The sequence below is a fragment of the Fulvivirga sediminis genome (assembly GCF_016757215.1).
In the GTDB taxonomy this organism is placed as follows: Bacteria; Bacteroidota; Bacteroidia; order Cytophagales; family Cyclobacteriaceae; genus Fulvivirga; species Fulvivirga sediminis.
The window spans coordinates 173,015-364,869 of sequence record NZ_JAESIY010000008.1 but is presented as its reverse complement, the minus strand read 5'-3'; the positions used below and the strand labels follow the sequence as shown (position 1 = coordinate 364,869).

The window sequence follows — 191,855 nt, the reverse complement described above, 5'->3', positions numbered from 1 at the left end:
TTATTGCTCAGGTATTTATACCTTAAACAAATCATCCAAGCTACCAGTGAAATAAGAGGCTATCAGAAAAAAAGCGATGTTATTCCTGGCTTAATATGAAATCTTTATCGGAAGGAATTAATTCTGGACCAAATAAAAGTGAATTACTTTAAAAACCAGCGCTAGAAATCACTTTTATGACAGCCCCTTAAAATCACAACATCCAATCGCGCTACGCAACAATAGATAACGATTAACCTACTCATCACTACTGTTATACTTAACCGATTGGTTAGTACTGTAATCATTCCAGCTTTCTAAAAACATAATTATGGAACTCAAATCATTAAAAGACATACCTGTTACCTTCTCCATAGTAAAGAAGGCTCTGTATATCTGCCTCGGGGTCTCCCTACTGGTTTCTATAGGCAGTATGGTATGGGCATATTCCTTATGCACCAGATATTTAAATACTACTTACATTGTAACTAATGAGGGAAAAGCCATTATGCTTAATAGCCAAAATAAATATAAAGTAGACCAGTTCAGAAAACCAGAAATAGTGAACCATATTAAAGAATTTCACAAATTGTTTTTTGAAATAGATCAATTTAATTATGAACAGCGTGTCAACAGATCATTATACCTCATAGGTAATTCAGGCAGAGACCTTTATCTTACGCTTAAAGCCAAACGCTACTATTCTAACATAGTAGCCAACAACTTAGAACATGAACTTCAGATTGATAACATCTACATAGATTCTGATACCTACCCCTACAGAGGAGAGTTTTACGGAAAAGTAATCATTAAAAGAACGGATCAGAAACTGGAAAGCTCGCAAAAACTACACTCGTCATTTGAGCTTACCAATGTTGCCCGAACAGAAGAAAACCCCCATGGACTATTAATTGAAAACTATACGGTAAGTGGAATGTAATTTCCTCTAAAACCTGGCCTAGGGTAGTCCAAAGCCAATTACGGCATCATCCGCTGTGGTGGACTACCAGAATATAATACATTTTGGATCCAAAAAAATCAACATGCAGGTCTCTCAAACAATAAACCCTTATCTGGAAAAAATTTTAAGTCAACTACTAGATGACTCCATAAATAATAGCCTTAACTTATGCTCAACTACCTCTAAAGTGCTGACAGGTTTTGATAATAAGGAGGCTTACCACTTACTAGAAATGATACAGTATGGGTATCCTACAGTAAACGCTTACATCATTGCTGAAAATACGTCTGGTGAAAGTGCTTACATAACAGCTCGTGAGATAGCCAGCTTAGAAACAAAACAATCAGGTTCGCTCTACATACTTCCAGCAGATGACAACATGAACCTTGACTGCCTGGAAAGCTTAGAGCTCATGCAAATTACACATGAAAAACTTCAAACATCATTAATTGAGACTTTAAAGGCTACAATTTCAAATGAAATACAGCAAACTATCGAGGAAGATGTTATAGCCTGTATTGACTATCTCAGAGGAGAACCTCTGCCTTACAAATGCATCATAGATTACTTCTCAACTTTAGAGGAAACGGGCTATACAGAAACTAACATCGGTAACTATTTGTATTTGCTTGAGGCTATTCCGGATGCTCACCTACTATCTGATAAAGAGCAAACAAGGGCACGGCTAAGAACCAATTTAAAGTGTGTTAAGGTTTTAATCCAACACGAAAGAACCCTTTATGACAGAATACTGGAGCTGCCCATCAAAAAGCATTCTATACAAAGGTATCTGGTAGATTTCTTTAGAAATGAGGCAGATATTAAAAGCGCCAATAAACTGGTGAATACTATTGCCTCCTACTATGAATCCCTTAATTTCATGCATTGGGACATACTTGAAGATGACCTGACGCGTATAGCATTACCTACAGAGCACGTTACCCCTGAATATGACCTTTTAATAGGTAATAATTCGCCCACCTCTCAGTTTGGCCTCATTGGTGAGAGTATTAGTGGGAGAAAAGTGGCTATAGACCTCAGTGGCACTAATACCATAAGCCTATTTGGTGTGCAAGGAGGCGGTAAAAGTTATACTATAGGTTCCATAGCAGAAATGGTTATCAAGCAATTTAGTCATGTCAGTGAGCTTCCTTCACCTTTGGCAGGCGTTATATTCCATTACAGTGAAAGTATGGATTATGAACCCGAATTCACTTCTATGATCCATCCGAATGACAAGGAAAAAGAACTTGAAAAGCTAAAACGCAGGTACGGAGCAGACCCTAATAAGCTAGATGATGTTGTTATTTTATGTCCTAAAGATAAAATGGTTGAAAAGCAACTGGAATATCCCTCGGTACAAGTTAAGCCCATTTCGTTTAACCCAACTGAGCTCAACGTAAAAGACTGGATGTTTATGTTGGGTGCACTAGGCAGCAATGCTAACTACGTGAGACAGCTCAAGGCTATAGCGAAGCAACACAGAAAGAATATTACTACTGAGGCCATCAAAAAGGATGTACTGGCCTCCCCTCTTTTTACAGAATTCGAAAGAGGTCTGGCCTTACAAAAACTCGATTTTGCTGATGAATACATTGATGATAATTCACTGCTCAGAAATCTGTTAATCCCAGGCAGACTTATCATTGTGGATCTTAGAGATGAGTTTATTGATAAAGATGAAGCCCTGGGGCTTTTCGTTATAATACTCAATATCTTTTCTGGAGTTCAAAAAATAGACGGTAAGCATTTCAATAAATTCATTGTTTTTGATGAAGCACATAAATATATGGACAATAAGGATCTTACCTCCAATATTGTGACGGCCATCCGGGAGATGAGGCACAAAGGGGTTAACATTATGATTGCCAGTCAGGATCCTCCCAGTTTACCTACAGAGATCATCGAGCTCAGCTCTATTGTGATGCTGCATAAATTTAACAGCCCCCATTGGTTAACTCATATTAAAAATGCATTAACTCAATTAGAAATATTGTCACCCCAAGACCTGAATGTACTCAACCCTGGGGAAGGCTACTTATGGGCCACTAAAGCTACCGAAAAAGGTATAACACATAAACCGCTTAAAATCACTGCCAGGCCGCGGGTTACGAAACATGGTGGTGCTACTTTACAGGCCAGTGGAGAAAAATAATAATTCAATTATATATAAAACTCCGTTAGCCATAAGGACGAGGCCGAAAGATTACACCAATAAATCTATAACGTTAACAATATAGTAATGAATAAAGAAAATAATAACTCATCAGAATCGGGCACCATCTATCACGATGCTTTGGATAGACAACCTTCCGTAAAAGTGAACAAATAGAATCCTTAAAAATGTTAGGAAACAGCAACCTTCTTTTGATGAAAAAGCTCCCAAAGCAGAACGGGTAAAAAGATGGTTACTGAGTGATAGCTTAGATGCTAGTTACAGTACTTGGCATACAACAGCACAAAGAGAAGAACTTGTACCAGCTCCCGTTAATACCACAAAAAAACTCACCGACAAACTTAAGCAGTGGGCTTATAAGGCGGAAAAAACATTAAACAGCCCCTCTGGTAAAGTGGATTTTAAATCCTTTATGGAAGCGAAAGTTAAACCTAAAACTAAACAGGTTAAAACAAAAATTGAAAGCTCTATAAAGAATGTGCTACTAAAAAAATCCAGGGGCAAAGGCAGATGAGGTTTGACGGTTAGCGATATTTACCATATATAAGCACTGGAAATAAGAAAAATTCATTTTCCAGAATAATGGGAAATTACTGCTGGCTGAGCCAGGTACCTATTAAGTGATTCTTAATCTTTCCAAGGCTCTAACATAACTGTAGTACTGACTTCTTTAAACAAAACTTCGATATGTGCCGAGGTTACATCTACGTTACCTGAAGATAATAATCAGATTTATAAACCTAAGTTCGACTATAATCATAGCGAAATTTATACACCAACACCACCTTTCCACTCAGTCGGGCCACCAACACAATTGAAAGGCAGATACTATCTCAAGTCCTTGGTGGTACATAAGAAGTAAAGGACTGCATCACCTTTTTGGAAGACCTTGTGGAAAGGAAGATTTTTTGGTTCGTTTTTCATCGACTGGAAAAATGAACATAATCATGCTATAGAATGAGGAAAAAACAAGACTGCATTCGATTATAGAACCACTAGCCCTGTACGCAATGTTGCTTTACTAAAATGATAAAAGAATTTTTAAATCAGTCCTCAGGTTTCTAATAATGAGGTGGACCTTCTTTCCAGCTATTTACGAAAGCTTCTGCAAGGAGACACGGAGCACAGCACTTATGAACTTACGAAGGCAAGTTTTCGATAAGCATGGTTCAGGATTATCAATAGTCATCAGAAGGGATCAGCTGTATTCACACCCGGCTCATAGTCGCATAAGAGAGAGCAATTAGCCCTTTCTTATGCGTTTCTAAAATACCTTCATGTATATTTTAAGTGGTCACATGAAATCTTTGATTGCAACTTCATCCGCGGTTGGTGTAAAATCGCGAATGAATATTAATTTGGATTTCATTTATACTTCTGCCAGCTTGGGAAGTTAATAGCCATTAGCGACGCAGTCGTGCAGCCTTAACTATTTTAGTTGTATTATTGATAGCCCTTGCTGCAGATTGTGCTGTTGATATTTTTGACGATAGCCCGTTCCTGAGCTTCCCGTTCCTGGATCTTTTGTCGGGTTTAAGTCCATTAGAAATCTTCGTCATTGCCTTTAGGTCAAATTCCACAGGGGTGGAACGCCCAGTCGTAGCCAGTCCCTCCGTTTTACGGGTCGCTTTTCTGGGCCTGTCTTTATGCAATTTATTAACTTTGTCTTTAGACAGCTTTTTTTCTTTGCGTTTCTCTTTACGTTTTCTGATTCTCTTTGAAGACTCCTTCACGATGGCCTTCCCTGCCATTTTTGCCGATTTTTCGGTAAGGTTAGTCAGCTTTTGAACTATAGGCACCGCCACTACCCCTACCCCCAAACCTATGAGCATTCCAAACGGACCTCCGAAAAGCAACCCCAAAAATACACCGGCACTACCGGCTAATCCTTTGCCTACAAGACTATTTCCTGGCTGCTTAGGGGGCACTCCTGCGAAATCCTGACCAGGGTTTTTATATTGAAATTCTTTATTTTCCTTCGCACCTACCTCCTGTCCTTCTTTACCACGATCTTCAGGCAAGACCGTAGCCTTTTTTTCACTGGATAGGCCTGCGGTGTTTTCTGTTTCCGGTGTTTTATCCGTCATAATATTAGTGTTTTAAATGAATGACTCAATGTTTTAGGTATACATAGTGTGAGCATTATATTCGCTGGCGTTAAGAAGTAAATCACCTGAGGATAACAAACTCACTGCGCCTGTTAAGCTGATTTTCTATTTCCGTACAGTTGCCACCACAGTGTGTAATGGCCCTGGACTGTCCCAGTCCCTCTGTAGAAATTCTATCAGCAGCAATATGTCCTTTATTCACAAGATAGTTTTTAGTAGCAATGGCCCTTCTGTTACTAAGTTTCTTATTATATACCTCACTACCCCTGCTATCTGTGTAAGATCTGATCTTAATATTAAACCCTGGATTTTGCTTTAGTACGGATATCACCTTATCAATTTCCTTTGCTTCCTTATGGCGGATTTTTGAAGCATCCAGATCGAAATAAATATCTGAAAGCTCTATTAGGTTATCGAAGCCCTCCCCTGCATAAACATTGGCCGTTAGGAGCCCCTTACCTTTTGTTAACTTAATAGGTAGTGAAACATCCCTCTTAGCTATTCCATTGTTATGAATAATTTTCTCGGTAAGGTAATAGTTAGGTTTACCCACCTGAATGAGCTGCGTATCTGAACATAGCAAACTAAGCTTATAATAGCCGTTATCATCAGTGAAGGTACTGTCTACTTCATTAAACTCCTCATCAAATAGCCTTACCTCGCATGAAGGAATACCCTTTTTGGTGACAGGATCAGTAACCCTGCCCCGTACCAATAAGTCACAATCAAATATGAAATTTTGTTTCTGCTTACATTCGTAAATATTATAATCACTCTTACGATCATCATCAACTTTACGGTCGCTGGAGAAGTAAGCCACCTTAGTGGTATCATTAATAATAAACGAAACATCATTTTGCATTGAATTAACAGGTTTTCCCAGATTAACGGGTTCCTGATACTCTCCATTCTCATACCTACTCACAAAAACATCAAACCCTCCGAGTCCGAAGTGGGTATCGCTAGAGAAATACAAATCACCGTTTCCTGCTACAAAAGGAGATGTTTCGTTACCTAAAGTATTAATGGCATTACCCAGATTTACAGGCTCACCCAAAGAACCATCATGCTTTATAGCTACAGAAAAAATATCCCATTTCCCTTTGCTGCCTGGCATATTACTGGCAAAAAACAGAGTATTTCCGTCCGAACTCAATGCTGGGTGCGAAACTGAATACTTTTTACTATTAAAAGGCAGTTTCTTAATATTAGTCCATTGTCCGCCCTCTAGGTTGGCCTTGTATAGAGCCATGTTAGGCATACCTAAAATGGCTTGAGCATTTTGATCTTCACCTTTATAACTCCTTGTGAAATAAACAGTATTTTGATCTTTTGAATAAACGAGTGAAGATTCGTGCAGCTTGGTGTTGATTACCTCAGTAATTTTATTATGCTCACCAGCCGTCGCATCATAGATATCGAAAGAGGTTTGCGAAGATGGATTTACTCTATAAAGAGGAGCAGAATACCTGTCAGAAGAAAACATAAGCCCTCCATAGGGTGAAAAATTAGACACCAAATCAGTATACGCTGAATTATTTCCGTAAGGCTCAATGCTAAACCTGTCCGACTGTTTGCCTATTAGCTTCAAATACCCCTCTTTATCTCTTTTCAGCACAAGTCCAGGGTCAGCACCTTTTCGTAGGTAAAACTCTCGTATGGCCTCCATGGATCTATTATATAATTCCAGGCTTTTAAGACTCTGTGCATACCTAAACAGATAATCATTATGATAATCACTATATTTCGTAATTAACTCTGCGTACCATTCCAATGCATTTCCCATATCCCCCTCATAATAATACGAGTCCCCTATTTTACCCAGCACATCGGGTGAGCGATACCCTTGGTTGGCCAGATCCATAAACATAACCCTAGCCTCTTCAAAAGCAGATTTTTCAAATCTTTTCTCCGCTTTTCTTATTTCTCTTTTAGGTTGGCAATTCGCTATATAAGAGCTTATAAGCATCATTGCTCCAAGCAAAAGTTGAATAGTTCTCATTATTGTTTTGTTTTATCGTTATACCTTTTAAAGAACCAATCTTGTGTTAATCAATATTACCAGCACTACGATCTGGTTATTGTGGTTCTTATGGTAAAAACAAGTGAGTAGGAAAATACCCTATGCGTTGATATTGACTTTTTAATGACTGTTCCTGCTTATCGGAGCTTAATAAGCATATGCTAGATCTAAGATATTGCTGTGCACTGCTAATATCACTTACTTCAATTAGATATAGTTAAAAGTGAATAGAGAAATAAAAAATTATTAAAAACTCATATCACCTTATAATCAACCACTTACACTATTAAAAGCATCATTTTCCCTTTTAATTCTTCATTTTTTCATGAACATGTATAGGGTCAGAAAAACATTAACTGTTTTCATATCAGATTGCGGAAGGGTACGAAATAAATGATCCAATCTGCCTCTGAAGCCAAGTCAACTTTTAAACTTTAAACTATGTAAAAGCATAAGGTTTTATCTGACTTCTAATTTTTTGTCAGTTAAAATCACCCTATAACATTAGCATTAACTTAACTAAACCATAAAAATTATGATCACTGCAACTCAAATCACTAGTGCATTAAATGCCGCCAAGACTGCTGAAAAACAAACACAAATTTTAATGCCTACCGCTTACTTTGACCTCGAAGGTATGGACAGCAACTACATATACTTCAAGGTGCTGGCCAAGCTATATGAAATAAGTGAGGTACAGATTAAAAGTATGAAACTGAGGTTCAGCATTGTCGAAGAAAACGATCAAGGTGTTTATCGTGGCATATTCAAGATGGCCATTGAAGATGAATGTTTATCCGAACTTAGCCTCTCTGCCTAGCAATATCCTAATAAAACAAAATTGATAGTTGCCTTGAAACTGCTTACTATAATAACATGCTGTTTGTTGGCAACTATCTATGATTCCTTAACTCTAATAGTTGCTTATTTCATCATTTCGACTCTGTTGCACAACATTGACATCCTAACACAAAATAATTATGAACGAACAAAATATTTGGGAAGGAGCACCTTCTCAGTGGGTAAACTTTGGATTTTACCTCCTATGCATTCCCCTTTCCTTGGTCTTTGGCCTAGGCTTACTACTGGCCTTATGGAAATATTATGATACCCATCTGCATCGGTTCGAAATAACCAGTCAGCGTATTATAGAGCAAAAGGGTATATTTTCTAAAACCATAGACGAAACAGAGCTATACAGGGTAAAAGACCTCAGGCTGGAAAAACCATTTTTGTTAAGAATAGTGGGGCTATCCAATATTGTATTAGATACCACGGATAGGTCTAACCCCATTCTTACAATGAAAGGTCTCAAAGAAGGACAGCAACTGAAAGAAGCCATAAGAAATGCGGTAGATACAAGAAGGGATGTAAAGGGTGTAAGAGAGCTGGATTTAGAATAAAAACTTGCAGTACCCCACCACTCTATTATAAATACGTCATACTATTATACTTTCATTAACACGAACCCCTCCAGGTTTACCTCATCCTAATACTGAAAATTAATTACATTTACTAGGTAAGGATGTGGTAAACCTTTTCCGTCTGAAATAATTAAGAGTATCAATTGCATTGCTCTAACTCATAAATACCCGACGAAACCTCAGTTTCATCACTGCCAACCTACTCTATTTCATTTAGTTATTACTCCTAAGAAATTTTTCTATATCTAAGTCATCCACTTATCATTCCTCTTTTGAAATGGGTAGAGACAAAAGGCTACATTTTTTTAATGTGAAGAATCTTTCTTTTTAAATCAAAATAGAAGGAAAACCCTATATTTACGGTTTAGAAAATCCTATTTATTTGACTATGAGTAAAGAATTAAGTGTTTGTGACGAAGAAGTATTTGGATCAATTTTTAAAGATCATTTCAAATACTTACAAAACCTTTTCTATTATAAATTTGGCGATTTGGAAAAAGCCAAAGACTTAATGCAAGATAGTTTTATAAAGCTATGGAAGAACTGTAAGGATGTACCTTACGATAAAGCCAAAGGCTATCTTTTTATGTTAGCAAGAAACTCTTTTCTCAATGATGTCAATAAGCAAAAAACCATTCAAAAGCACCAAGACAGTGTAGATAAAAATCTGCTATACATCGAATCTCCTGATTTTGTATTAGAAGAAAAGGAATTCCTCAATAAAATTAACCGCGAGATTTCGTTGCTGCCTGATAAGCAAAGACAAGTATTTCTACTGAACAGAATAGACGAAAAAACCTATAAGGAAATTGCTGAAATGCTTGATATCTCTGTAAAAACAGTAGAAAAATGGATGCATGATGCACTGGTTACACTAAGAAAAAAAATAGGTAAAGTTTAACAGACAAAAGTACAATCAATTATTCGCCCCCGTTATTTCTTCCTAACTGTAAAAATTAAAAACATTCGTTTTTCACGCTAGGCTTAGTGAAAGCTTGCAGCCAATAAGATCATCTCATCTTTATCAGATCAAAACAATCCATTTTTTCATAGGGTCTATTATTAGTTTTCTGTTTTATATATGAGGATATACCTCAGCTAATTTAAAAAACTAGAAAAATGGAAGCTATACACGAATTTATAGGTCTTACTGCTGCACTTTTAACAACTATTTCATTTATGCCTCAGGTATTTCGAACCTGGAAAACAAGGTCCTCAAATGGTTTATCCTGGGCTATGTTAATCATTTCTTTAATAGCGGCAACGCTATGGTTTTCATACGGTATACACCTGAAAAGCAATATAATTGTTTTATCTAATGCTATCATGGGCGCACTTCAATTAGTACTAATATATTTTAAAATTCGGTATCATGTATCTTCCAAAAGCAACTTGAGTTTTTCTCATAAATGACAAACCAATAAATACAAGGTTAAAGGAAGAGACAAGCATTATTGGGCTGAAGATTATTTACAGCAATTATTCTCAGAACAGAAATGATCATCATTCTCCCTTCTGAAAATCCAACTTATAACAACTAAAAGTTTTATAAGCTGTGAATATAAAGCTTTAGCAAGATGTATTGTACTCTATTTAGAATTAAGAGTATAATTATTAACTACATGGTAATGAATAAAGATTCAAGAGAAAATTCCGAGCCCAATACCCCTGAATATGTTAAGCCCAAGCATTTCAGACGCTTTTTTGATGATCTAGAGACGGAACATGCCTTCAATCAGCTTCAGAGAAATAAGCTACAAAAAGAAATTGATGAGATTAAAAATGATGTAAAAAATATCAAAGCCAATATATCCAACTTTAGGCACGAGATAAAAAGTTTAACTTACTCTGAAGGAAAAACCACAAAAGAGATGACCAAATGCACATGTTCAAATATGACAGCACCAAAAACAGGAAATTTTAAAGGCTTTTGGAAAATCATCAAAAATATTTTCAGTAAAAAATGACAATTATATCACTCAAATCAACTTCTTCAATTATTTACATTATTGCTGGTTTTTCAATATAATGTGAGAATTATCATTCTTGTCTTTAGAATAAGTGATCCCCATAGGCAAAAATACATTTTCTAAGGCTTCATCAATATCATCATGAGGAAATAAACCAGTATATGACCTAGCTAACTTATTTTCTACTGCTTTAGAGTCTATAGTAATAGGATACTGCGCCTCTAATTGATTGATAACATGCTGAAGTGGAGCACTCTTGAATGTACTTCTGCCGCTAGCCCATGTAGGTTTAGAAGAATCAATGATATCAAAGTCCTCTATCTTCTTATTACCCTCCATGAAACTCAATTTCTGTCCCTGTGTAAGTGTTTCATTGTCACCTCCGGCAGAAACTTTAACTTTGCCTTCAAAACAAGCCGTTTCAAAAAAGCTCGCCTTAGAAGCGACATTAAATTTCGTGCCTAGTACACTTACGCTTCCATTAGCTGTAGAGACAGTAAAATCACTCCCTTTCTGTACTTCAAAAAATGCTTCTCCTTCTAAATCAATCTTTCTTGTAAAATTGAAAAGGTATTTATTATAGGTCAACTCAGAGGCTGCGTTAACCATAACCAATGAATTATCAGGAAGGGTAATATTTTGATGATCAGCCACAGCTGTCTCTACCGTAGTTTGACCCATAAAATAGGTGCCTATGGCCAGTGCAAATATGATGCTGGCAGCATAACCCATGTATCGCCATATAGGAAACTTCACTACCTTAGCCTCCTTTGTAGAAGAACTGCTCTTAAGTTTACGTTGAAAATCAGCATAAGCCTCATCTGCTGTCTGTTGTTCTGGCACCTTCAACTTTGACACCCCCTCGATAATAGAGCGATAACTTTGATAATGCTCAGATTTCTCAAAAGATTCTTTTTCCTCAGACGTCAAATCTCCATCAATCCATTTGACCAAAAGTTTATCGTAATTTTCTTCCATTACATTAATATGTGTACTTTACTCTGAATGCATGTCCCTTTACAAAGGTAACACATTTGAGCTATTATAAGAATCTATTATATAGTATAAAAGGCACCTTCTTCTAATTAGATGAGGCAAAATCAAACGACATTAATCAATATATAAAGGTTTTAAGAATTGGATTGAGAAATAATAAAGTGATGAAAAAAATATCCTCATCTATCACTCTATACTCCTGACCATCGATACTTGAAGGGTCACTCTATGTGCATTGATATAACTTTAATATGGTATATTGACCACATTAAATATTGGTTCTTAAATAAGGCCGCATGGCCGCATCCAAGTCAATGATATAACTCAAGCCAGCGCTTTCAGCTCTACGAGTTCAGTAAATCATTTACCCTTCTAATCTTGTTCTCATAAGTGACTTTTTTACTTCTGATGTACAAGGTAGTGCCCAGCATGGTAAAGAAAAAGATTGCAATACAAGCACTAGCAATTTTAATAATAGTAGAGCGCTCCTTATCAATTTCTGATTGCTTCACATCTTTGTAATGATTTTGGATCTCAGTATCGAGTAATACCTGCAGTTTTTTGTAATCCAATTGATCAATCACTTCAGCCTTGAGTTTTTCTTGCTGCCTACGTATATCCTCTATTCTGAAAATATCATTAATCGACAGCTTGGCACTTTCCTTAGCCATTGCTCGTTGAGATTTAGATATTAAATCCAAAGTATTAATCAAGTATTCATTAAAAACATCTTTATCCGCTATAGTAATAGCTTTTTCAAAAATTTCAAGCGCTTTCTCATGGTTGCCTTTCAATTGATAATGTTCACCTTGGATATTTAGGCTATTAATATGCTGAGCGTTTATAATTCTTATTTCACTTTCTAATTGCGCTGCTTTATCTATCCATTTTTCAGAGTTAGCAAAATCAAAACTATAATTTAATGTATTCGCTATATTCAAATATATCGAATATTTAAACTCATTTGTAAGATCAGTAAAGGACAAAGCTTTTCTATAATGACTCAAAGCCTTCTCGTAATTATTCTGTTCAAAATATACATTACCCAATTTTTGATAATAATTGCTCTGTTTATAGTCAGTTTCATTTGAGGATTCTTCTTGAATAACAATAGCCTTTTGGTAAAACATTTCAGCATTATCAAAATCAGCCTTTCCGTAATAACAACTAGCTATATTCGCCAGCGCTAATGACAAATAATCGTAATCATTTTCCATTTCATATAACTTAGCGGCTTTTTGGAAATACTTCATCGCTAAATCATAGCCTTGGATTAGGTAAAATATCTGTCCTACGTTATTTATTGCATCTGCCTGCCATAAATTCTCTTGAGTTATTTCAAAAAGCTCTGCCGCCTTAATATAATTATTCACTGCTTCTTTATAATTACCTGAGTTAGTAGCTAATAACCCAGTCATATATGTGCCTCGAGCCTGAAAATAAATACTTTCCTTTTCGATAGACAAAGACGTTAACTTTTCGGCATAGTTTAAAGCCAAATCCGGACTTTCTATTTCAAAGATCTTACTCAGTTTATAATAAGCAGACAATCTACTATCAATAGTAAGATTATCATCTCTCAATAACGCCTCTAAAGATTTAACATCATCAGGAAGTTCTACAGTGGAATAACGCTTCTCAGCATCTGTACATGCGATCATCATAATACAGTAGAAAATACTGAAAACCAGTATATGATAGTTATTAAAGCATTTCATTTGGTTTAGGTTGGTTATGATTTAATCTCTAATAATAATAACTTATTTAGGTAGAATCAACGCCTCATAATATTAATCCCTAGGACCGGCCCTATCTGGAGGAACTCCATTTGGTTGAGTTTGACTAGTAATTTCATCATAAGGATCATGGCAAGATGTAGCACTAAAAAATACCCCTAGAATAAATAAGAGCGATATTAATTTTACAATTTTCATAGTCGTTCATTTATGTTCAGGCTGTTAATATAGCTTTTATTATTCACTTTCTAAGTCAACAGAAACGTATCCCCTTAGAGCTCTATACATTATAAGCGTATAACTTACATATGTATATATTGAATTTTCAACATACACTTTTCTTCACCTCCAACGCTACACTTGCTTCCATTAGAACTCTTTTAGTATTGCTATTCAACGCTGCTCCATCCGAAGTCTGACACAATCTATGAGTAATAAAATACAATTAGAGCTCTCTAACTATAACATTTAAACAATTTTTCAATTCAAAAAATCACTATCTGATTTTCTATGCTTTAATATAAGCATAATTATCAATTAACCATGATTAAATGATATTCCGAACATATAATATATGTTTATAATGCCATTCAGTAGGAACAATCTTTACGCACAAATAGCCTAAAGAGTTGAATATCTTACATGGGGTAAAAAATGAATTTTTATTGTAGCTGTCATAGGTCATTCAATCTATTATAAGAAAAGCTGAAATAAGGAATCGCATTAGCCAACGCTTTAAATGTTAAATTTGCAGCTTCAAACATTCCACTCAAAAAAACAACTCACCGCCTATTTACAGCTATGCTTAACGCTGTACTTAATTGTAAGCACAAAAAAAATAGCGGTCAAAAGACCGCTATCATTTTCCTTTCTATTCCAGATTCTATTTAGCCTAGCTGGAAAGATTTAGCCATAAAGGGCTGGCTGTAGGTACGCTTACCACTCGCCTTATATAAAGCATTAGCTAATGCTCCTATCACCGGAGGAAATGGTGGTTCTCCCAACCCGGTAGGATCAATGTCGCTTTTCACAAAATGTACTTCAACATCTTTAGGCGCTTCAGAATGACGGATAAGACGGTAGGTATCAAAATTTTTCTGATCAGGCTTACCATCCTTAAAAGTCATAGCACTATACATAGCATGGCCTATACCATCTACTGTACCACCTTCTACCAGGTTAGTAGCAGCAATAGGATTAACCACTATGCCACAATCTACTGCACAGTAAACTTTTTTAATTACAGGCTCATTATTCTTCATCTCTAGATCTACCACGTTAGCCACATAACTATCATGACAGAAATAAGCAGAAACCCCTCTATGAACACCTTTTTCTTCACTCCCCCATTTTGACTTCTCTCGTACTAGCCTCAGTACTCCGGCATAGCGCTCGGCGTCATAGTCATTATCTTTACCTACTGGAGCATTTTTAGCCTTCTCCATCAGCTCCAAACGAAAGTCTATAGGATCTTTTCCTGCTGCTTCGGCCACCTCATCAATAAAAGCTTGCTCTACACCTGCTATAAAGTTAGAGCGAGGCGCTCTAAATGCTCCTACTGATATATTAGACTCCAATGTCCAAGACTCTGCCAGGTAATTATCTACTGCTCCTGCAGGAAAACGATTAGCAAACAAAGGACTTTCTGGTATACCTCCTGCTTTTACATGAAAGGCAATCAAGTTATTATTTTCATCTAATGCCGCTTTGTAATCTGCTCTGTAGGCAGGACGATAAGTACCAAAAGTCATATCATCTTCACGCGTATATACTAGCTTTACTGGCGCCTTCATCTTTTGAGAAATTACACCTGCTTCTATCAAGAAGTGTCCATAGAGCCTACGGCCAAAACCACCCCCCATACGGGTCATCTGAATATCAATCTTTTCCAAAGGCAGCCCTAAGCGTGCAGAAGCACTTTTCTCCATAAATTCAGGAGTCTGAATAGGCCCAATAAACTCAGCTTTATCTGCTGTAACATCAGCAAAGAAGTTCATCGGCTCCAACGTATTATGAGACAAGAAAGGCGCCGTGTATGTCCTCTCAATTACTTTTGCTGCATTTTGAAATACCTTTTCAGGGTCTCCGTCTTTACGGGCCACATTCACCACACTATCAGGTATATTATCTAATTTAGCCAAATGATCAGCAGTACTTTCTAGTTCGCTACCTTTCTCCCATTCTACTTTAAGCTTTTTCTTTGCGCTCAGCACCTCCCAGGTAGAGTTACCCACCACTACTACAAACTCTGAAAAAGCAGCTACATCAGACCATTGACGCTCATAATCATCAGGGTATGATTTCATAGAAAACACATCTTTAATACCAGGCATAGCCTTAGCTTCAGCAGCATCAAAAGACTTTAGTTTCATTCCAAATGCAGGCGCATGCTCCATCATAGCGTACAGCATCCCCTCTTTCTGAATATCTAATCCATATAAAGGCTTGCCCGTTACTATTTTCTTACCATCTACATTTACTCTAGGTGTACCTACTATAGAAAAGTCTCCTTTACTCTTGAGCTCTATTTCTTCAGGCACCGTCATAGAAGCTGCCTCTGCGGCTACTTCTCCATACCCTAACTTCTTACCCTTATGCTCTAATACACTTTTAGAGGTTGTAATTTCTTCTTTGGGAACATTCCACTTTTTAGCTGCCGCCTGTCTCAGCACATCTCTGGCGGTAGCTCCGGCCATACGCAAGCTGTTCCATCCTTGGCGGATAGACTGACTACCACCGGCCAGCTGCCTGGTAAATAGCTTTGTATCTAAAGGAGCCTGCTCCACTATTACCGTTTCCCAGTCTACATCGAGCTCCTCTGCCACTATCATAGGCATAGAAGTCTTCACATTCTGACCAATCTCCGGATTGGGTGACATGATAGTTACAACGCCATTATTACCTATTTTCAAATACCCATTAAGCTCAAACCACTCATCAGGCATTTCTGATACTTTTTTCTCATCCTTTCCTGACTTACATGAGGCCAACCAGCTAAAGCTGATCATCAAACCGCCACCTGCAAGCGCAGAAGTCTTTAAAAAGGATCTTCTTCCTACTTTTGTCTTTAAAATAGCCATAAATTAAGCGTTTTGATTTTGTGCTGCAGATTTGATTGCTCTCTTTATACGAGTATAAGTACCGCACCGGCAAATATTACCACTCATAGCAGTCTCTATTTCCTCATCGGTAGGGTTAGGATTCTCCTTTAGCAAGGCTGTAGCAGACATAATCTGCCCTGCCTGACAATAGCCACATTGTGGTACATCTTGCTCTAGCCAGGCTTTCTGCACAGGATGATCACCCTCTTCACTCAAACCTTCTATAGTGGTTACTTCCCCCTCTCCTATCAGCTGCACTGGCATCTGGCAAGAGCGCACCGCCTTACCATCCACATGCACGGTACATGCTCCGCATTGAGCTATTCCGCATCCAAATTTGGTTCCTACTAACCCCACATGATCACGAAGCACCCATAGCAAAGGGGTAAAAGGATCGACATCAACCTCTCGGCTTTTGCCATTAATTTTTAATTTAAATACTGCCATGATTCTTTTTTAAACTAGTATATTATTTCACAATATGAATCTCGGCGAGATACACCGAAATCTATTTCAGAAAGCAAACGGCTTAATCTATATACTTATGTATACCCAGATGATTAAAACCCACCTACGCTCTCTGCTTAGAAATATTCAAATTTCATCTATTTACTCAATATACAAGAATATAAAAAAAATCAGCAACTTTATTAAGTCATGCAAACAATCAATTAATAAAAGTGTCCCAAAAAGCACATCATGTATACATTCTAATATGATTTGGTGCTTTTTCAGGAAAAACAGTTCAATGACTCAAAACTTGATTCGCATCTCGCATTTACTCAACTTAGCGACCTACCAATATTATCATATGAAAGAAATACGATTTCGCTGCTGGATCAATGTTGACGAAGAAAAGTTTTTTGGCCCCGGACCATTGCAACTTCTTCAACTCATAGAGGAGTTAGGTTCTCTTTCTAAAGCCGCAAAAACTATGGGCATGTCATATAAAAAAGCTTGGGACATAGTGAACACACTCAACAGTAAAGCGAGCGAGCCAATAGTATTATCTCAAAAAGGTGGAGCAAAAGGTGGAGGAGCAGAAATCACAGAAAAAGGACGACAAATTATGAAAAGCTATTCCGAACTGAATAAAAAAATAGAAACACTTCTTTCCGAGGAAAAGCATATACTCGATCTTCTATAGTTCAAGGCATGAACATTTCTCTCCCTCTAACCGTTATATATTTAAAAATATATCGTATTCTTGTCAAATGTCATATGATTCTTTGAGGTTGAATTTCATCTATCTACTCTATTCATGTCATTCAATATTAAGTACATGTGCATATCAGCAGCTTGGCTAACAGCCATAGTATAATCCATTAACCATACCTGGAATGATCAATATAAAACCGCTCCAAAAAGAATAATAGTTAGACATAAAGAATGATCATAACTCTCTTTTTAAGCACCTTATTCCAGCTAAAAAAGAGTAGAGCGTAAAAGTACACCTTAACCATGAAGACACTGAAAACAGTAAATGATGAGAGAGCTTGAATCAATCATATCAGCTTTTGAAAAAGCACAGGCCGAAGACCTTCAGTGCACATTAGCTACGGTGGTTCATGTAGAAGGTTCATCATACAGAAAAGCCGGTGCTCGTATGCTGGTAGACGAAAATGGCCTGATGACTGGTGCTATAAGTGGCGGATGCCTGGAGGGAGATGCACTACGAAAAGCCCTGCACGCGATGCATCAAAACAAAAACAAGTTAATCTCTTATGACACCAGCGATGAAGATGATGCTGTTATAGGTGCTCAACTAGGCTGTAATGGCATTATTCAAGTACTTTTCGAGCCCATTAACACAGAAGAAGAAAATAATCCGATCGCCCTTTTAAAAGAAGTCATAAGCTCTAAAGAGAGAAAAGTAATTGTAAGCCTCTTTAACCTGAATAAACACAAAGAGCAAAAAGGAACCTTATTGGTATTTGATTCACAATTAAGCACTAGTAACACCCTTTCGGACGATATACTTTTTGAACAGATAAAAAATGATGCATCAAAAGTATTAGAGCATGAATTTCCTCATTTTGGTGAATACCATAAAGATGATGAAGTTCAGCATGCATTTTTAGAACATTACACCCCACCTCCTACCCTAGTGCTGGTTGGAGCAGGTAATGACGCACAAGTACTTTCAAATATGGCTGATATATTGGGCTGGGATATAGTAGTAACCGACGGACGCCCCACTCATGCTAATCCCGAACGCTTTATTAGTTCCTGTCAGGTAATCGTGACTAAACCAGAGCAGTTTCTCGATAGCGTAACCATAGATAACCGTGCCGCCTTTGTTTTGATTAGCCATAATTATAATTATGATTTAGCAGTACTCAAACTACTCCTAAACTACCCTGAAATACCCTACATAGGTATTTTAGGTCCAAAAAAGAAGTTTAATCGCATGTTAGATGATCTTCAACTGATGGGAACAGAAATTTCTAATGAACAGATGAGTAAAATATACGCCCCCATAGGCTTGAATATAGGTGCTGAAACGCCAGCAGAAATAGCTCTTTCCGTGCTGTCGGAAATAAAGGCCGCACTCACCAACAGTAACGGAAAACCACTAAGAGAGAAGCAAGGAACGATCCATGACAAAAAACATCATCAATTTAAAGTAACAAACTTATGAGCAACAGTGTTACCGTCAAGTATTTTGGAGCTATCGCAGAACAGACCGGGATATCAGGTGAAACCCTGGAACTTACACATGACCTACAAAATGCAAGTCAAATTAAGGCCTATTGTATTCATAAATATAATCTTAATGACCAAGAAACCATTCAGGTGGCTATCAATCAGGAGCTTAATGACCAAGGAACTGTAAAAGAAGGTGATGAAATAGCCCTATTACCTCCTTTCGCAGGAGGATAAATTATGAATGAGAACATATCACGATATAGCCGACAGATCAAGCTGCCAGAAATAGGACTGGAAGGACAGCAAAAGCTTAAGAATGCCAAAGTACTTATAGTAGGCATGGGCGGTTTGGGTTGCCCGGCAGCACAATACCTTACTGCCGCAGGAGTAGGCACATTAGGCTTATTAGATCATGATAAAGTGGACATCACCAATCTTCATCGTCAAATTTTATACACTGAAGATAACATAGGTCAGCCCAAAGCCGAAGCAGCACAGCAGTACCTTAAAAAATTAAATTCAGACATTAACTTTCACACTTACGTAGAAAATCTGAATACTGAAAATGCCATAAGTATCATTGAAAAATATGATATCATTATTGATGGCACTGATAATTTTCAGACCAAATATTTAATCAATGATACTTGCCTGCTAACCAACAAACCCTGGATCTATGCTTCTATTTATAAATATGAAGGGCAGATCTCGGTATTTAACTATAAAAATGGCCCTACCTACCGCTGCTTGTTTCCTAAAGCTCCTAAAAATGACATTAGTTGTGAAGAGACAGGAGTAATTGGTATACTCCCCGGCATTCTGGGAACTTATCAGGCCACTGAAGCGATAAAACTGATCCTTGAGTTAGGCGATCCTTTAAGCTGCAAGCTTAAGATTATTCATACGCTAACTATGCAAGAGCAGATCATAAAATTTAAGCGGAACGAGGCTGCGGCTAATACAATTCTTCAAAAACCGTTGAAATTAGAAACTGTTGATTGTCAACTAAAAGATAATAATACCATTTACCTGGATGTGCGAGAACCACATGAACAACCACAACCAGAACATAAAAATATATTGAGGATTCCGCTGAGCCAACTTAGAGATAGGTACAGAGAGATCCCCACACACAAGCCTGTTAATGTATATTGCCAATCGGGCATTAGAAGCAAAAAAGCCATTGAATTATTAAATGAAACTTTTGACTTCACCAACCTGATTAATGTAGAAGGAGGCATTCAAAAAATATTAAAATGAGCAATAAGAAACCAAAAAAGGTCTTTGTAGATGGGCCTATCAGTCCAGATAAAATAGCTACCTCTATAGCTAACCACCAAAGCAAAACTAATATAGGCGCTCACAGTATTTTCCTAGGCCAAGTTAGAGCTGATGAAATAGAAGGAAAAACGGTAACAGCCATAGAGTATTCGGCATATGAAGAAATGGCCGATAAAGCCTTTCATGAGATCAGAGAGTCAGCTTTTGAGAAATTTGACCTTACCTGCTCTCACATCTATCATAGTTTAGGCACGGTGAAAGCCGGAGAAATATGCCTTTTTGTTTTCACCTCATCAGCTCACAGAAAGGCAGCCATAGAAGCGTGCAACTATCTGGTAGAGGAAATAAAAGCCAATGTTCCTGTGTTTGGAAAAGAGCTGTTTGAAGACGAAACACACCAATGGAAGGTGAACCATTAGTAAATAGCCTTCATTCAATATTCATGAACTTTAAATACCAATATGGTAGATATAACACATAAAAATAACACCCTCAGAGTAGCCACAGCACAAGCTATTGTTAAAACCAGTAGCGAGAACACCATTGCTATGATCAAAAACAATGAGATCCCGAAAGGAAATGTTTTTGAAATGGCCAAAGCAGCTGGCTTACTGGGAGTTAAAAAAACACCTGATCTTTTACCTGACTGCCACCCCCTACCCATAGAATACACGGGTATAGATTATGAAATTGATGGGTTAAACATCATCATTTCTATGACTGTAAAAACCATTTACAAAACCGGTGTAGAGGTAGAAGCCATGCATGGCGCCAGCATAGTTGCACTTACCATGTATGACATGCTCAAGCCTGTAGATAAAGGTGTAGAGATCAGCACCATTAAGTTATTACAGAAAACAGGAGGTAAATCTTCTTTTAAAGCCCCCAAAGAACAACTTTCTGCAGAAGTAGTAGTTTGCTCTGACACTATTTCTAAAGGAGAGAAAGAAGATAAGGCAGGAAAAATCATCATTTCTAAGCTGGAAGCCTTGGGCTTAAGCACTGATTATGTAATCATTCCTGATGAAGCAAAAGATATTGCCGAGTTAGTGAATACTCAAACTGCCGATTTACTGATTTTTACAGGCGGCACCGGAGCAGGCCCCAGAGACGTAACTCCGGACACCATCAGACCATTGCTTGATACCACTTTACAAGGCGTAGAAGAGCAAATAAGAAGCTACGGACAGCAGCGCACACCATTTGCTATGCTTTCAAGATCAGTAGCAGGCATTAAAAATGGCAAAGTGATTCTGGCATTTCCAGGATCATCTAACGCAGCTAAAGAATGCATGGACGCTGTTTTCCCCCATTTACTACATGTATTTGAAGTATTAAAAGGATCTAGACACGACTAATATGAGCTCACAGATAGTAGACCGATTCGGACGACCACACTCCTACCTGCGCATATCGCTGACTGACCGATGCAACCTGCGTTGCTTCTACTGCATGCCAGAAGATGGCATTCAGCTAATGGATAAGCCCAGCATTATGACTTTGGAAGAGATCATCAGTATATCCTCCACCTTCAGAAAATTGGGTGTAGACACCATTCGTCTTACTGGCGGTGAGCCTTTGATTCGCAAAAACTTTGATTTTTTAATACGTGAACTTGCCAAGCTGGGAGTCACTTTAAAAATCACTACTAACGGCATTTTATTAGACAGGTATTTTGACCTTTTTCAGGAAGTGGGTTTAAAAAAGATCAACTTCAGCCTGGACACATTAGATAAAGCCAAATCCATCTTCATCACTAAGCGCGACTATTACGAGCGCATTATGAACAACCTGAAAACCGGTCTGGAAAAAGGTTTTGAAATAAAACTCAATGTAGTATTAATTAAGGATGTCAATGATCATGAAATCAATGATTTTATTGAATTAACCAAACACCAAAACCTGGCTATCAAATTCATTGAGTTTATGCCCTTTAAAGGTAATAAATGGGATTGGAGCAAAGGCGTGAGTAAAGACAGTATTTTAAAAAACATCAGTGATAAGTTTGGTAAAATAGAAGCATTAAAGAACCCTAAACACAGCACCTCTGTCAATTATAAGGTGAAAGGCCATGCAGGATCTTTTGGTATTGTAAGCACCATTACTGAACCCTTCTGTTCTGAATGCAACCGCATACGCCTTACTGCTGACGGAAAGATGAAAAACTGTCTTTTCGCTAATTCAGAAACAGACCTTCTTACTCCTTTCAGACAGGGCGAAGAGCTGGAACCTCTCATATTAAGTAGCATACAAGAAAAGAAATACTCTCGAGATGGCATGGATGTAAAAATGGACTCGGAGCATTATGAAAAAAATCGTTCAATGATCTCAATAGGCGGATAATGATTTCCATAAAAGAAGCACTCAAACTAGTACAATCGCAAAACATAAAAACTACACCTGTAGAAAAAGAGCTTTCATCTGCCCTGGGTTATCACCTGGCAGAAACTATTACTGCTCCCTTTTCTATGCCTGACTTTAATAATTCTGCTATGGATGGCTATGCGGTGTGCGGCATTTACGAAAACTACCATATAGTGGGCGAAGTGGCTGCCGGCAGCACAGTGGATCATGCACTTGAGGACGGCCAGGCGATCCGTATTTTCACCGGAGGCAAGGTGCCCGAGAACACTACAGCGGTAGTTATGCAGGAAAAAACCTCTGCAGAAGATAAGCAGTTAACCATTATTGGCGAAATAAAGGCTGGCCAAAATATACGAGCCATAGGCGATGAACTAAAGAAAGGACAAGAAGTATTTACTACCGGCCATTACATCAATGCTGCTTCACTAGGCATGTTAGCCTCTTTAGGCAAAACAATGGTAAAAGTGTATGAAAAGCCTACCATAAAGCTAATCACCACAGGCAACGAGCTCATAATGCCAGGCCAAGAGCGCAAAAAAGGACAGATTTATGAATCTAACAGCCATGCTCTCTGCGGTGCCTTGTTAGAACAAGGGTTTAACTGCTGCGAAAAACAACAAATTGAAGATAATTTTGAACTGATAAAATCAGGAATATCCAGCTATCTAGAGCAAACCGATGTGCTTTTACTATCCGGTGGCATCTCTGTGGGTGATTATGACTATGTAAAAGAAGCACTAGAAGAAAATGGCGTTAAAGAGATTTACTACAAAGTCTTTCAAAAGCCTGGGAAACCACTCTATTTCGGCCGGAAAGGTGATAAATTTGTATTTGCCCTACCGGGAAACCCAGCCTCTTCCCTCTCTTGCTTTTACATTCATGTATTACCTCTATTACAACGGCTGAGTGGTGGAAAAAGCGACGGACTACCAAAAGTGAACCTGCCTTTAACTCACCATTATGAGCTCAAGGGAGATAGGCCCGCATTCTTGAAGGCAAGTGTAAAAAATAGCGAAGTAACTATTTTGGACGGCCAAATGTCATCCATGATTAGATCGATGGCAATAGGCAATGCACTCGTATACATCCCTGAACCTAAAAAAATTGAACGTGGGGAGAAAGTACAGTGCTTACTTATCTCCTAAAGTCCGGCTTTTCATCAATGACCATAGAGTATTTACCCTTTATTTTCTTTTTTATAGCTCTTTTTTATAGCTCCGTTGGCTTTGGAGGCGGATCAAGCTATCTGGCTATTTTAAGCTTATTTCTTACTGAGTTTTACGAAATAAGATCTACCGCCCTACTGCTCAACATCTGCGTGGTATCAATAGGCACCATCCTTTTCATCAAAAACAAAGTATTTAATATAAAGCTTTTTTGGCCTTTTTTGGTAGTCAGCATACCGCTGGCCTACTTTGGAGCCCAGGTGCGCCTCTCCCAATCTAGCTTTTTCTTGATTCTGGGAACCGCTCTTATGTTATCAGGATGCTTTTTAATACTAAGATTTGTTAAGACCAAATTAGATTCTAAAGAATTTGGTTCAGCTAAAAAACTAGGCCTTGGAGGAGCCATAGGTTTACTGTCTGGTGTCTCTGGCATTGGCGGCGGCATCTTTCTATCCCCTGTTCTCAATCTGCTCAACTGGGCTAACCCTCGTACAGTAGCAGCATTAGCCTCCTTCTTTATTTTTGTTAACTCAGTAGCCGGCCTCATTGGGCTTGGTGCATCTGGCACTTTCCAACTTCATGATGGCCTTACACTCAAACTGATAATAGCAGTAGCACTGGGAGGTGGCATAGGCTCTTACCTTACCAACAAAAAATTTAACATGCAGATTTTAGGCGTACTCACCGCTATTTTAGTGATGTATGTTGGTTTAAGACTAGTGCTACTCAATGGCTTTGGTATAAAAATATAATACCATCTAAATCATAGTCTCTACCATTCCATTTTGTCGGAATTTTATTATTTTGAGTAAATAAGACAGAATACCTCAACTTACTTTCGACAAACGAATCAGCTACATGAATCCAAAAATAGATAATTACCTAGCTGAAGGCTGCGGCAGATGTGCTTTGGTAGGCACCCCTGATTGTAAAGTACATTCATGGCACCAGGAATTAATAACCTTAAGATCCATCGTGCTAAGCTGTGGACTTACAGAAGAGTTAAAATGGAGTATGCCTTGCTACACCTACAACAATAAAAATGTGGCGATGGTGGTAGCATTTAAAAATAACTGCACCATTAGCTTTTTCAAAGGAGCACTAATTCCTGATCCTGCTGGAATTTTAGAAAAAGCTGGAGAAAATACTCAATCTACGAGATTGATTAAAATAACACAATTAAAACAAGTGATAGAGCTTGAAGAGACCATTAAATCATATATCTACGCAGCTATAGAAGTAGAAAAGAAAGGTTTAAAAATCAACAGGGGAGAAAGCACTGAAATTCCTATTCCCGATGAATTTATAGTGCATCTTAAAGCTAATGCCCTTCTCAAAAAAGCCTTTGAATCTCTTACACCAGGCCGCCAAAGAGGTTATTTGCTGCATTTTTCTTCTGCTAAACAACCAAAAACCAGATATTCAAGAATTCAAAAGTGCATTCCAACCATTATGGCAGGCCGGGGTCTACAAGACTAGTAAATCAATAAAAAAGCGATTAAACAATACGTGACTCAGAATATAAGTCATAGGCAGCTATTAAAGATTCTCTATTAGCAGTATCCTGATACCTTTCATATTTAGAGATTTCCTCACGATCCTCCACATACACCGCCTGATAGTCGGCTTCAAAATCATCCCACACTACCAGCAGGTAGTTATAACTTATTTTACTATCTCTCCCTTCTTCCAGCCATTTTGTGAAACGGTCCTCATCCAGTCCTTTAGGATATTCCGAGCTATCAAACATATAATGTGTATAAAATCTAAAATATAATTTTAAGCAAAGATATAATTTATGACTCTACGCAACATACACTAGACCTAGTATTTAGAATAAAATATAGAATGAGAATAATACAAAAATACAGTCATTATGTCATTTTAATTAAACAGAAAAAGCAAAAGTAAGACAAATTGACATTTATTTATTAACATTCTATGAGTGGAATGTGGTTTGTAAAATTGAATATGAAATCAATATTAACATTAAAACTTTACAGAAATGACACTTTTAAGAACAACCCATCCTACATTCAGTAACTTATTTAATGAATTCCTTTTGCCTGATGTAGCACCTCAAACAAAGCGTACTTCGCAAGTAAAACACTCTTTACCAAAAGTAAACATAAGAGAATTGGAGAACGGATTTACAGTAGAACTGGCGGCACCAGGGTACAAGAAAGAAGACTTTAAAATTGAGCTCGACAATAACCTTCTCACCATTTCTGCAGCTGTCAAAGAAAACCCCGAGGAAACACATAAGTACACTTCTAAGGAATTTTCTTATCAGTCCTTTACGAGATCTTTCACCTTACCTAAGTCTATAGAAGGAGAAAAAATAAAAGCGAGCTATGAAAATGGTATTCTAAATGTAGAGATACCAAAAAAAGAAATAGTTAAAGCCACTAAAACCATCACGATAGCTTAATGCGATAAACCAATTAGAATATTTAAGGAAGGAAATGATTTATAAACTTTAATCAGGAGGTTATCATGAACTTGTTTAAATGGACAAAAAATCTAAAACCAGTATATCAAAATGTCATTGGTAAGCTTATTGGTAAGCAAAACAACAAGAATTCATCTGAAGAAGCAGGCCTTGTTCCGTCAGTGAATATCGACGATAAAGATAAAGCTTTCGAAGCTTCTGTAGCTGTTCCAGGTGTAGATAAAAAAGATATAAAGCTAAAAGTAGAGAACAACTGCCTAATTATTTCTTCGGAAAAAGAGTATCATCAAGAAGAAAATGAAGGCCATTGGATGAGAAAACAATATGGTTATGCATCATTTCAAAGGATATTTATGCTACCCGCAAATGCTGATCCTGAAAAAATTGACGCTTCCATAAAAAATGGCTTGTTAACCATAAGAGTGGGCAAAAACAAGAATCTGGAAAGTACCAGAAAAATAATAGCCGTCTGTTAGGCAATCCTTTTGGAGCATTAACAACAGGCCTTATGGAAATGATAAGGCCTAATGCCTTTCAACAACAATAAAAGGGGTAAAACTCAAGCACTTCTGTCACTAAAAAAATGGAACATGGAATACAAGGATTACTATAAAATACTTGGAGTAAGCAAATCTGCCACTAAGGAGGAGATCAGAAAAGCTTATAGAAAGTTGGCCGTTAAATATCACCCAGACAAAAACCCTGATGATAAAGCTGCTGAGGATAAATTCAAGGAAATTAGTGAAGCCAATGAAGTATTGGGTGACCCTGAAAAGAGGAAGCTTTACGACCAGCTAGGCGCTAACTGGAAACAGTATCAGCAAACTGGTTATGATCCTAATACCAGAGGAAGGAGCCACTCAGAGCAAAGGCGTGGTGGCCGCAAGTATAGCTATAATTCCCATGGTGACGCTTCGGATATTTTCGGAAGCAGCGGCTTTTCAGATTTCTTCGAATCGTTCTTTGGAGGCAGCTCACACGGTTTTGATAATAGCAGAGGTTTTAATGGTTTTAATACCAATAGCAGCAGACCTGGCAGTGACCTGAGTGGAGACATCCACATATCACTTCAGGAAGCCTACACTGGAACCGAGCGTATAGTAGACCTGGGAGATCAAAAAATAAAAGTTAAAATCAAGCCGGGAGCCTATGATGGCCTGAGGCTAAGAGTTAAAGGTAAGGGAGAAAAAGGAATCGGTGGCCAGGCAGGCAATTTATTCCTAAACATCAAGATACTGCCTAACCCAGACTATAATCGCCAAGGAGATGACTTATATATAAACGTTTCCATTGACTTATTTACAGCTTTACTGGGTGGAAAGCAAGAAATATCGACCCTCACAGGCAAAGTAAACATTAATATTCCTGAAGGCACCCAAAACGACAAGCAGCTACGACTAAAAGGAAAAGGGATGCCTAAATATGGAAAAAATGGCAATGGAGATCTTTATGTAAAATTACAGGTAAAACTTCCGGAAAAATTAAACGACCATCAAAGATCTCTGTTAAAAGAATTGAAAGACAGTTTTAATAAAGCTTATGCTTAAAGGCGCATAGGAAAAACCATATAGATTATGAAAGGCAATTTCAAAAATATCATTAACAGCGAGCAACCCGTATTGGTAGATTTCTATGCCGATTGGTGCGGCCCTTGTCAAATGCAAGCCCCTATATTAAAGGAAGTGGCTGAAGAAGTGCAGAGTAAGGCCAGAATTATCAAAATAGATGTAGACAAAAATCAGCCTATTGCTCAGCAGTATCAGGTACGCGGAGTACCTACGCTCATTATCTTTAAAAATGGACAACCCGTATGGAGACAATCAGGAGTAGCCAATAAGCAGCAACTGATAGATCTGCTAAAGCAAAATGCGTAGATGAAATAGAGAGTCAATTATTTTGACTAAAAGGACCATAAAGTAAAAAAGCCCGCTATTCACGGGCTTTTTTAATGCTAAAAGGAACTATATCAATGTCTTCATTTACTTAATTTCCAGCGTAGTAGTGGCTTTCTTAAGGCCCTTTCCACTAACAGTAAGCTTAGCTGCACCGGCTTTTTCACCTGACTGTACCAATATTACTAATTTTCCATTAAAAGCCTTCATGGTTGGCTTATGAAATACTTCTAAAGAAGTAGCGTCTCCATTGCAAACAGCCCTGAAGGCTCCTTCTCCTGATACTTTAAAATTCAATCGATTATCAGCGGTTGGGCACGGATTTCCTTTTTCATCTACAATAGTGGCTGTAACAAAACTAATGTCATTTCCACTCGCGTCTAGTACGGTTCTATCTGCTTTTAACTCAATGTGATGAGGAGCACCAGCTGTATGTATCTCTTTTTCGGCTACAGCCTTGCCATTATCATCATAGGCCACCACTTTCAATGTGCCTGGCTCATATTTTACATCCATCCACCTTAACCTATACCTATCCTGCTTTGTAGAATCATTCTTAGTGACTTTACCCTGGCTCTTTCCATTTACAAACAGCTCAGCAGTATTATAGTTAGTATACACAAATACCGGAGTAACCTCGCCTTCACGGCCTTTCCAATTCCAGTGAGGCAATATATGTAACGTTTCATCTTCAGTATTCCATCTGCTTCGGTATAGATAATACCTATCTTTAGGTATACCGGCTAAATCTACCATCCCAAAATATGAACTTCTAGATGGCCAGAACTCATCATAAGGCGTAGGTTCACCCAAGTAATCAAATCCTGTCCACACGAACTCCCCTATTACCCAAGGCTTATCATCTTGCAACACAAAATCATCTTCTGGCAAATTAGACCAACTACAATATTCTAAATCATAAGAAGAACTTTGCAGATCTTCATACTGTTTCATCACGCCTTTTTCTACAGGGAATTTGTAAACCCCTCTGGAACTCACCGTAGAAGCTGTTTCTGATCCAAGAATGAACCCTTGCGGGAATTTATCATAAGCCTCTTCATACAAATGTACTCTGTAGTTAAGTCCTGGTATATCTAAAAGTGCGCCGAAGCCAGATTCCATCACCGCCTTCACCTGATCCATACCTACTGTAACTGGTCTGGTAGGATCTTCTCTATGAAATAACTCTTGCAGCCACTTGGCCCTTTTCACTCCTTCATTACCCCACTGATCAGGCACTTCATTACCTGCGCTCCACATCACAATAGAAGGATGATTTTTAGTAGCCTGAACTAGGTTCACTACATCTTTTTCAGCCCACTCATCAAAGTACAGATTATATCCATTTTCTACTTTTGGCTTTTTCCACTCATCAAAACTCTCAGCTACAAACAAAAAGCCCATCTCATCACAAAGCTCAAGCTGCTCCAAAGAAGGCATATTATGAGCCGAACGAATGGCATTACAACCTAAATCTTTCAAAATAGTCAGTTGCCTTTTTAAGGCCGCCTTATTTATAGCTACACCCAATGGCCCCAGGTCATGATGCAAACAAACGCCTCTAAATTTGGTAGGGGTCCCGTTAAGAACAAAACCTCTATCTCTTGTATATTCTATGCTTCTAATTCCAAACTTTATGGTTTGAACATCTTTAAGCTCATCACCTTCATACAACTTAAGTTTAGCCTGATACAAATACGGATCTTCAGGACTCCACAAGTGAGGATTTGAAACAGATATGTTTTGAACAAACTCATCATCAAACTGAGTAGCTTCTTCATGAGATGCCACCACCTTATTGTTAGCATCCATTATTTCAGTTTCTATGCGCAAGTCATTGCCTTGCACCTTCGATTTTATATTTACACGGGCCACTTTTTCTTCTACCAAAGGAGTAGTAATATAATGCCCCCAGTGCTTAAAACTGGTTTTACTCTTTTCTATCAGCTGTACTTTTCTATATAAGCCTGCACCAGGATACCACCTGGATGAGAATGGATGATTTTCTAAACGAACAGCCAGCACATTTTCACCCTCTTTTTTCACCTTATTAGTGATATCAAAATAAAAATAGCTGTAACCATAAGCCCTGGTACCTACTAACTCTCCGTTGAGATACACTTTAGCGTTGCTCATGGCACCGTCAAAAGTAAGTAGCAGCTGCTTATCTGATTGGCCAGCATACTTAAAAGTAGTTCTATACCAGCCCACCCCTGTAAAAGGCAAGGCTCCTGTTCTACCTGTTTTCTCAGTAGCTTTCTCCTCCATGTTCTGCTCAATCTTCACCACCTGCTTATCTACTTCCTTATCAAAAGGACCATAGATAGCCCAGTCATGAGGCACAGACACCGACTCCCACTTAGAATCATTGAAGTCACTTTGATACGCCTTCTCATCTTCCCCTCGATGAAATTTCCACCCACTTGTAAGGTTGGTTATAGTCCTTTCCTGCGAATAGAGACTATGAATAGCACCCACCTGAAGCAAGAGAGCGAAAAACATTAAAAATCCTTTATTCATAGATACCTTTATAAATTGGTTAAAAATTTAAGTAAAAGTACTACAACCACTGAAGGTATGCAATTTCAAACACCTGATAACCAGGTAACATCAAGCGGAAAAATTAAACAGAAGCCTACTACAGTCGTTTAAATAATTTAAAACTTTGATTTTCCTTTGATTAGAATCGATTTAGGTTACACTTCTATGCTAGATTTGCAAGAAGCGCCAAGAAGCTAAAGCATGGACACGAAAAACAAAAAACTTTACCTTGACTATAGTGCCACCACCCCTGTAGACCCACAGGTACTTCAAGCCATGCTCCCTTATTTTACAGAAAGTTTTGGCAATGCCTCTAGTGCATCACATGTTTATGGATGGGATGCTGAAGAGGCTGTAGAAACCGCTCGTGAACAGGTGGCTGAATTAATTGGGGCAAAGTCTAAGCAAATCATCTTTACTTCTGGATCTACAGAAAGCATCAACATTGCTCTTCAGGGCGTGGCATCAAACAAAGGCCATATCATCACCTGCGCCACCGAGCACAACGCTGTTTTGCGCACCTGCAAAACCTTGGAAAATTCGGGTACAGAAATAACCCTATTAGGCGTAAACGAAAAAGGCAACATAGACCTCAATGAACTAGAAGCTGCAATTCAGCCAAATACTGAGCTTATTTGCATTATGGCAGTCAATAATGAAACTGGAGTAATTCATCCCATAAAATCCATCGGTGAAATAGCAAAAAAACACCACCTTCCCCTAGTGGTAGATGCCACTCAGGCTGTAGGTAAGATCGGATTCAACATTGAAGAATCTGGAGCTGATTTAGTTGCCCTTTCCTCTCATAAAATATACGGGCCCAAAGGAATAGGAGCACTTTATATAGCAAAAAGAATGACCAAGAGGTTAAAGCCTTTTCTGAGTGGTGGAACTCAGGAAAAAGGTTTACGCCCCGGCACCCTCAATGTACCAGGAATAGTAGGCATGGGTAAAGCTTGTGAATTAGCCTTAAATAGTCTGAATGAAGAATACTCAAGAGTGAAGAAGCTTCAAAAAAAGCTAGAAAAAGGCATTTTAGCTATTACAGGAAGTAAAATTAATGGCTACCAGACAGATAGATCTCCCTACATAACTAATATTGTATTTGAAGGAGTATTGGGAGAAAAAGTGATCAGAAAATTAAAGCACATAGCCATATCACAAGGTTCGGCCTGTACTTCTAATACAGTAGAACCTTCTCATGTACTCTCAGCAATGCATATACCGGAAAAACTAGCCTTATCAGCTATACGAATTAGCATTGGTAAGTTCACGTCTGCAAAAGATATTGACATAGCTATACAAGACATTACTGACGCTGTGAACGCCTTGAGAAAAGTAAATATATGAACAAGATGGAAGGCTCTGCTCACAATATAGGAATAATAATATTGGCAGCTGGTGCTTCGAGCAGACTGGGAGAACCAAAACAATTACTACCTTACCACGAAGCACCACTTCTTCAGCATACTATCAATGAAGCTAATGCCATCTCTTCCTTCTCCTCCATACTGGTATTAGGAGCAAATGCAGCTGAAATAAAAAAGGCAATAGATCCCAAAAACTTTAAAATAATCTTCAATAATGAATGGCAGAAAGGTATGGGTTCAAGCCTGAGCATAGCCATGAAAGAAGCGGCAAGCAACCACTCTCTAGAGCATATCCTGATACTTCTATCTGATCAGCCATTAGTAAACACTGACTATTTTAATAAGCTCATCAAAGCCCACATCACTAGCCATAAATCTATAACCGCCAGCTTTTATAATAATATTGCTGGCGTTCCTGCCATTTTCAGCAAAGATCATTTCAACGACTTAAAAAAACTGCAAGGAGATAAAGGAGCTCGACAAATCATCAAAAACACACCTCCCCAGCTCGTGGAATTTGATCAAGGGCAAATAGATATAGACACCCCTGAGGATTGGGTAAATTTCAATTCTCTTAAAAAGAAAAACCCATCCCCTTAATATGAATTTGGAGATGGGCTCTGTTCAAATTAATGAACACCTGAAATAAGTTATATTACAGCTTCTGCTTAGTAGGTCTGTATAGAATTTCATTAATATCAACATCTTCCGGCTGACTGATTGCATAGATCAATGCCCTGGCGAAAGAATCGGCCGATATAGCGGTATCTTTATAGAAATCTTTGACATTTCCTGATACGGAATCATCAGTGACACTACCTGGCAAGCCGGTATCAACAGCTCCTGGAGATATAATACTAGTTCTAATATTATAAGGCTTCACCTCTTGTCTTAAACCTTCTGAAATGACCCTTACAGCATGCTTGGTAGCCGAATAAACTGCGCTTCCCGGGCTGATCGTATGACCTGCCACTGAGGATACATTTATGATTTGGCCTGATTTCTTCTCTTTCATATGAGGTAGTGCTGCGGCAATACCATATAGCACTCCTTTGATATTAATATCAATGCAACTATCCCAATCTTCTATTTTAAGATTCTCAAGAGGAGAAAGTGGCATAATTCCAGCATTGTTCAGCATTACATCAATTTTCCCAAATTCTTTAACTGCCTCATCCACTAGCTTTTTCACTTGATCCTTGTCCTTTACATCAGTGGTAACAGCTATAGCTTTGCCTCCTTTATCGTTGATCTCCTTGGCTAATTTCTCTATTTTATCAGTACTTCTAGCTCCTAAAGCCACAAGAGCACCTCTCTCAGATAAATATTCAGCACTTATCTTCCCAAAACCACTGCTAGCACCAGTAATCACAACTACTTTTCCTTCTATATTTTCCATTTTCAGTATGATTTCTAAGTTAATTTAAAATTTTAAAAAACAGATTATAAAATGTATGATTCCATTCCGTCACTGTCTATATATTAGACAAATTGACACCATCCTTTGTTTAAAGAATAAGGCTTTTTCAGCTAATACCATTAATTTTGATACACTAAACGATAGAAAGCGGATAAGCATGAGTAAATCAACCTTATATATAAAAAACATGGTTTGCCCTCGTTGCATAAGCGCGGTAGAAAGAGTATTCAATCAACTTAACCTTCATACTGAAAACATACAGCTCGGACAGGTAGATTTAGATAAAGAATTGACTGATTCTATCAGAGAAGAACTAAAAACCAACCTCAGTCAAATGGGATTTGAATTACTTGAATCAGGAAAATCAAGCCTTATTTCTCAAATCAAAAGCCTAATCATAGATCAGATACACCATAAAGAAGAAGCCTTACATGAGAACTTCTCCACCTACCTTTCAGAACAGTTACATCATGAATATTCCCATCTCAGCAGGCTTTTTTCATCAGTAGAAGGCATTACCATCGAAAAATTTATTGCCAAGCAAAAGATTGAAAAGGTGAAAGAATACCTTTTTTATGATGAGCTATCCTTATCAGAAATAGCCTATAAAATGAACTACAGCAGCGTTGCTTACCTCTCTACACAATTCAAAAAAGAAACCGGCATGACTCCTACCGCCTTCCGACAAATGCATAAACCAGGACATAAAAGTTTGGATGGAATTTAGAGACTCACCTTACCGAAACCCCTCCTTCCGCAGAGGAGACATTTAGGGTTATGAAGACAGTGCTAAAACCGAACGTTAAGATTCCGGCTCTCCGCTACGCTGCGGCCGGAATGACGGTTTTATGTGAGCAATAAGCCCCATCAATACCTCAAGCCGATGTCTGTGTCTCCTCAGACATCACCCCCCCAACAAAATATCATAACACTAACACAAAATACTATAATATATTCTCTTCTTGATCTGTTGATATTTGTACCATAAGTTTAAAAATAGACGTCATGGAAACATTGACATTAGATCATAAAATAAAAAAAGAGACCTTTCCTGTGGAAGGCATGAGTTGCGCTTCATGTGCTTCCAGCGTAGAGTCAATTTTGTCTCATACTGAAGGCGTAAATAAGGCCAGCGTAAATCTAGCTACTAATTCTGTTTTGGTAGAGTATAATGAAGCCACACCTAGCTCCAACCTAAAAGCGGCCCTTCAAAGTGTAGGGTTTGACCTAATAATTGATGCCGAAAACCGTGAAGAGGCTCAAGAAGAAGTAAAGCAAAAGCATTATCAACAAGTAAAATTCAGACTCATATGGTCTGCTATATTTACTATTCCTATTGTTGTAATTGGCATGTTCTTTATGGATTGGGAGCCAGGAAAATATGTTTCCTTGGCACTTGCTATTCCAGTGCTATTCTATTTTGGCAGAAGCTTTTTTATCAACTCCTGGAAGCAGGCTAAGCACGCAAAAGCCAACATGGATACTTTGGTGGCGCTAAGTACAGGTATTGCCTTTCTTTTTAGCGTTTTTAATACTTTTTTTCCTGAATTTTGGCTTAGCCATGGCATACCACCTCATGTTTATTATGAAGCGGCAGTAGTGATTATCACCTTCATTTCTTTAGGGAAGTTATTAGAAGAAAGAGCCAAATCAAGCACCTCAACGGCCATTAAAAAGTTGATGGGGTTACAACCAAAAACTGTAAGAGTCATAATTGACGGATCTGAGCAGGAAATTGCTATATCTGAGGTAAAAACTGGCTACACACTTATCGTTAAACCCGGAGAAAAAATAGCAGTAGATGGCACCGTGAGCAAAGGAAGCTCTTACGTAGATGAGAGCATGATCACTGGTGAACCTGTGCCGGTAGTTAAGGAAAAAGACCAGAAAGTCTTTGCTGGTACAGTGAATCAAAAAGGAAGTTTCCAGTTTACAGCAGAAAAAGTAGGTAAAGAAACCTTACTTTCTCAGATTATAAAATTGGTACAAGAGGCTCAGGGAAGCAAAGCTCCTGTTCAAAAGCTTACAGATAAGATTGCCAGCATATTTGTGCCTACTATTATCGCCATTTCACTCATCACCTTCATCACTTGGATGATCTTAGGACAGCAAGATGCGTTCACCCATGCCTTGCTTACTTCCATAGCGGTTTTAGTGATTGCCTGTCCTTGTGCCTTAGGCCTTGCCACTCCTACGGCCATTATGGTTGGTGTGGGTAAGGGTGCTCAGAATAACATATTGATTAAAGATGCTGAAAGTCTGGAAATGGCACATAAAGTCAATGCTGTGATACTGGACAAGACAGGTACCATTACCCAAGGAAAACCTACAGTAGCAGATATCAGGTGGGAGAATGAAGTTGAAGCCTCTATTTTGTTGGCCATTGAATCACAGTCGGAACATCCTTTGGCCAGTGCAGTGGTTAATCATTTGAAAGAAGACCAAGTGACTTCTGCTATGATTACTGATTTTGAAAGCATAACAGGAAAAGGAGTGAAAGCCAAGGCTGAAAATGGACAAACTTATTATGTGGGTAGCCAAAGGTTGATCAATGAATTGGGCATAGCTTTAGAGTCATCACTAGAAACTTCTATTGATCAATGGCAAAATGGAGCCAAAACCGTCATTTTCTTTGCTGATGAGCAACAGATACTCGCCGTTATCACCATCACCGACCAGATTAAAGTCAGTTCTGCCTCAGCCATTGAAAGGTTAAAAGATATGGGCCTAGAAGTATTTATGCTTACTGGAGATAACCAGCAAACAGCACAAACCGTAGCCCGGCAGGTAGGAGTTACAGATTTTAAAGCAGAAGTGTTACCGTCTGAAAAAGCCGATTTTGTAAAAGAACTTCAGCAGAAAGGAAAAATAGTAGCTATGGTGGGCGATGGAATAAACGACTCCCATGCCCTAGCTCAGGCAGATGTGAGCATAGCCATGGGTCATGGTTCAGATATAGCCATGGACGTAGCTAAGATGACCTTAATTACGTCTGACCTAGAGTACATTCCAAAGGCGCTCAAGCTGTCGGACAAAACGGTAAAAGGCATTAGACAAAACCTATTCTGGGCATTTATCTATAACCTGATTGGTATACCTATTGCAGCAGGACTGCTCTACCCTATCAATGGTTTTTTATTAGACCCAATGATTGCCGGAGCAGCCATGGCCTTTAGCTCAGTATCTGTAGTGCTGAACAGTTTAAGATTAAATAGTATTAAATTATAAAATGAACAGATATGGAAACCATGAAATTCAAAACTAATATAAATTGTGGTGCTTGTTTAAAAAGAGTAACTCCAAGCCTCGATGGTACTAATGGCATCAAACATTGGGAAGTTGATCTGGATAATCCAGATAAGATTCTGACCGTTGACTCCGAAGGAGCATCAGCGGATGATATAACTAATGCTATAAAAAAAGTTGGGTTTGAAATAGAGCCCGCTTAACGGAGAGATTGCTATAAACGAAAATGGGAGATTTGTCCTTACTGACGCATCTCCTATTAACTATTTTATACTAATACATATTCCAACTTTTAGAAAAAAGCCCGCTTTATTCTAAAAAGAAAGCAAAAGCAATAGATTCAAAATCAATTTCCCCTATGAGCAACTTCGCTTCTTTTTTTAGCAGAATCATCTTCTGCCTGCCCATATTTCCAGTAGGAATAAGATTGCCATTCACTCCTCTGAAGATTATCTGCTGTCCTCAGGATTTCTTGAATTTCTTTAACTACATTATATTCAGCCGCAGCGAAAATAAACCTACTACCATCTTGTGGTATTTCCAGCTCATTGAAATAAGGAACTAATGTAGTGTGCTCACCAGGAGCCTCATTATAAGTCCACACCACTTCCATATTATCTGGCTTTTTAAGGTCTAATTTATCTGCTTCACTATGTACTTCTATTACTGCTTTTCCCTGAGCATCGGCTGGCAATGATTCCAGCATAACACTAATAACAGGCAGAGCAGTATGATCACCGGTAATACAATACCAGTCGGCCAATGGAAACAGCTTTTTGTTTTTCTGCTTCATTAATACCCCCAACTCATCGCCAGGTTGTGCTTCTGCAGCCCATTTAGAAGCAGGACCGCTATCTCCATGTGCTACAAAATCAACGGCCATCTCCCCTTTTTCTAAGTCTAAACTTCTTAGCGTATAGGTTCTGATGAGCCCTTTTGAACTATCCCCTTTACCTCCGAGTTCCGGGAGCGTTACCTTTCCATCTTTAGGTAAAATAATCTTGTTATTATCACCTACCTGAGCTAATTCATATTTTTGAATATCTTCTCCGCTGAGAATAATCCTTATATAATGAGGTGTAAGGTATATTTTCTCTTTAACAGCAAGAATTCCCTTCATCACTGCTGCTTGTTCTTTTCCATTGTTATCTTTCGTCATAAAATTTATTTTCTTTCAAATGAAGAGTGTACCAGAAGCACAAAACCAACTTTTAAATAACCCGTGATTAAGGCACCCTCTATATATGAAACCTTAACTACATCCTAAGCTATTACCACAGTTTAGGCACTTAACAAGTACCCGATTGTACCGTATATCCAAAATCATCACATATCGGTGCAACTGCCATCATACTGTCCAGCGCATGCTGCGACTCATCAAACACCTCACCTACATACGTGTCTTTTATGGACTGTGATACTCTTAATGCACTCATCTCGCACCCTTCTATTCCGCAAGATGATTCGGCTATGCTATGGTCTTTACTATAGCTATTTTTCTTCTGTACGTTTACCAGGCCTGTTTGGTTGAGATATTTATAATCTAATAAACAGAATAAATAATCTAGCAATGAAGTAGCAGGCTAAATATTAAGGTGCTGCAAGCTATCCGCAGGTTCTAACCTGGTGAAGGTAAAGCGATCTACATACTTCTGTAAAGACAATCCATACTGCAAGCCTTATGGCACAGCTATGGTAAAACAGTTTAATATAAAGCAGAAAGATGCTCCTTTTTTATCCATATCTATAAATAATTCCCCTAAAGAGCCATCGTCATATTCACCTTTACGGATGTGACCTACAGGAATATACCTATTGCCTCTATCTCCACACAGATTAGCGCAATCAAACACAGGATAATGCTCCTGTTTAAGGAATGGTGCCCCCTTGATAGTAAAAGCCTTCAGAGAAATGAAGAAAAAGATTTTCAGACTCAATAATTAAAGCCCCTTTCCACTCTCTACAATGGCAACAAAAAAGCAGTACCGACCGCTCAGTACTGCTTTTCCATTGAATCTTGCCTAATAAAATTGAATGGATTAAACGGCTGCTATTGCTTCCTTAATCTCATTTTCTCCATTATTGAATTCAATCACTTTGCCTATTGTGTTATGTTGCTGTAGAGCAGCTAAAATTACTTCAGCCACATCTTCTCTCTTCACGCTTTCTGCAGACATAGGATCTTGCAAGGTAATCTTACCTGTTCCGTCACCATCTTTAAGCATACCAGGTCTTACAATAGTATAATCAAGGCCGATATTTTTTAAAGTTCTATCTGCAAAGTATTTTGCCACATAATAAGGCTTTATACCGCTTTTATCCCAGAAAGAACGATCATCTGCACCCAAGGCACTTACCATAACAAATCTTTTCACGCCTTTAGCTTTAGCCGCTTCCATGGCTTTTACGGCACCATCCAAGTCTACCGTTAAAGTCTTATCCTGTCCTGTACTTCCTCCAGAACCTGCGGCGAAAACAACTCCATCAAGCCCTTCCACGGCTTTTTCTATATCTTCAACCTCACCTTCCAGGCTCACCAACTTAGTGTCTACTCCTAAGTCTTCAAAATAGCTCTTCTGCTCATCCTTTCTGATCATGGCTACGGGGGTGAAATCTCCAGTATCCTTCATTTTATTCGTCAAAATCTTCCCTATCTGTCCGTTCGCACCTATTATCAGTATCTTCTTCATTTCAATCTATATTTATTTTATATCTATTTAGTCTATACACTTAATTAACACGTGAAAAAGACTTATGTTCCTAAGAACATTACTCTTTTAACTAAAAAAGGCTAAAACATAAATGCCTTAGCCTTAATTAAATATGTTCAATAAATGTCTCTTAACTCAATAGTGGAGCCTTCTCAGCGATGAGACCTTCCTTTTTCATTTCAGCCCAAAAATCTAGCGGTATCTTCACCTTCATAGACTCCACATTTTCCTTCGGCTGATTTGCCTTTCTCGCTCCTGGTATTACACTAGAAACCTGCTTAGGGGCCGCACAAAACTGTAGCGCAGCTGTGCGAAGATCTATTCCATGAGCTTTGGCTATCTTTTCCATCTTGGCTCTTTTTTCTTTGAACCCTTCAGGTATTTTTGGCCCATAATTATACCGATCTGCCCCTGCTAAAAAGCCATTATTGAGCGGTGAGCCTACTACTATAGAGTTGCCACTTTTCTCAATAGCGGGAAACAATTTCTCTAAAGACTCTTCATGATCCATTAAGGTATATTGACAAGCAGCCAAATGCACATCCGGATCACTTACTTCCAGCGCTTTCAAAATAGGAGGCAGCGTGTTCACACCCATACCCCAACCTTTTATAATGCCCTCTTCACGCATTTTCACTAGTTCTGGCATTGCTCCCTTAGCCGCCTGATCAAAGTACTGCGTCCAGTTATCTTTCATATCTCCATTATCAGGAGAAAGATCATGAATAAAAACAATGTCTATTGATGATATTCCTAACCTCTGCAAACTATCTTCCACTGATCGACGAGTGGCTGAAGCAGAATAGTCGTACTTGTAATCAAAAGAATCTGGCTGAGCCCACTGAGTCTTAGCTGGTTTAGGTGCAGCAGTAAGTATCCTGCCAATTTTTGTAGAAATTACATACTCTTCCCTAGGCTTTCGGTGCAATAAATGGCCGAAACGTCTTTCGCTGAGCCCCAAACCATACCATGGTGAAGTATCATAATAGCGCAGGCCTGACTCCCAGGCATTCTCCAAAGTGAGTCGTGCCTCCTCATCTGTTACCAAAAGGCCACTGGTGCCGCCAAGTGGTGCACCACCCAATCCAAAACTAAAAGGAGGACGGTACTTCCCACCTGCTGTTCTATCAGAAGGGTTAGACATAAAACCTAAACTCTCTAAATTTACCTTACCATTGGCCATTATATAAGGAGATACTGCCATTGCTGCTGCTCCGGCAGTTGCTCTATTTACAAATTTTCTTCTCGTTATCATATCCTTTGATTTAGTCAAATAATATCAATCTGTATTAATCCTGTAACAAGAAGATAGAGGTTTTGTCCTTGAAAAAGTTGAGATTCTTAGATGATTTAATGAGAATGGGTAAATGTTTCCTGCCCTTTTGCCTTTATAGATGTACATTCTTTCAGAATGCTATATTTAGATTAAAATAAAAATAATGCCTATTTATGATGATTATAAGCTTGTTTAACACAGCTCATCATGTAGTCTAAATCACTTTCGGGAGTGATAACAGCTTCATAATCTCCAATACCCCAGTGTCCTATTTCCGAAACATCTCTGAACATGTGCTTAGGGTCATCAAGTAGTCCTTTTTTCAGATTAATCCTCAACCTTAACTTCGTTTTTTGAATCTCAAAGTCAGTAATTAAACGTTTCTCCAATTTAAAGCCTATGTACTGCTTAACTGGGTTAATTTCCACATTATCAAATTCAAGAATACGATCTTTAATACTAAGTGCCAACTCTCTAATCTCGGAATTGGCTTTTTGATAGTGATCTTCTTCTGTAAATACTATTATCTCTCTGCTCACATCTTGCATTCGCTCATCAGAAGATGCAGCTGTAATAGCTTTCACACTTTCCTGACTGCTAGGTTTGTGCTGATTTAAAGCTATCGTAGCATTTGAATATTGTTTGATTTCCCACAACTCAAAAGGCAAGTCTTTAAACTCTATACTTTGCTTCTGATAAGGAGTGAACTGAGGGGAAATAAAGATCACTCTGGATTGACTCCAATCCACATCATTACGTTTTAAAGGCTTACCGGTCTGCTCCTGGTATTCAAGAATAAAATCAGCTTTATTATTCAGCATTAAGGATAGATAAGAATAACCCTGATCTATTACAGAGTAGTTTTTAACTTTTTTATATTCAATAATCACAAAGGAATTGGTTTGATTATCAAATGAAAGAGTATCTATCCTTAGCTTATTAAGCTTAAACTCACTCTTAACAAACTCCAAATTAAAAAGTAATTGCAAATTTTGCTCTACCAGCTCCTGAATATCCTTTTCGAGCTTGAAGGGTATATGCTTAACTTCTTCTAAAGAATTATTATTGATTTTATAAAGATCCATTTACTAATTATTCAACATGTAATTCGTGACAATAATACCAGAAGTATTAGACTATTTCACATAAAAACATTCTTCAAACACCTATTACTAACATCCCTATATATAAAAATCGGCATCACTGCTAGCTATTTCGTTATAGCTATTTACATAAAAGAAAAGCCTGACAACTCCGTAGAATTATCAGGCTTTTCTTTGACTACAATAAGATTAATATCTCTCATAAGGTAAATCTTATATCAAATTCTATACCCTAGCCAGACATATTGCCGATGTTTGCAGTTTCAAAAGTCCTCCATTCTCAGTTATATCGCTATTCCTTAATCAATTGAAGCTATATTTGGTCATCCTTAAATACATTTATCAATAAACCTTATAGCAATTGCTTTAACTCGGTATGATGCTACAACAACAGGAGTAGTATACCAATAAAAATGGCAAGTTGCGGAAATTTAGAAATAGTCATTGCTTTTATTAATCGGACCATATTGGGCTAGACTTTCCCGCAACCAAAGACTAAAGCCGAGAATCTTGTACGATGCAACTGATTAGAATGTTTTATAATTATAGATCTTCAGCCATTAATCACATTCTATTCTCTGCCATCAAACTTGTAGCCATGACTATCATTTTATTATCGACAGCATAGCATTAATTAGTTCATCCTGCTCCCAACATTGTAACTCTTGATATATAAACGATTCGTTCAATATTTCCTATTTTCGAAATATGGTGTATGCGATGGTCTGATCCAAAAAACTTTAGAAATTCGATTCGTGTAAAGCTATGTTGTAAATAATTGTATTATACAACCAATGAAATTCTCTTATACAACCTGCGATCAGAGTAATTATCACTCTAAATATTACTATCTGTTTTGAAACTCTCAGCAATGATTATTCTAATCATTTGGTTTAACATTAAAATATATTCACAATACCAAAAGGTGATTTTGTGAAAATTTTAAATATTTTGTTTGAATTGAGTTATAAAAACAGCAGAAATGGTATGCCCTTGCACAAAACTTGTCTCTAATCTAATAAATTTTTGAATTTAGACTCATTAAAATTTAAAACCTAATGTCCTAAGCATGAGGTTGCTGTTTTAAGACATCCTCTTGTATGTATGAAAAGCAATTTAGAACTACTTCAAAAATATATTTTATCATTTTATTTTTAAATAAAAAAACTAATTTTAAGCCTAAAAACAATAATTATTCTATAATGAAAAATATTTACACAATCTTATTTTGCTTTTTAATTTTATGTGCATGTAGAGAAGATAATGAATTGGCAAATTTTGATTCTTCAAATGCGAATAGTTTCAATTATAAGTTCGAATCAATCTCTGGAGTACTAGCGGATTTAATGAAAGATTCAAATGTCAGAAAATACATGAAAAAGCGATCTTTAGAAAAATTTGATGGAGATTATAATGTTTTATTTCAAGATTTGTTATCAGTATCAACATTAACAGGGGAGACGGTAAAGCAAAAACTTAATAAAGAAAATCCTCAAATTTTAAGTGCTATTATGACTCAACCCTTATTAACATTACTTGTGCCAAGTTTACATAAATTTTCTGCCGATAATTGGGATACTGAAAATGACCCTCTGCCACTTATTGCTTTTTCAAAAGAAAATAATGAGATCTATTATACCGCTGCAGATGGGTTTTCCTTTACACAATCTATAGAATTTCGACCAACCTTTCCAGTTATTATTTTAAAACAAAATGAGAATTTAGTTTTATCTCATAACGCACAGAATAATATGATGTCGTATAATTCAAACGATTTCAATTATTCATATATTACAAATCCTTTAGTTGATATAAGAGATAATTACAACAGCAATAAAAGGGAAATGCTTCAACCTGATCCCAAAGTATTAGCTGCGTATACTAAAGCACTGAATAATCCAACCTGCAACACATGCTACCAAAAAGATTACATTTATTATGATATATCTCCATCTGATGAGATTAATAGAGGGGAATTTAATAAAAATTACACAGAAGCTATTACCTCTTTGAAGGTTGAGAGTTATAATGTTTTAGAAACAATAACTGACGACTGGACTGAAGGTAATTTAGAACTGCATTTTAATATTTTTTTTATAGGTGCTTCTGATCAGCTATCAGTTACGACAAAGACTTTTATCTTAGATCCTGAAAATTTATATAATACAGAATATGAAACTATTTGCAAGGAATTTCCTTTTCCAATTCCAGGAAAAGAATATTGCTTTGAAAAAGAGGTAGAGAAAGTAGCTATTGAATATATTTTTAATCCAGCGATTCAAATTGTACCATGGGATATGCAATTATATGGAGATAGATGGCACATACAAGTTGAAGAATATGATCCTTCAACTCAAATTACCAGAACTGTTTCTGCAGAAACAACTAAAGGAAGTAATTTTGAAGCAGAAGTAGGGGCCGATATTTTTAAAATTGTTAAGATTGGTGCGGGTCTTGGCTCAAACTCAACGTCAACTAAAAGTTCTAATATGCAGGTAACTTATACTACAGAGTCTGATCAATTAGGAAGCATTATTCATACTTGGTACAACCCCGTAATTACTGCATATGACCCTTTAATGATTGATGTACCTCCCTTAGGTCAACTTCCAATACCAAAATGGGAAGGCTTTGTACAATCAACTGGTACTGTAGTAGTAGGTATTGAAACTCTACGTACTAGCAAATAAATAATTTCATTTACTATCCTACGGATATAAATAATAATGGACTATCACCATATCCCTGTCTAAACTTTAAACATTATTAAATAATGTTCAAAGTTTAGGCTAATAGTAATGAGTAAACACGAGATAGAGGAATTAAAGTAAAAAGAACTTAATCTATTATTAAACCATAATCCTTACATTGAACGCACCTCCAAGACCAGGAAAGCACATTCGCTTCATTCAAGATTCTTATCTTCCAATTATTTCAGTAGATTTGCGCTCCTAATTTTTATAACATGTCTGAAACAAACACTTGCCCTGAATGTAAGTCACCGTTTGGTTACTCTACCGGTGTATTAATGATGTGTCCCGAATGTGGCCACGAGTGGAACCCAGAAGAAGCTGCAGCTGAGACTGCTGGCCCGGTAGTGAAAGATGCCAACGGCAATCTTCTACAAGATGGTGATGATGTAGTTATCGCTAAAGACCTGCCAGTTAAAGGGGCACCAAAGCCTATTAAAGCTGGTACTAAAGTAAAAAACATCCGATTAGTGGATGGTGATCATAACATTGATTGCAAAGTGGATGGTTTCGGAGCTATGGCTCTTAAGTCTGAATTTGTAAAGAAAGCTTAGGCTTTTCTTTTTTGAGATATACTCTAAGGCATTGAACTCTTAAGATTTCAATGCCTTTTTTACTTCTGGCACCACCACCGTCCCCAACAGTTCTATCGCTCTCATCATTTTGTCATGAGGCATAGTACCAACGCTAAGATGCATAAGAAAACGAGTGATACCGAGTAATTCACGCTCCATGAGTATTTTATCTATCACTTGCTGCGGGTCTCCCACTAATAAAGACCCCCTTGCAGACCTGGAAACTTCATACTGCTGTCTGGTAATGGGCGGCCAGCCTCTTTCACTCCCTATTTGGTTCATCATTACAGCATAAGGCCCAAAGAAATCATCAGCGGCTTTCTTGCTATCATCACCTATAAAACCATGAGAATGAACAGCCATCTGTAATTGATTGAGATCATGCCCTGCTTCTTGGTACGCTTGACGATAAAGCTCTGCCAATGGAGCAAAATGCTCTGGCATACCTCCGATTATAGCCAATGCCAGTGGCAACCCCATATTAGCAGCTCTAATAACTGACTCTGGCGTACCTCCTACTGCCACCCAAATTGGCAACTTCTTCTGATAAGGCCTGGGATATACACCTCTATTGTGAATTGGAGGCCGATGCTTGCCCGACCATGTTATCATTTCATTTTCATTGAGCTGATTTAACAGGTCTAGTTTTTCTGAAAAGAGAGAATCATACTCATGCAAATTATTTCCAAATAAAGGAAAGGACTCGGTAAAAGAACCTCTTCCTGCCATCAGCTCAGCCCTACCTTTACTCAATAAATCTACATGAGCAAACTGCTGAAATACCCTCACAGGATCATCTGAACTAATCACTGATACTGCACTAGATAGTTTAATTTGCTTGGTCTTAACCGCGGCTGCCGCTAATACTGTGGCGGGTGATGAAACTATAAAATCTGGCCTATGATGCTCTCCTATTGCGTATACATCTAACCCTACCTGATCAGCCAGCTCAATTTCCTCCATCAAATTTGAGAGCCTTACTTCCGGACTCAGCATTTTACCACTTTCAGGATCTTTCGTATTCTCAGCAAAGGTGCTTATCCCTATTTCCATCTTCATATAAAACTTAACTCTTAAAACTTATATAAATAGCCACAATATTTCTCAAAAGCTTAATTCAATAAAATATTCATTCATATATAACTTAAACTAAACTCAAATGAGTTATCCAAAAATACTTTTAAATTTTGATTTCGTGCTTTATTTATATAGAATTGTACACTACAACCACTGCCGGGGTAATATGATTAACAATTCAGAAAAGGAAATTAAAAGGGTTGAAGCTCTTGAAAAATTTAAAATTCTGGATACATCCAAGGAAACTGACTATGACAACATTACATACCTTGCTTCCATTATCTGTCAAGCTCCAATAGCTCTCATTTCTTTTGTAGATAAAGAAAGACAATGGTTTAAATCCACTTATGGTCTCTCTATCAAAGAGACACCTCGGAATTATTCCTTTTGCACGCATACTATAAGTAGTGCACAAGAACTTTTTATTATCGAAGATTCACGGAATGATGTTCGTTTTAAGAACAATCCTATTACTACCCACTACCCTGAAGCTATTTTTTATGCTGGTGTGCCTCTTGTAACTCATGATGGGCACATTTTAGGAACCATTTGCATTATAGATAATAAAAAGCGAACACTTACTGAAGAGCAAAAAACAGCCCTTAAAATGCTCTCAAGAAATGTAATGAAACTCTTAGAGCTGAGACAGAAAAATCTAGAGTTAGAAGCTGTAAAAACTCATCTAGAAAACCGAAATGAAGATTTGGAGAGCTTTGCTATGGTCGTTACTCATGATATAAAATCTCCACTTACCAATATACTACTCAGTCATGATTTACTTCTGAATTCTGACAAATCTAGTTTGCCAGAAGAAATCAGAGAGCTAATTAAGTTCAGTAATAATGCTGCAAAAAAGCTTAAACTATTAGTTGATGGTATTTTGGGGTATTATAAAAATGAAAATGATGCCTCTTCTTATAAATCTATTTTACTAACCGAATATTTCGACAGCTTAAACTCCTCCATACAGCCAGAAATTGGTCTTGAAATAAATTTTCATATCAATCACCCTGACAAAAGAATCTATTTTAACCGTACTAAGCTGGACCAAATATTCCTCAACCTAATTAACAATAGCATTAGGTATAATGATAAAGATGAAATTAAAATTGAAATAGGCCACCATGAAGATGATAATTTTTATCATTTTTATGTAAAAGATAACGGCCCTGGAATACCGGAAAAGGACTATGAATCTATATTCAACCTGTTTAAAACGGCATCGCATAAAGATCGCTTTGGAGTGAAAGGTTCTGGTATAGGCTTACCCACAGTAAAAAAGATTATTGAAAATACAGGTGGTTCTATCACTGTAGACTCTAAACTAGGTGAAGGAACTTCCTTTTCTTTCTCTATAAAGAAAATTGCTATTTAATTAACTAGTTGGTATATGAATCAGCTACCTTCCTGAAAGAAGATACTTTCATTATGCAAAGACCTCTACAGAGCAAATGATACCTTGAGACTCTTCCTAGAAGTCATCATAGCTCATTTATCAAACTGTCAGAAGCCTTTCTTCTAACATATATGTTTAATCTAGATCTGTCCATAGGTGATTAAAAACTCAACTCAAACGGACGCTAAAAGATGCCATTCCAAGATTAGGATCTCTAAAGTATAATACTTAGTGACCGTCCTTAATTCCAGAAAGTTTATAAGAAATTCCAATATTTATCAAAAATCCTACATGCCGTAATTTATCACTATTCAAGTCAATTCTCTTTAAACTTTTCTGATAACCTATATTAAGATCACTTGAAATTTTATCAGAAAAATGCTTACCCACTCCTATTCGAATTTTTCCAGATACATCAAATTTGTCAACCTGATCATATAGATTGGTATTCCATTGTTGAAGATCAGATTTTACTTCTGATTGAATAAGTACAGCAGGGAGAACACCGATATCAGTGAAAAAATAGAAGTTTTTTCCATACTTAATGCCAAAATAAATCGGGAGATTAACATAGTTAAATTCCTGTTTTACCTTCTCAACTCCGACTGCTTCTCCATTTTCATTGGTCATGAAAAAATCATACTTATCTCCATTTTGGATAAATCCAAGACCTGTACCTATGTAGAAATATGGAGATATTTTTCGAATATAATTGAAATCAATCTTTACCCCCTTTTTCTTCTCATTGTTAATTTCAGACTCATAAGTAATATCTGTTTTAGCAATCCCAAAATTCATTTTTATTTCATGATCTTGCGAGTGAGAAATATAAGGGAGCATGAAACACGCGATTATTGCTAAGTATTTAATAGGCATAAAAAAATAGCATAATTTTTATCATTAATTAAATTTTACAACTGTTATATTAATATGCTGATGGCCCAAATTCAACATCAGATTAAACTCATTATTGTATCAAAAAAATTTACTTTTAATTAACCAGAAGTCCATCAGTTATTCAATACTCAAGCTTTTACCTTATTTTCACCAATTAGAGAGAGTATGAACCCATTTTTTCTCAATGTATAAAAGCACCATTAAAGGTGCTATTCTTATATTGATTATAGAATTTCTAGAGCTTGACTTTATTCAGTGAGAAGGTCATTTTATCAACCTCTCCGTTCACTTCGTGCAGCCTGCTATTAGTATAAAAAAGGTATCCATTATAAATACTGAAGGTGTCAGCCCACCTTACCTTGTCTCCCTCATACAGGGTTTTCATTTCTTTTTCAGGTGTTACGTAGTTGATTTTATGATGCTCCAAATCGGCCAGGTAAAGATTTCCATCAGCTCCTAGAATCATGCCATCTGGCGCAGAAGTATCCATCACTTCCACTACCGCCGCCTCTATTTCCTCTTCAGAACCATTTATCAGTACATCAGTAGGCACTTGATATAAACTGTAACCTGAAAGTGCATGATAATACAGCAACCCTTTGGCTTCATCTAAAGCAATACCATCAGAGCTTACCGCTCTTTCCCATTGTTTGCCATCTATAGTGAGATGATCTACCTCTGCAGATGTAGACTCGTGATTATCTAGCACTCGCTTACTTTCACCAGTAGCCATATTATAAAGAATAAGACCTGCGTGACCTGAGTCGGTCATATAAATCATTTGATTTTTCTCATCAATTCTTAAATCATTGGTATATGAATCAGAATGATAGGCCTCTTCAGAAAGCAGAAATATATCCGCTAACTGATTAGTATTTAAATCAAATACAAAAATTCTGGGAGTACTTAAAACCCCTTTAAACTGTACATTTCTGGTATCTAACACATACAGTTTATCGCCTTTAGCCACTACAGACTGTACCGCTATAAAAACTGAATCTGATTGCTCCCCGCCAATTTCCCACTGGTTCCATTCTTCATTAGGATATGGTGTAGAACTGCCATCATCAGACACCTCTCTCACGGCATATTTAACATTTTCTCTCCATCTGGGAAAGTTTACAAATATTCTGCCGTGGTCAGTAACCGTAACACCTGTAACTTGCTGCCCTTCAAATTCAGCCACTTGTACAAATGATTCTTCATGCTTAACGCTATCTTCGGTAATTGTATCTTCAGCCGGCTCTTCAGAGGCTTCTTTCTTTTCAGGAGAGCAGCCACCAAAAAAAGTGGCCAAGCCTAATGCCAGTCCCAATCCGTAATTTAAATAGGTTGATTTCTTATTATCCATATGCTTTCTTTGAGTTGGTTAAATTGGTTTAACAAGCACAAGATTACAGTTTTCTAGGAGCACGTAAAATTCAGAGGCTATTAATTATACTGCAACAAGTTGATTTATCTGAATTCCAAACAAATACTTTTATGAGGCAGTAAAATCATTATGTTTAGAACATAAATTTTACGCAGATGAATATTCATTTTGATATCACAAAACTTTTATCGTAATATTGCGATATACAATTATACTATGGGGATTACAAAGGCAGATTTATTTTCAGAAGTACAAAACGAGATGGCCGCTGTAGCTAAAGCCTTTTCTCACCCAGCCAGGGTAGCTATTATAGAGCATTTGATTAAGGCTAACGCCTGCATTAATAGCGACTTGGTACAAGAACTGGGCTTAGCACAAGCAACCATTAGCCAGCATTTGAGGGAATTAAAAGAAATAGGCATTATTCAAGGCACCATAGAAGGTTCCCGAATGAACTATTGCATTAATCCTGGACGCTGGAAGCAAGTACAAGCACAATTCAACACCTTATTTGATCAATTTAAGGGTTCGTGCTGTTAAAAAAATTTCAAAACACTAATCGTAATATTGCAATAACATTTTATTATGAAAACTGAAGAACAACTAAAAAGCGAAGTGAGAGAAAAATACTCTCAAATAGCAGAGCAAAACATTGCTGTAAACGCCTCTTCTTGCTGTGGAGCTACTCCATCATCAAAAGAAGTATATAACATTATGACTGATGATTACTCAGAAACTGATGGTTATATTGCCGATGCCGATCTTGGGCTTGGCTGCGGACTCCCCACCCAATTTGCCCAGATTCAAAAAGGAGACACTGTGATTGATCTCGGCTCAGGAGCTGGAAATGACTGCTTTGTAGCCAGACATGAAACAGGAGCGGAAGGTAAGGTAATAGGCATAGACTTTACCCCGGCCATGATTAAAAAAGCTAGAATTAACGCGGACAAGCTGGGCTATAACAATGTTGAATTTAGAGAAGGAGACATTGATGACATGCCGGTTAATGATGACATAGCTGATGTAATAGTGAGCAACTGCGTACTTAACCTGGTACCTAACAAACCAAAAGTCATTAAAGAAATATTCAGAGCTTTAAAACCTGGTGGCCACTTCAGCATTTCTGATATAGTACTTGTGGGTGAGCTGCCGCCCGCACTACAAAACGACGCCGAAATGTATGCTGGTTGTGTTTCTGGAGCCATTCAGAAAGAAATGTATTTGAAACATATTGAAGACGCCGGCTTCTCAAACATCACTATACAAAAAGAAAAAGCCATTTCTATTCCTACTGATATTTTAGCCAAATATTTGAATGAAACAGAAATTGAGGAATTTAATAATGGAGGTACAGGCATTTACAGTATTACCGTATTTGCACAGAAACCAGGGAATAAAAAAATCGATAAAATAAAAGTAAGCTTGGCCGAACTTCAGCAAAATAGCTGCACCCCAGGTTCTGGCTGTTGTTAAATAATAGCGATGAATAAAGATTTAATATATGCTGATCTAAGAGCAACTGTGGAGGACATTTTAAAACTTTCCATAGCTGCTCCTAGATTGAAAGTACTCAGAGAGGTCAGCGATTATATACAAAAGAAAATTGATGAGAAAGAAAAAGTACAGCTCAATTTTATATGTACTCATAACTCGCGAAGAAGTCAATTTTCTCAAATTTGGGCACAGACTGCAGCATTTTATTACAACCTGCCTATTAGCTGTTTCTCTGGCGGCATTGAAGTTACCGCCTTTAACCCAAGAGCGGTAAAAGCCATTGAGAAAGCAGGATTCAAAATCAACTCAGGGCACGGCAATAATCCTTTTTACGAGGTGAGCTACTCTTCCGAATCACAACCTATAATAGCCTACTCCAAGCTATACAACACACCTGAAGAGGGAAAAAGTAATTTCGCTGCCATTTTAACCTGCTCTCACGCCGAAGAAAACTGCCCTTTCATTCCTCTCGCAGATCAAAGAATATCATTAAAATATACTGACCCAAAAGCTTTTGATGACACCTCTGAAGAAGAAAAAGAATATATAGAAACCAGTACAAAAATTGCGTCTGAAATTTTTTTCATATTTTCGCAAATTAATCAGTAAGCCAATCAACCTATACCAGGTATAACAGACAGGATTTATACCAATTATTCAACTTCTGTCGTGTAAATGCTAGTAGATAACATGAAGAAATATCTGGTACTTTTTATGATGCTTTATTGCATCACTTTTCTCTATGGACAGGATGTAAATGTGGATAGTCTAAAAGAGGCTTTAAACTCAAATCTTCCTGACAGCACGAGGTTTGCCACACTAAACGAATTGGCCTGGGAGGGCTACCTATTCACCATACCTGATAGCTCTTGCTACTATGCAAAACTTCACTTTTCATTTGCCAAACAAATAGGCAACAAGCAACAAATGGCTACCGCTCTCAATACATTGGGAACCGCTTATTACATGATGGGTGATTACGCTCGAGCGTCTCAGGAATTTTATAAAAGCCTGAAGATTAAAGAAGACATTCATGACATAAAAGGAATGGCTGCCACTCTGAATAATCTGGGCATGATCAACGATAGCCAAGATGATTTTGAAAGTGCCACTAAAAATTATCAATCTGCCATTGATCTAATCAATAGCTTACCAGACTTTCAAAATAATAAGGTGCTAAAAAAAGTATTAGTCGCCTCATATCAGAACTTAGCAGCAGTGTATGCCAATATGGAAAAACATGACCTGGCATTTTCCTATTTCAACAAGACACTTGAACTAACAGAAGCGCATGAGCTACCTAGAGAAAGAGCTTATGCATTGAGTAATATTGGTCAGATATACCTCACAAAAGACCAGCCCAATAAAGCTTTAGAGTACTATAGCAAAAGTTATCAAATCATCAGTCAGCTTCATGATCAAGTAGGTGTAACCCATGCTTTAAATGACTTTGCATACGCTTACTACGAACTCAAAAATTATGACAGTGCCATTTCTTTTGGACAAAGAGCACTAAAACAGGCTCAAAACATCAACTCAGCCATTGAAATAGAAGATGCAGCCGAAATACTTTATAAAAGCTACAAGCAACAATCAAAATATGACGATGCCTTAACTATGCTAGAGCTATATTCCAGCACAAAAGACTCACTGGAAAGCGCAAGAAACACTGAAGTAGTAGTAAACCAGCGATATAAATATCAGTATGAAAAACAAGCTGCAGCTGATAGCGCCGCCTTTGCAGCCCAAAAAGAAATGCATGAGTTGCTTATTTTCAAACAGGAAGAAAAGTTGAAGTCAGCAAAAATTCAACAATTTTTACTTCTCAGTTTATTAATATTATTAATCATTCTTATTGCCGTTAGCTACAAAGCTTACACTCGCATAAAAAATAGAAACAACATAATCGCACTCCAGAAGAAGAAATCAGATCAACAAAGAGATAAAATCGCTTATCAAAACCAACTCCTAGAAGAAAAGAATCAGGAAATCACAAAGTTTAACACTAACCTAGAATTATTGATTCATCAAAGAACTCAAGAGCTGAAGGCTTCATTAAAACAAATATCTCAATACCAGCACAATCTCGCGCATGATATCAGAGCACCATACACTACTTTGGTGGGCTTGCTGAATCTTTTTAATGATGAAAGAACTACTCACAAGCAAAAAGAAGAAATTATTGAACATCTAGAAAAAACCACAAAGAGTTTCTCTGTGGTTTTAAAGGATATCTCCCTACAGCTTAATGAGTTTGATAAGAAGATTGATGATAATTAATATCTTTAAAAGGTATACCCTAACCTGATTTGAGCTTCTGTAAATGCTCCCGCAGCAAATGAAAACCCATCCTTAGCAGGTTCTGGCTCTTCAAAATCTTCATAATTGCTTTTAAGCTTTACAGAAAGGTCTTTTCTGAAGCTAACACCATAACCAACCTCAGCCCCCAAGTATAATTTTTTTGCTACATAAAAATCAAATCCGGCAATGGCATTAAGTCCTACTCTAAAAAAGCCTCCTTCATTTATTATTTCATTGTAGTACACTGATTCCCCCTCTTGGAACTCGCCTTTCATCTTGGTCCTTCTATACATCAAGTCGACCTCTCCCCCAAAATAAGGAGACAATTTCTCAGTTCCTTTCAAGTGCTTTTCAAATCCTGGCTTCAGACTAATATCTAAATTAGAATTTCTACTTGCCAATTCCTTTAACCCCAAGTCATCATCCTCTTGCTGAGTAATGTCTTTACTAGTAACAAAACCTAGATTAGCTGTTAATCTAAAAGCTTTCCTTTCTGATTTAAACCACCTCATTTTTATTCCATTTATACTTATTGGATCATCTCCGAATGGAGCAAATTGAAGTTCAAGCGTTTTTTCACCTGCTATAGGCCTGAATTGAATCGTATCTTTTCCCTCTTCCGTACTGGCATCTTGCGCCCAAACACTAACTGATAGAAGCATTAAAAAAATCGGTATTATTTTTTTCATTTTGAATTAATCTATTGGGTTTATTAAAAGTTATAAATATTGTTTTTCATCAAGGTTTAACAGCAGTAGCCTTAACTCTGAAAATTTGTTGTGGCTCACAATTCCAATTCTCATCACAGTTTAGCTCATCAGTTATAGTTAGGTATTGAACTTCGTCTCTAGTGCCTAGTCTCCAAAAGATGCTTACACTATCTATAAGTATATCAGACGGACACAGCTCAATATACCCTGTAGTATCATCCAAATAAAATGAATATTGTCTGCTTGTAAGATCACCCCTATATCGCCTAACACTTAGCTGAATACCCTTATCTAAAAATTCTCCAGGTCTCCCCTTCTGATTATCTCCTAAAACAGTGTAAATCAAATGATTGATATGCTTCACTTTATATCCTGTTTCATTATTAGCTTGAGGGTCATCATCTTCTCCGCATGAAGAGAACAGTACGATCAGTAACAGAAGAATTAAAGCCTTATACCTTTTCATTTTTTAATTTTATTTAATTTTAAAAATAGCACCTACTATATATAAATAGTATAATATAGATAAGCTTAAATGTAATATTGAAATCAAATCAACAACCATGCATTAAACACGATTCCACTATTTAACTTCAAAAAATAAATAGGTTACAAAACTAAAAATCTGACAATTAAACAATTAAAAAAAAGACAATTAGTGCCAATTTTATTTCAAACCATTAAAGGTACTTCCTTAAGTATTTTAAAAAGGACTTAGAATAGAGAAGAAAATATAGATACAAAAAACTCTGGCAAAGACATATGAAATGATCAACATCTCCCTACAGCTTAATGAGTTTGATAAGAAGATTAATATTTAAATCAAAAAAAGGCTATTGGTTAAACTTTCTTAGCCACTGCCTTTTCCAACCTGCATTCCTTCATTTATTACGAATAATACCTTTCTCAGCACATTGCTGTACTTCTTCTTTGGTATATTCCCAAATAAAGTCAGAGCCATTTTCTATAACCCCGATTTTTTGAAAAATCCTTGATAGCTCTACATCATACTCTGCCCAGGTACCGCCTTGGTTGGATAAATTTTGTAAAACTGGCTCAAAGCGATCCAGAGTCTTGGCAAACTTAGCTTCTTTGGTTTCAGCTGCCTCAAATTCTCTCCAAATAGCTATAAACTCCTCAGCTTGATCCTCCGGCAACAATCCGAAAATTCTATTAGCTGCCACCAGTTCTTCTTCTGTATTCACATGATCTTTGCTGGTATCGTATAAAAAAGTGTCTCCAGCATCTATCTCTACAATATCATGAATGAGTACCATCTTTATTACTTTTAACAAATCCACCTCTTCATTGGCATGCTCTAGCAAAACCATAGCCATCATAGCGAGGTGCCAGCTGTGTTCCGCATCATTTTCATGACGATCACTATTAAATAGCTTAGTTTTTCTGGCGATATATTTCAGCTGATCAATCTGCTTTATAAACTCTATTTGCTTTAACAATCTTTCCATATTCATAAATTTCAATCGATTAAATGTGCTACAAAGAGACATTAATTTATTTTTACTAAAAAGGACATTTGTCCCAAGGCTCAAAAATGATTAGAGAAAACAAAAATATTTTAAAATACATATCTCAAAACCTGAGTGAAGTATTTATTACGAAGGAATTTAATAAGGGAGAGATTATACTTTCTCAGAATAAAAATGTGAATCACATATCTATTATTCAGTCAGGCTTAGTGAAATGTTATCGCTCAGAAGCCAATGGAAAGGATTTTATTCAGGAATTTTTCGGGGCTGGGGAAATATTTGGTGAAATAGAGTTCTTCACACATACTGTGAGCTTTTGTTCTATAGAGGCACTCCAAGAACTTCACATATACCAGCTTCCCCATAAGGATTTTGCCAATTTACTTAACAGTGATCCTCAATTCAATCAGCTGATCATGAACTCTTTAGCCCAAAAAATAAGCTACAAAGCGCAAAGACATGCTTTTCAGGGTTCGCATGCGACAGAAAATAGTTTAATGAAAATATTGAATGAAACACCTGACTTATTTAACATCATCTCTAAGCAAGATATGGCCAATTACTTAGGCATTACTTTACGAAGTCTTAACAGAATTTTGCTTCAATTATCAGGTAAAGAAGGGCTTACAAATGAGGAAGGATAGATTTTTATTATAAAAAAGGTTGCATAAAGAAGACTGTCCTCTCTATGCAACCAAACATTTTATTCTTGCATTATATTAATTGCCTTGGCATTAACGAATTCCTTCATACCAAAACCTCCATGCTCACGACCGTACCCTGAATTTTTCACACCTCCGAAAGGCATGTTCGGCTGGGCTAAGCCAAAACCATTGATAAATATCATACCTGTATCAAAATGATGCTTAGCTAATTCAGTGGCTTTTTTCACATCTTTCGTGAATATACCTCCTCCTAAACCAAATCGGCTATCATTAGCTATTCTCATAGCATCTTCATCATCTTTCGCTCTAATTAATGAGGCTACTGGCCCAAAAAGCTCATCATCATAAGCAGGCTGACCAGGCTGCACATTGTCAAGCACTGTAGCAGGATAATAAAAACCTTCATCATCAGGAATTTCACCTCCACATAACACATTAGCACCTTTCTCTACACTCTCCTTCACCTGATCATGTAGATCATCTCTAAGATCTTTTCGTGACATCGGACCTATTTGCACATCATCGCTGGTAGGATCACCAATTTTCAATGCTTTCATTTTTTCAACAAAGGCCTTTTTAAAATCTTCGTAGATTTCATCTACCACAACAAACCTTTTAGCCGCTACACAAACCTCTCCATTGTTATAAGTTCTACCCATAACACACATTTTCACTGCATTATCTAGGTCTGCATCTGCTAAAACGATGTAGGCATCGTTAGAGCCTAACTCCATTACGGTTTTCTTGAGCTGATTGGCTGCCTGCTCTGCCACTATTCTACCGGCATTAGAGCTACCTGTAAGCGTAATACCTCTTACCTTATCATTTTTAATAACCTCATCTGATTGATCATGATCAATTATTAAAACTGTAAAAAGATCTTCCGGCAAACCTGCTTCTTCAAATATCTCTGAGAGCAATAGAGCTGAACCAGTAACTGATTCCGCATGCTTCAGTAACACACCATTACCAGCCATTAGGTTAGCAATAGCATATCTCACCACCTGGTAAGCTGGAAAGTTCCAAGGCTGAATACCGTAAATAACACCAATTGGAGAGTAAGTTACTACGCCTCTACCTCCGTTGGGCAACTCCCTTTCCTCATCTTTCAATTGCTCAGGGCCATTTTCTGAAGTCCATTTACAAATGGCAGCACAAAGATCTACTTCCTGCTCTCCATGTTTTACAAGCTTACCCATCTCGCTAGTCATGAGCTTGGCTAGCTCCTGTTTGCGTTCTGTAAGCTTTTCACCGATTGCGGCAATTATTTTAGCTCTTTCTTCTACTGACTCCAGCTTCCATGACAAAAATGCTTCATGGCATCTATTCACAGCCTCTTCAGCTTCTCTGTCAGACATTTTTGGATAGTTATTTATTTCTTTTCCTGTGGCAGGATTAATCGTCTTAAATACCTCCTGCTCTATAGTTACTTCTGCCATAATTATATCTATTTTAATTTTACATAGCTATTATTAATAACAGACCGACCTCGGAAAAGTTAAATAAAAGAAAAAATAAACAAAAGTTTATTCAGCTTGCCATAGGCAGTTTATCAGCAGTAACTTCATGAATGAAGAAGGTATTTACAGACCCCATTTCATGTTTAAAAAATTTTCCCTGAGAATACATAAAGTAATCATAGCCCAGTTCTGTCATAAACTGCACCACTGCATCATCAGGAGATTCAACTAAAAGCACAGGCTTATTTGTCTCAAGTGTTTTTCTCGCTCCTTTAAGCACTTCAATTTCGTGGCCTTGAACATCTATTTTTACAAAATATGGGTTGAGTTTAAAATCATCCAAACACTTCAATTGCACCTTACATTCTTTCACTGATAAGTGCTTAGGATTATAATACCACATTCTATTTTCCAACCAATCACTTGCATTTTCAAAATGCAAACTTGCCAAACCATCATACATGAACTTCTTATAATAAGGAACATATAAGGTGAAATCTCCACTTTTACTGGAAAGACCATAATTGTAAGCCATAAAATGTCTTCTCTTATCCTTTCTTACTCCAACTAGCAGCTTATCATAAATAAATTTATTAGGCTCAAAAGCGACTATTTTAGCAGAAGGGCAACAGGTAAATATAGAATTTACCGCCTCTCCTCTGTTCGCTCCAATATCCACAAATGTTTTTCCCGGCTCATTAAAAAACAGCCGTATGGCTTCAAAATCTTGATCATGTACCTTATTCATTAATCTGTTTAGAAAAAGGCGTGTCTTGAACTTCAAATCTTGCAAGAAGGGGAATTCAGACTGAATTCTGTGTAGGTAATATGTTTTGTCCATGAGAGAAGGCAATTATTACAAGACATAATTTAAGCAATATTTATTTTAATTATAGACCTTGTTATTAAATTATTTATAACTAAAAACACTTGCTGATGTTAAGAATTTGTTAAGAGATTATTAAATTCATACAATCGTCTTATTATTGGTTAAACTTTAATCTATTTCGCATGAAAGTAACACTACACCCTCTAAAAGTATTGCGCACTCTCATCACCTGTGTAATATTGCTGTTAATTCTAAGTATTGTGGGTAATATTGTAAAGTATACTACAGAATACCCCGATTTGGAGGAGCACGTAATTAGATTAATTGATTTTGATACTGAACAAAACATTCCTAGTTACTTTTCATCTCTATTACTGCTAAGTGTTTCGGTGCTACTCATTTACATTGCCAGAAGCAAGAAGGCAAGTTCATATTATAAACAATGGTTTGGGTTGGGTCTTATTTTCGCATTTCTCGCTATAGATGAAGCGGTTTCTATTCACGAAATTCTTATTGGTCCTATGCGCTATTTTTTCAACCTGGATGGAATGTTTTATTATGCTTGGGTCATACCCTACGGCATCATATTCTTACTGATAGGTATCTACTACATAAAATTCCTTTTTTCTTTACCTAAGAGCTACACAAAAAAATTCATTGTCTCAGCGGCTATTTTTCTTCTTGGAGCGCTAGGCATGGAAATGGTAGGTAGCAGCTATGTTTCTAGCAATGGAGGTAAAGATCTAACCTACGGCTTACTATGTACGGTAGAAGAAACGTTAGAAATGGTAGGCATGTCTTATTTCATATATACATTATTATCCTATATGTCTGTAGGGCTTTCTCAGAGTACCTTTAAACTAGTGGTAAATAAAAGACACACCCAACACCATATACTTACTGATAATTAAGCCAACTACAGCGACCTTGTAATTGCACTATAATCTGATAGGACGAAAGTATAAATATTACAGGCAATACGGGCATTAAAAATCTACCATCCCAATCTACGGTTGTCATTCCAACCGTGAGGGTATGGATGACTATGTATGTAATTGAAAACAACCTGACCTCTACTGGCAACAGTTTATTAAACAAAGCTTTAATACAAAACAAATAAAGAGGAAGAAGTAATATTAGACTATATAAATTGTGCCATAAAGACCAATAAGGCCTTATATGAAGTATAAAATAAAATACCTTTATCGAGCTTATTTTTATCCAATAATTAAAGTTACTCGCTATAAAATGCACTAAACGAACTAAAGGAGGATAGTGATCCGATAATATATTCAAATGCTGTGGTACTTCTACTATCAAATATTTAAATGAAGGCTGATAAGGAACTGTATTAATAGCAAAAATGATCTCTCCCGACTGATAATCTCTCATAAGAGTAAAAGTTGACAGCATCAGATTTACCAAAAGCAATAAAGAAATCAGCGAAGCTGCAAGACATATGGCCTTAATCCACCGATTATTCAGCCTCCGCCAAAACTCTCTGACTAACAGCGCTCCTATGCCTACAAGCAAGGCTATGCCTGTAGGTTTGCTTATAAAAGTGAACAGAAAAAGAAAAAGCATCAACAATAACATCCTCCAACTTCTCTTTCCCTGAAACCAGCTAATACCCGCCCATAAAGAAAAACATATCATACTTATGTATAGTGACTCACATAATAAGTAAGAACTCCAGCTTATTATTTCTATTTGCGCAATAAAAAGAAAACCTGCTAGAAGACCTGAAAGTCTATTTTTAAACAATAGCACAACTGATTTATACAATAGTATGAGCGCGAAATAACACAGTAGGTATTGCGCCATGACTATGATAAGATACTGCGATTTGCCTGCAAAAATATTGATGAGATAAATGAAGATCACATAACCAAAATACCAGATGTTGTGAGCTTCTATATAGAAGCCATTCTTAAGACTTTCTGCATATTCGATATACCTATGAGAATCATTTACATACTTTACACCATTATAGTGAAAAAGCACTGCAAAGACCATCAAAAATGTAAAGGAAAGGAGTGTAATGTGAAACCTACCCCCCATTAAAAACGACCTGCCTAACTTCATAAAGCATGAAGATACTATTTCTAAATAAATAATGAGAGGAGCAGATATTAAAAGGGCCTTTATCTAGCCCTTTTTAATCTATTGTTATTTAGCTGAAGGAGGTGTTGTAGGCCTTACTTCAATTTTACTTGGAAGTGTCCTTGGATTCATTTTCACCAAATCAGTTACTATTTCTCCAATATCTTCTATTTGAATCTTCCAGCTATCTTCTTCGCTAGGCGTATGATCATTAAAGTGAGTAGCCACGGACCCCGGCATAATAGTAGATACCTTAATGCCATATTTCCTTAAATCTAACATAATAGCCTGGCTAAAACCAGTAAGACCAAACTTACTAGCATTATAAGCCGAGCCTCCGGCAAAGAAATTAGTTCCTGCTAAGCTGGAAATGGTAATAATATAACCATTGCTTTCTTTCAAGGCTTCTAATGAAGCTTTTACGCTATAAAAAACCCCGGTTAAGTTAGTATCAATTGTGTCTTGCCACTGATCAGCGGTAAGCTCCTCTATGGATGCAAAATGACCTAAACCTGCATTAGCCACCAGCACATCTATCTTACCCCACTTATCAACTGTCTTTTGAATCGCTTGCTTTTGAGAATCAAAACTACGTACATCTGCCTCAAGTGCCAGTACGTCATCAGATCCAAGATTAGCAGCTGCATCATCTGCTGCCTTCTGAGAACGGCTGGTTATAGCTACCTTCACGCCTTCTTTTAAAAGCGAGGCCGCTACCCCATACCCTATTCCTTTACTTCCACCTGTTATAAATGCTACTTTTCCTTTTAAATCGCTCATTTGAAAATTTAATTAAAGTTTAAACTTGCACCCTTATAACGCACCTGAAGCTTTCAGGTTTTATTGAATTTAAATTCCTTTCTACTTAATGCTTCATAGTCATAAGTACCTCAAAAGCTCCTCCTTATTTATAAACCTTCACTCTACTTCTCAACACCTCTCTCAAAATATAAAATCACTTTTATAAATCTATTTTAAATAGAGTAAACTTCTTAAATAAATTATTTTTATAAAATAATTTATGTTTTAATCAAGATTCATTAACTTAAGATATATTTTATAAAGCGTTATCCTAAACCAAGGAATAGTATTAAATACGGTTATCAACAACCGTAAATACTTTAAATATTTCGATATTATACTGTATTAAAAAAACTGCCATAACTCACTGAATACATTTCCGTTACGCATAGCTGATGTATTTTTGTAAGGTTAGCTTTTAGCCTTAGATGTGTTTTTGTAGTAACACATTATGCCCCTCCTAAGTATTTTTATGACATCTTTAAAGCGTTCAACCAAAACCTTTATTTATATGTCACAATATTACTATCTATCAATTCAACAATCTGGTACACCAATCTTAGTACATCACCTGCAACCCTAAGTACCAGCTTACCCAAGATAATACATAGTACTCTCACGCTATTAACCTAGTTGCTACCCAATCTTATATTGGGGAAAGTAACGCTTGTTCCATTTTTTCATTTAAACCTAATTAAATCATGCAAGTAAAGCATTACCGATTAGCGAACTGCCATAAAATATTGGCGGTTATTTTATTTCTTTTATGTTCAGCCCAAGCTTGGGCACAAACACTACCCTATCAAGTCGTCAACAACTCACCTTATCCTGATAGCGAAGTATACGTTGGGATAGTAGGGATTACTGACGGCCACGTATGGGTAGACCCAGTGACAGGACAGGTAAATCCCATGAATTCTTCGTACAATACCGTACAGGGTCCTGTTTACGGAGGCAATAAAGGTCCTGGTAATAATGGTCTCTATGCCAACTGTTTCAGAAAGCTTAGTGATATTAGCAACAACACCATTAACATCCCTAAAATAGCGGGATGTAGGATTATGATTGCCTTCGAAAGCCAATTATACCTATACTTTTTCGGGCATTCGGGCGCTACTAGCGGGTATGCAGCCCCAAACCTGGAAAACCCAACAGATCCTAATCAGGGTATAAAGTATGAGCTAATTGAGCTCACATATAATAATAATGGACTATGGTGTAATACTACCAGGGTAGACAGTTATCAGTTTCCTATGGGCTTAGAAGTGTGGGGAAACAACTTTTATAAAAAAGTTGGAGAACAAAAAGCTCATGCCGAAATCCTATCTGAATGGCAAAACAATGCACCTACAGAATTTCAAGGGCTACTGGATAACTCAGAAGGTATCATTCAGTTTCCTACTAAAAACAGTTCCTTTCCAAATAATTTCTTTCAGGGGTATATAGATGCTATCTGGAGCAAATATTCAAGTCAGCAATTAGTCTTCAACTCAGGACAAGCCGGTGTATGGAGAGGGAGTGTACAAGGAGGAAATCAGTTTGTGTTTACCAGAGACAGTGACGGGCAAGTAGCTACCATTCCTGGTAAACCAACTACAGAAGAGGCCATGGAAGGCAGTGGTGTAATGGCTTCTGGCGGACAATGGGATTTAGTAGTGCAAGCTCAGTTTGTAGCTGCAATCACTCGTCATGCTATTGATCTAAACGTGCCATCTGGGGTGCTTCAAGATTTCGGCAACGCTTCTAAGTATTACCAAACATGGCCTTACAACTGGTACGCGAAGTTCTTCCACAGAGAAGATATCAGTTTCGAAGGTCAGACGTATGCTTTTGCCTACGACGATGTTTTTGATCAATCAGCTACCGTACATACCCCCAGCCCTTCCAGCATAAAAATAACCCTTGGTGGTTTTGATGGAAATGACGGCGGAGGTAACCCTGGTTTTTCTAAGTTTATAGAAGCAGAAAATTATGGTTCAATGCAAGGTGTTGAGCTAGAAAATTGCTCTGAAGGAGGTCAAAATGTAGGTTATATAGAAGCTACCGACTGGATGGCCTATAATGGTATAAATATTCCTGAATCTGGCACTTATCTTATAGAATACCGCGTGGCTAGCGAAAGTGGTGGAGGTAAACTTTCACTGGATGTAAACTCAGGCACCACTGTACTAGGTATGCTTTCTTTACCTTCTACCGGAGGATGGCAAAACTGGACTACAGTATCTCATACAGTATATATAGAGGCTGGTACTTATAACTTCGGCATTTATGCTCAGTCCGGAGGTTGGAATATCAACTGGTGGCAAATCACTAAACAGTCATCTGCCTCAGCAGCACGCAATTCATCAGATAAAGCCATTGAAAACAAAATGGCCCTTGAAGAAACTGTACTATATCCAAACCCAGCAGAAAGTAAGATCGAGCTAAGACTTAATCAAGATTATCAAGATGCTACTTACAGTATCATAGATAAAACAGGTAAAATAATCGTAAATAACAGACCTTACCTGGGCGAAGAGATCAACATCTCTGACCTACCCTCAGACCTTTATCTGATAAAGGTGCAACAGGGAGAAAGACAAATCATCAAAAAATTCATTAAAAAGTAAATATTTATGAAGGCTGCTTGCATGCAGCCTTCATATCTTGTTTAAAGTTGGCTAAATCGATTTAATAACTTTAAATAACTATTTTATGAAAAGTATACCAATACTAAGTTTATTATTGTCAGGCTTTCTGTGTCTCGGCCTAAGCACGCATTCGCGATCTCAGGGCTGGCAGCTTGTATGGCAAGATGAGTTTACTAATGGCATAAGCAATGATTGGGTTTTTGAAACTGGCAGTGGTGGCTGGGGCAATGAAGAATTGCAACATTATCGATCTCAAAATGCATCAGTACAAAATGGCAAACTTGTAATCACCGCCCGCCAGGAAAACTTTGGAGGTGACCCCTACACTTCCGCCAGAATGATAACAAAGGGCCGAAAGAGTTTCAAGTATGGTAAAATAGAAGCCCGAATAGCTTTACCTTCCGTTCAGGGGCTTTGGCCTGCCTTTTGGATGCTCGGTAGCAACATTGATCAGGTACGGTGGCCTTACTGTGGTGAAATTGATATTATGGAGCATGTAAACACTGGCTCTAGTGTACATGGCACTATCCACTGGTCTGATAATAACAACAATAAGGTTTCTTATGGTGGACATACCAATACCAATGTAACTGATTACCATGTTTACGCAATTGAATGGGATTCAAATTCAATCAAATGGTTTTTAGATGGAAACCAGTACCATGAAGCCAACATTGCTAATGGTATAAATGGCACTCATGAATTTCATAATGAATTTTTCATTTTATTAAACATGGCTGTTGGCGGCAATTGGCCAAAATGGGAAATAGACAACGGAGCCCTTCCCGCCAATATGTACGTAGATTATGTAAGAGTTTATCAAAAATCTAATGGTAACAACTTCTCACTATTTACAGAGGCCGAAAATTACTCTTCTATGAGTGGGGTACAAAAAGAAAGCACTACTGATGCTGGCGGCGGACTCAATGTGGGCTACATAGATACAGGTGACTGGATGGCCTATAGTAGCATTAATATTCCTTCTTCAGGTTATTATCAAATAGAGTACCGAATAGCCAGTGAAAATGGAGGGACTTTATCTGCAGATCTGAATGCCGGATCTACCGTATTAGGAAATGTGAGTATTCCTGCCACTGGCGGATGGCAAAACTGGAGCAGCGTTTACCATACAGTATATATAAATGCTGGCACCTATGATTTTGGTATTTACGCGCAAAGCGGCGGCTGGAATATCAACTGGTTTAGAATCACTAAATCAAGCAATGCCGCTGCCAGAATGAATGAAAACCAAGTCAATGAAGCACTAGAAAGACACTCCTTCCAACCTTACCCTAACCCTGCACAAAACAAGCTATATCTCAAAAATGCAGGTGTATTGACTAATCTCAAAATTTACAACAGTCAGGGGAAAATTATCCTGCAAAAACAAAATCCTAGCGAAGAACTAGACATTTCAGGCTTAAAACCAGGCTTGTACACTATTCAAGTGAATGATACAGATCAGTTAATTACTAAAAAGTTTATCAAAAAATAATTTACAACCTAAAATTAGATTTGATATGAAACATCTAAAAACCATTATTCTGGTAATTATGAGTGGAGTTATATCCATTTGTAAAGGACAGGAAAGACTACCTCTAGGTAGTCTTTCCAGCTTCCAAAGTCAATTAGAGACTAAAATTGACAAAAATTCTACCAGTACGAGATTGGCTAGTTCTAACCTGGAAGTAGCTCTGCCTGACCGTTCATCACTTGCATTAGAAGTAAACTACAAGCATGCCACTAATGGTGATTTAACTATAGTTGGAAAAGTAAAAAACCACAAAAACAGCAGTTTCATTATTGAGATCCATAACAATGAACTTAAAGGCAATATTGTATTAAAAGATCAGTCAATGGCCTATGTGTATTTTTCTAATGAAGCTAGAGAGACTTTTATTGAAACAAAAGATATCAATAACGTGATATGTGTAGGATATAAACAGGGTGAATATCAGACAAAAGCCCCACTATCTTCAAAAGCAAAGGGGCAAATAGCCGCCGTTAATGATCTACAAAGCCTCCCAGGTGCGCCCACCTGCGTATTACTTGATTTTGATGGGTACTACCTCCCTCCTGGTACAGGCTGGCTAAAAGGTGAAAGCTGGACAGCCCCTGCCTCGAACCTCAACAGCAGTGAGATACAAAAGGCATGGGAAATAGTAAGTGAAGATTTTCGTCCGTTTAATGTCAATATCACTACCAGTGAGGCAGTATACAATACATACGCGCAAAGAAAAAGACAAAGATGCGTATTCACTCCAGATGATACGCCCTATCCTAACAGTGGCGGCGTAGCCTTTGTAGATAGATTCGGATACCGTGAATGGCCCTGTTGGGTTTTTAACACTACTGGAGAAACTGCCGGAGAAGCCGCATCTCACGAAGTTGGTCATACCTTAGGTCTAAGCCACGATGGCCGCACCAACCCTAAAGAAGGTTATTTTAGAGGACATGGAGATTGGGCTCCTATCATGGGTGTAGGATACTATAAAGATATCACACAATGGAGTAAAGGTGAGTACAACTATGCCAACAACACCGAAAATGATCTTGCCATTATGACAAGATATATTAACTACCGCAATGATGACCATGGCAATAATTTTTCATCTGCTACAAGCATAAACACCAATGATAATATAAATCAACCCGGAGTTATTGAAAAAGATAGTGATGTAGATATGTTCGCCTTTACCTGTGGTTCTGGTAATATTTCTCTGGATATTAATACTGTAAGCAGGTATGGAAATTTAAATATACTAGCAAAACTATACGAGGCTTCCAGTGGCAATCTCATTGGCACTTATAATAACAGCGGACTTAATACGAGCATCAACACTTCTCTCGCTGCCGGCACTTATTACTTAGGAGTAGAAGGTACGGGGTCTGGAAATCCAGCTACTAATGGCTATTCCGGCTACGGGTCTTTAGGTAGTTTTACCATTACTGGCAATGTAAGCCCCGCTGCTGGAGTAGTTACAGTATATGAAGATTGTAATTATAACGGATACGCCATACCTCTGCCAGCAGGTAGGTATAACCTAAGTGCTCTCCAAAGTCTGGGCATCAGTAACGATGATATTTCATCCATTAGAGTACAAAACGGATATCAAGCAATTTTGTATTGGGATAATAACTTTAGAGGAAAAGCTTTATTGAAAACCGGAGACGATAATTGCCTTAGAGATGACGAGTGGAATGACAAGATATCATCATTGGTAATTAGCACTATCAGCACCAATAATTTTCTGGAAGCAGAAAAATTTAACGATATGAGCGGTGTAAAGATAGAATCATGCTCTGAGGGTGGCCAAAATGTAGGTTACATAGAAACTGGAGACTGGATGGCGTACTTCTCTATCCCCTTCCCTAGTACAGGAAACTACCTAATAGAATATAGAGTAGCTAGCAAAAATGGCGGAGGTGTTATTTCTGCAGATCTAGATGCAGGCTCTAATGTCTTAGGAACTATTGATGTGCCCTCTACAGGCGGGTGGCAAAAATGGCAGACCGTTTCTCATTCTGTCTCTGTAAATGCTGGTACCTACAATTTTGGTATTTATGCTCAAAGCGGGGGCTGGAATATTAATTGGATAAAAATTACGCCACAATCCTCTGCCTCTGCGAGATCTGATATAAGCGCTAGAAGAGATACTCAAGAAAAGCTATCGACGCAGCAAGTAGTACTTTTCCCTAATCCTACTAAGCATTTCATCAATATTAATAATGTAGAGCAATACAGAGGGGGAACCTATACTGTAATGGATAAAACAGGAAAAGAGGTGTTATCTAAACACTACTCTGGAGGCGACATAGATGTTTCAAACCTTCCGGCAGATCTCTATTTCATTAAATTAGAGAACGACAAAAATCAAACGATTCAAAAATTCATAAAACAATAACAACACAAAAGGCCGCTCAGTAACTGAGACGGCCTTTTACTTTACACTATAAATAAATAACCTACTTTTTAGTCTGGATAAATAATTTGAACAGCAGTAATATCTCCCTTAGTAAAGCCATTCCATGGCAATATGTAAGAGTTCATTACTGAGTTAGGGTCATTAGAAGGTGTTCCTTCAATGAAAGATCCCTGAGTTTGATCTGTATGATAAAGTCCAAAAATATGGCCCATTTCGTGAACAATAGTAAACAATTTATAATCGTCATTTAAAGAGTTATAATTAGTGTTTATTTCCATATTATAACCAGGACGACCATTATAACTAGGCAAATATGCTCTCGCCACCCAGTTTTCTTTAGAAAAACCAGTAGTAATAGTGGTAGTAGCATTACTTTTATTAGATGCAATAGACAGATACAACGAAGTACCGTTAACAGAATTCCACTGATTCACGGCTCCCTGAATAGCAGTAACCCAAGAGGAAGGCACAGAAGAATCAATGTAAAAGCTTATGTTTGAAACATAACGACTTTTTACGAGATATGACCCACGATAATGTTCTGTAGTAGGTAAGTGTTCTAATGATGTACCGTTATCCACATGCTTCTCTACCTCTGACTTATCTATCAAGATATCACCACCTATGATGTAGGTCTCATCCTTCAGCTCAATATCCTCTTTATTAAAACCTGATTTAACTAGAAAACTAACTAGCTCATCTGTTGATTCCACAGCTTTTGGAGACACCTTTTCTGACTCGTCTTGGCACGATGAAAAGCTAAATAAAACCACCATAAAAACAGACATCACAGCCGCTAGTGACTGTAATCCTTTACGATTTTGCATCTTTAATTGATTTAGGTTTAAAAAATTAAATAGGCTGCGAAAGTATGGTTTATTATTCTCTTCGATTAAATCAGAATTTTAAACCTCATCACCCTCGTAATAATTACAGCATTTATTTATGCTCATAAAGAATAAAACAGGCATACAAACTCACCAATAAACCATTTTATTATAACTTTTTCGGAATAATTAATATTCTACAATGTGACATTTTCACATTTTAAAATCTATGAATAAAATAGCCCTTCTTAGAAGGGAAAACGGTTTCCCGTATAAACTTCTTTCATTAGACATAAGCCCTTTGCTCCAATCTTATAGTATTCACCATGTATTATTAATAACTGTTTTACACGCTACTAAGCAGAAAAGTACCATTCATACATCTTTATTCTTCAAGTTCATCAGACCTCAATATCAGGTAGGTTAGATCTAATAATCTACTTGGACATACTTATCAACTTTACTTCATTTATCGAATGGATTTAGAATAAACAAGGGGCCTGCACTACCCTCACTAATCTTTATTGATACGCGTTCTCTTATGAAAATATATACGCTAAAAGAAAAGAGTTTAAATCACATAGACTCACTTCACCTGATACAAGAAGTGAAATTTCTTACATTATACTTGTATTTACATCAAGCCACAAATAAAGAGTAGATGCTAAAAAAGTAGTTAGACGATCTTGTAAATGGAAAATGTATATATAAGTGGTACTACTAAAGACAAATTTGAAATAGGCCAATTATATATAACACTGTAGTATACAACCGGTGCTTATATTAATAATAATTAAAAGTTGGGTTTGAATGGAACTAGCCTTTAATAAATAAAAAAAGGGCGCTGAGGAGAAAACAGCGTACCCTTTTCTTGATCGCAGAATGTAGGTGTGCTAAATTAAAGTGCCAACTATTAATTTCTTTTAAAAACTGCCAGCAGGAAAATCCTGCTTAGCAGTTTTCTGAACCTGAACGTGAAAAGTTTTACTTCTACAACTAATCATGACACTAAGTTAGACTACTGCAGCTGCTTATGACAGAGGAAATAGCCCCTTTAAGGAGGGGAAATATCCCCTTGCTTTTAATAATGGGAAGTTAAGCATCATTGGACGGGCCAAAACAAGATTTTTAAGCAATCTTAGAAGGAAGGAACCTAGTATATGGACACAAAAAATCCCCTTCGAACCTGGTTCTAAAGGGGACTTCTGTTGTCTATAGTTGGCTTTAATTGATACGAAGGTAATATCTCTCCCTCATTTCCGAAAGTTCATATCTTTTTAAGTCATTTTTAAAAGGTGAGTCACTGATTTTAGCGATGAATTGATTGGCTCCTGAAATAAGCAAGGCGAGCAGTACAATATTCGAGGCTTTCAGGGAAGGCTGGCCGAAAGCTTCACCAATTGAGCAGTACATTTTAAAATATGCACATACAAAAAATCCCCTTTGAACCTGGTTCTAAAGGGGACTTCTGTTGTCTATAGTTGGCTTTAATTGATACTAAGGTAATACCTCAACCCCATTCCCGAAAGTTCATATCTTTTTACGTCATTTTTAAAAGGTGAGTCACGGATTTTGACGATGAACAGTTCTACTCATGAAATAAGCAAAGCGAGCAGTACTATACTCAAGGGTTTTAGGAAAGGCTGGCCATAAACTTCACCAATTGACCTGTGATTTCTAAAATATGCACATACAAAAAATCCCCTTCGAACCTGGTTCTAAAGGGGACTTCTGTTGTCTATAGTTGGCTTTAATTGATACTAAGGTAATATCTCTCCCTCATTTCCGAAAGTTTATATCTTTTTACGTCATTTTTAAAAGGTGAATCACGGATTTTAGCGATGAATTGATTGGCTCCTGAAATAAGCAAGGCGAGTAGTGATATATTCAGGCTGTTAGGGAAGTGGGCTGGCCGAAAGATTCACCTTTTGACCAGTACATTCTAAGACATGCACATACAAAAAATCCCCTTTGAACCTGGTTCTAAAGGGGACTTCTGTTGTCTATAGTTGGCTTTAATTGATACTAAGGTAGTACCTCAAGCCTATTTCAGAAAGTCCATATCTTTTTGTGCAATTTTCCAGGGTTAAATAGCTGATTTAAGCGACAAGCCGTATTAATCATAAAACATATTGTTCCATTCATAAAAACTTGCTCAGCTAACAGCCTCCTCTACTAATACACTTCATAGCAACTAATCTCCACTAAGGATACTGTGAAAGAAATAATAATTGAAAAGCTAATCGTACCAATAAACAAAAAATTGCTCCGCATTTCTGGAGCAACTCAGAATCCAATAAATGTCAGCTGCCTGGTTCTTATCTCTTCTGCCACAAAATTCATAGCTAGTACTAGCATCGTCATCATCGCTTATTCTGGCGTTAATAGTGTGTATTGGAAACAATTTAGCAATTTCTATAAAAGATGTGGAACTATCGATCTTAAAGCCATTGTAAAGTAAAAAATTATTGTTTTTAGTGAAATCTATATTCGAAAAACTAACTTCTCCCTCTAACTCTTCATACTCTATTCCCGCTTTATAATAAAAATGAACTCTCAAATCATCATAAATCCAGCCCCCATCTCCATATTCAAGTATTTGATCTACATTCTCAATAACATATAAAACACCATCTTTCTGCTGTCTGGTGATATCACCTACCTCATTGTATCCTTCTATAATATTATAATATCGAATACTATCAGGTTTACCTAATACATCAATAAATTGATCTAAACTAGTTACAGCTTTCAGCTTCCCATTAATTAGTAGCTCATCCGTCTCTATACCTTTAGGTAATAATTTATCTGGCAGTTGGGTAAATGATCTAATAAATCCATCAAAAACATAGCCTTGCGTTCCATTTAATATTTTCACCTTACACCAGTTGCCTTGCACTGACTCACTCTTTTCAACTTCAACAACCACCTCCTCTTTTCCTTCTAATTTTTCCATCACTTCTACCGGTGCCAAGTATTTCAAATCGACTACCTTCTCTGATGTGAAAGATGGCTCCTCATAAAGTGTCACCATATTAAAAATGGTATAATGGTAATCGGTAGAAGGCCTATTATCTAAACCTTGAATTAATCTCAAAGTACCTTCTTTAGCAGATAATCGCCTTCCTCCTTCAATACTTTTTTCATCAAGCCCTTCCATATTAAAACGATCTGACAGCTCACTGTAAGATTTAAAATCCTCACTTGAAAGATAGCCTATATTACCATCTAAGGTTTCAACCTTACATACATAAGCATCACCATTTCTGTTTAGCTTATAATCAATTACCTTTATGGGCTCTAAAAAATGAAGAGTATCTGATGGTTCAGAATCAGTATCCTCGTATAGGTGAGCCATATTATTTATCACATAGTAATACTTAGGGGGTTGAACTGCACCCTTTTTTTCATTTTTCCCCTTATCCTTTTCTATATCTACTGTTTCATTTAATTGACGACTTTTCTTACAAGAAAAAAGCAACAATACGACTATCAATAATTTATACCTTAAAATATCAATCATTAACATGGAAAAGTTTAAAATCAAATGAATGATAAAAATGATTATTAATTAAATCTATTCCTAATAAAAGAGTCGCCAACTAAATAGATAAGGAACATGAGAAAATATGCGAGGGGCACATACAAAAAATCCCCTTCGAACCTGGTTCTAAAGGGGACTTCTGTTGTCTATAGTTGGCTTTAATTGATACGAAGGTAGTACCTCAACCCCATTTCCGAAAGTCCATATCTTTTTGTGTCATTTTTAAAAGGTGAGTCACTGATTTTGACGATGAACAGTTGTACTCATGAAATAAGCAAAGCGAGCAATACAATATTCGAGGCTTTCAGAGAAGTCTGACCACCCTATAAGTTTCCCCAGTTGAACAGTGCTTTCTAAAATACGCACATACAAAAAAATCCCCTTCGAACCTGGTTCTAAAGGGGACTTCTGTTGTCTATAGTTGGCTTTAATTGATACGAAGGTAGTGCCTCAACCCCATTCCCGAAAATTCATATCTTTTTGTGTCATTTTAACAAGGTGAGCCACTGATTTTGACGATGAACAGTTGTACTCATGAAACAAGCAAGGTGAGTAGTGATATCTTCAAGGTTTTAGGAAAGGCTGGCCGAAAGCTTCACCAATTGAGCAGTACATTTTAAAATATGCACATACAAAAAATCCCCTTCGAACCTGGTTCTAAAGGGGACTTCTGTTGTCTATAGTTGGCTTTAATTGATACTAAGGTAGTGCCTCACCCCAATTTCCGAAAGTTCATATCTTTTTGTGTCATTTTAACAAGGTGAGTCACGGATTTTGACGATGAACAGTTCTTCTCATGAAATAAGCAAAGTGAGCAGTACAATATTCGAGGCTCTCAGAGAAGTCTGACTATATAAGTTTCCCCAGTTGAACAGTGCTTTCTAAAATACGCACATACAAAAAATCCCCTTTGAACCTGGTTCTAAAGGGGACTTCTGTTGTCTATAGTTGGCTTTAATTGATACTAATGTAATACCTCAACCCCATTTCAGAAAGCTCATATCTTTTTGTGTCATTTTAACAAGGTGAATCACTGATTTTAGCGATAAACTGTTTTACTCATAGAACGAGTCAGGCGAGCAGTGCAATATTCGAGGCTTTCAGGGAAGGCTGGCTGAAAGATTCACCAATTGAGCAGTACATTCTAAAATAAGCACATACAAAAAATCCCCTTCGAACCTGGTTCTAAAGGGGACTTCTGTTGTCTATAGTTGGCTTTAATTGACACTAAGGTAGTACCTCAACCCCATTTCCGAAAGTCCATATCTTTTTACGTCATTTTTAAAAGGTGAGCCACTGATTTTAGCGATGAATTGCTATGCTTAAATCATGATTCTATATCAAAACTCACCGAGTAATATCAACTACCTTAAGCATAATTAAATCTTAAGAACAACTGCTATTGCTACTTACTTCCTATTCGGCTTATTACTCATATGAAAAGTAAGTGTTCCTCCTTTTTCTATATCTTCGTGAGTGATATAGGTTTTATCTACTTCTTTACCGTTGAGCTCCACTTTCTTCACAAATACATTTTTATCACTTTGCTTCTTAGCCTCGATCTTGAACTCTTTTCCATTCTGTAAACGGATAGTGGCCGAGTTTACGGCGGGGCTACCTAACATATACTGATTAGAACCTGGTGCTACAGGGTAAAAACCTAAAGAGCTGAATAAATACCAGGCACTCATTTGGCCAAAATCATCATTTCCTCCAAGTCCATTAGCTCCTGTTTTGTACATGGCCTTCAGGATCATCCTGATTTTGTCCTGTGCTTTCCATGGCTGATCCGTCCAGTCATAGAGGTAAACCACATGGTGAGATGGCTCGTTACCATGTACATAATTGCCAATAATGCCATCTCTGGAGATATCTTCAGTGTGCTCAAAGTACTTATCTGGAAGCTCCATGGAAAACAAAGAATCTAGATGAGGAACGAACTTTTGATCTCCACCCATCATCTCTATCATACTTTCAGGATCATGGGGAACGTATAAGCTATAATTCCAAGCGTTTCCTTCAATAAAGCCTTTCCAATGAGTGTCTAAAGGATCAAATTCTTTTATCCATTCTCCATTGGCCAGCTTAGGTCTCATGAAGCCCGTTTTAGGATCATAAACATTCTTATAACTTTCAGAACGTTTCATAAATTCTTTATAGACCTCCTCCTTACCTAACTTTTTCGCTATCTGAGCAATACACCAGTCATCATAAGCATATTCCAACGTTTTGGACACCGAGGCTCTACTGACATCCTCGGGTACAAAGCCTCTATCAATATATTCACCTATACCATCAAAATATCTGGTATTGGCAGTATTGATACAAGCCTCTAGTGCGCGCTCCACATCAAAATCTGCATTGCCTTTAATGACAGCATCTGCGATAACTGGCACACTATGGTAGCCGATCATACACCAGTTTTCATTAGCATAGTGAGACCAAACAGGTAGCATATTATGAACACTCTGATCATAATGAGCCAGCATAGATTTTATCATATCCTGATTTCTGGCTGGTTGCAAAATATTGAATAGAGGGTGTAGGGCCCGGTAAGTATCCCACAGTGAGAAGCTGGTGTAGTTAGTAAACCCCTCCGCTTGATGTACATTTTGATCTAGCCCTTTGTATTCGCCATTTACATCCTGATAAACTGTTGGCCCTAAAAAGGCATGGTACATGGCTGTGTAGAAGTTTTTATAATCATCCTCTGTGCCTGCATCTACTGTTACTTTACCCAATTGCTTATTCCACTCTGCCTGTGTTTGAGCTTTCACTGCTTCAAAATCCCAACCAGGAACTTCTGCTTTCATATTTTCAATGGCGTTAGCTGTGCTTACTGGTGACAGGGCAAATTTTATCTTGATCTTGTCCCCTGCCGCTACATCAAAGTCAAAGTGTGCTCTGATTTTTTCGTTGGCCGCTTCTGGAAAATTATTTTCCTGATCAAAGCGTCCCCAAAAGCCTCTGTAAGGATGTTTTTCATACATTTTAAAGCCATATGTCTTCACTGGCTTGCTGAAAGACATCGCGAAATATTCGGTACGGGTTCTGGCCCAGCCATTGGTAGATTTATAACCGGTGATAAGTGTATCATTTTCTAATCTAATAAAAGCCCACGTGGTCTTCTCATCATAATTATAAATGCCATACATCATATCCAATATGATATGCGCCGCTGCAGCTTCAGGAAAAGTATACTGATGCATGCCTACTCTGGTGGTAGCGGTAAGTTCAGCAGTAATGTTGTGATCATCCAGTTTCACTTTGTAATAGCCTGCCTCTGCTGTTTCATTATCATGGCTAAACTTAGATCTGTAGCCGCTCTCCGGATTTTCTGCTGTACCTGGATTGAGTTGTAATTCGCCAGTGGTAGGCATGATAAGAAAATCACCTAAATCTGAATGCCCTGTACCGCTAAAGTGGGTATGACTAAATCCTACAATAGTTTTATCTTCATACTGATAACCAGCGCAATACTTATATACGTCTCCGGTGTACTTACCATCAACTGCATATGGTATGGTATCGGTATCAGGACTTAACTGCACCATTCCGAAAGGAGCTGTAGCTCCAGGATAGGTATGGCCCATTCGGGCTGTACCAATCATGGGATCTACATATTTTACCAAACCTTTGTCTTGCTTATCTTGTGCATGGCCAACAAGTGCCTGAGCACCCATTAGCAGCCCCACTAGCCAGTTTTTTTTTATCATAATCTTAATATCTTAAATGTGAATGAAGTGTAGTAAAGCGAAGTATAAATAATCTATATAAGACTACTTCATACTTCGCAATAACCAAAACACAAAAAGGAATTACTCTTCAGTAGAAAGAGAATAAGGAAAATCCTCTTCTTTTATGCCTCTTTTCTTATTAGGCTCCGCTCCCATTTCAAAGTTCAGGGTGGCTCCTTTCATGAGTTCATTATGATCTAGATAGTTCTTAGTAGAAGACTCTCCATTTACGGTTAGCTGCTGAACGTATCTGTTCTCATCACTATTTTTCGGGGCATTGATCACTAATTCTTTACCATTTTCTAAGCTTACTGTTATTTTCTTAAATAGCGGTGCTCCCAATACGTACTCATTTACTGCAGGGCATACAGGATAAAAGCCCATAGCAGAAAACACATACCAGGCAGAGGTTTGTCCGTTATCTTCATCGCCACAATAGCCATCAGGAGTAGGTTGATACATTCTATTCATGGTTTCTCTGGCCCAATATTGCGCTTTCCATGGTGCTCCAGCATAATTATATAGATAAATCATGTGCTGAATAGGCTGATTTCCGTGAGCATATTGTCCCATATCAGCTATTTGCATTTCTCTGATTTCATGAATAACACCACCATAGTAGCTGTCATCAAAAATTGGAGGCAGATCGAATACTGAATCCAACTTGGCCACAAAGTTTTGTTTGCCTCCCATAAGGTCTATAAGGCCTTGAGGGTCATGGAATACTGACCAGCTATAATGCCAGCTGTTTCCTTCGGTAAAAGCATCTCCCCATTTGAATGGATTAAAAGGCGATTGAAATGAACCATCTTTGTTTTTACCTCTCATCAGTCCGCTCGAAGGATCAAATAAGTTTTTATAGTTCATGGCCCTTTTCTTATAGAGCTTAATGTCTTTTTTAGATTTTCCAAGAGCTTTCGCTAACTGATAGATGGCAAAATCGTCATAAGCATACTCTAATGATCTGGCGGCACTTTCGTTGATCCCAATATCATAGGGCACATAGCCAAGATCAATGTATTGCTCTGCACCTGCTCTACCTACTGCGGTCATTGGGCCGGCATTGTTAGCGCCATGAATAAGCGCTTCATAAAGTGTTTCAATGTCATACCCTCTAAGTCCTTTAATGTAAGCATCAGATACCACTGAGGCAGAATTGTTACCCACCATGATATTGGCATATCCGGGACTGGACCACTCGGGCAGCCATCCTCCTTCTTTAAAGTCGTTAGCCAAACCAGCTTGCATTTCTTTATTGATGGAAGGGTAAACTAAATTCAAGAATGGATAAAGTGCTCTGAAAGTATCCCAGAAGCCTGTACCTGCGAACATGTATCCTGGAAGGATTTCGCCATTATAAGGACTCCAGTGGATGATTTCGTTGTTCTCGTTGATTTCGTAGAGCTTATTAGGAAAGAAAAGCGTTCTATATAAACAAGAATAGAAAGTTCTCACCTGATCAATGGTACCGCCTTCCACTTTCAACCTACCTAATTTATCATTCCACTCCTCACGAGCCTTTTTCTTAGTAGTTTCAAAATCATCATTAGCCAGCTCTCTGCTTAAGTTAAGCTCAGCCTGCTCAAAGCTTATAAATGAAGAAGCCACTTGCACGTTAATTTTCTCTTCGTTTGAAGTTTTGAAGCCTACCAAAGCACCCGCATGATCCGCTTCCATTTCTGTTTTTCCTTCAGTCAACTTATCTCCATCCCAGGTACTTACATCACTAAACTCTTTATCGAACTTAATCACGAAGTAGTTTTTGAAATTTGTGAGTTTCCCTCTGGAATATTTGGTGGTATAGCCAATGATCTTATTCTCTTCGGGGATGACTTTCACATAAGAACCTTTGTCAAACGGGTCCACTACAATGTAAGCACTGTCTGATTCAGGAAAAGTGATTTGAAACTGTGCTGCTCTTTCTGTAGGTGTTAGTTCTACAGTAATATCATGATCTGCCAGATAAACGCTGTAGTAATAAGGCTTTGATACTTCAGCTTTATGTGAAAACCAGCTCGCTCGTTCATCTTGTTTGAATTTCTTGCCAATTACCGGCATGATAGAAAATTGTCCGTAATCATTCATCCAGGGAGAAGGCTGGTGAGTTTGCTTAAATCCTCTGATTTTATGGCTATTATATTGGTACGCCCAGCCATGCCCCATAGGGCCGGTTTGCGGAGTCCAGAAGTTCATGCCCCACGGCACAGCAATAGCCGGGTACGTATTTCCATTAGATAGCCCCGGGTCTGAATCGGTACCCATGAGTGGGTTTACATAGTCCACAGGGTCAGTAACCTGATCGACCATTTGTGCATAGCCCGAAAGACTATATAGCAAAATAATAGTTAGGATATAGGTGATTTTCATTTTATTAAATTATTCAAGTGATTTGAAGCCAAAAACGAACTATAGACCTTAAAAATAATTTAGTAAACCGATTTACCTAGTTTAATTATTCTTATAGAGTATAAAGCCTTACCTAAGGTTAAATTAAAGGACTACCGGTAAGGCTTACTATCGTAAACCTCTGCTTTAATTTTGATCTAAAGCTGTTATCCATTGATCTGCATATGGCTTTTTGACTGGTTCATCAGTAGCCTCTATTTGCAGTAATCCTCCGTTCATAATTTCTTCATGAGTGAGCCAATTTCTTTTGAGTAGCTTCCCGTTGAAGGTTAAAGATTTGATATAAATATTTTCTTCACCAAAATTCTCCACCTCTATAGTAAATGATCTTCTGGTATTTTTATTTAAGATCACCTTTTCAAACAAAGGCACATGAACATAATAAACAGGCCAACCTACGCAAGCTGGGGTAATACCTGCTCCTGCCAACACAAACCAACCTGACAGAGCTCCTGCATCGTCATCCATAGTTCTAAGAAAGGCCTTGGGTTTATTAATATATATTTTGCCTACAAAAGGATCAATACCTTTGCTATTGTTATTGAAGTAAAACTGATTTACAGTATCTACTGCTATCTTATGAATAAGCTCCTGACTCTTCCAGGGCTGAGAAGTACCATGATACATCCAAGGTACTTGTATATCTGGCTCATTAGCGTGGTTATAATAATCGCCTTCAAAAAACTCATCGAGCTGAGCCAAGTAGGCTTCTTCCCCTCCACAAAGTTCTATCAGCCCTTGCACATCATAAGGCACCAGCCAGCGATATTGCCAAACCGTACCCTGATACATTTCTCGGGCTCCCATTCGGTCAATATCATTTTTGGTGAGGTCTTCAAAATCATTTTTCCAATAGTCTTTATACTTTAAGGCTTTGGCTTCATATTTTTTAGCCTGCTCTTCATTTTTAAGTATCTCAAAGATTTCCGACAGCGCCCAATCATCGTAAGCACCTTCTAAGGCTTTATCTGGTGTGGAATAATCAAAACGGTTATTTTCGCTGATGAGTGAATCGGCAATAGCATCAAAATCAATTTTATAGCCTTTTCTGTAAGCATCTAAAAGCACTACCACGGCATGCTCGGTGCGCACGGTTTGGGAAGGTTCATGGTCTGTAGAAAAGTCCTTTTTCCCATGCTTATACATTTCCTGAACAGACCACATCATGTCTCCATACTGATCAGTATAAGCCAGTGAAAGCAAGGGAAGCTGGGTTTTATAATTATCCCAAATGGCCCACCCGTTATAAAAAGTATTTTTTGATTTTTGCAATGAACCGTCAATAGCCGTATAGCTATGATCTGACTCGGATATTACAAAAGGAGATTGTAAAGCCCTGTATAACAGAGAGTAAAAAAGATCTTCTCTTTCTTTACTTCCCCTTACTTCTATCTGACCAAGTTGTTCATTCCAGGCTTCAGTAGTAGCAGCCTTCAGCTGATCAAATGTTTTGGTGTTAATGCTCTTTTGTGCATGCTCTACATCTACAGAAGAAAAGGCGATTCTCATTTCAAGATCCTTTACCTCTGGATCCAACTTTGCCAGCAACTGGTGGTTAGCCACTTTTTGGAACTCTACTGCTTTATTAAAATATATGGAGTAATAAATCTTATAAAAACCTCTGCTGCATGTGGTTCCCGACACTATATAGCCATGAAGTGTGTTTCCTACTATTTTGTGCTGTTCCTCTTTAAATCTGCCTACAAACGCATGACCAAGATCTATAAATACACCATTATTACTATTGGTGAAAGCATAATGGTGTAGCCCTTGCTTTTCATTTACTGTGAACTCTGCCTGTATTCCATTTTTAAACCTTACACCATAATACCCTGCACTCCCGTCCTCACTTTTCTTTATAAGCTTCTCTTTATAATTACCACTAGTAAACGGCTTCACCAGAATGTTACCCCCATCTCCCTGGCAGCCAACACCTTCCATTCGGTTATGGGTAAAGCCAAGATACTCTTTAGCATAATATTCATAACCCGGATGAGTAGCCGGATAGGTCTGAGGACCAATGCTCAGCATACTAAAAGGGTAACTGGCAGCGGGTGACATCTGGCCATGATCTCCGGAAGTACCTAAAAAAACATTTACCTGATCAGACTGCGAAAAAGTGACCTGATAAATAACACTAAATATAAATATAGATAAGGCTTTGAAAGGTTGATTAACCGAAGGCATGCGAACTTAAAATTTAAATGAGGCAGCAAAATTTCTTTTGCTGCACTTCAATAAATAGTAAATGAGGTTAAGTTTTTGTTATGAAAGTAGCTCTGGATTTTCTTCAAAAGTCTTATATAAAAACTCTCCAAAAAGCGTATTGGCCCAGGCAAACCACGACCTTGTAAAGTTTTTAGGGTCATTTTTATGGAAAGTTTCATGCATAAAACCTGTGTCTCCATGAGTTTCTTGCAAGGTTTTAATGCACCATTTTATCTCTTCTTTATCCGTGCTGGTAAGGCCTTTCATAATAATGCTCATAGGCCATATCATGTCTCTATCTACATGTGGGCCTCCTATACCTTCGGCTGCAGTACCTTTAATGAAGAAAGGATTATCTTCTGACCAAGCATACTTTCTGGTGTTTTGATAGATAGGATCATTAATATCTACCGCATCGAGATAAGGTAAAGATAACAAACTAGGGATATTGGCATCATCCATCAGGTTATAGCTACCGAAACCATCTACCTCAAAGGCATAGATCTTACCATATTTAGGATGATCAATAATTGCATATTTTTTAAGTGCACCTTCTACCTCATCCGCTAAGGCTTTTAACTCTGAAGCAGTTGCGTTATCATTGAATAAGGCTGTCATCATTTCGGCGGCCTGTCTCAAGCTTACTACTGCAAAAAAGTTAGAAGGAACCAAAAAAGCATATACCGTAGCATCATCACTGGGTCTGAACATAGAGCAAATGAGCCCTACAGGCTTAATTGGGTAACCATAACCTTTCATCGGTAGTGTATCAGTGCCCTTATGCGTGGTTCGCTGAAATGAATAAGGCCCCAAGTCTTCTTTTCTTTGCTGATCTTTAAAGGTTTTTAAAATTAATTTAATAGCCTTTTTCCAGTTTTCATCAAACGGACTGGTATCTCCTGATGACTTCCAGTAGTTATATGCTAAGCGGATAGGATAACACAGTGAATCTATCTCATACTTTCTCTCATGCACGCCCGGTTGCATATCTGTATGATCACTAAACCACTCCCCTTTTTTATCAGGATCATCATAAAAAGCATTAGCATAAGGATCTTTAAGGATATAACTGGTCTGCCTGTTAATAACCCCGGCTATAAGATGCTGAAGGTCCTTATCTTCCTCAATAAACTTCATGTAAGGCCAAACCTGAGCCACACTATCACGAAGCCACATGGCATCGATATCACCTGTGATAACGTACGTATCCGGTCTGCCATTTTTGGTAGCATAAGTAACGGTGGTGTCTAAGGTATTAGGAAAGCAGTTATTAAAAAGCCAGGCCAGCTCTTCATTCTTCACTCCCTTTTTAAATTTCTTAATTGCCTTTTCAATGGCCTTACTCTTAAAGTTTCTCTTATCTTCAGCCACACGCACTACAGGAAAATCGGCCGCAGCATACAGCGAAAATGGATTAACAAGAGCCGCAGCGGCGCCTACTGCGGCAGAACTTTGCATAAAGTTTCTTCTATTCATGAGATATTGGGTAAGTATTGGTAGTCAATACTAATTTATTAAAAATTATAAAACCTGATATTAGGCTTATTATTTCAATATTAAAGAAATATTTATTTTAAGCTAAATCGGTTTATCTAAAAAACGGAATATTTATTTTATTACCAAAGATTGGATCAGTTATCATGTAATAAAGGAATTACTTCTTTCTCTTTCTGGTGATTATGAGGAAGGCAATAATTTAAGGTTTGCTTTAAATGGACTGACAGGAGAAGTAAGTTCGAGATTGCTTCATTACGTTTCGTTCGCAATTACCAGTTGGGCGAGAGGTATCTGTTCTCACCCTTATTCTTGTGCAACGTCAGCTTATGCCCTATTCTAAGAAACACAGATTTATCAAAGCCCAAGGCTTTCTAATAAAACCTCATTTTATTAAGGTATTACAAAATGATCTATCCAGTAAACACCACTCACGAAGGAAAGCCTTTCCTAATCTGTGAATTTGTATTTCCTGCTCATTTAGCATAAGATAGCAGTATATTCAATTGAGTACAATTCAATCCTTTAATTTGGCGGCAGAAACGGACACTTGCGCCAGGTTTTATAAACTTGTATCAGTTAGGAGATCATTAAGCAGACTATATCAGTCTTATTCATTTAGTAAATCATTAACTCTTCTAATCTTGCATGCATAAGCTGCATTCTTACTTTTTATATACACAGTAATTCCTAATAAGGTGAAGAAAAAGATAGCAATGCAAGAACTAGCTATTTTAATAATGGTTGAGCGTTCTCTTTCAATTTCGGATTGCTTCACCTCTTTGTGATAGTTTTGTATTTCAGTATCCAGTAGTACTTGCAAGCTTTTATAATTCAGTTGATCTATTATTTGCGATTTAAGTTTCTCTTGTTGTCTTCTTAAATCTTCTAATCTAAAAATGTCATTAATCTCAATTTTTCCATTTTTGTTTACCACTGCCCTTTGGGAGGTAGACATTAAGTCTAAGGTATTAATAAAATAATCGTTATACACCTCTTTATTAGCTACATTAATAGCTTGATTCAGAAGCTCAATAGCTTTGCTATATTGATTTTGCAGTAAGTAATGTTCACCCTCTATATTTAATCGGATTAAGAGGTGATCATTGTCCACGTCTGCTATTTTTTCTAACTCTTTTGCCTTTTTCAACCATTCCACTGATTCATCAAAATCACCTTTTAAATTAAGAACATTTGCCATATTGATATAAAGCGCATATTTCTGATCATCAGAAACCTTCTCAAGGGACAAAGCTTTGCGGTAATTAAAAATAGCCTTAGAATAGTTCTTTTGATCAAATGCCATGTTAGCTAACCCTCCATATATTTTACATAAAACCTCATCGGTAGGTTGGTCCATTTTGTTCTGTGCATTGATAGCATCATTGAAATATGCGTTTGTCTCTTCCTGTTTATTTAATTTAGAGTTACAAGTAGCTAGGTCTAACAAGGAAAGACTCAAGCTCCTCCAATCTTTTTCCTTCTAATAAATTGTACTCGCCTTTTGCAAGTATGGAAGGGCTAAATCATATCCCTGTATATTATAAAAAATATCGCCTATGTTATTTAATGCGTCAGCATTCCATAATTCATCATTTAATTTATCGAATAAATCAGAAGATATAATGTAATGATTTACGGCCTGCTGGTAATTACCTTTCTCCTTGCCTATCATTCCTTTCATGTAATGCCCTCTCGCTAGAAAATATTTAGACTTAACTTGCTCAGATAAGGAGATGAGTTTATCAGTGTAACTATCGGCTAATTCCAAGTGGTCAGTTCTATGCTTCTTAGATAGTTCATAGTATACCGCCATTTTTTGATCGACTTCTAATGGATCATTTTCGAGTAAGTTCTCTAAGGAATGAATATCGTCTGGGAGTTCTTTGGAATTGATGATTTCCTTATCAGCGCAGGAACACATTAATACACAATAGACAAAACAGTGTAAAAGATAAGGTCTAGAATATTTGAATAAGTGCTTCATTAGGTATAAGGTTGGTTGAGAGGTTGCTTAAATCAGAATCTAGTCTCTAGGGGGTCTTTCATGTGTACCTCCAGCAGGTTCAGTTTGTTGGGTAATTTCATCATATGGATCTTGACAAGATGTAGCTGTAAAAAACGTGCCTATAATGAATAATAGAGATAGTATTTTTACAATTTTCATATTAGTTGATTTATGTTTATAATACAATATAGCATTATATATTTTCTTATTACACTACCAACTGAGAGTGTAAATTCTACATCCCAGTATCTCCTTTAACTATAAAAATTAACGTACATACATTTTAAAAAAAAATATACTTATGACATGGCTTAGCTCTGCCAGAAGGAACTCCATTGCTTAAAACCTCAGTCTCAATTCCCCGATATGGATCTTCACAGGCAATCAATAAAAAAGCCTGATAATTAAGCATTAAGGGTTAAAACTTTCAAAGTTTTTATATTAGATCAATTACACCTAATTGTCTTTCCACATTAATATATGAATTTATTGTTAATTATGGAAGTTATTAATATTTACCGTGATTAAGGCCAAACAAAAAGTCTTTTAATCGAAAAATATATCTATTTAAATAGCATAAAATTCTCATTATCTTACATTCACAGAGACCTATAAGGTATCTCATTCTAGCACATACCTCTTCTTGTGCCCTATTCTAAGAAACACCTATTCATAAAAGCCGAAGGCTTTCTAATAGAAACTCATTGTATTAAGGTCTTACAAAATGATCTATCCAATAAACAGTGTCAAACCTCTCAAAATATATCCTTTCCTGATCTTTGAATTTGTATTTCCTGATCATTTAGCATAAGATAGCAGTATATTCAATTGAGTACCAGTTGAATTTTTAATTTGGCGGCAGAAGCGGACACTTGCGCCAGGTTTTTATAACCTTGGATTAGTTTAGGACAACGTTCCTCGACTAATTTTCCATTTAGCAAGAATAAGGAGCATAATCATTTAACCTACTTTCTCTCCTAACTTACTTTCGTAAACCATACAAAATCTACTATTGCAAGAAACATTATAGCTGGTGACAACACCATAAAATCATAAGGACCTAAATGAAGAAAATTTAATATCCCCTCAACAAAAGTTGCGAAAACCCAAAGCAATTTAAGATAGTCAGACCTTTTTCTGAAAGGTTTATTAATAAAGCTACATATGTATATAACCACAAATCCAAGATAGCTACATGCAGCCAGATAAGTGGCATCTGGTAGATGCAAAACTCTTACCAATGCCCCTAATAATAATATTCCTATAGAGACCTTTACATAACGAAAATATTTGGATTTAATAAGTGTGCCGTTCATTAACAGAATAAAAAATCCTATAGTTTCAAATACCATTAAGCCTAAAAATGTCAGTTTTTGCCAGTGAATATTGTTCTGCGTCACGGCAAGTAGCTGTCCACACAGTGACAAGAGCAGCCCTACGCCTATTACTGTTATAAATGGTTTGTTATGCAACATATTTGATTGTTTTTATCAAACAGTAGGTAGTAATGGCACAATTCGTAATAGAATAAAATTAATAAGTATACTATTTCGCTATTTATCTGCTTTCAAGCCCCACGTGACCATAGTTACCCCTACCTAAAACAAAATTAGATAGACTAATGCCTTATCAAAAGCACTTAGCAGTCTTTCATCAGCAAAAAACACCTAACACATTAATCAAAAGCCTTAAATTAACTTCAAACACTAATCACATTCTCGAATCATCAATTATGTGTATAGTTAAAATATAGCCTTTAATTTGTTACTATAGCTCTTTCAATTAATCAATATTCAAGAATCACTACTTCTGTTCTTCTGTTCTTTCTCCTACCTTCTTCATTATCAGATCCATCCGGATTTTCATTAGGAGCAACAGGTTTGGTTTCTCCATACCCTACTGGAACTAACCGATCTGAGGAAATACCTTTTCCTATGAGGTAGTCTCTAATGCTATTGGACCTGGCTTGAGATAACTTGAGGTTAAGCTCATCATCTCCCTTACTATCTGTATGGCCACTGATTTCTATTTTCACTTGTGGATTGTTGACAAGAAAACGCTCCAGTACATCCAAGTCCTCTAATGCTTCTGGCTGAATTTTAGCATCAGCAAAGTCAAAATAAATATTCTCTAAGACTAAAACTGAACCCTTCTTGATATTGATTTTATTAAGCATCTTCTCAGAGAATACCATGGGCTGATCTGGCTCAATTGTGTTTATATTATCTATTTTTTCTTTTTCTGCAGCTTTATTCAATACTATAATCAGTGTATCTGGCAGATCATCAGGTCTCAAGTCTTTGTAACTCTTATCATAACCAGTTTTTGAAGCCGCCACTTCTATACTGTAACCCAGCTTATATCTTAATTTAAAGTCACCTTTCTTATCTGTTAAGAAGCTGGCTTCTATACTATCCTGGCTATCATAACTGTACAGCCCCAAGACAATATCCACCTCTGGCAGTTTGACAGAATCCTCATTAATAACCATTGCTGGCAATTCATTCACCTGTTGCTTTTCCAGGAAATAGATGTCATCACAGCAGTTTTTACCAAAAACAGATTTATTCTCCTCTCTATTAGACACGAATGTACCATTAGCATTGCTCACCCGCCATGAAAAATAGGTTTCATCAAAACCAGTATTGATTGATGCTCCCAAATTCTCTGGTCTGCGCCAGCTTTTTAGAGCTCCTTCAGCCTTAAACACATCATAGCCGCCCATACCATAATGATAGTCAGAGCTAAAAAATAGCTGTCCGGATTCTTTATCATAAAAAGGCGTTATTTCATTTCCTGTGCTATTGATACTACTCCCACAATTGATAGGCTCGGCCCACTCTCCTGTGCGGCTAATGGCTGAATACCATATATCTAAACCTCCCTTTCCGCCCGGCCTATCTGACACAAAATATAGCACTTCTGAAGTCATACGACGTCTGGTATACTCTCCAAATGAAGGTTGTGTGTTGGTATAAGCAGATTGATTCACCCCTCCCTTGATTTTCTCAGGCTTACTCCATTGGCCATGTTTTTTGTTAGACACATAGATAGCACACCTTACTTCATGATTATCATTTTCCTGACAAATGCTAAAGGCAAAAGACTTCCCGTCCATAGAAAGGCTGCCATTGGCTGTGTGAAAGAATTCATGATTAAAATCATAGGCTTCCTCTGGCTTCTGCCAATCACCATTTTGTCTTTTAGAGATATACAGCTTATTTACCGGTGCAAAGTCTTCATCATCTTTCACCATTACTAGGGTATCTGATGGTAGTGAAGTAAACAATAAAGAAAATTGATCTAGCCATACAGGTCCAAAATCAGAATAAGGGCTGTTTATTACCTCGGGCAACATCTCTATTTGATAATCTCTTACATAAGCATCCTGAAGCATTTCCTGTGCCTCTGAACAAGATCTTATTTTTGCATTGGCAATTCTTTTGAGTTCTCTATAATCAGGACTTGTCGGCCTTAACCTTAAAAAATCGAGATACTGTTTCTTGGCTTCTTCATATTGCTGCACAGCCATAAGACTATTTCCATAATGTAAATACGCCAGGTAATAATTATTTTTCAGCTCCTTATCGCTCTGCACTAGTTTTAGTAAACTACTATAAGCATTGATGGCCTCAGAATGATTCCTTGAAGCGTAAAGTGCTTCCGCTAATTCATACGAGCTTTGTATATCTTTTCGATTAGTCTGAAGGTACTTTTCATATAAAGGAATAGCATCATAGTAGTTGCCCTTTTTGAAACTTCTTTGTGCCATTTTTAACACATCACCGCTACTTTGCCCATTAGACGTAACCACAGTACAAGCAATAATTAGAGATAAAACAAGTAACTTCTTCATACTAAAAAATCCTACAAGGTACCGCATAACTTCCTTTATCACTTTTCTTTCGGCCTCTATAAATAAATGATATTTCAAAAACACCAGGGTTAGAAAAATCTACCTCTTCCACCTCTGCAATTTCTTTTAGGCCTGAGATTGAAAAATCATAGCTCACATGCAGCTCTATGCCTTGATATGTGCCGCCGGCATACAGAACAAGATATTCAGCCCACTGGGTAAAAGTACCTAAATCTACCCTAAATCGTTTGTGTTGATCTACTGTATATTCACCTACTATACCACTGCTCACTTCTGTTTCATTTTGCTGCAGGCTAACCAGCCATCTCGGCACAAGCGCTACTTTCTCGTTTACAGTATATTTCACTTTACCAGAAATAAGCTTTCTATTCATATGAGCATATGAAAGGGAATCGCTAAAAAAACTCTCTTGCGGCTGAACCATATTGAGCCATGACGCATAGATACTGGTTTGCCATTTTTTGTTGATTAAAAAGCTGTAAGCCAAACCTGCTCCCGCATCATAGTTAGCCATATTATCGCTAGAGAATGGCTCCCCATTAGGCGCATTAAGATCAGGCACAAAGCCTACATACTGGCTTTCAAAAGTAAGTTTATTAATATCAAAAGATGAAATGGTGTAGCTTAAATTAATACCTAAAGAAAGCCGATGTCTCCCTTGAAAATCTAGTGGATGATGATACGCGGCTGATACCCCAAGTTCCTGACTCTGCATGAGTCCTTGCCCCAAGTGGTCATCTAAAATATAAAAGCCTACCCCCCAGCTATCGCCAGAGTAAAAACCTCGGTTGAACTTCATATCTCCGGCCACACCAAAGGTCTGAAACTCAGAATCTATACTATTCCATTGCTTTCGATAAATACCAGCCACCCGATAAGCCTCCTGAAAATTACCAGTAGCTGCGGGCTGCATAGATAGCGGAAAATTAAAAAATTGGGTAAATTTCACCTCTTGTATCTGAGCTTGACAAACAGAAATAAACAGGCAAAAGATGACTACCAGTAAGCCAACTAATCTCATCTTAAAAGCGTTATATTCTTCTTAAAATTAAAATAGGTATCATAAGCTCCAGAAGCTTGAACATGAGCAATATACACCCCTGCAGGCTGTGCTCTATCATTATAAGTACCATCCCAAACGGCATTTACATCACCCCCAGCATCAAAAACCACCTGTCCGTGGCGGTTATAAATTTTAAACGTGTGTAGTTTCTTAATGCCTTGCTGAATCAACCTGAACTCATCATTTTTACCATCATCATTTGGTGAAAAAGCCGTAGGAATATCTAAGTAAACATTCAGGTCTAGTAGTACTATAAGCGTATCCTGACATTCATAAGTATTGGTAACTATATGAGTTAAAGGGTACTTGGTTATGGCATCGTAAGTATGTATCGGATCTCGCTCCTCTGACGTACCTCCATCACCAAAATCCCAGTAATAAGAAATGATATCTCCTTCAGAATCATCATAAAACTGAAAAGGAATAAAGGCTTCTACAAAACCTCCCTGCACTTCTACCCCTGCTCTAGGTGATGGTTTTATGTAAATCCTCTGGGTTAGTGTATCAAAACAGCCTATAGTGGAAGATGAAACCAGGCTTACAGGATAAGTGCCTGAATTTTCAAAAATATGGCTTGGATTTTCTTCGTTGCTGGTAGTGCCATCAGGGAAAATCCATTGGTAAGTGGCTATTTCACCATCTCCTGGAGTAGTAGTGTTAGTGAAAGGAACAGGGCTTCTTTCACAGCCTTCATCAAACTCAAAATCTATATGAGGAGGAAACTTGATGTTAACAGGTATTGCTGAGGTTGTTTTTTCACAACCCGAAAAACGATTAATCACAGTAAGTGTAACCCAATATTGGCCACCTCTCTGATAGGAATGAGTAATCATCGGAAACGGCACCTGACCTTCCAGAATTTCACCATCTCCAAAATCCCATCTGTAATCTGTAATATTTTCAAACTCATCCCTGAAATTCTCTTTAAATAAAACCGGCACCTTTGCGCATAGGTCGCCATCTTCAACTAGGAAACTTGGCTCGGATAGCTCATCTGCAAACCCGCTCATTCTATCTGTATCAGTACAGCCATTGATATCAGTGGCTGTAAGGGTTACTGAAAACTGTGCTCGCTCTTTAAATGTATATATAAGCTCATTGTCAGTACTAATAAAATGCACTCCCGATTTTTGGTTATAAACATCCCATTCTACTGATTGAATCTTCTTTGTAGATTCATAATTAAATATAATTTCATCGCCTTTACAAAAACGGTCTTGCGATGCCTTTATCTCTACCTCAGGATTTTCATGCACTATCATTTTTTTAGAAAAATCAGTTTCACATGAACCGGTAGCATCATTGTTAAAATTATATCGAACCTTAAGGTCAATATCATACTCACCTGGAGCATCATACATATAGTTTAACACTCTCAATGTATCAAATGCCAGCGTATCCTTAAAATCATAAGTATACTTATCAATGTGTGGTCCCTGCGGCCCTTCTAACCCTATGAAATCACCCAAGCAGATCTCTCCTGAAGCGGGTGTAACTTGATAGTTATTGTCAATAGAGGTATTGTAAACATATTTTCTGGTAAATGATTCACAGCCGTCATCATCTTTCACTACCAGTGTTACTGCATAATCTCTTTCATTAGTAAAATCATGCTTTGGAGAAGGTACTGAAGACGTATTGTTAGCGCCTGAAGCAGGATCGTCAAAATCCCAACTGTAGCTGGTAATAGTATTTACATACTCTACTGTTTTATCATGAAATTGAATTACATCTCCAGCCTCGCAATATGGATCATATGAAAAATTAGCACGCAACGGATAGGTAACGCGAAGACCATCAGAAGAAGTACACCCCACCTCATCCGTAACAGTAACAGAATAATCTCCTGAGCTACTAATCCATATATCCGGAGTAGAAAGACCATTGTTCCATTCATATTGAAGAGCACCTGTACCCTCCTGTATGATAAAGGATTGCAACAAAGAGTCTGGGGAGCTACATTTCAAATAAAAGCTATTTTGACGTAATCTAACAACAGGACTCGGATCTATATGAAAGGTTACTGTTTTCACATTTTCACATCCACTAGAACTAATACCTGTTACTGTGAACGGGTAGTCTCCTTCCTTATTAAATGAACAGCTCACCTGATAAAATAGAGAATCTGTTTTTACCTTTCTAATCACCGTATCTCCCAAATCATAAATAAGAGTATCTAGAAAACTACACGTATCACTGACCGGCAGTACGAATAACTTAAGTGCTTCATAAGTGCAGTGTCCACTAAGGTTAATACTAAATTCTGGCGGATCACATATTATTATTTGTTTTGTAAAACTATTAGTACAAGCAGCAGGACTATCATCAGTAACTGTGAGCGTTACATCGTAGATATCTGCCTTGGCAAAGGTATGCTCTGGATTCTGCAGATTGGATGTACCTCCATCTCCAAAATCCCATGACCAGCCTACTATCTTTTTAGCTGAATTTCTATGAACAGAACTATCTGAAAAATTAACCGGAATACCTGCGCAACGTGGTATGGCTCCGAAATTAACCAAAATTTCATTTTCAAAGTTAATACTGTCTTTATAAGAACAGCCTATCTCGTCAGTAACAATAAGTCCATAGCCACCAATCTGTGCTTCCAAAGTGGCTTCGGTTGAGCCATTACTCCATTTATAGTCATAATTACCCTGCCCTCCATTTATAGCAGGGTCTAGCAAAACTCTATCATCACAAGCTATTAACTCATCTTTTCCCAAATCAAAAACGGGCGCTGAATTAACTGTTACTGTAAAGGTCTTGGTGGTAATACCCGGAATAGGACAATAGTTATCACTAGCCTGAACCACAAACTGATACTCACCAGCATCAGTTACTGATGTATTCCATATAATTCTGCCTTGAGGATTGGGCGTGTCATTATTTGCCACCATAAAGGCCCGAAGAGGACCACTCAACAATGAAACTTTAATTCCTGCAGGCATATCCTCATCTGAAACATCAAAGCTAAGATTGATACTTTCTCCTGCGCAAACGCTGTAAGAATCTGAACTTACCTCTTTAAAATCAGATATCTCAGGTAGTTTGTTTTCACAGTCAATACTTGTTACCTGAATACCTCTACGCACCCAGCCTATTAATTCGCCATTTCTATATTCTTCTACCTTATAATCTGTTATGCCTACCTGATATGCTGCTGAAGGTAAGATGTTAAAAGTTAAGTCTCCACTGTTAGGGTTAAATACAGGATCATCTTGAAAAATCATGAAGTTAGTGGCATTGTAACCATGAGCACTTGAATACACCACCTCAGTATTGTAGTTTACCTTAGGAGTAGCCAAGGCATACCTTAACTCATCTCCATCTGGATCCACAGCACCATTATTAAAGGTGTATTCCTGATTGCTACAAGCATTAACCAATGCTGGCCCTGAAAAAGTAACTGAGTTATTACAAGCGGCTTTCTGTGTATTAATAGAAGCTTCTATAAAAAAATCTTGGTACTGCGGAGTGATAAGGTTGGTAATCATCTCACTTCTGGCCGCACGCTGCCAGAAAAATCGCCAATCTTCACTTGGCTCATAAGCTTGTAGGTTAACCACTCCTCTATAAACCACTTTTTGAACTCCCAGTGCTGTACCTCCATTACAGGTGGTGACCGCCGAACTACAAGCCAACGGCACCTCTTCTACTGAAGATTTGTACACGTTAAACGAAAGTGGATTTGAGGCTTCTATTCCTAAATCTGTAGCGTAATAATTGATAGGGTAATATCTCTCCAAGATGGCTTGAGATCCGCAATCACTATAAATAGTTAAGAAAATCTCATAACGGCTATTACCAGTGCATCGGTAAGTTAATTCTCCTCCTATAATATGAGACGCCTTGGTAATATTATAGCATAGTATTAATCCAATTACTACAAGTAATTGAAATAGGTATCTTAGGTTCACTAATAAAAAATTTAGTCAACCGATACTAATCATTTTGTGTGACCAGATCGATTCTTAAAAAATAAAACCAACAATAATGTTATTATTCAGCAATAAACTATTAAGCAACAAATATAGAAATAATATTACTCAGAAACAGATTTATTTTATCATAATCCTCTTTACCACCGACTTACCTCCTACCTCTAATACCAATAGGTAGATACCAGGCTTGTTGTCTTCTAAAGCTATTTCACTGCTCGAAATGGTATTTGACTCCTCAGCAAAAGCTACCTCGAACTCAGGAAACTGGCGCAGCTCCACAAAAGAATTTGCTTCTACAACCACAGCTTTATACAATACTTGAAATTAAACACCCCCTTAAAGAACATTCAACTATCAATTCTAGAACCCAAAGATTAGCTCACCTGTATTAGCTTCTTCGTATGATTTTAAGACATCTCAGAAGATCACGCTATAATACAATCAAACAGCTCTTTGTTTTTAAAATCAAACACTATTCATAAACAACTAATTAACAGCACCTTAAAAAATGATGACGTAATAAATTCATTACAAATAAAATTCAGGCGTAATTAAAGCGTAGCGATATATTTATAATTTGTGTGATGTTTTACTATGATTGCAAACGTTACCGGTAATTGTTTTAAGTTATATGTTCAACTAAATCTATTATAATATGAAATGTCTTTATTTCATTAAAAGAATGTTTGCATTCTTTTTTATCATAGCCTGTTCGAGTATAGTCACTCAGGGGCAGTACCTGCACACACAGGGCAATCAGATTGTAGACGATAACGGCAATACTGTTTTTATGAAAGGTATTAATCTGGGGAACTGGCTATTGTGGGAAGGTTATCTTATGATGGGTGATTTTGAGTACCGAACTCATACACAATTCTTTAATGGTGTAAAATCTGCCTTTGGAGGCAATTTAAGCCAGGCGATTGAATTTGAGCATCAGTGGCGATTGAATTATGTAAACGAACAGACTATCATTGACCTGAAAAACATGGGATTTAATTCTGTAAGAATTCCTTTTCATTTCAATTTGTTCTGGGACTGGAATAGCGCTAGTGTATCGAATCGTGGCTTCCAGTATATTGATAGGGTTGTGAATTTTTGTCGAACCCATGGTATGTACGTGCTTCTTGACATGCATGCTGCTCCTGGTTATCAAAACCCAGGAGACCATAGTGATAATAATGATTCCAACTCCAGCCAACCGAGAGAGTCAGTCCATTTTTGGGATGGTAACAACATCAGTATCGCTTCTCAGGTCTGGCGTCATATTGCCAATCACTACAAAAACGAGCCCGTAATTTGGGGATATGATCTTCTTAATGAACCGGTACCTCAACCAGGCAGAGAGTATGAGTTGATGCCTTCAATGATTACTATGCGTAATGCCATTCGTGAAGTAGACAACAACCACATTATAGTGGCCGAAGGAAGCTGGTGGGGGTCGGACATGTCCAAGCTAGACTGGCAAGATGGCTATACACAAAGCCAAACAGGTGTGTATGCTAAGTGGGACAATAATTTAGTATATCAAACACACCATTATGCCAATGATGTTTCCGCACTTAATGATAGGTTAGCCACTACCAACCGGTTGAATGTTCCATTAATTTTAGGAGAGTACGGTGAGAATGACATGTCTGTGCTCAGAGAAATGACTGATTGGTGTATTAATAACAACGTTGGCTACTTTCCTTGGTCTTTTAAGAAAATGTATCATGATCGATGTCTATGGACCATCCATCCTGGCAGTGAATATAATCAAGTAAGGGATTATATTAAGAATGGAGGAACCCCACCCGCTAATGCCTATAATAATATGATCAGTTTCTGCCAAAACAACATAGGTAATGGCACTCCTGGGTTTACTTTTCATCAGGGGTTTTATGAGGCAGTAAAGTTTACAGGTAGCACGAATGATAATAATGGAGCACCTATTGGCCAAACCATTTGGTTGAGAGGAAGTAATAACAGGTATGTATCTTCAGAAAATGGTCAGTCAGGAATAATGTGTAACCGTGCTTCGGTTAGCAACTGGGAACAATTTACAGTAATAAGCACTACTGACGGAAAAGTTGGTTTAAAAGGATCTAATGGCAAGTTTATATCTTCAGAAAACGGCGAATCAGCGATGATGTGCGATCGGAATTCCATTAGTGGGTGGGAAGCTTTCGATTGGATTGATATGGGGAGTGGCTCAGTAGCGCTTCGCGGTTTCAATGGAAAGTATGTGTCTTCTGAAAATGGTGAATCTGCCATGTACTGTGACAGAGGCTCTATTGGAGGATGGGAAGTTTTCGACTGGGGAACTTCAGGAAGTTCAGCTAGAATAGCCAAAACTGCTCATGAAGAAGTATTCAGATCGAATTCATTAGCATACCCTAATCCGGTAATTAATAATACTTTCACTCTTGATTTGAGATATCTCAACCTGGCCGAAGATGAAAAGCAGCTCATCATCACAGACCTGGCTGGAAAGATAGTCTTTGAGCTCAATATTGTCTCTGAAATGAGTGAAATACACCTTCCTTCAAGATTAGATAAGGGAATATATCACTTAACAATTAAATCTGGGGAAATGAAAAAAACCACTAAACTGATCCTGCAATAAAACAAAAGGCCATCTCCCTAACGTAATAATGGAGATGGCCTTTATATATTTTTTATTAAAGAGCTATTTCTTTTGCTCTATCGCTTCTAGGTTTTGCTTTGCCAAGATAAAATCAGGAGACACCTTCAAAGCTGCTTCAAACTGCTTTTTAGCTTCTGACTTTTTTCCCTGCCCCTGAGCGTTTAACCCCTTAAGGTTCAGAATGGCCACTTTGATAGGGTACTCCTTCTGCTTCTTATCTGCGGTTTCATACACCACTGTTAAAGAATCAGCCTGAGGTTTACTCAACAGGATATCTGCATTGGCAATACTCTCATTATATCTTTTTAAATCATACTGTAAAAAGGCAATTTTATATAGCGTTTCAAAATCGTCTGACTCTAAATGCAGTGATTCGTAGGTATCTAAGGCTTTATCTTTCACCCCTAAATTTTCATAGCTTACCGCCAAAATTTCCATGGCTCCCGTATGCTTAGGTTTCATTTGTAGAATATCTTGAGAGCTTATAGCTGCAGAAGCATACTGCCCCGTTTGTAGGTATAATGCTGACAATGAATATAATATAGAATCGTTTTGAGGATTTTCTACGTATAGATTATAAAGTGCGTTTTTGGCCATACCATAATCATTGTATCTCATAGCCATACCGTACACCCTGGCATAATGACCAGAAAGAACCTGTCCTGCTGAAGGAGCTTTCCTTTCGTCTGGTTGCTGCTCGTCTTGACCAAAGGCAGTGAGCGTTACAAATAAAGAAAAAGCAAGTATAGTAGTTCTTCTAAGAGCTTTCATTTTTGTTAGGTTTTGTAGTTAAGACCGACAAATGTAATGAATTTATTCAGTTGAAAGCCCTTTCTGGGATGCAATATCCAGCATAAACTTCCAGGCGTCTTCTTTATTATTAGCTATTTGTCCTTCAAGAATAGCCTCTTTAATCTCTTCCTTAATCTCTCCAATTACTCTTCCAGGCTTAATTTTAAAATGACTCATAATCTCCTCTCCACTGATAGGAGGTTGAAAATTCCTGATACGGTCCTTCTCTTCCACTTCTAGCATTTTCTCCTCTACCTTTTTGAAGTTAGCCAGGTATCGCTTCACCTTACTATCATTCTTAGAAGTTACATCAGCCTTGCACAGTGCCATTAGGTCTTCGATGTCATCTCCAGCCTCGAATAACAGCCTGCGCACTGCTGTATCAGTAATATTATCTTTCACCAAAGCTATAGGTCTTAAATGAAGCCTAACAAGCTTCTGCACATAATGCATTTTATCGTTTAAAGGTAATTTAAGCTGCCTGAAAATCTTAGGTACCATTCGCGCTCCTTTATCTTCATGACCGTGAAAGGTCCACCCTGCTTTTTTATGAAAACGTTTAGTAGCAGGCTTAGCTATATCATGCAAAATAGCAGCCCAACGTAGCCATAAATCATTTGAGTGCTTTGCCGTATTGTCTAGTACCTGAAGTGTATGGTAGAAATTATCCTTATGTGATTTACCATCTATGACATCTACTCCGTGCAGATCCATCATTTGAGGAAAGACATGAGTTAACAGACCGGCATGAAATAACAGCTTAAAACCATAGGAAGGTGTCTTGGCTAGAATTATTTTATTCAGCTCATCACTAACTCTCTCCTTAGACACTATGGCTATTCTTTCTGCATTCCTTGCTATACCATCAAAAGTATCAGGGTCTATATCAAAGGTTAGTTGTGTAGCAAAACGAATGGCTCTTAGCATGCGCAAAGGATCATCTGAAAAAGTAATATCAGGATCAAGCGGCGTTTTTATCATCTTCCTTTTCAGGTCCTTCTGCCCTCCAAAAGGATCAAGCATTTTACCATAAATATCAGTAGACAGGCCTATCGCCAGAGCGTTAATGGTAAAATCTCTACGGTTCTGATCATCTTCCAGCGTACCATCTTCTACAATAGGCTTACGGCTGTCCCTTCTATAAGATTCCTTTCTAGCACCTACAAACTCATATTCCCAATCTCCTGCTTTTACCTGTGCCGTTCCAAAGTTTTTAAATACAGAAAGATGAGAATTGTCTAATTTTTCAGCTACTTTCTTCGCCAACTCTATGCCGCTACCTACACAAACGAAATCTATATCTTTAGAAGGACGCTTGAGTAACAAATCTCTTACATACCCTCCTATTACGTACGCCTCCACACCTAGCTCATCTGCGGCTTGTCTTACTACCTGAAAAATAGGTTTTTTCTCCAGCTGATCTGTATAATCCATATCACATGAGTCACATAATCGAGATATGACTTTTTATTCCTTAATTTGGTTAAGCGACAAAGTTAGTATTTAAATTAAAAAGTCGCCTCTGTGATATTACAAACTGTTTTAAATCTCTAATTCCAAAATCCAGATTTACTATTAAATGAAGGGCACGGAATCAATTTCATGGCTTTCTTTTTCTTTCGCTTATCATTAGAAAACTCATAAACAAGTGAGATCTCATGCGATCCTCCCGTGGTAGTTCCTAAGCCAGAAACTGTAAAGTCATAACTGTATCCTATTTGCAGGTTCTTAAGCATAAAGCTCATTACCAAAACCAAAGCATCTCTCTGAACTATTTGCAAAACTTCACCCTCATTATCTATATCATCTTTAATGGGAATACCTCTGTACCACACCCCTACTGCCACAGGATCGATATGATATTGTAAACCAACATCTAATTGTTGAAATTGAGAGCCTTGAAACTTGTACACAAAAGAAGGAGTAATGTATGATACTCGGGCCAATTTTCGAGGGCCTGAATACAATGGCAGCTTCATGCCTCCATGCACGTTTACCTTAATAGGCAGCCTACTCTCATCACCTAAAATGGATATATTAGGCTTATTCATATGATAAGAGGCTACACCAAGCCACAAGCTGCGATTATAAAGTACCATTCCGGCAGAAAAGTCGAAGAAATTCTGATTTCCTAATCGATTTACTTCCGGGTCAATTGACTGCCCGTCATACTCAAGTCCATCTCTTAGCATAAGTTTTGAACGATCAAGACCATTACTTCCGTAGGCAAAATAAAGGCCTGGAGAAAACACCCAGTTTTCACTCAGCCTTACTTTATATGAATATAAAAATCCCACATAAGAGGTTCTCCACCCCGCTGACCCCATTTTATCAGTGGAAGCCATAATTCCAAAACCACTTCTTAGCTCATCAACAAACACATCATATGATGCTGAATAAGTAGAAAATGCCTGCGGTAAGTTAGGCCACTGCAACCTATGGTTAAAAGTGACTCTATGCTCTTGAGTAATTCCGGTAAACCCTGGATTTAAGTATAATGGTGCTGAATAATATTGTGAAAACTGAGGATCTTGAGCCCTCACCTGACCTGTAGCACTCACTAACACCACTACAGCTATTATTAAAAATCGATACATACGCTAGCTCTTAAAAAAATTACCTGATTAGTGTTACGTCTCCTATCCTAGTGGTGCGCTCGCCATTTGATAAGCGCAATGTTAATTTAAATACATATACACCCGCTGGCATAAGTTGATCATTACTGTCATAACCATCCCAGCCTATAGTCTGATCTCGGCTCTCAAATATCAAATTACCCCATCGATCGAAAATGAGCATTTCGAACTCCTCTACTCCCTTGGTAATAGGTAGGAAGATATCATTATCTACTTCATTAATTATCCTACCATCTCCTGAAGGCCCTGATGTATTAGGTGTAAAGGCATTAGGTACTTTTGTGAATCCTCCATCAGTAGCTTTCACCGACCTTGTTACCTGATCTTCACAGATAGTTCCATTCCCATAGTCAGCATACGCTTTTAAAGTAATATCAAATTCGCCTTCATACTGATATCTATGTTGTGGTTCAAATTCTTGAGAAATAGTACCATCACCAAAATCCCAAGTGTAACGGTTAGCCCCTTCTGTATAGTTAAAAGTAATTACTGGCTGATCTGGTATAAAAACTTCATCTGGCCTATAGTCAAAATTAGCATTTGGCGCTGCGAATATTTCGAGAACACCAGATTTAACCAGCTTTTCTGATTTATTATTATAGGTATTGCTGGCTATCAGCTGTACATTATATACTCCTTCCCTACTAATTTTGAAATTGAAGTTAGCCGAAGGATCTACATCTCCAGGTGTTACTTCATCTGTTTTACTGTAAACCTCTCGATTATTATCATCAAAAATAGACCATTCAAAGCGATTAACCTCACCTGTAGTTCTGTTGGTTACATTAATTTCTGAACCAGCACAAGTCATCGTGGTAGATAAATCGAAATCAGGAATTATAGGCTGAGTAGTAAATATAACATCTCCAGTATATATTGAATCACACACACTGCTAGAGGCTCGATTCTCAACCCTCAAAAACACCTTATAATCTCTTGGTTGATAATAAGTTACTGTTTGAATTTCATTAGGATCGACATCGCCCCGGGTCTCACCATTACCGAAATCCCAGCTATAAGAAAACTCGGTTTGATCTATTGGTGATGTAATCTGAAAAGATACGTCTGCAGATCCGGCAATAAAATCATCTTGATTAATAACTGAAAATTCAGCTCCCACTTGTTTATATACCTGAATGTTAAAAGATGCAGCAGGAGAAGAACACCCATTAGCACTAACACCAGAATACTCCACCGTATATGTCTTGGGGTTAGGCCCTGTAATATTATCTATCTTCCAATTAGAAGGGAACACCTCTGTAGAAGTCAAGAGTTCAGTTCCTGTAACAGGATCAGTTAACTTCCAATCATGAGAAACAGCTCCTTGCGATGAATTACTAATGCGAATTAGATCTCCACTACAAACTATAGGATTTTGAGCAAACACAGATGGAATTACTCCAGGATTAACTGCTACAGATTTTTCTACTGAAGGGCTGCAGACAACTCCATTTTTTTCTGCATTTAATATAACATTATAATAAACTAACGAGCCTGTAGATGCATTTTGAAACACGTGAGTTACTGTTTTTCCAGGTTCATCTGTAGTGGCGACAATCACTTCATTAGGAGTACCGTCCTGCCAGTTAAAAGTATACGTCACCCCACTAACTTGATCATATGTGAAGGTATAGAGCGCAGGACTACAATTGTCTGACACGCTAAATTCAAAATCAGCGTCTAAATCCTCTATGTCAACAGCGGCCACTACATTGGGAGCACTGGTACAACCATTTCTATCTGTTACTGTAAGCAAGGTCCAGTCTCCTTCGTGTAAATCGGCATCTGCACTATTTACAAATACAGAAGCATTATCTCCTGCCAAACGTTGACTAATATTGCCATGAGGGTCCATATACTCGAATGTATAAGGAGCCTGCGATAAGCCCAGGCTTACATCGCCATTAAAGAAATTAAAGTCGATTTGAATAGGATCTCCCTGACAAACCACATCACTCGGACCAACAATAACCCCATCTGGAATGGTATTTACCACCACTTCCAAAGGATCTCCCCCATTAGAATAAACAGGCCCGCATCCATTAGGTGTAGTTGCTTCTCTTCTAAAATAATACGTACCAGGGTCGGTAATTACACCATGCTGATAAGATGCATCATTAGCCCCAGCAATATCAGTAAAGGTCACACCGTCTTCAGAATACTGCCATTGATATAAATATCCGCTACCTCCGGTAGTACCACCATAAGGAGGAGACATTTCTGAGAAAACCCCAGGAACTTCTCCCGCACAAATACCTGTTGGAGGTGCCGCCACTACTCCTCCACTCATTGGAGGTGGAGCTGGTAAGTTAATAGGCGATAAGGTCATCCCATTACAGCTGGGGTCCCCTTCATTGTAAACCGCTATATAGTATTGTCCTGCGGCTACCCCTGTAAAACGACCATCTTGGTTAGACTCTAAGCGATTGAACAAATCACTAGCTTTATACAATTCAAAAGTAGGAACACCTATAACATTTGAAGAGGTGGCTAAAATTTCACCATCTTCTGCTCCTACACAACTCACTCCATAAATGCCATCGTAATAGCTAACTACAGCCGTTACTTCTGGCTGCGGATTGATTTGAAAAGTTACAGTTCCTACATTATAACACCCTGTAGCATCATTTTCAACTCTGGCATAAAGTACAAAGCCATCTAAAACGGTATAAGCTGTTTCATCGGGCACTGGTGAGTTCATGAAAATATCTCTAAACCATGAGATTGTCACACCACTGCCAGCATTTACTCGCCTATTATAGTCTGTGAGATTAACTGTTTTCAGTGGATTAACCGGCACATCTGAGCATTCTACTATGGTAGGTGAATTAGCTATTGGCCTACCTTCAATCCTTACAATAATTCTCTCTCTAGCAGCCGTACACCTATGTAGTTTAGGGTATAGATCAAAATATACATCAAGAGGCATATTAGTGTTATTAATTAAATCACCATAAATCCTACTCGGATAAGGCAGATCTTCCAGATCAGTAAATGCGGAACCAGAAATATCACCTACGCCACCAGAGCTACTTACTTTTACATCGAAAGTCATATTTGCTCTGTTCGCAGGGCTTATTTCATTAAATACCTCAAAGTCTATAAATTCACCTGAGCAAATATGATTTCCAGGCAATGGATGAACCATGTTATAAGAAAGTTGAGGTGTAGGTTCTACCTGCACCCGAGCTTCAACAGGGTCTCCTACTGTACATCCATTCACTCTAGGAATAAAGGTATAAGTAACCGTTATATATGTCGAACTGCTATTAGATAGTCTACCATCAAGCACATAATCATTGGTAGGGTTAATACTTAAACCAGTCCTTCCAAGACCTCCGTTCCAAGCTGAACCTCCTGTAGCAGAAGGATCAGAGCTAATCACCGTATAATCAAAAGACAAATCACTTAGATTCCTGGTTTGTGTTGGCGTACTGATGGTTAGCGATATTAAGTCCTTATTACAAATTATAGGCTCTGCAATTATTACCGGATTCAAAACGGGATCGGGCTGCACATCGATACTGATGACATCCGTAGCTACTTCACACCCTGCCAATGTGGCTGTAATATCATAGGTTACAGTTACTACTTCATTACTCTTATTAATCAAAGACCCTCCAATAGAATATGGAAAGCCCCGCCCGCCTGCTCCTGACCAGGCAGAGCCACTCATAGCGGCATCATTGGTGCTTCTTACCGTATACGATAGTGTGAAATTACCTGGAATATTAGGTTTTGTAGGTGAGTCAATTGTAATATTTACATTTCCTCCACTACACACCCAGTCATCTCCATTATTTACTGCCTGCACACTTGGGGTGGGCTCTACCACTACCGTGGCCGTTTGTGCTTTTCCTACAGAACAACCATCTAGCTTAGGTGTAATGGTATAGGTAACTGTAACTACTTCATTACTATTATTTGTAAGCGCTCCCCCTATTACTGTACCTGAAGGAAGGTCAGTACCAGGGAAATTGTAGCCAGCACCTGAAATGGCACCGTTAGGTGAAGAGCTCGTAGCTACATCAAAAGTCAAACCTCCACCACTAGAAATCGTAGGGATAGTTACCTCTATTTCCACCTCTTCATTATTACATACTATGGGTGTTCGATTATCGATTTCCACTTTAGGAACAGGCTCAACCACTACCTCAACAGGTACAGGAGTACCATTATTACAACCACTTAACTGTGGAGTAATTAAATAAGTGACTGTTACTGGAGCATTTCCTGGATTGGTTAAATTACCATTAATATTAAAAGGCTGACTTCTTCCGGAAGCTCCTGAAGCACCCGAACCTTCAATTGGCCCATCAGCACTAAAACTATAACTAAAAGTCAAACCATTAACATCTGTCGGCAAGGTATTGCTCCATACATCAATATTTACTGCTTCACCAGAACATATTTGTGGTGATTTATTATCAAATTCTAAGGAAGGCGTAGGCTCTACTATCACGCTGAGATATTGAGGAGCTCCATCCGCGCAACCTGCATAATGAGGTATGAACTCATAATCGACTTTGGCAGCTTCATCTGAAGTGTTTATTAGGTCACCAGCAATATCACTGGTAGGGAAAGTACCATTACCCGCTGTCATTCCTGCACCAGAGACTCCTGGATTAGTACTACTCGCACTATATGAATATGAATATTTTGTATTATCAGTGCCTGTGCTTTGTAAATCTACTGATATATTTATTTGTCCTCCATTACAAATGGCGGGTCTATTGTTGGTTAATCTTAATTTAGGACTAGGTTCCACAATCACTTCAACTCCTCTAGTCGGTCCTGCCGCACAACCGTTTAACATAGGAGTTACAGTGTAAGTAACAGTAACTACATTATCACTGCTATTATGCAGTTCCCCTTCAATTTTATCAACTCCGAATATCAATCCATTTCTATCAGCATAGGCAGATCCGCTAATGAAAGCTGCATTAGAACTGCTGACAACATAGTTATAAGTAAGATTATTAATATCTGTAGGCTGAGTAGGACTAAGTACATCCACTTCAAAATATTCATTATCACAAACCGTTAACGACACTTGCTGAGGAATTGCTTTTGGAACAGGCTCTACTGTAACTGTTTCCGTTACATCAAACCCCGGAGTGCAGCCATCTATTTGTGGTGTAACTACATAAGTCACATCTAGGGCTTCATCAGTACTATTAGTTAATGTACCTGAAATATTTCCTGGGAAGTTACCATTACCTGAGGCTAGTGCCGTACCTCCAATTCCTACAGGAGCATTCACAATATAGCTATACCTTAACTTGGAAGGGTCATTAATATTAGTAGTTGAAGACACATTAATATTCACAGAACCTCCACTACAAATTATCTTGTTGTTATTAGCCAACAAAGCCACTGGGGCTGGCTCTACCACCACAGTAGTGGTAACGTCAGAGCCTTTTACACATCCATTTACATAAGGAGTAATTGTAAAAGTCACCGTAATGCTACTATTTCCATTGTTTATTATATCTCCAGTTAAACTAGTACCAAAAGGTGAATTGGTACCTCCTACCATGGCACTGCCATGGGTAACAGTTCCATTTGAACTAACCGCAGTATAATCATAGGTTAAAACGCTACCAGGACTAACAGTGGTAGGTGAAGTAACGTCAATATTGATATTTTCTCCACTACAAATATTTGGAGCTCTGTTATTTAACGTAGCTTTTGGTGTCGGCTCTACTATTACTGATTCTGTAGACACTATTGAAGTTCCACAACCATCTAAATGAGCCTGTGCCTCAAACTCAACAGTAATATAACGATCTCCACTGTTAGTGAGCGTACCGTTTAAAGTAGTAGGAAAATTCCTCACTGTCGGCGATCCTACAAATGCAGAACCTCCTGTTGCTCCTAGATCGGAAGAAAGTGTTGTGTAATTAAAATATAAATCACCTGGTACACTTGGAACGGTAGGACTTATTATATCTATATCTATGGTTTCTCCATTACAAATTCTAGGACTATTGTTAACCATCTCAATTTTAGGAGAAGGCTCCACTATTACCATCTTCTCAACTTCATCACCGGAAGCACATCCGTCAAATTTAGGAGTAAAGAAAAAGGTTACCGTAATGTCCTCATCACTGTTATTGATCAAAGTGCCATTAAGTGTAGTATTATAAGGTCTGTCCGTTGCAGATATATACGCTGTTCCTCCGGTGTTAGCATCATCAGAGCTTTCTGCTCTGTAATCATAAGAAAGATCAGCTGCATTGGTAGGAGATATAGGAGTTGTAATTTGTAAACTAATGTTATTACCATTACATACTACACCAGGCCCTGCTACATTTAAAACTGGCTCAGGCTCTACCGAAACAAATATAAACTGACTTGGTCCAGGGCATGTGCCGGGAGCAGGACCGATAGGCGTCACCTCATACGTCACCTGCACTACTGATGTAGAACCATTGGTTAAGACATCAGTAATATTTCCAGTCCCCGTATTTCCTACTGCCGTACCACCTACAGGTCCTGGTTTAGAAATTACTTGCCATTCAAAACCTGCTGTGGGTATATCTGAAGTGAAAATTAATTCACTATCAACCGAAGTGCCACTACAAAGGATTGCACTATTGCCCGAAGTCATATTCGGTTGACCATAAACCGCTACATCAAATGGGTCTGCCGCTGGGCTCTCGCAGGCATTAGAGCTTATTTCCCTAACAGTGACCTGATAATTTCCAGGCTGACTACCTATATTAACTATGATTTCATCAGAGTTTTGACCACTAACAATCGACCCTAATGCTCCTGGCACACTCCATATGTATTGAGAACCAACATTAGGGCTACTAATTCTATAAGTTACATTTTCTTGACCTTCACAAACTTCATCTTCTCCAAGAATCACTGGCTTATCTGGTATACTCACTACAGTAACCATAATTGTGTTTGGCTCTCCTTCACAACCGTTAGCAGTGGTTTCTACTATACTAATAGGCAACCCTGGTGCAGGCACAGTATTAGGAAAAGTTAGAGGAAGAAAGAAGTTATTAAGAGTAGTTCCACTTTCTACTACAAATTCACCAGATGCAGGTAAAGTCCATTGGTAAGTGGAGTTAGGGTTTAAAGAACCACTGACCTGAAAAAACACAGGCTCTGTATCATTAACACATAAAGTAATTTTATCAGGAGTACTTCCTGACACCTGTATAGGATTCACTTTAGGCTGCGGATGTACTATAATAGAAAGCTCTGCAATATCAGAACAACCTGCCGCGCTATTATCTACAAGTGCATAAAACGTATCTCCATCCTGAATACCATCTACACTTGAAGGGTTAGAAACGGCATATACAGGATCCATGCTAGGGTCTGTGAACCATGACACTACTCTATCTGCTGCTGCAGCGGGAGCAATAATATCGCCTTCATATAAAGTAAGGTCTACTCCATCTACTATACCATCATCAAGCACATCTTCACAAAGTTCTGCCGTAAAATCATTGGCTGCAGGTAAACCTACCACAGAAAAAGTTACAGTGCCTTTATTAGTACAGCCTGTGGTTGTATTTTCAACATTTACATATAATACCTGACCATTACTCACTTCATAAGCAGTAGGGTCTCCAATAGAAATAGTTAAAGCATTATTTTCATAAAAATTCACTTGCCTTTCAGATGAAACAGCAGCACCTACTATATCATCTATATAAGCTGTAAGATCTACTTCTGATATACCGGAACCTGAAATTCCTTCACAAACCTCAGGGGTAGGATCTGTAACAGATGGTGGAGGCAACCTTTCCAAGTCAATAGTCGCAATACTTGCGGCACAAACACCATAATCGCTACTTACTGTCCAGGTTACAGTGGTAGTACCTACTGGTAATCCTGAAATTCTAGTGGTAGGATCATATACGTCATCAATTACCACCGAGCTATTTTTTGATTTCAGCACTATATCATCAAAGCTGATAATCTCATCATCAGAGTTATTTCTTAATCGTACTATGATCACCAATGAAGAACCGCCACCAGGAATAGTTTCAGAAATATTTACACTCCCGAAATTTCCCGATTGCTCACCTCCAATAAGAACCTCAGCTCCTCCATCTATTTGGTAATACACACCTACATAATCTCTTCCTGATCCAGTTGATTCCATAGTACCTGACTGAGCCAGTGAAATTTCAAAATCCATATCGCTAACCCCTGATATGTCTATTGAACTAGATGTCCAGACGCCTTCACTGTCTATATCTCTGGCTTCAAACCTTCCTCCACGAACTTCAAAGTAATCATTAGCATCCACTAACTGACTCTGATCAGCTTGTGATGTCCATCCGAAAATACCTGTACCTGAAGTAGTTCCATCAGGCACACCAGCAAAACTCTGAGAATAAAGCATGCCCGGGTAAGTCCAAACACCACTACCTGAAGTAGGTGCGGTAGCGGAAAGATCATAAAAATCTTCACAGAATGGCGCAGGGGTAGCTCCTGCATCAGCAGTAGATGGCACTCTATCCATTATCAATTTTACAGGCACCCTATCTGCACTTACACAGCCAGTGGTTGTATTCCTTACTTCTGCATAATAGGTTCCTGCTGCTCCAGGTGTGAATACGTGATTTCCACTAAGCAAGATACTTGTACTAGGAGTATCTCCTGCATACCAATCTACAGTAAGCCCTGCTCCAGGAGCATCTACTTGTATAGCGGCACTAAAAATATCCGTCTGGCAAGCGATGACATCATCGCCACCTGTGCCTGCATCAGGGCGAGGATTGATAACTATTGTTTCTGTTTCATTAACATCTGTAATACAACCTGAAGCAGATTCCTTTATTGAAAGTATTTCATAAACATAACTACCAGTTGCACTTCCTAATTCATTGATAAAATCAGGCACTAACCTCATTATACCACTAGCATTTGAATTAAGCGTAGCTCTTATAATAGAGCCCCCATCAATTCTATACCGAATCTCATAACTTTTAACAGAATGGTCGATAACTTCAATTTCAATATAGGCCGTTGAAGTACTAGCACCATCATCACAAACTGGGCCACCTATTAATCTAACTTCACTTACTGTAGGGGGTGTACCTCCTATAGTTATGGTGTTAGATATATTTAAAGACTCATCACAACCTGCCGCATCAGATAACATTACCAACCTGTACTCTGTCTCTACGCTAGGCGCTGGGTCAGGGATGACATAAGTATTACTTGTATAATTACTTTCGGTTATATAAGCAGACGGAGTTGAAGCACCATTTTCATACACTTCAATTATAAAATCGAAATCAGCAGGGAAATCACTATTAAAAGTAAAAACGATATCATCTGCAGGAAGACCGGCACAAACTGCACCTCCTCCTGATACTCCAGCAGTGGGACCTCCTGAAATCGGGATAGTTAAAGTTCTTACATCAGATTCACAAGCAGGATTCATTACATATTGTCTAACTACCGATATTTCTCGAGTAGTAGAGGTAAAATTCCCAGGAACGTTAAAGTCTACCACTACAGAGCTGCCTTCATTAGATCCATCTATGGTAATACCTGTGCCGCTAACAAACCATACGTACTTCACGCCCACTCCTGCAGGGTCTGAAACACTGAAAACCACATCCTGATCATCTCTACAAACAGGATCATCAGGGGTAATAACACCTGGTTGATCTAAATCTTCCTTGATTTCTATAAATACCTGAACAGGATCACTTTCACACTGCAAGCCCGCAGCAGCATTATAAGTTACCCATACACTGTAAATGCCAGGCACATTGGTGTTTATTCCTCCTGGATATAAGTTAGGAGGCAATGTATTTGAATTGTTCCAGTAGTTAGTAATATAATTACCTCCTGCTCTGGGGTCAGCATCAAACCAGTTAATATATAAACTTGGTTGAGGTACCGATACTTCGAAGTTAGGCACTGTCTCTCCTTCACAAATGACTTTATCAATAGGAGTAAGTGGTAAAGGCTTATCTACTACCCTGATAATTTTGTTAGTAGTTACAGGATCTTCACTTCCATTAGGGAAACTTCCGAAATTAGGATTAACAGAGGGATCAAAACTTCCTGCTACTGGATTTAAATAGTCTCCATCAGACGTATTATTATCATAAGGATTACAAACATTCCAGCTTCTTAGCTCCACTTCAAATATTTCACCTGTTAGAGCAGTTTCTGGTAGTTGAATATCCAACGTAAGCTCATTATCTGGGTTAGGTGTATTATCTCCTATAAACACTACAGGGCCATAATAAGGTAAGGACGTCACTTCTACACCGCCAATAGTTACATTACCTGTAATACTGGAGCTGGTTCCATAAACATATTGCACCCAGCGCTCTTCTCTATTACGCGCATCTGTACCTGTTGAAGCATCAACTAAATCAGGTTGGGTACAGTTAAATTCACTTTCATCTCTTGCTCTAATAGGACTAGTTTCTCCCTCACAAATATGAATCTCGTCTCCCTGCTCATTTCCAGCTGAAGATGGATCATGACGCATAACCTGCTCTCCAACATTGGGATTGTCCAGCTCATCATATACTATAACAAGAAAATCCTGATTCAAATCCGCACCGGTACAAGAAGCTCCGTTGATCATTAGCTGAGCAGATGCCTCATAGCTACATGTGGGGCCGTTATCAAGATAAGTATGCCTCATCTGAACTCTCCACTCTCCTACTGCCCCTATGTAGGTCAGATCTAAAACTTCCGTAGTACCGTCTGCCCAGTTCACATTTACCTGAATTAAATCAGCATTTGACCAGCTAGAGCTGGAGGCTACAACCGTTCTGATCACTTCATCTCCCCCACAGTTAAGACTGGTTGAGGTGAGCACTCCAAAACTAGCGCTTTGTGAACAGTTAGCACTCTGCCCAAAAGCAGATACGCATCCAATAAATAAAAAAAATAACAGAAAAATATTAGAGCTAAAAAATAATCTGCGTTTCAAAGAAATAAACATCAAGGTATTACGTTAAAGTAAGTTATACTCTATTGAAATAAACATTATTCAATTTTTATGCGTTTCTCGAGATCAGATATTTCGAGAATAATTTCAATCCAACCTTAAAATATTTTTATAAAAAACATCAATAAGAAGGACTAAATGCATTTACTTATACATACGTCTCAGAGGCCTTGGGTAAGTTTTACATGAAATTTTATTTTTGTATTAGTATCTAATTCACCTGATTACTATACCTTTGTATCCCATAAGTTTTATTGAAACATTTAACCCAACTTATGGCCACAGCAAAGTACATTTTCGTTACCGGCGGGGTAACATCTTCTTTAGGAAAAGGAATCATTTCAGCTTCACTAGGAAAGTTATTACAAGCCAGAGGCTTCAAAGTAACTATTCAAAAATTTGACCCATATATTAATATTGATCCAGGAACGTTAAATCCATATGAACATGGAGAGTGCTACGTTACTGATGATGGTGCCGAAACTGATCTTGACCTTGGCCATTATGAAAGATTTTTAAATACTCCTACGTCTCAAGCTAACAACATTACTACGGGACGTATTTATAACAACGTAATCACTAAGGAGAGAAAAGGTGAATATCTGGGAAAAACAGTACAGGTAGTACCTCATATTACTGATGAGATCAAAAGAAACATATACCTTTTAGGTGAAAGTGGTGATTATGATTTTGTAATAACGGAAATAGGCGGTTGTGTAGGAGATATTGAGTCACTACCATTTATTGAAGCCGTTCGCCAGGTAAAATGGGATGTAGGCACCAATAACTTCTTAGTAATACACTTAACCCTTATTCCTTATTTGAGTGCGGCCAAAGAATTAAAAACCAAGCCTACTCAGCATTCTGTAAAGCAGCTTCTTGAAGCCGGTATTCAGCCAGATATACTTGTTTGCCGCTCTGAGAGAAGAATACCAGTAGAAATAAGGAAAAAACTGGCTCTATTTTGCAACGTTCATATCAATTCTGTTATCGAATCTCAAGATGCAGAAACCATTTATGATGTGCCTTTGCATATGCGTAAAGAAAAACTAGCAGAACGTGTACTTGCAAAATTAAAAATGCCTAATAAAACAGAACCCAACCTGGATATGTGGAAGGAGTTTTTAGGCAAGCTAAAAAACCCAACTGATGAGGTTAAAATAGGTTTGGTTGGAAAATATGTGGAGTTACCTGATGCTTACAAATCAATTGTAGAGGCCTTCGTTCATGCTGGTGCTCAAAACGAATGCCGTATAGACTTACAATATATTTCGTCAGAAACCATTACAGCAGAAAATGGTGATGAGGTCCTTTCAAAATTAGATGGTGTACTGGTAGCTCCCGGTTTTGGAGAAAGAGGTATGGAAGGGAAAATAGAAACTGTCAAATATCTTAGAGAAAATAATGTTCCTTTCTTTGGCATCTGCTTAGGTATGCAATGTGCAGTAATTGAATTCGCCAGAAATGTACTTAAACTAGAAGATGCATCGTCTACTGAGCTCAATGAAAAGACCAAGCACCCTGTTATTGACTTAATGGAGGAACAAAAGAAAGTAGTTGACATGGGTGGTACTATGAGATTAGGTGCTTATCCTTGCGACCTTAAAAAAGGCAGCAAAGCAAATAGCGTATATGGAAAAACAAAAATCTCTGAGCGTCATCGTCATAGATACGAGTTTAACAACAAATACCTAGAGCAGATTGAGAAAGCCGGATTACAAGCTACAGGCATTAACCCAGACACTGGACTGGTAGAGGTTGTAGAGCTAAAGGACCATCAATGGTTTGTTGGAGTTCAGTATCACCCTGAATTAAAGAGTACAGTACTTAATCCTCACCCATTATTTGTTAAGTTTGTAGCTGCTGCATTAGAGCATAAAAAAGCAAAAAATTCGAAAAATTAATTCTAAAGTAAAAAATGGATAGAAATCAAGCAACAGGTTTGATATTAATTGCCTTATTGCTAATGGGCTATTTTTATTTTTTCGCCCCGGAGCCAAAACCTAGCAATGAGCAATTTCCGAGTGACTCGTTAGTAGTAAAAGGACCTGCTGAAAATGAAGAAGTAGAAAGTGATACCGTTTCAACTATAGAAGAAAGTGATTCTTTAACTAACCTCAAATACCAGCAGCAATACGGAGTATTTGCTGCCGGAGCTACGGGATCTGATAAGACATTCACTCTTGAAAATGAAAACATCAAGGTAGACTTATCAAGCCAAGGGGGTAAAATATCTCAAGTAGAGCTCAAAAACTTTGAGACCTACTACCATAAGCCTCTTATACTGTTAGATGAAGAAAGTAATAACTTTTCTCTATTATATAATGATAACGGAAGAAATATTAATTTAAATAAATTATATTACACTCCTTCCACTAGCTCTAACGGAGATACCACTGTAATTACTTACAGTTTAAATCTAGCTGGCGGAAAATCAATGAAGCATATATACTCGTTGGGGCCGGACTCGTACCAGGTTAAATATCAATTGGAGTTAAAAGGCCTTTCACAGCAAAATGGTCAGCTTACTTATATTTGGAATGACGACCTAAAAACGCAAGAGAAAGACTTAAAACTGAGTAGAACCAACACTACCATCAACTACTACTTGGGTAGTGAAGATTTTGATGGCTTAAGCGCAACCAGCAGTGGCACTCAGACTGAAGAATTGCAAGAACCAGTAAAATGGATCGCTATTAAGCAACGATTCTTTGTCTCAGGACTAATTGCTGAAAACAACTTTAGTACGGCCAAATTACAAACTTCATATACTGAGCAAGATACTTCAAAAGTCAAAAATGCTACGGTAACTACTACCATTCCGATAGCTGATTTGGAAAGTGGAAAAGGTAATTTTTCTTATTACTTTGGGCCTAATGACTTCCATATTTTAAAGGATATAACTCCTGACTTTGAGAGCAACCTATATTTAGGCTGGCCTCCTATGAAGTGGATCAATAGGTTTGTAATTATCCCTCTATTCGATCTATTAAGTAGTTTCATCAGCAATTATGGTATCATCATTATCATAATGGTATTACTCATTAAGCTGGTATTATCTCCTCTTTCTTATAAGTCATACCTTTCTATGGCTAAAATGAAAGTACTAAAGCCTGAGCTTGATGAGATAAAAGAGAAGCATGGAGATGATATGACCAAAGCTCAGCAAGAGCAAATGAAGCTTTATTCTAAAGTAGGTGTAAGCCCTCTAAGTGGCTGTATCCCTATGCTGCTTCAAATGCCTATCTTGTTCGCCATGTTCACCTTCTTCCCTCAGTCTATTGAGTTAAGAGGAAAAAGCTTCTTATGGGCAGAAGATTTGTCGACTTATGACAGCATCTTTCACCTACCATTCGAAATACCTTTTTATGGTGATCATGTAAGTTTATTTGTATTATTAATGACTATGTCTACTATACTTTACACATGGTCTAATCAGCAAGTAAGCTCAGTACAAGGGCCTATGAAATCAGTTTCTTATTTCATGCCTATTATTTTCTTATTTGTGCTTAACTCTTATCCTGCAGCATTAAGTTTTTATTACTTTGTATCTAACCTGGTAACATTCGCCCAACAGGCCATTATCAGAAAATTTGTGGACGAAGATAAGATCAGAGTCATTATGGATGAGAACAAAAAACGTAATTCCAATAAGAAAAAATCTAAGTTTAAGCTAAGACTGGAAGAAGCCATGAAAGCCAGCCAACAGCAGCAACAGAAACCAAAAAAGAAAAAATAAAAATTTTCAAAAATACATTAAGGCTCTTATAATCAAGAGCCTTTTTTTATTTCTTTTTCAGACGAATGAACTTGGACTTACATAATTCAATTAAACTTATATCTTTGTACTCCTGATTACGTCTAAGTCAGAAGCTGAATGTACAAGTTAATTACTATATAGTTTACATCATTATATATAGCAATTAACCTCATTCCGTTTAGGATTCGTCAGTAGCATATTTAGCAAGCTGACCTGGCTAAACGATCATAGATTGGTTAAATTTTTTAATTTAGAAGCTATTAATGAGTAAAGTAATTGCCATTGCAAACCAAAAAGGTGGAGTAGGAAAAACCACTTCTGCTATAAATCTTGCTGCTAGTTTAGCTGCATTAGAGTACAAAACCCTTGTAATTGATGCAGATCCGCAGGCCAACTCTACCTCAGGGGTAGGCTTAAATCCTAAAGATGTAGAAGTAAGTATTTACGAGTGCATGGTTGACAATATCGATGTAAAAGAAGCCATCTGCGAGACTGAGCTTAAATATCTTGACATCTTACCGTCACACATCGACCTGGTAGGTGCAGAAGTGGAAATGGTAAGCATAGACAGACGAGAAGAGCGTATGAAAGATGCTCTTAAAGAGGTGAAAGAAGAATACGATTTCATTATCATAGATTGCTCTCCTTCTTTGGGGCTCATCACTATTAACGCCCTCACGGCTTCCAACTCTGTTATTATACCTGTACAGTGTGAATATTTCGCTCTTGAAGGACTCGGTAAACTTCTCAATACCATCAAAATCATTCAAACCAGGCTTAACCCTGATTTAGAAATTGAAGGCATCCTTCTTACTATGTATGATGTGAGATTAAGATTATCTAACCAGGTAGTGGAAGAAGTGAAAACTCATTTCAAAAAAATTGTGTTTGATACCATAATACCAAGAAACATCAAACTTAGTGAATCCCCTAGCTTCGGTGTGCCTGCCATAGCGCACGATGCAGAAAGTAAAGGAGCTATCAGCTACCTCAATCTTGCTAAGGAGATCCTGAGTAAAAATGGCGTGATCTAAAAATAAGGAACCGGGTATGGCAAAAAAACCAATGAAAAAAAGAAACGGATTAGGTAGAGGGCTAGGAGCATTATTAGAAGATTCTCCGGCCAGAGAGGGTAAAGAAACATCTTTTGATAGCCCCTCAAGTGTAGGGTCGATCAATGAGATCAATATTGATTTTATAGAAACCAACCCATTTCAGCCAAGAACACATTTTGATCAGACAGCCCTTGAAGAGCTTTCTGAATCAATAAAAGTTCAAGGTATTATTCAACCCATTACGGTAAGAAAACTATCCACTGATAAGTATCAGCTTATCAGTGGAGAAAGAAGATTTCAGGCCTCCAAACTAGCTGGCCTGGGAAAAATACCAGCTTATGTAAGAACGGCCGATGATCAGCAGATGCTGGAAATGGCTCTGATAGAAAACATTCAGAGAGAAAACCTCAATGCCATAGAAATTGCTTTGAGTTACCAGAGGCTACTTACAGAATGCGAATTAAAACAGGAGCAACTAGGAGACAGAGTAGGTAAAAACAGAACCACTGTAAATAACTATTTGCGTCTTCTTAAGCTGCCGCCAGATATTCAGGCTGCTCTTAGAGATAAAAGAATATCTATGGGCCACGCCAGAGCGCTTATCACTATCGAAAACGTAGACTTACAGTTAGATATCTTCAAAAAAATAATCAATGAAGACCTTTCGGTAAGAAAAGTTGAAGAACTGGTAAGGCAGTCGCTATCAGGCAAAACAAAAACTAAGGAAGCTAAGGAAGAGCCTGAAAATGGCAGGGAAATTGTTCAACTTCAATCAAAATTAACTTCACATTTTGGCACCAGAGTAAAGGTTAAATCAGACGGTAATAAGGGAGAAATAAAAATACCTTTCGTATCCGTAGATGATCTGAACCGTATTCTGGATATTTTAGAAGTATAAATGAAGAATTTCTTTCTAAGCACAGCTCTACTTGTTTTTTTGGGTGTAACCTGTAAGGCACAAATAACACCTCCTTCTGCCTCACAAGATACTACTAGAAATGATAAACAGCAGGATATCATAGTAGGTAATAACAACACTCAAATTGAGGAAATAGACACCTACGCAGATAAGTTTGTGCCCAGAAAAGCATCTTTATATGCTGCTGTGCTTCCCGGAGCCGGGCAAATTTACAATAAGAAGTACTGGAAGCTTCCCTTTGTATATGGGGGCTTCATAGCGCTTGGCTATGCTGCACATTATTACAATGGTTTATATCAGGATCAAAAAGTAGAGCTTTTTAAAGTATTAAATGATACTAATTACATCTCTACCTATGGTAGTGAAACCAACATCAGAAGCAATATCGATAAAACCAGAAGAGAGCGTGATTTCTATATTATCATGACTGGTGTATTATATTTACTACAGATTGCAGATGCACATATTGATGCTCACCTCAAAGAATTTGATTTAAACCCTCAACTAAAAGTATCTTTGGAGCCCTCATTTGAAAATTCACAATATTTTGGTTACAATGCAGGGCTATCATTAAAACTAAAATTTTGACATGAAAATCCTTTTATTAGGTTATGGTAAAATGGGCAAAGCTATTGAAGCAATAGCTGTTAAAAAAGGCCACGAAATTGTAGGTAAAATTAACAATGACAATATAGCTGACCTTGAAGACTACAATGGCTCTAACACTGATGTGGCCATAGAATTTAGCCAACCAGGCGCAGCCTATGATAACCTCGAATATTGTCTTGAAAATGACATACCCGTCATCTGTGGTACCACCGGCTGGCTAGATAATAAACCTGAGATAGAAAGACTTTGTGAAAGCAATAAAGGAACTTTCTTTTATGCCTCTAATTACAGCATTGGGGTAAATATATTCTTTAAGGTAAATGAATACCTGGCAGAGCTTATGGAAGAATATAGTGAATACAATGTAGGCATTGAAGAAATTCACCATACAGAAAAGAAAGATATCCCTAGTGGTACAGCTATTTCTATTGCCGAAGGGATAATTGCTAACAACGACAAGGTAAAAGCCTGGACATTAGATGAATCAGAAAATGAGAGTGAAGTAAAAATAAACTCTATCAGAAAAGACAAAGTTCCGGGTACTCATACGGTAACCTACAAATCTGCCATAGACAATATCGAAATAAAACATACCGCACACTCTAGAGAGGGCTTTGCCCTGGGAGCTGTTCTGGTAGCAGAATGGATCAAAGACAAAAAAGGAGTCCTTTCTATGGATGACTTCCTCGATATCTAAAAAAACTTTAAACCATACTGTAAGCTTTTAGCCTCAAACTATACTATTACACAAATAGTAATAAAAGACCCTAATAGAATGAACTGGAAATTCTGGCAAAAAAAAGAAGAAAAAAAGAAAAAGACCAAAGCCAGGGAATGGCTTGATGCCATCGTATTTGCCGTAATAGCAGCTACTTTGATCAGGTGGATATTTATGGAAGCCTTTACTATACCTACTCCTTCAATGGAAAAATCCCTGTTAGTGGGTGACTTCCTTTTTGTGAGTAAGTTTCATTATGGCACCCGTACCCCAGCCACTCCCCTACAAATGCCTTTAACTCATCAAAAAATTTGGGGTACAGACATCCCTTCTTATGTAGATTGGATCCAACTGCCTCAATACAGGTTACCAGGAATTTCTCATGTAAAAAGAGGAGATGTAGTGGTATTTAATGTCCCTCCTATCTCTCTTAATGATGGCATTGACTATCCTGTAGATCTCAAAACCAATTATATTAAAAGATGTGTTGGAGTACCAGGAGATGTGTTAAAAGTAGAAGATAAACAGGTAATAGTAAACGGCACCCCTATGGATAACCCTGAGGAGATGCAGTATGACTACCTGGTTTACTCTAAAAATGGCATCAGTAACCGAATCATAGATCAATACAATCTAGATGTGGTAGGTTATGAAAATAACGAGGGTACTTTATACAAAATGTTTCTTACCTCTGACCAGGTAGAAGAATTAAAGAAACTCAGTTTTATCATTGATGTAAAGGAATACCCTCACTACGGTGAAGGAGATTGGGACCCTCAAATTTTTCCAAAAAACAAAGAACTTTTCCCTTGGAATGGTGATTGGTATGGCCCCTTAACTATACCTGCTGAAGGTGCTACGATCGACATCAATGAGAAAAACCTTTTTATTTATGGAGATGTAATCACTCTGTATGATCACACTGAAAATGCTGAAATAAAAGACGGCAAGCTATTCATTGATGGCAAAGAAGTAAATCAATACACTTTTAATCAAGACTATTATTTTATGATGGGAGATAACCGTCATAACTCGTTAGATTCCAGGTATTGGGGCTTTGTACCCGCAGATCATATCGTAGGTAAAGGCTTCTTTATATGGCTATCTCTCAATGCTAACAAAAGTGGATTTAGTAAAGTACGCTGGGAAAGATTCTTTAACCTGATAAGGTAAAATATATAGAAGAGTAAAAAAATGCCTGATGTATTAAAAACGTCAGGCATTTTTTTATTTATAAGCTACCAGTTGATAGTCGGTTTTCCGTTTTTCTGTAAGTATTCATTTGTTTTTATAAAATGATCATTTCCAAAAAAGCCTCTATCAGCTGCAAATGGTGAAGGGTGAGCAGATTTTAGCACATAATGCTTCTCTGCATCTATTATACTTCCTTTTTTTTGCGCGTAAGCTCCCCAAAGGAGAAATACAACTCCATCTTTTTCATCTGAAATTGTTTTAATAACTGCATCGGTAAATTCTTCCCATCCTTTTTTCTGATGCGAACCAGCAGTGTTAGCTCTAACAGTAAGCGTGGCATTGAGTAATAATACTCCTTGCTCTGCCCATCGTTCTAGGTTGCCTGATTCCGGTATTTCTTCACCTAATTCAGATTTTATTTCTTTGAATATATTGAGTAATGAAGGAGGTTTTCTTATCCCATCTCTTACAGAAAAGCATAAACCATTGGCCTGACCTGGACCATGGTAAGGATCTTGACCTATTATTACTACCCGTGTTTCATCAAAGCTACAGTGATCAAAAGCATTAAATATTTCGTTTCCTGGAGGGTATATGGTATGTTGCTGATACTCTGATTTGACAAATTTCACTAACTTTTGAAAATAAGTCTTATCAAACTCATTAGACAACTTATTTTTCCATGAATCTGCAATTTTTACTTCCATTCGCTTCCTTTAATTTTAATTCAGTTTTAAATTTAAAACTTCTTATATTTCATTTTCGTTTATTTAAGAAAATTTAGTGCTATATGGTAACAGAAATAACTCGCGGAATAAAAGTAAGTGTAGAGACGGAGTACCAGCCTGGCTACTCAAGCCCTAGTCAATATCACTATGTTTTCACTTATAGAGTAACTATCGAAAATCAGAATGAAAATACTATACAGCTGCTCAGCAGGCTGTGGCACATTAGTGATGCAGGCTATGCTAACCGAGAAGTACAGGGAGAAGGAGTGGTAGGCCAGCAGCCTATTATGGAGCCGGGTCAGCTACACCAATATGTTTCAGGATGCAACTTAAAATCAGGAATAGGCAAGATGTATGGCCTCTTTATGATGGAAAGAATTGTAGATGGTCATAGATTTGAAGTAGCCATTCCGCAGTTTCATATGATAGCTCCATTTAAACTCAATTAATGGAGTGCAGCAAAAAATTCAGCAGTTAAAAAGTTTTATATGGTATTGGCTAAAAGCCGAAAACAAACATTCATTACACCCTCCATTTGTTTTCGCTTTATATACCAGCGTTTTTCAAAACCAATCTCAGCCCTATTGCTTTAAAGAAATAAAAAAAGCAAAAAGAAAATTTCAGAAAAGCCAACAGGAAGTCCAAATAACTGACTTGGGAGCAGGATCTTCTGTAGCCAACTCAGCCACCAGAAAAGTATCACAAATAGCCTCCAGCGGCATTACCAGAGCCAAATATTCACAGTTACTATACAAGCTCTGTCGTTTTATCAATGCTCAGCACGTAGTAGAACTCGGCACTTCCATAGGTATCAATACGCTTTATCTAAGTTATGCCTGTGAAAATGGATCAATCACCACGTATGAAGGGGCTCCCGAATTAGCTAAAATAGCAGAAAAGCTATTTGAAGAACACCAAATCAAGAACGTTAGAACTGTAATAGGGAATATTGATGAGACGCTAAAATCTAATCTACCAAAGTCTGTAGATCTAGCCTTTTTTGATGCCAATCATAAAGCCACCCCCACCCTTACCTATTTCCATACCTTGCTTGCTCATGCTCATGAAGACTCTTGCTTTATCTTTGATGATATTCATTGGTCTGCGGAAATGGAACGGGCATGGGAAGAGATTAAGAATCATCCTTCAGTAAGCCTTTCTATTGATATTTTTCAATTTGGAATTATACTCTTTAAAAAAGGTATAAAAAAACAGCACTATATTTTACAATACTGAAAAGTAGTGCCTAAAAAAATAACATAACCGTACAACACCTGTTATTCTTTTACTCACCATTTAAATGTACGAATTTAAATATGAAAAAAATGTCAGGCAGAATTAGCCTAATATTCATTGTTTTATTAATTCTATTTTTTGTAGTACCCAACATATTTAATACTCGGGAAAAAGCAGCTTTTTCAAATGAAGAAAGGCTTGAGAAAGCTAAAGAATATTATGACATTAATCAGCTGGAGGACTCTATAACCTTAGTTATTTCGGACTATTATGACCGAGGCAGCCTCACCAGCTTCTTCTTAGGGGAGCACTATCGTGAGATATGGCACACTAAATTCAACTTACCAGTAGTGGACGTGGATACCATGAATGGAGGGCTTCAATTTAAAAAAATAGGAGGCGGACAGCAAACCATTAGTGCAGATGTGATAAGCAAATCAGGTCTTGTTTATACATTCAGATCTGTTGACAAAGACCAATCCAAGGCTTTACCTTCCATTTTACAATACTCTCTAGCTCGGCCACTATTTAGAGATCAAGCAGCCGCTCTAAATCCATTTGGAGCCATTATAACGGCCTCTCTTGAAAAAACAGCCTCCATACTACACACAACACCAGTAATGTATTTCATTCCTTATAATAGCTCCTGGAACCAAGAGTTCTTACTTAACATGGCTGGCAGGGTGGTAATTATGGAGGAAGAACCAGGTAATGAATGGGTCAACAGTAAGAACTTTAATAATGCTATTAAGATAATTGATACTGAAGAACTAATGCCCGAATGGCAGAGTAAGAAAATAATCATAGACAGTCGCAATTATTTAAAATGCCGACTTTTTGATATGCTGATTAATGACTGGGACAGGCACGAAGGACAGTGGGACTGGGCTATTTATGAAGAAAACGATAAAATGGTTGCGAAACCGATAGCCACCGACCGTGATATGGCCTTTTATCAATTTAATGATGGTCTATTAAATAAATTCACTTTAAATATCAACAACAAGTTCCAATCATACACTTCGGAATATGAAGATATTTCCGGGCTAATAAGGAATTCTAAGGAACTTGATTTAAAGCTATTATCAACATTAAGCAAGGCCGATTTTGTAGAAAAAGCTAAAGAATTGCAATCTACATTTACTGAAGAAAGCATACACGAAGCATTTTCTAAATACCCCCCTTCGATTTATAAGTTATATGGAAAATCACATGAAAAGATCTTCAAGCAACGGCTCTCTAAACTAGATGAAGCGGCTACTGAATTTTATAATTTATTAAACGCTAACGGCTAAACAGGTATAAAAAATAATGAATACAAAATAAAGGAAATGTTAGAAGGCTCTTGCTCAATCAACTGGAATTATGAAATTAATCGATTATGAGCAACTAACATTAAAATCCCTTATTTCTTTACAGATTCGCGGATTTTGGCTGTTATTTTTGTAGTAGAATAGCTACCTTTCAAACATTTTTGAAAACTAAATTGACTAAGGCTAGAATATGATCTAGCAATATATTAAATTGTAAATACTATTACAACATTAATAATAATTTTTAATTATTATTTAATTAATATTCTATGAGAGATAGCAAATTGAGACCTCAAAGGGTGACCATGCTTAGAGAACTTCTTCAGATGTCTCAGGTGAAGTTTGCTGAAAAGATTAACATTTCACAAGGGGCCTTATCTCAAATTGAGAATGGCAAATCTCAGATATCTTTGGATACGCTTCGGAGTATCAGTAATGAGCTACATGTGAATTGCAACTGGTTAGTAAATGGAACTGGAGATATTTTTCAGCAGGAAGATGAAGACGAATACGAAGAAGTAAGCAAGAATGAAAAAGTATCCATTCAATTAGTATATGAAGGTCAAAGCATAGTGCCTCTGGTGAAAGAGGAGGCTCACGCCGGATATATTAATGGGTACAATGATCCCTCCTACCTGCAAACACTGGATGTTTACAAAATACCAGGGTACCAGAACGGTAACTATAGACTGTTCGAAATAGAAGGCGAAAGTATGATGCCCACTATTTATCCCAGGGAGATAGTGATATGCTCACACATCGAAAATAGGGAGAAAATAGAAAACGGCACATTGTGTGTTATAGTTACTAAAGAAGGTATTGTAGCTAAAAGGGTTTACTTTTATGAAAATGACAATAAACTTTTTATACTAAAAAGTGATAATAGTAAATTCAAAACATACAGTATCCAAGAAAAAAAAGTACTGGAAATATGGAAAATAGAAGCTAAAATCACCTCCGTTTTTGTAGAATCTGGGCTGGTAGATGCTAAAAGAATAGAAAAGCTTGAGAATAATTTAGAAACACTTAGAAGGGAAGTTAAAAAACTCACCGATACTCCATTGGACTAACCTTCTATTCCGCAGTTTTATTTTATTTCTCGTCATTTTTACCGAAAGCCACAGCTATTTCTGGCACAATTTTTAAAATAATAAGCCATAACCAACTAATTACAATATTATGGCTAAAGATCATGGAGCGTCTATCAAAAATGACGAACAATACGAAGAACTAAGGAAAAAAGGCATGAGCAAAGAAAAAGCTGCCAGAATTGCTAACACCCCTGATTCAGGTAAGAAGGGAGGTGAAGCTGAGCCTTATGAAGAAAGAACTAAGGACGAACTGATGCAACAAGCTCAAAAAATAGGCATAGAAGGTAGAAGTAAAATGAATAAAAGTGAGTTAATCACTGCCTTAAGAAACCACTGAATATAAAAAGACAAAGCCAACGTAAAACGTTGGCTTTGTCTTTTTTCAAAGAACTGGTTCAATCTTAAATGAAAATATCTAACTAAGAAAACAGCTTAAATCTACTTAACATACACAGCCTTAATATTTACAAATTCTTTTATTCCATAAGGACCTAGCTCTCGCCCATAGCCACTCTCATTAATACCTCCAAATGGCAATCTCGGATCAGACTTCACTAATGAATTCACAAAGCAAGCACCTGCTTGTAATTGCTGTTCTGCTATTCTTTCACCCTTAGCCACATCCTGCGTAAATACAGCCGCACCTAAGCCAAAAACAGTATCATTGGCAATTCGTATAGCATCATCGTCATCTTTAGCTTCTATAATAGATGCCACAGGCCCAAACATTTCTTCACTATAAGCTGGCGTACCTTCTTTTACTTCAGTTAGCACAGTAGCAGGATAGTAAGCACCCTCTAGCTGAGGCACAGAGCCCCCTGTAAGGCATTTAGCACCTGCATCTATACTTCTGATAACTTGATCATGAAGCTCATCTCTAAGGTCCTCTCTGGCCATTGGCCCTAAGGTAGAATGCTCATCATTAGGATCTCCCATTACACGGGCTTCCATTTTATCTACAACTAAAGCTTCAAACTCTGCCTTGATTTTACTATTCACAATAAACCTTTTGGCAGCAATACAACTCTGCCCTCCATTAATCAATCGGCTGTTGACACAAGTTTCAGCCGCTAGCTCCAGGTCAGCATCTTCGAGTATTACATAAGGATCACTTCCACCCAGCTCCAGAACTGTTTTCTTAAGCTCTTCTCCTGCTTTAGATGCTACAGCCTTACCAGCTGGCGTACTTCCTGTGAGCGTAACTGCTTTTACCTTCTTATTCTCTATTATTTTGTTAACGCCTGATGAGCCAATAAGCAGCGTTCTAAACAGGTTTTTTGGGAAACCAGCTCTTAGAATAATTTCTTCGATAGCCATTGCACAACCAGGTACATTAGAGGCATGTTTAAGAACGCCGGCATTACCTGCCATAAGTGCGGGGGCCGCAAAACGCCATACCTGCCAAAATGGGAAATTCCACGGCATTACGGCCAATACTATTCCTATAGGTTGAAAAGAGACGAAGCTATTTGAGGCATCAGTGGAGACAGGCTCTCTTTGTAGAAATTTTTCAGCATTTTCCGCATAATATTCACAAACCCAAGCGCATTTTTCCGCCTCTGCTACACCGTCATTTTTGAGTTTACCCATCTCATCGGTCATGAGTTGTCCCCACTTCTCTTTTTCATCTCTCAAAATACGGGCAGCCTCTTTCATTAGACTTGCTCTGTACTCAAATGATGTTTCCTTCCATGATAACCATGCATCATTCACATCATCTATAATACCTTCAGCTTTTTCTGGAGAGATTTCATCATAAGATTTCAATTTTTCTCCATTGGCCGGATTTATAACTTGCATACTCATAACTATTCATTTTTAATTCATACGTCACAACTTATGCAAAGCTTATGCCCACTATTATCTAAGCGTATTAAGAGGAAAGATAATCTTAAAAATAGTACCCTGACCGACCTCACTATCAACCGTGATTTTGGCACTATGACTATTTATAATGTTTTGAGTGGAAGTAAGGCCCAATCCCATACCGCCTTTTTTTCCTGTAAAGAAAGGGTCAAAAAGCTTTTTTATCTGATCAGGAGGAATTCCTTTACCATTATCAGCAATAGAAAGCACTATAGATCCTTCTTCTCTATGGCTATCAATTTTCAGTATACCACTATCCACTTCCATGGCCTCAATAGCATTGATGATTATATTAAGAAAGGCCGTTTTCAGCTGCTCCTGATCAAATGAGATTTTTGGCAATTCAGGCTCCAATTTTCTCACCAGTCTTATTCCTCGGAGCTTGATCCTGTCAGAGGTAATATTTAACGTTTCATTAATTACATCATTAAGATTTCCTAATTCAGGGTTAAGCTGCTTAGGTTTAGATGATTTGAGCATCTCTGTAATCAATTGTTCTATTCTATCAGCATTTCTTCTGATGATGTCAAAATATAACCCTGTATCTTCCTGATCTTCCACTTCATCTCTGAGCTGCTCCAGCGCTAAATTAAGGTTAGTTAGCGGGTTTCTCACTTCATGAGCCATGCTTCTGGCTATCTGCCCTGTCATGGCTAACTTTTCTGCTATGAGCAGATCTTCTTCTGCACGCTTACGCAAGGTAAGGTCATGGATGATACCCTGATAGCCATAAATAATACCATCATCATCAGCTAGAGCAATACCGTTTACTAAGCACTCTACTTTATCTCCATCTTTTTTAACCAGGGTAATTTCAAAGTCTTTTACCTGACCGCTTTTAGTAAGCATGTGGTAGAAGTATTGGTAAGATTCCTCACTGGCAAAGAGCTCCTTCATGGTCATTTGAAGGATTTTCCCTTTACTATAGCCTAAGAGCTTTTCCATGCTTTGGTTCACATCTATAAAAAGATGTTCCTTATTAATCATGTAAATCGAGTCTACCGATCTCTCAAAAAGAGATCGATACTTGGCCTCATTAGCATTAAGGTCTTTTATAGATTGAGCATGGTTAATAGCATACCTTATGCTTCTTCCAAGAGTGTTAGCATTGATTTCGCTTTTAATAAGGTAATCTGAAGCTCCCAGCTTCATAGCCTCATAATCTATTTCTTTATCTCCCTGACCTGTTAAAAGAATAAGTGGAATTTCACAGCCCCTGGCTCTAACTGTCTTGATGAAATCGAGTCCATTTTTTTCACCTAGCCTATAATCTACTAAGCAAATATTAAAGTTATTAGAACATACTTCTTCTAATGCAACATCAAAGTCTGGCTGCCAACTGATTTGAAATGAGTTATTACTATTGAGCTCATCCAGGTAATCTTTTACTAGGATGAAATCATCTTCATCATCATCAATCAGAAAAACATCGATGATATTACTTTTACTTTGCACCATACTTTTAGTTAAATACTATTTGGCAGAGTTTTTAGGAAGCTCCACAATTCCAAACCAATAATCCCCTATTTTTCTTGTTACATCTACTAATTCATCAAAAGTGACAGGCTTAGATATGAAAGAGTTAACCCCTAGGTCATAACTTCTCACTATATCTTCTTCAGCCTTACTGGTGGTGAGCACTATTACGGGAATTCTTTTCAGATCAGCATCACCTTTAATATGCCTAAGAGCTTCTCTCCCATCCATACGAGGCATATTTAAATCCAGCAGTATTAATCCTGGCCTTGGAGCTTCTACATATTTTCCTCTTTGGTACAAAAAGTCTAATAGTTGCTCCCCATCTTCTACAAAATGTAAATCATTAGCCAGTCTGTTTTCGGAAAGGGCTTCCTGAGCAAGCATACGATCATCCGGATCATCGTCTGCCATCAAAATGGTGATAGTCTTAGCTATTTCTGACATCTCTATTAATTATTTAAGGGTAATACAATTGTAAATGTTGCACCTTCTCCTTCTACACTATCAGCGGAAATGAGGCCGTTGTGGTTTTGAACCACTTTTAAGCATATAGCAAGGCCTATGCCTGTTCCCTGAAATTCATTCCTTCCGTGCAATCGCTCAAAGATATTGAAAATTCTTTCCGAATACTTTTTATCAAAGCCAATTCCATTATCACTAATTTGTATTTCCACAAATTGTTTAGAAGAATTGACATTAAAATTATATTTCTTCTGAACTTGCGCTCCGGCCAGGAGAGAAGAACTCACTTTAATGACCGGTATTCTTTCTGAGGGTATAAATTTGAGGGCATTACTCATTAGGTTCTGAAAAAGCTGACGCAGCTGCAAACTATCACCGTCGATTTTAGGTAATTGTCCTACCTCAACAGTCGCATTTGTTTCCAGAATACGCGTTTCCAAATCACCTTTTACCTCCTCTATCAGTTCATTAAGCTCAATCGGTTTAAATGGATCCTGATTTCTGGCTACCCTCGAATATTTCAGCAAATCGTCTATTAAGGACTGCATACGGGCAGCTGCATTTTGCATTCTGCTGATATAATCCGCTCCTTTTTCTCCCAGTTCTTGTTCGTACTTAGAAACTAGTCTATCGCCAAAAGCACGTATTTTCCTCAGAGGCTCCTGCAAGTCATGCGAAGCTACATAAGCAAACTGCTCAAGGTTTTCATTCGACTTCTGTAGCTCCTCATTTTTTATGAGTAGGTTCTGTTCGAAGTTCTTTTGCTGAGTGATATCTTGTATAGCTCCATATAGTGTTTCTAAACGGCCGAGTTCATCAAGCTCATAGGTGGCGAGTGCCCTGATATGTTTTATCATTCCTTCATTAACAATGAGCCTGAAGACTATGTCATAACCGGTCACCTCTGCTCTAGCCCTATCTATCTCATTAGTTACTCTTTCTAAATCATCTGGATGAATATGATTAACAAAGAAGCTTTCATAGGTAGGTGTGAAAGTATTTGGCTTATCATAAATTTTATATACACCTGAAGACCATTTGACCAAGTTTTTAGGCAAATACCACTCCCAGCTTCCCATATTGGCAATATCTTCAGCAGAAGCCAAGATTTTATTATTCTTCTCAAGGTCATCATGCATTTTCTTCTTAATCAATAAAGCCCCTATAGATGAAGACACCTGCATAATAGTTCTTCTTAATGGTTCAATATCTGAAAAGGTACCTTTAGAAAAAAAAGTGGCAGTAAGTATCAGTTCATTATTAAAAATAATAGGTACTGCAAAAACAGTTTTCAGCCCAAACTCAATAGCCTTATGCTTACTTATAAAATCTTCTTTAGTGGCTTGGGTTAGATCATCTATAAACTCCATTTCCAGAGAAGTCATTACCCTACCGATCATACCTTCCCCTCTGTTAATATCTAACCTCAAGTTATTCGAGTGTAATTCTTCAAAAGAATCATCAACAGCATAATGCAAATCAGATAAGTACATTTGTCCTTCAAATGGCAACCACACTTCAGCATAGTCCATATCAAATCGCTGACTTATCTTCTCAAATACACTAATAACAGCCTCATCAAAAGTACTAGAATCAGCAATAATCAAGTTCAGCTGAGACACAAAAGAACGCTCCTCCTCAGCTAGTTTCAGCTCGGTGATATCTCTACCCTCAAAAACTATAAAAGATACTTTTCCTTCGGTGAATATAGGCTTTAAAGAAAAGTCTACGGTACGTAAAACACCATCACCATCAAGCAAACTAACTTCCTCACGTACGAAATTTCCATTCTGCGCTTTACTAAAAATTTCCTTGATATCTTCTGTTACCCTTGATGATTTGTCCCATAGACTAATATCCCAAAGATTGAGCCCCACCAAGTCATCCACTTCAAAATTTCCAAAATCCAGGAAGGCCTCATTAGCCTCCTTTATTACCCCACGGTAATCTAGCAAACTGATGTATTGAAAGGTATTATTGAAAATTGCTTCAAACTTTTTACGTCCCTCTTCAATAATTCTATTTGCTTTTTTATGCACGGTGGTGTCCACAAGCGTTATTACACAGCCATCATCTAACTTAACAATACTCTCTTCGATCCATATCTCATGGTTTTCATGAGGTTTATATAAAGTCTCAAGACTATTAGCTACGCCTCTTTCTGCTGTATTTACATAGTTCTTAAAAGCTCCAGATTGCAAAGCAGAAGGAAACTCCTGAAGTAGAGTATTACCTAAAATACTCTCTAAAGGCTTTTGCAGTAAGCGTTCCACGGCTCTATTACCCAGCTGATATCGAAAATCTACGATTTCTCCATTTTCACGTACCGACTCCATAAAAAGAATGCCATTAGGAGAGCTATCCATCACTTTTTGCAAAGACTCTCTGGCTCTCATTTTTTCATTTACCTCCTGACTTATTTGCTTGAGGTTAGTCTCTAGCTCTTGCTCTGCCAGCACTTTTATTCTTAAAGTCTTATATAGCTGTGTGAATAGATAGGCAATGGCTATTATAGCCAGAATAAAACTCATGAAAATAAGCAATGGGGTCACTATATTGCTATAATCCTGACGATGAGTTCGAGCGATCAATAGTTTCCATTCAGTATCGGTCATTTTATCTACCAGCTTACGAATGGCCTCCATATTCTGGTCTCCTTTTTTCAAAAGAGAATTATCAATGTCTTCAAAGTCACTTTCTGCTGATCTCTCTGCAATAATATTTTCTATAATGCCGTATTGGTTTATTACCAAACTCCTCAGAGTATCTGTCCTGCTTTTCTGTTCTTCATTATCGCTTACTAGGCTGTCTACCATATCTACTTTAGATAAGGCGATCCATTTACTATTAAAATAAGGGGTTAAAAAAGCTGAATCAGAAGTAAGTTGATAGCCTCTATGAGCGGATTCAGCATCTTTAACTTCAGATATAACCTTCTCCAGCTCGCGCATCACTACATTGGTATGCTCTACATCCTTAGCATCACCAATCATGTTATTCAAACTTCTATAAGTAAGGTAGGATATGGCCAGCATAATGGCCACCACTAAACCAAAAATGACCCTAAAAGACTTAACTGATTTCATATATAATATTAAGTGTGAGTAATTTCCTCATGTGTGCATATTTTTACACGCTAACAATTTCATTAAGGCTTTAACCAATTGTAATAACGTCCAGTTGAAAGGTTAATTCTTTCATTCAAAATTTGCCATAAACAGAGCATTAAACAGGAGATAATTGTACCATAAGCAGAACGACGCAATGCTAAAATATTTAATTAAATCTACCATTGTGTTGAAGCAGCGCGATTCATAAATCATTTTATATAGAAAATACTTCAACATGCTTCTAAGCAATAATTATTAGCGAATATGTCTTAAGCTTTTTGGACAGACACTAAAAAATATTACCATTAATAAAATATTGATAATAGATTTATAAATATACACCACATGCACAAGGTAATAGCATTAATATTACCCCATGCAGATGCATATTTAAATGTTTATGTCATAAGCTTTAAGCTTATTATAGAGCGTTTTTCTATCGATATTTAGGACTTCTGCGGCTTTAGTTTTGTTATAACCAGTTTTTTCCAGCACGCTAATTATGGCATTTCTTTCTGCATTTTCTGAGACAGATTTAAGATTGGTAACATCAGTACTAGCCGGCTCTCCATTACTTAAAGAAGCGGTAAGATAATCAGGAGAAATAATTTCTGATGGCAAGCATTCCAAGCTCACCTTATCTGACTGACATAGTAATACAGCCCTTTTCACTACATTTTGAAGTTCTCTGAGGTTTCCGTGCCAGTAGTAATTTTTAAGCTTATCTTCTACCTCTGGTTCAAATGCCTCAATATTCTTATCCAACTGAGCATTGGCTAATTCTAAGAAGTGGCGTGCAAAAATAAGTATATCTGGTTTTCTTTCTCTTAGAGGAGATAGTTCTATTCTAAACTCATTAAGCCTGTGGTATAAATCTTCTCTAAACTTACCATTTCTAACCGCTTCTTTGAGATCTTCATTGGTAGCAGCTATTACCCGCACATCAATATCCAAGTCTTTCACCCCTCCTACTCGCTTAATTTTGCGCTCTTGTAGCACCCGTAATAGCTTAATCTGATTTTCATAAGACAGGTTGCCTATTTCATCTAAGAAGAGTGTACCTCCATTGGCGATTTCAAAACTACCTGGCTTATCCGCCAAAGCACCAGTAAAAGCTCCTTTCATGTGACCAAACAGTTCACTGCCAGCCAGCTCTTTAGGGAGTGCTCCACAATCTATAGCTACAAAAGGCTTATCTACCCTCTTACTTTTATTATGTATTTCATTAGCCACAAACTCTTTTCCTGTACCTGTCTCTCCTGTAATAATTACAGACATATCAGTAGGTGCAATCAAGGTAATATGCTTATGTACAATTTCTGACTGGCTACTTTTTCCGGCTACAAAATTTTTCTTTTTGTTTGGAGATACCTTTTTAGATCCAGAGCCACCTTTTGAAGGCTCAGGGTCATTCTGCTCTTTCTTTTGCCTGATTGCTTCCTTCACCGTCACCAATATTTCATCAGGATATAAAGGCTTGGTCACATAATCATAGGCTCCGTGCTTTAGGGTTTGCACGGCTATTCGCACATCAGAATAACCAGTAATGATGATTACTGCTGTTTCAGGGCTAATTATTTTGATTTTTCTTAAAATGCTTATTCCATCTTCATCTGGTAATCTGTAGTCACTTATTACCAAATCAAAAGTTTTTTTCTTAAGTATTCTTATCCCCTCCTCACCAGTGGTAGCATAGTCTACTTCGTAATTCTTTTTAGTTAAAAATTTATTAAGAAGCAGGCAAATGTCATTATCGTCATCTATTATAAGTATTTTCTCCATTGGGTTTTTCTATAGTATTTCAATCAATTTGTATTGGTTATGACGAAAAAGTCATGTGTAACTCTTCAAGAGCATCCATAATCATTTTTTTATTAAATGGTTTAGGAATAAAGAAATGAGCTCCTTCGGCAGTTGCTCTCTGCCTTTCTATATTACCATCATAAGCACTAATTATAATTACTTTTGAATCTTTATTTTCCTCTAACACCTTGGGGATAAGATGAAAGCCTAGTCCATCTGGCAGGTTGAGATCTAAGAAAACAAGATCATATTTATTTGCTTTAATTTTTTTCGCACCGTCTTCTACGCTATGCGCATAGGTCGTTTTAAAACCCAGTTTTTTTAACATCCCTGATAGCAGCAAGCATATTTCTACCTCGTCATCAACTACTAATATCCGCTCTTTCTTCAAAACGTTATCATCTTTAAAAGTTAAGAAATATATACTCTTTCACTTCTTTGTAAATGTCCCTTCACATTAACCTTTTTGAAAATGACCTTCGAGAGAAACCATATTGCAACTATGAAAACCGCAAAGCCAAGGAACAGTGATAATATAATGTTTAGAATCATCATTTTGTTTACATTATTTACTATTCCCGCAAGTGAAAATTTTATACCAAACAAACATTAATCATTTAAACCTCAGAATTACACTTTTGTTCGAGCGAAGATAATTATTAAAGAAGAAAAACGTGTATTTAATTCTACACTTCGGAGGTGCACGATTCTCATCCTTCAAAGTAGTAATGAGCTTATAAGGCTTATCCTTTAAATAAAAGGGCTATGGCATAAGATTTTCATATCACTTCCAAAACTAATTCTTAAAACAACTATGAGTGATTTACTTTATATTATCGCAGTGCTCCTGATTATAGGATGGCTTCTTGGCTTTTTCGTTTTTAGTATAGGGGCTTTGATCCACGTACTACTTGTATTTGCTGTAATAGCTATCCTATTCCGACTAATTTCGGGGAGGCGCTTATAAATCTATAGCATGAAAAATTTCGAACTTTCTTTTGAAGATTATGCTCAGGACATACTACCCAGAAGAATGGAAATGCTTAATTCTTTATTAAAACATCCCTTTCCTGTGAAAAGCCTATTTGGTAAAGGGCAAGGAGAAAAAAATGTTATTAAAAAGATAGGCAGGGTTAGCGACTTTAAGGGCTTATATGCTTTTATACAGAATGATGAAGTGATCTATGTAGGCACTTCAGAAAAGGTAGTGAATAGACTCAGCTATCAGGTGAAAGGGTACACGAAGTATCAGGCTCATCTGGCCTGGGAGATAGCTAAAGAGTATGATTTATACACCAACAAAAAGCAGGGTACCCCTAACCTAAAAAAGGCAAAGAACATTATCATGAATATGCATGTGATATTTCTTGAGATCACATCACCTCTGGAGCGACACCTTATGGAAGTGTACTCCTGTATGAAGTTCGACTGCAAATTCAATATATTTGAAGGGCACCGCTAATTACAGCGCTGCCCTTATTTTTTCTACTGCTTCTTCTCTTTCCTCATCTTCAGCTGGCTCTTCCAGCGGCTCATCATTAAGGTTATCTGGCGAATACGCAAGCTTTATATACATAGGAAAATGATCTGACCCAATAGCTGGCAATCTTTGAATATCTAACAAGCGAAAATGTCTGCTATGAAATACATGGTCCAAAGGCCACCTTAAAATAGGAATCTTGGCATTAAATGTATTAAAAAAGCCTCTTCCTTTTCTGGGATCAAGCAGCCTGCTTAAACGCTGAAAAATACGGGTACTATGAGACCACGCCACGTCATTAAGATCTCCAGCCACTATTACTGGTCCTTCTACCTGTTCCACCTCCCGGGCTACCAGGTAAAGTTCAGCATCTCTTTCCGTAGAACGCTCATTTTCAGTAGGGCTAGGCGGCTCTGGGTGTATCGCATATAACTTCAACAAATCTCCACTCCTCAACTTTACATAAGTATGAATAGAAGGTATATCTTCCTCCACCATAAACTTGACCTCTGAACACCTAAGCTCCAACTTGGAGTACATTAAAATACCATAAGTATTATCTATAGGGTATTTAATTGTATATGGATAGTATTGCTCTATTTCTTTTACTCCGTGCTCCCACTTCATATCGGTTTCCACCAAGATCAAAACATCTGGAGAGGTATCTTTCACTACTTTTACCAATCTTTGATACTCGCGGTTATACATGTAAACGTTGCTAATCATTAAACTCAAGGTATAGGCATCATCCACACCCGTAATTCGCTTAGACTCTTTATTTGCCAACCAGGTATAAGGAAAAACTATGATACTTTCGTAAACGGTAGCGCCGGTAAGTATAAGAGTAAGGACAAAATGCCACCACTCATTAAAGCTAAATTCCACAATAACTCCAATCAAACAGAGCATACCTAAAACAGCGAGCTGCGCCTGAGGAAAATCAAAAAAACGGATCCACCATGCATCCTTCTTCAGTAGCTTAATAAAGGTGCCTAAGATGGTTATAACCGATAATACTATAATAATTGTTTCTAACATTGAATATAATTTTGCGAGGAATTATCTCTACATTAAACAGTCGCAATCAATTTTGGTTATCTTTTTTTAAGGTTTTCTAAATGGCATGAAATTTCCCTTGTAATAATAAAAAACTGATCAACTTGCAAAAAAAGAAAAGTAGTAAAATCATAATCATCACCGCAGTGGTGTTGATAGCGCTGACAGGTATTAGCATTTTTTTAGTAAAGCAATATGCAAACCCTTATGTCAGAGATAAAATTACAGAGAAGCTAGACTCGCTAAGCCATAGCCCATGGAACCTTAAGTACGATTCCTTTTCTATAGACCTAAGTTCAGGAAATTTCTCCATTTCAAACCTTTCTATAAACCATGCTAAAGACAGTAGTAGTCAATATAAAATATCTACTGATCAATTAGAGATTAAAGGAATAGGCTTAGTTACTTACCTCTTAAATAAAAAGATATCTATCAACAACATTCACTTATATAATCCTAATATTCAACTGGTTAGTAAAAAACAGAAACAAAATGCCCAAGACAGTAGCCAAACCTCTGGCAGCACCCCTAAACTGCCTAAAATAAAAATCGGAAAAATAGCGTTTTCTGACGGTAAAATAGAAATACTTCATGCCGATAGCACTCTGGCCAATCCCATGCTACGGGCTGATTTTAATTTTGAACTTACCGAGTTAGCAACAGATTCTACCGAGGCTCATGAATACAACTTTTTTGATGTGGAAGAACTGACGTTCGACATGGAAAATATAGCCTTTAAACCAGATAGCCTTTATCTATTTGAGTTCAAAAAACTAAAACTAAGCCTGCAAGACAGCAGCTTGACACTAGACAGTGCCAGTATTACTTCTCAATACAGTAAGTTTGATATGGGTTTGGAAGTAGGTCATGAGATAGATTGGATGGACATTCAGAATCAGTCAATAGCCATTAAACACATTAATTTTAAAGAGCTTTTCAATGACTCTACTTATCATGCAGGCTCCGTTACGGTAAATGGATTAAATGCGCTTTTATTTAGAGATAAAAGACTCCCATTTCCAGAGAAACCCAACACCGAACTCTTCAAAGATATTATGACTCAGCTGCCGATTAAAGTTAATATTGATACCATAATGGTTAAAGATGCACGGATTGAATATCAGGAGTACATCAAAAAGGCTGTAGGCCCCGGCAGAGTTCATTTTGATCACCTGTATGCTTCTTTCTATCATTTCACTAACACAGACAGTGCTTTGCTTGAAAAAATTAATCACACCGCCCAAATGGATGCTCAATGCAATATCATGGGAGAAGGTTTACTTAAGGCCTCTTTCAAATTTCCTATTGATGATAAAGGTGACCCTTACTCAGTATCAGGTAGCCTTGAACCAATGGAGTTAGCTCATATTAACCCTATGATTGAGTATGTAGGTTTTACTCAAATTAAAGAAGGGAAGTTATTGAGCCTGAATTTTGATTTTACCTATAATAACAATAGCTCCGATGGTAAAATGTATTTTGAATATGAAGGCCTGAAAATTAATACATTAGATAAAGATGACCATACCAGCGAAGGGTTAGGTCAAAACATAAAATCATTTATAGCCAACACCTTCGTAGTAAAAACTAATAATTCTAAAGACGATGGTAAATTCAGGGTTGGGGAAATATCTTTTGAAAGAGATAAGAAAAAGTCAATTTTCAACTACTGGTGGAAATCACTACTGACAGGTTTTAGATCCAGCACTGGTATAGAGGCCCCAGAAGAAAAGATTAATATCAATTAAATATACCCCACCAGAAGACCATAAGAAAAGCCTTATGAATTTAATAGTCATAAGGCTTTTTGTTGTAATCTAATGTTATTTATCGTCTGCTCCTTCTTCCGCTTTCAAATCGTGCACCTTGTGAGAGGTGCTTCGCCCAGAATCCTTTTCTCTTTTGCGGCGAATAAAAAACATCACTCCAAATAGTATTGCTATAGAGATGATTACATATAGTATAATTACCATTATTTCCATAATTGTTCTGTTTTAGTCGTCTAAAAATATACTTTTAATTGTTTCGCTAGGCGTAAAGAATATCATTGCCTCAAAATAAGGGCTTGGTGTAACTGTATTTTCTAATATCTCTTCTCTATTAAAAGAGTTATCTTCCGCTATATCAAACCTAAGGTTGAATCTATAACCAGCAGATAAACCCAGCCAAATAAAATCACTAATTATTGCCCTTTCATAACTTAATGAAGCCAGCACATCTGACCTTCTCAGTTGTAAATCATTAAACTTGGCCAGCTGTTCATAATCCAAGGCTATATTATAACTATCACCGCTCACTTCATAGCCGAAAAAGAACCGTTGCTTTTCATTTACATTATACCTTATGTTAAAATCAGCAGGTATTTTGGATTCAAAGCCCCAGTTTTCATTCCAGGTTTTATTCCATAAAAACACAGGGTATATACTTCTTCTACCTAAATTATAAGAAAGGTAAAGGCCTATTCCATATGCATCATCAGGGTTTTTCTGCCATCCATATATAGTGGCTAAGGAGTAGTTAGCAAAGTTGTAAAAAGGTATGTCATCATTACTTAAATCACCATTGAAGGCAGCCGAAGCACGCACATAAATAAAATGTTTTTTATCAAATGCATGATTATAATACGCTTTCACTACCCTAGACTTGAGGTCTTTATCATTCAGAGCACGATACAAGGCATAATCCTTATATCCTTCTCCTTTAAAATTGTATTCGCTCTGTGCATAATCAAAACCTATTATAAAGTTACTCCTATCTCTTATCACAATAGGAATTTTAATTTTAAAACGTAACTTATTCAAGTGACTCACCTCGCCCTTGGCGTCAGGCAAACCCGACATATTACTTTTAGTATCTATATCATAACCAACCACAGGAGTATATCTTGCCACGATACCTCTTGGCATCATATTGGTCACATTTGGAGAAGGCCAGTCATCCTCTTCTTCTTTATCGGTATCGACATCTACTTGACCCAAAGCCTGAAACCCCATGAGTCCCATTATGGCAATAATTGCTATTTTTCTCATATATCTTAAAATAAAAATCCTGCTTTAAACGTGAATAATTGATCTTCCTCAGAAATACCATATGATCCTGAAAGTAAAAACACTTCAAAAAAATGTAAATAAACACCGGGCCCGTAAGACCTATGCATTTTATTAGAGTTCCCTTGCTTACTCCACACCCGTCCTTGATCAAAGAAACCAAATAAGCCTACGCTTCCATTAACGAGATTATTTCTTAACCTTAAGAGCTTAAAACGCACTTCGTTATTGTTATAAAAGCTGGTTTTCCCTGCAAAGCGCGTTCTTCTAAAACCTCTTAAATTTTCTAGATTACCCACAAAATTAGAGTGATAGAAGTAATAATCTCCCACATTAGTAGCCGCTCCTACTCTGGAGGCAAAAGTAACCTTGATAGGTAGGTTAGGTGTGAAATAAAATGAGAGGTCAGTACGATACTGAGTAAATTCAGCATTTCCTGTATTGATTTCATTACAGTAATTAACCTCATTTCTCCATTTCATTCCTTTTTCTGGGTTCACCGTCTGATCTGCCAGAGCCACTTCGGTAAAAAAACGAAGCCCCGTAAAGGACCTGCCATCTCTTGTTACCTCCTTATTATTGACAATATCAGTGGCCAAAATGTTGTCATTATTTTCTTCTACATCTATATATTCATAATTTGGACCTACTCCAGCCTTAAAAACACTAGAAAATCTTTTAACTATAGCAGGGTTTAGCTTGATGCTGTTCATATGCACTCTGTAGTAATCAATCCCTCTGGCGTTTTCCGTTTCGTTGCCTTGTCCGAAGTAATTAAATACATAATTGGGGCCATTAGCCTTAGCATCTAGAGTTATATCCCAATGATGCCCCAGAACAGAATTAAAAACTCCTTGATATTGAAAATTAAAAGCTGTGGTATTCACAGCATAATTAGCTATTAGATTATGACTTGCTTTGAAAGGATCTTTTCTAAAACCATAACTTATCCATTTCGCGCCTACTCCCAAATAAATACCATCATCTACATTATACTGCGTTAAAAACTTCGGGCCAGCATAATTATAATGATAGCTATCTCGCTCATAAGCAGTTACCCATTCGTGCTTTGATGTAATTACTCTGGTTTCTTTACCTGGCTTCAGGTTAGGCTCATTATCTATATGATCATAGAAAATAGTTTTTTTAACAGGGCCTGCCACTGATGACTCATCAATAAATTCACTTTTTTGCTTCCCTCCTCCTACTACTCTTATCTTAATACCTTTGTTAACCTGTCCACTGATCTCTACTTTATCATACCCATCTCTCACAAAAATTCTTATCTCATCCGTTTCCTGGGTATAAAAAGTTCTATTATAAATTTGCTTATCTACTTTACCGTCTTTAAATGTTTTGAAAACTTGTACTCTTGTTTCATCATCATTTAACCGCTCTACCTTAATATATTCATGCTTATTACTACCTACTACATTCACCTCTTTAGAAAGGTACTGATAGTAATCGGTGGCATATTGTTGCAAATGATCTCTTCTTGATTTGAGCTTGGCAACGATCTCTCGGCCCGACAAGGGGTAAACCTCTTTTGGCAGCTGCTTTACTGCCTTTTCTATTACTTCATCGGTAAGCTCATTTTGAATATTCCCAGCTATATCAATCCACTTTTCTTTATCTAACTCACTTAAAAGTGCATGATCTATATTTATAGCAGATTGATTAAGCCCTTTTACATCAGTAATAAGATAATCAAAATTGCTAAAATTTCTAAAAGCCCATTTTCTACTGAGTAACCAAGGGACTACTCCATCATAAAGTACAAATACCTGATCTCTATCTCGCGGCACAGGGCGAAAAACAGAACCTTTTCCCTCCTTTTCATATTCAGCCCACCTCCACTGATCATCGTGTCTGTCCCAGTCACCAATCAACATATCAAACAGCCTTGATTTCAGATACATGTCCGCGTCCACTTCATTGTCATTATCCTTTTTTAGGTGTTCAAACAAAGTGGTGGTACTGACTATATTTTTAGAGAACCCAAAGCGCTTATAGGCACTTAAATCTTCATCAGGCCTAATTTCCATAAGCCCCATTCTTCCTCCAAAATCATTGATATAAGCCCCCAAATAAGGTGTATAAGGCGTATAATAAAGCTCTGGCTCTGTATGATAAATGCCTATGGCATCTGCCATATGAGGTACCGCCAGTGCTCCATAAGGATGCGCTGTGCTTATCTGATCTTTTACCAAATCATTTACCCAAGTATCTCTAAATACCTCTGGAATAGCTCCTGCAGGAAACTTATCTACAGAACGAAGGTTATACTGCACACTATCGTCATCAATAAATCGGATAGAAATAGTCTGCTTCCCTCCACCCTTCTTCACTGGCGTGAGGCCTCCCTGATAGCTCTTCAAGTCAATATATGGTACCTCCACAGGGGTAGTCCATTCATCTCTATAATGCTTACCAAAAAAGAACTGGCCCGTTTTACTCATACTATAATTCTTATTGGCTGCCATTACCTTTACACTATCGGTATAGTCTGGCACTTTAGTTTTATCAGCCGCTGGTGTTTTCTCAGGGTTGAGCGAGTAAAGAGAACTTCTAAAAGTAAGTAAGCCTTCGGGGTGCTTTTTATCGGCAGTATAAAACTCTACCCACACCTGCCCATTTTTATAATATACTAGCTTGGCAAAACCTGCTGTCTGCTGTACGTAAGCAGCACCAAATCCTCTGGCTGCAAAGTTAGATTTAGAAGCCGCACCACTAATTATTTCATGCATGAGGCCTTCCTTATGCATTTGCAAATTATGATCATGCCCCGCTACATAAGTAACATTACTCCTTTGCTCAATGATAGACATCATGGCCTTTTTAAAATCTTGAAAATCGCTACTGGGAATATCTTGGCTGCTAGCTCCTGATTTCCTCAAAATAGGATATAAAGAACCTATAACCGGCAGTGGGACATATAGATGATCTCTCACCAGGCGGAGCGGAAAAATATTATCCATAAAGTTATAATGCCCACCATGGTTTCCATTACTCACTACGGGGTGGTGAGTAGCCAGCAACACATGCTTACCATCATTTCGCCTGATCATATCCTCCAGCTGAATAAAGAAGTCTACCCGATCCTCTACGCTGCACCCATTCTCTGGGGCTCGAGGTTTATCATAGGTACGGAGCCACCATTCTACATCAAAAACTATGATGGTCATATGCTCATTTACAGCAATCTCTACAGGGCCCGGGCAGCCGTTGTCAGGCAAAAACACATTCTGATGATGCGCTTTCATGTACTCCTCAACCAGCTCTTCCTGCCTATTCACAGCCTGCAGTCCATCTGGGCCGCTTTTATCCCAATCATGGTTTCCTGGTATAATAATCACGCGCCCGCTGTAACCTTGCGTTACATCCATCTGCATTTTTATGATATCTTCTTTCTCCTTTCTATTAAAAGCAGAAGCCTCAGGCAAACCTCTCTCATAGATATTATCTCCCAAAAATATTACTGTGCTGGCAGAATCCGGCTCCTGCCTCAGGTTTTTCCTGAGCAACTTTAATAAGGGGGGCATTTCACCGGTAGGCAAATCCCCACCATCTCCTATGAGATATACAGTATGGTCTACCTGCGCATCAGGCATGCTATCATTTCGCCATCCTTTATAAGACTTACCATAGTAGGGCTTTACAGTGCTACAAGAAGCTATAAAAAGTAAAAAAAGAAAGTGTAGTGAGTACTTACCTAAGTAGTCGTTATCCATCCGGTATTTTAAAATTTATGGTAGCTAAATGCAAATACCATGTCGGACTATGGTAAGTATTATGAAATCAATGATTTGATTACCTTTGAGCCAAAACAACAATATTCATTGATTATTACGCTGCTATCTACATCACTTTTAAAGGGATCTTAAGTAAACGAATGTGTGTAAATTATTCCCCAAAATAGAGTAATATTCTATTTCTCCCCTACTACATCTTCAAAAGAAACGGAGTCATCCGTCTTTTTCTGAATAGCTTGTATAAAGGCATTTTTAAATATATTCCCTATAGTGGGCCATATCTTAGTCTTGGGGTTATTTAAATCACCTTTCATAGGCACCTTAGTAGCAAACTGATCATGCGGGTGGTTCTCAAATATTTCTTTCACTAATTCGGCAAAACCTTCCCAGATTAACTTCAAAGGCTTTTTCTTGTCTTCAGAAAAATTCACTATCTGCAAATCATTCATTATCGGTTTTACATACCCCTCTAGCTGGCCATCTGCTACCGCCATTTCTGAATACAGGTTAAAAGTGCCTTTTTCGAAATCCAGCTTTGCATATGCCTGAGCAAAATCGTTTAATGCAGGCATATCAACACCTTCAAACTTAGCGTTCATGTCAAAATCTGGTATTTCTTTCAGTAAATTTGCCTTGGCCTTTAAGCTGAGTACCCCACCGCCCACTGATGTTGCAGTAGCACTAATATCACTAGGCAAGGTTCCTTTTTTACGCTCTGCATTACCTAAGTTAGTAGCTTGCAACTGTAAACTATCTATAGAAATATCAACTTTAGGATCACTACTAAAATCACGGTAAGCAATAACTCCATTATTTACAGCAAAATGGTTGATTTGCAATGGCATAAGATCCTTTATCGGCTCTGTCCAATCGGTGCCTTCCCCGGTTTGCTCTGCCTGAGTACTATCTGCCAAAGACACTACAAAATTGATTTTTGGTTTGAGTAGCTCTACCTCTCCCACTACCTTACCCTTAAACAAGGCTCCCCACTGTATAGATAAATCAATGTTTTCAATATCTAAAAAAGGTACGGGTATGTCTTCTCCGGTTTTCACCATTTTAAGACCCTCAATCTGGTAAGCGCCACGATATAAGCTTAAGGTTACTCCTTCAATGGAGCCACTATATCCTGTTACTTCGTCTAATACTTTATTTACATAATCGGTGATCCAAAAGGGCAAATAGATTCGACCTCCAATCAGCAACACCAAAACAACTAAAAGTACCTTTAAAGATTTTTTCATTATTCATTTACATTTCCTTCTTCAGATTCTACCTGCCGCACAATAACTGCTCCTTTGTCTGGCCTTATTTTATGGCCTATTTCTTTAGAATAAACAAAGGTAAACTCAGCTCCAAATAGCACGATAACTGAAGAATAATAAACCCATACTAATAATAACACCAGCGATCCTGCTGCTCCGTAAGCATTACTCAATGAACTATTTCCGAGGTAAAAGCCAATAAGATACTTACCCAAAGTAAATAAAACGGTGGTAACAAAAGCCCCTACCCACACATCTCTCCACTCCACCTTAGCATCTGGAAGGATTTTGAATATCATGGCAAAAACCAATGTAATAATGGCTAAGGAAAAGCCAAGGTTCACTGCCGAAACAATATAATAAGTACCTCCACTAAAAAGCTCAGAAAGGATATTGTTAAAAACCACGATAAGAGTATCGACCACTAATGAAACCAGAAGCAAAAAGCCTATGCTAATGATCATAGCTAAAGAAAGAAGCCTGTTGACGATAAACTTAATGAAACCTTTTTCAGGCTTAGGCTTAATTCTCCAAATACGGTTTAGGCCATTTTGCAACGAAACAAATACCGTAGTAGCACTAAAGATAAGAGTACCTATTCCGATTATCTTTGCTATCACTGAATCTCCCAGTCCATCAGCGTTGGCTAATATTTTGTCAATTTCTTCGGCACTAGTAGCTCCAAACAAACTCTGAATCTGTTCCATGAGGTTGTTACGCACCACCTCATCTTCATAAGCTGAGCTGGCTATAGATACTGTTATTATTAAAATGGCAGGAAGCGAAAATATAGTATAGAAGGCGATCGACGAGCTATAGCTCATGGGATCATCGGCAATAAACTCCTTTACCGTGTTTTTTATTACTTTCCAATAATTCATAGCCCATTCTGAAACCTTCACTTTTTAAGTATTTTTTGCATTTTTTTCTTGAGACTCCCTTCATTTTCCTCTTTCTTATAAAGGTCATTTCTTAATAGATAGCTAATAGGTTTTAGCTGCTTATAGTGTTCGCATGCCACCTTAAACACTGCGGTAAAAGGTAAAAACAAGATCATGCCAGGGATACCCCATACAGAACCACCTATAATCAGGGCTATGATAGCCACCAAGGCATTTAAATTCAGGTTACCCCCTACTATTTTAGGGCTCAGGAAATTTCCTTCTAACATTTGAACAAACCAGAAAATAAGGACTACTCCAAGAGGATACCATATAGAATCATAATTCATAAAAGCATAGAGCGTAGGTATGGCTCCTCCTATTAATGTGCCTACGTAAGGTATAATAGCCAAAAAAGCGGCCAGATAACCAAAGAAGATGGCGTAATCTATACCTAAAAGTAATAGGCCTATACTATTTAAGGCACCAAGAATTACGATAAGCGTAAACATGCCTGTGAGATATTTTTGCCCTACACGCTGCATGTTATCTATCATATGGGCATAATCTTCTTGCTTATCAGAAGCTGCAAAATTCACAAAAGCACGCTTTAACCCATTCCTATATAGTAGTAATAAAAAAGCATAAATAACAGTTAGCACAAAACCTGTTATAAACTCAGAAGTATTGTTGAGCATCGCTCCTACCAGTTTATTACCTTTACTGGAGAACCAATCTTTGCTCATATCCATTATATCATTCTCACTTACATTAGGTAGTATGGAGACTTTTTCATTAATGAATGAGGTTAATGAAGCCAAAATTTCATGCAGGCGGTTACTAAAATCAGTAAAATCCTGCATGATTTTAACTATCTGAGAGCCAAATAAGGTTATAAGTCCTACTAAAAACAGAGCTACTCCCAACATAGTCCAAAGAATAGACCACAAGCGGCCTACTCCTTTGGCTTCTATAAACCGACAAACGGGATAAAGTATAAAAGAAATAAGAAGAGCAAAGGCCATCGGTACTATTACAGGTCTGCCGAAAAACAACAATGCTGATATGCCAAAAAGAACAGCAAGAACGTAAAATACTTTCTTAATAGAGAAGCTCATATTGGCTTCTACTTCTTCTATACTACCCACTTATAATATTTGATTTAAATTGTGTGAAGATTGATTGTTAATACTGGCACATCAGACTCCATGCTTAAATCTTCGGCCAGGCTGTGAGAAAACATCCTGAAGAAGCTATCTTCTACATGAGTAAGAACTGCCAATAAAGAAGCTGATTTTTGATGAGCAAAATTGATCAGCCCTTCTTCAATGTCATCAGCTTCCACTACCGTAATAGAATTGCTTAGAATGTTATGCTTAGTAGTAAAGGCTGATATTTTCTTCTCAGTATCCACCTTATCTTCCACTGATTTAGACACATTTACAATATGTAATTCTGCTCCTAACCCTTCTACCAGATCTTTTAGCAAAGCTGCGGCTTGGGTAAAGTTATCATGACGATCTTTTTCTGCATCTACTCCTAGTACAATGCTTTTAAAAGAAGATTTAACATACTTCTCCTTAACCGTGATTACCGGACAACTAGCCCTTTCTATCACCTGCTCTGCATGGTTACCTGAAAAAATCTCATCAATAGATTCTTCTCCGCTGGTTCCCATCACTACCAGATCAATGCTATTAGCTTTTATGTATTCGTCTATGCCGTTTTGAAGCTCTTCTCCATACACCTCAAAGTTTATCACCCTTACATCACTACCATATCCATATTTAGTAGCTAGTACTTCCAGGTCTTTATGTCTCTTCCGGATTAATTGTACGGTAAATAAACTTTCCTCATCGCTAAACTTTTTATCCAGCTCACCAGTAGCGGTAAATGTCTGTCCGAACGGATGATCTGTAAAGTTTACCAAAAAAATTTCTGCTTTCGTGATATCAGCAATATCTGCTGCCATTTGCAAAGCATTCTCTGAAATGTCACTTAAATCAGAAGGCACAAGAATTCGTTTCATAGTGATGTTGTCTTTTAATTATTAATTAATTCTTAGAAAAAATCGCACCAACAAGTAATGTGGAGCCCAAGCAATAAATAAAGGGATTTTACTGATCAAATAGAAGTGAATTGCCATATATCGTGCAATAAATTCTACACTGAAGTAAAATCAATGACCAGAAGATGAAGTAATTGAGAAACTCAGGGTTTTGATCTGAGCTTATTTATTAGGAAGATGCTTTACGAATAACACCACAGCGTTATTAAATATCACCAGATTGTCAGTGATCTTTTGTTTTTCGGATTCTGAAATATTTATTTCAGGCCTTTTATTAGCCCATGCAGAAGTTTCACCCCACAATATTTTTCCCCAACACACACAGGAAACCACCACAAAAGAAGCAAACAAAGAAAGAGAGAAAATCCTCTCTAGAGGTAATTGCTTAAGATTTAGCATGGTAAGTTATGGTTGTTATGTTCTTAGACTGAAGTCATTATCTGTTTGTTACAACCAATGTAACTTTTTTTAACTAAAAAACCATTTTATATCTACTTATAATTCCATGTTTAAACATTAAAATTCCTGAAATCATGGAATTAAACAAATAAAATTCTCCCTTAAAATCACATTACAGAAGAATATTGTTCGTCTAGTAATTTCATATCCTTTATTGAAAGCACGAAAAGAGTACCAGGTTAGCTTAATAGACAAGTAATCCTAACTAGTTGTACCTTATTATAATTTCTGTCCTTTTTTGTTAATAAAGAACCATTCATCACTTTCAACTCTTTTATGGCCATCCGGATCAATATGCTCTTCAGCACGGTAAGTTACTTCTGCTTTTCCATTTTCAAACCACTTGGCAAAATCATATTCGCAAGGAATGACTACTTGTCCAAACTTATTAGCATATCCCATTTTTCCGTTTCGAAGAACCCTTGTTAATCCTTCATTAAATGGCTCTGGCCCATTATCAAACATTACAATGTCAAACAAAACATTTTGATTTCTGTCTATTGCCATTTGTCTTCCGTAAGTACTATCAGTTGTATGCTCAATTACATTAGCATAAAATTCCAATGTATCTGTGCCATAGTATGCGTACTTACCGAAAGAAATAATGGTATCATTACTCTGATTTACAAAGGCAACGTTTGCTCCGAATTGTAAATATTCTTCGTCCGTCACAGCTATCAGTTTTTCAGCCGAAACGGTGTCAGATGTTAGTCGGTCAAAATATTGATAGCTTGTAGTTTCCTTGTCCTTGTTATTTTCACAAGAAAAGCCAACTGAAACACTAAAAATCAGTACTGCTATTTGTCTTATTTTCATTTTTCTTCAATTCAACTCAACATCTGCATAAGACACAGACATTCTTTTATTTTTTTAGTGGGGTCGAATCTAAACCATTTCCGATAAATTTCATAGTAAAAGGACTCATCGCTTTTGTGAAGCTTTTAAGTAAAGCGGGGCCTCTAAGTGTTAGCGAAGGGAAACCAAAGGTAATTGATGGTCACAAGTACCGGTGATGGCCGGATTAATGGCTATTCCGATTCTAATAATGTGACCCGTTATGGAAAAGGGGTGCTTGCTAATTGTTTTGTTGTAACCTTGGAGTGTTCGTAGTCAAGGACTACGAACAACAAAAGTTTATTGCTTAATTAATGTATCTGGATCATCAGTGTAGAAGTATAGCACTAACGTTTTGTCATTCAAAAATTTATAATCATACTTCCCTTCAGGAAAGCCGGTGGTAAAATCTATTTCATCAGCAGTAAAGGTATAAGTAAAGTCGTCATATTCTTTGTCTGAATCAGTCCTATTGCCAGTCAAATCTTCGTTAAAAACAAATTGATACCAGTAATCAGCACTCTCACCTCTCCATGTACCAATAAAATTATTTTCCAGATTCTCATCTACAGAATCATCATCGCTATCACAAGCCACTAACATCAGCACTACAAAAATGGCCATTACATTTCTTAAATTTTTCATTAATCTTCAGATTTAGTTATTAAAAAATCACAAACAAGAGAAGGAAAATACTCTTATTTTTTATGAGTTCAATCTAAATCATTTCCCATGAATTTCATAGTAAAATAATTTATGGTGATTATTTAAGGTCATGACCTTTTGTCTTATCGAAAGGTGGCTTAGGGTTTATCAAAATTACCTGAAACATAAACGATTTCACTTTTAATACCTTGTCACAAGCACTTGTGGACATTATAAAGTTCGTAGACTGAGACTATGAATAGCAAGGGCACCAACATTCACATGAAGAGCTCAACAACTTAAATATAGAGCTAAGTCAGCTTTTTGAACTTAAAAAGACCCTGATGGTACTCAATAGATCTAAATTAAAGCAATTTCACCGAATTTTGGCCAAAAAAATTCATACCTCGTTGTTGATAATAAGTTGCTTTTACTTCATAAGTATACACCTTTTCATTATCAAAGAAGCTTAAAACAAGATGTGTTAGTGTTTCTTTCTCATCACCAGGAATGAAAGTTGCTCGAATAGATTGACCTGTATCCATGAATGTATTGCTTTCAACACTCCATTGATTGTCATGATCATCTTTGTTTTCTAATTCCAATAAAGTAACAGGCTTACCTATATTTTTGATGGTTAAACCTCTAACATGAAAATTAAAATTTATTAAAGGCTTATTGTACTGTTCTCCTGCTATTAACCTTTCTAGTTCTAATGGCTTTCTTATCCGACTGTCAATATCTGCCACTGAAAATATGTATGAAGCAACTGAATCTTTAGAGTATTGATTATGCTGCAGTTCATATTTATTGAATGCTTTTATAACCGCGTATTCTTGGTCTCCTAATGCCAAATCATTGACATGACTGGGAAGCTGACTTATATAATATACATTATTCTTAATGGAGTCAACTCGCTGGTAATTTTTCTTATATTGAAGCGTCTTTAAAACCATGAAATAGGGAGTAGGTAAGCTATCTAACTGATGAAGAAGCTGAGCTTGTTTATTCTCTACTGACTCGATATAACTTAGATGCTTTATATAGGAAGAAGTATATTCATGTATTAGAAAAATAGCACCAATAGTAATCGCAAGCAGAGGTAGCAGGAATGTATACCAAGGGGCTCTAGTTTTTCCTAAGTTCTTTTCTATCTCATACTTAGCACCTCCCAGATCATAAATATTACCATCCTCTTTCCTCAGTGTCCAGGCAGAACCAACAGGAAATACTGGAATATATGATAAATGAAAGTACGATACCCGTTTCTCTATCTTATTTCGCTTTTCACCCTTCCGATTATAAAAATCAAGCCCATTATATGGTCTATTAAAAGCATCTATATTATCCTTGATAAAAGGAACATCATCAATTGAATAAGAGCTAGCTCTTACGTTTCTTATTCCCAATACTATTCGTGCCATAAAATATTAATAAATCTTTATATATATCCTGATGGCAGTTCAATTGTAACTTTTATACGGTTAAAACTAAATACACTTTGCCCACTTATTCTTACCGAAGGGTCTAATGATTTATCAATGGCTATGAGTGTCTGTGACACGGTAAATGAAAGACTCTAAAAATTCCTGCACCTTTATATTTGTTAATCATTTACTTTTGAATTCCTGTCCTTTTCAAAGGCCATCAGAAATAAAAATCCACCACGTTGTAATAAAGTCAACCACTAAAAGACTATTATAAGCGAATAATCATTTGCCTTGAAATCTATAGAACAAGACTTTTTACAGATAATAGATCTGCATCAGAGAATTATCCATAAGGTATGTCATATTTATGCTGACAATCAGGATGATTATAATGACCTTTTTCAGGAAATAATGCTACAGCTATGGAAAGGGTATCCCAATTTTAAGGGTAAGGCCAAAATTACAACCTGGATGTATAGGGTGAGTCTATACACAGCTATTTCACGGTTAAAGAAGAAAAAGAATCGAAGAGAGGTACATGAACTACCTGTCGACGAAGCCGGCGAAAACGTTGATCAGTATGAATTTGAGCCTTTAAATATGGCCATAAGTAAGCTTTCTGATGTAGAAAAGGCCTTAATAGTGCTCTACATGGAAGAAAAATCATATCAGGAGATTGCTGACATTATGGAACTCAGTATCACCAATGTGGGCGTAAAACTGAACAGGACTAAAAAGAAGTTAAAAGACATTTTGAATACATTGTGATGGAACTAGACGAACTAAGAAAATCATGGAAAGCTCAAACTGATGAGGCAAAATATAGCAAAAGAGAGATTAACGAAATTTTTGAAGTAAAAACCAAAAGATCGTTAAAAGTACTCAATAGAAGCATGCTGTTTGATGCTCTGCTCATGATTGTTACTATTGTGGCTTTCATTTCATATTCTTTTCTGATGGGCCTTAAAGATCGTCTATGGATAAGTGCTGAACTCATCACTATGGCCTTGGTGCTTACTTTGCATTATAAAATAAAGTATAACCTCATTAATCAGCTTGATTTCGAAGCCAATGGTGTGAAATCAGCTATGACCAAAACTATCCGCAAGCTGAAAAAGTATATAAAAATATATGAAACGGCCATTCCTTGTATTTCTACTCTACTATTTATCACTTATCTGGCAAGGGTGAATTTCTATGAACACGGAACCTACTTCAGTTCAGCACTTATTACTTATAAGCTTGCCTTTGCTCCACTCTGCTACTTAGCTACCTGGCTTATAGTAAAGTTTCTTGCTAAATGGATGTATGGCAAAAGCATACTGAAAATGGAAAGTGATCTTAAAAAACTGGATAATTTATAAATGAAATGTTAGTTATCAAGCCATTTTTTAAAGTCCCCTACTCTATCACGACTTACGATGACTTCATCATCACAATCTTTCAAGTTGATTTTCAACCTACTGTTAGAGTAGCTAATAATATCATCAAACGCTTCCATAGAAATAATATATCCTCGGTTAACTCTGTAAAATTTTTCAGGGTTAACCATCTCTACTATCTTCTCTAGCGGATGATCCAGCAAATAGTTTCTGCCATCAGTAGCATGGCAAAAAGTGGCCTTTTCCTTACTATAAAAGTATTGAATATCAGCAATAGCTATAGATTTGACGTGCTCTCCAATTTTTACAATAAACCTATTTTTATAGTTAGTCTGCAGCATGGTCATGGCCTCTGCTATTTGTTTAACCATGGCACTCTCATCAAAACTTTTCTTAGTAATACGTTCCCATTTTTCTATGGCCGTTGTAAGTTCTTCTATATCTATGGGCTTCAATAAATAATCAATGCTATTGACTTTAAAAGCTTTCAAAGCATATTCATCATAGGCAGTAGTAAATATAACAGGAGCTGGCATCTCTATATGCTCAAATATCTCGAAGCTCAGTCCATCAGCCAGCTGAATATCCATAAACACCAGATCTAAAGGCTTATTATTATTATTAAACCAGCTTACGGCATTCTTCACCGAGGGTATTTTATCCACCACCTCAATACTATCATTATAAATCTCGAGCAACTTCTCCAGCCTCCTGGCCGCCGGGCGCTCATCTTCTATAATTAAAACCTTCATTTTTTTAATTTGATAAGTGGCAGTCTTACTTTAAATTCATGGTTATGGTCTGTTATCTGTACTTCAGCATCACTAACAAAGGCAAACCGTGCTTTTATATTATCTAGTCCCGTGTGTGATGATTCTTCTTTAATTATATTCTTCCTCTGCAAATTATTAACCACTTCCAAAAAACCATCATTTTCTCGTATACTTATATGCAAAGGCTCTTCAGCAGAAATGGTGTTATGCTTTATGGCATTTTCTACCAGCATCTGTACAGATAATGGTATAATCATATGCTGAGTTCCATTGATTAGCACTTCGAAATCAAGGTCATTTTCATACCTGATCTTTTGAAGAAAAATATAGGCTTCTACAAATTTGATCTCCGTAGCCAATGGCACCAGTTCCATATCCTTAGATTCCAGCACATATCTATATACTTCAGACAGCTTTTTGATAAACTTAGCCGCCACGTCCTGATCTTCATACACCAACGTGGTGAGGGCATTGAGGCTATTAAAAAGAAAGTGCGGATTCACCTGATTTTTTAATGACTCATATTTTGAAACAGCCGCTTCTTTTTTCACTCTCTCTGCTTCTATGGCCACTTGTCTCCAAGAAATTAAAAACTTATAGCTGTGTAGCACCAAACTTACTAGTATGGCTATACCTGTAGAATACATAACAGTAGTGCTGATATTCCTCCACTGCAGGTTAAAGATTTTGCCCGTAAGGTCAATAATAAGTAATGCCGCTAAAGATGTAAAAGCAGCATGACCTGCTACTCCTATAATGAGACGTTTAACGGGCTGATCCAGCCATGAAATTTTCTTATCTATAAGGTGTGAGATGTAAATATTGCCTTTATACATCAGCACCCAAAAAAGCATACATATGGCCACCGATGCCATCAGCTTATCTGGCGAAGTCATACAGTCATTACATAACAAAAAGCCATTGGCAATCCCTAAAAGGGTAAGAATAAGAATTTCTTTTAACTCCTTTTTAAATCTTTGCGCTGTAAAAAAACTAGCCATAGCTGCGTAAATTATTAAATATTTCTCAGTAAATAAAAGATTATCACCTACTGTATAGTAATAGTAATGGTTAAATCTTGCGTCAGATCCAATTTGGCTTTAGCATACTCCGCGGGGCCATACATACTAGGTGGGTTATTAGAAAAGCCATACGCTTCTGTAGGCCCCATATTACCAAAATCCAGCTTTCCATTTTTATTTGCATCGTGGATCACAGATATGGCATACTCTCCGGCCGGTAAATCCTCAAACACCACACTGTGGTTTTCTTCTGTTTCCAGGTTGATGGCTATAGCCTTATATGGATTTTTGAGGTAATCAGCTGAATTATTGAAAAGGGCCGCTTTCAATTCTCCTTTATTAGAAAAAGTGCCTTTTACCTCTACCGTAAGTGAAAATGTGTCTTGAGCCTTAGCTGCTACAGCTACTGCAAGAGCCAAAATAAATAATATTGTTTTCATCGTATTTTGTTTATTATGCCACCAATTAGGCGATGAATTTTCATATTTAAAATAAAGACTTCCCTAATCGTATCATTGACCTACCGAACCGTCAAGTTTAGGAGATGAATAAAACTGCCTAAACTTCCGCAAACCCTTTCCGAACCCCTTTACATTCTTTAACATTGCTACATGATACACTTCAACCGTCCTACCATAGACCTCATTAGAAATACTTTTTTACAGCAGCACTATCAGGATCATTTTCCAGCAGAAATTCTCGATCTTATTTATGAGCACAAGCTGTTTAAAATATTTGTTCCTGAGCAGTTGGGAGGCTTAGAGTGTAGCTTTCCTGAAGGACTGAAGATCATGGAAATGAGTGCCTATATAGATGGTGATTTCGGCTGGGCCGTACAAATAGGCTCTGGAGGCGGGTATTTTACAGGTTATCTATCCAAAGAGGTGGTAGATAAGTATATAAGTCAGCCAGAATTTGTAATAGCAGGCAGCGGCATGGCTAACGGCAATGCTGTAACCAGTGAAAGAAGTTACGAAGTTACGGGCCAGTGGAAATATTGTAGTGGCAGCCACTACGCCACCCTCTTCACCGCTAACTGCACCATAGACAGTTCTTCAGCTATTAGTGCCTTTGCCTTTGACCCTGATCAGGTATCAATTATTAATGACTGGAAGGCCTATGGCATGGAAAACACCCTTTCTCATAGCATACAGGTGAAAAATGCACAAGTACCTAAACACATGAGCTTTAACTTTGATAGGGTTATAAATGATTACAACTACCTTATTTATCACTTTCCTTTCAATGAATTTGCTCGTGGGTGCATCACCGCAGTTTTAATAGGCATGTTCAAGCACCTACTCAATGAAGCTAATGTATATTACCAATACGAAAATTTACCTTCTCAAAAAGAATCTTCTTTACAGCAAATCTTAAAAACCGCCGAACAAGAAAGTGAAAAGCTCACTGAGCATTTTTATGAAGAAGCTCAAAACTGTTGGTCGCATTTGCAAAATGGCCTTTCTGAAGATTTACTCCAAAAGTTTAACAACGCCATTGATAATTATATCAGTTTCGCCAATGAAAGCAGCCACAATCTATTTCATCACCTCGGCATGTACGCCACCTTTCGCGATAATGCTTTTAACAAAATATGGAGAGATCTTACTACCGCCGCACAGCACTTTTTAACTAAAAAGTATCAATAAGACCCAATAGAGTAATTAAATTTTCGAATAACCCTTAAAACATTACATCGATAAGAATATAGAATAATTAAAAGATAATTTAGCAGCTTATATTTATTATTATCATTATTACTATGGGCATTATAGCTAAGTTGCACTATGAGGAAAACTCATACAACGTTATTGAAGCTGAGTACGGTATAAGGCAAAAGATAGATGAATCTGGCAAGCCGTCATCAGCACCTACTTTTACTGGTTTAGAAGTCGTATTAGAAGCATCCAGAGACAATACCTTTTTCGAATTTGCCACGCAGGCACAAAATAAAATTCAAAAGTTAGTACTTGAATACGTCCCCAGTATTCAGGGAGGAAAGAGCCGAAGGATCACTTTTTATGATTGTCACGTGGTTTATAACCATCAAGGTTTTAAACATCAAAGTGAGCAGCCTATGCAAGAGACTATTATAATCACGGCAGGCGGTGTTCAGGATTCAGCTTCATCTGCTGAGTATTCTACCTATTGGCGCAAGACCTTTGGCCAAACAGAGGCGTCATCTTCAGAGGAAAAGGGTAATAGTGAACAACCCAAAGAACTTAAAGTAAAAGCTAAACTATCATAACATGCCCTATTTTGTACCGCTTGGTATTCCTGACTATTCTGGAAACCAAGAACGTGATTTTTTTCAATTTACTTATGATATTGAAGACAATGACGCCGTTGAAATGCTTATGCAAATCAGAAATGGCAGTACCGTATGGTATGAAGAAAAAATCACTGATAAAGATAAGCTCACCCAAGGAGAACACACCTGGAAATGGGATGGGTTTGATTGTGATGGCATTTTCGATTCGGCCAAATTAACAAAGGCAAAAAGCTTAAATTTTTATGCCATAGGCAAAGATAAAGAAGGCTGCACCGACAGGCATTCCATAGATTTCGAAGCCAATTACGAGGAAGTAGAATGGGTTGATGTGAAAATCAATAAAAACACTAAACGGATCGATGTTACGTTAAGAGTGAATCTGAAGGATGGTGGGGCTGAAGGCATTGAATGCACGGAGCAGATAGTAGCTCCTGACCCTATAATTATTAAGGAATGTCCCTGGGATAAAATTCCTGAAAAGGATTTGATTCCTAACCGCCCCCCAATAAAGAAAAGAAATGAAAAAAATGATTTTGAAGCTTTAAAACAATTAGCTTTAGACGGTATTGAAAAATACTGGCAAAGGAATAGTACAAATATAGGCAAAGGGGTTTATGTAAATAAGGAACTCTATGAAGTGTTCATCAATTGCAAATACGATGCGGAGGGGATGGTAGCACCAGAAATTATCTACTTTACTAATTCAGAAAACACGACATTTAACCGTTCTCATAACTGGTTTGCATCAAGAAAATTATACTATAAAGAAGGTTATATAAAAAGAAGGAAATGGGATTATCAAAAGTCATCTGATGCTATTCTAGATTTTCAAGAAACTTCCGCTCATGAAATAGGCCATCAATTATTAGTGGAATTAGACGGTAAATACCACTCATATACCCATAAAGGCACTTCTCATCCCAGTGTAATTCTTCAAGATCCTGTTAAAGGCACAAAATACCCGTCTCATGGTGAGGAAATTGACCTAATGAAATATGCAGATGATTACCTTCCATCCGACTATTTTCAAAGAGTAGTACTCTCTGAAAAAGATCTATTAGGTCTAGTGTGGCTTACTAAATTAGAATTAGAATGAAACCAATAACCAAGCTAATAATCATTGTTTTAATTACAGCCACAAGCTGTGAACAAAAGTTAAGTGATCACTATAGAGGCTATGTATTTAATTATAATAACGAACCTTTGTCAGGGGTTAAAGTTTCTGTTGATGGATTCCCTTCGAAATATACACATACCAACAAAAAAGGATATTTTTCACTAAAAAGAAGGAGTTCTACTTTTGTCGATGATTTAATTTTTGAAAAAAATGGATATAATACGGATACGGTTTATTCTTTTTTTGCAAATAGACGTCGGGATAAGACGCATTTTTTAGAGCAGCGGTCTGATACTCTTTTTATGAAGAAATTAAATGAGGAATACTATTAATGATTTGGGATGATGTGGATATTCTATTTAACATCTATAATTTTAAGCATATGAAGACGGTTGGTGGTGATAATGGCTATTCCTATCAACTCAAAAGCAGTTCTGACTTTGGCAGAATTTGCGCTAGCCAAGAGGACGTTCTAGAATTATTATGGTAAACAAAATTGGAGTTAAAACGAAATACATATCTATTTTAATACTTTTATTAAACACTCATTGTAATTCAGAAATCTCAAATTATCAAGGAGTTATTGTAGGAAATAAAAATGTACCTATAGAAGGAGCTATAATTGTTGGTAGAGATCACCCTGATAGGAAAACTAAAACTGATGCCAATGGTTTTTTCACACTCGAAGCAAGAAAAGACTTTATGGAATCTTTTTTATATGTAAAAAAAGACCTAAAAAAAATTGATTCGATTCAGATTATCAGAACTCATCCTGAATACGGCATTAAATACTATTTTGTTAATAATAGAAATGACACATTATTCCTCAAAGAATAAAGCAGTACAGGTTCACACTACCTTCTGACTATCGCTGAGGGAAGTAAAACTTACCCTTTAACAGGGTTCATGGTTAACTAAATTAGTATTAAATGAAAAGATATTTACTATTATGCTTACCACTAGCGGCTTGTTCTTCTGTAAAAATAGAAAGGCCTGAAATAAAAGGAACAATTTATGATTCTGTAAGCAAAGCACCTATAGAGGAAGTCCTGTTCTCATAGATGATGAGGTTAAAAGCACTAATAGCAAAGGAGAGTTTTTCATCAAATCCGTTAAAGCAAATAACTTGTTCAATGTGGAAAGTGGTCACGATCCTATGTTCTTCATAATCAAACTAGAACATCCCTTTTACAAAAATATGGAAATAAAAAAAGGAACAAGAGGAAGCTTTTCGAAAGAAAGAATAGTATACGACTCCATATTTTTACAACCGATTAATTAGTATTAAAATGAAAGTATGGACCAAACTAATAATCGTTGCTTTAATTACAGCCACAAGCTGTGAACAAAAGCTAAGTGATCACTATAGAGGATATGTATTTAATTATAATAACGAACCTTTGTCAGGTGTTAAAGTTTATGCTATTGGATTCCCTTCGAAATACACACATACTAACAAAAAAGGATATTTTTCACTACAAAGAAGGAGTTCTACTTTTGTTGATGATTTAATTTTTGAAAAAATTAGATATAATACCGATACGGTTTATTCTTTTTTTGCAAATAGACGTCGGGATAAGACGCATTTTTTAGAGCAGCGGTCTGATACCCTTTTTATGAAAGAAATTAAATGAGGAATACTATTAAGGATTGGGGATGATGTGGATATTCTTCTATTTAAAATCAATACTTTTAAGCATATGAAGAAGGTGGTGGTGACAATGACTATTCCTATCAACTCAAAAGCAGTTCTGACTTTGGCAGAATTTGCGCTAGCCAATAGGACGTTCTAGGGTTATTATGGTTAAAAAGATTAGAGTTAATATGAAAAACATAACACTTTTTCTAGTCTTATTAATGACTTCATGTTCTCAGGAATTTATTCTCCGCCCTAAAGTTGAAGGACAAATATTAGATCCTGCTAATAAAGCCCCTTTAAAAGGTGTCAAGATTGAATTTATTGACTGCTTCTAAAGCGACTGCAATGGAGAAAAGCCATTCTTTACTGATAAAAATGGAGCCTTCAGTATAAAAGAAGAAAACAAAGACTATTTTGTATTCAAGCCTCATCGATATACAAGACCTTATTACTCCTTTATGCTACTGATAAGCCATAAAGGCTATGTTTCTGATACGATTGACATAAGAGAATATCAAGAATACTCAGAGGTGATCAGATTAGGTTCAATAAATTTAGCTAGACAAGATGGTTCAATTTAATTAAGCTTGAATGAAAGCATTGCCAAAATCAATAATCACAAGGCTAATTAGAGCATCAAACTATGGGAAAACGCTAAGTGATACTTATAGAGGGTATGTGCTTAACTGAAATAATGACCGCTGCCAGAACTTAAAGTGTCTATTTACAGGCACCATAATAAAACGCTGTAGAATATTATATCTTTGCTCACACTACTATGAAACCACATCGTGCAAAATTTAAGTTGGCCTTTTTATTTTTATTACTGTGCCTGTGCTCTTGTAAAGTAAATCGAGATTTTTATTGGGGCTATGTATACTATGATCAAAAGCCATTAACAGACGTCACAGTAAAGACAAACAGTGATAATGTTGTCGATTCTGTACAGACTGACGCTATTGGATTTTTTAAATTGGCAAAACAACCACACTCTGCTCAGCCATTAATATTTAAAAAGGAAGGTTTTATTACCGATACTATACCTTCAATATGGTACCAACATGGAGAAAAAGTGATGTATACCTTTTTGAACCAACAACCAGATACTGTGCTTTTAAGAAAATAAGCCATTACCACCTCTCATCCGGAGAATTCACAAAGCGTAGCAACGATAACGCCTACTACAAAGCGAGTCAAATTGATTCTACATGTGGCCCTATTTATATTTTCAATAACCAAGGTATTTCTTCATTAACTTCATTCAAAACTCTTGTTAGAGCGTTGAATTCTAGCTATTAGACCTGAATTGGCTAGACCGAACTCAATTATATTTATATTTTAAATATATACACATCATTAATCAATTTGATAAATAATTGATATACCTCAAAATTTGTGCTTCAATAAAATAATATCATCACATGCGAAGACTACTATTACTTGTATCAGCCCTCACCATATCTATGGTGTCTTTTGGGCAAAAAAGAATGACTACCAACACGGGTGCTCCTATTGGGGATAATCAAAATTCTAAAACAGCAGGAGAATATGGCCCTGTATTATTAGAAGACATACACCTTATTGAAAAACTGGCCGCCTTTGATAGAGAGCGCATTCCAGAAAGAGTGGTTCACGCCAGAGGCACGGGAGCTTTTGGCTATTTTGAAGCCTCTGCTGATATGTCTGCCTACACTATGGCAGCACCTTTTCAAAAACCAGGAAAGAAAACAGATTTAGCGGTAAGGTTTTCTACGGTTATCCATGGTAAAGGATCTCCTGAAACCGCCCGTGATCCTCGCGGATTTGCGGTGAAGTTTTATACTGAAGATGGTAATTACGATATTGTGGGTAACAACCTGCCGGTGTTCTTCATTTGGGATGCTATCAAATTCCCTGATGTTATCCATTCTTTAAAACCGTCTCCTGAAACCAATGTCCAAGACCCTAATCGTTATTGGGATTTTATATCAAAAACGCCTGAGGCTACTCATATGGTAGTGAGGCTATGGTCTGACTTCGGCATTCCTCAAGGTTATCAATACATGAATGGCAGCAGTGTACATGGCTTCAAATGGGTGAATAAAAAAGGAGAAGTAACTTATGTGAAATATAGCTGGGTATCTCATCAAGGTGAGAAGAATTTCACAAGAGCAGAAGCTAACGAGCAGCAAGGCAAAAACTGGCAACATGCTACCATTTCATTGAGAGAAGATATAGCTACAAAGAAATACCCTAAATGGGACCTATACGTGCAAATGATTAAGCCTGAAGATATGCAAAGCTTTGACTTTTGGCCTTTAGATGCCACCAAAGACTGGCCTGCAGATAAAATACCGAAAGTAAAAGTAGGGACCATGACGCTTAACCATAATCCGGTTAACTACTTCCAGGAAATAGAATCTTTAGCCTTTTCTCCCGGATCATTGATTCCTGGTGTAGAACCTTCTGAAGACAAATTACTACAAGGCCGTTTATTCTCATATTTTGATACTCAGAGACATAGGCTAGGGCCGAATTTTCAGCAAATAGAAGTTAACAAACCTAAAGCAGAAGTAACCAACTATAACTCGGACAGCTACTTAAGCAGCAGAAATAACACTTTTCAAAACCCTGATGTAAACTATCAGCCAAGCCACTATACGTCTGTAGCTGAAGACACTACCTATAGGGCTTCTACATCAGTACTGAACAATGCCATAATAGCTCAATCTGAAATTAGCAAGAAAAACTATTTCTCTCAAGCTGGCGACTTTTTCAATTCTTTAGACAAGCAAAATCAGGGAAATTTAATTGGAAACCTGGTAGCCGACTTGGAGCAAGTAAAAAGCGATGAAATAAAAAAGACCATGATTACTTACTTCTACAAAGCAGATAGGCAATTAGGAATGTCTGTAGCCCAAGGACTAGGGTATAGTATGAAAGACTTCATGAATAATCATTAATCAATAAGTGCAAGAAGGCAACCTAAGGTTTTTTATAACTCAGGTATGCCTTCTTTATCTCCGCCTACTATGATCCGATCTCTACGAAATATTAGTATATCTCACACCTCTACGTCATTAGAACAGAGAGAAAACTACCATGTGTCAGCTGAAGCTATTAGACCTCTAAGCCAGTCTATTCTTTGTCATTTCTCTGATATCGTAGGCCTCATGATTCTTTCTACCTGTAATCGTACAGAGGTATATTTTGAAAGCACCTCAACCAGTGCCCTTGACATGTGTGAGTATTTTATCACTATCATGTGTCCGAAAGCTGAATTATCTTCAGAAAAAAAGTTATTTCATTTTAATAACCGCACTATAGATACCGCCTTTCACCTGCTAGAGGTAGCCAACGGACTCAGGTCTGCAGTAGTGGGCGATCAGCAAATTTTAAATCAGATAAAAGGAGCTTACAAAGTATCCTTAGAGCATCATACTCAGGGCTCTCTTCTTGAAAGGACCTTACAAGCTGTGTTCAAAAGTCATAAGCGAATTTCTAACGAATCGGCTTTTAGAAATGGAAGCAGATCTACCGCTTATCGTGCTTTAAAGATTATTCAAGACAGTTTTGGCAAAGACAGTATGCCAAGCAAAAGATTACTCATCATTGGTGCCGGAGAGATTACCACAGAAATTCTAAAATACTTACCCAAATTCGCTTTTGAAGAAATTGCTATCAGTAATAGAACTGAAATGAAGGCCATGCACCTGGCCCAGGCATATCACCTTAAAACGGAAAAATGGAGCAACATAGAAAACAACCACTTTCATAGTTTCGACGCCATAATTACTGCAGTAAGCAATAGAAAACACCTTATAAAAAGTTTACCTCAAGTAGAAAAGAAAATCATCATAGACCTAAGCCTACCCTGCAATGCGCATCCGGCACTAGCCTTTCAGCACAATATAGAGCTTTATAACCTTGATAATGTTACGGAGCAAATAGCACAAACCGATTACTCCCGACAACAAGCGGTGCATCAGGCTGAATCTATCATAGCGGAGGAAATCAACAAACTAGCCAATTGGGTGCAAAAAGCAAAGATCAGAAGCTTCCTTAAAGATTATAAAGCAAGTACCCAACATACCCTACGGGAAGTGATAGAGCAGCTTCAAGACAAAAACCTATCAACTAAAGACCTTGAAAATATCATTCATATAATATCAGAAAAAATGGTAAAAAAGCCTGCAGTAATCATGAATCATAGCTGTGAAGGTGAATTATCTGAAAACAGTATGGAATTTATTCAAAAAGCATTTGCCCCTAATAATTTTTTCTCATGAAAACAGGAGTATTAGTAGTGAACCTGGGCACACCAGATGCCCCTACAGTGAAAGATGTAAGAAAGTATCTCACCGAATTTTTAACGGATGGAAGGGTGCTAGACCTACCAACACTAAAAAGGAATGCCTTAGTGAGAGGGTTAATAGTACCATTGAGAGCAAAAAAAGTAACTAAGGAGTACAAAAAGCTATGGCTTAATAATGGCTCTCCCCTATTGGTGTATGGAAAGTCATTAGTAAAAAAATTAAGACTCTTGTTTGATGAGGAAGTGGAGATTGAACTAGCTATGCGCTATCAGAGCCCTTCTATTGAAGATGCATTGACAGCACTAAGAAACAAGAATACTGAAAGAATTATAGTATTCCCTCTCTTTCCTCAATATGCCTCTGCCACCACTGGCTCAGTAGCCCAGAAGGTAATGGAAATAATTAGTAAATGGAATGTTATTCCTTCCATAGAATTTATCAATTCTTATCACACAGACCCTAGATATATCAATCTATTCGCTGAAAAAGTGGCTCAGGATATTGACTATTATAAACCTGAACATGTTTTATTCAGCTACCATGGTATACCTGAAAGGCATTTAAAAAACATTCAGAAAAATGATACTAACAAGTGTTCATGGCCTCACTGCGGGTGCGGACAACAATCTATGAGCAATCCTTATTGCTACCGTTCTGCCTGTTTCAAAACATCTGAATTAATTGCCAAAAAGATAGGAAAGGGATTCACCAAATATACCACCTCCTTTCAAAGCCGACTTGGCAAGGATCCCTGGATACAGCCCTATACCGATCAAACCATCCAGCATTTAAGTAAAATTGGCATTAAAAAGCTACTAGTAGTTTCTCCTTCCTTCGTAGCAGACTGCCTTGAAACAACTTTAGAAATAGGTGAAGAGTACCGTGAGTTATTTATATCTAACGGAGGAAATGACTTTAACTATACCAGAAGTTTAAACGACGATGATAAATGGGCTGACGCCATTCACGACATCATCAATGAAAAAATGTAAATCATGAAACATCTATTATTAATCACAATAACAATGATCTCCTTGGGGAGCACATCGGCCCAACACAGTAGTAATGTATTTGATGCAGCTAGAATTGGAGATATCGCAACACTGAGAGCTTTGGCTGCAGCAGATCCAGACACCCTCAATAGCCATGACCACAAAGGATTCACGCCTTTGATCCTTGCTATTTACAATGACCAACAAGAGGCCAGTGAATATTTACTTTCACAGCAAGTAAAAACCAATGCCCAGGATAATGCCGGCAACACGGCGTTAATGGGAGCTACTTTCAAAGGGTATGCTTCTCTAGCAAAATTATTAATTCAATCAGGCGCTTCTGTCAATATCAGAAATTATAACGGTGCCACGGCACTTACCTTTGCCGCTACTTTTGGCAGAGAAGAAATAGCTCAAATACTTCTAAATAATGGCGCTGAACTCAACGTGAAAGATGCTTATGGAAATACTCCTTTAGCTTATGCCAAATCTCAGGGAAATGAATCTATGGTAGCCTTACTGCAAAACCAACCTTAAAGGTATTTCTCAGGATGAATAAGGAGATAATTATTCATGGACTTACTTCTTCTATGCAATATCAAAATAATATTGAAGCAGCTCACTTATTTAATTAATAGGGTTAATTATATATTCTGAGCTGCTATTATATATTTTTGCAACTATGGAATTCAGTCATGAAATTTTTCTCAAGAACATAGCACAAACTACCGGCTCCCCTATTTTATTGGAAGTAGAAAAGGCAGCCGGCAGCTACTTATATTCACCTGATGGTAAGGCATACCTGGATCTTATATCCGGCGTAGGCGTAAACCATTTAGGTCATCAGCACCCACATATCATCAATCGCATTAAGGAGCAAGTAGATAAGCACTTGCATGTAATGGTATATGGTGAATTTGTACAGTCTACACCAAACCTGCTGGCCAAAAAGCTCACCGAACTTTTACCTCCAAGCCTTAACTGCTGCTACTTTACTAACAGCGGTACTGAAGCTAATGAAGGAGCCTTAAAATTAGTCAAACGATACACCGGAAGAACTGAAATTATCTCTTGCCGAGGTTCTTATCATGGTAGTACACATGGCTCATTAAGTGTGTCTGGTAATGAAACTAAAAAGCAGGCCTTCCGCCCTCTCTTGCCAGATGTGAAGTTTGTAAGGTTTAACAACATGGATGATCTGAAAATGATCACCACCAAAACGGCCTGCATCATTATGGAGACCGTGCAAGGTGATGCCGGAGTTCGTGTACCTAGCCAAGAATACATGACCGCTCTTAGAGCAAAATGTGATGATACCGGCACACTCATTATATTTGACGAGATACAGGCAGGCATGGGACGTACTGGTAAAATGTTTGCTTTTGAGCATTTTAACATTGTGCCAGACATACTCACAACCGCCAAAGCACTGGGAGGAGGCTTACCCATCGGCGCTTTTATCTCTTCCTATGAAAAAATGACTTCTTTAACTCATGATCCCATGCTGGGGCATATCACCACTTTTGGGGGCAACCCTGCTAGTTGTGCAGCGGCTTTAGGTGTATTGGAGGTTTTTGAAAATGAAAATATTGTAGCTCAGGTAGAGGCTAAAGGACAGCTGATAGAATCTCTATTACAGCACCATAAAATCATAGAGATAAGAAGAAAAGGCATGATGTTCGCGATAGACTTTGCCTCTAGTGATGATGTATTTAAAATAGCAAAATACTGCCTTGATCACGGCGTAATCACTTTCTGGTTTTTATCATGTCCTAATAGCTTTAGAATTTCTCCTCCTCTTAATATTTCTGAAGAAGATATCAGAAAGGGCTGTGCAGTTATTCAAGAGGCCTTTAATTTATTATAAAAAAGGCCATTGAAGATCTTGAGCTTCTGCCTAATCGCAAAAGATAGCAGGTCTAAAATAATCAAGCCCACTTAAGAAGGACTCAGAAATACCGCTGAAAGCAGTTAAGCATTAAAAACAAAAAGAGGTTGTATCATCATTGAATTATGATACAACCTCTTAAAATATTATGTATTGCTTAGTAAGCCCTTACCAGCTTACCTTCCATAAAGTTCACATAAGACTGATTCGCTACTCGAGTTCCGCCCGGAGTAGGGAAATTACCCGTAAAATACCAATCCCCTGAATGGTTAGGACAAGCCTTGTGCAGGTTGCCTACTGTCTGATATATCACTTCCAGATCTGCCAACATCTCAGGTGGCTTCACTATTTCCGCTACCTTAGCAGATATCTGCTCATAAGTAAACTCATCATAGAGCTTATTTACGTGGTTAACATTCTCCTTATTAGCTAATGCCTGAACGCATAAATCATACACCTCTCCCATCAAATGCTCTTTGTTCTCATCTTTCAACAACTGAACCATAGCCCTAAAAGCCACAAATTCATTCATTTTAGACATATCAATACCATAGCAATCCGGGAATCTAATTTGTGGTGCAGAAGACACTATTACTACTTTCTTAGGTCTAAGACGAGTGATCATGGTTAAGATACTCTTCTCGAGAGTAGTTCCTCTTACTATGGAATCATCCATAATAACCAACGTATCTTTTCCTTTGTTGACCACTTCATAGGTAGTGTCATACACATGAGCTACCATTTCATCTCTGTGATTATCATCAGCGATGAAGGTTCTTAGCTTAGCGTCTTTCAATACTATTTTTTCTACTCTAGGGCGGAAAGACAAAAACTCTTCCAAATCACCCATATGAGGTTTCTTATCTATCACTACTTCCTTACGCTTGGCACTAAGATAATCTTCCATGCCTTGCATCATTCCTAAAAAGGCCGTTTCTGCGGTATTAGGAATATAAGAAAATACTGTGTTTTTTAAATCGAAATTGATAGACTTCAGAATCTGAGGAACCAGTAAAGCCCCCAATTTTTTCCTTTCATTATAAATATCAGGATCTGTACCTCTAGAGAAATAAATTCTTTCGAAACTACATGAAGTCTTTTTCTCCTTAGGCTGAATAAACTGATACTCACCGTACTCACCATCTTTCTTGATGATAAGCGCATGACCAGGCTTTATTTCTTTAATCTCTCCATAATCAACATTGAAAGCTGTTTTAATGGCAGGCTTTTCAGATGCCACTACTATCACCTCATCATCAGCGTAGTAATATGCAGGTCTTATTCCTCCTGGATCTCTGGCTACGAAGGCATCTCCATGACCTACCATCCCTGCCATTGCATATCCTCCATCAAAATCTTTACAAGCGCGACTTAACACCTTTTGCAGGTCAAGCTCGCTCTCTATAACCTCTGTTATCTCCTGGTTAGTATATTGTTCCTTATACTTTCTGAAGATATCATTGTTTTCTTCATCTAAAAAGTGACCTATTTTTTCCATTACGGTCACGGTATCCACTTTTTCTTTAGGGTGCTGACCTAAGCGCACTAAAATATCGAAAAGTTGATCCACATTAGTCATATTGAAGTTACCAGCCACCACCAGGTTTCTACTTCGCCAGTTATTTTGACGTAAGAACGGGTGGCAGTTTTCAATACTATTTTTCCCGTGTGTACCATATCTCAGGTGGCCTAACCAAACCTCTCCAGTGAAAGCACAGTTATCTTTCATCCAGTGCTCATCATAATACAGTTCCTTTCCCTCCTTCGCTGCCTTTTTATACTTCTTAGCAATCTTCTCAAAGATGCTTTTGATAGGTTCCTGATCTATAGATCTATAGCGACTGATATATCGCAAACCCGGCTTTTGATTAATTTTAATGTTAGCAATCCCTACACCGTCCTGACCGCGGTTTCTTTGCTTTTCCATTAAAATATACATTTTGTTAACTGCGTAGGTAGGAGAACCATACTTTTCAATGAAATAGGAAAGTGGTTTTCTTAGCCTGACCATGGCTATTCCACATTCGTGTTTTATGCTGTCGCTCATATCAGTATTTAAAATGCAAAACTAACACTATTAATGATCCTCATCAAACTATCTGGTTTAAAGAATGATAACAAAATCATTACAACCAAAAAGAATCCTATAAAATTCTGCAATGAGAATATTAATTGCTTTTGAGGTTTTTGTTCAGCGTTTTTAAAGATAATGTAGTAAGGTAATTTGAGGTAATAAAACAGTGCAATCACGGTATTCATCAAACCAAAAATTAACAGGTACAAGCTCCAGTCATTGCCAGACTCTACGTAACTATCCCATAAAGCACTAAATATCAAAAACTTACCTGTAAAACCACCTGTAGGAGGCAATCCGGTAAGTGCAATCATTACAATTACTAAGGCCACCCCCAATAGTGGCTGCACATTAATCAGACCTTTATAATCTTCCACTTTGGTATAGCCCCACTCCTTCTCTGCATGGTTAACGAAAAGAAAAGCAGCCATATTCATTAGCAGATATATAGCAGAATAAAAAAGAATGGCCTTGTAAGCTGTTTCGCTATAAGCAACCAACCCTGCTACTAAAAAGCCAGAATGAGCTATAGAAGAATATGCTAATAGGCGCTTGACATTATTTTGCCATAAGGCACTAAAATTTCCAATACCTATAGAGATCATGGCTATGGTAGCAAGCACAATAGTCCAGTTTACAGGGCTGCTACCAAATAGATTAATAACCATCATCCATTTCATTAAAATACCTATTCCTGCCAGCTTCGGCACAATTGAAAAATAAGCTGCCACCGGAGTAGGAGCTGCGGTATATACATCGGGTGCCCATATATGCATTGGCGCCGCTGATATTTTGTATAGCAACCCAGCTAAGGTCATAATAGCTGCCAGCGTAAAGGGCAATGCATTGGCTTTAATAAGGCCATCTAAAAACTGTACATCATCAATGGTTAAGGTGCCGGTAAGCGCATATAGCCATGACATACCAAACAGCATCACCCCTGAAGCTGCAGCTCCGAAAAGTAAGTATTTAACAGCAGCTTCTTTTGAAGCAGCATTAAATGAGAAAGAGGTGAGTATATATGCCGTAATAGAAAGTAGCTCTATAGATAGGTAGATAGTAAGTAGGTTATTAGCCATTACCAGCAGATGCGCTCCCAGCAAAACACCAAATGCTAGTAGGTAGTATTCACTACTCTTATCTTTAAAATCCTGATTACCAAAGCCCATTGCTACGGTGATAAAAGCACCCAAAACACATATCATCTTCCAGAAAACACTCACACTCGTCAGCTGAACCATGTTATTAAACAAGGGTAGCGGTCTCACCAGATCCCCCACCTCTTGCCACTGGCCCACTACCAGCACCATAGTGACAGCCAGAAAAGCCAATGCTAAAACCTGATATAGTTTATTTAATCTTCCGGCATTAAACAGACCTGCTATAAGCAATAGCACAAGTGATATTACAATAGCTATTTCTGGTAGAAAATAGCCCATACTTCCGGTTATGGCTGTAAGCTTTTCTTGCAAGGTATCTTTAGTTTTGCTGAATAATATCTCCGTACTGGCCGATTACATCCGTAAATACAGCTATGGAATTATTAATCATATCCAATAAAAATGAAGGGAATACTCCCATCAATAAAGCTAATATTACTAAAGGCACCAACATCACATATTCTCTGGTATTAAGATCAGTAAGCTCATCATTGCTCACTTCAATTTTTGTGAAAAACTTACCAAAAAACATTCGCTGTATAGTCCATAGATAATACGCTGCACTAAAAATTAAACCTAAAGCGGCGATTATAGTCATCCACTTAGGTAAAAATCCATTTACCACTGATGAGTTAAATGATCCCAACAGCACAAATATCTCTGCTATAAATCCTGAAAAACCAGGCAAACCCAGAGAGGCAAAAAAGAATATAACTGTAAAAATGGTATACCTGGGCATTTTATTAATCAACCCGGAATAGTTCTGTATTATTCTGTCGTGACCGCGCTCATAAATAACCCCTACTATGAGGAAAAGGGCTGCAGAAATAACCCCATGACTCACCATCTGATAAACAGCACCACTCACCCCTTCTGTAGTACCTGAAGCTAAGCCCAAGAGCACAAAGCCCATGTGAGACACAGAAGAGTAGGCGATCATCTTCTTAAGATCTTTACTTCCCAATGCGTTTAAAGCACCGTAAATGATAGATATTACACCTAACAGTCCCATCATCCAGCCATAATAACCTACTCCATCAGGAATAATCATAAAAGCCGTACGCATAAGACCATAACCTCCTATTTTTAGAAGTACCCCAGCCAAAATCACCGAAATAGGTGTGGGTGCTTCTACGTGAGCATCTGGCAACCACGTATGTAAAGGCACCACAGGTATTTTAATGGCAAAACCTATAAAGAGCAGTAAGAACATGAGCAGCCTTCCTTCTTGGCCAAGAATGACTTTCATCACTTTATAATCCATTATTGATCCTGGTATGTAATTAGCAGGATCTGTCATATACACCATGTTAAAGGTATGCACCAGGTTTTCTCTAGATAGCTGACCTGCTGCCAAACTCTGCTGCACCTGCTCCACTATTTCATTACTTACCACTTGCCCCTCTTGCACTAAACCTGCTTCTACAGCTGTAGCAGCAGGATCAACCACTGAAAGGTTCAGAGCTATCATGGCAATAAGTATAAAAATGGATCCGAATAAAGTGTATAAGAAGAATTTTATAGATGCATATTCTCTCCTTACGCCTCCCCATAACCCTATCAGGAAGTACATAGGAAGTAGCATAAACTCAAAGAATAAATAGAAAAGCAGGAAGTCTAAAGAAAGGAAACATCCTAAAATGGCTCCATTCAGCAATAAAAGAAGACTAAAATACCCCTTCTCTCTTGTTTTGATATTCCAGGAAGCAATAGTGCCTATGAGCATCACTACTACTGATAGTAATACCATACTCATATTTAGGCCATCTACTCCAACGATATAGTCTGCCGAAATATGACCGAAAGAAGATAGGTGAATATCAAACCAAGGCACATTTTCTAAAAACTGAAATTCATTCAGGTGGTTTACCCCTGCATATGAAGCATCATAACCAGACAATAGCACAATGGCAATTAGCACCTGCAAAGAGGCTATACCCAGCGCTATATATTTGAAAGCACCTTTGAACTTACCTGGTATAAAGGCCACTACTAAGGCAGCTATAAGAGGTAAAAATATGATTATAGAAAGCAAATAATTGTTTAGCATTAATCTACCAGATTATCCAAAAAATGAATATTAAAATTCCCACAAAAGCCAGTGCAATATAGCTCTGTACTTTACCTCCTTGCATCGATTTGGTCATAAGACCTACTCTTCCGACAAAGTAAACAGAAAAATTCACTAATCCGTCTACAATATTTCTATCTACCCAGGCTGTTAAATGGCCTAATATGATATTGAAAATGGCGAATTTATCAATAAAGTTATCTATCACTTTAGTATCCAATAATTGCAACTTCTGTGATAGTACTTCTATGGGTTGTATTATAAAGTCATTATAAATCTCATCTAGGTACCAGTTATTAAAAGACAGCCACTGCCACACATTACTTGCTCCCTGCCTACTAAAATAATTGATTGCATATTTACCTTTTGGCCTGTAAATGAACCAGGCCACTAGCCCACCGATTACTATCATAAACACAGAGATGACAGTTACCTGCATATGATTGTGTTCTGCCAACTCTACTAGGTTATTTTGCCAGTTTCCATTCATGCCAGGCACTAAGATTGTCGGTGTTTTCAATGCCGAAAGAAACCAACTCAAACTATGGTTCAATGGGTTTAAAGACCATATAAAACCAAAAGACATTAGCGCTAAAATGCTAAGTGCTGTTTTCATCACCCAAGGCACATCCTTTACTTTGATATTAGCTTCTATTGATCGTTCATCGGCTATTCTAAAATCTCCGAAAAACACTAAAAGCAACTGACGAACCATATAAAGCGCCGTAAGCACTACGGTGATGAACCCCAAATCAGGCACTAAATAATGCCATGATAGTGTGCGCTCAGACATTAAATCTGCCCAGGCATAAGCTCCTGAAAGCAAGGCATCTTTAGACAAATACCCTGAGAAGAAAGGTATGCCTATCAGCGCAAGGGTAGACACCAAATAAGCGATAAAAGTAAAAGGCAAATATTTTCTTAGCCCTCCCATATTTCTCATATCCTGAGCATCGAAATGTATATCAGCTCTATGAGCATAATCATGCAGTGCATGTATGATAGCTCCTGCTGATAAGAACAAGCAGGCTTTAAAAAAGGCATGCGTAAACAAGTGGAATAGAGCGGCATCATATGCTCCTACCCCCATCCCCATGAGCATATATCCCAGCTGAGAAATGGTAGAAAAAGCCAGCACTTTCTTAATATCATGCTGAGCTAAAGCTGCAATAGCACCCATAAAAGCCGTAACAGATCCTATTATCGCTACAAAGGTCAGTGCATCAATACTCATCAGAGGGAAGACTCTGGCCATAAGATACACCCCTGCCGCCACCATGGTAGCTGCGTGTATCAATGCAGAAACCGGAGTGGGCCCTTCCATAGCATCGGGCAGCCATACCTGAAGCGGAAACTGAGCCGACTTACCCATAGCGCCTAAAAACAAGCAAATACCTGCTGCGGTAAGCCAGGGAAGGCTCACACTGTGGGCTCCGGCTATCCATTGACCATTCTCTATGGTAGAAGCCTGCATTAGTACCTTTAAAGCTTCAAGATCAAGCGTGTTAAACTGAGACCAGAGAATAGCTAACCCAATGATAAAACCTACATCTCCCACTCTATTTACAATAAATGCCTTCTTAGCGGCCTTTATGGCACTCTCTTTATGATTCCAATGGCTGATCAGTAGATAAGAAGATAAGCCCACTAACTCCCAGAAAATAAAAATTACCAACACATTATCTGCCAGTATTATACCCAACATAGAGAAAGTGAAAAGCCCCAGAAAGCCAAAGTATTTTTTATACCCTGCATCACCAGCCATGTAGGCTGTGGAGAACAGATGAACTAAGAATGATATTACGGTAACTACAACCAGCATCAACAATGCGGGATCGTTCAGTAATACACCAACAGTAAACGGAGGTAAATGACCAAAAGAAAACCACTCTACACGGCTATGAATACCCGCTCCTTGCCAACCTGCAATGAGCAAGTGCACGGAAATAATACTAGCTATAAGCGTCATGAACATACCTACCCAAGCTGAGGCTTTGGCTTGAGTATTTGGCAAAATGGCAATAACAATGAAGCTGAATAAAGGTAATAATAAGACCAATAGACAAAGTATGGTAGATTGGCTCCACGCCAAGGGCTCTAGTAAGTCTGCTGGGTTGATCACTTTATCCTTTCAATTGATTAATTTTATCTAATTCTGTGGTTTTATAATATTTAAAGAGCTTCAATATAATGGCTAGTCCCACAGCGGCCTCAGCAGCTGCCATTACAATTACAAAAAGGGCAAAAAACTGCCCGTCAAGAGAAACTAAATTATTCTTATTAACCGCCACAAAGTTAATATTCGCTGCGTTCAAAACCAGTTCTACCCCCATCAAAACCATAACGGCATTCTTCTTGGTAATGATTACGGCCAAGCCTATGCAAAAAAGAGCGGCAGCTAGTATAAAATAATATTCACTACTCATCAGTCTCTTTAGTTTTATACCCTGAAATAACGGAAGACCCAATAAGTGCTATTAGCAAAACTACCGCTGCAATCTCAAACGGCAGCAGATACTCCGTTAATAATTCCACCCCTATTTGATTCACATTATTCATATCAGCACTTTGACCTTTAACGGCACCAAAGTTAATCTTAAGAATACCATAGAAAAGCACCACAAAAAGTGAAATAGCTATTATAGCACCTAAAAAACGGTTATATGATGATGTGATAATTCCTTTATCAGTAATCTTATTGGTAAGCATTACTCCAAATATGAGAAGGACCACAATGCCCCCTACATAAACCATGAGCTGTGTTACGGCTACAAATTCGGCCTGAGCCAAAACGTAGATAGCGGCTACACACAAAAATGTTCCTACTAAAGAAAAAGCGCCATAAAGCAGGTTTTTGGTGAATAAAATCACTCCCGCAAATAGAATCGCCAGCCCTGAAAAAATGTAAAAAGGTATCTCAATCAGCACTACCATCCCCTTTCTCATCATTATCCGATGACTTCTTCTTAGGTCTCATCACAGGCTTAGGCCTTTTCATAACAGGCTTAGCCTTAGGCGTATCTTCTGCTTGATTCTTTTTATTTTCATTACCTTCTTTCTCAGCCTTTTCACCACTGGTTTTTATCTTGGGCTTCATTTTAGGCTTAAATTTAGGCTTTGGCTTATTTTCTACTTCTTCATTTTTACCTGCCTGGGGTTCTTTGTTCTCACTTGTATTCAGTTTAGGCTTACTTACTGGCCTAGGCTTAGCTACAGGCCTGGCCGCTTTAGACACGCCAGAAGAAGCTGTTTTAGCTGCTGCTTTATTCTTTTCATGCTCTTCCAGCTCTTGCTTCTTAGTGAGTATTTCCAGAGGAGTCATGGTAGCAAAAGAATAAGTATGATCTGCTACATCATACTCGCTAAAATCATAGGCTTTAGTCATGGTTAAGCATTCTGTGGGGCACACAGTGGTACACAAACCACAAAAACAGCATTGAGCCATGTTAATATCAAATTTGGCAGCATAAATACGCTTAGGGGTGCCATCAGAGGTTTTTCCGAAAGTATTTACCGCTTTTATTGGCTCTATATCAATACAATCAACAGGACATATTTTAGCACATTTATCACACACTATACAGTCATCTATTTCATTATGCAGCCTGTATCGGCCATTGTCTGGCACAGGGATACTTTCATGCGGGTAAGCCACCGTCATGATACCATCCTGATCATCGAAATAATTATCACTGGTAATATCCTTGTTCTGTACGGTATGAGTAGCCTTAGCAATATGGCCTAAAGTAAGCTTGAGCCCCGTCCATAAGGTAGAAATAGAATTTCCGATATTTTTAAAATAGGCTGTCATAGGCTTCCTTTTATTTGGAATTAAGGCCAAGAATAAAATGTTATTTCCTGACTACTTTAATTATTGACAAGGACGACAAAGAAATGAAAGATTAAATAAAAAAGCTCACTATTGTAGCGACTTTTTGACCGTAAACAAGAAAGTTGTTCCTTTACCTTCCTCACTCTTCACCCAAATATCTCCTCCCATCCGTTCTATGAATTCTTTACAAAGCTTCAATCCTAAGCCCGTACCTTCCTCATTGGCAGTACCTCTGGTTGAGTGCAAGCCTGACGTATTAGTAAACAAGTTATTCTGTTGCTCCATACTCATACCTATACCATTGTCAATCACTTTAATGATCAACCACTTCTGGTCTTTATCTTCACAGGCAAGCTCAACCATACCTTCCTCTTCAGTAAACTTAATAGCATTGGAAGTCAGATTCCTTATGATCAGGTCTAGCATATTGTGATCAGTACGTACTATAATACCTTCTGGCATACTATTGATAAATTGTATATTTTTATCATTGGTATCCCTGAAGAAATTAATGTTCTCCTGAACCAGTCCATGTAGATGAATATCTTCGTCTTTTATAGTAATCTCATTCATTTGTACAAGTGCCCAATCCATAAGATTAGCTAACAGCTTTTTAGTACTTTCTAGTCGAAGCTTCAGAGACTTAGTGAGCTGCTGTAGCTCCTCCTTTGTTAAATAGCCACTATCTATCATGCCTAAAATACCTATAATGGCATTAATAGGCGATCTGAGATCATGAGAAAGAATGGAAAAGAATTTATCTTTCATAGCCAGCAAACCAGACATTTCCCTACTTTGCTCCTCCAACTCTTGCTGATGCTGCACCAGTAGTTTATTGATCTTCTTCCTTTTTATACTGCTTCTATACAAAGTAATGAGCAGCACTCCTGTAAAGGCCAATATTAACACCAGAATATTCCTGAAAAAAGCTTCATTTTCAAGCTGCCGTTTCTGTTGCTCTTCTTGCTGACTAAGAAAATTAATTTCCATATCCTTATTAGCAGTTTCATATTTCAGCTGAATTTGAGCAAATTGCTCCCAATGTTTCTCTCCAAACAAACTATCTTGCAGCGACTTATATTTCTTATAATAATTTAAAGATTGCCTAAAAAATTCTTTCTGCTCGTACAATAAGGACAGCTCATAGTAGCAAGCTATGATTAGATCCCTATCCTTAATATTAGTTGAAATTTCCAAAGATTTTTCTATAAAACTATTTGCTTCTTTATAAGCTGACATTTTACGATATACAGCACCCATGCCCAGATAAGCCTCTGCTACACCACTTTTGCTGTTGATATTCTGGTAGATTAGCAAAGAACTATCATGATAGTTTAAAGCCTGATCAAATTGCTCCTGGTTTTCATAAGCCACCGCTATTTTATGCAATATCTTAGGGGTCAGCACTTTGATAGAAAGCTGCCTACTCATTTTTAAAGCATACTGTAGTTTTTCTAAGGCTTGGTCATATTCGCCTTCTAAAATCAATATTTCTCCAATATCATGATATGAATAAGCCGTTCCTTCTTTGTCATCTATTGCTCGGCTAAGTTCAAGGGAACGCTGGATATATTCCATAGCTTTCTCTAACTGGCCCATAGACTTCAGTACCCTGCCTATATTATAAGTAGAAATCACTACATAAAGCTCATCTTCGATTTCCTTGGCTTTCCTCAGGCTTTTTTGATAATAGTCATAAGCATCACTAAAAAGATCCAACTCGAAGTAATCTTCCCCTATGTTATTGAAAGACTTGGTCACTCCTCTGCCATTTCCCAATTTTTTATAGAGCCGAAGGCTTTCCAGGTCTAGCTTAAGCGCCTTTTGATAATTACTCTGCACATTATAATAAAAGGCCAATTTAACCGCTGCCTCTGCCTGATATTTGGGATTATTAGATACTATGGCCAGTTCACGAACTTTATTAGCCAAATAAATGGAGGTGTCTATATTATCAAGATCATACTCATGAACGAGCTTTAGCAGTGAGTCAATTACTGCAGAATTAGGATTATTGTTCTCTCCTATCGGATCGAGAAATTTATTCTCAATCAGTTTACTAGACTGCCCTTGGGAGTGATCAAAAAAGCAAAAGAAAATGATTAAAATTAAAAGCCTTCTATTCAATTATCATACTTTAAATCATAAATAATCTCCACACAGCTGCTATAAGTAAAACAAAGAGTGCTATTGGAGTAAGGTACTTCCATCCTACGCTCATTAATTGATCAATTCTAATTCTAGGATAGGTCCAACGGACCCATATTTGAATTAATACCATCAATAAAGCTTTAGCTATTAACCAAAAAGCACTCCAAAGGTGTCCTGAAAGAGTTCCTATTTCACCTGTAGTCCAATCGGCCAGCCTCACGCTTCCTATGTTAGGTAGTGGGGAGTTCCAGCTACCTAGAAATAATATTACACCGAGAAAACTTACTAATAGCATCATGCCATATTCAGCTAACATGAGCAGCGACCACCTAAAGCCTGAGTATTCAGTCTGAAAACCAGCTACTAGCTCAGACTCAGCCTCGGGCAAGTCAAAAGGAGCACGATTACTCTCTGCCAACGAGGTAATAAAAAAGATAATCCAGGTAATAAATAAAATAGGTACTCTAAAAACATTCCAAGTAAGAAAACCACCTATTTCTGTTACATCTATGCCTAATGCTTTTATTCCAAATAGATAATTTGTTTCCTGCCCTACAGCGTGTACCCCTTGCTGTATAGAAATTTGCTGTAAATCTAATGTCTGACTAATCATCACTACAGAAAGCACACTCAAAGTAAGAGGCACTTCATAGGATATAATTTGTGCGGCTGATCTCATAGCTCCAAATAGAGAGTACTTGTTATTAGAAGCCCAGCCTGCCATAATAATACCTATAGTATCTAAAGAAACTATAGCCAAAAGAAAGAATACTCCTGTTTGAATGGGAGCGCCCTCCCAACCTGAAGTGACAGGCACCACAGCAAAACCAGCAAAAACAAAGGTAAAAACTAATATTGGGGCTATTAAAAAAAGCTTTCTATCGGCCTTAGTAGGCACAATATCCTCTTTTTGCAATAGCTTCACCAAGTCAGCCACCGTTTGAAGTATACCATAATACCCGACTTCCATAGGGCCGTACCTATCTTGTATAAATGCCGAAACCTTTCGTTCTGCATAAATGGCTAAAACAGCAAACAATAACAGAAAAGGAAGAAAAAAAAGAATAGTTGACATAATTATCTCTTTAGCTGACTCGCAAATTAAGAAATCACTCTAAATAATGTTATTGTGAGCAGCTGATCAATGACCTTTAAAAACCCGAATAACCAAAATTATATTTTGATTTTCAAATAAAACACGTGGAATTAATCCCATAAAGGATATTTCTCCAAATTCACCCTTTGCCTAAAGAAAATCTTGGTAGAAGCCTCAAAAGATTCCGTATAATCAGAAACTAAAAAATGGTCATCCACTAAGTTGGGATGCTCATTTAGCATATCTAATTCTTGTAGGAAGCTTTTTAAATACCGGGCTGTAATCTCCGAAGAATCAAGCACCTGTACCTTACCCTGATAGTAGTTTTCTATCTGCTTTTTTACTAGCGGATAGTGAGTACAACCGAGTATTAATGCCTTTATACCCTCAAACATCGCATCACTAAGATATTCATCAATGATTTCACTGCTTATCTTATTATTAAAAAAGCCTTCCTCAATCATAGGCACTAGTAAGGGAGTGGCCTGAGAAACCAAATCAATATGCTGCCCCAGCTGATCTATTTTAGACGCATAAATATTTGACTGAATAGTACGTTTTGTTCCTATAAGTCCAATTTTAGTGGCCTTGAAATTCTCTCTTATGTAATTAATCATAGGATCAATTACATTCACCACTTTGGCTCTGCTACCCACATATTCTTTCAGTAACTCATAAGCCGCCGAGCTGGCCGAATTACAGGCAATAACAATGACCTTGCAACCTCTATTTAGCAACACATCCGCTATCTTCACCGAATAAGCCTGAACCGCCGCTTCTGATTTATCTCCATAGGGCAAGTGAGCCGTATCTCCAAAATAGATCATAGACTCCTCAGGAAGAACGTTTCTAATTGCATGTGCTACGGTAAGCCCTCCTATCCCACTATCAAAAATTCCAACCGGCTTTGCTTTTTTACTTTTCATTTAAATTTATTATTACTTATTATAGGCAAATCTATTATTAAAGAATCAAAGCATGTAAGATTTAATATCAAAAAATAGCTTTAGAAATGGGCATCATTAAAGAACCTTCCGCATTTAGCTAAATATTTTTGTATAATTGCAGCTAATATTAACTAATCAAGATAATACTGACCATGGGTAATAACATACTTAAAGGTAAAAAGGGAATTATTTTTGGAGCACTTGATGAGAACTCAATTGCCTGGAAAACCGCACTTAAAGCTAAAGAAGAAGGCGCTGAGTTTGTATTAACCAATGCTCCCATAGCATTAAGAATGGGAGTGATAAACAAACTTGCTGAAGAATGTGGCTCTGAAGTGATCCCTGCTGATGCTACATCCATAGAAGATCTTACCAACCTTTTTGAGAAATCAATGGAGGTATTAGGTGGAAAATTAGACTTTGTCCTGCATTCTATTGGTATGAGCCCCAACGTTAGAAAAGGCAAGTCATACGGAGACCTTAATTATGACTGGTTTCTAAAAACATTAGACATATCTGGCATGTCGTTTCACAAGGTATTACAAACTGCTGAAAAAACAGAAGCCATGAATGAGTGGGGGTCAATTTTAGCCTTATCATATATCGCTTCTCAGCGTACTTTCCCTGACTATTCTGATATGGCTCAGGCTAAGGCTGTACTAGAATCTATCGCCAGAAGCTATGGCTACAGATTTGCTAAAAATGGAAACGTAAGAGTAAATACTATTTCTCAGTCTCCTACTATGACTACCGCTGGTAGTGGAGTTACAGGCTTTGATGTATTTTTCGACTATGCTGATAAGATGTCACCACTTGGTAATGCAAGTGCCGATGACTGTGCTAACTACATACTCATGATGTTCTCAGACTATACTCGTATGGTTACTATGCAGAACCTGATGCATGATGGTGGGTTCTCTAACTCAGGCATTACTGAAGATATTGTAGCTGCACTTACCAAATAGTATAAAATATCACAAGCTGCCTTCTTAAGTGTGTTCATCACTCATAAGGCAGCTTTTTTATTTCACCTTCACTGTAAATGGTCGTATTTCCAAATATCAAAATCAATCTGGGGCTTAATATTCTATCGCGTAGAGAAGATGGTTATCACAATATCTCCTCAGTTTTTTATCCTTTGCCTTTTACTGATATTTTAGAAATTCTTCCAGACAATGACTTCAGCTTCGTATCTACGGGCCTACCAATACCTGGAAATACCGAGGACAACCTGATCATTAAGGCTTATAATCTCCTCAAAGAAGCGTATAAACTGCCACCGGTAAGTATTCACCTACATAAAATTATACCGATGGGCGCTGGCCTCGGCGGAGGCTCCGCTGATGGTGCCTTTACCATTAAGTGCCTTAATCAACTCTTTGGACTCAACCTATCTACCAAAACCATGGAAGATTACGCGTCCAGGCTAGGAAGTGATTGCCCGTTTTTTATAGAAAACAAACCTGTTTTAGTGGAGGGTACAGGAAATGTTTTTTCTGAAATAGAACTTTCGCTAGAAGGCAAATACCTGATACTTATTTACCCTGAAGTGCATGTGAGTACCGCTCAAGCCTATAGCAAGGTCACCCCAAAGCAGCCTGAGATATCAATAACTGATATTATTAAAAATAAGCCTTTAAGCGAATGGAAAAATGTTCTAAACAATGATTTTGAAAACTCCGTTTTCCAACAGTTTCCCTCCATTTCTAAAGTAAAAAATGAGCTATACGAAGCCGGAGCAACCTACTCTAGCATGACAGGTTCTGGCGCTTCTGTGTTTGGTATTTTTGATAAGAAGCCCTCTATGAAGCTCCCCAATATTATTTGGGAAGCTCAGCTATAAGCTATCTAAGGTTATCTACCTCCAAAGGCTTTCTTTTAAAGATTTTATTGAGTAGAGGATATAACAGCACTGCCAATAATATAATACCTGTACCATAATAAAAACCAGGCTCCATTTTCTCTTTCTCTCCAAAGATGATCACGGCCAGCAAAATTCCGTAAACAGGCTCCAGGTTAATAGTGAGGTTTACCATAAAGGCCGATATCCTCTTCATGAGCTCCACTGAAGCTGAAAATGCATATACAGTACACACTAATGATAAAATAACCAGATAGAACCAATCTATTCCTTGAGGGATTAATTTTAATTCTTCTCCTTGAAGAAAGAAGTATTTATAAATAGGGAAAAATAACAGACAGCCAACACAAGCTCCTATCATTTCATAGTAAGTAATCACAAATTGATTATACTCTTTAGAAAACTTACCATTAATAACAGAAAATATAGCTGCCAGCATAGCTGCTACTATGCCCATAAAAAGGCCTAGTGCATGGTTAAACTCAAATTGAAAAATAACGTACAGGCCCAAGATCACTATCAACCCAAGCCCCACTTCAAAACCTTTTACTTTTCTCTTATTAAAAAGGGGTTCGATAAAGCTGGTCCATAAAGAGCAAGTAGCTGCTCCTGCCAGGCATACAGAAGCTGTAGAAACACGCGCTGCGGCAAAGAATAGTATCCAGTGGGCGGCAATGATCAATCCCGTACCAGCTACTTTCAATATAGCCGATTTACCAATTTTCAAATTCCTCTTCCTTAATTTAAGCATCACCCAAAGGGTAACACTGGCCATAAGCGTACGGTAAAAAACTATTTCTACTGAATTGATAGAAATCAGCAATCCTAAAATAGCAGTGAAGCCCCAGATTAAGACAATAAAATGGAGCTTTAAAAAATCTTTGGTATTAGACATTATTTATCTCGGCACGTATTTATACATGAGCAAAGAAATCCCTCCAAACAAGATGTTCGGAAACCATACAGATAAGGCAGGAGGCAATCCACCTGCTTCAGCTATGGTTTTACTCATGATAAAGAATAGAATATAAACAAAAGAAAGTGTAAAACCGAGTGCTATTTGGAAACCAGCACCTCCACGAGTTTTCTTTGATGAAACTATTACTCCCATAAAAGTAAGTATGAGTACAGCAAAAGGCGAAGTAAATCTGGTATACTTTTCCACTTCAAAAACCTCTACATTACTGGCTCCTCGCATTCTTAATTTGGCTATATGCTCATCCAGCTCATTAATAGTCATAGCATCATAACTCCTATAATCATTCTCAAACTCACTGGGGTGTATGGCAAGTGTAGTATCCATGGTTCTGCCTTCTGATAGCGATTCCTTAGCCCCATCAAGCTCCAATAGCTCCCAATTGCTCAGTGTCCATTTATTTTTCTTATCATCCCATTTAATACGAGAGGCGGATAACTTTTCTGTCAGCTCAGTACCTTTGATCTTCTCAAGCGTAAAATTATAACCCGTGTTAGATTGGTTATTATAATTTCTCATGTAAAGATATGTGTTAGGCGCTACCTGGATATGATAGTTTGTTTTATCAAAGAAAAATTTACTCTTAAGGTATTCTATTTCAAAAGCTACTCTGGACTTATTAGAGTTAGGAATAATCCATCCCGTGAGCACAAAGCTTACCAAAGCAATGAGTATAGAACCTATAAGATAAGGAACCATCATCCTTTTAAAGGAAACCCCACTACTTAGGATAGCAATTATCTCTGTATGCCCTGCCAAACGCGCTGTAACAAAAACAGTAGCAATAAACACCGTTAGAGGCGTAATGAAATTAGCTATCCAGGGAATAAAATCCATATAATAGCCTACAACCTGCAGTGTGGATAGTTGTGCCTCAGTATACTTATCCGTTTTCTCTGTTACATCTATCACCACTATAATGGCTACTATTATAAAAACAGTAAATAGAAATGAACCTAAAAACTTCTTAAGAATGTAACGGTCGATTAATTTCACTAATCTTTGGTTTAAACTTGATTTATAATATTACCTACAGCCTTTGACTCACCTTAGTCACCATTCTGTTTTTCCAATCAGCGAAGGTGCCGTTTTTTATTTGCTCCCTCGCCTCTCCTACCAGCCAAAGGTAAAAGCTGAGATTATGTATGCTAGCAATTTGCGCGCCTAAAATTTCTTTACTCATAATCAGATGACGAAGATACGCTTTTGAATAAAAGGTATCTACATACCCTCCTAAATTTGAATCTATCGGAGAAAAATCATCTTCCCACTTCTTATTCTTGATATTAATGATACCTTCTGAGGTGAAAAGCATGCCATTTCTGGCATTTCGGGTGGGCATAACACAATCAAACATATCTACTCCCAATGCTATGCATTCCAGAATATTAGCTGGCGTACCTACCCCCATAAGATACCTGGGCTTGTCTTTAGGCAATATATCACAAACCAAATCGGTCATTTCATACATCATTTCAGCTGGCTCTCCTACAGAAAGGCCTCCTATGGCATTTCCTTCTCTACCAAATGAGGCTATCATCTCAGCCGATTGTACCCTTAAATCTTTATAAACACTACCCTGAACTATAGGAAAAAGCGTTTGATCATAGCCATACTTGCCCTCTGTTTTATCAAAATGATCACAGCAGCGCTTTAGCCAGCGGTGAGTCATGTGCATAGAGTTTTTAGCATAGTCATACTCACAAGGGTATGGTGTGCATTCATCAAAAGCCATCATAATATCAGCGCCGATAGTTCTTTGAATATCCATCACATATTCTGGTGTAAAATTATGCCTGGATCCATCTATATGCGATTGAAAAGTAACTCCTTCCTCTTTTATCTTTCTGGTATCAGCCAATGAATATACTTGATAACCTCCACTGTCAGTAAGTATAGGCCTGTCCCATCCATTAAATTTATGCAGCCCACCAGCCCTCTCTATAATATCCAGCCCGGGCCTGAGATACAGGTGATAGGTATTACCTAGTATAATCTGGGCTTTTATGTCCTCTTTGAGCTCTCTCTGGTGAACCGCCTTAACGGAACCAGCCGTACCCACGGGCATAAATATGGGAGTTTGTATATCTCCATGATCAGTAGTTACTACTCCTGCTCTGGCCTTGCTGCCTGTATCGTTTGCTTCTAACTTAAACTTCATCGAACTTTCTTAAAAAGTCACAAAAATAGAACATTAAAATGAAGAGACCGAAAACTTTAAGAAGATTACTAATCATCATGGAAAGACCTAACTTTGCTCAAAAGAAAATTTATATTTGCTATTCACATTTTATTAATCATGCATCTTAGCATTTTAACCTACCTGCTCATTACCTGTCTGCTTATTCAGAGCATATATTATATATTATATATGGCTGCTTTTAGCAGATATAAAAATAAATCTGGCACTCCTTTACCAGCCTCGCTTATAGTATGCGCTCATAACGAGGAAGAAAATTTAAGAAGATTACTCCCCTTACTTTATGAGCAGAACCACCCTGACTATGAGATCATTATAGTAGATGATCGATCTTATGATGGAACTTATGATTTTTTACTTGAAGAAGCCGCTAAGAACAGCAAGGTCAAAATAGTAAAAGTAAATGAAAAGCCTGAAAATTTTAATGGCAAAAAATATGCACTCACTTTGGGTATAAAAGCAGCCAAAAAAGAAAATATTATCCTTACTGATGCTGATTGTACTCCTGCCAGCAATAACTGGCTGACACAGATGTCCTCACAATTAGCATCTCCTAAAACTATCAATTTGGGTTTTTCATATTATGAGCAACAAAAAGGCTTTTTAAATACGTTTATTCGTTTTGACACCTTATGGACTGCCATTCAGTACTTGGGCATGGCCCTAGTAGGCAAACCTTACATGGGAGTGGGACGTAACCTAGCTTATACCAGAAGCCTATTTATTGAAAACAAAGGCTTTACCGCACATATGAAAGTAATGGGAGGTGACGATGACCTCTTTGTTAATCAGCATACAAATAAAGGGAATACAGCTATTACGCTAGGAGAAGACACCATAGTATACTCAAAGCCAAAAACATCTTGGAAGTTATTTTTCAGACAGAAAATACGCCATTTAGCTGTAGGGAAACACTATAAATCAGGAAATAAGGTTATTTTAGGACTATTTTCATTAAGTCATATCTTTTTTTGGCTAATTTTAGGAGTTCAAACGGGCATGCAGGTTGAACTTTACTTTGTAATAGGTAGTTTTTTTATAAAAACCCTGTTGCTTTATCTCACGTTTATCATTGCATGCAAAAAATTAGGAGTCAGGTTTAACCTATGGAGCCTAATCTTCCTTGATATAATTTTTGTGTTTTACTATAGTATTATTGGCTTAAAGGCATTATTTACAAAGCGGGTGAGATGGATTTAAAAAAGCAGTTTTCAGATAAAGCATTAGAAGATTTCAAACTGATAGATCAGGCAGTGAAGGATGGTGATGAGCAAGCTTATGCTAAACTCATGGAAAGATATAAACGACCTGTATATCACATGATTCTAAAAATGGTGAGAAATGTAGATGACGCAGAAGATCTTACCATTGAAGCTTTCGCGAAAGCCTTTAAAAACCTGCATCGTTTTAAAAAAGATTATACCTTTAGTACATGGCTTTTTAGAATAGCTACTAATAATGCCATAGACTTTATACGCAAGAAAAGGCTCGAAACCATGAGCCTTGATTCTTCTTTTACTGATGACAATGGTGAAGCCGTACATATAGATGTAGAAGACCACAATCTCAACCCACAAGAAGTGGCCATAAAAAGTCAGAAGATAGAACTAATTCAAATGTTTGTAACTAAACTACCTGCTAAATACCAAAAACTGGTACGGTTACGATATTTCAAAGAATTCTCTTATGAGGAGATTGCCCAAGAACTAAATGCGCCTCTAGGTACGGTTAAAGCACAGCTGCACCGTGCACGGGAGCTTATGTATGACTTAGTTAAAAACAAAAAAGAACACATCTGATTTTGGACATACAGATAGAGCAAGCCTCTTTGGAGGAGATTATTGCTATTTCAAAAAATATCCCAGAATTCGAAAATCCTTATCAGCTCACTGACTATCACAAACGATTAGACAGAGTAAAGTATTTAGCTTTGAAAGCCTTGGTCAATGGGCAGGCTGTTGGCTTTAAATTAGGTTATGACCTTGGCCATCAAATTTTCTACTCATGGTTTGGAGGTGTATTGCCAAATTACCGTCGGTATGGAGTAGCCAAAAAGCTGGCGGATACGCAGGAAGAATGGGTAAAAAAGCATAATTTCCATTTTATTAGGGTCAAAACCAGGAATCATTTCAAACCAATGCTCATCTTTGCTCTGAAAAGCGGCTTTTCTATCATAAATATTGAGAAAAAGGAAAAAACAGAAGAGCACCGCATATTATTGGAAAAAGCACTTATATGAATTCAGACATTATCTTTAAATACTTCCCTGATCTCACGGCAGAACAAAAATCTCAGTATGAAGCATTATATGATCTCTATCAGGATTGGAACAGCCAGATCAATGTCATATCAAGAAAAGATATAGATGAGCTTTATATAAGGCATATTTTACACTCTTTGGGTATAGCCAAAGTAATAAGCTTTAAACCTGGCACTACCGTACTAGATGTTGGTACGGGAGGTGGTTTTCCTGGTATACCTCTGGCTATTATGTTTCCTGAAACACAATTTACTTTAGTAGATAGCATTGGCAAAAAGATAAAAGTAGTAAATGGCGTAAGTGAATCTATTGGTTTGCAAAATGTAGAAGCCTTTCATAACCGAGCAGAACAACTCTCTGATAACTATGACTTTGTAGTAAGCCGTGCTGTAACCAGACTAAAGCCTTTTTACCAATGGGTTAAAAATAAGTTCAAAGCAGACTCTTTCAATGACCTCAAAAACGGAATTCTCTACCTTAAAGGAGGTGATCTCAGTGAAGAACTTAAAGAAGCCAAGAAGAAATATGAGATCTATGACCTGCCTAGCTATTTTGAAGAAGAATTCTTCGAAACAAAAAAAGTAGTATATGTGCCGATAAGCTAAGGTTTAGATAATAACTTTAAGCAGAAAGTCTATCGTTCCTGCGGCGCATAACGATGACTTTCCTTTAGTTTATAGCTTCCAATGTTTAGTGTAATATACTTGAAGCTTCAGCCGATATTACTACCTCTGCTTGAGTAAGTTAATTGAGACTATCAATTATCATTCCTCTAAAGCAGCCTTACTATGGCCACGGCAAAGCAAATCCTTCAGCTGAGTGATCTCCTAAAACTATCCTAACTGAGCTAACCATAAAGGCTCTAATAACACCTTCTACTCATTCAGTACGTTTTTGATTTTTTGAACTATGAAGTGATCTTGCTTATATTTTTTCTTCTTTTGATAGGTGAAAATAAGTAAGCAGCACAAGATAAGTAATATAGCAGCGATTGCTAGGCCAGATATCTTTAAGTAGACTGCTATCTGACTATTAATCCTGGATTGCTTTACCTCTTTGTAGTGATTTTTTATTTCCATATCTAGCAATACCTGTAGCTTATTATAGTCAAGCTGCTCCACCACTTCGGATTTTAGTTGCTCTTGCTGCTTTCGTAGATCTTCAATTCTAAAAATATCTTTGACCTCGACGCTACTATTAGACAAGGCTAAAGCTCGCTGCGACTGAGAAATTAAATCTAAAGAAGTTAAAAGTACATCATTATAAGTGTCTTTGCTGGCAATACGAATAGCTTCATTTAAGATTACTAAGGCTTCGGAGTGTTTATTTTGCAATTGATAAAGTTCAGCCTGAATGTTGGATCTCATTACTAGAATCTGTGGATCACTGGGAGATGCATTCTCTAATTGAAGTGACTTTTCTATCCAATTTTGAGCCAATTTCAAATTCCCTGAATGCATTAAAGACTCTCCAATGTTATTGTACAGGTTAGACTTGATATCGTTCGTGATATCAAGACTTAGAGCTTCTTCATATTGGTTAACGGCTTTTTCGTAATTACCCTTTTTAAAATGAACTTCACCTATTTTATTATGAAGGTAAGCCAGTCTTTTCGAATTACTTGGGTCGATATCTTTTTGGATAGTAAGGGCTTCTTGAAAAGAGGAACTTGCAATATCTAACTCTTTCAATTTCAAATAGCAAATACCTAAGTTTGACTTAGCTACGGATAAATATTTCTGACTTTCACATCGCCTAAAGAATTCCACCGACTTATTGAAGTAGGGAATTGCCTGTTCATAACCTTTAATATGGAGAAACACAATGCCTATGTTATTAAAGCTATGAGCTATCCCTTTGGTATTTTGCACCTCTTGGTTTAGGTCTGCCGAATTTAAGTATGAGTTGATAGCCTTTGAATATAGGCCCTTCTTTTCATACATAATTCCTAAACCTAGGTACGCCTTAGCTTGATATTCTTGGTTTTCAATATCCTGAGCCAGCTTGAGCTGCTTCTCAAGTACATTAATGGTTTTATCAAGATCAACTGCCTCATAGTCGTAAGAAAGCTTATCATAGGCTTCCAGTCGGGTAACAGGATCAATGTCTTTCTCTAATAAAGTTTCTAAAGATTCGGTATCCTGTGGTAGTTCTGCAGGGGTAATATCATTTTCTGAGCAGGACGCAAAAAACAAAAAGCCTGCAAATATTATGAAATATTTGGCTAGGTTCATAGTAGAATAGGTTTAGGTTGTTACAGGGGATAAAGTAATCTTAAAATATTAATAATAAAAAGTTAATATATTGTTATATCTTACATAGAATTACAAACCTAAATTATATTATCATTTTGGATTATCCCTAACTGCCGCCTCTAATATCTTCACCGTTCTCACCAACTGTCTCTGTACTTGAGTTCTTTTGACTTTTTTTAATTTCATCATAAGCATCAGCACAAGAAATAAGTGTTAAAAATGAAGAAAAAGCCATTATTGTTAAAAGTAGTCTAAATATTTTCATGTTGATTATTATTAAAAGTTAGTCTATTCGCAGAGAAATTATCCATGCTATTTTTAGTGGTTTATAAATTCATGTAATAAAATATAAACCACTGTATGAATGTTATAGATTTATCTTTAATCACCTCTGGTAGATTCACCATTTTCACCTACTGTCTCATTCGTAGATTCTTCATTAGTATGATTTATTTCATCATAAGGGTCATTACATGAAATAAGAGATGAAAATGAAGAAAATACTACAGCTATTAAAAGAAGTCGAATAATTTTCATAAGTAATATAATTTTAGATTAGGGTTTAATAATTATAGAAAAAAGAAGCCAACTCTTTTATTCCTGTCCACAAAATGAATAGAGAAAATTAACATGAGTATATCTTATTAAAATCGTATTAATTGTGATTCTAATCACCTCTGGTAGATTCACCTTCACCCCCTGGAGGATCTGTAAGTACATCTTCCTGATTATTAGCTACTTCTTCATAAGGGTCATCACATGAAATAAGCGATGGAAATGAAGAAAATGCCATTATTATTAAAAGTAGTCTAACTATTTTCATATGTCTATTTTTTTTGATTTAGAAAAATGAATTAAAGCGAACTGAATAGACAAATTGTTACTTATAAATCGATGTTAACTAACTAAAAAATCATTAAAGTAAAAAATATAAAGTAGCACAATACTTACATGAGAGTTAGCCCCCTTTTAGTCTGCCTTGGATGAGGCTGACATAAGTGTTAAATAATAAAGGCCGTCTACAGACAGCCTTTATATTAAAAATCACATTAGTGCTATTAAAGCAATTATTTTTTAATCAATAGTCGTGATCGTGTTGCGCCCTTTTCACTAGATAATTTCAGTAAATAAGTTCCTTCCTTAAGTTGGCTAATTTCAATCGCCTTCTCTGTATTAACATAGCTTGTACTCACCAAAGTACCCTCTATGCTGTAAATGTCGGCTTGCACATAGTTAGTATCTAATCCTGAAACCTTAAAGTAGTCGTGAGCCGGATTAGGATACAATGTGAACTCATTATTGATATATATCTCATTCTGGATAGCCTGCCTCCCTGCACTGGCTCCGCTAGCAGCTGTAGCCCAGTAAAAGGTTTCCCAGTCATTAATTTCAGGTCGGTCGCACATCACCCCTGATAGTCCATTTTCAGAGCTAACGTATTTTCCATTATTTCCTAAGATGGCAAAGGCATTACCTTCAAGAGACACCCATGTAAATTTTTCCCAATCGCCTATAGTTTCACGATCGCACATCATTGGAGAGTCTCCATTTTCAGAACTGACATACTTTCCGTTGCTTCCTCTGAGTGAAAACCTTCCATCGGGGTGATCAATAACATCAAATTCTTCCCAGCCTTCCGCACTTTCACGATCACACATCATGGCTGATTGCCCATCTTCAGAACTTAAGTATTTTTGATTGCTTCCTTTAATGGTAATGCTCCAGTAACTAGGAGGGTTAGAATCTCCAAGATTGAGTTGTGCCCATATAGGAAAGTGATCTGATCCTACCGGAGTATATATAACCTCACTGGCCACCGTCTGAGTATTGGATGAGGCCGGCACATATATATAATCAAATTTTATAGTTCCAAAAGTGCTACCCCCACCTGAAGGGTGTACATCGCGGTACGTATCTCGTAATTTAACAGGATTGTCACTTCCTGATTTGAAGAAAGAAGTTACAAAATCACCCTCTGTAGAGTTAAAATCACCTGTTAAGATAACAGGGTCTTTTATATTTCTATCATTCACCTTTTGGCTAAGTAACTTCGCACTTTTAGAGCGGGCCGATGACAATTCAGGAGTAGGAAAGTGGCTGTTAAATATATAAAAAGCCTTACCTGATGAGTTCTCTATTAATCGAACATAGGTGCAAATACGGTTGTAGTTGGGGTCCCAGCCAGATCCACATGCACCCGAATTATCCTTGAACCAAAAACTTCCAGAATTGCTTTCGTCTACACTATATTTCCCTGACTTATAAAATATGAAAGAGCCCTCACCACTGCCATTGCATTCGCGCCCGCGACCATATGAAGCATAACCCGGGCACTGAGACTTAATATAATCGACCATGTATGCGTGTGCTTCCTGCGATCCTATTACATCAGGCTGATTGGAATTAATAATATTTGCCACATTGCCTTTTCTGCCGTCCCAGTTGGTATTATATGGTTGTTGAATATTGAAAGACAGTACTTTTACATTTTGTGCATGCAGAGCCACGCTGCATAAAGAAAGTAAAATAATTAGATGAATTTTTGTTTTCATTTGTGTTTTAAATTTTTCTTAAAAAATCAATAAGGTTTAGTAGTCAATTGATCGGGGTAAAACATGGCTATTGATTTTTACCGCAAACTATGGATTCGAAAGTAAATTACCTAAGATCATTAAGTCCGAATGTCAGCCTTGTAATATTAGTTTCATAACAACACTGATTTCAACAAGCGCGAGTTCGGAAGACTGAAAAAACGTCCAAAATACACCCTAAGCAGTGAATCCATCCTTTTTCCCATCATTTAGGACAACATTATATGGAATAAAAAATATATTATGAGTTTCAGAATTGAAGGTTTGAATTGAACCAACCTAGTTAAAAATCAGTGACTTGAAGGCTCGGCATCACTGAAGACAGTGGCATGAAAAAATTAGGCTTAGATATAAAACTTAATTTATATAAATAATAATTTTAATTCTAAAAACAAAGTGTAGGGCTACCTCTCCTTAGTGCCTTCTTTCAATATTTCTCCATGCGCTTACCCTGATAGCTTAAAATTGCTCTATAGCATTATTCAGAGTAATACAATAAACTGTTTATGCCCATACCATGGTGATTAAAGATAAAATATCTGGAATCTCCAATTGGCAGCTGTAGCGTAAATTGCGCATCCAGATATAACAATCCTTATTATTAGGAGAAAGGCAAATATGATTCGCACCCTATCCTTAATAGTGTAAACTAAATAGATCAGCAAAATAGTGAACTGCAGACAAGAAAACTATTGTGTTAGTTTTGCTTCCGTACGTAATAGAATAATATATTAACCAGTACTTATGATAATTTTATTCCAAAGAAATCCTAATATCTGTGTTTGCACATTTCGCCTCCCTTGAACATTGGCTACTAGTAAATAAAAGTGTATGCATCTTCCTCATATAGTCTGTAGCCGACCATCTTGCAATACGGTTTGGCGATTTTCTAGCAGTTCTTTCAGTTTTTGCAGGTTATCTGCCACCGCCTTTTTTATCTTCCTTTTAAAGAAAAACTCCATCAGGCTAGGGTATTCGGTATCTACCTGAAATACATCCTTTATGGCAGTAGAATGATCTACCATTCTACTCAATATAAAAACTCTATGAAAATGTATAGGGCTGTCGGCTGATTTCACTGACTGTAACACCACCTTTTGGTATGGCACCAGCTCTGATATTTTAAAATACTGCTGATCATTCTTGCGTCGTTGAAAATACACACTTCCTTCCCCCTCTCCTTCTACCTTAGTTACTGAAGTAACATAATAATTCCATTTAGGTAAATTTTCACATTCTAAAATAAAGTCATAAACCTCTTCTAGCCTTGAGTTTATAACAAGGTTATTAGTAAAAGTAATCATGAGTATTTGGTTTAGGTTGAATAAATACTGTAGATAAATATGTTTGGCACTATCCCATCACACCGAGCATCTCCCTCTTCTGAAATACCTGATCTCTAAGTATTGAGAAATACAGGTGCCTCTGCTTTCTGTTAGAGTTATTGATCAACACTGAATTATTAATAATTAAGTCAATCCACATTTTTATATCGTCATATAAAGTAGGGTCAAAAGCCTTCATTGAATTCTTAATAAATGTTTATGCCCCACCAATTAACTGCAAGGGATGTGACACTGATATTTCATAAATAAAATTTAAGCATAAATTAATACAATAAAATCAAAATAAATAAATAATTATGAAAGATTATGTATTCGTTATTATCAAAAAATTCCATTCTCATTACCTCCTATCAACCTATAAATATTCATGATATCTTGAAGCTTCAATTAAGGACTTACTTGGCAGGCAATCTTCAATAAAAGATGCAGCAGCCCACGTTAACACTCAAGACAAACTATTTTAAGAAGATGCAAAAGCTAAATATGCAGCTATAATATTAATAGAATCTCTGGCCAAATCTCATTTGAATTAGACCATTTACAAAGCAGAAATACCCCACTACTAAAGCTTTATACTCTAGTAATGGGGTATTAACAAGGTGCTTTCCTCTATTTCAATTATGAAGAAAAACAACCATCATCAATGTTTTAAATAGAACAGTTATTTGTATAAGCATGTAGCAAGGAAGCTCTTAAGGCTAAACTCTCCTCTATATCAACTTACAGCTATTTTATATTTCTTCATGAAGTAAAAAGTCTAAAAATATCTTTCTTTTAGGCTATAAAGCTAAAATAAGGTTTGTAATACGGAAATATAAATCGGGATGGTATATTCAAGTATAAACCAGA

163 protein-coding genes (1 of these 163 cut by a window edge) are annotated in these 191,855 nt (G+C 37.4%); 75 read left to right on the top strand and 88 right to left on the bottom strand.

Going from position 1 to position 191,855, the window contains the following annotated elements:
- The first annotated feature begins 310 nt into the window (after positions 1–310).
- Positions 311–919, top strand: a complete 609-nt coding sequence (locus JL102_RS16150) for a hypothetical protein (RefSeq protein ID WP_202245462.1) — start codon at positions 311–313, stop codon at positions 917–919.
- Positions 920–1,022: 103 nt separating this feature from the next.
- Entirely contained in the window at positions 1,023–3,095 is a 2,073-nt protein-coding gene (locus JL102_RS16145; RefSeq protein WP_202245461.1) for an ATP-binding protein, read from the top strand.
- A gap of 1,424 nt (positions 3,096–4,519) precedes the next feature.
- On the opposite strand, the gene JL102_RS16140 is transcribed toward JL102_RS16145, so the two are convergent.
- Both JL102_RS16140 and JL102_RS16135 read right to left on the bottom strand, forming a co-directional pair.
- Positions 4,520–5,203 carry a hypothetical protein gene (locus JL102_RS16140; protein WP_202245460.1) on the bottom strand — a complete coding sequence of 228 codons (684 nt, stop codon included), beginning with the start codon at positions 5,201–5,203 and terminating at the stop codon, positions 4,520–4,522.
- A gap of 82 nt (positions 5,204–5,285) precedes the next feature.
- Positions 5,286–7,226 (bottom strand): OmpA family protein, encoded by a 1,941-nt coding sequence (locus JL102_RS16135; RefSeq protein WP_202245459.1) that lies wholly within the window; start codon positions 7,224–7,226, stop codon positions 5,286–5,288.
- Positions 7,227–7,782: 556 nt separating this feature from the next.
- On the opposite strand from JL102_RS16135, the gene JL102_RS16130 reads away from it, so the two are divergent.
- The 5 genes from JL102_RS16130 to JL102_RS16110 all read left to right on the top strand — a co-directional run bounded on the left by JL102_RS16130 (position 7,783) and on the right by JL102_RS16110 (position 10,638).
- Positions 7,783–8,067, top strand: a complete 285-nt coding sequence (locus tag JL102_RS16130) for a hypothetical protein (protein WP_202245458.1) — start codon at positions 7,783–7,785, stop codon at positions 8,065–8,067.
- Between the two features lie 160 nt (positions 8,068–8,227).
- A complete protein-coding gene (locus JL102_RS16125) occupies positions 8,228–8,650 on the top strand; it encodes a PH domain-containing protein (RefSeq protein WP_202245457.1) in 423 nt (140 codons plus the stop codon).
- Positions 8,651–9,059: 409 nt separating this feature from the next.
- Complete coding sequence (locus tag JL102_RS16120; protein ID WP_202245456.1) at positions 9,060–9,572, top strand: RNA polymerase sigma factor; 513 nt, start codon at positions 9,060–9,062, stop codon at positions 9,570–9,572.
- A 218-nt stretch (positions 9,573–9,790) separates the two neighbouring features.
- The gene (locus JL102_RS16115; RefSeq protein ID WP_202245455.1) at positions 9,791–10,084 is read left to right on the top strand and encodes a SemiSWEET family sugar transporter; all 294 of its coding nucleotides are present in this window, start codon (positions 9,791–9,793) and stop codon (positions 10,082–10,084) included.
- 215 nt (positions 10,085–10,299) lie between these two features.
- Entirely contained in the window at positions 10,300–10,638 is a 339-nt protein-coding gene (locus tag JL102_RS16110) for a hypothetical protein (RefSeq protein WP_202245454.1), read from the top strand.
- 39 nt (positions 10,639–10,677) lie between these two features.
- On the opposite strand, the gene JL102_RS16105 is transcribed toward JL102_RS16110, so the two are convergent.
- The 5 genes from JL102_RS16105 to JL102_RS16085 form a co-directional block, all read right to left on the bottom strand.
- On the bottom strand, positions 10,678–11,619 hold the full coding sequence (locus JL102_RS16105) for a FecR family protein (protein WP_202245453.1): 942 nt from the start codon (positions 11,617–11,619) through the stop codon (positions 10,678–10,680).
- Positions 11,620–11,981: 362 nt separating this feature from the next.
- Entirely contained in the window at positions 11,982–13,355 is a 1,374-nt protein-coding gene (locus JL102_RS16100; RefSeq protein WP_202245452.1) for a tetratricopeptide repeat protein, read from the bottom strand.
- Positions 13,356–13,427: 72 nt separating this feature from the next.
- Entirely contained in the window at positions 13,428–13,571 is a 144-nt protein-coding gene (locus JL102_RS16095) for a hypothetical protein (RefSeq protein ID WP_202245451.1), read from the bottom strand.
- 689 nt (positions 13,572–14,260) lie between these two features.
- Positions 14,261–16,453, bottom strand: coding sequence for a xanthine dehydrogenase family protein molybdopterin-binding subunit (locus JL102_RS16090; RefSeq protein WP_202245450.1), 2,193 nt, complete (start codon positions 16,451–16,453; stop codon positions 14,261–14,263).
- Positions 16,454–16,456: 3 nt separating this feature from the next.
- Positions 16,457–16,921 (bottom strand): (2Fe-2S)-binding protein, encoded by a 465-nt coding sequence (locus JL102_RS16085; RefSeq protein ID WP_202245449.1) that lies wholly within the window; start codon positions 16,919–16,921, stop codon positions 16,457–16,459.
- A gap of 364 nt (positions 16,922–17,285) precedes the next feature.
- On the opposite strand from JL102_RS16085, the gene JL102_RS16080 reads away from it, so the two are divergent.
- The 10 genes from JL102_RS16080 to JL102_RS16035 all read left to right on the top strand — a co-directional run bounded on the left by JL102_RS16080 (position 17,286) and on the right by JL102_RS16035 (position 25,413).
- A complete protein-coding gene (locus tag JL102_RS16080; protein ID WP_202245448.1) occupies positions 17,286–17,621 on the top strand; it encodes a winged helix-turn-helix domain-containing protein in 336 nt (111 codons plus the stop codon).
- A gap of 336 nt (positions 17,622–17,957) precedes the next feature.
- On the top strand, positions 17,958–19,115 hold the full coding sequence (locus JL102_RS16075; protein WP_237390619.1) for an XdhC family protein: 1,158 nt from the start codon (positions 17,958–17,960) through the stop codon (positions 19,113–19,115).
- A complete protein-coding gene (locus JL102_RS16070) occupies positions 19,112–19,357 on the top strand; it encodes a MoaD/ThiS family protein (RefSeq protein ID WP_202245447.1) in 246 nt (81 codons plus the stop codon). The genes JL102_RS16075 and JL102_RS16070 overlap by 4 nt, the downstream gene beginning before the upstream one ends.
- Positions 19,358–19,360: 3 nt before the next feature.
- Positions 19,361–20,383, top strand: a complete 1,023-nt coding sequence (gene moeB / locus JL102_RS16065) for a HesA/MoeB/ThiF family protein (protein ID WP_202245446.1) — start codon at positions 19,361–19,363, stop codon at positions 20,381–20,383.
- A complete protein-coding gene (locus JL102_RS16060) occupies positions 20,380–20,823 on the top strand; it encodes a molybdenum cofactor biosynthesis protein MoaE (RefSeq protein ID WP_202245445.1) in 444 nt (147 codons plus the stop codon). Before moeB ends, JL102_RS16060 begins: the two co-directional genes overlap by 4 nt.
- 42 nt (positions 20,824–20,865) lie before the next feature.
- Positions 20,866–21,762: a bifunctional molybdenum cofactor biosynthesis protein MoaC/MoaB gene (gene moaCB / locus JL102_RS16055; protein ID WP_202245444.1), complete on the top strand. Its 897-nt coding sequence runs from the start codon at positions 20,866–20,868 to the stop codon at positions 21,760–21,762.
- Position 21,763: 1 nt separating this feature from the next.
- On the top strand, positions 21,764–22,747 hold the full coding sequence (gene moaA, locus JL102_RS16050) for a GTP 3',8-cyclase MoaA (RefSeq protein WP_202245443.1): 984 nt from the start codon (positions 21,764–21,766) through the stop codon (positions 22,745–22,747).
- Entirely contained in the window at positions 22,747–23,913 is a 1,167-nt protein-coding gene (locus JL102_RS16045) for a molybdopterin molybdotransferase MoeA (RefSeq protein WP_202245442.1), read from the top strand. The genes moaA and JL102_RS16045 overlap by 1 nt, the downstream gene beginning before the upstream one ends.
- 17 nt (positions 23,914–23,930) lie before the next feature.
- Complete coding sequence (locus JL102_RS16040) at positions 23,931–24,686, top strand: sulfite exporter TauE/SafE family protein (RefSeq protein WP_202245441.1); 756 nt, start codon at positions 23,931–23,933, stop codon at positions 24,684–24,686.
- A 106-nt stretch (positions 24,687–24,792) separates the two neighbouring features.
- Complete coding sequence (locus JL102_RS16035) at positions 24,793–25,413, top strand: YdeI/OmpD-associated family protein (RefSeq protein ID WP_202245440.1); 621 nt, start codon at positions 24,793–24,795, stop codon at positions 25,411–25,413.
- Between the two features lie 19 nt (positions 25,414–25,432).
- Here the strand turns inward: JL102_RS16035 and JL102_RS16030 are convergent, their stop codons facing one another.
- Positions 25,433–25,684: a hypothetical protein gene (locus tag JL102_RS16030; RefSeq protein ID WP_202245439.1), complete on the bottom strand. Its 252-nt coding sequence runs from the start codon at positions 25,682–25,684 to the stop codon at positions 25,433–25,435.
- Between the two features lie 255 nt (positions 25,685–25,939).
- Between JL102_RS16030 and JL102_RS16025 the strand changes: the two genes are divergently transcribed.
- The 4 genes from JL102_RS16025 to trxA all read left to right on the top strand — a co-directional run bounded on the left by JL102_RS16025 (position 25,940) and on the right by trxA (position 28,260).
- Positions 25,940–26,365 carry an Hsp20/alpha crystallin family protein gene (locus JL102_RS16025; protein ID WP_202245438.1) on the top strand — a complete coding sequence of 142 codons (426 nt, stop codon included), beginning with the start codon at positions 25,940–25,942 and terminating at the stop codon, positions 26,363–26,365.
- A 65-nt stretch (positions 26,366–26,430) separates the two neighbouring features.
- Complete coding sequence (locus JL102_RS16020; RefSeq protein ID WP_202245437.1) at positions 26,431–26,862, top strand: Hsp20/alpha crystallin family protein; 432 nt, start codon at positions 26,431–26,433, stop codon at positions 26,860–26,862.
- Between the two features lie 114 nt (positions 26,863–26,976).
- Entirely contained in the window at positions 26,977–27,933 is a 957-nt protein-coding gene (locus JL102_RS16015; RefSeq protein ID WP_202245436.1) for a DnaJ C-terminal domain-containing protein, read from the top strand.
- Between the two features lie 27 nt (positions 27,934–27,960).
- On the top strand, positions 27,961–28,260 hold the full coding sequence (gene trxA / locus JL102_RS16010) for a thioredoxin (RefSeq protein ID WP_202245435.1): 300 nt from the start codon (positions 27,961–27,963) through the stop codon (positions 28,258–28,260).
- Positions 28,261–28,365: 105 nt separating this feature from the next.
- Here trxA and JL102_RS16005 read toward each other — a convergent pair whose 3' ends face one another.
- Complete coding sequence (locus tag JL102_RS16005) at positions 28,366–30,798, bottom strand: DUF4982 domain-containing protein (RefSeq protein WP_237390618.1); 2,433 nt, start codon at positions 30,796–30,798, stop codon at positions 28,366–28,368.
- Positions 30,799–31,020: 222 nt separating this feature from the next.
- Here JL102_RS16005 and JL102_RS16000 point away from each other — a divergent pair, with 222 nt between their 5' ends.
- Complete coding sequence (locus JL102_RS16000; RefSeq protein WP_202245434.1) at positions 31,021–32,169, top strand: cysteine desulfurase family protein; 1,149 nt, start codon at positions 31,021–31,023, stop codon at positions 32,167–32,169.
- Positions 32,166–32,789: a nucleotidyltransferase family protein gene (locus tag JL102_RS15995; protein WP_202245433.1), complete on the top strand. Its 624-nt coding sequence runs from the start codon at positions 32,166–32,168 to the stop codon at positions 32,787–32,789. The genes JL102_RS16000 and JL102_RS15995 overlap by 4 nt, the downstream gene beginning before the upstream one ends.
- A gap of 55 nt (positions 32,790–32,844) precedes the next feature.
- On the opposite strand, the gene JL102_RS15990 is transcribed toward JL102_RS15995, so the two are convergent.
- Positions 32,845–33,588 carry an SDR family oxidoreductase gene (locus tag JL102_RS15990; RefSeq protein WP_202245432.1) on the bottom strand — a complete coding sequence of 248 codons (744 nt, stop codon included), beginning with the start codon at positions 33,586–33,588 and terminating at the stop codon, positions 32,845–32,847.
- 178 nt (positions 33,589–33,766) lie between these two features.
- Here JL102_RS15990 and JL102_RS15985 point away from each other — a divergent pair, with 178 nt between their 5' ends.
- The 3 genes from JL102_RS15985 (at position 33,767) to JL102_RS15975 (ending at position 37,058) form a co-directional block, all read left to right on the top strand.
- Positions 33,767–34,336 (top strand): AraC family transcriptional regulator, encoded by a 570-nt coding sequence (locus JL102_RS15985; RefSeq protein ID WP_202245431.1) that lies wholly within the window; start codon positions 33,767–33,769, stop codon positions 34,334–34,336.
- Between the two features lie 278 nt (positions 34,337–34,614).
- Complete coding sequence (locus JL102_RS15980) at positions 34,615–36,837, top strand: heavy metal translocating P-type ATPase (RefSeq protein WP_202245430.1); 2,223 nt, start codon at positions 34,615–34,617, stop codon at positions 36,835–36,837.
- Positions 36,838–36,848: 11 nt separating this feature from the next.
- On the top strand, positions 36,849–37,058 hold the full coding sequence (locus tag JL102_RS15975; protein ID WP_202245429.1) for a heavy-metal-associated domain-containing protein: 210 nt from the start codon (positions 36,849–36,851) through the stop codon (positions 37,056–37,058).
- A 143-nt stretch (positions 37,059–37,201) separates the two neighbouring features.
- On the opposite strand, the gene JL102_RS15970 is transcribed toward JL102_RS15975, so the two are convergent.
- From JL102_RS15970 to JL102_RS15945, 6 genes are all read right to left on the bottom strand, one after another.
- Complete coding sequence (locus tag JL102_RS15970; RefSeq protein WP_202245428.1) at positions 37,202–38,014, bottom strand: siderophore-interacting protein; 813 nt, start codon at positions 38,012–38,014, stop codon at positions 37,202–37,204.
- A 130-nt stretch (positions 38,015–38,144) separates the two neighbouring features.
- Positions 38,145–38,426 (bottom strand): hypothetical protein, encoded by a 282-nt coding sequence (locus JL102_RS15965; RefSeq protein ID WP_202245427.1) that lies wholly within the window; start codon positions 38,424–38,426, stop codon positions 38,145–38,147.
- Between the two features lie 108 nt (positions 38,427–38,534).
- Positions 38,535–38,792: a hypothetical protein gene (locus JL102_RS15960; RefSeq protein WP_202245426.1), complete on the bottom strand. Its 258-nt coding sequence runs from the start codon at positions 38,790–38,792 to the stop codon at positions 38,535–38,537.
- Positions 38,793–38,894: 102 nt separating this feature from the next.
- On the bottom strand, positions 38,895–39,545 hold the full coding sequence (locus tag JL102_RS15955; RefSeq protein WP_202245425.1) for an SDR family oxidoreductase: 651 nt from the start codon (positions 39,543–39,545) through the stop codon (positions 38,895–38,897).
- A gap of 151 nt (positions 39,546–39,696) precedes the next feature.
- A complete protein-coding gene (locus JL102_RS15950) occupies positions 39,697–40,821 on the bottom strand; it encodes an aldo/keto reductase (RefSeq protein ID WP_202245424.1) in 1,125 nt (374 codons plus the stop codon).
- A 188-nt stretch (positions 40,822–41,009) separates the two neighbouring features.
- Positions 41,010–41,927, bottom strand: a complete 918-nt coding sequence (locus JL102_RS15945; RefSeq protein ID WP_202245423.1) for a DUF5655 domain-containing protein — start codon at positions 41,925–41,927, stop codon at positions 41,010–41,012.
- 1,118 nt (positions 41,928–43,045) lie between these two features.
- On the opposite strand from JL102_RS15945, the gene JL102_RS15940 reads away from it, so the two are divergent.
- Both JL102_RS15940 and JL102_RS15935 read left to right on the top strand, forming a co-directional pair.
- Positions 43,046–44,635 (top strand): hypothetical protein, encoded by a 1,590-nt coding sequence (locus JL102_RS15940; protein WP_202245422.1) that lies wholly within the window; start codon positions 43,046–43,048, stop codon positions 44,633–44,635.
- A 275-nt stretch (positions 44,636–44,910) separates the two neighbouring features.
- Positions 44,911–45,249: a zinc ribbon domain-containing protein YjdM gene (locus tag JL102_RS15935; RefSeq protein ID WP_202245421.1), complete on the top strand. Its 339-nt coding sequence runs from the start codon at positions 44,911–44,913 to the stop codon at positions 45,247–45,249.
- A gap of 39 nt (positions 45,250–45,288) precedes the next feature.
- Here the strand turns inward: JL102_RS15935 and JL102_RS15930 are convergent, their stop codons facing one another.
- Complete coding sequence (locus JL102_RS15930; RefSeq protein WP_202245478.1) at positions 45,289–46,323, bottom strand: LLM class flavin-dependent oxidoreductase; 1,035 nt, start codon at positions 46,321–46,323, stop codon at positions 45,289–45,291.
- A 190-nt stretch (positions 46,324–46,513) separates the two neighbouring features.
- Here JL102_RS15930 and JL102_RS15925 point away from each other — a divergent pair, with 190 nt between their 5' ends.
- On the top strand, positions 46,514–47,722 hold the full coding sequence (locus tag JL102_RS15925) for a GAF domain-containing sensor histidine kinase (protein WP_202245420.1): 1,209 nt from the start codon (positions 46,514–46,516) through the stop codon (positions 47,720–47,722).
- A 249-nt stretch (positions 47,723–47,971) separates the two neighbouring features.
- On the opposite strand, the gene JL102_RS15920 is transcribed toward JL102_RS15925, so the two are convergent.
- Both JL102_RS15920 and JL102_RS15915 read right to left on the bottom strand, forming a co-directional pair.
- The gene (locus JL102_RS15920) at positions 47,972–48,541 is read right to left on the bottom strand and encodes an outer membrane beta-barrel protein (protein ID WP_202245419.1); all 570 of its coding nucleotides are present in this window, start codon (positions 48,539–48,541) and stop codon (positions 47,972–47,974) included.
- A 334-nt stretch (positions 48,542–48,875) separates the two neighbouring features.
- Complete coding sequence (locus JL102_RS15915; protein WP_202245418.1) at positions 48,876–49,991, bottom strand: L-dopachrome tautomerase-related protein; 1,116 nt, start codon at positions 49,989–49,991, stop codon at positions 48,876–48,878.
- 237 nt (positions 49,992–50,228) lie between these two features.
- Between JL102_RS15915 and JL102_RS15910 the strand changes: the two genes are divergently transcribed.
- The 4 genes from JL102_RS15910 to JL102_RS15895 all read left to right on the top strand — a co-directional run bounded on the left by JL102_RS15910 (position 50,229) and on the right by JL102_RS15895 (position 53,786).
- On the top strand, positions 50,229–50,552 hold the full coding sequence (locus tag JL102_RS15910) for an ArsR/SmtB family transcription factor (protein ID WP_202245417.1): 324 nt from the start codon (positions 50,229–50,231) through the stop codon (positions 50,550–50,552).
- Between the two features lie 45 nt (positions 50,553–50,597).
- Complete coding sequence (locus tag JL102_RS15905) at positions 50,598–51,485, top strand: arsenite methyltransferase (RefSeq protein ID WP_202245416.1); 888 nt, start codon at positions 50,598–50,600, stop codon at positions 51,483–51,485.
- 9 nt (positions 51,486–51,494) lie between these two features.
- Entirely contained in the window at positions 51,495–52,115 is a 621-nt protein-coding gene (locus tag JL102_RS15900; protein ID WP_202245415.1) for a low molecular weight phosphatase family protein, read from the top strand.
- Positions 52,116–52,181: 66 nt separating this feature from the next.
- Complete coding sequence (locus JL102_RS15895) at positions 52,182–53,786, top strand: tetratricopeptide repeat protein (protein WP_202245414.1); 1,605 nt, start codon at positions 52,182–52,184, stop codon at positions 53,784–53,786.
- A gap of 5 nt (positions 53,787–53,791) precedes the next feature.
- Here the strand turns inward: JL102_RS15895 and JL102_RS15890 are convergent, their stop codons facing one another.
- The 3 genes from JL102_RS15890 to JL102_RS15880 all read right to left on the bottom strand — a co-directional run bounded on the left by JL102_RS15890 (position 53,792) and on the right by JL102_RS15880 (position 55,986).
- Positions 53,792–54,496, bottom strand: a complete 705-nt coding sequence (locus tag JL102_RS15890; RefSeq protein ID WP_202245413.1) for a hypothetical protein — start codon at positions 54,494–54,496, stop codon at positions 53,792–53,794.
- A 49-nt stretch (positions 54,497–54,545) separates the two neighbouring features.
- On the bottom strand, positions 54,546–54,983 hold the full coding sequence (locus tag JL102_RS15885) for a hypothetical protein (RefSeq protein ID WP_202245412.1): 438 nt from the start codon (positions 54,981–54,983) through the stop codon (positions 54,546–54,548).
- 415 nt (positions 54,984–55,398) lie between these two features.
- On the bottom strand, positions 55,399–55,986 hold the full coding sequence (locus JL102_RS15880; RefSeq protein ID WP_237390617.1) for an HD domain-containing protein: 588 nt from the start codon (positions 55,984–55,986) through the stop codon (positions 55,399–55,401).
- An 86-nt stretch (positions 55,987–56,072) separates the two neighbouring features.
- Between JL102_RS15880 and JL102_RS15875 the strand changes: the two genes are divergently transcribed.
- The gene (locus JL102_RS15875; protein ID WP_202245410.1) at positions 56,073–56,651 is read left to right on the top strand and encodes a Crp/Fnr family transcriptional regulator; all 579 of its coding nucleotides are present in this window, start codon (positions 56,073–56,075) and stop codon (positions 56,649–56,651) included.
- A 59-nt stretch (positions 56,652–56,710) separates the two neighbouring features.
- Here JL102_RS15875 and JL102_RS15870 read toward each other — a convergent pair whose 3' ends face one another.
- Together JL102_RS15870 and JL102_RS15865 are read right to left on the bottom strand one after the other, a co-directional pair.
- Positions 56,711–58,111: an NAD-dependent succinate-semialdehyde dehydrogenase gene (locus JL102_RS15870; protein ID WP_202245409.1), complete on the bottom strand. Its 1,401-nt coding sequence runs from the start codon at positions 58,109–58,111 to the stop codon at positions 56,711–56,713.
- A gap of 91 nt (positions 58,112–58,202) precedes the next feature.
- Positions 58,203–58,880 carry an FkbM family methyltransferase gene (locus tag JL102_RS15865; protein ID WP_202245408.1) on the bottom strand — a complete coding sequence of 226 codons (678 nt, stop codon included), beginning with the start codon at positions 58,878–58,880 and terminating at the stop codon, positions 58,203–58,205.
- A 263-nt stretch (positions 58,881–59,143) separates the two neighbouring features.
- On the opposite strand from JL102_RS15865, the gene JL102_RS15860 reads away from it, so the two are divergent.
- Complete coding sequence (locus JL102_RS15860; protein WP_202245407.1) at positions 59,144–59,872, top strand: hypothetical protein; 729 nt, start codon at positions 59,144–59,146, stop codon at positions 59,870–59,872.
- On the opposite strand, the gene JL102_RS15855 is transcribed toward JL102_RS15860, so the two are convergent.
- Together JL102_RS15855 and JL102_RS15850 are read right to left on the bottom strand one after the other, a co-directional pair.
- Positions 59,859–61,046, bottom strand: coding sequence for a hypothetical protein (locus JL102_RS15855; protein WP_202245406.1), 1,188 nt, complete (start codon positions 61,044–61,046; stop codon positions 59,859–59,861). The genes JL102_RS15860 and JL102_RS15855 overlap by 14 nt on opposite strands.
- Before the next feature lie 84 nt (positions 61,047–61,130).
- A complete protein-coding gene (locus JL102_RS15850) occupies positions 61,131–61,844 on the bottom strand; it encodes an SDR family oxidoreductase (RefSeq protein WP_202245405.1) in 714 nt (237 codons plus the stop codon).
- A gap of 722 nt (positions 61,845–62,566) precedes the next feature.
- On the opposite strand from JL102_RS15850, the gene JL102_RS15845 reads away from it, so the two are divergent.
- The 3 genes from JL102_RS15845 to JL102_RS15835 all read left to right on the top strand — a co-directional run bounded on the left by JL102_RS15845 (position 62,567) and on the right by JL102_RS15835 (position 68,400).
- On the top strand, positions 62,567–64,474 hold the full coding sequence (locus JL102_RS15845; RefSeq protein WP_202245404.1) for a beta-1,3-glucanase family protein: 1,908 nt from the start codon (positions 62,567–62,569) through the stop codon (positions 64,472–64,474).
- Positions 64,475–64,559: 85 nt separating this feature from the next.
- Positions 64,560–65,990 (top strand): carbohydrate-binding protein, encoded by a 1,431-nt coding sequence (locus tag JL102_RS15840; protein WP_202245403.1) that lies wholly within the window; start codon positions 64,560–64,562, stop codon positions 65,988–65,990.
- A 25-nt stretch (positions 65,991–66,015) separates the two neighbouring features.
- Positions 66,016–68,400 carry a carbohydrate-binding protein gene (locus JL102_RS15835; RefSeq protein WP_202245402.1) on the top strand — a complete coding sequence of 795 codons (2,385 nt, stop codon included), beginning with the start codon at positions 66,016–66,018 and terminating at the stop codon, positions 68,398–68,400.
- A gap of 68 nt (positions 68,401–68,468) precedes the next feature.
- On the opposite strand, the gene JL102_RS15830 is transcribed toward JL102_RS15835, so the two are convergent.
- The 15 genes from JL102_RS15830 to JL102_RS15760 all read right to left on the bottom strand — a co-directional run bounded on the left by JL102_RS15830 (position 68,469) and on the right by JL102_RS15760 (position 93,832).
- Entirely contained in the window at positions 68,469–69,248 is a 780-nt protein-coding gene (locus JL102_RS15830; protein WP_202245401.1) for a M57 family metalloprotease, read from the bottom strand.
- A 1,224-nt stretch (positions 69,249–70,472) separates the two neighbouring features.
- Positions 70,473–70,661 (bottom strand): hypothetical protein, encoded by a 189-nt coding sequence (locus JL102_RS15825; RefSeq protein ID WP_202245400.1) that lies wholly within the window; start codon positions 70,659–70,661, stop codon positions 70,473–70,475.
- A gap of 826 nt (positions 70,662–71,487) precedes the next feature.
- Complete coding sequence (locus tag JL102_RS15820) at positions 71,488–72,771, bottom strand: hypothetical protein (protein ID WP_202245399.1); 1,284 nt, start codon at positions 72,769–72,771, stop codon at positions 71,488–71,490.
- 1,430 nt (positions 72,772–74,201) lie between these two features.
- A complete protein-coding gene (locus JL102_RS15815) occupies positions 74,202–76,475 on the bottom strand; it encodes a GH92 family glycosyl hydrolase (RefSeq protein WP_202245477.1) in 2,274 nt (757 codons plus the stop codon).
- 135 nt (positions 76,476–76,610) lie between these two features.
- Positions 76,611–78,896: a GH92 family glycosyl hydrolase gene (locus tag JL102_RS15810; protein ID WP_202245398.1), complete on the bottom strand. Its 2,286-nt coding sequence runs from the start codon at positions 78,894–78,896 to the stop codon at positions 76,611–76,613.
- 165 nt (positions 78,897–79,061) lie between these two features.
- Positions 79,062–81,122: a glycoside hydrolase domain-containing protein gene (locus JL102_RS15805; RefSeq protein WP_202245397.1), complete on the bottom strand. Its 2,061-nt coding sequence runs from the start codon at positions 81,120–81,122 to the stop codon at positions 79,062–79,064.
- A gap of 78 nt (positions 81,123–81,200) precedes the next feature.
- Entirely contained in the window at positions 81,201–82,619 is a 1,419-nt protein-coding gene (locus JL102_RS15800) for a glycoside hydrolase family 125 protein (RefSeq protein ID WP_202245396.1), read from the bottom strand.
- A gap of 628 nt (positions 82,620–83,247) precedes the next feature.
- Positions 83,248–84,099 (bottom strand): tetratricopeptide repeat protein, encoded by an 852-nt coding sequence (locus JL102_RS15795; RefSeq protein WP_202245395.1) that lies wholly within the window; start codon positions 84,097–84,099, stop codon positions 83,248–83,250.
- A 21-nt stretch (positions 84,100–84,120) separates the two neighbouring features.
- Entirely contained in the window at positions 84,121–84,624 is a 504-nt protein-coding gene (locus tag JL102_RS15790) for a tetratricopeptide repeat protein (protein ID WP_202245394.1), read from the bottom strand.
- A 39-nt stretch (positions 84,625–84,663) separates the two neighbouring features.
- Positions 84,664–84,804 (bottom strand): hypothetical protein, encoded by a 141-nt coding sequence (locus tag JL102_RS15785; protein ID WP_202245393.1) that lies wholly within the window; start codon positions 84,802–84,804, stop codon positions 84,664–84,666.
- Between the two features lie 818 nt (positions 84,805–85,622).
- Positions 85,623–86,120, bottom strand: coding sequence for a hypothetical protein (locus JL102_RS15780; RefSeq protein ID WP_202245392.1), 498 nt, complete (start codon positions 86,118–86,120; stop codon positions 85,623–85,625).
- Positions 86,121–86,431: 311 nt separating this feature from the next.
- Positions 86,432–88,501: an OmpA family protein gene (locus tag JL102_RS15775; protein ID WP_202245391.1), complete on the bottom strand. Its 2,070-nt coding sequence runs from the start codon at positions 88,499–88,501 to the stop codon at positions 86,432–86,434.
- A 1-nt stretch (position 88,502) separates the two neighbouring features.
- A complete protein-coding gene (locus tag JL102_RS15770) occupies positions 88,503–89,543 on the bottom strand; it encodes a PorP/SprF family type IX secretion system membrane protein (protein WP_202245390.1) in 1,041 nt (346 codons plus the stop codon).
- Positions 89,540–93,505, bottom strand: coding sequence for a PKD domain-containing protein (locus JL102_RS15765; RefSeq protein ID WP_202245389.1), 3,966 nt, complete (start codon positions 93,503–93,505; stop codon positions 89,540–89,542). The genes JL102_RS15770 and JL102_RS15765 overlap by 4 nt, the downstream gene beginning before the upstream one ends.
- 141 nt (positions 93,506–93,646) lie before the next feature.
- Positions 93,647–93,832 carry a T9SS type A sorting domain-containing protein gene (locus tag JL102_RS15760; protein ID WP_202245388.1) on the bottom strand — a complete coding sequence of 62 codons (186 nt, stop codon included), beginning with the start codon at positions 93,830–93,832 and terminating at the stop codon, positions 93,647–93,649.
- 379 nt (positions 93,833–94,211) lie between these two features.
- On the opposite strand from JL102_RS15760, the gene JL102_RS15755 reads away from it, so the two are divergent.
- Positions 94,212–96,137 (top strand): cellulase family glycosylhydrolase, encoded by a 1,926-nt coding sequence (locus JL102_RS15755; protein WP_202245387.1) that lies wholly within the window; start codon positions 94,212–94,214, stop codon positions 96,135–96,137.
- A gap of 63 nt (positions 96,138–96,200) precedes the next feature.
- On the opposite strand, the gene JL102_RS15750 is transcribed toward JL102_RS15755, so the two are convergent.
- The 4 genes from JL102_RS15750 to JL102_RS15735 form a co-directional block, all read right to left on the bottom strand.
- Positions 96,201–96,929, bottom strand: a complete 729-nt coding sequence (locus JL102_RS15750; protein ID WP_202245386.1) for a tetratricopeptide repeat protein — start codon at positions 96,927–96,929, stop codon at positions 96,201–96,203.
- A gap of 42 nt (positions 96,930–96,971) precedes the next feature.
- Positions 96,972–98,384, bottom strand: coding sequence for a CCA tRNA nucleotidyltransferase (locus JL102_RS15745; RefSeq protein WP_202245385.1), 1,413 nt, complete (start codon positions 98,382–98,384; stop codon positions 96,972–96,974).
- Between the two features lie 116 nt (positions 98,385–98,500).
- Complete coding sequence (locus JL102_RS15740; protein WP_202245384.1) at positions 98,501–99,547, bottom strand: PorP/SprF family type IX secretion system membrane protein; 1,047 nt, start codon at positions 99,545–99,547, stop codon at positions 98,501–98,503.
- 19 nt (positions 99,548–99,566) lie between these two features.
- Positions 99,567–110,414 (bottom strand): PKD-like domain-containing protein, encoded by a 10,848-nt coding sequence (locus JL102_RS15735; RefSeq protein ID WP_202245383.1) that lies wholly within the window; start codon positions 110,412–110,414, stop codon positions 99,567–99,569.
- A 407-nt stretch (positions 110,415–110,821) separates the two neighbouring features.
- Between JL102_RS15735 and JL102_RS15730 the strand changes: the two genes are divergently transcribed.
- The 7 genes from JL102_RS15730 (at position 110,822) to lepB (ending at position 118,780) form a co-directional block, all read left to right on the top strand.
- Positions 110,822–112,450 (top strand): CTP synthase, encoded by a 1,629-nt coding sequence (locus JL102_RS15730; protein ID WP_202245382.1) that lies wholly within the window; start codon positions 110,822–110,824, stop codon positions 112,448–112,450.
- Positions 112,451–112,464: 14 nt separating this feature from the next.
- Positions 112,465–114,285, top strand: a complete 1,821-nt coding sequence (gene yidC, locus JL102_RS15725; RefSeq protein ID WP_202245381.1) for a membrane protein insertase YidC — start codon at positions 112,465–112,467, stop codon at positions 114,283–114,285.
- Between the two features lie 284 nt (positions 114,286–114,569).
- Positions 114,570–115,340 (top strand): ParA family protein, encoded by a 771-nt coding sequence (locus JL102_RS15720; RefSeq protein WP_202245380.1) that lies wholly within the window; start codon positions 114,570–114,572, stop codon positions 115,338–115,340.
- A 16-nt stretch (positions 115,341–115,356) separates the two neighbouring features.
- A complete protein-coding gene (locus tag JL102_RS15715; RefSeq protein ID WP_202245379.1) occupies positions 115,357–116,259 on the top strand; it encodes a ParB/RepB/Spo0J family partition protein in 903 nt (300 codons plus the stop codon).
- A complete protein-coding gene (locus JL102_RS15710; RefSeq protein ID WP_202245378.1) occupies positions 116,260–116,868 on the top strand; it encodes a DUF5683 domain-containing protein in 609 nt (202 codons plus the stop codon).
- A 1-nt stretch (position 116,869) separates the two neighbouring features.
- On the top strand, positions 116,870–117,586 hold the full coding sequence (dapB, locus tag JL102_RS15705; protein WP_202245377.1) for a 4-hydroxy-tetrahydrodipicolinate reductase: 717 nt from the start codon (positions 116,870–116,872) through the stop codon (positions 117,584–117,586).
- 78 nt (positions 117,587–117,664) lie between these two features.
- Positions 117,665–118,780, top strand: a complete 1,116-nt coding sequence (gene lepB / locus JL102_RS15700) for a signal peptidase I (protein ID WP_202245376.1) — start codon at positions 117,665–117,667, stop codon at positions 118,778–118,780.
- Positions 118,781–118,845: 65 nt separating this feature from the next.
- Here the strand turns inward: lepB and ung are convergent, their stop codons facing one another.
- Positions 118,846–119,508 carry a uracil-DNA glycosylase gene (gene ung, locus JL102_RS15695; protein WP_202245375.1) on the bottom strand — a complete coding sequence of 221 codons (663 nt, stop codon included), beginning with the start codon at positions 119,506–119,508 and terminating at the stop codon, positions 118,846–118,848.
- An 83-nt stretch (positions 119,509–119,591) separates the two neighbouring features.
- On the opposite strand from ung, the gene apaG reads away from it, so the two are divergent.
- From apaG to JL102_RS15670, 5 genes are all read left to right on the top strand, one after another.
- A complete protein-coding gene (gene apaG, locus JL102_RS15690; protein ID WP_202245374.1) occupies positions 119,592–119,978 on the top strand; it encodes a Co2+/Mg2+ efflux protein ApaG in 387 nt (128 codons plus the stop codon).
- Between the two features lie 4 nt (positions 119,979–119,982).
- On the top strand, positions 119,983–120,765 hold the full coding sequence (locus JL102_RS15685; protein ID WP_202245373.1) for an O-methyltransferase: 783 nt from the start codon (positions 119,983–119,985) through the stop codon (positions 120,763–120,765).
- Between the two features lie 89 nt (positions 120,766–120,854).
- Positions 120,855–122,060, top strand: a complete 1,206-nt coding sequence (locus JL102_RS15680) for a hypothetical protein (RefSeq protein WP_202245372.1) — start codon at positions 120,855–120,857, stop codon at positions 122,058–122,060.
- Between the two features lie 287 nt (positions 122,061–122,347).
- Complete coding sequence (locus tag JL102_RS15675) at positions 122,348–123,148, top strand: XRE family transcriptional regulator (protein ID WP_202245371.1); 801 nt, start codon at positions 122,348–122,350, stop codon at positions 123,146–123,148.
- 109 nt (positions 123,149–123,257) lie between these two features.
- Positions 123,258–123,506 carry a DUF7218 family protein gene (locus JL102_RS15670; protein WP_202245370.1) on the top strand — a complete coding sequence of 83 codons (249 nt, stop codon included), beginning with the start codon at positions 123,258–123,260 and terminating at the stop codon, positions 123,504–123,506.
- 101 nt (positions 123,507–123,607) lie between these two features.
- On the opposite strand, the gene JL102_RS15665 is transcribed toward JL102_RS15670, so the two are convergent.
- From JL102_RS15665 to JL102_RS15640, 6 genes are all read right to left on the bottom strand, one after another.
- Entirely contained in the window at positions 123,608–124,975 is a 1,368-nt protein-coding gene (locus JL102_RS15665) for an NAD-dependent succinate-semialdehyde dehydrogenase (protein WP_202245369.1), read from the bottom strand.
- Positions 124,976–125,029: 54 nt separating this feature from the next.
- Complete coding sequence (locus JL102_RS15660) at positions 125,030–126,493, bottom strand: hybrid sensor histidine kinase/response regulator (RefSeq protein ID WP_202245368.1); 1,464 nt, start codon at positions 126,491–126,493, stop codon at positions 125,030–125,032.
- 15 nt (positions 126,494–126,508) lie between these two features.
- Positions 126,509–126,958, bottom strand: coding sequence for a response regulator (locus tag JL102_RS15655; protein WP_202245367.1), 450 nt, complete (start codon positions 126,956–126,958; stop codon positions 126,509–126,511).
- Between the two features lie 5 nt (positions 126,959–126,963).
- The gene (locus JL102_RS15650) at positions 126,964–130,062 is read right to left on the bottom strand and encodes a CHASE3 domain-containing protein (protein ID WP_202245366.1); all 3,099 of its coding nucleotides are present in this window, start codon (positions 130,060–130,062) and stop codon (positions 126,964–126,966) included.
- A gap of 414 nt (positions 130,063–130,476) precedes the next feature.
- Positions 130,477–131,868 (bottom strand): sigma-54-dependent transcriptional regulator, encoded by a 1,392-nt coding sequence (locus JL102_RS15645; protein ID WP_202245365.1) that lies wholly within the window; start codon positions 131,866–131,868, stop codon positions 130,477–130,479.
- A gap of 37 nt (positions 131,869–131,905) precedes the next feature.
- Complete coding sequence (locus JL102_RS15640; RefSeq protein ID WP_202245364.1) at positions 131,906–132,280, bottom strand: response regulator; 375 nt, start codon at positions 132,278–132,280, stop codon at positions 131,906–131,908.
- A 423-nt stretch (positions 132,281–132,703) separates the two neighbouring features.
- On the opposite strand from JL102_RS15640, the gene JL102_RS15635 reads away from it, so the two are divergent.
- Both JL102_RS15635 and JL102_RS15630 read left to right on the top strand, forming a co-directional pair.
- Entirely contained in the window at positions 132,704–132,856 is a 153-nt protein-coding gene (locus tag JL102_RS15635; protein WP_202245363.1) for a lmo0937 family membrane protein, read from the top strand.
- Between the two features lie 9 nt (positions 132,857–132,865).
- On the top strand, positions 132,866–133,351 hold the full coding sequence (locus JL102_RS15630) for a hypothetical protein (protein ID WP_202245362.1): 486 nt from the start codon (positions 132,866–132,868) through the stop codon (positions 133,349–133,351).
- Here the strand turns inward: JL102_RS15630 and JL102_RS15625 are convergent, their stop codons facing one another.
- A complete protein-coding gene (locus tag JL102_RS15625; protein WP_202245361.1) occupies positions 133,352–134,407 on the bottom strand; it encodes an endonuclease/exonuclease/phosphatase family protein in 1,056 nt (351 codons plus the stop codon). It abuts the gene before it with no gap.
- 122 nt (positions 134,408–134,529) lie between these two features.
- On the opposite strand from JL102_RS15625, the gene JL102_RS15620 reads away from it, so the two are divergent.
- Positions 134,530–136,173, top strand: a complete 1,644-nt coding sequence (locus JL102_RS15620; protein WP_202245360.1) for an AsmA family protein — start codon at positions 134,530–134,532, stop codon at positions 136,171–136,173.
- A gap of 75 nt (positions 136,174–136,248) precedes the next feature.
- Here JL102_RS15620 and JL102_RS15615 read toward each other — a convergent pair whose 3' ends face one another.
- From JL102_RS15615 to JL102_RS15565, 11 genes are all read right to left on the bottom strand, one after another.
- The gene (locus tag JL102_RS15615) at positions 136,249–136,407 is read right to left on the bottom strand and encodes a hypothetical protein (RefSeq protein WP_202245359.1); all 159 of its coding nucleotides are present in this window, start codon (positions 136,405–136,407) and stop codon (positions 136,249–136,251) included.
- Between the two features lie 12 nt (positions 136,408–136,419).
- Positions 136,420–137,454 carry a DUF6268 family outer membrane beta-barrel protein gene (locus JL102_RS15610; protein ID WP_202245358.1) on the bottom strand — a complete coding sequence of 345 codons (1,035 nt, stop codon included), beginning with the start codon at positions 137,452–137,454 and terminating at the stop codon, positions 136,420–136,422.
- A gap of 5 nt (positions 137,455–137,459) precedes the next feature.
- On the bottom strand, positions 137,460–141,203 hold the full coding sequence (locus tag JL102_RS15605; protein ID WP_202245357.1) for a ShlB/FhaC/HecB family hemolysin secretion/activation protein: 3,744 nt from the start codon (positions 141,201–141,203) through the stop codon (positions 137,460–137,462).
- Positions 141,204–141,400: 197 nt separating this feature from the next.
- Positions 141,401–142,468 carry a DUF748 domain-containing protein gene (locus JL102_RS15600; RefSeq protein ID WP_202245356.1) on the bottom strand — a complete coding sequence of 356 codons (1,068 nt, stop codon included), beginning with the start codon at positions 142,466–142,468 and terminating at the stop codon, positions 141,401–141,403.
- On the bottom strand, positions 142,468–143,391 hold the full coding sequence (locus JL102_RS15595) for a YihY/virulence factor BrkB family protein (RefSeq protein WP_317191646.1): 924 nt from the start codon (positions 143,389–143,391) through the stop codon (positions 142,468–142,470). The genes JL102_RS15600 and JL102_RS15595 overlap by 1 nt, the downstream gene beginning before the upstream one ends.
- Positions 143,388–144,518, bottom strand: a complete 1,131-nt coding sequence (locus JL102_RS15590; RefSeq protein WP_202245355.1) for an AI-2E family transporter — start codon at positions 144,516–144,518, stop codon at positions 143,388–143,390. Before JL102_RS15590 ends, JL102_RS15595 begins: the two co-directional genes overlap by 4 nt.
- A gap of 14 nt (positions 144,519–144,532) precedes the next feature.
- Positions 144,533–145,399: a universal stress protein gene (locus tag JL102_RS15585; protein ID WP_202245354.1), complete on the bottom strand. Its 867-nt coding sequence runs from the start codon at positions 145,397–145,399 to the stop codon at positions 144,533–144,535.
- A 201-nt stretch (positions 145,400–145,600) separates the two neighbouring features.
- A complete protein-coding gene (locus tag JL102_RS15580; protein ID WP_202245353.1) occupies positions 145,601–145,837 on the bottom strand; it encodes a hypothetical protein in 237 nt (78 codons plus the stop codon).
- Positions 145,838–146,116: 279 nt separating this feature from the next.
- A complete protein-coding gene (locus tag JL102_RS15575) occupies positions 146,117–146,713 on the bottom strand; it encodes a WG repeat-containing protein (RefSeq protein WP_202245352.1) in 597 nt (198 codons plus the stop codon).
- A gap of 318 nt (positions 146,714–147,031) precedes the next feature.
- A complete protein-coding gene (locus JL102_RS15570) occupies positions 147,032–147,376 on the bottom strand; it encodes a hypothetical protein (RefSeq protein ID WP_202245351.1) in 345 nt (114 codons plus the stop codon).
- Positions 147,377–147,741: 365 nt separating this feature from the next.
- Complete coding sequence (locus JL102_RS15565; protein WP_202245350.1) at positions 147,742–148,800, bottom strand: hypothetical protein; 1,059 nt, start codon at positions 148,798–148,800, stop codon at positions 147,742–147,744.
- Between the two features lie 297 nt (positions 148,801–149,097).
- On the opposite strand from JL102_RS15565, the gene JL102_RS15560 reads away from it, so the two are divergent.
- Positions 149,098–149,574, top strand: a complete 477-nt coding sequence (locus JL102_RS15560) for an RNA polymerase sigma factor (protein WP_202245349.1) — start codon at positions 149,098–149,100, stop codon at positions 149,572–149,574.
- Positions 149,574–150,170: a hypothetical protein gene (locus JL102_RS15555; RefSeq protein ID WP_202245348.1), complete on the top strand. Its 597-nt coding sequence runs from the start codon at positions 149,574–149,576 to the stop codon at positions 150,168–150,170. Before JL102_RS15560 ends, JL102_RS15555 begins: the two co-directional genes overlap by 1 nt.
- A gap of 8 nt (positions 150,171–150,178) precedes the next feature.
- Here JL102_RS15555 and JL102_RS15550 read toward each other — a convergent pair whose 3' ends face one another.
- The 3 genes from JL102_RS15550 to JL102_RS15540 are packed head-to-tail and all read right to left on the bottom strand — an operon-like array spanning position 150,179 to position 152,423.
- A complete protein-coding gene (locus JL102_RS15550) occupies positions 150,179–150,940 on the bottom strand; it encodes a LytR/AlgR family response regulator transcription factor (protein ID WP_202245347.1) in 762 nt (253 codons plus the stop codon).
- Entirely contained in the window at positions 150,937–151,962 is a 1,026-nt protein-coding gene (locus JL102_RS15545; protein ID WP_202245346.1) for a sensor histidine kinase, read from the bottom strand. Before JL102_RS15545 ends, JL102_RS15550 begins: the two co-directional genes overlap by 4 nt.
- A 47-nt stretch (positions 151,963–152,009) precedes the next feature.
- The gene (locus JL102_RS15540; RefSeq protein ID WP_202245345.1) at positions 152,010–152,423 is read right to left on the bottom strand and encodes a DUF2141 domain-containing protein; all 414 of its coding nucleotides are present in this window, start codon (positions 152,421–152,423) and stop codon (positions 152,010–152,012) included.
- A 171-nt stretch (positions 152,424–152,594) separates the two neighbouring features.
- On the opposite strand from JL102_RS15540, the gene JL102_RS15535 reads away from it, so the two are divergent.
- The 13 genes from JL102_RS15535 to JL102_RS15480 all read left to right on the top strand — a co-directional run bounded on the left by JL102_RS15535 (position 152,595) and on the right by JL102_RS15480 (position 164,165).
- Positions 152,595–153,632, top strand: a complete 1,038-nt coding sequence (locus JL102_RS15535; RefSeq protein ID WP_202245344.1) for an acyl-CoA dehydrogenase family protein — start codon at positions 152,595–152,597, stop codon at positions 153,630–153,632.
- A 113-nt stretch (positions 153,633–153,745) separates the two neighbouring features.
- Positions 153,746–154,231 (top strand): type VI secretion system tube protein TssD, encoded by a 486-nt coding sequence (gene tssD, locus JL102_RS15530; protein WP_202245343.1) that lies wholly within the window; start codon positions 153,746–153,748, stop codon positions 154,229–154,231.
- Between the two features lies 1 nt (position 154,232).
- Complete coding sequence (locus tag JL102_RS15525; protein WP_202245342.1) at positions 154,233–155,351, top strand: hypothetical protein; 1,119 nt, start codon at positions 154,233–154,235, stop codon at positions 155,349–155,351.
- The gene (locus JL102_RS15520) at positions 155,348–155,704 is read left to right on the top strand and encodes a carboxypeptidase-like regulatory domain-containing protein (protein WP_202245341.1); all 357 of its coding nucleotides are present in this window, start codon (positions 155,348–155,350) and stop codon (positions 155,702–155,704) included. The genes JL102_RS15525 and JL102_RS15520 overlap by 4 nt, the downstream gene beginning before the upstream one ends.
- A gap of 151 nt (positions 155,705–155,855) precedes the next feature.
- On the top strand, positions 155,856–156,209 hold the full coding sequence (locus JL102_RS15515; protein ID WP_202245340.1) for a hypothetical protein: 354 nt from the start codon (positions 155,856–155,858) through the stop codon (positions 156,207–156,209).
- 92 nt (positions 156,210–156,301) lie between these two features.
- A complete protein-coding gene (locus tag JL102_RS23845) occupies positions 156,302–156,433 on the top strand; it encodes a hypothetical protein (RefSeq protein ID WP_262896870.1) in 132 nt (43 codons plus the stop codon).
- Between the two features lie 228 nt (positions 156,434–156,661).
- Entirely contained in the window at positions 156,662–157,006 is a 345-nt protein-coding gene (locus tag JL102_RS15510) for a peptidase associated/transthyretin-like domain-containing protein (RefSeq protein WP_202245339.1), read from the top strand.
- Positions 157,007–157,789: 783 nt separating this feature from the next.
- Positions 157,790–158,137 (top strand): hypothetical protein, encoded by a 348-nt coding sequence (locus JL102_RS15505; RefSeq protein WP_202245338.1) that lies wholly within the window; start codon positions 157,790–157,792, stop codon positions 158,135–158,137.
- 295 nt (positions 158,138–158,432) lie between these two features.
- A complete protein-coding gene (locus tag JL102_RS15500) occupies positions 158,433–159,953 on the top strand; it encodes a catalase (protein ID WP_237390616.1) in 1,521 nt (506 codons plus the stop codon).
- Positions 159,954–160,022: 69 nt separating this feature from the next.
- On the top strand, positions 160,023–161,279 hold the full coding sequence (gene hemA, locus JL102_RS15495) for a glutamyl-tRNA reductase (RefSeq protein WP_202245337.1): 1,257 nt from the start codon (positions 160,023–160,025) through the stop codon (positions 161,277–161,279).
- Positions 161,276–162,298, top strand: a complete 1,023-nt coding sequence (hemH, locus tag JL102_RS15490) for a ferrochelatase (protein WP_202245336.1) — start codon at positions 161,276–161,278, stop codon at positions 162,296–162,298. The genes hemA and hemH overlap by 4 nt, the downstream gene beginning before the upstream one ends.
- Positions 162,299–162,301: 3 nt before the next feature.
- The gene (locus JL102_RS15485; RefSeq protein ID WP_237390615.1) at positions 162,302–162,835 is read left to right on the top strand and encodes an ankyrin repeat domain-containing protein; all 534 of its coding nucleotides are present in this window, start codon (positions 162,302–162,304) and stop codon (positions 162,833–162,835) included.
- A gap of 145 nt (positions 162,836–162,980) precedes the next feature.
- Positions 162,981–164,165 (top strand): aspartate aminotransferase family protein, encoded by a 1,185-nt coding sequence (locus JL102_RS15480; RefSeq protein WP_202245335.1) that lies wholly within the window; start codon positions 162,981–162,983, stop codon positions 164,163–164,165.
- A gap of 178 nt (positions 164,166–164,343) precedes the next feature.
- On the opposite strand, the gene JL102_RS15475 is transcribed toward JL102_RS15480, so the two are convergent.
- From JL102_RS15475 to murI, 10 genes are all read right to left on the bottom strand, one after another.
- Positions 164,344–166,233: an amidophosphoribosyltransferase gene (locus JL102_RS15475; protein WP_202245334.1), complete on the bottom strand. Its 1,890-nt coding sequence runs from the start codon at positions 166,231–166,233 to the stop codon at positions 164,344–164,346.
- Between the two features lie 8 nt (positions 166,234–166,241).
- Positions 166,242–167,732: an NADH-quinone oxidoreductase subunit N gene (locus JL102_RS15470; protein WP_202245333.1), complete on the bottom strand. Its 1,491-nt coding sequence runs from the start codon at positions 167,730–167,732 to the stop codon at positions 166,242–166,244.
- Between the two features lie 7 nt (positions 167,733–167,739).
- Positions 167,740–169,470 carry a complex I subunit 4 family protein gene (locus JL102_RS15465; protein WP_202245332.1) on the bottom strand — a complete coding sequence of 577 codons (1,731 nt, stop codon included), beginning with the start codon at positions 169,468–169,470 and terminating at the stop codon, positions 167,740–167,742.
- Between the two features lie 4 nt (positions 169,471–169,474).
- Positions 169,475–171,613, bottom strand: coding sequence for an NADH-quinone oxidoreductase subunit L (nuoL, locus tag JL102_RS15460; protein ID WP_202245331.1), 2,139 nt, complete (start codon positions 171,611–171,613; stop codon positions 169,475–169,477).
- Between the two features lies 1 nt (position 171,614).
- Positions 171,615–171,917, bottom strand: coding sequence for an NADH-quinone oxidoreductase subunit NuoK (nuoK, locus tag JL102_RS15455; protein WP_202245330.1), 303 nt, complete (start codon positions 171,915–171,917; stop codon positions 171,615–171,617).
- Positions 171,910–172,440 carry an NADH-quinone oxidoreductase subunit J family protein gene (locus JL102_RS15450; protein WP_237390614.1) on the bottom strand — a complete coding sequence of 177 codons (531 nt, stop codon included), beginning with the start codon at positions 172,438–172,440 and terminating at the stop codon, positions 171,910–171,912. Before JL102_RS15450 ends, nuoK begins: the two co-directional genes overlap by 8 nt.
- Complete coding sequence (locus tag JL102_RS15445) at positions 172,409–173,302, bottom strand: 4Fe-4S dicluster domain-containing protein (protein ID WP_202245329.1); 894 nt, start codon at positions 173,300–173,302, stop codon at positions 172,409–172,411. The genes JL102_RS15450 and JL102_RS15445 overlap by 32 nt, the downstream gene beginning before the upstream one ends.
- A gap of 108 nt (positions 173,303–173,410) precedes the next feature.
- On the bottom strand, positions 173,411–175,450 hold the full coding sequence (locus JL102_RS15440; protein WP_202245328.1) for an ATP-binding protein: 2,040 nt from the start codon (positions 175,448–175,450) through the stop codon (positions 173,411–173,413).
- Positions 175,451–175,460: 10 nt separating this feature from the next.
- Complete coding sequence (locus JL102_RS15435; protein WP_202245327.1) at positions 175,461–176,549, bottom strand: complex I subunit 1/NuoH family protein; 1,089 nt, start codon at positions 176,547–176,549, stop codon at positions 175,461–175,463.
- A gap of 131 nt (positions 176,550–176,680) precedes the next feature.
- Positions 176,681–177,496, bottom strand: coding sequence for a glutamate racemase (gene murI, locus JL102_RS15430; RefSeq protein WP_202245326.1), 816 nt, complete (start codon positions 177,494–177,496; stop codon positions 176,681–176,683).
- 173 nt (positions 177,497–177,669) lie between these two features.
- Here murI and JL102_RS15425 point away from each other — a divergent pair, with 173 nt between their 5' ends.
- Together JL102_RS15425 and ispE are read left to right on the top strand one after the other, a co-directional pair.
- Positions 177,670–178,482: an enoyl-ACP reductase FabI gene (locus JL102_RS15425; protein ID WP_202245325.1), complete on the top strand. Its 813-nt coding sequence runs from the start codon at positions 177,670–177,672 to the stop codon at positions 178,480–178,482.
- Positions 178,483–178,559: 77 nt separating this feature from the next.
- On the top strand, positions 178,560–179,360 hold the full coding sequence (gene ispE, locus JL102_RS15420) for a 4-(cytidine 5'-diphospho)-2-C-methyl-D-erythritol kinase (protein ID WP_202245324.1): 801 nt from the start codon (positions 178,560–178,562) through the stop codon (positions 179,358–179,360).
- Position 179,361: 1 nt separating this feature from the next.
- On the opposite strand, the gene JL102_RS15415 is transcribed toward ispE, so the two are convergent.
- Genes JL102_RS15415 through tgt form a run of 3 tightly spaced genes read right to left on the bottom strand, consistent with a single transcriptional unit; the run spans position 179,362 to position 182,515 of the window.
- A complete protein-coding gene (locus tag JL102_RS15415; RefSeq protein WP_202245323.1) occupies positions 179,362–180,273 on the bottom strand; it encodes a DMT family transporter in 912 nt (303 codons plus the stop codon).
- A gap of 3 nt (positions 180,274–180,276) precedes the next feature.
- A complete protein-coding gene (locus JL102_RS15410; protein WP_202245322.1) occupies positions 180,277–181,350 on the bottom strand; it encodes an LptF/LptG family permease in 1,074 nt (357 codons plus the stop codon).
- A 34-nt stretch (positions 181,351–181,384) separates the two neighbouring features.
- On the bottom strand, positions 181,385–182,515 hold the full coding sequence (gene tgt, locus JL102_RS15405; protein WP_202245321.1) for a tRNA guanosine(34) transglycosylase Tgt: 1,131 nt from the start codon (positions 182,513–182,515) through the stop codon (positions 181,385–181,387).
- A 210-nt stretch (positions 182,516–182,725) separates the two neighbouring features.
- Between tgt and JL102_RS15400 the strand changes: the two genes are divergently transcribed.
- The 4 genes from JL102_RS15400 to rsmG are packed head-to-tail and all read left to right on the top strand — an operon-like array spanning position 182,726 to position 185,419.
- Positions 182,726–183,754, top strand: coding sequence for a glycosyltransferase (locus JL102_RS15400; protein ID WP_237390613.1), 1,029 nt, complete (start codon positions 182,726–182,728; stop codon positions 183,752–183,754).
- Positions 183,745–184,353 (top strand): RNA polymerase sigma factor, encoded by a 609-nt coding sequence (locus JL102_RS15395; RefSeq protein WP_202245320.1) that lies wholly within the window; start codon positions 183,745–183,747, stop codon positions 184,351–184,353. The genes JL102_RS15400 and JL102_RS15395 overlap by 10 nt, the downstream gene beginning before the upstream one ends.
- Before the next feature lie 2 nt (positions 184,354–184,355).
- The gene (locus tag JL102_RS15390; RefSeq protein ID WP_202245319.1) at positions 184,356–184,793 is read left to right on the top strand and encodes a GNAT family N-acetyltransferase; all 438 of its coding nucleotides are present in this window, start codon (positions 184,356–184,358) and stop codon (positions 184,791–184,793) included.
- Complete coding sequence (rsmG, locus tag JL102_RS15385) at positions 184,790–185,419, top strand: 16S rRNA (guanine(527)-N(7))-methyltransferase RsmG (RefSeq protein ID WP_202245318.1); 630 nt, start codon at positions 184,790–184,792, stop codon at positions 185,417–185,419. Before JL102_RS15390 ends, rsmG begins: the two co-directional genes overlap by 4 nt.
- A gap of 270 nt (positions 185,420–185,689) precedes the next feature.
- Here the strand turns inward: rsmG and JL102_RS15380 are convergent, their stop codons facing one another.
- The 8 genes from JL102_RS15380 to JL102_RS15345 all read right to left on the bottom strand — a co-directional run.
- A complete protein-coding gene (locus JL102_RS15380) occupies positions 185,690–187,048 on the bottom strand; it encodes a tetratricopeptide repeat protein (RefSeq protein ID WP_202245317.1) in 1,359 nt (452 codons plus the stop codon).
- 127 nt (positions 187,049–187,175) lie between these two features.
- On the bottom strand, positions 187,176–187,334 hold the full coding sequence (locus tag JL102_RS15375; RefSeq protein WP_202245316.1) for a hypothetical protein: 159 nt from the start codon (positions 187,332–187,334) through the stop codon (positions 187,176–187,178).
- Positions 187,335–187,450: 116 nt separating this feature from the next.
- Positions 187,451–187,606 (bottom strand): hypothetical protein, encoded by a 156-nt coding sequence (locus tag JL102_RS15370; protein ID WP_202245315.1) that lies wholly within the window; start codon positions 187,604–187,606, stop codon positions 187,451–187,453.
- 130 nt (positions 187,607–187,736) lie between these two features.
- Positions 187,737–187,892, bottom strand: coding sequence for a hypothetical protein (locus JL102_RS15365; RefSeq protein WP_202245314.1), 156 nt, complete (start codon positions 187,890–187,892; stop codon positions 187,737–187,739).
- Positions 187,893–188,136: 244 nt separating this feature from the next.
- The gene (locus JL102_RS15360; RefSeq protein ID WP_202245313.1) at positions 188,137–189,621 is read right to left on the bottom strand and encodes an endonuclease/exonuclease/phosphatase family protein; all 1,485 of its coding nucleotides are present in this window, start codon (positions 189,619–189,621) and stop codon (positions 188,137–188,139) included.
- 881 nt (positions 189,622–190,502) lie between these two features.
- A complete protein-coding gene (locus JL102_RS15355; protein ID WP_202245312.1) occupies positions 190,503–190,964 on the bottom strand; it encodes an SRPBCC family protein in 462 nt (153 codons plus the stop codon).
- A 49-nt stretch (positions 190,965–191,013) separates the two neighbouring features.
- On the bottom strand, positions 191,014–191,184 hold the full coding sequence (locus JL102_RS15350) for a hypothetical protein (protein WP_202245311.1): 171 nt from the start codon (positions 191,182–191,184) through the stop codon (positions 191,014–191,016).
- Between the two features lie 596 nt (positions 191,185–191,780).
- Positions 191,781–191,855, bottom strand: the 3' end of a protein-coding gene (locus JL102_RS15345; RefSeq protein WP_202245310.1) for a cupin-like domain-containing protein. 831 nt of this gene lie beyond the right edge of the window; the window shows 75 of its 906 coding nt (coding positions 832–906); its start codon lies off the right edge, out of view; the stop codon is at positions 191,781–191,783.

Excerpts from the sequence above, each read along its gene's own strand:
- JL102_RS16150 (WP_202245462.1), top strand. The coding sequence starts at position 311 with ATGGAACTCAAATCATTAAAAGACATACCTGTTACCTTCTCCATAGTA.
- JL102_RS16145 (WP_202245461.1), top strand. The coding sequence starts at position 1,023 with ATGCAGGTCTCTCAAACAATAAACCCTTATCTGGAAAAAATTTTAAGT.
- JL102_RS16140 (WP_202245460.1), bottom strand. The coding sequence starts at position 5,203 with ATGACGGATAAAACACCGGAAACAGAAAACACCGCAGGCCTATCCAGT.
- JL102_RS16135 (WP_202245459.1), bottom strand. The coding sequence starts at position 7,226 with ATGAGAACTATTCAACTTTTGCTTGGAGCAATGATGCTTATAAGCTCT.
- JL102_RS16130 (WP_202245458.1), top strand. The coding sequence starts at position 7,783 with ATGATCACTGCAACTCAAATCACTAGTGCATTAAATGCCGCCAAGACT.
- JL102_RS16125 (WP_202245457.1), top strand. The coding sequence starts at position 8,228 with ATGAACGAACAAAATATTTGGGAAGGAGCACCTTCTCAGTGGGTAAAC.
- JL102_RS16120 (WP_202245456.1), top strand. The coding sequence starts at position 9,060 with ATGAGTAAAGAATTAAGTGTTTGTGACGAAGAAGTATTTGGATCAATT.
- JL102_RS16115 (WP_202245455.1), top strand. The coding sequence starts at position 9,791 with ATGGAAGCTATACACGAATTTATAGGTCTTACTGCTGCACTTTTAACA.
- JL102_RS16110 (WP_202245454.1), top strand. The coding sequence starts at position 10,300 with ATGAATAAAGATTCAAGAGAAAATTCCGAGCCCAATACCCCTGAATAT.
- JL102_RS16105 (WP_202245453.1), bottom strand. The coding sequence starts at position 11,619 with ATGGAAGAAAATTACGATAAACTTTTGGTCAAATGGATTGATGGAGAT.
- JL102_RS16100 (WP_202245452.1), bottom strand. The coding sequence starts at position 13,355 with ATGAAATGCTTTAATAACTATCATATACTGGTTTTCAGTATTTTCTAC.
- JL102_RS16095 (WP_202245451.1), bottom strand. The coding sequence starts at position 13,571 with ATGAAAATTGTAAAATTAATATCGCTCTTATTTATTCTAGGGGTATTT.
- JL102_RS16090 (WP_202245450.1), bottom strand. The coding sequence starts at position 16,453 with ATGGCTATTTTAAAGACAAAAGTAGGAAGAAGATCCTTTTTAAAGACT.
- JL102_RS16085 (WP_202245449.1), bottom strand. The coding sequence starts at position 16,921 with ATGGCAGTATTTAAATTAAAAATTAATGGCAAAAGCCGAGAGGTTGAT.
- JL102_RS16080 (WP_202245448.1), top strand. The coding sequence starts at position 17,286 with ATGAAAGAAATACGATTTCGCTGCTGGATCAATGTTGACGAAGAAAAG.
- JL102_RS16075 (WP_237390619.1), top strand. The coding sequence starts at position 17,958 with ATGATGAGAGAGCTTGAATCAATCATATCAGCTTTTGAAAAAGCACAG.
- JL102_RS16070 (WP_202245447.1), top strand. The coding sequence starts at position 19,112 with ATGAGCAACAGTGTTACCGTCAAGTATTTTGGAGCTATCGCAGAACAG.
- moeB (WP_202245446.1), top strand. The coding sequence starts at position 19,361 with ATGAATGAGAACATATCACGATATAGCCGACAGATCAAGCTGCCAGAA.
- JL102_RS16060 (WP_202245445.1), top strand. The coding sequence starts at position 20,380 with ATGAGCAATAAGAAACCAAAAAAGGTCTTTGTAGATGGGCCTATCAGT.
- moaCB (WP_202245444.1), top strand. The coding sequence starts at position 20,866 with ATGGTAGATATAACACATAAAAATAACACCCTCAGAGTAGCCACAGCA.
- moaA (WP_202245443.1), top strand. The coding sequence starts at position 21,764 with ATGAGCTCACAGATAGTAGACCGATTCGGACGACCACACTCCTACCTG.
- JL102_RS16045 (WP_202245442.1), top strand. The coding sequence starts at position 22,747 with ATGATTTCCATAAAAGAAGCACTCAAACTAGTACAATCGCAAAACATA.
- JL102_RS16040 (WP_202245441.1), top strand. The coding sequence starts at position 23,931 with ATGACCATAGAGTATTTACCCTTTATTTTCTTTTTTATAGCTCTTTTT.
- JL102_RS16035 (WP_202245440.1), top strand. The coding sequence starts at position 24,793 with ATGAATCCAAAAATAGATAATTACCTAGCTGAAGGCTGCGGCAGATGT.
- JL102_RS16030 (WP_202245439.1), bottom strand. The coding sequence starts at position 25,684 with ATGTTTGATAGCTCGGAATATCCTAAAGGACTGGATGAGGACCGTTTC.
- JL102_RS16025 (WP_202245438.1), top strand. The coding sequence starts at position 25,940 with ATGACACTTTTAAGAACAACCCATCCTACATTCAGTAACTTATTTAAT.
- JL102_RS16020 (WP_202245437.1), top strand. The coding sequence starts at position 26,431 with ATGAACTTGTTTAAATGGACAAAAAATCTAAAACCAGTATATCAAAAT.
- JL102_RS16015 (WP_202245436.1), top strand. The coding sequence starts at position 26,977 with ATGGAATACAAGGATTACTATAAAATACTTGGAGTAAGCAAATCTGCC.
- trxA (WP_202245435.1), top strand. The coding sequence starts at position 27,961 with ATGAAAGGCAATTTCAAAAATATCATTAACAGCGAGCAACCCGTATTG.
- JL102_RS16005 (WP_237390618.1), bottom strand. The coding sequence starts at position 30,798 with ATGAATAAAGGATTTTTAATGTTTTTCGCTCTCTTGCTTCAGGTGGGT.
- JL102_RS16000 (WP_202245434.1), top strand. The coding sequence starts at position 31,021 with ATGGACACGAAAAACAAAAAACTTTACCTTGACTATAGTGCCACCACC.
- JL102_RS15995 (WP_202245433.1), top strand. The coding sequence starts at position 32,166 with ATGAACAAGATGGAAGGCTCTGCTCACAATATAGGAATAATAATATTG.
- JL102_RS15990 (WP_202245432.1), bottom strand. The coding sequence starts at position 33,588 with ATGGAAAATATAGAAGGAAAAGTAGTTGTGATTACTGGTGCTAGCAGT.
- JL102_RS15985 (WP_202245431.1), top strand. The coding sequence starts at position 33,767 with ATGAGTAAATCAACCTTATATATAAAAAACATGGTTTGCCCTCGTTGC.
- JL102_RS15980 (WP_202245430.1), top strand. The coding sequence starts at position 34,615 with ATGGAAACATTGACATTAGATCATAAAATAAAAAAAGAGACCTTTCCT.
- JL102_RS15975 (WP_202245429.1), top strand. The coding sequence starts at position 36,849 with ATGGAAACCATGAAATTCAAAACTAATATAAATTGTGGTGCTTGTTTA.
- JL102_RS15970 (WP_202245428.1), bottom strand. The coding sequence starts at position 38,014 with ATGACGAAAGATAACAATGGAAAAGAACAAGCAGCAGTGATGAAGGGA.
- JL102_RS15955 (WP_202245425.1), bottom strand. The coding sequence starts at position 39,545 with ATGAAGAAGATACTGATAATAGGTGCGAACGGACAGATAGGGAAGATT.
- JL102_RS15950 (WP_202245424.1), bottom strand. The coding sequence starts at position 40,821 with ATGATAACGAGAAGAAAATTTGTAAATAGAGCAACTGCCGGAGCAGCA.
- JL102_RS15945 (WP_202245423.1), bottom strand. The coding sequence starts at position 41,927 with ATGGATCTTTATAAAATCAATAATAATTCTTTAGAAGAAGTTAAGCAT.
- JL102_RS15940 (WP_202245422.1), top strand. The coding sequence starts at position 43,046 with ATGTATGAAAAGCAATTTAGAACTACTTCAAAAATATATTTTATCATT.
- JL102_RS15935 (WP_202245421.1), top strand. The coding sequence starts at position 44,911 with ATGTCTGAAACAAACACTTGCCCTGAATGTAAGTCACCGTTTGGTTAC.
- JL102_RS15930 (WP_202245478.1), bottom strand. The coding sequence starts at position 46,323 with ATGGAAATAGGGATAAGCACCTTTGCTGAGAATACGAAAGATCCTGAA.
- JL102_RS15925 (WP_202245420.1), top strand. The coding sequence starts at position 46,514 with ATGATTAACAATTCAGAAAAGGAAATTAAAAGGGTTGAAGCTCTTGAA.
- JL102_RS15920 (WP_202245419.1), bottom strand. The coding sequence starts at position 48,541 with ATGAATTTTGGGATTGCTAAAACAGATATTACTTATGAGTCTGAAATT.
- JL102_RS15915 (WP_202245418.1), bottom strand. The coding sequence starts at position 49,991 with ATGGATAATAAGAAATCAACCTATTTAAATTACGGATTGGGACTGGCA.
- JL102_RS15910 (WP_202245417.1), top strand. The coding sequence starts at position 50,229 with ATGGGGATTACAAAGGCAGATTTATTTTCAGAAGTACAAAACGAGATG.
- JL102_RS15905 (WP_202245416.1), top strand. The coding sequence starts at position 50,598 with ATGAAAACTGAAGAACAACTAAAAAGCGAAGTGAGAGAAAAATACTCT.
- JL102_RS15900 (WP_202245415.1), top strand. The coding sequence starts at position 51,495 with ATGAATAAAGATTTAATATATGCTGATCTAAGAGCAACTGTGGAGGAC.
- JL102_RS15895 (WP_202245414.1), top strand. The coding sequence starts at position 52,182 with ATGCTAGTAGATAACATGAAGAAATATCTGGTACTTTTTATGATGCTT.
- JL102_RS15890 (WP_202245413.1), bottom strand. The coding sequence starts at position 54,496 with ATGAAAAAAATAATACCGATTTTTTTAATGCTTCTATCAGTTAGTGTT.
- JL102_RS15885 (WP_202245412.1), bottom strand. The coding sequence starts at position 54,983 with ATGAAAAGGTATAAGGCTTTAATTCTTCTGTTACTGATCGTACTGTTC.
- JL102_RS15880 (WP_237390617.1), bottom strand. The coding sequence starts at position 55,986 with ATGGAAAGATTGTTAAAGCAAATAGAGTTTATAAAGCAGATTGATCAG.
- JL102_RS15875 (WP_202245410.1), top strand. The coding sequence starts at position 56,073 with ATGATTAGAGAAAACAAAAATATTTTAAAATACATATCTCAAAACCTG.
- JL102_RS15870 (WP_202245409.1), bottom strand. The coding sequence starts at position 58,111 with ATGGCAGAAGTAACTATAGAGCAGGAGGTATTTAAGACGATTAATCCT.
- JL102_RS15865 (WP_202245408.1), bottom strand. The coding sequence starts at position 58,880 with ATGAATAAGGTACATGATCAAGATTTTGAAGCCATACGGCTGTTTTTT.
- JL102_RS15860 (WP_202245407.1), top strand. The coding sequence starts at position 59,144 with ATGAAAGTAACACTACACCCTCTAAAAGTATTGCGCACTCTCATCACC.
- JL102_RS15855 (WP_202245406.1), bottom strand. The coding sequence starts at position 61,046 with ATGAAGTTAGGCAGGTCGTTTTTAATGGGGGGTAGGTTTCACATTACA.
- JL102_RS15850 (WP_202245405.1), bottom strand. The coding sequence starts at position 61,844 with ATGAGCGATTTAAAAGGAAAAGTAGCATTTATAACAGGTGGAAGTAAA.
- JL102_RS15845 (WP_202245404.1), top strand. The coding sequence starts at position 62,567 with ATGCAAGTAAAGCATTACCGATTAGCGAACTGCCATAAAATATTGGCG.
- JL102_RS15840 (WP_202245403.1), top strand. The coding sequence starts at position 64,560 with ATGAAAAGTATACCAATACTAAGTTTATTATTGTCAGGCTTTCTGTGT.
- JL102_RS15835 (WP_202245402.1), top strand. The coding sequence starts at position 66,016 with ATGAAACATCTAAAAACCATTATTCTGGTAATTATGAGTGGAGTTATA.
- JL102_RS15830 (WP_202245401.1), bottom strand. The coding sequence starts at position 69,248 with ATGCAAAATCGTAAAGGATTACAGTCACTAGCGGCTGTGATGTCTGTT.
- JL102_RS15825 (WP_202245400.1), bottom strand. The coding sequence starts at position 70,661 with ATGTACTGCTCAATTGGTGAAGCTTTCGGCCAGCCTTCCCTGAAAGCC.
- JL102_RS15820 (WP_202245399.1), bottom strand. The coding sequence starts at position 72,771 with ATGATTGATATTTTAAGGTATAAATTATTGATAGTCGTATTGTTGCTT.
- JL102_RS15815 (WP_202245477.1), bottom strand. The coding sequence starts at position 76,475 with ATGGGTGCTCAGGCACTTGTTGGCCATGCACAAGATAAGCAAGACAAA.
- JL102_RS15810 (WP_202245398.1), bottom strand. The coding sequence starts at position 78,896 with ATGAAAATCACCTATATCCTAACTATTATTTTGCTATATAGTCTTTCG.
- JL102_RS15805 (WP_202245397.1), bottom strand. The coding sequence starts at position 81,122 with ATGCCTTCGGTTAATCAACCTTTCAAAGCCTTATCTATATTTATATTT.
- JL102_RS15800 (WP_202245396.1), bottom strand. The coding sequence starts at position 82,619 with ATGAATAGAAGAAACTTTATGCAAAGTTCTGCCGCAGTAGGCGCCGCT.
- JL102_RS15790 (WP_202245394.1), bottom strand. The coding sequence starts at position 84,624 with ATGAAGCACTTATTCAAATATTCTAGACCTTATCTTTTACACTGTTTT.
- JL102_RS15785 (WP_202245393.1), bottom strand. The coding sequence starts at position 84,804 with ATGAAAATTGTAAAAATACTATCTCTATTATTCATTATAGGCACGTTT.
- JL102_RS15780 (WP_202245392.1), bottom strand. The coding sequence starts at position 86,120 with ATGTTGCATAACAAACCATTTATAACAGTAATAGGCGTAGGGCTGCTC.
- JL102_RS15775 (WP_202245391.1), bottom strand. The coding sequence starts at position 88,501 with ATGAAGAAGTTACTTGTTTTATCTCTAATTATTGCTTGTACTGTGGTT.
- JL102_RS15770 (WP_202245390.1), bottom strand. The coding sequence starts at position 89,543 with ATGAGATTAGTTGGCTTACTGGTAGTCATCTTTTGCCTGTTTATTTCT.
- JL102_RS15755 (WP_202245387.1), top strand. The coding sequence starts at position 94,212 with ATGTTTGCATTCTTTTTTATCATAGCCTGTTCGAGTATAGTCACTCAG.
- JL102_RS15750 (WP_202245386.1), bottom strand. The coding sequence starts at position 96,929 with ATGAAAGCTCTTAGAAGAACTACTATACTTGCTTTTTCTTTATTTGTA.
- JL102_RS15745 (WP_202245385.1), bottom strand. The coding sequence starts at position 98,384 with ATGGATTATACAGATCAGCTGGAGAAAAAACCTATTTTTCAGGTAGTA.
- JL102_RS15740 (WP_202245384.1), bottom strand. The coding sequence starts at position 99,547 with ATGTATCGATTTTTAATAATAGCTGTAGTGGTGTTAGTGAGTGCTACA.
- JL102_RS15730 (WP_202245382.1), top strand. The coding sequence starts at position 110,822 with ATGGCCACAGCAAAGTACATTTTCGTTACCGGCGGGGTAACATCTTCT.
- yidC (WP_202245381.1), top strand. The coding sequence starts at position 112,465 with ATGGATAGAAATCAAGCAACAGGTTTGATATTAATTGCCTTATTGCTA.
- JL102_RS15720 (WP_202245380.1), top strand. The coding sequence starts at position 114,570 with ATGAGTAAAGTAATTGCCATTGCAAACCAAAAAGGTGGAGTAGGAAAA.
- JL102_RS15715 (WP_202245379.1), top strand. The coding sequence starts at position 115,357 with ATGGCAAAAAAACCAATGAAAAAAAGAAACGGATTAGGTAGAGGGCTA.
- JL102_RS15710 (WP_202245378.1), top strand. The coding sequence starts at position 116,260 with ATGAAGAATTTCTTTCTAAGCACAGCTCTACTTGTTTTTTTGGGTGTA.
- dapB (WP_202245377.1), top strand. The coding sequence starts at position 116,870 with ATGAAAATCCTTTTATTAGGTTATGGTAAAATGGGCAAAGCTATTGAA.
- lepB (WP_202245376.1), top strand. The coding sequence starts at position 117,665 with ATGAACTGGAAATTCTGGCAAAAAAAAGAAGAAAAAAAGAAAAAGACC.
- ung (WP_202245375.1), bottom strand. The coding sequence starts at position 119,508 with ATGGAAGTAAAAATTGCAGATTCATGGAAAAATAAGTTGTCTAATGAG.
- apaG (WP_202245374.1), top strand. The coding sequence starts at position 119,592 with ATGGTAACAGAAATAACTCGCGGAATAAAAGTAAGTGTAGAGACGGAG.
- JL102_RS15680 (WP_202245372.1), top strand. The coding sequence starts at position 120,855 with ATGTCAGGCAGAATTAGCCTAATATTCATTGTTTTATTAATTCTATTT.
- JL102_RS15675 (WP_202245371.1), top strand. The coding sequence starts at position 122,348 with ATGAGAGATAGCAAATTGAGACCTCAAAGGGTGACCATGCTTAGAGAA.
- JL102_RS15670 (WP_202245370.1), top strand. The coding sequence starts at position 123,258 with ATGGCTAAAGATCATGGAGCGTCTATCAAAAATGACGAACAATACGAA.
- JL102_RS15665 (WP_202245369.1), bottom strand. The coding sequence starts at position 124,975 with ATGAGTATGCAAGTTATAAATCCGGCCAATGGAGAAAAATTGAAATCT.
- JL102_RS15660 (WP_202245368.1), bottom strand. The coding sequence starts at position 126,493 with ATGGTGCAAAGTAAAAGTAATATCATCGATGTTTTTCTGATTGATGAT.
- JL102_RS15655 (WP_202245367.1), bottom strand. The coding sequence starts at position 126,958 with ATGTCAGAAATAGCTAAGACTATCACCATTTTGATGGCAGACGATGAT.
- JL102_RS15650 (WP_202245366.1), bottom strand. The coding sequence starts at position 130,062 with ATGAAATCAGTTAAGTCTTTTAGGGTCATTTTTGGTTTAGTGGTGGCC.
- JL102_RS15645 (WP_202245365.1), bottom strand. The coding sequence starts at position 131,868 with ATGGAGAAAATACTTATAATAGATGACGATAATGACATTTGCCTGCTT.
- JL102_RS15635 (WP_202245363.1), top strand. The coding sequence starts at position 132,704 with ATGAGTGATTTACTTTATATTATCGCAGTGCTCCTGATTATAGGATGG.
- JL102_RS15630 (WP_202245362.1), top strand. The coding sequence starts at position 132,866 with ATGAAAAATTTCGAACTTTCTTTTGAAGATTATGCTCAGGACATACTA.
- JL102_RS15625 (WP_202245361.1), bottom strand. The coding sequence starts at position 134,407 with ATGTTAGAAACAATTATTATAGTATTATCGGTTATAACCATCTTAGGC.
- JL102_RS15615 (WP_202245359.1), bottom strand. The coding sequence starts at position 136,407 with ATGGAAATAATGGTAATTATACTATATGTAATCATCTCTATAGCAATA.
- JL102_RS15610 (WP_202245358.1), bottom strand. The coding sequence starts at position 137,454 with ATGAGAAAAATAGCAATTATTGCCATAATGGGACTCATGGGGTTTCAG.
- JL102_RS15605 (WP_202245357.1), bottom strand. The coding sequence starts at position 141,203 with ATGGATAACGACTACTTAGGTAAGTACTCACTACACTTTCTTTTTTTA.
- JL102_RS15600 (WP_202245356.1), bottom strand. The coding sequence starts at position 142,468 with ATGAAAAAATCTTTAAAGGTACTTTTAGTTGTTTTGGTGTTGCTGATT.
- JL102_RS15585 (WP_202245354.1), bottom strand. The coding sequence starts at position 145,399 with ATGAAACGAATTCTTGTGCCTTCTGATTTAAGTGACATTTCAGAGAAT.
- JL102_RS15580 (WP_202245353.1), bottom strand. The coding sequence starts at position 145,837 with ATGCTAAATCTTAAGCAATTACCTCTAGAGAGGATTTTCTCTCTTTCT.
- JL102_RS15575 (WP_202245352.1), bottom strand. The coding sequence starts at position 146,713 with ATGAAAATAAGACAAATAGCAGTACTGATTTTTAGTGTTTCAGTTGGC.
- JL102_RS15570 (WP_202245351.1), bottom strand. The coding sequence starts at position 147,376 with ATGAAAAATTTAAGAAATGTAATGGCCATTTTTGTAGTGCTGATGTTA.
- JL102_RS15565 (WP_202245350.1), bottom strand. The coding sequence starts at position 148,800 with ATGGCACGAATAGTATTGGGAATAAGAAACGTAAGAGCTAGCTCTTAT.
- JL102_RS15555 (WP_202245348.1), top strand. The coding sequence starts at position 149,574 with ATGGAACTAGACGAACTAAGAAAATCATGGAAAGCTCAAACTGATGAG.
- JL102_RS15550 (WP_202245347.1), bottom strand. The coding sequence starts at position 150,940 with ATGAAGGTTTTAATTATAGAAGATGAGCGCCCGGCGGCCAGGAGGCTG.
- JL102_RS15545 (WP_202245346.1), bottom strand. The coding sequence starts at position 151,962 with ATGGCTAGTTTTTTTACAGCGCAAAGATTTAAAAAGGAGTTAAAAGAA.
- JL102_RS15540 (WP_202245345.1), bottom strand. The coding sequence starts at position 152,423 with ATGAAAACAATATTATTTATTTTGGCTCTTGCAGTAGCTGTAGCAGCT.
- JL102_RS15535 (WP_202245344.1), top strand. The coding sequence starts at position 152,595 with ATGATACACTTCAACCGTCCTACCATAGACCTCATTAGAAATACTTTT.
- tssD (WP_202245343.1), top strand. The coding sequence starts at position 153,746 with ATGGGCATTATAGCTAAGTTGCACTATGAGGAAAACTCATACAACGTT.
- JL102_RS15525 (WP_202245342.1), top strand. The coding sequence starts at position 154,233 with ATGCCCTATTTTGTACCGCTTGGTATTCCTGACTATTCTGGAAACCAA.
- JL102_RS15520 (WP_202245341.1), top strand. The coding sequence starts at position 155,348 with ATGAAACCAATAACCAAGCTAATAATCATTGTTTTAATTACAGCCACA.
- JL102_RS15515 (WP_202245340.1), top strand. The coding sequence starts at position 155,856 with ATGGTAAACAAAATTGGAGTTAAAACGAAATACATATCTATTTTAATA.
- JL102_RS23845 (WP_262896870.1), top strand. The coding sequence starts at position 156,302 with ATGAAAAGATATTTACTATTATGCTTACCACTAGCGGCTTGTTCTTCT.
- JL102_RS15510 (WP_202245339.1), top strand. The coding sequence starts at position 156,662 with ATGAAAGTATGGACCAAACTAATAATCGTTGCTTTAATTACAGCCACA.
- JL102_RS15505 (WP_202245338.1), top strand. The coding sequence starts at position 157,790 with ATGAAACCACATCGTGCAAAATTTAAGTTGGCCTTTTTATTTTTATTA.
- JL102_RS15500 (WP_237390616.1), top strand. The coding sequence starts at position 158,433 with ATGCGAAGACTACTATTACTTGTATCAGCCCTCACCATATCTATGGTG.
- hemA (WP_202245337.1), top strand. The coding sequence starts at position 160,023 with ATGATCCGATCTCTACGAAATATTAGTATATCTCACACCTCTACGTCA.
- hemH (WP_202245336.1), top strand. The coding sequence starts at position 161,276 with ATGAAAACAGGAGTATTAGTAGTGAACCTGGGCACACCAGATGCCCCT.
- JL102_RS15485 (WP_237390615.1), top strand. The coding sequence starts at position 162,302 with ATGAAACATCTATTATTAATCACAATAACAATGATCTCCTTGGGGAGC.
- JL102_RS15480 (WP_202245335.1), top strand. The coding sequence starts at position 162,981 with ATGGAATTCAGTCATGAAATTTTTCTCAAGAACATAGCACAAACTACC.
- JL102_RS15475 (WP_202245334.1), bottom strand. The coding sequence starts at position 166,233 with ATGAGCGACAGCATAAAACACGAATGTGGAATAGCCATGGTCAGGCTA.
- JL102_RS15465 (WP_202245332.1), bottom strand. The coding sequence starts at position 169,470 with ATGCTAAACAATTATTTGCTTTCTATAATCATATTTTTACCTCTTATA.
- nuoK (WP_202245330.1), bottom strand. The coding sequence starts at position 171,917 with ATGAGTAGTGAATATTATTTTATACTAGCTGCCGCTCTTTTTTGCATA.
- JL102_RS15450 (WP_237390614.1), bottom strand. The coding sequence starts at position 172,440 with ATGATGAGAAAGGGGATGGTAGTGCTGATTGAGATACCTTTTTACATT.
- JL102_RS15445 (WP_202245329.1), bottom strand. The coding sequence starts at position 173,302 with ATGACAGCCTATTTTAAAAATATCGGAAATTCTATTTCTACCTTATGG.
- JL102_RS15435 (WP_202245327.1), bottom strand. The coding sequence starts at position 176,549 with ATGTCAACTATTCTTTTTTTTCTTCCTTTTCTGTTATTGTTTGCTGTT.
- murI (WP_202245326.1), bottom strand. The coding sequence starts at position 177,496 with ATGAAAAGTAAAAAAGCAAAGCCGGTTGGAATTTTTGATAGTGGGATA.
- JL102_RS15425 (WP_202245325.1), top strand. The coding sequence starts at position 177,670 with ATGGGTAATAACATACTTAAAGGTAAAAAGGGAATTATTTTTGGAGCA.
- ispE (WP_202245324.1), top strand. The coding sequence starts at position 178,560 with ATGGTCGTATTTCCAAATATCAAAATCAATCTGGGGCTTAATATTCTA.
- JL102_RS15415 (WP_202245323.1), bottom strand. The coding sequence starts at position 180,273 with ATGTCTAATACCAAAGATTTTTTAAAGCTCCATTTTATTGTCTTAATC.
- tgt (WP_202245321.1), bottom strand. The coding sequence starts at position 182,515 with ATGAAGTTTAAGTTAGAAGCAAACGATACAGGCAGCAAGGCCAGAGCA.
- JL102_RS15400 (WP_237390613.1), top strand. The coding sequence starts at position 182,726 with ATGGCTGCTTTTAGCAGATATAAAAATAAATCTGGCACTCCTTTACCA.
- JL102_RS15395 (WP_202245320.1), top strand. The coding sequence starts at position 183,745 with ATGGATTTAAAAAAGCAGTTTTCAGATAAAGCATTAGAAGATTTCAAA.
- rsmG (WP_202245318.1), top strand. The coding sequence starts at position 184,790 with ATGAATTCAGACATTATCTTTAAATACTTCCCTGATCTCACGGCAGAA.
- JL102_RS15380 (WP_202245317.1), bottom strand. The coding sequence starts at position 187,048 with ATGAACCTAGCCAAATATTTCATAATATTTGCAGGCTTTTTGTTTTTT.
- JL102_RS15375 (WP_202245316.1), bottom strand. The coding sequence starts at position 187,334 with ATGAAAATATTTAGACTACTTTTAACAATAATGGCTTTTTCTTCATTT.
- JL102_RS15370 (WP_202245315.1), bottom strand. The coding sequence starts at position 187,606 with ATGAAAATTATTCGACTTCTTTTAATAGCTGTAGTATTTTCTTCATTT.
- JL102_RS15365 (WP_202245314.1), bottom strand. The coding sequence starts at position 187,892 with ATGAAAATAGTTAGACTACTTTTAATAATAATGGCATTTTCTTCATTT.
- JL102_RS15360 (WP_202245313.1), bottom strand. The coding sequence starts at position 189,621 with ATGAAAACAAAAATTCATCTAATTATTTTACTTTCTTTATGCAGCGTG.
- JL102_RS15355 (WP_202245312.1), bottom strand. The coding sequence starts at position 190,964 with ATGATTACTTTTACTAATAACCTTGTTATAAACTCAAGGCTAGAAGAG.
- JL102_RS15350 (WP_202245311.1), bottom strand. The coding sequence starts at position 191,184 with ATGAAGGCTTTTGACCCTACTTTATATGACGATATAAAAATGTGGATT.